This is a genomic window from Curtobacterium poinsettiae (assembly GCF_025677645.1).
Taxonomy (GTDB): Bacteria; Actinomycetota; Actinomycetes; order Actinomycetales; family Microbacteriaceae; genus Curtobacterium; species Curtobacterium poinsettiae_A.
The window spans coordinates 1-230686 of sequence record NZ_CP106879.1; the positions used below are offsets into that span (position 1 = coordinate 1).

The window sequence follows — 230686 nt, forward strand, 5'->3', positions numbered from 1 at the left end:
CGTTAAGTCCGGCGGCGTCCTACTCTCCCACAAGGTCCCCCTTGCAGTACCATCGGCGCTGAGAGGCTTAGCTTCCGGGTTCGGAATGTGACCGGGCGTTTCCCTCTCGCTATGACCACCGGAACACTCTCGACCATGGATCTTGGTCTCAAAGCTGTCCCGACTGCTGTCTCCCGTGTGGAAGACAGAGCGGTGTATTCAGTTTCGATTCCCGATCGTCTGTCGGGAACCACAAAGTGGACGCGAGCCCGTGCAACACGTGCACGGAAATCAGTGTGTTATCAAGTCTTCGGCTTATTAGTACCGGTCAGCTCCACGGGTCGTTAGTCCCCGCTTCCACATCCGGCCTATCAACCCAGTAGTCTGCTGGGAGCCTCTCACACTCAAGGTGCATGGAAATCTCATCTCGAAGACGGCTTCCCGCTTAGATGCTTTCAGCGGTTATCCGGTCCGAACGTAGCTAATCAGCGGTGCCCTTGGCAGAACAACTGACACACCAGAGGTTCGTCCATCCCGGTCCTCTCGTACTAGGGATAGATCTTCTCAAATTTCCAACGCGCGCAGCGGATAGGGACCGAACTGTCTCACGACGTTCTAAACCCAGCTCGCGTACCGCTTTAATGGGCGAACAGCCCAACCCTTGGGACCTACTCCAGCCCCAGGATGCGACGAGCCGACATCGAGGTGCCAAACCATGCCGTCGATATGGACTCTTGGGCAAGATCAGCCTGTTATCCCCGAGGTACCTTTTATCCGTTGAGCGACAGCGCTTCCACAAGCCACTGCCGGATCACTAGTCCCGACTTTCGTCCCTGCTCGACCTGTCAGTCTCACAGTCAAGCTCCCTTGTGCACTTACACTCGCCACCTGATTGCCAACCAGGTTGAGGGAACCTTTGGGCGCCTCCGTTACTCTTTGGGAGGCAACCGCCCCAGTTAAACTACCCATCAGGCACTGTCCATGAACCCGATCAGGGTCCTACGTTAGACATCCAAAGTGACCAGAGTGGTATTTCAACAATGACTCCACGAACACTAGCGTGCCCGCTTCACAGTCTCCCACCTATCCTACACAAGCCACTCCGAACACCAATACCAAACTGTAGTAAAGGTCACGGGGTCTTTCCGTCCTGCTGCGCGTAACGAGCATCTTTACTCGTAGTGCAATTTCGCCGAGTTCGCGGTTGAGACAGCTGGGAAGTCGTTACGCCATTCGTGCAGGTCGGAACTTACCCGACAAGGAATTTCGCTACCTTAGGATGGTTATAGTTACCACCGCCGTTTACTGGGGCTTAAATTCAGAGCTTCGCCCAAAGGCTAACCCTTCCTCTTAACCTTCCAGCACCGGGCAGGCGTCAGTCCGTATACATCGTCTTGCGACTTCGCACGGACCTGTGTTTTTAGTAAACAGTCGCTTCCCACTGGTCTCTGCGGCCTTCAACGCTCACGGAGTACATCCGGTCACGCGTCCGGCCCCCCTTCTCCCGAAGTTACGGGGGCATTTTGCCGAGTTCCTTAACCACGATTCTCTCGATCTCCTTGGTATTCTCTACCTGACCACCTGAGTCGGTTTCGGGTACGGGCGGCTGCAACCTCGCGTCGATGCTTTTCTCGGCAGCATAGGATCACTGATTTCCCCTTACGGGTACGCGTCGGATCTCAGACATACAGACGACGGATTTGCCTATCGTCAGCCCTACATCCTTACACCAGGTTCACCTTACGGATACCATCGCCTGGCTCAGCTACCTTCCTGCGTCACACCTGTTCATACGCTAACCGCACCAGCATGGGGTCGAGCGTTAGACCGGCCACCATCACCCCGAAGGGATCCGGTTGCACCGGGTTAGGACTCTTAGCACCACTGGATTAGCTTGGGCGGTTGTTCGCCGGTACGGGAATATCAACCCGTTGTCCATCGACTACGCCTGTCGGCCTCGCCTTAGGTCCCGACTTACCCAGGGCGGATTAACCTGGCCCTGGAACCCTTGGTCTTTCGGAGGACGGGTTTCTCACCCGTCTTTCGCTACTCATGCCTGCATTCTCACTCGTGTAGCGTCCACGGCTGGATCACTCCGCCGCTTCACTCGCCACACGACGCTCTCCTACCACTCCGCACGACTGAACCACGAAGGCTTGTCTATAGTGCGAAATCTACAACTTCGGTGGTGTGCTTGAGCCCCGTTACATTGTCGGCGCGGAATCACTTGACCAGTGAGCTATTACGCACTCTTTCAAGGGTGGCTGCTTCTAAGCCAACCTCCTGGTTGTCTGTGCAACTCCACATCCTTTCCCACTTAGCACACGCTTAGGGACCTTAGTTGGTAGTCTGGGTTGTTTCCCTCTCGACGATGAAGCTTATCCCCCACCGTCTCACTGCTGCGCTCTCACTCACCGGCATTCGGAGTTTGGCTGACGTCAGTAACCTGTTGAGGCCCATCGGCCATCCAGTAGCTCTACCTCCGGCGAGAAACACGCAACGCTGCACCTAAATGCATTTCGGAGAGAACCAGCTATCACGAAGTTTGATTGGCCTTTCACCCCTATCCACAGCTCATCCCCTCCATTTTCAACTGAAGTGGGTTCGGTCCTCCACGACGTCTTACCGTCGCTTCAACCTGGCCATGGATAGATCACTTCGCTTCGGGTCTAGAACATGCGACTCAAACGCCCTATTCAGACTCGCTTTCGCTACGGCTGCCCCTCACGGGTTAACCTCGCCACATATCACTAACTCGCAGGCTCATTCTTCAAAAGGCACGCCGTCACCCCTACTAAGGAGGCTCCGACGGTTTGTAAGCAAACGGTTTCAGGTACTATTTCACTCCCCTCCCGGGGTACTTTTCACCTTTCCCTCACGGTACTTGTCCGCTATCGGTCATCTGGGAGTATTTAGGCTTATCAGGTGGTCCTGACAGATTCACACGGGATTTCTCGGGCCCCGTGCTACTTGGGATACACATCCGGCCATAACACCATTTCGTCTACGGGGCTGGCACCCACTACGGCCCGGCTTTCAAACCGGTTCGACTATGATGCGCTGTAACCGCCCCAGTCCGGCAGAACTGAGTGACGTGTCCCACAACCCCGACCATGCAACGCCCGCCGGCTATCACACATGATCGGTTTAGCCTCATCCGCTTTCGCTCGCCACTACTCACGGAATCACATGTTGTTTTCTCTTCCTGTGGGTACTGAGATGTTTCACTTCCCCACGTTCCCTCTACCCGCCCTATATATTCAGGCGGGAGTCACCAGGTCGCAAAACGCCTGGCGGGGTTTCCCCATTCGGAAATCCTCGGATCGAGGCTCGATTATCAGCTCCCCGAGGCTTATCGCAGATTTCTACGTCCTTCATCGGCTCCAGATGCCAAGGCATCCACCGTTTGCTCTTAGAAACTTGACCACAAAGATTAAAATTGCGATCCAACGTCACCACACCAACCCGAAGGCTGATCATGGATGACGCGAATCAAAGATGCTCGCGTCCACTGTGTAGTTCTCAACATACGATCGGCACCAGCACTCCCCCACCAGAAAGGTAGGTTCACCCTGGCCCGACGAAGGACCCGTAGGCCCAACCCCCACCACCACTCACGCGGCAGCAGGAAGCCTGGTCCCTCAGGACCCAACAACGTGCACCAGCCAGCAGCTCCACCCTCGACCCGTCCCAACTCTGCAAGCAGAGCGTACTGAGGTCGGAAGCATCACTCCCAACTGCACTGTCAATGTTCCACCCATGAGCTACCCGTCGGACACGTTCGGTCCGAACCAGGCGCCTGGATCAGCAACCAACCACCCATGAAGGGCGACCAGCACTGACCAGATGCTCCTTAGAAAGGAGGTGATCCAGCCGCACCTTCCGGTACGGCTACCTTGTTACGACTTAGTCCTAATCACCGATCCCACCTTCGACGGCTCCTTCCACAAGGGTTAGGCCACCGGCTTCGGGTGTTACCGACTTTCATGACTTGACGGGCGGTGTGTACAAGGCCCGGGAACGTATTCACCGCAGCGTTGCTGATCTGCGATTACTAGCGACTCCGACTTCATGAGGTCGAGTTGCAGACCTCAATCCGAACTGAGACCGGCTTTTTGGGATTCGCTCCACCTTACGGTATCGCAGCCCTTTGTACCGGCCATTGTAGCATGCGTGAAGCCCAAGACATAAGGGGCATGATGATTTGACGTCATCCCCACCTTCCTCCGAGTTGACCCCGGCAGTCTCCTATGAGTCCCCGGCATAACCCGCTGGCAACATAGAACGAGGGTTGCGCTCGTTGCGGGACTTAACCCAACATCTCACGACACGAGCTGACGACAACCATGCACCACCTGTACACCGACCACAAGGGGGCGACCATCTCTGGCCGTTTCCGGTGTATGTCAAGCCTTGGTAAGGTTCTTCGCGTTGCATCGAATTAATCCGCATGCTCCGCCGCTTGTGCGGGCCCCCGTCAATTCCTTTGAGTTTTAGCCTTGCGGCCGTACTCCCCAGGCGGGGCGCTTAATGCGTTAGCTACGACACAGAAACCGTGGAAAGGTCCCTACATCTAGCGCCCAACGTTTACGGCATGGACTACCAGGGTATCTAATCCTGTTCGCTCCCCATGCTTTCGCTCCTCAGCGTCAGTTACGGCCCAGAGATCTGCCTTCGCCATCGGTGTTCCTCCTGATATCTGCGCATTCCACCGCTACACCAGGAATTCCAATCTCCCCTACCGCACTCTAGTCTGCCCGTACCCACTGCAAGCCCGAGGTTGAGCCTCGGGATTTCACAGCAGACGCGACAAACCGCCTACGAGCTCTTTACGCCCAATAATTCCGGACAACGCTTGCACCCTACGTATTACCGCGGCTGCTGGCACGTAGTTAGCCGGTGCTTTTTCTGCAGGTACCGTCACTTTCGCTTCTTCCCTACTAAAAGAGGTTTACAACCCGAAGGCCGTCATCCCTCACGCGGCGTTGCTGCATCAGGCTTTCGCCCATTGTGCAATATTCCCCACTGCTGCCTCCCGTAGGAGTCTGGGCCGTGTCTCAGTCCCAGTGTGGCCGGTCACCCTCTCAGGCCGGCTACCCGTCGTCGCCTTGGTGAGCCATTACCTCACCAACAAGCTGATAGGCCGCGAGTCCATCCCCAACCAAAAAATCTTTCCACCACCAGACCATGCGGCCAGTGATCATATCCAGTATTAGACGTCGTTTCCAACGCTTATCCCAGAGTCAGGGGCAGGTTACTCACGTGTTACTCACCCGTTCGCCACTAATCCACCCAGCAAGCTGGGCATCATCGTTCGACTTGCATGTGTTAAGCACGCCGCCAGCGTTCGTCCTGAGCCAGGATCAAACTCTCCGTAAAAAAATACAGACCCAACACCCGAAGGCATCAGACCGAGTTGATTCTGACTGTTGACTGTCTACTGACAATCTTCAATCCAAAAGGAATTGCTTCATGACCCAGCCGGACAAACCGACCAGGCACGAGGTCAATCAATAAATTGGCATTGACAATGTGCACGCTGTTGAGTTCTCAAGGACCAGACGCACTTGCTCCTCGGCTCGAGTTCGAGCTTCAGCCACAAGGCTTGTGTTCTTGGCTTGCCACCGGTTGTTCGTCGGACCCGAAGGTCCAGTGGCTCATCCCGAGGGGAGAGAACCGGTGGGCTTGTCATCCTAGGCGTCGAAGCGATCCGGCGCAAGGCCTGATCTGAACTTCAGTGGAGGATGGTCCCGCTTGAGGGCCGACGTGCTCTGGGCTTTCGCTCCAGCCGCTCCGCCGCACCTTTGGGGTGACGAGTAAGAACTATACGCAGCCCTGAGCGGGTGCGCCAAGCCAGCTCCCATCCCGGGCGTGTCGCGTTGTGCAACACACGTCGCCCGGACGCAGCGATGCCCGGTTCCACAGGGGAACCGGGCACCACAGGCGGTCGAGCAACCGGGATCAGGCGAGTGTCACGCCGGCGAGGGTCTTCTTGCCACGGCGCAGCACGAGCACTCCCCCGGGCAGGGCGAGATCGGACAGCGGGGCGGCCGGGTCGTCGGCCCGGACGTTGTTCACGTAGACACCGCCCTGTTCGATCGCGCGGCGGGCTTCACCGAGGGACTTCACGAGTTCGGTCTCCACGAGTGCACGTGCAACGTCCGCTCCGGAGTCGAGCGTGACCGACCCCGGCAGCGCGGCGATCGCCGACCGCAGGGTCTCCGGGTCGAGCGCGCCGAGCTCGCCGTTGCCGAACAACGCGGCTGCGGCATCGATCGCCGCCTGGGTCGCCGCCACCCCGTGCACGATCGAGGTGACCTCGAACGCCAGGGTCCGCTGGGCCGCTCGTCGGAAGGGTTCGTCGGCGACGGCCTGCTCGAGTCGTTCGATCTCGGCACGCGTCAGGAACGTGAACTGCCGCAGCCGGGCGATCACGTCGGCATCCGCCGTGTTGAGCCAGAACTGGTAGAGCGCGTACGGCGAGGTCATCTCGGCATCGAGCCAGATCGCGTTGCCCTCGCTCTTGCCGAACTTCGTGCCGTCGGAGTTCGTGATGAGCGGGGTACCGAGGGCGTGCACCGTCGCACCTTCGGCGCGACGAATGAGCTCGGTGCCGGAGGTCAGGTTGCCCCACTGGTCCGAGCCGCCGGTCTGCAGCGTGCACCCGTACTGGCGCCAGAGCTCGCGGTAGTCGAGCCCCTGCAGGATCTGGTAGCTGAACTCGGTGTAGCTGATCCCCGCATCGGAGTTCAGCCGCGCGGCCACCGCGTCCTTCTTGAGCATCGAGTTGACGCGGAAGTACTTGCCGACGTCACGAAGGAAGTCGATCGCGGACAAGGGGGCGGTCCAGTCGAGGTTGTTCACCAGGCGGACACCGTTGTCGCCGTCCGGGCTGAGGAACCGGGACACCTGTGCCTGCAGCCGGGACACCCACTCCGCCACGGTCTCCGGGGTGTTCAGCGTGCGCTCGGCCGTGGGTCGGGGATCGCCGATGAGGCCGGTCGACCCGCCCACCAACGCGAGCGGCTTGTGCCCGGCGAGCTGCAGCCGCCGCATGGTCAGGAGCTGCAGGAGGTTGCCGCAGTGCAGCGACGGCGCCGTCGGGTCGAAGCCGCAGTAGTACGTGATCGGCTCACCGTCGAGGGCCTCTTGCAGCGCGGTCTCGTCGGTCGAGACCTGCACCAGACCGCGCCACTGCAGTTCGTCCCACACCGAGTCGAAGGCCGGGTCGTTCTGCTGGCGCGTCAGGACGTCTTGAGCGGTATCACTGGACACCCCGCCATCGTAGCGGCGACGGACGTCCGGCAGGCGCGGCAGCCGGGAGGCCCGGGGCCGGGTTCACGAGTCGAGGGCGCCCTTGTGTCGTCGGTACGTCGAGACCGTGGGGTCACCCGTCAGCCAGAAGCGCCAGGGGTACCGCACCCCGCCGGCGATGCCGCCGACGCCGGTGCGCGGGCCGCGGGAGATGCGGGGGACCGCAGCGCCCGCGGGCGGACCGGGCAGGGTCTCGGACAGGAGCTCGTCGATCACGCGGGCCGGTCCGGCGGAGGCGAGCCGGGCCTCCAGGCCGGGTGCCAGGGTGAGCACGAACGGGCCGGACCCGTCGAGGAGCGACGTGCCGTCGTCCTGCCCGAGGACCGCTCCGAGCGCACCCCCGAGGTTGCCGGGCCCGCGTGCCAACGCGACGTCCGCGACCTCCGCCCCACGACGCGCTCGCGCGACGTCCAGTCCCTCGACGACCTGCGCGCCGCGCAGCAGGGAGCCCGACGAGCTGCCGGCCGGCCCGCTCACCACGTTGACGCAGGTGTGGATGCCGTACGAGCGGTAGGCGTACAGCGTGCCGGGCGGGCCGAAGAGGTGTCGGTTGCGCTCCGTCATCCCCCGATGACCGTGTGATCCGGGATCGGTGGGGCCGGAGTAGGCCTCGACCTCGGTGATGCGGAGCGCCACGCCGCGCCCGGCGATCGTGGCACCGAGCAGGGCCGGCGCGGCGATCGGTGCGGGCTCGGCGAGCAGCGCGGCGATCCCCTCGGTCATCGCGAGAAGGGTGCGCCCTCGGCCAGGTCGCGGACGCGGCGGGTGACGGACGCGAGCTGCTCGGCGACGCGGTCGGGTGCGGTGCCCCCGACGCCGGAGCGCGACGCGACGCTGCCCTCGATGGTCAGGACGGAACGGACGGCGGGCGTGAGGTGCTCGGACACCGCGCGGTACTCGTCGTCGGTCGGTTCGTCGAGCTCGATGCCGCGCTCCTCGCAGTACCGGACGAGCGCGCCGGAGACCTCGTGCGCGTCCCGGAACGGGACGCCCTGGCGGACCAGCCACTCGGCGACGTCCGTCGCGAGCGAGAACCCCTGCGGTGCGAGCTCGGCCATCCGGTCGGTGTCGAAGGTCAGGGTCGCGATCATGCCGGTGAACGCGGGCAGCAGGACCTCGAGCGTGGCGACGGAGTCGAAGACCGGCTCCTTGTCCTCCTGCAGGTCGCGGTTGTAGGCCAGGGGCAGCCCCTTGAGGGTCGCGAGGAGCCCGGTCAGGTTGCCGATCAGACGCCCCGACTTGCCCCTGGCGAGTTCGGCGATGTCCGGGTTCTTCTTCTGCGGCATGATGCTCGAGCCGGTCGAGAACGCGTCGTGGAGCCGGACGAAACCGAACTCCTTCGTGTTCCAGAGGATGACCTCTTCCGACAGCCGCGAGACGTCGATGCCGATCTGCGCGAGGACGAACGCGAACTCGGCGACGACGTCACGGGCGGCCGTGGCGTCGATCGAGTTGTCCGCCGGGCGGTCGAAGCCGAGCTCCGCGGCGATCGCGGCGGGGTCGAGGCCGAGCGAACTGCCCGCCAGCGCACCGGCACCGTAGGGGCTGACGCTCGCGCGGCCGGCCCAGTCGCGGAGGCGCTCGAGGTCGCGGACCAGCGGCCAGGCGTGCGCGAGCAGGTGGTGGGCCAGGAGCACGGGCTGCGCGTGCTGCAGGTGCGTGCGCCCCGGCATGATCGCGCCCGGGTGCTCGGTCGCCTGCTGGGTGATCGCGTCGACGAGGTCGATCACGAGCCGGCCGATGCGACGCCCGTGGTCGAGCATGTGCATACGGCCGAGGGTGGCGATCTGGTCGTTGCGGCTGCGACCCGCGCGGAGCTTGCCGCCGAGTTCGGGACCGAGGTCGGCGATGAGCAGGCGCTCGAGGGCGCCGTGGACGTCCTCGTCGGAGTCGCCTGGCTGCAGTGTGCCGTCAGCGTGCGCCGCTTCGAGCCGGTCGAGGCCGGCGAGCATGCGTTCGAGCTCGTCGGCGGTCAGGTAGCCCGCGGTGTGGAGCGCTCGGGCGTGGGCTCGGGACCCCGCGATGTCGTAGGGCGCGAGCTGCCAGTCGAAGTGCGTCGACTTCGAGAGCGCGGCGAGGGCCGCACTCGGGCCGTCGGCGAAGCGGCCGCCCCAGAGGGCACCGGTGTTGGTGGCGTCGGTCTTCTCGTCGGTCATGTCGTCCTGCGTCGTTTCGTCGGTACTGGGGGCGGGCCGGGCGGCTGGGGCCGCGGGTCGTCGGTCGGTGCGGTGCGGCTGTCGGTCAGTTCGCCGCATCGCGGCGGGCGGAGATCTTGCTGGGCAGTGACCAGAGCTCGATGAACCCCCTGGACACGGACTGGTCGAACGCGTCGCCGGTGTCCGACGTCGCCAGGTCGAAGTCGTAGAGGCTCTGCTCCGACCGACGGCCCGTCACCGTGGCACGCCCACCCTGCAGCCGCAACCGGACGTTGCCGGAGACGTGCTGCTGAGTGTGCTCGACGAAGGCGTCGAGGCTGCGCTTGAGTCCCCCGAACCACAGGCCGTCGTAGACCAGGTCGGCCCACTCGGACTCGACGCCGCGTTTGAACCGGGCGACGTCGCGCTCGAGGGTGAGGCTCTCGAGTTCCTCGTGCGCAGCGATGAGCGCGATCGCGGCCGGCGCCTCGTAGACCTCGCGCGACTTGATCCCGACCACCCGGTCCTCGACGACGTCGATCCGCCCCACCCCGTGCTTGCCGGCGACCGCGTTGAGCTCCTGCACCATGCGCAGCACGCTGAACCGCTGCCCGTCGAGGGCGACCGGGACACCGCGGTCGAAGGTGATCGTGACCTCGTCGGGCTGCTGCGGGAGCGCCGGGTCCTGCGTGGTCGCGTAGAGGTCGGCGGCGGGGGCGTTCCACGGGTCCTCGAGGAGGCCGGTCTCGACGGCCCGCCCCCACACGTTCTGGTCGACCGACCACGGCTCCCGCTCCGAGTGCTGGATCGGCAGCCGGTGCTCCTGGGCGTAGGCGAGGGCGCGGTCGCGGGTCAGGGCGAGGTCCCGAACGGGGGCGACGGTTCGCAGGTCGGGTGCGATCGCCGCGACCGCTGCTTCGAAGCGGACCTGGTCGTTGCCCTTGCCGGTGGAGCCGTGCGCGACGCTGTCGGCACCGAGTTGCTTCGCCGTCAGCGCGAGGTGCTTCGCGATGAGCGGACGGCTCAGCGCCGAGACGAGCGGGTACCGCTTCTGGTAGAGCGCGTTGGCCCGGAGCGCCGGCACGATGTACTCGTCGGCGAACTCGTCCTTGGCGTCGACGACGAGCGATTCGACGGCGCCGCAGTCGAGCGCACGCTGCCGGACCGCACCGAGGTCCTCTCCGCCCTGGCCGACGTCGACCACGAGTGCGACGACGTCCTTGCCGGTGGCGTCGCGCAGCCAGCCGATCCCGACGGAGGTGTCGAGACCGCCGGAGTACGCGAGGACGACGCGGTCAGCCACTGGTGTTCGATCCGTCGGCTAGTCGTTGGCGAGCAGCCAGGCCAGCAGCGCCTTCTGGGCGTGCAGACGGTTCTCCGCCTCGTCCCAGATGATGCTGCGCGGGCCGTCGATGACGTCGGCGGTCACCTCGAACCCACGGTCGGCCGGCAGGCAGTGCATGAAGACTGCATCGTCGGCGGCGTGCGCCATGAGCGCGTCGTCGACGCGGTACCCCGCGAAGGTGTCGAGACGCGACTGCTTCTCGGACTCCTTGCCCATCGACACCCAGGTGTCGGTGACGACCACGTCGGCACCCGCGACCGCGGCCACCGGGTCGGTCACCACGAGGACGGAGCCGCCCGTGACGGCGGCGCGTTCCTCGGCGTCGGTGACGACCTGCGCCGACGGGGAGAACTCGGCGGGGGCTGCGACACGGACGTGCATGCCCGCGGTCGCCCCGGCGAGCAGGTACGACTGCGCCATGTTGCTCGCACCGTCGCCGATGAACGCCACGGTCTGCCCGGCGAGGGCACCGCGGTGCTCACGGATGGTGAGCAGGTCGGCGAGGAGCTGGCAGGGGTGGAAGTCGTCGGACAGCGCGTTGACGACGGGGACCGTCGTGCCGGCGGCCATCTCCTCGAGCCCGGCCTGACCGTAGGTGCGCCACACGATCGCCGACACCATGCGCTCGAGCACGCGGGCGGTGTCCGACGGGGTCTCCTTGCCGCCGAGCTGGCTGTTCGCCGTCGAGATGATCAGTGGGCTGCCGCCGAGGTCGGAGATGCCGACGTGGAAGGACACCCGGGTGCGGGTCGACGACTTGTCGAAGATCACCGCGACGCTCTGCGGACCGGCCAGCGGCTGCTCCGCCCAGCGGTCGGCCTTCATGCGGTCGGCGATGTCGAGGATCGCGGACTGCTCGGCCTGGCTCAGGTCGTCGTCACGGAGGAAGTGGCGGGTCATGCGGTGGGCTCCTGCGCTGCGGCGACGGCCGCGAGGCTCTGGGCGAGGGTCGACAGGAACTCGTCGATCTCGGCGTCGGACACGATGAGCGGCGGTGCGATGCGCAGGCTCGACTCGTTGGGGGCGTTGATGATGAGGCCACGCTCGAGGGCGGCGGCGTTGACGGCCGGGCCGATCGGACCGGTCAGACCGACGCCGATGAGCAGGCCGGTGCCACGGACCTCTTCCACCAGCGGGGAACCGATGGCGCGGATGCCGTCACGGATCCGCTCGCCCTTGACCACTGCGCCGGCGACCAGGTCGGCGCGCTCGATCTCCTCGAGCACCGCGTTCGCGACGCGGGTGCCGAGCGGGTTGCCGCCGAAGGTCGAACCGTGCTGCCCGGCCGAGAACAGGTCGGACGCCCAGCCGAACGTGACGAGGGCGCCGATGGGGAAGCCGCCGGCGATCCCCTTGGCGACGGTGATGGCGTCCGGCGTCACACCGTGGCCCTGGAACGCGAACCAGTTGCCGGTCCGGCCGACACCCGTCTGGATCTCGTCGAGGATCAGCAGTGCGCCGTGCTCCGCGGTCAGTCGGCGTGCCGCCAGCAGGAAGCCCTCGGGCAGGTCGACCACGCCGGCCTCGCCCTTGATGGGTTCGAGGACCAGGGCGGCGACGGAGTCGTCGATCGACGCTTCGAGCGCCTCGATCGAGGTGTCGATGTGCTCGACGCCCGGGATCATCGGCAGGAAGTCCTGCTGCAGCGCGGGCTTGCCGGTGAGCGCGAGCGCACCCATGGTGCGGCCGTGGAAGCCCTGCTTGAGCGCGATGATCCGGGTCTTCGTGCCATCCGCACCCTTGTTGAGGCGGGCCAGCTTGAACGCGGCTTCGTTCGCCTCGGCGCCGGAGTTGCCGAAGTAGACACGGCCCGCGTCGCCCGCGCCGGTGATGCGCTTGAGGCGCTCGGCGAGTTCGAGCTGCGGCGGAGTGGCGAAGTAGTTCGACACGTGCACGAGCTTCGCGGCCTGGTCGGCGATCGCCTCGACGAGCGCGGGGTGCGCGTGACCGAGCGAGTTCACCGCGATGCCTGCGAGGAAGTCGAGGTACTCGTTGCCGTCGACGTCCCAGACGCGGCAGCCCTGGCCACGCTCGAGCATGATCTTCGGCGGGGTCAGGGATCGCATGAGCGACGCCCCGAACCGGTCGTTCCAGGTCTCGGTCTGCGTCTCGGTGCTCACTGCTGGTGTCCCTTCTCGTCCGTACCCGCCACGTGCTGGCCGGTACTGCTGTCGATCGACGGCGACGCCACGCGACGGCCGATCTCGGCGTGGGTCATCTGGTTCTCGGTTCGTCGGCTCGGGTCCGGGATCACCTCGGTTCCCGCACCCCGCAGGGTGAAGACCTCGAGCAGGATCGAGTGCGGGATCCGGCCGTCGATGATGGTCGCACCGCCGACCCCGCCGACCACGGCGTCGAGGCACGCGGTCATCTTGGGGATCATCCCCGACTCGAGACTCGGCAGGAGTGCACGGAGCTCGTCGACCGCGATGAGGTCGACGATCGAGTCACGGTCGGGCCAGTTGCGGTACAGACCGGGCACGTCGGTGAGCATCATGAGCTTCGAGGCCCGGAGCGCGATCGCCAGGGCACCGGCCGCCGCGTCCGCGTTCACGTTGAGGGCCTGGTCGGGGTGCGCGTCGTCGATCGCGATGCTCGAGACGACCGGGATCCGGCCGGCCTCGATCGCGGCGAGCACACCCGACGGGTCGACGTGGGTGATGTCCCCGACGTGGCCGAGGTCGTACTCCTGCCCGTCGACGACGACGCCCTTCTTCTCGCCGGTGAACAGCGAGCCGCCGTCGCCGAACACGCCGACGGCCAGGCCCTCGCCGTGTTCGTTCATCAAGTCGACGATCTCGCGGTTGACCTCGCCCGCCAGGACGTCGCGGACGACGGTGATCGCCTCGGTCGTCGTGACACGGTAGCCGCCGCGGAACTCGGACTCGATGCCCTGTTCCTTGAGGGCGGCGGAGATCTGCGGGCCGCCGCCGTGCACGACGACGGGGTGCAGGCCGGCGTAGCGCAGGTAGACCATGTCCTCGGCGAAGGCGCGCTTCAGGTCCTCGTTCACCATGGCGTTGCCGCCGAACTTGACCACGACGACCTTGCCCGAGAAGCGCTTCAGCCAGGGCAGCGACTCGATGAGCGTCGCGGCCTTGACCGCGGCGAACTCGTGTTCTTCTTCCTTCGTGAGGGGCGTCCCGGCCCCTTCGGTGTCGTTCGCCATCAGCTGGAGTACGCGCTGTTCTCGTGCACGTAGTCGTGCGTGAGGTCGTTGGTCAGGATCGTGGCCGAGTGCGCGCCGACACCGAGGTCGATGCGCACGTGGGTGTCACGCGGGGTCAGGTCGACGGAGTCGCTCGGCTCGTCGGGTGCGCCCGCGTGGCAGACCCGGATGCCGTTCATGCTGACGTCCACCGCGTACGGGTCGAACTCGGCGTCGGTGGTGCCGATCGCTGCGAGCACCCGGCCCCAGTTCGGGTCGTTGCCGAAGACGGCCGCCTTGAACAGGTTGTTCCGGGCGACGCTCCGACCGACGGTCACGGCGTCGTCCTCGGTCGCGGCGTGCACGACCTCGATCGCGATGTCGTGGCTCGCGCCCTCGGCGTCCTGCTGCAGCTGGCGGGCCAGGTCGGCACACACCGCGGTCAGGGCCTCCTGGAAGTCACCGACCTCGGGCGTCACGCCGCTCGCACCCGACGACAGCAGGACGACCGTGTCGTTCGTCGACATGCAGCCGTCGGAGTCGACCCGGTCGAACGTGATGCGGGTGGCGGCGCGGAGCGCCTGGTCGAGCTGGTCCGGAGTCTGCACGGCGTCGGTCGTGATGACGACGAGCATCGTTGCGAGACCCGGGGCGAGCATCCCCGCGCCCTTGGCCATGCCGCCGACGGTCCAGCCGTCCTCGGTCACGACGGACTGCTTGGCCTTCGTGTCCGTCGTCATGATCGCGGTCGCCGCATCGGGACCGCCGTCGCCACTGAGTGCCGCACTCGCCAGCTCGACGCCGCGGAGCACGTTGTCGCGGAAGGTCTGGTCGCCCACACCGATGAGCCCGGTGGAGCAGACGACGACGTTGCCGGCTCCGATCCCGAGGGCATCGCCCACGGCTTCGGCCGTCAGGTGCGTGGTCTGGAAGCCGAACGGGCCGGTGAAGCAGTTCGCGCCGCCGGAGTTCAGGACGACGGCACGGGCGACGCCGTCCCCGACGACCTGGCGGGACCAGATGACGGGGTGCGCCTGGGCTCGGTTGCTGGTGAAGACGGCGGCCACGGCTGCGTCGGGCCCGTCGTTGACGACGAGGGCCACGTCCGGCTTGCCGCTCGTCTTCAGGCCTGCGGTGACACCGGCGGCGCGGAAGCCCGCTGCCGCGGTGACGCCCTGGAGGCCCGGCTCGGTCTGGGTGGTCGTGCCTGCGTCGGTCACGGTGCGACTCCGTCCACGCTGAGGCCCGTGGTCTCGGGGAGACCGAGGGCGATGTTCGCCGACTGGACGGCGGCGCCGGCCGTGCCCTTGGCGAGGTTGTCGAGCGCGGTCACCGCGACGACGCGGCCGGCGGCCTCGTCGACGGCGATGCCGACGAGCGCGGTGTTCGCACCGATGGTGTCCGCGACCCGGGGGAACTCGCCTTCGGGCAGCAGGTGCACGAAGGGTTCGTCGGCGTACGCCTGTTCCCACGCGAGCCGGACGTCGCGTGCGCTGACGCCGGGCGAGAGCTTCGCGGTGGTGGTCGCCAGGATCCCCCGCGACATCGGGACCAGGACCGGCGTGAACGAGATCGTCACGTCGGCGGCCCCCGCGACCTGCAGGTTCTGCTGGATCTCGGGGACGTGCCGGTGCGAGCCACCGACGGCGTAGGCGCTGGCGGACCCCATGATCTCGGAGGCCAGGTAGGTGGTGCTGAGCTTCTTGCCGGCGCCACTCGGACCGACGCTGAGCACGGCGACGAGGTCGTCGGACTCGACGAGGCCGGCCTGGACGCCCGGCTGGATGCCGAGCGTCACCGCGGTGACGTTGCAGCCGGGGACCGCGATGCGCTTCGTGCCGACCAGGGCGGAACGCTGCTTGCCCTGCGACGCGATGTCGTCGACCTCGCGCCATTCATCGGCCGAACCCGGGGTGGGCGCCGCGAGCAGGAGCTCGGGCAGCCCGTAGGACCACGCACCGAAGTAGTCGCCGCCGTAGAACCGCTCCCACGCCGCCGGGTCCGTCAGACGGTGGTCTGCGCCGCAGTCGACGACGAGCGCATCATCGCCGAGTTCCGCGGTGATCGCACCCGATTGGCCGTGCGGCAGCGCCAGGAACACCACGTCGTGCCCGCGCAGCGTCTCGGCCGTCGTCTCCGCCAGGGTCAGGTGCGACAGCGAACGGAGGTGCGGCTGGGTCGCGATCAGGGGCTGCCCGGCGTTCGAGAACGCCGTCACCGTCCTGACCTCGAACTCGGGATGGGCGGAGAGCACGCGCAGGAGCTCACCACCCGCGTAGCCGGAGGCTCCCGCCACGGCGACGGATACGGACATGGGATTCCACCTTTGGTCGGACTGGTCGTCGAGAGAGTCGGAGGCGGCGACCCCGGGCGGTGCTGATCCCGTGTGGGTCAGTCGCGCAGGGTCGCCCCGAATCGCTCGCCGGCACGTCGGACAGCGCCGTCACGGGCCTCGGTGGCCTCGGCAGCGGTCAGCGTGCGGTCCGTGGCACGGAAGCGCAGGGCGAACGTCAGGGACTTCTGTCCCTCGTCCACGCCGGAGCCCCGGTAGTCATCCACGAGCCGAGCATACTCCAACAGGTCTCCGGCGCCAGAGCGCACCGCATCCAGCACGTCACCGGCCGGCACACCGGCGTCGACGACGAGCGAGAGGTCCTGCGTGGCTGCCGGGTACGAGACGATCGGCGCGACCGCGACGAGTTCCGGGGCCGCGGCGACCAGCGCGTCGAGGTCGAGCTCGACGACCGCCACCACGCGGGGCAGGACGGCGGCCTCGGCCAGTTCGGGCAGGAGCTCTCCGGCGAGGCCCACGACCGTGCCGTCGACGAGCAGCGACGCGGCACGGCCCGGGTGCAGGGACGGGTGGGTCGTCTGCGCGACGGTGAGTTCGACACCGACGGCCCAGGCGACCTGGCGGGCCGCATCGATCGCGTCGGCGATGCCGAACGGTTCCGCCGTGGTGCCGGGCTGCTTGACGACCCGGTGGCCGGTCAGCAGTGCGGCGACGTGGAAGGGCTGGGCGGGCAGCGAGGCGTCCAGCGCCTCGAGCGCCGCACGATCGGGCCGGGCGGCACCCGCCGGGACCTCATCGGTGCCGAGCGTCACGCCCGTCACCGGCAGGAACACCCGGGACGTCTCGTAGAGCGCGACGTCGACGAGCCCGCGCGACACGTTGCGACGGGCTGCGTCGACCAGGGCCGGGACGCCGCTCCGGCGCAGGAGGTTCTGCTCGCTGTCCAGGGCGTTGGCGAGCACGACGCTCGGTCCGCCCTGCGGGTCGATCCCCGGGTAAGCGTCCTGCGTGGCCACCGACACGAACGGTGCCGTGACGACCTCGGTCAGGCCCGCGGCGGCCAGCGCCGCGGCGACCCGACGACGAGCCTGCTGGTGCCGGGTCAGGCCCCGACCGGGCGGAGCGACCGGCAGCACGCTCGGGATCCGGTCGTAGCCGACGATGCGCGCGACCTCTTCGACGAGGGTGGTGTCGTCGGTCAGGTCGGGACGCCAGGTGGGCGGGGTGACCGAGAGCTGCTCGTCGTCGGCCTCGACCGTGGCACCGATCGCACGGAGCGTGTCGATGACCTCGGCGTCGGTGTAGTCGACGCCGACGAGGTCGGCGGGACGCGAGAGCCGCATCGTCACGGTCGCCCGCGGCTCGGTGTCGACGAGCGTGGACCCGAGGGCGTCGGCGGTGCCGCCGGCGAGCTCGACGAGGAGCTCGACGGCACGGTTCGCCGCGGCCTCGGCCACCTGCGGGTCGACTCCACGCTCGAAGCGACGGGATGCCTCGCTGGGGAGCTTGTGGCGACGAGCGGTGCGGGCGATGGAGACCTGGTCGAACCCGGCGGCCTCGATCAGGACGTCGGTCGTGCTCGCCGAGATCTCAGTGCGGGCTCCGCCCATGACGCCGGCGAGGCCGATCGGGCCGTCGTCGTCGGTGATCACGAGGTCTTCCGGGTCGAGCTTCCGGACCGTGCCGTCGAGGGTCTCGAGCGTCTCGCCAGTGATCGCCCGGCGCACGCCGAGGCCGCCCGCGACGGTCTGCAGGTCGTAGCCGTGGAGCGGCTGGCCGAGCTCGAACATGACGTAGTTCGTGATGTCGACGGGCAGGGAGATGGAGCGCACCCCGGCAAGCGAGAGGCGCGAAACCATCCAGGCCGGTGTCTTCGCGGCCGGATCGATCCCGCGCACGACGCGCGTGACGAACGTCGACGCTCCGACGTGACCCCGGATCGGGGCCTGGTCGTCGATCGTGACCCGGAAGCCCTCGGCCGCACGCGGCGCGACGCGGTCGACGGGGTCGTGGAAGCTGGCTCCGGTGGCGTGCGCGTACTCACGGGCGACCCCGCGCATGCTGAGCACGTAGCCGCGGTCCGGCGTGACGTTGATCTCGACCGCGGCGTCGTCGAGGCCGAGGAGCGCGATGGCGTCGGCGCCGACGGTGGGGTCCATGCCGAGGTCGGCGAACCGCAGGATGCCGTCGTGCTCGTCACCGAGCCCGAGCTCGCGGGCCGAGGCGATCATGCCGTCTGACACGTGCCCGTAGGTCTTGCGGGCGGCGATCGGGAACGGCCCGGGCAGGACTGCGCCGGGCAGCGTGACGACGACGAGGTCGCCGACGTCGAAGTTGTGCGCGCCGCAGACGATGCCGCGCGGCTCGGCTTCACCGACGTCCACCTGGCACCAGTTGATGGTCTTGCCGTTCTTCTGCGGCTCGGGGACGCGCTCCAGGACCCGGCCGACCACGATGGGACCGGTCAGGTCGAAGGTGTGGACGCCCTCTTCCTCGAAGCCGACCGACACGAGCGCCGCGTGGACGTGCTCGAGGGTGACGTCCTCGGGGAGGTCGACGGACTCACCGAGCCAACGGAGTGGGACGCGCATCAGACCACCGTTCCGAACTGCTGCGAGAAGCGGATGTCGCCCTCGAGGAAGTCACGCATGTCGTTCAGGCCGTTGCGGAACTGCAGTGTCCGCTCGATGCCCATACCGAACGCGAAGCCCTGGTACTCGTCCGGGTCGATCCCGGCGGCACGCAGGACGTTGGGGTTCACCATGCCGCAGCCACCCCACTCGACCCACCGCGCGCCGCCCTTGGCGTTCGGCTGCCAGACGTCCATCTCGGCGCTGGGCTCGGTGAACGGGAAGTAGTTCGGGCGGAGCCGGATCTGTGCCTCGGCGCCGAACATCTGCCGGGCGAAGTGCTCGAGCGTGCCGCGCAGGTGCGCCATCGTCAGGCCCTTGTCGATCGCGATGCCCTCGACCTGGGTGAAGACCGGCAGGTGCGTGGCATCGAGCTCGTCGGCACGGTAGACGCGGCCCGGCGCGATGACGTACAGCGGGAGGTCACGCGACAGCAGCGACCGCACCTGCACCGGGGAGGTGTGGGTGCGCATGACCAGGTGCCGGTCGACGGGCTCGACGAAGATCGTGTCCGCCATGGCCCGGGCCGGGTGGTCCTGGTCGAAGTTGAGCGCGTCGAAGTTGAACCACTCGTGCTCGAGCTCGGGGCCTTCCGCCACTTCCCACCCCATGCCGACGAAGATGTCGGCGACGGCTTCGTTCAGCAGCGAGAGCGGGTGGCGGGAGCCGACGGCGCGGTGGACCGGCAACGCGGTGACGTCGACGCGCTCGGCTTCGAGCCGTGCGCGCTCCTCGGCCACCGCGAGCACGGATTCCTGCTCGGCGATCGCCGCGTTCACCCGCCCACGGGCCTGCCCGACGAGCTTGCCCGCCGCGGCCTTCTGCTCCGGCGGCACACTGCGCATCGATGCGTTCATCCGCGCCAACGGTGACTGCTCACCGGTGTGCTCGGCCCTGGCCTGCTTCAGTTCGGCGACCGTCGTCGTGGCACGGACGGCGGCGAGGGCCGCGTCCACCGCGTCGGCGACGGCCGATTCACTGATCTCGAGAGGTTCTGACACGAGACCCAAGCCTACCGGCCGTCGGGATACCACCCACCTGCACCGAGCGGACGGTGGATGGCCGACGCCGACGACCGGTCCGTGGAGGAGCGTCAGTTCCGGAGCGCGAAGGCCGACTCGTACAGGCAGACCGACGCGGCGGTGGCGAGGTTCATCGACTCTGCCTGTCCGTAGATCGGCACCTTGACGGCCCGGTCGACGAGGGCGAGGTCCTCGGCGGTCAGCCCGCGGGCCTCGTTGCCGAAGACCCACGCGGTCGGTCCGTCGAGCATCCCCTCGGCACGGACCACCGGCAGGTCGTCGCCGGAGACGTCCGCCGCGAGCACCGTGTACCCGAGGGCCTTCGCCCGCTCGATCGTGTCCGCCAGGGTCACGCCGACGGACACCGGGACGTGGAACAGGGACCCGGTCGTCGACCGGACGACCTTCGGGTTGTACGGGTCGACCGAGCGCCCGGTCAGGACCACCGCGTCGGCACCGGCGGCGTCGGCGGCCCGGATGATCGTGCCGGCGTTCCCCGGGTCCCGCACCTCTTCGAGGATGGCGACCAGTCCGGGCAACGCGGCCTGCTCGTCGGACGCGTCACGGGCCTCCCGGTCGGCGGCGGCCGCAGCGCGGTCCGGGAAGACGTCCTTCACCGACGTCGGGAACTGCTGGCACACCGCCACCACGCCCTGCGGCGTGACCGTGTCGGCCATCGCGTCGAGCACCTGCTCGGTCACGAACCAGGTGTCCACGGGCGCATCGTCGAGCCCGTAGCGGGCAGCGGCGGTCGGGGTCACGTACAGCTCGCGCAGGAGCTCCGGGGCGTACTCCAGCGCTTCGCGGACCGCTTGGGGCCCTTCCAGCAGGAACAGGCCGGTCTCGGCCCGGACGTCCTTCTTGGCCAGGGCCGCGACGGCCTTCACGCGTCCGGCACGGGGGTTCTCGAGGAGATCGCTCACGACCCAAGTCTAGGAACGACGAAACCCCCGCCGTGCGGCGGGGGTTTCGCGAGCAGAAGAACTGACTACGCAGCCTTCGGGGCCGAGGTGTCGGCCGGGAGGGCCTTCTTCGCGGTCTCGACGAGCGCCGTGAAGGTCTCGGGGTTGTTCACCGCGAGGTCGGCGAGGATACGACGGTCGACCTCGACGCCGGCCAGGTTGAGACCCTGGATGAGGCGGTTGTAGGTCAGGCCGTTCGCACGGGACGCAGCGTTGATGCGCTGGATCCAGAGGCGACGGAACTCGCCCTTCTTCGCGTGACGGTCGCGGTACGCGTAGACGAGGGAGTGGGTGACCTGCTCCTTGGCCTTGCGGTACAGGCGCGAACGCTGGCCGCGGTAGCCCTCGGCGCGTTCGAGGATGACGCGGCGCTTCTTGGCGGCGTTGACCGCTCTCTTTACTCGTGCCATTGCACTATTCCTTTACGATCCGGGGGCTCAGTGGCCGAGGAGCTTCTTGACGTTCTTCGCGTCAGCCTTGGAGAGGACCTGGTCCTCGTTCAGGCGGGCCTTGCGCTTGGCGCTCTTGACCTCGAGGTTGTGACGCATACCGGCCTGCTGCTTCATGATCTTGCCGGTACCGGTGACCTTGAAGCGCTTCTTCGACCCGGAGTGGGTCTTCTGCTTGGGCATGGTGGTGCCTTTCCGTGGGATGGATGGGGGGCCGCGTCGTTGCGGGGTCGGTCCGGAGACCTATTCGGCCGCGGCGTCCGTGGACTTCGCGGCTGCCTCGGACGTGGAACCGGCCTCGGCCTCGTCCTTGCCCTTCGCGGCGTGCTCGGTGGCACGACGCTCGGCCTTCTGCGCAGCACGCTTGGCGTTCTGCTCGCCCTTGACGTCGGACTTGTTCTTGAGCGGAGCGATGATCATCGTCATGTTGCGGCCGTCCTGGGTCGGACGGGACTCGACGACACCGAACTCGGCGATCTCTTCCGCGAACTTCTGGAGGAGACGGACACCCTGCTCCGGACGCGACTGCTCGCGACCACGGAAGAGGATCATCGCCTTCACCTTGTCGCCACCGAGGAGGAACCCCTCGGCGCGCTTGCGCTTCGTCTCGTAGTCGTGCACGTCGATCTTCAGGCGGAAACGGACCTCTTTCAGGTCTGTGTTCACCTGGTTGCGACGGGCTTCCTTGGCCTTCTGAGCGGCTTCGTACTTGAACTTGCCGTAGTCCATGATCTTGGCCACGGGCGGCTTCGAGTTCGGCGCGACCTCGACCAGATCCAGTTCGGCTTCCTGCGCGAGACGCAGTGCCATGGCGATCGGGACAACGCCGACCTGCTCACCCTGCGGACCGACGAGTCGGACTTCGGGAACGCGGATTCGGTCGTTGGTACGGGGATCGGTGATGCGGAGCTCCTTCAATCAGGTGGTGGCCGTCCGGGGCGTTTGCCCTGGACGACAGCACGAGAGAGGAGATCTGACGCACGGGATGTCGACCCGTTCGGCAGCCGCCCTGCATCGGGTCCGTCGGACCCGACCGACGAGCACAACTCGTGCACTCGCGGAGCGGTGGTGACCCGGTAGCCTGGTGGAACGCGGCCGCGGGTGGGAGAGACTCCTCTTTCGTGACACCGTCCGGACGCTCTCAGGAATACCTGGGGGCACACGGACAGCATCTGCCGCGGGCAAGCCTAGCAGAGGAGCACCGTGAGCGACACCCCGACCGACGAGGACAGCATCGGCATCGACGCCGCCAGGGACATCGCGGAGGTGCCGGCGGTCGAACTCATCAACACCGTTGCGGTGCACCTGCTCAGTGCCGCGGCCGTGAAGGTCGGCCTGGCCGACGACCCACAGGAGCAGACCGACCTGGACGAGGCGCGGAAGCTCATCACCGCGCTGGCCGGACTGGTCACGGCCGCCGCGACCGAGATCGGCGACCACCACGCCCGCCCGCTCCGCGACGGGCTGCGGTCGCTGCAGCTCGCCTTCCGCGAGGCGTCGGCGATCCCGGACCCGATCGGTGCCGGACCGGGCGAGAAGTACACGGGTCCCGTCAACTAGACGACGTCACCAGGTGGCGGACGGGAGGCCCGTGGCGGTGTCGCCACGGGCCTCCCGTCCGTCCGTGGGTCGCGCTCAGGACCCGCTGTCGCCGACCAGGCGCGCGACGGCCGCGAGCGGGATGCCGACCCAGTCGGGCCGGTTGCGGGTCTCGTAGACGACCTCGTAGACCGCCTTGTCGAGCTCGAAGGCGTCGAGCAGTGCGCTGTGGGCGGCGAGGTCCGCGCCGGCGCCCTGCTGGTAGCCCTCGAGGAAACGGGCTCGCGCCTCGGCCGCCCAGGCGGCCGCGTCGACCGGTTCGGCGTCGTGCGCCAGCGCACCCGCGACGTAGTCGAACGAGCGGAGCATGCCCGCGACGTCGCGCAGGGTGACGTCCGGCAGCGAGCGTTCGTCGAGGGGGCGGAGCGGTTCGCCCTCGAAGTCCAGGAAGACCCACCCGCGGGGGTCCGGTGCCGACAGGACCTGTCCGAGGTGCAGGTCACCGTGGATGCGCTGCAGGTCCGGCCACGCGGCATCGGCGGCACGGTCGTAGACCGCACGGACGGCGTCGGCGTGGTCGGCGACGGCCGGGGCCTCGCGGGCGGCGGTGTCGAGCCGGGCGTGCATCGTCGCGACGGCGGCGTCCCGTCGGGGGGCGTCTGCCGGTTCCGTCGGCAGCGCTCCGGCCAGGGTGCGGTGCACGTCGGCGAGCGCGGTGCCGAGCTGCTCGGCGCGGTCACCGAACGGGGCGCCGACCTGCGCCTCCTGCAGGGCGACGCGCCAGGCGTCGTCGAGCCCGGGCAGGAACTCCTGGGCGAAGGCGAGGTGTCCGGTCGCCGTGCCGTCCGGGCGTCCGACGTCGGGCCAGTCGGCGCGGAGCGCACCGTAGACCCGCGGCACCCGCGTGCTGCCCGCCGCCGTGAGGGCGAGCTGCGTGGTCACGTCGGGGTTGTCGCCGTGGTGCAGCACGCGGAAGACCTTGATGATGACGCGGTCGCCGGACTCGGTGTCGCAGATGACCGACGTGTTGGACTGCTCGCCCGTCAGGACGCGGGCCGCGGTGACCCGGCCGATCGGGCTGAGGCTGTCCGGTGCCGCGTCGATGCGTGCGGCGAGTGCCGACACCCACGCGAGGTCGGTGGTGGCGTCGACGATCGCGCCGTCGCGGTCGCTGGTGATCGGTGACTGGTAGAGGACGGGGACCGCGGGGGCCTCGTCGAGCACCAGCCGCGTCCCGTCGTCGGTGGAGATCGTCCGGAGGCGTGGCACGGACCCCTTCGAGGCGTACCAGCGGCGGTCGGCGATCCAGGACTCGAGGTCGCGGTCGCTCGGCGTGCTGGTGTCGGGGGCGCTCGTGACTGCGCTGGTGTCTGCGCTCGTGACTGCGCTGGTGTCTGCGCGGGTGTCGGGGGCGCTGGGTGCTCCGTCGCTCATGCAGCGGAACCTACGCGCCGTGCCCTGGCGAGGTGCCGAGTCCCCCACAGGACGGGACGGAGACCGCTCCGTCCACAGAACCCCGCTGCCCCCGGTCTGACACGCGTGCATCGGACGACACTTGCGGCATGCCCCGATCCGCTGCTGCTCCTCCCCCCGCCGCTGACGCTGCACGTGCGCTCCCCGACCCCCGCCAGACCTGGCGGGTCCTCGACGACCGCAGGCTCCCCGCACTCGAGCCGTTCGCCGCCGACGTGCGCCGCCACGAAGCGGTGACGGTGCGCGAGACGGTGTGGGACTCCGACGACCGGGTGCTCGCCGCCGAGGGCGTCGTGCTCACACGCTTGTCGGACGGCACCTGGACGATCGACCGGGGTGCCGACGGGGTCGGCCCGGAACCGCTCGACGGCGCCTCCGACGATCCCCCACGGGACGCCGTCGAGGTGTTCCTGCGTGGTCGTCCGCTGCGGGTGGTCCTGGTCCGTGACACCACCACGACGCTCGTGACCCTCCGCGGCAGGGACGGCCGGGTGCGGGCCGAGGTCGCCGACGTGCGCGTGGACGACGGCGACCCGGACACCACCGTGCTGCGGTCGTCGCGGTGGTGGGCCCTGACGGACGACGGACACGACGGTGCCACGGCACGAGCGGCCGGACGAGCGTTGCACGACGCTGCGACCGATCCGGTGGACGTCGCGTCGGCTCCGCTCCCCCGGGGCCCGGAGCCCGCCCCGGAGCGCCGACGCGGCCGAGCGAAGCGCCCCCGGCCGGACACCGCCGCGGGGTTCGTCCTGCGGGTGCTCGATGCCCTGCGGCGTGACCTCGTGGCGGCGGACCCCCGGGTACGAGCCGACGAACCCGAGGCCGTACACGACCTGCGGAAGGTGCTGCGACGCCTGCGGAGTGTGCTCGCGGCGTTCCGCGGCGCGCTCGACCGTCAGGCGACGGAGCAACTCCGTGCCGCCCTGGCCGAGACCGGGCGGGTCGCCGGGACCGCTCGCGACGCCGAGGTGCTGCACGCCGGCCTGTCCCGGTCGGCGGCACGCGCCCCCGACGGGTACGTGGACGCGGAGACCCTCGACCGCATCGGTTCGGAGACCGCGGAACGCCGCGGCGTCGCTGCGGCCGAGCTGCGGCGAGCGCTGCGTTCCGACGCCTGGTTCCGGACACTCGACGCCCTCGACGACCTGCTGCTGCGGGCGCCGGCCGGCCCGCACGCGGACGACGACGGGGCCACGTTCGTCAGCCGGCACATCCGGCACGAGCGGGCACGCGTCGGTCGGCTGCTCGGTGACACCGGCGATGACCTCGACACCCTGCACGAGGTCCGGAAGGCCGCGCGCCGGTTGCGCTACGCCCTGCAGGCGGCCGGTGATCTTCCTGACGTCGGGAAACGCCGGCTCGGTCGACTGCGACGGGTGCAGGAGACCCTGGGCGAGACGCTCGACGCCGCGCACGCGGCCGATGCGTACCGACGGCTGGCAGCCGTGGCGGCGCAGCACGGTGAGGACACGTTCGGGTACGGCGTCCTGGCGACGACCGAGCAAGCGGCCAGCACGCAGGGGCTGCACCGATCGCGGAAGCTGCTCGCGCGGCTCTGACCGGGTGCGAGAATCGGGCCGTGCCGCACTACTTCGAGGACCTCGCTGCCGGGCAGACCTTCACCACGCCGGGACGCACCATCACCGAGGCGGACGTGGTGTCGTTCGCCTCGTGGACGAACGACAACAACCAGGTGCACACGGACGTCGAGTTCGCGGGGAGGACCCGGTACGGGCAGCGGATCGTGCACGGGTTGCTCGGCACCTCGCTGTGCCTCGGGCTCATCGCACGCACGGGTGTGTTCGAGGGGTCCGCGGTGGCACTGCTCGGGATCGATCAGTGGCGCTTCACCGAGCCGGTGTTCATCGGGGACACCGTGACCTGCACCGTCGAGGTCCTCGGCACCCGGCTGACGAGTTCGGGCACGACCGGGATCGTCGAACGAGCGGTGGCCCTGCGGAACCAGCACGGCACGGTCGTCCAGCAGGGACGGATGGACGTCATGGTCCTGACCCGCGACGCCGCGATCGGTTGATCGACCGCTCGACGAGCGCCAGCGGAACCTGCTCTGCGCAATCCCGGCGCTCTCTTTACAACGATGTACCAGCACGGGAGCATGGACGCATGAGCACGCTCGACGGCATCGTGGCCGCACCTGACTCCGCTTCCGCCCCCGGCCTCCCCCTCGCCTCGCGACAGGACGGCACGTACCCCCGGCCGCAGATGCTCCGCACCGCCTGGGCCGACCTCGACGGCACGTGGTCGTTCCGGAACGACGGCGACGACGACGCCTGGCGCACCGGCTTCACCGACGCCCGGGACATCGTGGTCCCGTTCCCGCCCGAGTCCCCGGCCTCGGGCATCGACGAACCCGGCTTCCAGCCCGTGGTCTGGTACTCCCGCGCGATCACCCGCTCGGAGCTCGACGCCGCCGGGTTCGGCATCGGCGCGCCCCGGCTCGTCCTGCACTTCGGCGCCGTCGACCACCGCGCGCGCGTCTGGATCGACGGGCAGTTCATCGGCGGACACGAGGGCGGCCACACCCCGTTCTCCTTCGACGTCACCGAGGCGCTGGCCACCGACCCCGACGCCGTGCACACCCTGGTGGTCCGCGCCGAGGACGACCCGCACGACCTGACCCAGCCGCGCGGCAAGCAGGACTGGCACGAGGACCCGCACGCGATCTGGTACCGCCGGACCACCGGGATCTGGCAGACGGTCTGGCTCGAGGCCGTGCCGACCGCCTCGATCGCGTCCCTGCGCTGGACGAACGTCGACCACGCGACCATGCGGCTGACGGTCGGGCTCGACGGACACCGTACGGGCGGTGAGCGCCTGCGCGTCGAGGCCCGCTGGGACGACCGCGACGAGCACCTCGCCACGATCGAGACCACGGTCGGCGAGACCGGCGACGAGTTCGACGTGGTCGTGCCGATCGCACGGCAGACGAACGGGCAGGCCGAGGACGAGCTGCACTGGACGCCGGACACGCCCCGGCTGATCGACGCCACGGTCACGCTGCTGCCGCGCTCCGGCTCCGGCTCCGGCTCCGGTACGACGGCGAGCACGGGCGCGCTCGACGCCGTCGCCAGCTACTTCGGGATCCGGACGGTCGGGGTCGACGGCGGCGCGTTCCTGCTCAACGGCCGACGCCACGACGTCCGCAGTGTCCTCAACCAGGGCTACTGGCCCGAGTCGCACATCGCTGCCCCGTCCCGTCCAGCACTCCGCCGCGAGGTCGAACTCATCAAGGAGCTCGGCTTCAACGCAGCCCGCAACCACCAGAAGATCGAGGACCCGCGGTTCCTGTACTGGGCCGACCGACTCGGACTCATGGTGTGGGGTGAGGCCCCCGGCGCGTACGCGTTCTCCCCCCGCGCCGTGCAGCGTCTGGTGCGCGAGTGGATGGACGCCGTCGAGCGTGACGCCTCGCACCCGTCGATCGTCACCTGGGTGCCCGCCAACGAGAGCTGGGGCGTGCAGCACATCGCCACCGACCCGGCGCAGCAGGCCTACGCCCGGGCCCTCGCCGACGTCACGCGAGCGTTGGACCCGACGCGTCCGGTGATCTCCAACGACGGGTGGGAGCACACGAACTCCGACATCGTCACGATCCACGACTACGAGGGCGACGGACCCCGGCTCGCGGCCACCTACGCGGACGAGACCGCACGGACCCGGCTCCTCGGTGGCATCGGTCCGGCGGATCGCCGCATCCTCGTCGGCGGTGCCGAAGACCTCGGCCAGCCGGTCATGCTCACCGAGTTCGGGGGTGTGAACTACCAGCCGGGCGTCCAGCGCGAGGACGGCTGGGGCTACACGTCGGCCAGTGACGGCGACGACTGGGTGGCCCGGATCACCGCGCTGTACGACGCGATCCGTGCGAGCTCGTTCCTCGCCGGGTCCTGCTACACGCAGCTCACCGACACCATGCAGGAGACGAACGGCCTGCTCAACGCAGACCGGTCCCCGAAGGTGCCGATCGAGCAGATCCGTCGCGCGGTCACGGGGCACTAGCCGGGAGGCCCGCACTTCGTGAGCAGCAGTGGTCGGGTCCGGCAGACGGACCAGACCACTGCTGCTCCCGCTCCACTCGGGTCGCCTCGCGCCGGGCGGGTGGCGACTCGCGATGCGGGGTGCGGCCCGCGGTCTGGGAGGATCGGGCGGGTGACGAACGTGGCGGAAGCGAGCCGGGCCTCCAGGCAGGGGTTCCGCAGCCTGCTGACCGGACGGCACAGCGCCTGGACCGCACCGCTGCTGATCTGGGCGGGCTCGCGGGTGGTCAGCACCGTGCTGCTGGCGACCGTGTACCTGCTGGCGACCGCGAACGGCTGGCCGTTCGCCTCGTACCGGCAGGATCCCTCGTTCTTCACGTTCTCGGGCTCGTGGGACGCATCGTTCTACCGGATCATCGCCGAGCACGGGTACCCGGCGACACTGCCGACCGATGACTCCGGGCACGTCCTGCCGAACGCGTGGGCGTTCCTGCCGGTGTTCCCCGCCGTGGTGCGGGTCGTGATGACGCTGACCGGAGCGTCGTTCTGGGTCGCCGGGGTCGTGGTGGCGTCGATGGCCGGAGCGGGTGCCTGCGTGCTGCTGTACCGGCTGGTGCTCGCCGTCGGGTGCTCGCACCGGGCCCGCTGGGCGACCGGACTGTTCGCGTTCGCACCGACGGGGTTCCTGCTGCAGGTCGCCTACGCGGAGAGCCTGCTGCTCGTGCTGCTGTTCGGCGCCCTGCTCGCCCTGGTCCGGCGTCGGTACTGGCTGATCGCGCCGCTCGGTGTCGTGGCGGCGTTCACGAAGCCCGGGGTCCTCGCGCTGGCGCTGGCGTTGGCCGTGCACCTGGTCCTGCGGTGGGTGGCGTGGCGCCGGCAGCGGGACGCGTTCCCGTGGCGAGACCGGTTCGCGATCGTGGTGTCGGGCCTGGTCGTCGCTGCTGCGGGGCTGGCGTGGCCCGTCATCGCGACGGCCGTGACGGGGCGCCCGAACGCGTACCTGGACACCGAGCTGTCGTGGTGGGTGGGGTTCGTCGGCCGCCAGCACTTCGCGCCGCTGACGCCGTGGTTCACGATGGCGTCGACGTGGCTCGGGCCGCTCGGCATCGTGCTCGTCGTGGTGGTGCTCGCCGGCGCCGTGTGGTTCTTCGCGCGCAGGAGCACCAGGGCCCTGGGCACCGACGTGCTCGCATTCACGGCCTCCTACGGGCTGTACCTGGTGGCGGTGTTCCTGCCGCAGCAGTCGTTGCCGCGGTTGCTCATGCCGATGGCGCCGCTGCTCGGCTCGGACGTCTTCGTGGGGACCCGGCGGCGGGCGGTGACGTGGCTGGTCGTCGGGGTGTGCCTGCAGCCGGTCGCGATCGTGCTGCTGTGGTTCCTCGGCTACCCGTGAGCGGTGCGGTCATTCGGCTGTGCAAGACACCGGTGTTCGCCGGTTGCACACGCGCAGACCGCGGTGCGACGCGCGAACACCGGTGTCTTGCGGGCCGCGTCAGCGCTCCGCGTCGAAGGTGTGGAACCAGGCCGATCCACCGGGGTGCTGCACCGTGATCATCTCGTCGAGGTCGCGGTAGGGGCCGTCCTGGTTGTGGCTCGCCGACTTGATGCGGATGGTGCCGTCGGGCTCGGTGAAGACCTCGGACACGATGGTGGTGTGGTCCGGTGAGCCGTTGGCGTTCCAGTCGAAGAACACGATGTCGCCGACCCTGACCTTGTCGCGCTCGTCGGACGACCGCCGGGTGAGCCCGAACTCCGCCGCGTTGGTCTCGAGCCACGGGTCCATCGTCGGGCAGTAGGTCCACGTCGCACTGTGCTCGGCACCGGCCGCACGGTTGTACCAGTCGGACCGCTGCTCCCACCCGCGGGCGATGAGCGTCTGGCTGACGTAGTTCGCGCAGTCGCCACCGATGGGGTTCATCGTGCCGTACTCGGCGAGGTTGTAGTCCTTCCAGTACCGCATCGCGTAGGCGAGCTGCCGGTCGACGTCGGTCAGTGCCGCGTAGGCGAGGGTGGTCGAGGCGACCGCGCTGCCCGCAGCGGGCGTCGCTGCGGCGGTCGGCGTCGGCGTGGTGGTCGCGGTGTCCTGGGTGGCGCCGCTCTGCCCGTCGTTCGCGGCGCTGCCGTTGCCGTCGGAAGACCGGTTGACCGAGGGGCTCGGCTCGATCGACTCGGTGAAGAGTTCGACGTCGGCGTCACCGGCCGTGTACATCGCCTGGTGCGGGGCCGTGAAGGTCACCTTCGACGCGGTCGCTGTGACGTCGCGCGCAGCGACACCGCCGACGGTGACGCCCTTGACGGCGGCGAGTCCGGTCCCCGTCACGGTGATCGTGACGCCGCCGGCGAGTGGGACCTGAGCCGGAGTGACGGGCTTCGCCGTCGGGGTGGACGTTGCGTCCCCACCACCGGAGCTCCCGCGCCCGCCGCCCCTACCGTTGCCCGAGTCGCCGCCCTTGTCGCTGCCGGAGGAGCACGCCGCGACGGCGAGCCCGATCCCGGCGACACCGGCGAGGGACAGGAGTGCGCGGCGGTTCATCGAGGCAGTCATGACACGACCAGCGTAAGCGACACCTCCGTCGTTCCGACACGGCATGATCGTGTTCGGGGGCGAGCGTCCTCCGTGTCCCAGCGGACCCGTTCGGAAGGAACACACATGCCCGAGAGCCACGACTTCTTCGTCGCCACCGATCCCGAGACCGCCCGTGCGCAGGTGCGCGAGGCCCTGGCCCGCGAGGGCTACACCGTCGACGACGCCGAGCAGGGTGCACTCCGCGCGACCCGCGGCAGCCTCGGCCTGACGCTGCTCATCGGTGGGATGGCGAACGACCGCACGTTCCACACCCGGCTGGACGTGCAGATCATGATCGCCCCGGACGGCCGGACCGTCGCCCGACTGCTGCGCGGCTCGGGCAAGTCCGCGATCAAGGGCGGCGCGCTCGGCATCTCGCGCGGCAACCGTGCCTTCGAGCAGGCAGCGAACGCGATCCACACCACCTTCGCGCAGTCCGGCGTGCTGACGGAGAGCATCGCCGGCTGACACGTCGACCTCGGGGACGGGCCCACGCGACCCCCAGACGGACGGGAGGCCCGGTGCCAGCTGGCACCGGGCCTCCCGTCCGTCGGTCAGTTCAGGTCAGGTCGATCAGGTGCAGGAGACGTTGCGGTCGATGGTGCCGGAGCCGTAGGGCACCTCGACCTGGACCATCGCGATGGTGCCGCCGGGCAGCGGGGTGCCGGAGCAGGCCTTCCGCGCCTTGGTGACCGTGCTCCGGCCGAGCGCGATCCAGTTCGAGCGACCGTAGAGCGGGCTGTTCGACTTGACCGTGCCGGCGATGGTCTTCCACTGCGAACCGGTCGAGTAGAGGCCGATCCGCTTGATGCCGGCGGTCTTGAGCCCGACGATCATGCCCTGCATCGCCGCGCGGTTCTGGGCGGTGTCACGCTGGTACGACAGACCCGTCTCGACGTCGATCCACCAGCGGTAGGCGGACGGGTTCGGGACACCACGGCTCTGGACGTCGTCGTACCCGCGCGCGTAGCCGTACATGAACGAGCACGCCAGGGTGACCTGCTTCTTGCCGCCCTTGGTCACGCACTTGCCGAACGGGTTGGTGGGCACCGTGCCCTGGTAGCGGTTCGACGTGGGCCAGACCGACGCCTTGAGACCCGGGTTGGCGAACAGCGCGTACAGCTGCGTCTTCGGCTGGGCCGAACCCCCGACGGACTTCGCCGACCAGGCGAGCTGTTCGGCGAGGCACGGGTTCGTGGTGTTGCCGAGGGACTCGTTGACGCCCACGATGCCGAACGCCTGGTCGGTCGGCACCTGGCTGCCGCACTGCGGCCAGGAGATGTCGACACCCAGCGGCGTGACCGCTGCGGATGCGCCCGACGACGGGCCGGCGACGGCGATGCCGGCGGCCACCACCACCGTGGTCGCGATGGTCGCGACGAGACGACTGATACGGAACATGCTCTCCCCCTGATCGGGCCGAACCGGTCGGCCGCGCCCCACCGGCGCACGGGGAGTCTAGGGCGGTGCGTCGGACAACACACCACCCCTGTCCGTGAACTGTGTCCAACGGTGCACCCGAGTGGGCCTGTGGAGGACGATCGCCCCGAAACGGCCGGCAACGAGAACGGCCCGGAACCTGGGTTCCGGGCCGTTCTCGTGGTTGCCACCTGGTGGAGCTAAGGGGATTCGAACCCCTGACCTTCTCATTGCGAACGAGACGCGCTACCAACTGCGCCATAGCCCCAAGTGCTCGATCACATTAGCACCCCCGGTCGGCCCAGCCGAAATCGCAGGTGGCCCGTCGGGCGTGCCGCGGGTCAGACCGCGCGGCGCCGTCGCATGATCGCGTCGAGGTCGGCCTGCTGGTAGGCGTCGTCGTCGAGGACCCCCATGCCGGCCCACTTGCTCGGCGGACCGGCCGGAGCGGCGGGTGCGTCGGCAGCAGGAGCAGCAGCAGCAGCAGAGGCAGCGGCAGCAGGAGCAGCGGGCGCCCGCAGCCCGAGCCGCTCGGCCAGACGCCCCTGGTCGTGCGCGGACAGCGACGCCGCAGCCTCTTCGAGTTCGGGTCGCATCCGCGACACCCGTGCCAGTGACGGGTCGGACTCGCCGGCGCGGATGGCCGAGGCTTCGGCCTCGGCTTCCGCCTTGGCCGCAGCGACGCGCTCCTTCAGCCGGGCGGCGAGTTCCGCCGACGATTCGGGCGACGCGGCCGGTGCTGTCGGCCGCTCCACGTAGAGGGGCTTGGGCACGTGGTTCGGGGTCCACGAGCGGTCTGCTGCGGGCTCGGCAGGCTGCTCGGTCGACAGGGGCGGTGCCGGGTCCGTCCATGCGGTGGACGGCCGGGAGGCGCGGGTCGCGCCCGTCTCGGCGGCCGCGAGACGCTGCTTCCGCGCCGTCGCCACCTGGTGCAGCTGGGCCAGGACCGCTGCGGACCCACCGGCGGCGACGAGTCCGGCGACACCGACGAGCCAGAGCGACGGTGCAGCGACGAAGACCACGAGGGCCACGACGATGCCGAGCGTGCCGAACAGGGTCGCCCCGAGCCGGGAACGGCGCATGCGCATCGCGGTCAGGGCCGGCACGGCGGACGCCCGCTCGAGCACGGGGGCCTGCTCGGCCAGGCGGCGGGTGATCTCACGCTGCCGCGCGGCCTCGTGGGCTCGGACGATGGCGGTGCGCTTGGCCTCTTCGGACCGGGCGACGCGCTGCGCCTGGGCGAGGGACTTCGCGTTCATCTCGATGCGGACCTCGTCCGGCAGCTCGGCGGTCTGCGCGAGGATCCGGAGGGTCTGCTGCAGCCGGATGGCGTTCCGCTCGGTGGCCAGGTACTGGCGACGGGCGGCCCACGACGGCATCAGGTAGACGAGCCAGAGGACGGCCGCGACGAGCAGGACGATGCCGCCACCCCACGAGCCGATTCCTGCCATGCGAACACGGTAGGGGCGGCGGTTCCCGCGCCGCGTCATTGCCGGACGCGTGTTGCGCGTGTCGGGGCGGAATCCGTGGGAGACGAGCCGCGCCTCCAGGCCCGTCGGACCCGGGACGTCAGATGCGGGGCGTCGTGTCCAGCGGCAGTGCCGCCTCGTCGCGTGCGGCGAGCGGAACGGTCCCCGCGCCGGGCGGCACCCGCCCCTGGACCCAGCGCTCGAGGACGCCCCCGCGGACCTCCTCCGCCACCAGCGCGAAGCAGAAGTGGTCGCGCCAGTCCCCGTTGATGTGGATGTACCGGCGACGGAGTCCCTCGTACCGGAAGCCGAGCTTCTCGACGACGCGCAGGCTCGGGGCGTTCTCCGGCCGGATGCAGATCTCGATCCGGTGCACGCCGAGCGAGCGGAAGCAGTGGTCGACGGCGAGGGCGACCGAGATCGGCGTCACGTTGTGGCCGGCGGCGTCCTCGACGACCCAGTAGCCGATGGAGGCACTCGCGAGCGAGCCGTAGGAGATGCCGGAGACGTTGAGCTGCCCGACGAAGCGGCCGTCGAGCTCCATCGCGAACGGGAGTCCGAGTCCCGCGCGGGCGTTGGCCTGGAGCGCGCGGATGCTGCCCCGGACGTCGGTGGAGACGTGTCCGGAGGGGTTCGTGGCCTCCCAGGTGCGGAGCCACGAGCGGTTCGTCGCGAGCGCCGCGTCGAGGTCGCGGGTGTCGCGGAGCCGGAGGGGCCGGATGGTGACCCGCCCGTGGGACAGGGTCGGGATCGTCGTCATCGATGGGTTCCTCCGGGGTCCCGCCGCTGTGCGGGACGGGGTGTCCCGCCCGGGTCCGTGGTGTGACGGACCCGGGCGGGATGGCCGACTATTCGCCCGCGTTGAACTCCTTCAGCCACGACTTGAGGTCGGGGCCGAGGTCATCGCGGTCCGAGGCGAGCTGCACGATCGCCTTGATGTAGTCGAGTTTGTCACCGGTGTCGTACCGGCGTCCACGGAAGACGACGCCGTACACGCCGCCGGTCCACTCCTCGGCGCTCGCCATCTTCATGAGCGCGTCGGTCAGCTGGATCTCGCCGCCCTTGCCCGGCTCCTGCTTCTCGAGGACGTCGAAGACCTCGGGACGGATGACGTAGCGGCCGATGATGGCCAGGTTCGAGGGTGCCTCGCCCTGCGGGGGCTTCTCGACGAGCCCGGTGATCTTCACCACGTCGTCGGTGTCGGTCGGCTCGACCGTGGCGATGCCGTACAGGTGGGTCTGCGACTCGGGGACCTCGAGCAGGGCCACGATGGTGGCGTTCTTCTCGCCCTGGACCTCGATCATGCGCTTGAGGAGCGGGTCGCGGGCGTCGATGATGTCGTCACCGAGGAGCACGGCGAACGGCTCGCGGCCCACGTGCATCTTGGCGCGGAGCACCGCGTGGCCGAGGCCGAGCGGGTCGCCCTGTCGCACGTAGTGCATGTCGGCGAGGTCCGTCGACTGGTTCACCTTCTGCAGCTTCTCGTGGTCGCCCTTCTTGCGGAGGGTCTCCTCGAGCTCCGACACGTGGTCGAAGTGGTTCTCGAGCGCGTTCTTGTTGCGCCCGGTGATCATCAGCACGTCGGTCAGCCCGGCGCCGACAGCCTCTTCCACCACGTACTGGATGGCCGGCTTGTCGACGACGGGGAGCATCTCCTTCGGCATCGCCTTGGTCGCGGGGAGGAAGCGGGTACCCAGCCCTGCGGCCGGGATCACCGCCTTCGAAATCTGGAAGCCCATGGTCAGACCGTATCCGATCCCCCTTTCGAGGGCATGTCGTCGCTCCGGGGGACACGGCACCCCGCGGGTTCCCGGCGGGAAGCCGCAACCGTACCCCTCGGTAGACTCCTGCGCATGATCGCCGATCTCGGGAACGAGAAGCGCGCCCTGCGAGCCGAACTCCGGCAGCGGCGGCGCACCCGGACCACGACCGAACGCGACGCGGACACCCAGACCCTGACCGCGACCCTGCAGCGCTTCGTCGAGGAGCGCCAGGTGACGTCCCTCGCCCTGTACCTGTCCGCCCCGGACGAGCCGAACGTCCGGCCGTTCCTGAACTGGGCGTTCGGGCAGGGCCTCCGCGTGCTGCTGCCGGTCACCCGCGAGGACGGCCTGCTCGACTGGGCCGTGGGCGACGGCGAGAGCGAGACCGAGAGCGTGCTCGGCCTGCCCGAGGTCGTCGGCGAGGTCCTGTCCCCGCTCGCGATCAACGACGTCGACGCGATCCTCGCCCCGGCGGCGGCGGTCGGGCACGACGGCGTCCGCATGGGCTGGGGGCGCGGCTACTACGACAAGACCCTCGGGTCCATGGCGAACCGCCCGCCCGTCTATGCTGTGATCTTCGACGCGGAGTACCTCGACGAGGTCCCGCGCGAACCCCACGACGAACCCGTCGACGGCATCATCACGCCGTCGCGCATCATCACGTTCCGGAGCTGACGTGCCCATCTACTCGTACCGTTGCACCGAGTGCGACAACGCGTTCGACATCAAGCAGTCCTTCTCCGACGCCACCCTGACGGAGTGCCCGGTCTGCGGCGGCGTCCTGCGCAAGGTGTTCTCCCCCGTCGGCGTGACCTTCAACGGCGGCGGCTTCTACCGCACCGACTCGCGCCCGACCCCGGGATCCGAGGGCTCGTCGAGCACCCCCGCGAAGTCCGAACCGAAGACGGCCGAGCCGGCGAAGAAAGCCGAGTCGAAGCCGAGCACGCCGAAGCCCGCATCGTCCTGACGCGGACTGCGCTCCCCGGATAGGTTGGGCGCGTCGCCACCCGGCGGCCGTCCTCGACCCGGAAGGAGACCCTCGCATGAAGGGCTTCAAGGAGTTCCTGCTCCGCGGCAACGTCATCGACCTGGCCGTCGCAGTCGTCATCGGTGCGGCGTTCACCGCGATCGTCACCACGATCGTCAACGCCCTGATCAACCCGCTCATCGGTGCGGTGTTCAACGCGTCGAGCCTGGACAAGGCACTGGTCGTGGCGATCCCCACAGTCTCCGGCGGTGACGCGGAACTGCAGTTCGGCGCGATCATCGGCGCAGTGCTCAACTTCGTCATCGTCGCCGCGGTCGTCTACTTCGCGCTCGTCGTGCCCGTCAACCACCTGAAGAAGGTGGCGTTCGAGCGCGTCAAGAACGACGAGCAGCAGACCCCGCAGGACGTCCCCCCGACCGACGTCGAGGTGCTGCTCGAGATCCGCGACCTGCTCCGCCCGCAGACCGGCGGCGCCACGAGCACCGGGGCGCACATCGCCCCGTCGAACGCTCCGGAGGGCCCCGGCATCGGCGGCTCGACGAAGTTCTAGCCCCGGCGCCGCGAGACACCGGTGTTCGCGCGCTGCACACCCGTGAACCGCGGTGCGCAGCGTCGACACCGGTGTTCTGCGGAGAGGGGCCTCGTCAGGCGGCGGGGACCGCGCGGCGCTTCGCGAACATCGCGACGGCGTACTGGGCGCCGGCGAGCACGTGGCCCGCGGTGCCGAGGTAGACGAACACCAGGGCGACCACCCGGACCCAGGGCGCGTTCTCGTCGACGGTGTGCACCGCGGAGAACAGCAGCACCGGCAGCCCGACGAACAACAGGGCCGACCGGATCTTGCCCGTCCACGTGACGTCGAGGTCCGGGTTGCCGTGGAACAGCACGCTCGACAGGACGACGAGCACCAGGTCGACGAGCACGACGACGGCCACCACCCACCAGGGCAGCAGGCCGACGAGCACCAGGGACAGCACGATCGCGATGATGGCCAGCCGGTCGGCGACGGGGTCGATCGCCTTGCCGAGCTTGGAACCCTGGTCGAACTTCCGGGCGATGAAGCCGTCGGCCCAGTCGCTCACGCCGATCACGACGAGGGCGACGAGCGCCCACCCCGGGTGTCCGGCGACGACGAGGCCGATGAACACCGGGATCAGCACGAGGCGGAACAGCGTGATCAGGTTCGGCCAGGTCTGCCAGTCGGGGCGCTGCCGCGCGGTGTCAGTCATCACGGGCCAGGCTACCGGTTACCAGTGCGGGGGGACGTCGCGCCGGAGCTGGTCGTCGTTCTCACCGTCGCGGTGGCGCGCCGGTTCCGGCGGCGGCGTCGGGTCGTAGCCCGCCACCGGCTGGGTGGTGACGCGTCTGCGGCGCCGCACCGGGCCTCCAGGCGGCTCGTCCGTCTCGCCTCCGTCAGCGGTGGGACGGACGGGAGGCGCGGCTGACGACGCGTCGTCGGCCCGCGTCCACGTGCCCACCAGCTGGTCCGTCTCCGGCGTCACCGGACCGGCGGGCCGCGAGGCCCGGCGGCTCACCGGCGGGCGGGGATCGGTGGGATGGAGATCTCCTGCGTGGCGCCGCGGTCGACACCGAGCACCGCGGCGACGGTGTTCGCGACGCGGTCCGGGTCGGAGAACAGCTGGAAGGCGTGCACGCGCACGTAGTGCCAGCCGAGTCGACGGAGGACCTCCGGCCGGAGGCGCAGGGACTCGCGCAGCGATCCCTTGACCAGCGACGCATCGGTCTCGATCGTGACGCACACCCCGCCGTGCGCGGCGACGAGGCCGAGCTTGCCGCGGTGTCCGAGCGCCACCGGGATGCCGCGCATCTCGAGGCGCCGGGCCAGGTCGACGAGCAGCGGATCGGAGTCGTCCGGCACGTACTCGGCGGTGGTGCGGGCACGCACCTCGGCCAGGATCTCGGCGAGGGCGACGGTGCCGTGGCCCATGCGCTCGGCCTCGATGTCCGACGGCTGGAAGCAGGTGACGATGACCATCGAGCGACGCGCGCGGGTCATCGCGACCGCCAGCAGCCGCTCGCCGCCGGGCTTGCCGAGCGGACCGAAGTCGCGCAGCACACGGCCGTGCGGGGTACGGCCGTAGCCGATGGAGAACACGACGCGGTCGCGGCTCTGCGCCACCGACTGCTCGAGCGTCGCCACGATGAACGGCTCGGCACGGTCGCCGATGACGAACTCGGTCAGGTCCTTGTGGCCCTGGGCGGCGGTCAGCACGGCCTGCTCGACGCGCACGGCGTGCTTCGCCGACGCGGTGATGACCATGAGCGACTCGGTCGGACGGGTGCGCGCGTGGTCGATGACGAGCCGGACCACGCGGTCGACCTCGGCGTCGACGCTCTCGACGGCACCGGACTCGGGGTCGGGCACGGCCTTGCCGTCGCTGACGTAGTCGAGCGCGATCGAGCCGTGCCCGAGGAACGAGCCGGCCCAGGGCAGGGACTCGATCTTGCCACCGTAGAAGCGACGGTTCACGAGCTCGGCCAGGTCCTCGCCGCCGGCGCGGTACGACCGCGACAGCGACAGGGTCGGCAGCAGGGTGGACAGCTTCGCCAGGGCGGAGTCGGCGTGGAACGCGTCGAGCGTGCCCTCGTCGACCTGCAGCGCCCGGTGCTCGGGGTCCACGGCGATGCGGAAGGGCGACGGCGTCTGGGTCACCGGGTCGCCGAACACGACGGTCTGACGGGCGCGACGGACGGCGCCGACGGTCTCGGCGATCGTCACGGCACCGGCGTCGACCAGGATCACGGTGTCGAAGGGCATCGTGTCGGCGATCTGCGGCACCTCGTACGGGCTGGCGAGCCAGACCGGTGCGATCGACCGGGACAGGTGCGGTGCGGAGTCCTGCAGCAGGCGCGAGGTGATCGCGCCGTCGCGGAGCTGGGTCTTGAGCGCGGTCGCTTCTTCGGGCCAGTCGACGAGACCGACCTTCCAGTTCTCGGCGAGCTGCCACGCCAGGCCCTGGGAGACCCCGGCCGCGTGGGCGTCGTCCACCAGGCGGAAGTCGGCCTCGACCCGGTCGAGCATGTCGGTGTTCGCGCCGAGCAGCGCCCGATCGGACTCGAGCATGGTCTCGAGGGCGGACTGCCACCAGGCGAGCTCGAGCTCGGCGGGCACCTGCACGTCCGGCACGTGCCGGTTCGCCAGGTCGGTGATGAGCGGCTCGAGCTGCAGGTCGCGCAGGGTCTGCATGAGCTCGGTGCGCTCCTGCAGGTTGTGCAGGACGTCGGACTCGGCGGCCAGCTCGGCGATGGTCGGGACGAGCTGGTCGACCGGGGTGTTCGCGAGCTGGCGGTCACGCTCGGTGCGGCCCAGCGGCTCGTCGAGGCGCGCGAGGTCCTCGGCGACGTTCGAGAACAGCACCTGGACGTCGGCGATGCCCGTGGGCACCTCGGGGTTCACGCCGGCGGCGACGTAGCGCTGCCAGAGCACCCGCTGCTGCTGGACGCGGGTCAGGGCCTCGTGCAGGTCGGACACGTGCACGCCCGGGCGGACGTACTCGCGGGCGAGCTTCTTGAGCCGACGACGGTTGGTCGACGACATCGGGGCGCCCTCGCCGCGCGGGGCGGTGGCGGCCACGAGCTCGGACACCGAGCGGTCGAAGACCACCGGCAGGAAGCGGTCGAGCGTGTCACGGATCTCGGTGAGCAGGCGCAGGTAGATGCCGAGCTCGTTGATCGTCGTGAACTGGCGCATGTGCGTCGAGCTCACCAGGTCGTGGGCGCGGCGGAGCAGGGTCGGCAGGCCGTCGGCGTCGAGGTCCTTCGCGATGCGGTGCGCACGCTGGGCACCGTCGCTCGAACCGAACTTCGCGCCGTACCAGGGCGAGTCGTCGGGGCCGTAGCGGAACTCGCCGAGGTTCGCGGCGCTGACCATCGTCTCGGCGACGCGCGAGCGACCCTCGACCATCGAGGCGACGGACTGCTTCGACAGGCGCGCGGTGGTCGACGGGGCGACGGGCAGCAGCGACAGGCGCGACAGCTCCACCAGGCAGTCGAGCACCGAGACGCCGAAGTCGGGGTCCTTGCGGGTGAGCGATCCGCGGTAGTCCTTCAGCACCTTGCGCAGGCGGACCAGGGCGTCGTCGACCTCGCGGAGGTTCGGACGCGCGGCCTTCTCGTTCCGGGCGATGGCACGGACGACGTCGCGGCGCAGGGTCGACGGCGTGACTGCGACCCCGGGCAGCTGGACCTCGCCGAAGCGGGCGGCGATCCCCCGCAGGGTCGCGCGGCGCGGGCTCACGACGAGCACGCGCTTGTTCGCGGCGACCAGGCCGCCCAGGGCGTTCACGATGGTCTGGGTGCCACCGGTGCCGGGCAGGGTCTTCACGACGATGGAGTTGCCGGCCGTGATCTGCGCGATCACGTTCTCCTGCTCGTCGTCGGCGTCGAGCAGGAGCGTGTCGGTCTCCGGGCTGCGCTCGTCCGACGGGGTCTGCTCGACCGGGTGGTAGGACTGCTCGACCTGCCACTTCGCGCTCGGGTTGCCGGCGAGGGCGTCGAGCACGGGGTGCGACAGGTCGCCGGTGTCCTCGACCATGCCGGTGGCGACCTCGGCGAAGGTGGACACTACGAGGCGGGCGTGCACCGAGAAGCCGGGGATGTGCGCGGTCAGGCCACGCAGGCGGTCGATGACGGGGTTCGGCGTGAACGAGCCGTCCTGCTGCGCGAGGGCCACGAAGGACTGTGCGTCGAGGATGACCCCGAACTGCTCGTGCAGCGCGTCGGCGAGACCCGGGTTGAGCACCGGTTCGCCGAGCAGGCGCACCTCGAAGTCGCGTCCGTGCCGGCGGATCGCGAGGGGGCGCAGGAGCACCGGGCCGCGGAACTGCTCGTCGCCGTGCTGCCAGTCGGCCATGCCGATGCCGAGCTTCACGGCGTCGATGCCGCGCACGGTGGCGAGCTCGGTGCCCTTCGCCTCGACGTGTCCGGCAGCCACGCGGGCGGCACGGAGCGCCACCTCGTCGCGGATCAGGCTCGACAGCAGGGTCGTCTTGCCGGTGATGAACTGCGCGAGACCGCCCGGGTGGGTGGTCGAGAGCTCGATGCGGGCGCGCGGGTGGTCGCTGAAGTGCGTGAGCGGGCTCGTGCCGCCGACGCCGGTCAGCTGGGTGCGCCAGCCGTCCCACGTCGGTTCGGCCGCGTTGCCGGCCTGCAGCCGCGGGTCACCGAGGCTGATCGCCTGCGGGCTCGTCATCTGCAGCTCCGGGCGGAGCGTGCGGTCCGGCTCGTCGGTCCGTTCCTGGTCCACGTCCTGCTGCTCGTCTCGGTCGTCGTCGGGGCGCGCGCGGGCACCCTCGACGGGGACGTCGTCGTTCACGTCGTCCTCACCGTCGGTCACCCTGTCCGCTCGCCACACATCCGACACTGTAGGCGGAACCGGACGGCCTCTCTGGCAATGAACCGAGGTTTCGGGGTTTCCGCACGGACCTGACCGCCGTCCGGCCGGACGTGACCGCCGTCCGGCCGGACGTGCGCCACCGTCCGACCCGACGTGCGGCGCGCCCGATCCGACGGCAGCCCGGTCCGGTGTGGTACCAACGGGGCATGGCCATCGACGACCGCACCACTCCGTCCGCCCCCACGCCGAACCGGCGTCGATCGGTCCCCGCCGAGATCTCACGGTCGTGGCTGCTGGTGTCCGGCACCGCCACCGACCGGTTCGACAAGTCCCAGCGCTCCCGCGCCGACCAGATCATCCTGGACATCGAGGACGCCGTCGACCCCGCCGCGAAGCCCTCGGCCCGGCAGGGCGTCGCCGCCTGGCTCGCCGGCGGTGGCGAGGCCTGGGTGCGGATCAACGACGTCACCACGGACTTCTGGGCGGACGATGTCGAGGAGCTCCGGGGCCTGCCCGGGCTGCAGGGCGTCATGCTCGCCAAGACCGAGTCCCCCGCCCAGGTCACCGACACCTGGCACCGGCTCGGCGGCCACACGCCGGTGATCGCCCTCGTCGAGTCGGCCCTGGGCATCGAGGAGTCCGTGTCGATCGCCAGGGCGCAGGGCGCGTTCCGCCTGGCCTTCGGTTCCGGCGACTACCGCCGCGACACCGGGACCAGCGCCGACACGCTCGCGATGGCGTACCCGCGGTCGAAGCTGGTCGTCGCCTCGCGCGTCGGCGACCTGCCGGGTCCGATCGACGGCCCCACGGTCGGGTCGTCGCACCCGATCCTCCGCGAGCAGTCGCAGGTGGCCGTGTCGCTCGGCCTCACCGGCAAGCTCTGCCTGGACACCGAGCAGCTCCCCGTCATCAACGAGGTCATCTCCCCCACGCCGACCGACGTCGCCTGGGCGCAGGACTTCCTCGACGACTTCGAGGCCCGCGGCCGGGTCATCCGCGACGGTTCCGACCTGCCGCGGCTCGGTCGGGCGCAGAAGATCCAGCGGCTCGCACAGGCGTTCGGGGTCGAGGCGCGGTAGGACTGCACGCATGACCTGGTCCAACGTCCCCGGCCCTCCGCCGCAGTCCTCCTCCGGCCCCACGGACGCGCAGCGCGCGGCGTGGGAGCGCGGTGGCACCACGCTGTTCCCGCCGGCGAAGCTCGCCGACCGGATCTCGACGGTGCTGCTCCTGGTGTTCGGTGCCGTCATGACCGCGATCACGGCGGTCGTCGGCATCGTCGCGATCGCCTCGGCCACGGCCGAGTGCGACGCCGCGTCGGGCTGCACGCCCGGCGGGTACTTCGGTGGCGCGGCCATCGCGGTCGGTGGCGCCTTCGTCATCGGGGTCGCCACGATCGTGCTGTCGATCGGCGCGTGGATCCGGCGGAAGCCGTCGTGGTGGATCGCGGCGATCGGCTTCGTGCTCGCGATCGTCGTCATCGCCTGGGGCGGGGCCGTGTTCGTGGACGCCGTCGACAGCGGTTCCGCTTCGTCGTCGGTGTCCGCCGGCGCCTGACCGGCGCACCGACACCACCCTTCCGACCGGACACCGTCGTCCGACGTGTGTCGGGGCGGAGAACGCGAGTGCGTTCCGGACTGGAGGCGCGGGGCGGGGCCGCCACGCGCCTCCAGTCCGGACCGGGGTAGCGTCCCGGGCATGGTGACGGTGTCGCGGACGACGGTCGCGGTGGTCGGTGGCGGCCCCGCAGGGGTCGTCCTCGGGCTGCTGCTCGCCCGCGCCGGCGTCGAGGTGCGCGTGCTCGAGCGGCACGACGACTTCAACCGGGACTTCCGGGGCGACACGGTGCACGCCTCGACCATCCGTCTGCTCGACGAACTCGGACTCGGTGCACCGTTCCGGGCGCTGCCGCAGTCACGTCTCGACGACTTCTCGCTGCCGATGCCGGACGGCTCCCGGCTGCTGCTCGGTGACTTCTCGCGTCTCGCACCTCCGTACGACCACGTGGCGATGGTGCCGCAGTGGGACCTGCTCGACCTGCTCGTGACCGCAGCCCGTCAGGAGCCGTCGTTCCGCATCTCGACGGGCCTGGCGGCGACCGGGCTCATCGAGGAGAACGGGGTCGTGACCGGGGTCCACCTGCGGCCGCGGGACGGGACCGGCGAACCCGAGGAACTCCGCGCCGACGTCGTGATCGCCTGCGACGGGCGGAACTCGGTGCTGCGTCGCGCCGCCGGCCTCGTGCCGCGAGCGTTCCGGGTGCCGTTCGACACCTGGTGGTTCCGGTTGCCCCGGCACCCCGGGGACGCGGCGAGCGCCCTCACCCCCGCGTTCTCCGACCGGGACGTGCTGCTGAGCTTCCCGCGGCCCGACTACCACCAGGTCGCGTACTTCGCGCCAAAGGGCTCGGACGCGGCCCTGCGCGCCGCGGGGGTTGAGGCCTTCCGTGCCCGGGTGGCGCGGCTCCGACCGGACTTCGCGGACCGGGTCGACGCGATCGCCTCGATGGACGACGTGCACGTGCTCGACGTCCGCATGGACCGCCTGCGCCGGTGGTGGCGGCCGGGGCTGCTCTGCATCGGGGACGCCGCACACGCGATGTCGCCCGCCGGCGGGGTCGGCATCAACCTCGCGGTGCAGGACGCGGTGGCGACGGCGACGATCCTGGTGCCGGCGCTCCGACGGGGACTCCGCGGTGGTGGCCTCGACCGGGCGCTCGCGGCCGTCCAGCGTCGTCGGACCCCGCCCGCCGCCCTGGTGCAGGCCGCGCAGGCGGTGCTGCACCGGGTCGTGTTCGAGCGCGCCTTCGCCGGGCACCTGCGGGACGGACCGCCGCTGCTGCCGGTGCTCCTCGCGCGCTGGGTCCCGCCGGTCCGGGGCGTCTACGCCCGCGGCATCGCGTTCGGCCCGCTGCCGGAACACGCGCCGGAGTGGGCGCGTCGGTGACGGACGCCCGTGGCGCGTCGGTGCGGGAACTGGGCGTCGGCACCGGGGCTGGGCGCATGCTGGGCCGATGAAGCAACGAGTCATCGGAGACGTGTCCGTCAGTGCCATCGGTCTGGGCGGGATGCCCATGTCGATCGAGGGCCGACCGGACGAGCGTCAGTCCATCGCCACGATCCACGCAGCGCTCGAGAACGGTGTCACGCTCATCGACACCGCCGACGCATACCACCTGGGCGGCCACGACGAGGTGGGGCACAACGAGGAGCTCATCGCGCGGGCCGTCCGGGAGTACCACGACGACACCTCGGACGTGCTCATCGCGACGAAGGGCGGACACCTGCGTCCCGAAGCCGGCAACTGGGCGCAGAACGGGCACCCGGAGTACCTGAAGGAGGCGGCGAAGGCCTCGGCGAAGCGGCTCGGCGTCGAGCAGATCGGCCTGTACCAGTTCCACCGGCCCGACCCGGCGGTGCCGTACGCCGACTCGATCGGGGCGCTCGCCGAGCTGCTCGACGAGGGCGTCATCCGGATGGCGGGCATCTCGAACGCCGACCCGGACCAGATCCGCACCGCGAACGAGGTGCTCGGCGGACGCCTGGCGTCGGTGCAGAACCAGTACTCGCCGAAGTTCCGGTCGAGCGAGCCGGAGCTCGAACTGTGCGACGAGCTCGGCATCGCGTTCCTGCCGTGGAGCCCCCTCGGTGGCATCGGGAGCGCGGCGGACCTCGGCACGGCGTTCGAGGACTTCGCCTACATCGCTCGCGACCGTGGGGTCACCCCGCAGGTCATCGCGCTGGCGTGGGAGCTGCAGAAGAGCGACGTCGTCGTGCCGATCCCCGGTGCGTCCCGGCCGCAGTCGATCCTGAACTCGATCACCGCGCCGACCGTGCGGCTGCGGCCGGAGGACGTCGCACGCCTCGACGCCTCACAGCCCGCGGCCGTCTGACGCCCGTTCCCCCGGACGGGGAAGCACGACGCCCCGCCGCTCCGGGTCCAGGAGCGGCGGGGCGTCGTCATGCGTGGCTGGGCGGGCGCTCGCTCAGCTCTTGGCGGGGCAGACCGCCGAGACCTGGTCGAGCGTGGTCTGCACCTCGGACTGGGCCTTCGTGACCTCGGTGCTGTCCTCGGCCGCGCCGGAGCGGATGGCGGAGCTGTAGCCCTTCGCCGCGCCGGAGAAGTCCTCGAACGTGTCGTGCACCTGGTCGTTCGAGACCTTCTCCAGCGCCGAGTCGATGCGCTGGACGAATTCGTCGATGAGCGCCGCGCGGGCCTTCGGCTCGGCCGGGGCAGAGTTCGAACCCTGCTCCTTCAGGAACGACGCGAGTTCGTTCTCGAGCAGGGAGCAGGCTTCCGCCTTGGTCTGGGCGGGTGCCGCAGCGGCGGTCTTCGAGGCCGACGGGGCGCTGGACGAGCCCGAGTCGCGGCCGGACGAGCCGCCGTCGGAGGAACCGCCGTCGCCGCCCGAGCAGCCGGCGAGCAGCGTGAGTGCCAGGCCGGCGGTGGCCAGTGCGGTGAGGGTGCGACGCATCAGGAGTTGCACTCCTTCTGGAACGCGTTGCCGGCGTCCTGCACCTTGGTGCTGGACTTCGTCAGGGCCGAGACGTCGGCCGACTGCGGGTCGTCGGCGATGTCCTCGATGTCGTCGACCAGGTCGCCGTACGCCTCTTCGAAGGCGTCGCCCTTGGCCTTCAGGTCGTCGTCCGACAGGTCGTCGACGCCGTCGGAGATCTTCTCGTCGAGCTCCTTGAGCTTCGTGACGGCGGCGTCCGGGTCGGACTGCAGGTTCGCGGCCTCGGACTGCACGCCCTGGGCGGCGGACTTGACGGTCTTCTCGAACTGCGTGCACTGCTCGGCCTTGGACGGCCCGGTCGAGCAGCCGGCGAGCAGCGTGAGTGCGAGGCCGGCGGCGGCCAGCGCGATGAGCTTCTTGGGCATGGTGGAGAGTCCCCTCGATCTGTCCGCACTCCCCCGGATGAGGTGCAGATCCGTCATCGAGCGTACAGGGAACATCCACAGGGAGACCGGCGGTGGTTGTGGGCGACCGGCAGGCGGCCGGAGGCGGGTGGCGCGTACCGTCGAGGGCATGCGAGCCATCACGTTCGACGACGCCACCATGTCCGTCACCGACCTGCCCGACCCGGAACCCGGCACGGACGAGGTCCTGATCGAGGTCGCCGCGGCTGGCGTCAACAACGCCGACCTGCAGCAGCGTGCGGGCAACTACCCGCCGCCGCCGGGGGCGTCGGAGATCCTCGGGCTCGAGGTCTCCGGCACCGTGCGGGCCGTCGGCGGGGGCGTCACGACCGTGGCGGTGGGCGACCGGGTGTGCGCGCTCCTCTCCGGCGGCGGGTACGCGGCACTCGTGGTCGCGCCGGTCACCCAGGTGCTGCCGGTCCCCGAGGGCGTCGACCTGGTCGATGCGGCCGGACTGCCCGAGGCCGCCTGCACCGTCTATTCCAACATCGGCATGCTCGCCGGGCTCCGACCGGGGCAGACGCTCCTGGTGCACGGCGGTACTGGTGGCATGGGGTCGCACGCGGTGCTGTGGGCGAAGGCCCTCGGTGCGACCGTGATCGCGACGAGCGGCGGCGACCGCAAGGTCGCCGCGTCCCGTGACCTCGGCGCCGACCTGGTGGTCGACCACCGCACGGAGGACTTCGTGGAACGCGTCCTGGCGTTCACCGATGGCGTGGGTGTCGACGTGGTGCTCGACGTCGTCGGACCGTCCTACCTGGAGCGGAACCTGCAGGCCCTCGCCCCGAACGGGCACGTCGCGGTCATCGCCTCCGGCAGCGGCCGCACCGCCGAGCTCGACTTCGGGGTGCTGATGCGGAAGCGCGCGACGATCAGCGGCACGACCCTGCGCGCACGGCCGCTCGCCGAGAAGGCCGCCATCGTCGAGGCGGTCCGCTACAACGTCTGGCCGCTCGTCGCCGACGGCCGGGTGCTGCCGGTCATCGACTCGGTGCTGCCCCTGGCCGAGGTCGAGGAGGCTCACCGTCGCGTGCGCGACGGCGAGGTGATCGGCAAGGTGCTGCTGACGCCCTAGACGTGCACGCGGGCGAGGAACTCGACGAGCGCCGGGTGCTGCGGGTGGTCGAGGACGTCGGCCGGGGACCCCTGCTCGACGACCTCGCCGCGGTGCAGGAACACGATCCGGTCGGCGACGTTCCGTGCGAAGTGCATCTCGTGCGTCGTCATCAGGATCGTCGAACCCTGTCGCTTCAGCTCCGTGACCAGGTCGAGCACCTCGCCGACGAGCTGCGGGTCGAGGGCGCTCGTGACCTCGTCGAGCAGCAGGAGTTCCGGGTCCGACGCGATCGCCCGGACGATGGCGACGCGCTGCTGCTGCCCGCCGGACAGGCGGTCGGGGTACGCATCCGCGAACGAGGCGAGCCCGATCCGGTCGAGCAGCCGGCGCGCGGTCTCCTCGGCCTGGGCTCGTCCGATGCCGTGCACCTGGCGGGACGCAAGCGTGACGTTGTCGAGCACGCTCATGTGCGGGAACAGGTTGAACTGCTGGAACACCACGCCGATGCGCGCCCGCACGGCGTCGACGGCGACGCGCGGGTCGGCGATGTCCGTGCCCTGCAGCAGGATCTCGCCGTCGTCGATGCCCTCGAGCAGGTTGACCGTCTTGAGCAGCGTCGACTTGCCGGAGCCCGAGGCCCCGATGACGCAGATGACCTGGTGGCGGTGGACCGTCAGGTCGATCCCGCGCAGGACCTCGTGCTCGCCGAAGGCCTTGCGCAACCCGCGTAGTTCGAGGACCGCGGCGTCCGCACCAGACGCACCACGGGCCTCCAGGCCGGCCTCGCTCATACGGTCCCTCCGATCTGCTCGCGCCGCTGCTGGCGACGCGCGATCGCGTCCGTGACGCGGATCAGCGGCAGGCTGATCACCACGAACAGCAGCCCGGCGACGAAGTACGGCGTGAAGTTGTAGGTCTCGGCCTGCGCGATCTGGGCGGAGCGGACCGCGTCGACGGCCCCGAGGATCGACACCAGACCGACGTCCTTCTGCATCGACACGAAGTCGTTCATGAGCGCCGGGGTGACCTTGCGGATCGCCTGCGGCAGCACCACGAGCCGCAGGGTCTTGGCGTGCGAGAGTCCGAGCGACCGGGCGGCCAGGCGCTGGGAGGGGTGCACGGCCTCCATGCCGGCGCGGAGCACCTCGGCGATGTACGACGAGTAGGTCAGGGTGATCGCGATCGTGCCCCAGACCTCGGCGGGGAGCCGCGGGAACACCCCGAGCCCGGGGATGCCGTAGCCGACCAGGTAGAGCACGATGATGAGCGGCAGGCCGCGGAACAGGTCCGTGTAGCCGGTCGCGAGCATCCGCAGCGGGAAGAACACCGGGTTGCGCAGGCCGCGGACGACCGCGAGCAGCGTGCCGAACACGGCGACGCCGATGGCGCTGAAGAACAGGATCCGGACGTTCAGCCAGAGGCCCACCAGGATGTCCGGGAACGTGTCGACCGCGGTCTGCGGGTCGAAGAACGACTGCTGCACCGCCGCCCACCCGGGGGTGTTCACGACGCCGAAGTACACGACGGCGAGCACGACCAGCGTGGAGACGACCGACACCACGACGGAGCGACGGCCGCGCTGGCGACGGTAGAGCCGACGCTCGAGCTCGACCTGGCTCGGCGCGGGTGCGGCGACCGGGGTGCCGGCCCCTGCTGGCAGGGTCATCCGGTTACTTCAGGACCGGCGTACCGGTCTCCGACGAGAGCCACTTGGTCTGCAGGTCCTGCAGGGTGCCGTCGTCGTCGAGGGTCTTCAGAGCCTCGTCGACCTTGCTCGTCAGCTCCGAGTCCTTCGGCAGGACGAAGCCGAACTGGTCGCCCTCGCCGTCATCGGGGAACTGCGCGGACACGGTGCCGTCGTCGACCTGGGCCGAGGCCATGTAGAACGCCGTCGGCAGGTCGGTGACGATCGCGTCGATCTGCCCGGACTTCAGCGCGAGCACGGCGTCGTCGTTGGAGTTGAACACCTGCGGCGTGACGCCGAGGACGTCCTTGACGCTCGCGATGCTCGTCGAACCGGTCGCGACGCCGATGGCGTCCTGCTTGAGCGCGGCGATCGTGGTGTCACCGGCGGCCTTCGACCCGGACGTCGTCACGACCGCCTGGGTCGTCGTGTAGTAGGCGCTCGACATGTCGACGGCCTTCTTGCGCTTCGCGTCGATCGAGAACTGCTGGACGTTGAGGTCCCAGTCCTTCGGCCCCGGTGCGATGGCGCTGTCGAAGGTGCTGCGCTTCCAGACGACGTCGGACTTGCCGTAGCCCATCTCCTTCGCGACCGCGTAGGCCACGGCGGACTCGAAGCCCTTGCCGGACTGCGGCTCGTTGTCCTCGACCCAGGGCGAGTAGGCCGGGTCACCGGTGGCGATCGTGAGCTTGCCGTCGGTCACGGTGCCGTCGGAGTTGCTGCTGCCCCCGGCGGAGCAGGCCGACAGGGCGAGGGCGGCGACCGCGGCGGTGGCGACGGCGAGGGTGAAGCGGAGGTGACGGGTCACGGTCGGGCCTTCGTGCGAGGGGTGTGGGGGCAGGTCGAAGTGTACTTCGCGGTGGGATACCAACGCGAAACCGTGTCACGGTGCTACTCGGCGGCAGCGTCTCCGTCGTCGGCCATCGTGAAGTCGTCGAACGAGAAGCCCGGCGACACCAGGCAGCTCAGCAGCACCTCGCCGTCGCCCGGGATCGTCCGCTGCCACACGCCGCCGCGCACGAACGCCTGCGCGTCGTTCACGCGGTCGCGGCCGGCGTCCGGGCCGAGGGTGATCGTCGCACTGGGTTCGGGGACGTCGCCGTCGCCGCCGAGCTGCAGGTCGACGGTGTCCGGCCCGTGCCACATCCAGATCTCGTCGCTCGTGACCCGGTGCCAGGCGGAGGCCTCGCCCGGGGGCAGCAGGAAGTGGATCAGGGTGGCGGCGGGACGCTCCCCCGCAGGGGTGGTGACCGTCGCCGGCGAGGTCCAGGTGCGGACGTACCAGCCGCCCTCGGGGTGCGGTTCCATGCCGAGGGCGATCGCGCGCTTCGGCACGTCGAGCCACTCGATCAGCTCACCGGTGACGGTTCGGCGTGCGGCCATGCCGGGGTGGGGTGCGGACTCGGTCATCGTTCCTCCTGGGAAGGGACTGGCGGCGGAGCGACCGCCGTGGACGGTGCGGGCGGTTCGGTGACGACGCCCGCCGCGGCGCGGACGACCCCGCGGATCACGGTGGCGGCCGCCCGCCCGGCGCCGTCCTCGACGAGCTCGGCGAGCGCGTCCGGCACCGTGCGGGCGTCGACGTCGAACACCGCCAGGTCGGCGCGCGCCCCGACGGCGAGGTGTCCGATGCGGTCCGGTCCGACGGCCAGCCCCATCGCGTGCGCACCACCGAGGGTCGCCGCGGCGAGCAGTCGCTCGTGCAGGTCGCGGTGCCCGTAGCCCTGGGCGCGGGCGATCCGGTGCAGCGCGGTGACGTCGGCCATCAGGTCGAGGGACGGCGACGACGACAGGGAGTCGGTGCCGATGGCGATCGGGCTCCCCTCGCGCAGGTAGTCGGCGACGGGCGGCGGGTCGAGGCCGATGACGGCGTTGGATCGCGGGCACAGCGCCACCGCCGTGCCGCGGGCGCGCAGGAGCGCCCGGTCGGCGGCGGTCATGTACACGCCGTGGGCGATGTGGCAGTCCGGACCGAGCACGCCGAGGCGGTCGACGAACGCGGTCGCGCTCGCACCGAAGCCCAGGGCTCGCAGCGCCCGGAACGACGGCACGTTCGCCAGGTGCCAGTCGTTCCCGTGGCCGACGCCGTCGACCCCGTCGAGCCCGGGAACCGGACCGAGGGCGGTGCGCTCCCCCTCGAACGCCGCCTCACCGAGGTGCAGGTGCAGCCGCAGGCCGCGCTGCCGCACGATGTCGGGCAGCTCCAGCAGCGGGGCGACCTCGAGCGAGTACGGCGCGTGCGGCGACAGGCCCGCACCGGGTGTCGTGGGGATCCGGTCGAGTTCGTCCAGCACCTGGTCGCGACCGTGCGACTGCCAGGCGTCGTTCTCCCAGTCCATCACCTCCCAGTACGCGATGCCGCCGAGCCCGGCGTCCTGCAGCGCGGTCGAGGCCTCGATGTCGGTGACGATGTCCGCGATGCTCGTCACGCCGGCCAGGATCGACGCCCGTGCGCCGTCCGCGGCTTCGGCTCGCCAGTCGTGCGGTTCGGCGTAGTCGACGTTGAACGCAGCAGCCCAGTCCTCGAACCCGTCGTACTGGCGCCGGCCGACACCGGCCATCCCGGTGTACTGCAGGTGCGAGTGCGCGTTCACGAGTCCGGGCAGGAGCGCGCCACGCCACTGCCGCTCGGTGAAGGCAGCGCCGGACCCGGTGAGCTGGTCGATCACCCACGACCGGTCGCCGACGTGCAGGATCCGGCCGTCCTGCACGGCGACCGCGCCGTCGGCGATCGGTGGCGCCGTCATCGGGACCACGACGCGCGCCGAGTGCACCGTGACCGGGTGCTGTCGGGCGCTCACGCCGGGTCTCCGAAACGGTGCGTCCGGACGTCCGGCTCGCGGTCCGCGGGGTGTTCAGGGGGAAGGATGGGAGGCCCGACATGCGTTCCGAAGGCGGCGAGCGCCGCGCGGGCGGTGACGTCGTCGACCGCGGGGTCGATCGGCACGACGGCACGCTCCAGCTCGTCGCCGCGTTCCAGGAGCATCCGGACGGCGCCGAGCTGCACGGCGAACGACAGGTCCATGATCTCGACCGGGTTGCCCTCGGCCGCGGTGATGTTGATGCAGCCGCCGTCGTCGAGCACGATCGGCCCGCCGTCGGCCCCGGGGAACACGAACCGCTCGGCCTTCGGGCCCACGTCCCGCCGCCGGACCCCGGCGGCGATGGCGTCGTCGATGGCGATCTCCTGGTCGACCCCGCCGGCGACGGCGAGGACCGCGCCGTCCGCGCAGGCACGGAGCACGTCGAGGTCGATGGTGTCCGGCACCCCGGTGGCGCTCATGACGAGGTCGGCGTCCCGCACCGCCTCGACGAGCGGGGCCACGGTGTACCCGGCGAACCGCGCCTGCAGGGCGCGGACCGGGTCGGTCTCGGCGACCGTCACCCGGAACCCGAGGGCGGTGAGCACCAGGGCGACCCCCTCGCCGACGTGCCCGAACCCGGCGACGACCGCCGCGCCTCCCGAGACAACGCGGTGTGTGCCGGACGCGAGCCCGTCGACCAGGTCGAGCACCGCGAACACCGTCGACTGCCCGGTGCCGTACCGGTTGTCGAAGAACGTCTTGGTGCGGGCGTCGTTCACCGCGATCACCGGGATGCCGAGCTCGCCGCGCGCTGTCAGTACACGCAGGGGCCGCAGGCCGCTCGTGGTCTCCTCGGCGGCCCCGAGCATCGTCGGCAGCAGGTCGGGGCGCTCCTGGTGGGCGAGCCGGATGACGTGCGAGCCGTCGTCGAGCAGGATGTGCGGCGCGGTGTCGAGCATCGCGAGGGCCAGCTGCTTCTGCTCGGGGAGCGTCGCCGTGCTGCTCGCGAAGACCGTCAGTCCGGCGGACCGCAGTGCGTCGGCGACGGCGTCGTCGGTCTCGTCGGCGTGGGCGTAGACGACGACCTCGGCACCGGCGTCACGGAGCAGCAGGCTCAGCACCGCCGTCTTGGGCTCGAGGAACATCGCGACGCCGATGCGTGTGCCGCGCAGGAGCCCGCCGTCGCGGAGTTCCGCGGCGACCGACCGGGCGACCGGCATCGACCGTCGTGCCCAGCGCAGGCGGGCGTCCGCTGCGGGGTCGTCCTCGGGGTCGCGGCCGGTGGACACCAGGAAGACGTCGTCGGACAGCATCGGGACGGCGAGCACGCCGGGGCGGGCGGGTGCGACGGGGCCGAAGGCGTCCTCGTCGACGGCGGGCAGGTGTCGGCCGGCGTCGATGACGACCAGGGTGGTGCCGCGCGGGCGGTCGGTGGCCTGCTCGACCGCGGCGGTCGATTCCTCGGGCGTGCCGAGGCACCAGAGCTGGTCGACGAGGTCGGACGGCTGCTGCTGCTGCTGGTCCGCCTGCTCGGCCTCGCGCGCACCGAGTGCGGTCAGCAGGTGCCGCAGTGCCGCGGCGTCCCGGGGGTCGCCGCCGACGATGCGGAACCGGCGGGCGGCGACGAGCAGGTTGGTCGCCGCGGCGAACCGCCGCACGGCCGCCGATGCCCAGGCCAGCGTCGCGGGGTCGGGTGCTGGCGGCATGTGCCAATCGTAGGGCGAGCGGCAGCGGCGCTCCGGCGCGGGTCAGCGCAGGCGGTCGGGTCCGGGTGTCCCGTCCCAGCCGGCGGGTGCCTGCGTTCCGTCCCACCCGACGGGTGCCGACAGGGCCTGCGTGCGTCCCCGGTGGTGCCGGAGCACCCCGACCAGCACGGCGACGCCGATGACGCTCACGATCGCGAGCCCGATCACGTAGACGGTCGTCACGATCCCGCCGACCGCCGCCGGCACCATGCCGGACTGCGCGGCCGAGAACGGGACCCCGGACACGACGAACGCGATCAGCGTGGCGATCGTGCCGTTCGCGTCCCACAGCCCGTGCAGCACCGAGACGACCACGTACGCCACGATCGGCGGCCACGACCAGCGGAAGCGAGCGCGTCCGGTGGCGGCGCCGAACAGCACCGCACCGAGGATCGCGGTCCACAGCACGTGCCCGACCGGCGCGAGCACCGCGCGGACCACCTCGGTCTGCAGGAGCGACGCCAGGTCGATCCCCCGGGCCGTGATCGCCGCGTTGAAGGCGTAGCCGGCGGACTCGAACGCGGCGAACCCGGCACCGATCGTCGCGCCGAGCAGCGCACCCTGCCTCGCCGTCTTCGGGCGGACGCGCCACCCCACGACGACGAGCAGGACGCCCTTCACGAACTCCTCGACGAACCCGACGACCAGGTACAGCCCCGCTCCCTGCTCCAGGTCGGCCTCGAGCAGTGACGCCCCGAGTACCCCGAGGATCCCGCCCACGAAGAACGCCGTGACGAGCTGCATGGTGCTGACCGTGCCGGTGACCCGCTCGATCACGAACAGCACGACGGTGAACGGCACGAGGAAGCTGCCGAGCAGGATGATCGTCGGCACGAGGTTCGTGTTCTGCGTCGACACCGTGACGATGATCGTGACGACCCACAGCAGGAAACCGACGAGCAGCGTCTTCCACCACCAGCCGTGGCGGTGGTGGGGGTGTGCGACGGGCGTGTCCCAGGGCAGGCTCATGGGCTCATCGTGCTCCGGGCAGGGCGAGGGGTGTCACGGGAATGCCCCGGGGCGCTCCGACGTACTCTCTGCACATGAGCGATGCGACGAATGCCCCCGACCGCGTGACCATGTTCGGTGCCGACTGGTGCCGCGACTGCCGTCGGTCCAAGGCGCTGCTCGACACCCTCGGCGTGGACTACGAGTACGTCGACGTGGAGCAGGACCTGTCCGCGGCCGACCGTGCCGAGGCCATCAGCGGCCGGAAGAACATCCCCGTCGTGGTGCTGCCCAACGGCAAGCACTTCGTCGAGCCGTCGGACGCCGAGCTGCGGGCCGAGCTCGAGGCCTCCGGCGTCGTCTGATCGGCGAACCCGACAGTCTTCCCAGGAAGCCCGGAGTTTCCTCGGAGGTCGGCCCTGACTCCGGCAACCATGCCGCGGCAACCGCACCCACGAGGAGGACACCGTGCTCGGTCTCATCATCAGCTTGATCATCATCGGACTCATCGCCGGCGCTCTCGCCCGGCTCATCATCCCCGGCAAGCAGAACATCGGCATCCTCATGACGATCGTCCTGGGCATCGTCGGATCGTTCGTCGGCGGTTTCCTCGGGTTCCTGATCTTCCAGCACGACCCGATGGACGGCTTCTTCCAGCCGGCCGGCATCATCGGCTCGATCATCGGCGCGATCATCGTGCTGTTCATCTACACCCGCGTCGCGGGCCGCGGCTCGCGCCGCTAGGCACGACGCCGCCGGTCCGACCGGCGAACCACCACAGTCACCCCGAACCGCGTTCCCACGTGGTTCGGGGTGATTTTGCACGTGCGGGGTGCGATCGGGTCGTGTCGCCTACCACGGCCTGGAGGCGCGGTGCGGGCCGGACCCGCACCGCGCCTCCAGGCCGTGGTCGCCCCGCGCCGGGGGCGACGCGATGGTCACGCTGGTCAGGCGGTGGCGAGCCGCCCCATCTCGGCGACGACCGCACGAAGCCGCGCCGCGAGCTCGTCGCGGGAGCCGTCCGCCGATCGGTGGGCCGACTCGATCACAGCCGCCATCACGAGAGTGGTCGCGGTCCGTGCGGTGTCCTCGTCGACGCGCTCGGCGGCGACCGCCAGCACGGTCTGGCGCGCGTGCGCCATCCACTGCATCATCGCCGGGACCATCTCGAGGCGGGCCTGGACGAGCTCCTTCATGCGCCGCCGGTCCTGCGGCAGGGTGACCGTCTGCGCGACGAGGTCGCAGAGGTCCGACACGAGCGGAGCGGTGGATCCGAGGAACGCTGCACGCGCCGTGTCCGAGACCGTCGTCGCCGGCAGTCCGAGCGCCGCTTCGGCCTTCGACGGGAAGTAGTTGAAGAACGTCCGCGGGGAGACGCCGGCGTCCGCGCAGATCTGCTCGACCGTCACCCCGGCGAGCCCGCGGTCGGTGACCAGTGCGAGTGCCGACCGGTGGATGGCGGACCGGGTCTGCTGCTTCTTGCGTTCCCGCAGTCCGCACTCGGTCGCGACGAGGTCCTCGGTGGTGGTGGGCTGGTGCACGTGCTGCGCTCCGTCCTGTTCTCGGGTCCGTGCGACGCCGGGCCTCCGCGTCGTGTGACGGGGAGGCCCGGCGCGACTCAGACCTGCGACCGACCGCCCTGGACGGGGATCGAACCGGTGACCGGGGCGGTGGGCGAGCCCATCGTGTCCGCGGCCCGCACGGCCTGCGCCTCGAGGTCGTCGGCGGTGCCGGCGTCGTCCGCCTGCTCCTGCAGGGCCGAGCTCTTGCGGAGCGGCGGCGCCTTGAAGAAGAAGCTCAGGACGAACGCGAGCAGGATCACCGCGAAGCCGACCCAGTAGACGGTCACGGCCGAGGCGTTGAACCCGGACATGAACGGCCGGGTCAGGGCGGCGTCGGCACCGTTCAGGTACGACGTGTCGCTCGTCTCGGCGTTCGAGTCGCTCGGGTCGTTCGCGCCCGTGTCGATCTGCTTCGACAGCTCCGGTGCGAGCTGGTCCACCCAGTAGGTGCGCTGCCCCGAGTCCGACCAGTCGACGACGAGCCGGCCGTCCTGCACGCTGGCGTGCGCCTTGTCGGCAGCGGCGGTGAGCGCCTGCTGCCGCACGGCGTCGGGAGCCCCGGCGGTGGCCTGGGTCACCTGGTCGGTGGCGGTGTCGAGACCGGACTGCACCTGCTGCTGGAGCGGGGTGACGATCGGGTCCCAGATCTGGTCCATGACGCCCTGGTTCGCCTTCGCACCGGCGACCTCCGGGTCGAGCGCCGCACTGAGGGCGGGCTTGAGGTTCGACTCGTCCGCCGTGGCGTGCAGGATGTTCGTCGGCATGAGCGAGAACAGGACGGACAGCAGGACAGCGGTGCCGAGCGTGCCACCGATCTGGCGGAAGAACGTGGCGGACGACGTCGCCACACCCATGTCACGCGGCTGCACCGAGTTCTGCGAGGCCAGGGTGATGCTCTGCATGAGCTGGCCGAGCCCGAGGCCGATCAGGAACATGCCGATCATCAGGAACCACAGCGGCTTGTCGATCGTCATGAACGTCAGGACGACGTAGCCGAGCGACACCAGGGCCGTGCCGATGACCGGGAAGATCCGGTACCGGCCGGTGCGGGCCACGATCTGCCCCGAGGCGATCGAGGCGATCATCAGGCCACCGATCATCGGCAGCGTCGCGAAGCCGGACTCGGTCGGCGTCAGGCCGGTGACGATCTGCAGGTACAGCGGGATGGTGAGCATCGCGCCGAACATCGCAAAGCCGACCAGGAAGCCCAGGATGGTCGCCATCGAGAACGTGCTGGAGCGGAAGAGCTTGAGCGGGATGATCGCGTCGTCCTGCATGCGGGTCTCGATCACCAGGAAGGCGACGAGGCCGAGCGCACCGATGACGTAGCAGGCGATCGCGCTGGCCGAACCCCAGCCCCACGTGCGGCCCTGCTCCGCGACGAGGAGCAGCGGCGCGAGCGTGACGATGACCGAGGTCGCGCCCCACCAGTCGATGCGCGGCTTGGCCTTGGCTTCGCCGAACTTCGGCAGGTGCAGGAACGCGATCACCATGAGGAGCGCGGCGACGCCGATCGGCACGTTGATCAGGAACACCCAGCGCCAGCCGGTGATGCCGACGATCGAGCTCGCACCGGCGAACAGGCCGCCGATCAGCGGGCCGATCACGGACGAGATGCCGAAGACCGCCAGGAAGTAGCCCTGGTACTTCGCCCGTTCGCGGGGCGCGAGGATGTCGCCCATGATCGCGAGCGGCAGCGACATCAGCGCACCGGCACCGATGCCCTGGAACGCGCGGAAGGCAGCGAGCATGGTCATCGACGTCGACAGGGTCGAGAGCAGCGACCCGAGGATGAAGACCGCGATGCCGAAGATGTAGAGCGGGCGACGACCGAAGACGTCGGAGAGCTTGCCGTAGATCGGCGTGGTGATGGTCGACGCGATCAGGTAGGCCGTCGTGACCCAGGCCTGCTGGTCGAGGCCGTGCAGGTCGTCACCGATCGTGCGGATCGCCGTGCCGACGATGGTCTGGTCGAGGGACGACAGGAACATGCCCGCCATCAGGCCGTAGATGACGAGCAGGATCTGGCGGTGCGACATGATCGGCTTGCCCGGCGTGCTCGCCGGGGAGTCCTGTCGTCCGCGCGACACCTCGACGGGTGCGGTGGCAGTGGACATGCGGGGTTCCTCACAGGGGATGTGGCGTGGTGGTCGTCGGCCTGGTCGGGACCCCGAACGGGTGCCAACCTTGCAGGCTCTGCAAATTTACATCGCGAGCACCTTTGCCGCCAACGCAAAGTTGCCGAGCATGCATGTTCGTGTACGGGTTCTCAGGTAGCGTCGGCGCATGGGGCGAACCAGCTGGACCGACGTACCGACGACGCTGCGGCAGCGGGTGGCGTGGGTGCTGGGCGGTCCGGTCGTGACCGCCGAGTCCCAGGCGAGCGGGTGGTCTCCTGGCAGCGCCGACCGGGTGACGACCGCGGGGGGACGACGAGCCTTCGTGAAGACGGTGTCGCGCTCGCGCAACGAGGACGCGCTCGAGCTGCACCGTCGCGAAGCCGCGGTCATGGCACAACTGCCGACGACCGTGCAGGCGCCGCAGCTGCTCGACTCACTGCACACCACGGTCGACGGCGACGACTGGGTCGCGCTCGTGCTCGACGACGTCGCGGGCCAGCACCCGGGCCGGCACCTCGACGGATCGGACACGGCGGCCGTGCTCGACGCGCTCCACACGCTGCCACCCGCGACCGGTGGGCTGGCGACGCTCCCCCGCATCGCCGAGGACCTGCGCGGCGAGTTCGGCGCCTGGGACCGGATGCTGGCCGACGACGCGGACGCCGCTCGCGTCGCAGAGGTCGTCCCGCCCCACGTCCTCGACGCCGGCACCGCGATCGCGCGCGCGGCTTCCGGGGCAGCAGCGCTCGTCTGGGTGGTCGACTGGCCCTGGGCGAGCGTGGGCGCGCACTGGCTCGACCCGCTGACCTACCTGCTCGACACGCTCGTCCGCGGCGAGGACGCCGACGTCGAGCGTCACCTCGCCACGCACCCGGTGTTCGCCGAGGTACCGGCCGACACGATCGACGCCGTGCTGGCCGGGCTCGCCGGGTTGTTCTTCGAGCACGCCCTGCAGCCGGCGCCGCCGAACATGCCCACGATCCGCGACTTCCAGCGGCGCGAGGGTGTGGCGGCCGCCGAGTGGCTGCTCCGGCGCTGGGCCGAGTGACAGCGTGCCCGCCCGAGCGGGGGACGCGTCTGTCCAGGGAGCGCAGCGCACCGGAGCGTACGGTCCACCGCATGACTGATGAGCACCGCACCCCGCGTCCCGAAGACGACGCCGCGCGCCTCGGTCTCGTCGTCGTCGGAGAGGCAGCAGCCCTGCAGTCCGGCGACGAGGCGGCACTGGACGCGAGCGAGCAGAACATCCGCGACACCCTCGACGAACTGGTCGACGAGCCCCTGACCCCGCGGCAGGAGGAGGTCGTCGAGCGACTCGCCTCGGCCGGCGGCACCCTGACCGCCGGACTCAGCGGCGCCCTCGCCGCCCAGACCGGTCGCAGCGTCGACGACGTGCTCGAGGGCGCGGCCCGCAGCGTCGTCTGGCAGCAGCGGCTCGCGGACGCGCGTGAGGACGCCGGCGCACAGCAGCGCGACCCGCAGAACGGCAACGGGCGCGACGAGGGCTGATCCCCCGACGCGCCCGCTGCAGGCACCCGCTCGGCTACTCGGCCGGTTCGACCTGTGGCACCGACTGCTCGCGCACGACGGCACGGGCAGCCGCCTGGCCCGTCGCGGTGCTCTTCACGATGTCACTCAGGGTGAACCCGGCAGTGGCTCCGAGCAACGCATCGACCTCGCTGAACTGACTGACGACACTCTTCGACAGCGCACCCGCGCCGTCGGAGGACACCACGGTGAGCGTGTCGATGTTGCCCATCGGGGCGGCGAGCTCGCGGGCGATGCTCGGCAGGGTCTCGATCGCCTTGACCCGCAGGACGGCCTCGGAGTGCTGCGCGAGCGCGTCGGCCTGCGCCTTGGTCGCATCGGCCTCGGCCTGACCCTTCGCACGGATCGCGTCGGCGGCGGCTTCACCCTCGGCGCGTGATGCGTCGGCAGCGAGCTTGCGGGCGTCCGCCTCGGCCTTCGCCTCGGCCGCGACGGCCTCCGCGGAGATCCGACGGGCCTCGGCCTGGGCGCGTGCGGTCTCGACCTGGGCCGCAGCAGCGGCTTCGGCCTCGACGCGGGTCTTGCGCGCCTGGGCCTCGGCGACCGCGGAGACCTCGGACTCGAGCTCGGCACGGCGCAGCTCGGCACGCTTCTGCGCGGTGATCTGCTCCTGCTCGACGACGCCCTGGGCCGCACGAGCCTGGGCGAGCGGGCCGGCGGCAGCGGCTTCGGCGGACGCACGGTCGGCGTCGAGCTGCAGCGCGGCACGACGGATGGCCAGGGCGTTCTCGGCCTCGGCGATCGCCTGGTCTGCGGTCGCGCGGGCCTCTCGAGCCTCACGGTCGGCCTGGGCCTCGGCGTTCTCGGCTTCGAGTCGCACGCGTGCACGCTCCGCACGGCCGAGGTCGCTGATGTACTCGTTGCGGTCCGAGATGCCCTTGATCTCGAACGAGTCGACGTCGAGCCCCTGGCTGTGCAGGGCGTCCTTCGCGACGTCGAGCACGGCGACGGTGAGCTGGTCGCGCTTGCGGATGATGGTCGACACGTCGGTCGCGCCGATCGAGGCGCGGAGCGAGCCGGACAGGACCTCGCGCGCGAAGTCGTCGATCTTCTTCTCCTGCCCGAGGAACCGCTGTGCGGCCGCCCGGATCGAGGCGTCGGTCTCGCCGACCTTGACGAGCGCGACGGCCTCGACGTCGATGGTCACACCGCGGGAGTCCTGCGCGTTGACGTTGATGTCGATCGCACGCGAGCTGAGCGACAGCTTCGCGACCTTCTCGAAGAAGGGGCGGACGAGCACGCCCGCGCCGAGCACGACCTTGATGCCGGATTCGACGGTCTCGGTGCCGTCGGCGTTCTTGACCTTGCGGGAGCGCTTGCCGGTGATGATGAGCGCTTCGTCGGCACCGGCGTTGCGGTAGACGACCTTGGCGTAGATCAGCGCGATCACGGCGAGGACGATGATCCCCACGATGATCAGCGGGACGGCTCCGAGCGCGAACAGGACTTCCATGACTCCCCCTTGAGGACCAGGCGCCAACCTGGATTCCGCATCTGTTGTTTCCGTTGACTCCCATCCTAGGAGCGAACGTGGACAGCCGGAGCTTGCGGGGAGGCGTTGGGGAGAACAGGCGGGAGGCGCGGTGCAGGACCTCCTGCACCGCGCCTCCCGTCCGGGGTCGCGTCAGCGTCTACGCAGCCGCACGCCACCAGTCGTCGAAGGGCGTCGCCGGGACCTGACGCTTGTGCTCGGTCGCGCGGTAGCGCGACTCGATCGCCTCGGCGACCTCGACCGGCACGTCGTGGCCCTGCAGGTACGCGTCGATCTCGGCGTAGGTGAGTCCGAGGTTCGCCTCGTCGGTCTGCCCGGGCAGCTCGTCGAGCAGGTCAGCGGTGGGCGCCTTCTCGTACAGGCGGGCCGGTGCGCCGAGGTGCTCGAGCAGCTGCCGCCCCTGGCTCTTCGACAGCCCGGTGAGCGGGGTGAGGTCGACGCCGCCGTCGCCGTACTTGGTGAAGAAGCCCGTGACGGCCTCGGCCGCGTGGTCCGTGCCGACCACCAGCAGGCCGCGCTGCCCGGCGACCGCGTACTGGGCGACCATGCGCATGCGCGCCTTGACGTTGCCCTTCACGAAGTCGCTCAGCTCGACGCCCGAGGCCGCGGTGTCCTCCATGACCCCGTCGACCCCGTGCTCGATGTTCACGGTGATGCCCGGGTCGGCCGCGATGAACCGCAGGGCGAGCTGGGCGTCGTCCTCGTCGGCCTGCACGCGGTAGGGCATGCGGACGGTCGTGAACTCGGCCGGGTGCCCCTCGGCGCGGAGCGACTCGACCGCGAGCTGGGTCAGGCGGCCGGCCAGGGTGGAGTCCTGCCCGCCGCTGATGGCCAGGAGGTACCCCTTCGCCCCGGTCGTCAGCAGGTAGTCGCGCAGGAACCCGACACGACGGGCGACCTCCTGCTCCGGGTCGATGGTCGGCTGGACGTTGAGGTCCGCTGCGATGGCGGCTTGGAGTTCACGCACCACCCCAGTATCGCGCCGATCCGGCCAAGTGGACCGGCGGGTTCCCGAAGACGTCCATCGGATCGACCGGGAGGTCCCGGAGCGGCGGTGACCCCATCACCACGGGAAGCGGCGACCCCCGAACCCGATCCGGTCACCGCTCGGACCGGGATCGTTGACAGTTCAATGCCTAACAGTTAGAGTCCTGATCATGCAGGCACCGGACTTCACGACACCGCTCCAGCTCATGCGGTGGATCGGATGGGCGCAGCGCAAGGGCGCCGAGGAGTGGGTCCGTGAACGCGACCTCACCCACGAACAGTCGTTCGTGCTCGGGTACCTGCAGGAACACCCCGGCGCCATCCAGCGGGACATCGCCGAGGCCACCCGGACCAGCGCGGCCAGCGTCTCGAGTCTCCTGCAGGGGCTCGAGCGGCGTGGCCTGATCGAACGACGACCGGACGCCATGAACGGGCGGACGAAGACGGTGCACGCCACCCAGGCGGGCATCGACCTCATCGCCGGGTTCACCGACGCGATGGTCGCCCTCGACGACTCCCTGCTCGCTCCCCTCGACGCGGACGAACGCGCCACCCTGCAGCGACTGCTGCAGAAGGTGACCGCGGAACTCGCGCCGCCGACCCGCTAGCCGGACCACCGCACCACCAGCGCCACCGCACCACCAGCGCCACCGCGCCACCCGCGCCACCGCACCGACCCGCTCCATGCACCACGCGCCTCCCGGCCGGATCCGCCGGCGCGCCCTCGCGACCCCGCGACCCTGTCGGTCGCGCGCTCCCCCCTGCCGTGCCGGCGTCCGTCGGCGCGCCCACCGCCATGCCCGGAAGGGAACCGTCATGTCCACCACCACCACCACCACCGCTGCGGCGACGAACCGCTGGTACCTCTCCGCTGCCCCGATCGCTCGAGCCCTGGTGCACCTGTGCGTGCCGATGGCCGCCGCGATGGTCGTCAGCGCCCTGTACAACGTCATCAACGCGGGCTTCATCGGCGCCCAGCACGACACGTCCCTGCTCGCCGCGATCACCTTCGGCACGCCGCTGCTCGGATTGGTGATGGCCGTGGGCGGGGTGTTCGGCGTCGGCGGCAGCGCCTTGATGTCCCGGTTGCTCGGCGCATCGGAACACGACCCCGACAAGGCACGGGACATCAAGCACGTCGCCTCGTTCGCGCTGTGGGGAGCGGTCGTGACCGGTGCCGTGCTCGGCGTCGTCGGACTCCTGCTGCTCCGCCCGCTCGTCGCCGTCCTCGGTGCGGACGCGGCAGCGGTCCCCGCCACGAGCGAGTACGTCGCCGTGATGCTCGCGTTCGTCCCCGTCCTCGCCGCGTCCTTCGCGCTCGAGCAGATCGTCCGCTCCGAGGGCGCCGCTCGGCAGGCGATGATCGGCCTGGTCCTGTCCACGGTCGGCAACCTGGTGTTCGACGTCCTGTTCATCCTGGGGCTGCACTGGGGCGTCGGCGGCGCCGCACTCGCGGTGGGCCTGGCCAACGTGGTCTCGATCGTCTACTGGGTCACCTGGCTGCAGCGGAACAGCGAGAACGTCAGCTTCGCGCCGAAGTGGTTCACCCTGCGTGCGGACATCCTGAAGCCCGTGTTCGGCATCGGCGTCGGCGAGCTGCTGCAGTCCGCGTTCCTCATCGTCACGACACTCGTCCTCAACAACCTCGCCGCTGCCTACGGTGACGACCCACTGGCGGCGATGGGCGTCGCGGTCCGCATCGCCCAGGTGCCGGAGTTCCTGGTGATGGGGGTGACCGTCGGCGTGCTGCCGCTGCTGGCCTACGCGTTCGGCGCGGGTGACGCCGTCCGACTGCGCTCCGGACTGCGCGCCGCGGCCCTGACCGTCGGCGGCATCGTGCTCGTCTTCTCCGGCACCGTGTTCGTGTTCCGCGAGCAGGTCTTCACAATCTTCTCCGGTGACCACTCGGTGCTCGCGATCGGCATGACGATCCTGACGGCACAGCTCGTCGCCGCCGTCGTCAACGGGTTCACGGGACTGCTCACCTCGCTGTTCCAGGCGACCGGGATGGTCATGCCCGCGATGGTGCTGTCGATGGCGCAGGGTGTGCTGTTCATCCCGATCGTGATCGCCGGCAACGTGTGGTTCGGGCTCGCCGGGATCATCTGGGCACTCACCGTCACCGAGGGCGTCGTGTTCGTCGCCGCCGTCGTCCTCTGGCTGGCGACGCGGGGCCGCATCGCCCGAGGCCTGGCCGAGGGCAGCCCGGCGCGCGCCGACGCCGAGCTGCAGGCCGCCCCCGTGGCGTGAGGCGCGTCGCCCCCGGCGTCAGGCACCACGTGCGGACGGGAGGCCCGGTGCCGGTCCGGCACCGGGCCTCCCGTCCGTCCCGTGGACGCGTTCCGTGCGCCGCGCGCGCTTCGTGAGCAGGAACGGCCGGGTGCGCGCCTGCGACCCGACCGCTTCTGCTCACGAAGTGGGCTGGCGCCGCGCGCTACGCGCTGCGGCCGCGCCGCAGCATCAGCACGACGACCGCGCCGGCCACCAGGACGGCTCCGGCGCCGAGGCCGATCCACACGCCCGGCGCGATCCCCGGCGACGAGGACGGAGCACCGTCCGAGGCTCCGGTGGCCGTCGCGGTGGCACTCGGTGTCGGCGTGCTGCTCGCCGTCGGGGTCGGGGTCACGCTCGCGCTCGGGGTCGACACGGGCGCTGCGGCCCGGTACTCGAATGCGAGCGTGCCCTCGATCGGATGGCCGTCGGGCGACACGTACCGCCAGAGCACCGTGTAGGCCCCCTGGTCGAGGTCGACCGCGCGGCGCATGGTCGTCCCGGAGACCGTCACGTCACCCGTGGCGACCTCGGTGCCTGCCGAGTCCGTCACCTGGATCCGGAGTCCGGCGTCGAGGCCGGCGAGCGGCGCCTCGGAGAAGGTGAGATCGACGGACTCGAGCGGTTCGGTGACGACCGCCCCGTCCGCCGGGGTGCTGCTGGTCAGGGCCGAGTGGGCCGACGCGGGCTGGACACCGACCAGCGTCAGCAGTCCCGCCGCGACGATCGCCAGTGCCGCCGCCGTGGTTCGGGCTGTGCGCATGCGCAGACTCTACCGATGGTGAAGCGACGACCAGCTGGGGTCGGAACCCGAGGGTCAGCGTCGTTCGCGGTCAGAGCTGCTCGCCGAGGAAGTCGGCGTAGGACGGCTCCCAGCGGACATCGCCGACGCTCATCAGCTGGTGGCCCGTCCCCTCGAGGCGTTCGGCGACGAGCGCGGCGAGGTCTTCGGGCGAACGGAGTCCGTGGCGGTGCCAGTCGATCGGCATTCTGGCGGTCATGACGACCAGCCCTTCGTCGAGATGATGCGCATCTCGGATCCGACCGGGTCGACCCGCTGTGCCAGACCTCACAGGACGTGAGGAGCATCGTGACGACGGATCCCTGATGACCGACCCGGTTCCTCCACGCTAGGGGCTGGGGAGCACGGCGTCGAACGCAGTGCGCTTCTCGGCCGACGGGGTCACCCGCCGACAGCGGACGGGAGGCTCGGTGCCAGCTGGCGCCGAGCCTCCCGTCATCAAGGAGTCGCGCCCACGGCGCGGTTCCGCTCGATCAGTCGGTGCCCGAGTCGAAGGCCGCGCCCTCGGAGGCCAGGTCGGTGCGACGGCCCATGGCGTCCTCAGCGTCGGACGCGACGATGGCACCGCCGAGGATCTCCTCGGCCTCGCCAGCCTCGAGCTCACCGACGAGCTCGGCCGTCGCGCCGCCGATGAGACCGGAGGCGGCGTACTGCTCGAGCCGCGAACGGGAGTCCGCGATGTCGAGGTTGCGCATGGTGAGCTGGCCGATGCGGTCGTCCGGGCCGAACGCGGCGTCGCCGACGCGTTCCATCGACAGCTTGTCCGGGTGGTACGACAGCGCCGGACCCGTCGTGTCGAGGATCGTGTAGTCGTCACCGCGACGCAGGCGCAGCGTGACCTCGCCGGTGACGGCGGAGGCGACCCAGCGCTGCAGCGACTCGCGGAGCATGAGGGACTGCGGGTCGAGCCAGCGACCCTCGTACATCAGGCGACCGAGACGGCGGCCCTCGTTGTGGTACGAGGCGACCGTGTCCTCGTTGTGGATCGCGTTGAGCAGGCGCTCGTAGGCGATGTGCAGCAGCGCCATGCCCGGTGCCTCGTAGATGCCGCGGCTCTTCGCCTCGATGATGCGGTTCTCGATCTGGTCGGACGCACCCAGGCCGTGGCGGCCACCGATGGCGTTCGCCTCGTAGACCAGGGCGACGGCGTCCGTGTACTCGACACCGTTGATCGCGACGGGGCGACCGGCCTCGAACCGGACGCTCACGATCTCGGTCGCGACCTCGACGTCGTCACGCCAGGCGGCGACGCCCATGATCGGCTCGACGATGTCCAGGCCGCTCGACAGCTCTTCGAGGCTCTTCGCCTCGTGCGTCGCGCCCCAGATGTTCGCGTCGGTCGAGTACGCCTTCTCGGTGGAGTCGCGGTACGGGAACCCGCGGGCGACGAGCCACTCGCTCATCTCCTTGCGGCCGCCGAGCTCCTCGACGAACTCGGAGTCGAGCCACGGCTTGTAGACGCGCAGACGCGGGTTGGCCATCAGGCCGTAGCGGTAGAACCGCTCGATGTCGTTGCCCTTGTAGGTGGAGCCGTCGCCCCAGATGTCGACGCCGTCCTCCTTCATGGCGCGGACGAGCATCGTGCCCGTCACCGCGCGGCCGAGTGGCGTCGTGTTGAAGTACGTCTTGCCACCGGAGCGGATGTGGAACGCGCCGGTCTGCAGGGCGACCAGGCCTTCTTCGACCAGGGCGCTCTTCGCGTCGACCAGTCGGGCGATCTCCGCGCCGTACTCGTGGGCGCGGCTCGGAACGGCGTCGATGTCCGGCTCGTCGTACTGGCCGATGTCAGCCGTGTACGTGCAGGGGATCGCTCCCTTCTCGCGCATCCAGGCAACGGCGCAGGAGGTGTCGAGACCCCCTGAGAACGCGATGCCGACTCGTTCGCCGACGGGGAGACTGCTCAGGACCTTGGACACGGGGTCAATCGTACGGGGAGACCGGGGATCCCTACCGTCCAGCGCGACGGTTGTGGAGAACTCCCCTGCAAAGTGCCCCTGGAGGGACTCGAACCCCCAACCGTTTCCTTAGGACGGAACTGCTCTTCCATTGAGCTACAGAGGCTGGCTCGTCCACTCTAGCGGCGGAAGCCCTGCAGGAACGCCTGCAGTTCGTCGACGAACAGGTCGGGCTGCTCGAACGGCGCGAAGTGCCCGCCGCGGTCGAGTTCGTGGTGGAACACGAGGTTCGTGGTGCGCTCGAGCCACTCGCGCGGTGCCCGCACGATGTCACCGGGGAAGATCGAGAACCCGGACGGCACCTCGACCCGTCGTTCCAATTGATCCGCCGGGATCGCCGCGTTCGCGTGGTACATCCGCATCGCCGAGCCGATCGTGGCGGTGGCCCAGTACTCGGTGAGCAGCGCCAGGACCTCGTCGCGCGTGTAGACCGACCACAGGTCCCCGTCGCAGTCGCTCCACGCCCGGAGCTTCTCGACGATCCAGGCGGCCAGCCCCGCGGGTGAGTCGTTCAGCCCGACGGCCGCGGTCTGCGGCTTCGTCCGGTGCAGCATCGCGTAGGCGCCCTCGGCAGTGCGCCAGCGGCCGGTCGCGGCGACGAACTCCCGCTCCGCTGCCGACAGCGTCGACACATCCAGCCCCGGCCAGGCGAGCCCGCCGTCGATCCGGTGCACGGCGACGACCCGATCGGGGTGGTCGAGCGCCAGGTAGCGGGCGACGTGTGTGCCGATGTCGCCGCCGGACACCGCGAACCCCTCGTACCCGAGGTCCGTCATCAGTGTCGCCCACATGTCGGCCACCTGCCGGGCGTCGAGCACCTGCGGTGGTGCCTCCGAGAAGCCGTACCCGGGCATGTCCGGCACGACGACGTCGAACCCGGCGTCGACGAGCATCGGCAGTACCTTCCGGTACCGCCACCCGGAGTCCGGCCAGCCGTGCGCGAGCAGGACCGGCAGCGCGTCGGGCTGGGAAGCGCGAGCGTGCAGCACGTGGATGCCGATGCCGTCGACGACGACACGACGAGAGGGCAGGGCGGCGAGCTCGGCACGGTGCGCGTCGAAGTCGAACCCGTCGGCCCAGTACTCGACGAGTGGGCGGAGGACGTCGAGGTCCACGCCGAGCGACCAGCCGACCCCGGCGGGCGCGTCCGGCCAGCGCGTCGCGCGCAGCCGAGCGCGCAGGTCGTCGATGGTCGCGTCGTCGATGTGCGGTGTCTCGCCCATGCCGGCGACGCTAGTCGGCGCCGCCGACAGGCGGACTGGAGGCCCGTGGCGGCGTCACCACGGGCCTCCAGTCCGTCGCGTGAGCAGAAGATGCCGGGTGGCAGACGGCGACCCGGCGTCTTCTGCTCACCGGTTGCGGCCGCTACGCGGCCACGAGGTACTCGTCCCACTCCGCCTGCGGGCGCTCGATGCCGCGCACGACCCACGAGGACCCGTGCGGCACCTTCGGCGGGAACCGGAGGCGCCACCCCATCTCCTGCGGGGTGCGGTCACCCTTGGTGTTGTTGCAGGCCAGGCAGCAGGCGACGAGGTTCTCCCACGAGTCCTGCCCACCGCGCGACCGCGGCTGCACGTGGTCGATCGTGGTGGCGTGCCGGCCGCAGTAGGCACAGTGGTTGCCGTCCCGACGCAGCACACCGCGACGGGACACCGGCACGAGCCTGGAGTGCGGGATGCGCACGTAGCGGGTGAGGATGATGACGGACGGACGGTCGTAGCTCGACGTCGACCCGGTGACCGGGTGTTCGACGTCGGCGGCGACGATGGCGGCCTTCTGGTTCATGACCAGCACGAGGGCTCGTCGGAACGAGATCACCGCGAGGGGCTCGTAACCGGCGTTGAGGACGAGAGTGCGCATGGGTTCCCTTCCGACGTGCCTGGACGGCTTCCAGGCGCTGCGGGTGCGTCGGACCGACGACGCGAACGGGTGAGGACGACCTGTTCACACCCCTGGAACCACGAAGAGCACCACCCGGATGGGCAGTGCTCTCGTCATGCAGGGGCGTGCTCGTGCACGCAGGCTGTGCTCGACCATATGTCGACGCGCGCGCGCCGACCCATGGTGCGGGTCGTGCGGAACATCGACATGAGGGTCTCCTGTTCGCGCCGGTGCGGACCGGTGCAGCGTCAGGTTAACCCAGAAACCGGCCCGGCACGAGGGTGCGCGGGCCGGTTCCGGTGAAGTTCACACGCCGGAGGGGCAGTGGTCGCTAGATGCCGAAACGGACGATGTGGTAGTCGCTGGTCCAGATCGGACGGATCTGCACGGTGCCACCGGGCTTCGGGGCGTCCATGATCATGCCGTTCCCCATGTAGAAGCCGTCGTGCGCCTCGTTGTTGAAGATGACGACGTCACCGGGCTGCGCCTCGGACTCGGGGATCGTGGTGCCCGCCTGGTCCTGCAGCGGCACGGAGTGCGCGAGGTTGATGCCGTACTGGGCGTACACGAACATGATGAAGCCGGAGCAGTCGAAGCCCGACGGGTCCGCGCCACCGAAGACGTACGGGGTGCCGATGTACTGCTTGCCGGTGGCGACCACGGCCGGCAGCGAGAACGGGGTGTCGGCGGCGGAGGAGCTGGCCGCGTACTCGGCGGCCGTGGGCCCAGTGTACGAGGAGTACTGCTTCGCGGTCGCGGCGCGGGCGGTCTCCGTCTGTTCGGCCTGCTCGGCGGCTTCCTTCGCTGCGGCGGCCTGGTCGGCGGCGGCCTGCTTCGCGGCCTTCTCGGCGTCGAGCGTCGCGGTCGACGTCGCGCCGTAGCCGTCACGGCTCGTGTCGGCCAGCGCCACGGCGTCGGAGACCGACAGCTCCTGGCTCTGCGTGGCACGGGCCTGCCGCTGGGCGTCGGCGACGGCCGTCGAGTTGCTGGAGGTCGTCGCGGCGAAGGCCGGGGCGACCGCGACCGTGCCGAACATGCCGGCGGCGACGGTGAGGACGACCGGCGCGAGGAACTTGCGCTTGCGCGACGACGAGCTGGCCTTCGCCGTGCTCGCGGCTGCGGCGGCCTGCGCGGCACGGCGACCACCGGGCAGCGGGGCGGAGCGCACCGGCACGACCGTGCGGACCGGGCGGCCCTCGGTCTCGCGCACGGCCCGCCGGGTGAGCGGGGCGGTGGTGGCGTTCTCGGTGGTCGTCGGGTTCGCGGGCGTCTGGTCGTCCGCGGCGGTACCGGTCTGCGTCAAGAGGTGTGTCTCCAACGTCTCGTCATCACGCCGCCGTGGGTGTCCGGCGGTGTGCAACCCCATCCGTTCGTCATCGTTTCCGATCGAGGCAGGAGACGGGTTCGAGACGTCCTGCCACGGGTCACCGGCTCAGGGGCAGCGCGGCGACTCGGACGAGTGTACGGAGGCACCGTTACCGTGTCGAGACCAAACGCCCCGTGGGTAACGAATCGGTAAAGACTCTCAGGGAGGACCCGCGAAGGGTCAGTCGCGCTCGATGTAGACGTGCTGCGCGACCTCGATGGGCAGCTCGATGCCCGAGTCCTCGCCCTCGACGCGGACCGCGACGTAGGCGCCCGCCCGCTGCACGCTCGCGATGCGTCCGGGCATGACGCCCGCGGTGCGGAGCTGGTGCAGGAGCTCCGGTTCGAACTGCACGGGCTCGCCCAGGCGTCGGACCACGCCGGTCGTGACGGCGTCGGTGCCCTCGGTCGCGGCGACGATGTTCTGGACGCCGTCGAGGAAGCCGGCTGCCGCGGGGCCACCGATCTCGGCCAGTCCGGGGATCGGGTTGCCGTACGGCGACTCGGTCGGGTTGCCGAGCATCTCGAGCAGGCGGACCTCGACCTGCTCGCTCATGACGTGCTCCCACCGGCAGGCCTCGTCGTGCACGAAGGCCCAGTCGAGTCCGATGACGTCGGCCAGCAGGCGTTCGGCCAGGCGGTGCTTGCGCATCACGTGGGTGGCGCGGGAACGACCTTCGTCGGTGAGCTCCAGGTGGCGGTCACCGGAGACGACGACCAGGCCGTCGCGCTCCATGCGGGCGATGGTCTGCGAGACCGTCGGGCCCGAGTGTCCGAGGCGCTCGGAGATGCGCGCGCGCAGCGGCACGATCGCCTCTTCCTCGAGGTCGAGGATGGTGCGAAGGTACATCTCCGTGGTGTCGACGAGATCGGTCACGGTCCGCCTCTCATGTCTGGGCCCAGCGCCGACCACACTACTTGTTCGCACCGACGAACACCGACCGGCGCCCGGGTGCACCTGAGAAAGGGTCATCCGACGCGGTGGTCGGGTGGGCCGAACCCTCCCCGTCCGGCCGGTACACGGGCTCGGGCAGGCGGATCGTCGTCGGTAGGATCGGTGCATGGCAGACATCGTCATCCCGGCCGAACTCCTCCCCACCGACGGTCGCTTCGGCTGCGGTCCGTCGAAGATCCGCGGTGCCCAGCTCGAGTCCCTCGTGACGCGCGGCGCCACGATCCTCGGCACCTCGCACCGCCAGAAGCCCGTGAAGGACCTGGTCGGCAGCGTCCGCTCCGGCCTCGCCGACCTGTTCCAGATCCCCGAGGGCTACGAGGTCGTCCTCGGCAACGGCGGTTCGACCGCGTTCTGGGACGCCGCCGCGTTCGGCCTCATCGAACGCCGTGCCGAGAACCTGTCCTTCGGCGAATTCGGGTCGAAGTTCGCCAAGGCCGCAGCCGCCCCGTGGCTCGAGGCCCCGCACATCGTCGAGGCACCCGGTGGTTCCCTCGCCGCACTCGAGCCGGTGGAGGGCGTGGACGTCTACGCCTACCCGCACAACGAGACCTCGACGGGCGTCATGGCCCCGGTCGTCCGCGCGACCGGTGACGCCGACGCCCTCACCGTCGTCGACGCGACCAGCGCCGCCGGCGGTGCCCTGTTCGACGTCAGCGCCACCGACGTCTACTACTTCGCCCCGCAGAAGAACTTCGCCTCGGACGGCGGCCTGTGGCTCGCGCTGCTCTCCCCCGCAGCGATCGAGCGGATCGAGCGGATCGCCGCCTCCGACCGGTACATCCCGGAGTTCCTGTCGCTCAAGAACGCCGTCGACAACTCGCGCCTGGACCAGACCCTGAACACCCCCGCGATCTCCACGCTGCTGCTCCTCGACGAGCAGGTGCGGTGGATGAACGAGTCCGGCGGCCTGGCGTGGGCGGACCTCCGCACGAAGACCTCGTCGTCGACCATCTACGACTGGGCCGAGGCCAGCGACTCCGCGACCCCGTTCGTCTCCGACCCCGCCGCTCGGTCCCAGGTCGTCGCCACGATCGACCTCGACGACTCGATCGACGCCAAGGCCGTGGCCGCGACCCTGCGTGCGAACGGCATCGTCGACACCGAGCCGTACCGGAAGCTAGGACGCAACCAGCTGCGCGTGGCGACGTTCACCGCGATCGACCCGGACGACGTCGCGAAGCTCGTGCGCGCGATCGACTTCACGATCGACGCCCTGCGCTGATCCCGGGGACACCCGCCGGAACCAGAACGGGCCCGGCACCACCGGATCGGTGGTGCCGGGCCCGTTCGTCGGTCCGGGTGGATCAGGCGCGGTGGAAGCCCGGGTCGGTCTCGCCGGCGTCGAGCTGGTCGACCTCGAGATCGGCGTCGGGCTCGAACGGCTGCACGCGACGGGCACGGCGACGACGGGCCGGTTGCGGGGCCTCGTCCTCGGCGGCCGATGCAGCGGCGGCGCTGTCAGTGTCGGTGTCGGTGTCGCTCACGTCGGCGAGCGCATCGACGTCCACACCCTCGATGTCGTCGTCGTCCGACTCGTCGAGGTCGTCCTCGTCCGCGTCGAACTCGTCGTCGTCGTCCTCGTCCGAGTCGTCGTCGTCCTCGTCGTCCGAGTCGTCGTAGTCCTCGTCCTCGTCCGAGTCCTCGTCGTCATCGTCGGACTCGTCGTCGTCCTCATCGTCATCCGACTCGTCGTCGTAGTCCTCGTCCGAGTCCTCGTCCGACGCGTCCCCGGTGCCGTCCTCGCCCTCGTGCTCCTGCGCCGCCCGGTACTCGGCCAGCCGCTCGGACCACGGCACCCACTCCGGCGCGACGAGCGAGCCGTCCCCGGGCATCAGCTCGACCTCGAGCACGGTCGGTTCGTCGTCGCCGACCTTGGCGACGCTGACGGTCCACCGCCACCCGGGGTAGCCGGGCAGCCGGTTGGCGAACAGGACGGACACGACGCCGTCCCCTTCGTCCACCGTGCCGACGGGGGCACCGACGGTCGACTCCGGGGTGACCTCGAGCAACGCCTCGCGCGCCAGGTCGGTGTAGTCAACTGACGCTGCGTCGATGGACGCTGCGTCGACGGACGCTGCGTCGACGGACACTGCGTCGGGAGCCGTCTCGGCCCCTGCTGTCTCGGACTCGGTCATGGGGTCACGCCTCCAACTGGTCTGCGACGTGCCGCAGGATGGCGGCGATGCGATCGCCGTTCTTCGGGTAGCGGCCGTGGCGGAGGTCTCCGCTGATCCGGTCGAGTTCCTTCACCAGGTCCTCGACGATCACGGCCATGTCGTCCGCGGAGCGACGGGTCATCCGCGACAGCGACGGCTGGGGCTCGAGCAGCCGCACGGACAACGCCTGCGACCCCTTCTTGCCCTGGACGACGCCGTACTCGAGCCGCGTGCCGGCCTTGACGGTCACGACGCCGTCGGGCAGCGAGGATGCGTGCAGGAACACCTGGTCGCCGTCGTCTCCGGTGATGAAGCCGAAGCCCTTGTCGTCGTCGTAGAACTTGACCTTGCCGGTGGGCATGCGTGGACTCCTCGAGGTCGTGGTACGGCCGTGGTGCGTCGGATATCCTGGGTCGATGGCCAAGCCGACCCGATCAACCGGGAACCCGCAGGACTCCGCAGAACCCCCGGTGACGTTCAATCGTACCGAACGCGCTCTGGCGTTCATGATCGGTGGGATCATCATCCTCGGCCTGCTCTGCTTCGTCGCGATGATCATCATGTGGCTCACCGCCCCCGCCGCCCAGGGTTCGATGCCGTGGCCGGTGGTCATGGCGATCCCGCTCTACGGCTTCCCGATCGCCATGGTGCTGGTCTTCACGCTCCTCGGCATCACCTGGACGCGTCGCGCACGAGCGAACCGGACGGCTCGCTGACGTCCGGCCCGGACGCTGGCACCGGACGATGACGACCACCGCCGACCTCGCCGCCCGACTCCGGGCGATGCCGGACGATGCGCTCGAGCGCCTCGTCGCGGCGAGGCGACTCCCCACCGCTGCACTCGCCGAGACCGGCCCGCAGCGCATCACCGACTTCTTCGACCTCGCCGAGGCGCTCCGCAGCGACGACGCCGTGGACGCCGCCGTCGAGCACCTGCCGCGCGCCACGATCCTCGCGTTGCGTGACGGCGGCGCCGTCGACGCGCTCGGCCCCGCGATCGAGCTCGGCCTCGCCGACGAGGACGGCGCGGTCGACGACGCGGTCGCCGCACGCGTGGCCGCCCACCCCGACCTCACCTCGCTCGACGAGCAGCCTGGAGGCCCGGAGCAGGTCCGACCCGCTGCTCCCGCCCTCGACGCCGCGGCGCTCGAGCGTGCGCGCACCACCGGCGCGGAGCAGGCGTTCGCGACGATGACCGTGCTCGCCGAACTGCTGCGGGCGGTCGACGCCGGCGCGGTCCGCGAACTCGTCAAGGGCGGGATCGGCATGCCGCTCGCCCGCACCCTCGCCGAGCGCATCGGCACCGACGCCGAGCTCGTCGCCGGTCGCCTGGCGCTGCTCGACGACATCGGGTTCGCCGACCCCGACACGGGGCGGTGGATCGTCACCGACGCCGGCCACGTGTGGTTGCTCGCCGGCTGGCCGCAGCGCTGGGTGTCGCTGGTGGCCGCGTGGACGGACACGCTCCCGCCCGCCGTGCACCAGGTGCTGGAGCTGGCCGACGGGGACCTGCGCGACCTCGTGCCGCTCGGGCGTTGGGCGTACCCGGCGGGGTCCCGCTGGCTCGACGCCCTGCTGCTCGACGTTGCCGGCACCGCGGCGTCGCTCGGCCTGGCGGTCGACGGCACCGTGACGAGCACCGGTCGGGCGCTCCTCGACGGCGACGCCGAGCAGGCCGCCGACGACCTGCCGGGCACCGTCGAACGGGTCTACCTGCAGCACGACCTCACCGTCATCGCACCGGGGCCGCTCGCGCCGGTGGACGACGACGCCCTGCGCACCGTCGCCGTGCTCGAGGCACCGGGGCTCGCGGCGCGCTACCGCATCTCCGAGGACACCCTGCGCACGGCGTTCCGGGCCGGACACTCCCGCGACGACCTGCTGTCCCTGCTCGGGCGGCTGTCGGCCACCGGGATCCCGCAGCCCCTCGCCTACCTGATCGACCAGGTGGCCGGACGCGACGGCAGCATCGTCGTCGACCGGGGACCGGGCGGCGTCGGGACCGAGGTCCGCGGCACCGCCGACCAGCTCGACCTCGTCGGGGTGGACGCCGAGCTCCGGCAGCTCGCGTGGGAGCGGCCGGACCTGACGACGCTGACCACGCGCTACCCGCCGCACGTCGTGCACACCGCGCTCGAGGACCAGCGCTACCCGGCCGTCCTGACGACCGCAGCCCGTCCCGAGGCGCACCACGGGCCTCCCGGCCGGCGCAGCCCCACCGGACGCTCGCCGGAACAGTCGGCGCACGCACTCGTCGAACGGCTCCGCCTGACGACGCAGCGCGGCGACGCGGAGCCGGAGCAGGAGTGGCTCGGTCGGCAGATCGACCTGGCCGTGCGCGGACGCACGCCGATCCGTGTGACCGTCCGGATGCCGGACGGTTCGGAGCGGCCGTTCTCGATCGTGCCGACCTCGGTCGCGGCCGGACGCGTCCGTGGGCGGGACACGGCAGTCGACGTCGAACGCACCCTGCCGCTGTCGCTCGTCGTGTCGGTCGAGAGCGACGCCTGAGCCGCGCGGTCACCCGCACGCAGGTGCCGACGGCTAGGCTGGCAGGTCATGAACGGACCGCTGATCGTGCAGAGCGACCGCACCGTGCTCCTCGAGGTCGCGCACCCCGACGCCGAGGACGCACGCCACGAGCTCGCGGCCTTCGCCGAGCTCGAACGCGCTCCCGAGCACGTGCACACCTACCGGATCACCCGCCTCGGACTCTGGAACGCGCGTGCCGCGGGCCACGACGCCGAGGCCATGATCGACACCCTGGAACGCTTCGCGAAGTTCCCCGTGCCGCAGAGCGTCACGGTCGACATCCGCGACACGGTCTCGCGCTACGGACGACTCGTGATCCGTCGCGAGGAACGGCCCGACGCCCCCGTGATCGCGAACTCCCCCACCGAGGAACTCGAGCGGCTGCCGCTCCTGCTCCTCACCGCCGAGGACCCATCGGTGCTGGCCGAGGTCATCCGGTCGAAGCGCATCAAGCCGTTGCTCGGTGACATGCGGTCCCCGACCGAGGTCGAGCTGCAGCCGTGGGCGCGCGGACAGGTCAAGCAGGAGCTCGTCAAGCTCGGCTGGCCGGCGGAGGACCTGGCGGGCTACACCCCGGGCCAGCCGCACCCGATCGACCTGGACACCGCCGAGTGGCACATGCGGCCGTACCAGGAGCAGGCGGTCGACACGTTCTTCGCCCAGGGTTCCGGCGTCGTCGTGCTGCCCTGTGGCGCGGGCAAGACGCTCGTCGGCGCGGGTGCGATGGCGACCGTCAAGGCGACCACGCTCATCCTCGTCACGAACACCGTCTCGGCACGGCAGTGGCGCACGGAGCTCCTCAAGCGCACGACCCTGACGCCGGAGGACATCGGCGAGTACTCGGGCAGCGTCAAGGAGATCCGGCCGGTCACGATCGCGACCTACCAGATCCTCACCGCCCGCCGGAAGGGCGAGTACACGCACCTGTCGCTCCTCGACGCCCTCGACTGGGGCCTCATCGTCTACGACGAAGTGCACCTGCTGCCGGCGCCGGTGTTCAAGCTGACCGCCGACCTGCAGGCTCGCCGACGCCTGGGCCTGACGGCGACGCTCGTGCGCGAGGACGGCCGCGAGGGCGACGTCTTCTCGCTCATCGGGCCGAAGCGGTACGACGCCCCGTGGAAGGAGATCGAGGCGCAGGGCTACATCTCGCCGGCCTCGTGCTACGAGGTCCGCATCGACCTGCCGCACCAGGACCGCCTGGAGTACGCGGCGTCGAGCGACGACGAGCGCTACCGGCTCGCCGCGACGTTGCCGGCGAAGACCCCGGTGGTGCGGGAACTCATCGAGAAGCACCGCGGTGAGCAGATCCTGGTGATCGGGCAGTACATCGACCAGCTCGACGAACTTGCCGCGTCGCTCGATGCCGCGGAGATCACGGGAGCGACCCCCGTCGACGAACGGGAGCGGCTCTACGACGCGTTCCGGTCCGGCGAGGTCGACGTGCTCGTCGTCTCGAAGGTCGCGAACTTCTCGATCGACCTGCCCGACGCGACGGTCGCCATCCAGGTCTCCGGCTCGTTCGGCTCCCGGCAGGAAGAAGCCCAGCGGCTCGGGCGGCTCCTCCGCCCGAACAAGGACGGCCTGCCCGCGTCGTTCTACACGCTCGTGGCCCGGGACACCGTGGACCAGGACTTCGCCCAGAACCGGCAGCGGTTCCTGGCGGAGCAGGGGTACTCGTACACGATCCTGGACGCCGACCAGGTCCAGACGCCCGTGGGCTGACGTACGAACCGCTCTCAGGAAACCCCGAGGGAACGGTCAGAAGATAGGACCATGAGCGATGGCCCCAAGATCCTGATCGTCGACGACGAGCCGAACATCCGCGACCTCCTGACGACCTCGTTGCGCTTCGCCGGCTTCGCCGTGCGTGCAGTGGGCAACGGGGCACAGGCGATCTCCGCCGTGCTCGAGGAAGAGCCGGACCTCATCATCCTCGACGTGATGCTGCCCGACATGAACGGCTTCGGCGTGACCAAGCGCCTGCGTTCCTCGGGCTACACCTCGCCGATCCTGTTCCTGACGGCGAAGGACGACACCGAGGACAAGATCACCGGCCTCACCGTCGGCGGCGACGACTACGTCACCAAGCCGTTCTCGCTCGACGAGATCGTCGCCCGCATCAAGGCGATCCTCCGTCGCACCATGAACGACGAGGAAGACGCGATCATCCGCGCCGGCGAGCTCACGATGGACCAGGACACGCACGAGGTCACGATCGGCGACGCGCAGATCGAGCTCTCGCCCACCGAGTTCAAGCTGCTCCGCTACCTCATGCTCAACCCGAACCGCGTGCTGTCGAAGGCGCAGATCCTCGACCACGTGTGGGAGTACGACTTCAACGGCGACGCGGGCATCGTCGAGAGCTACATCTCGTACCTGCGTCGCAAGCTCGATCAGTACTCCGCCGAGCCGATCATCCAGACCAAGCGCGGCTTCGGCTACATGCTGAAGGCGTCCAAGGCTTCCTAGGCCCGGGAGTCCTCCGGGGCTCGACTTCACGGCGGTCGTCCGGTTTCACCGGGCGGCCGCTGTCTATCGTTGGGGCAGCATGCACACGCGAATGAACCACTGGTGGGACGGGATCTCCCTGCGCACCAAGATCACCGGGATCACGGTGCTCCTCGTCGCGCTCGGACTGCTCGTCGCCGGACTCGGCACGATGACGGTGCTGTCCACCTACCTCATGCAGCAGCTCGACAACACGGTCAAGCAGACGACCGAGCAGCTCGAGGGTCAGAACATCAGTGACGGTGAGCAGTACTGCAAGTTGTCCGTCGTGGTCTCGCAGAGTGCCTACGTCGCCGCGTACGACGCCGACGGGGATCGGATCTGCCAGACGAAGGCGTCGAGCCGGCCAGACGTCCGCGAAGCCACCCTGGTCGAGGCCTCGCAGGCGAACCAGCGCATCTCGCTCTACGACAGCCAGCACAACCACGAGTGGCGCGCCCAGATCATCCCGGCGTCGCTGCAGAACCAGTCCGACGGCACCACCGAGACCGGCTACGTGCTCATCGCGGTCTCCAGCGCCGGCACCGACGAGACGATCGGCAAGTTCACCGCGATCTTCCTCGGGTTCGGTGCGTCGGTCATCCTGCTCGGCGCCATGCTCACCCGCCTGCTCGTCACCGCGACCTTCGACCCGCTGCGGGACGTCGAGGACACCGCCGCCCGGTTCGCCGCGGGTGACTTCAACCAGCGCCTCGAAGCCGACACCCCGAACACCGAGGTCGGGCGCCTCAACCGCTCCCTCAACGTCATGCTCGAGCGGATCGACTCGGCGTTCGAGGACCGCGAGCGCACCATCGCGCAGATGCGCCGGTTCGTCGGGGACGCCTCGCACGAGCTCCGCACGCCGCTGGTGTCCCTGCGCGGGTACGCCGAGCTGTACCGCATGGGTGCCCTGCGCAAGGAAGAGGACGTCGCCCAGGCGATGGAGCGCATCGAGAAGGAAGCGCAGCGGATGGGCCTGCTCGTGCAGGACCTGCTGCAGCTCGCGCGCATCGACGAGTCGAAGCCGCTCGAGCTCGGCCCGGTCGACCTCGTCGCGATCGCCCGTGACTCGGCGCTCGACACGATGGCCTCCAACCCGGACCGCGAGATCCAGGTCCTCGTCGAGGACTCCCTGACCGGCGAGAGCGTGCCCCAGGCCGTCCGTCCGTCCGCGTCGTCGTCGTCCATCGGCTCTCCGGACTCCGGCGAGGCACCGCCCGTGTCGCCCACCTCGGCGAACACCACCGGGCCGATCGCGTTCTCGCGCCAGACCATCGCGCGTCTGCGCGCCCGTCGCACCCGTGCCATGAACATCGACGCCGGTGCCGCGCCGACCGACGAGACCACCCCGCTGCCCACGGTCGTGCTGCCGAAGCGCCCGCCGATCGTCCTGGCGGAAGAGAACAAGATCCGCCAGATCGTCACGAACCTGATGGGCAACGCCATGCGGTTCACGGCGAACGATGACCCGATCGAGATCGGCATCGGCGTGGACGACGAGCGGGGCATGGCACACCTCGACGTGATCGACCACGGTGAGGGCATCCCGCCGCAGCTGCGCGAGAAGATCTTCCAGCGCTTCTGGCGTGCGGACACCTCCCGCGCCCGCGACACCGGCGGCTCGGGCCTCGGGCTCGCCATCGTTTCCGGCATCGTCGCGGCGCACCACGGCTCGGTCGAGGTCTTCGACACCGAGGGCGGCGGCGCCACCTTCCGCGTCTGGCTCCCCCTGCTCCCCCGCGACTTCGCCGCCTGACCCGAGCGGTCACAACACCCCGTTCGAGGCCGCCGAGTGGTCACGATCTGTCGTCTGCATGCCTGCTGACCGACAGTTCGTGACCGGCCGGCGCACGGCCGACGACGTGTCGTGACCGCCCGACGACGAGATCTTCAGCGTGGCGATCACGGCCGTCAGGCTGACCGTCGACGACCTCCGACCGCTCGGACCTCGAACGCCTGGCGGAGTCGCTCGAACAACACCGCGGGTCGGTGTGCGTCCGATGCCGTCGCGTGGATCACGAGCCAGTCGTTCACCACGAACCCGTTGTCCCGTCGTTGATCGTTTCGGAAGGTGTCGCGCTCGCGGTGGTGATCGCCGTCGTACTCCAACGCGATGCCGAACTCGGACCACGCCATGTCGACGCGGCCGAGGAACCGCCCCGCACCATCGTGCACGTCGACGTTCAGTTCCGGCTCGGGGAACCCCGCGTCGACCACTGCCAGTCGGAGCCAGGTCTCCTGCGGCGACTCCGCCCCGGCCCGGACGAGGTCCAGCGCGCGCCGAGCAGCGAGCGCGAAGCGTGTGCCGGGGCGGATCGACGCTCGGAGGTCGTCCGCCGTCGCGAGCCCGGCCGGTCCGACGAGGTGGTCCCCGATGGCGACGAGCGCGTCACGTGCGAGCACGCCGGCGCACTCGAACCACATCTGCGCAGGGACACTGACCAGGAACCCGCGGTGTTCCACGGTCCTCGGCTGGTCGAGGCGGTGCGCGACCACGCCCGGCCGACGCATCCGGCTCCCGTCCCTCGTGGTCGAGACGTGCACCGGGCCGACCGACCGCACCGGATGCGGCAGTGGCGCACCCCAGATCGCGGCGGCGGTCGTGTGACTGAAGAACTGATCGGGACGCATGACCAGGGCGAGGGCGTCGATGAAGTCCACCGAATCGATCGGCGCACGGACACCGTGGACCGGGGCTGCCAGGTCGGCGCGTCGGAGACGTTCCGGATCGATGCCGTGCCCCACCGCATCTGCCACGCGAAAAGTGGACCGGTCGAACGGAGCAGGGAGGCGACGGGCAGCTGACATGCCGCCATGGTCGTTGCGGGGCACGAGAGCCGACCATGTGTGCTCGGAACCTGTGGAGAACGAGGAGAGCCGGGCCTCCTGTGCGGGAGAGAGGACCCCACACAAGCGCAAGCCACAGGCACGAACCGGCCATGACTCCCCGCCCCCGCGCCGCCGAGCGGTCACACCCAGTCGACTGGAACGGGCCAGACCGACAATTCGTGACCGCTCGGCGGACCTGAGCGGGGTGTTGTGACCTCCCGAACACCCCCCCACACGCGGAAGGGCCCCACACGCGCAGCGTGCGGGGCCCTTCCGTCAGACGGACTCTAGAAGTCCATGCCACCCGTCGGGTCGCCAGCCGGAGCAGCAGGGGTGCGCTCGGGCTTCTCGGCGACGACGGCCTCGGTGGTCAGGAACAGACCGGCGATCGACGCAGCGTTCTGCAGCGCCGAACGCGTGACCTTGGCGGGGTCGATGATGCCGGCGGCGATCAGGTCGACGTACTCGCCGGTCGCGGCGTTGAGGCCCCAACCCGACTCGAGCTCGCGGACCTTGGCGGCGACGACGCCCGGCTCGAGACCGGCGTTCAGCGCGATCTGCTTGAGCGGCGCGTCGATGGCCACGCGGACGATGTTCGCACCGGTCGCCTCGTCACCCTCGAGCTCGAGGGCCTCGAGTGCGACGGCACCGGCCTGGATGAGGGCGACGCCACCACCGGCGACGATGCCCTCTTCGACGGCAGCCTTCGCGTTGCGGACGGCGTCCTCGATGCGGTGCTTGCGCTCCTTGAGCTCGACCTCGGTCGCGGCACCCGCCTTGATGACGGCGACGCCACCGGCGAGCTTCGCGAGGCGCTCCTGGAGCTTCTCGCGGTCGTAGTCGGAGTCGGTCGCCTCGATCTCGGCACGGATCTGGCGGACACGGCCGGCGATCTGCTCGGCGTCGCCGGCACCCTCGACGATCGTGGTCTCGTCCTTGGTGATGACGACCTTGCGGGCGCGACCGAGCAGGTCGAGCGTCGCGTTCTCGAGCTTGAGGCCGACCTCTTCCGAGATGACCTGGCCACCGGTGAGGATCGCGATGTCCTGCAGCATGGCCTTGCGGCGGTCACCGAAGCCCGGGGCCTTCACGGCGACGGACTTGAAGATGCCGCGGATCTTGTTCACGACGAGCGTGGCCAGGGCCTCACCGTCGACGTCCTCGGCGATGATCAGGAGCTGCTTGCCCGCCTGGATCACCTTGTCGACGACCGGCAGGAGGTCCTTGATGTTCGAGATCTTCGAGTTGACGATCAGGATGTAGGCGTCCTCGAAGACGGCTTCCTGACGCTCGGGGTCGGTGACGAAGTACTGCGACAGGTAGCCCTTGTCGAAGCGCATGCCCTCGGTCAGCTCGAGCTCGGTGCCGAAGGTGTTCGACTCCTCGACGGTGACGACGCCTTCCTTGCCGACCTTGTCGATGGCCTCGGCGATGAGCGCGCCGATGGTCGGGTCAGCGGCAGAGATCGACGCGGTCGCGGCGATCTGGTCCTTGGTCTCGATGTCCTTCGCGTTGGCGAGGAGCTGGTCGGAGACGGCGGCGACGGCCTTCTCGATGCCGCGCTTGAGCGACACGGGGTCGGCACCGGCGGCGACGTTGCGGAGGCCCTCGCGGACGAGCGCCTGGGCGAGGACGGTCGCGGTGGTCGTCCCGTCACCGGCGACGTCGTCGGTCTTCTTGGCGACCTCCTTGACGAGCTCCGCGCCGATCTTCTCGTACGGGTCGTCGAGCTCGATCTCCTTGGCGATGGAGACACCGTCGTTCGTGATCGTGGGGGCACCCCACTTCTTCTCGAGGACGACGTTGCGGCCGCGCGGGCCGAGCGTCACCTTCACGGCGTCGGCCAGCTGGTTCAGGCCGCGCTCGAGGCCACGGCGGGCCTCCTCGTCGAAAGCAATGATCTTAGCCATGTGGTTTTTCGTCCCTCCCGGACGTCGTCTTGGGGGTCGTGCTGGCACTCAGCGTGAGCGAGTGCCAACGCCGATTCTGGCACTCGACGGGTGTGAGTGCAACACAGTCGGGAGGCTCGTGACGACTTCCCAGGACACGTCGCGTCCGGCGGACCCCGCACCACCGCCGCGGTCGCGCTCCCCGCGCCGGTCGCGGTCCCCGCACACGACGAACGCGCCGCCCCTGGCGGGACGGCGCGTTCTGGAAGTGGTGGTGCTCAGGCGGGGCGGACGGACTCTGCCTGCGGGCCCTTCGACCCGGTCCCGACGTCGAACACGACGGCCTGGCCCTCCTCGAGGACCTTGTAACCCGACATGTCGATGGCCGAGTAGTGCACGAACACGTCCTGGCCCCCTCCATCCACGGTGATGAAGCCGAAGCCCTTTTCAGCGTTGAACCACTTCACGGTTCCGTTGGCCATGATCTCTTGCTCCCTGGTACTGCAGTGCGGAACGACGTGATCGTCGTCTGCATGGGACTCTGACCGAACCCGTCCGATCAGGCAAGAGGTGTGACGTTGTTTCACGTCGATTCCGTCAGAATTCAACGTGCTCGAAACACAGCCGTCACACAATGGGCGGAAAACGCGGCGCGACGACCGGCAGGACGCCCCGCGGCGGTCGCTCAGCCGGTGTAGTCGGCGCCGAGGACGACGCTCACGTCGGCGTTCGGGAACGCCGCCGACTGCTGCACCGCCGTGACGCCGAGCTGCTTCGCGATGCCCTGCGCGACCGCCGCCTGCGACGCCTGCTGGTAGTAGACGATCGTCGACGTCGACCCGGTCGTCCCGGCGTCACCGGTGGAGGCGACCTGCCAGCCGGCGCCGGTCAGCGCCGCGCTCGCCCGGCTCGCGAGGCCCGTGGTGGTCGTGCCGTTCAGCACGACGACGGTGGTGGTGCCCTGCTGTGCCGGCGTCGCGGCCGCAGCGCTGCCCGACCCCGCGGAGCCGGAACCGGCGGACGAGGACGCCGACGGCTTGGACGTCGCCGAGGGCTTCGCGGTCGCCGACGCCGACGTGGAGGCCGAGGGCGAGTCGGATCCGTTGAACGAGTAGCTGCCGTTCAGCAGTGCGAGGACGAGCACCCCGATGCCGACGAGCACACCCGTGGCGAGTGCTGCCCAGGCGAAGGCGATCCAGCCACGGCCGCGACGCTGGGCACCGCGGTGCGCACCGACCCGCGGGCCGTCGGCGACGTCGTCGAACCGGTCTCGGGGGAATCTCGTGCTCATCGTTCCTCTTCACGTCCTTCGGGAGCTGCGCCGGGCGCGACGAAGCTGCGCGTCGCCCGGGCGCTGGTGCGCGCGTGACGGAGCCGCTGCAGCCGGCTGACGAGCTGCGGGTCGTACGCGAGTGCCGCGGGCGAGTCGATCACGCGGTTCAGCACCTGGTAGTAGCGCGCCGCCGACATCTCGAACTCCACCCGGATCTCCGCTTCCTTCGTGCGGTCGTGCCGTGCCCGGTCCTGCTCGAACGTCAGCACGTGCTTCGCGAGCTCACTGAGCTGGTCAGCACTGATCTGGTCAGCGCTGCGCTCGTCGACGCTGCGTTCGTCGGTGGGGCTGGTCACGGCGGTTCCGATCACGGTCGGGTAACGGGTCTCGCACATCGTAGGGGTGGAGTCGATCCGGACCCTGGCACGGCGCTGGACTGTCGCGAACACCGGTCACAGGTCCGGCGCGCGGAACCAGCGCACTCGTGTCCCGAACGGGTCGGAGACGGCCACCGCGACCCCGTCGAGCGAGACCGTCGCGAAGGCGTCCGGATCGGCCCCGTCCACGTCGTCGGGCAGCGTGGCCGCCACCCCACGCAGGATCCCGGTGCGTTCGAGGGCGATCCAGTGCACGCCCCGCTCACGGATCCGGTCGACGAACCGCTGCCGGTCCGCGCCCGGCACGTAGACCAGGGTCCCGGTGGTCAGGACGACCGGTTCGACGTCGTCCGGCAGGGCGTCCAGAGCATGGTCGAGGTCATCTGGCACGACACCGACGAGCCGGTCTGGAGGCACGGCGAGCGTCGCGCGCGCAGCCTGATGCATCAGGGCGGTCCGGTCCGACGCCTCGGGTGGGACGGCCTCGACGAGCCGGTCGAACGCACCGGGGACCGACAGGTCGATCGGGTTCGGGTCGAGGGCCACACGGGCACCGACCCTGATCGGGACGGTCGCCGGTGTGGGGACGGCCCCGGAGGCGTCCGCCACCAGCCGGACCGAGGGATCGGCGACCGCCGTGTGCATCCGCAGGACCGCGGCTCCGGAACCGACCCGGTAGTCCAGGGTCACCCGGTCCGGGATCGAACACAGCCCGGCGGCGGCCCCGGCGTCGACCAGGCCGAGCGGACGCGTCGACCGTTCGGCGAGCGCCGCGAACAGCGGGACGACCGGCGCGAGCCGCTGCGGGTCGTTGGCCTGCACCGTGGCGGAGGCGAGGGCCGTGACGAGCGCGGGGCGGGCCTCCAGGCCGAGCGCGCGCAGCGCACCCGGGTCCGACGGGTCCGCGCCCAGCCGCCGCGCGACGGCGAAGAACAGTTCCGGCTGCCGCTGCTGCTCGGGGACCTCGGCGAGGAGCGCGACGAGGGAGTCGTCGAGCGACCGTGCCCAGGCGGCGTACGACGGCGAGACGGCCTGGATCCGGTCCGCGAACGCGTCGTACCGGGCGCGGGTGCCCATCAGCGCCCGGGCCGGTGCATGCCCACGTGGCGGATGCCGGCCTCGTCGTACGGCTCCCCGAACCGCACGAAGCCGTACCGCTCGTACAGGGCTGCGACGTACTCCTGGGCGTGCAGGACGAACGGCTCGTGTCCGTGTTCGTCGAGCACGGCGGCGACGAGCCGGCCGGCGATCCCCTGCCCACGGTGTCCCGGGTCGGTCGCGACGCGGCCGATCACCCACGCCGGCGACTCCTCGCCGTCCGGGTGGACCTCGTCGGCCGCCGGGCGGATGAGCCGCAGGTACCCAACCGCATCGGTGTCCGTGCCGAACCACCAGTGCTCGGTGTCGGGCTCGCGGTCACGGCCGTCGAAGTCCTCGGCGGTGACCCGTTGCTCGAGCGCGAACACGCGGTTGCGCAGGACGACGATGCCGTACAGTTCGTCCGTCGTCAGACGGGTCCAGCGGGCGTGGTGCACGGAATGCTCGGACATCGTGGCGAGTTTAGTGAAGTGGTCGGGAGTGCCCGGAAGGCCCGGCCGGAAGCAGGAGGAACCAATGGCATACAACGTCGACAAGTCCGACGCCCAGTGGCGCGAGGAGCTCTCCCCGGACCAGTACGCCGTCCTCCGCCAGGCGGGGACCGAACGACCGTGGACCGGTGAACTCCTCGACGAGGAGCGTGCCGGCGTCTACACCTGTGCGGCCTGCAACGCGGAGCTGTTCAAGAGCGGCACGAAGTTCGACTCCGGCTGCGGCTGGCCGTCGTTCTACGAGTCGGTGAACCCGGACGCCGTGCAGCTCATCGAGGACAACTCCCTCGGCATGGCCCGCACCGAGGTCCGCTGCGCGAACTGCGGTTCGCACCTGGGCCACGTGTTCCCGGACGGGTTCGGCACCCCCACGGGTGACCGGTACTGCATGAACTCGATCTCGCTGAACTTCTCGGAGAAGTCGGGCGAGTGAGCCCTGGACGCCCTCACCGGTAAGATGAGCGGCGTCAGCCGGCATGGCGCAATTGGTAGCGCACCGTACTTGTAATACGGGGGTTGCGGGTTCAAGTCCCGCTGCCGGCCCGAAAGCCCCGATCAGAAGCCGCTTACCTCGGCATTCGGTCGGGGCTTCTTCGTTCACCCCGCGGTTACCCCGCAGATTGCGATCCATGCGTGAGCGCCGACAGGGCTCGCGCCGCGGCCGCGCTACCCGTGTTGCGCCCCATGTAGCGGTCCTGCGTCATGGACGGGTTCTTGTGCCCGAGGTACTCCGCGACGTCGCGCGCCGAGAGGCCGGCACCGTCGAGGAGCGTCGCGACCGTCTTCCGGAAGGCGTGAAGCTTGACGCCGGGGAACCCGAGGGACTCGCGAACACGACGCCAATCGGCCTGGGTGTTGTTCGGGTCGCGGAGGTTGCCGAGGACGGACGGAAAGACGAGCGACCCGACCCCGCGGTCGGAGGCCCGGCGCTTGAGCATCTCGTCGACGTGCTCAGGGACGGCGATTCGGCGATCGGATCCTTGCGTCTTGCCGTGCTCCTGGCGGAGTAGCCCCTGTCCCCGGAGCCGAACCACGGTCGAGCGGATGTGGACCGCACCGGGGTAGACGTCTTCCCAGATCATCGCGCAGGCCTCGCCGATGCGACAGCCGGTGCCGGCCATGAACCGGAGGAGGTCGGCGAGGTCTAGGGCCTGCACCCGCTCGTCGAGGTCCGCCCGCGTCAGCAGATCCTGCAGCTGTTCCGCATTGAGCGCTGTTGCACCATCACGGCGCTGCGAGACGCGCTCGAGCTCGCGTACCGCATTCGTGCGTGCAGCGTCGTTGCGGACGGCCAGGCCGAGCATCCCGCTGAGGACAGCCCGGCACATCTTCGCGGACGCAGGGCCGTGATTCGCGATCACCTGGTCCATGAAGCGCTGCAGTCGCTCGGGGGTCGCCTCGAGCACCGCCAGCTCGCCCAGCGCCGGCAGAACGATCTTGCCCAGGGTCCGTTCGTAGGCAGCCAACGTCGTCGGCGCGACGCCTCCGGTCCGCTTGTTCTCGATGTAGCGGTCGGCCAGCCGGTTGAGCGGGGTGTGCTGGTTGATGGTCCCGCTCGTCGTCGCCTTGATCGTGGTGAGGGCTGCGAGCAGCTTCCGGCGAGCCTTGGGGCCGCTGGTGTCGAATCGCTCGACCTGGCGTAGCCGGCCGTCTTCGAAGCGGAAGCGAGTCCGCGCTCGCCAGGACCCGTCGTCCAGCTGGGCCAGGGAGATGGCTCCGTGAGCGCCGATGGGTGTTCTAGGCCTCGCCACCGAGCGCTCCGTACTTCTTGATGATCGGCTCCGTTATTGCAAGCGCCGCCGCCCGGTCGACAGACTCGGCCTCAAGGGAGTCGACCCAGGCGCTGATGGGATCGAGCGAAGGCGGAGTCGTCCCGCGCGCGATGAGATCTAAGCGAATGGCTCGCAGCTTGCCCCAAGCCCCTTGCACGCCTCGCAGTTCGGCATCGATCAGGCCCTCCGGCTGATCCGCGCTCTGCAGATGCAAGCCAAGTCGGAGCAGTTGGTGGCGAATAGCCTCAGCAGCCAGGTGATGCTCTTCCAGCGCTCGCAGCAGGACAGCCACGTGTCCGACCGGGGTGTCGCTCAGGTCAGGCTCGTCTCCGACGAACAGGCTTCGCGTGACCAAGTCGACAGCATCCACGGTCGCGATTCGCCACTCAGGGCCCATCTCGACCGAGTCCTCGACCCCCACCGGCACCAGCAGTGCGAGCGGCGGAACCTCCAGAGCGAACGCGAACAGCAGGAGTTCCGCAACGCCGATCGAGCGACGCTTGCCCGCAAGCAGGTTGTTCAGAGTGGTGGGCTTCAAGTAACCGGGATCCCCCGCCCGAAGCGAAACTGCGGCAGCGAGCTCACCAGTGGTCATGCCCGCCGCCGCTTTGTAGTGCGCGATCGCCCGAACGACCGTCTTCGTGTACCGCACCTCCCAGGAGTCACCGGGCAGGGGTTCCGCGCTCGTCTTCATCTCGCTCACGGAATTTGACGATACACGACACGCCTAAGCGGAATCCACTTGCACACACGATGTCTCCGAGGTAAGTTCAACCAAGCAAGCGGAAATCACTTAGGCGCTTGCAACCCTGAGCGAAAGGAGACCGCATGAGCGCCACCGAGGCCAGCGGGCACGAACACCATCCGTCGCAGCGAGGACCTCCCCGACTGGGCAACTCGAGACGAGGTCGCCCAGTACACCGGCGTCGCACCGCAGACGCTCGCTCGGTGGGTCACCGAGAAGCGCGGTCCGCGGGTCACGAGATTCGGCGGCCGCGCCGTTCGATACGCACGGACAGACGTCCTCGAGTGGATCGACGCCCAGCGCAAGGCAAGCGCTTGAGCGGGAACGCAAGCCCGACCGCGAGCCAGCGCAAGAGAAAAGCCCCGGCGGCAACCGGGGCTACGTCCACCATTCACAACATCCCCGCAGGAGACACCATGAACAAGACAGTCCTGACCGTAGCAGACGCCCACGACATCCGGTGGCATGAGATCGACAGCGATGCCGTCGTCCTCGTTCCGTGCACTGAACCCGGCTGCCAGAGCTACGGCACCCCGCACCTCCTCACCTGGGGTGACCTGCTGCAGCACCGGGCGTCGGAAGTGACTGCCCAGGACACCCGCGTCGAGGTCATCAAGTACGCCGCGTCCCACGAAGTCGCCGAAGCCGAGTCGTACTGGTACGCCGCCGGCTTCCTCTGCGACGACGACATCCGCCTCACCCCCGAACGTCTCGCGTTCTTCACCGCCCACTTCAACAGCGCCGTGGCGCTCGCGGCCGAGCTGAACGGGGAGTCCCGCTGATGGACGACGTCACCAAGCTCGTCGAGCTCGAACGCACCGCCGCCGGTCGATCGGAGATCCTCATCGACGCTCAGCCCAGCCAGTTCAGCGACGGGTACTCACTCGTGCTCACGCCGTCAGAAGCGCTCCGACTGGCGCACGCGATCATCGCCCGGGTGTCCGACATCCGAACCTCCCCCCCTCGCAGCCCCCCTGCTCGCTCCGACGCTGCAGGCGGCTGCCTGATGGCCGAGGTGGCAGCAATCCGCCCGTCGGTGCCGAACCCGACCGCACTCGAGCAGGCATCCGCCGTAGAGGTCACGAACGGGTGGACGCAGGACGAGGGCAAGCCCCGAACCCGACAACTCGACGTCGTCCTCCTCACACTCAGCGAGGACGGGACACGTGAGCACGCGAAGCACATGACGCCGGCCGAAGCCGATCGGCTCGCCGCGGAGCTCACCGCGATGGCGAACCGTGTCCGGCGGGCCAGCTGATGGACACCAGCAGCTACGAACGGTGCACACAGCGAGGCTGCATCCGGTTCGGCCTTTGGCACACCACACGAGACAGCGGACACCGCTTCCGCACCGTCCGCACAGCGCTCGCCGCAGTGTCGATTGAGAAGCGCGATGAGGACGGGCCCTGGACCGTCTGGCTCGCTCGAGGTGACGACAACCCCGTGCAGGTGACAGCGCCGCCCGATCCGACACCGGACGTCATCCATGCGGACCACATGGAGCTCAGGGCGGCAGTGCTCTATGCGTTGCGCGGCGCCGAGAAGTTCAACGCCGTCTGACGCGAGAACGGGCGGGGCCGGCACCACCCGACCCCGCCCGAGGGAGAGAACCGAAGCATGACACAGACCACCGACAGCCAGAGGGAGGCCAGATGACCGACGCGCGTTTCCCCGAGCGCCTCCTCAGCGACCGCCGCGTGCTGCGTCTCAGCGCCGACGAATACCGCGGGTGGTCGATCGCGACGATCTGGTCGGTCTCAAACCGCACGGACGGTCTGATCCTCGTCGAGGACCTTCCTCTGGTGCCATTCATGACGAGTGCTATCGCCGAGAAGCTCGAGACGGCCGGTCTGTGGGCGAAGGCACCAGGTGGATGGCTGCTCGCCGACTTCCACCGCGACCAGACCAGTCGCAGCGACCTCGAAGTGCTCGAACGAGCACGCAAGGCGGACCGCGAGAAGAAGCAGCGCCAGCGGTCCCAGAAGAAGGAATCCCTGGGACTGTCCCCGGGACATGTCCCCGGGACGACACAGGACAGGACAGGCAAGGCAAGGACAGGCCAGGACAGGCCAGAACAGAACGCAGTTACCGACTGGAACACCGCTTCGATTCCAGAGACCGACCCGAATCCGGACGCAGTCGCCCCGGGGATGTCTTCGCCACCGCTCGCTGATCTGCGCCGCTGCGCCGTCTGCGAGCGCCGTCTGTCCCCATCCTCTGGGGACTTGCTCTGCTCCGTGCAGGACGAGGCCCACTGGGCGCACGAAGCGGCCCACGCCATCTGAGGGGGTAGGCACCAGACGCGTACCCCCTCTAGACCCCCTATCGATTACCGCGGCGCTCGCCGCAGGAAGAACCCCATGGCACAGCAGCAGTCCGCATCAAGTGACCAGCCCCGCAGCACCTGGCAGATCGAGTTCCTGAAGCGCCTCGAGGACATCGCGAACAACTCGATGAACCCCCGCGTCTACACCGACAGCGACGGCGTCCCGACCGCGGTCGCCGGCGCAGGCACTGTTTCCGTTGCCGCTTGGTACCTGTCATCCGAGCTCGCCGCGAAGACAGACCGCCCCGACCTGTTCGCAGACACCATCGCCCGGCACCAGATGTACGTCGAGCAGCGCATCGGCCCCGAGGCGTGGACCGAGGTTCTCGTCAGCACCGCGCTGTACCTGAACTACCACCACCTCGAGCCCGCCCTCGCACTCCTCGACAAGACCCGCACCCCGCTCCGGGCCCTCGAGCGGCAGTTCTGGGACTCGATCAGGCCTAGCGACCCCGACGACGGCCGCCCTGGTGTCGCCTGAGCAGCGCATGCCGCGACAGCCCCAGAACCTCGTCGTCGGCGCGCACGGGCCTGAGGTCACGGTCACCGGCAGAGTCGCCGCCTACTTACTCCGGTACGCCGGCCTCGACGCTTACCGGCGACAGCACCGCGGCGAAGACCCCGAAGTCGACAACACCCTCGTCGCCCTCACCGTGGTCGCCCTCACCTGGCGCGGTTCCGCTACCGGAACGCGAGAGGCCGCGCCCCCGGAACTCGATCACACTGCGGACTGGATGAGCACCCGACAAGCGGCCGAAGCCCTCGGGCTCTCGGACCGCGGCATCCGGAAAGCAATCCAGGAACACCGGCTGCACGCCGTTCGCGTGGGACGCGTCTGGCGCGTCGACCGCGAACAACTGGCCCACTACATCGAACGAACGGACAAGACATGATCTCTGCAGAACTCGAAGCAGAAGTGCAAGGGCTGCGCGCACGCGCCGCGGACATCCAGGACAGCTACAGCCGAGAGCGGAAAGACATCGACTCGGACGTCAGCCTGTCCGAAGCCGGCAAGCAGGCCGCCTGGGACGAGGCTGAAGCCGAAGCCCGATCGTCGGCGAAGGCGCTCCGCGAGAAGGAGATCGCCCTGGTCAAGAACCGCATCCGCAGCTTGCAGACGCAGCTCGACGCGAAGATCGGCTACGGTGCGACCGACATCATCGCGTTCCGAGACGCGCAGGACCGCGCCGATCGCGTCGCGGACAAGGAGACAGCAGCCCGCCTCATGGGCCAGGCGCTCCGCAACAACGACCGCACCATGGCTCACGCGCTGTTCCGCAAGGCATCCGAGAGCGGCTGGAGTGAGGCTGCCCAACAGTTCGCGGCTGAGAACCCTGACTCCGCTGCAGCCGCGAAGGAGATCGAGAGCCTCGAGAAGCTCCTCAGCTCGGGCAGCTTCCAGCGGACGCTGTCCTACATGATCGCCCGCTACTGACCCCAGGGGGAGGGCCCCCACCCCTGCACCTGGAAGTACCACAGGGGATAGGCGTCGTCTCTCCCCGGCTCGAAAAAACGAAACGAGGACGCCGTGCCCAGGGCGCAGAAAGTGAAGATTGCCCCCGCCGTCGCAGGCAGCAGACGGGAGGTGCTCGAGGCTCTCCGCCGCCGCATCGCCGAGGAGATCGACTCCGGCGCTGTCGCGTCGCATGCTCTCGCTCGTCTCATCGCTGAGCTGTCCCGGATCGATGCCGAGCTGCGAACCCCGATCGTGGACGACGTCAACGACGAGGAAGACGTGGAGGACGGAGTGTTCGATCCCGGCACGATCTGACACCTCGATTCGGAACCGCGGCCCGCACTAACAGGCGGCCGCGGTTCCTTCGGTTTGTCCCTGGTCACGGCTAGAATCGAGGTGACGGACACCACTGCCGAACACGTCGCGGGTGGGTCAGACAGCATCGCTGTCTGGCCGGAGGACAACCCCTAGCAACTCCCGGGGGAAGCGCTAGGAAGCGTGTCCTCCGTTGCCCAACCGCACCGTCAAGACGTCCCTAGTAGCCGAGGTTTCCGGCTACCTCTCCGGCTTCGACCAAGCTGCGAAGAAGACCCGCGAACTCGGCTCAGAGACCGAAAAGCTGGGCCAGAAGCGCGAGGCCATCGCCGGCGTCGGCACGGCAATGAGCGCGTTCGGCGCGGTCGCCGTCGCGACCGTCGGTCTTGTGGTCGCTCGGTACGCGGAGTTCGACGCCGCCATGTCGAAGGTGCAGGCCGCCACACACGCGTCCGCTGCCGAGATGTCGCAGCTCCGCGACGCCGCGATCGACGCCGGGGCGAAAACGGTCTACTCCGCCACCGAAGCCGCCGGGGCCATCGAGGAGCTCTCAAAGGCCGGCGTCCAGACCAACGAGATCCTCAACGGCGGTCTAGCAGGCGCACTGGACCTCGCCTCGGCGGGCGAACTCAAGGTCGCCGACGCCGCGCAGATCGCAGCCACCGCTATGACGCAGTTCGGATTCCGCGGCAGCGAAGTCCCGCACGTCGCCGACCTCCTCTCGGCCGGTGCCGGCAAGGCACAGGGTTCCGTGCAGGACCTGTCCGCAGCGCTGAATCAGGGCGGCCTCGTCGCATCGCAGGCTGGCTTCAACATCAACGAGACCACGGGCACCCTCGCTGCGTTCGCGTCCGCGGGTCTCCTTGGTTCAGACGCGGGTACGTCGTTGAAGACCGCGATCCTGGCGCTGCAGAACCCGTCGACGACCGCCGCGGCCACGATGAAGCAGTACGGCATCGACGTCTACGACTCGACCGGTCAGATGCTCTCGTTCGGCGGCATCGCCGCGCAGCTGAAGGACAAGCTCGGCACCCTGTCGGACGAGCAGCGCAACGCAGCTCTCGCGCAGATCTTCGGCAACGACGCTGTGCGCGCCGCGAACGTTCTCTACAGCGAGGGTGCTGACGGCATCGCCGAGTGGACCGGCAAGGTCAACGACCAGGGCTACGCCGCGGAGACCGCCCGCCTGAAGCTCGACAACCTCAAGGGCGACGTCGAGAAGCTCGGCGGCTCGTTCGATACTGCCCTCATCCAGTCCGGGTCGGCCGCGAACGGCGTCCTCCGCAACCTCACCCAGTCCGCCACCTTCCTCGTCGACGTCATCGGCGACACCCCTGCACCGATCCTCGCCGCTGGTGCTGGCCTCACGGCCCTCGCCGGCGGCACCCTCCTCGTCGGTGGCGCGGCACTCGGAGCCGTACCCAAGTTCGCGGCCTTCAAGGCACAGCTCGACACCATGGGTATCAGCATGAAGACAGCAGCGCTTCGCACTGTTGGCCTCAGCGCCGGGATCGGTGCCGCTGCGGTTGGGATCGGCCTGCTGGTCAGCATGCAGGCTCAGGCCGAAGCGGCAACGGACGAGCTGACCGACACCCTCGACAAGCAGACCGGAGCACTCACCAAGTACTCGCGGGCAGCCGTCGCAAAGCGTCTCGCTGATGGCGGCGAGTTCGAAGCCGCCCGGAAGGCGGGCGTCACGCAGCGGGAGCTCACCGACGCGGTACTGCAGGGCGGGGCTGCCCTCGAGAAGGTGCAGGGCAAGCTCGGGGACCGGAACACCTTCGGTGGCATGTTCACTGGCGCGGCCTACGAGGCCGGCTGGGCCCAGCAGAACATCGCCAACGTCGCCAACTCGGTCCAGGACGCCAAGCAGAAGTTCAACGACCAGAAGAAGGCGAACGCCGAGGCCGGGAACACGGCGATGAATGTCGCTGAGCAGTACAAGGAAGAGGCCTCAAACGTCTCCGACCTGACGTCGGAGCTCAACGACCTCGTCGAGAAGATCAGCGCGGCGAACGACGTCAATCAGGACGCCATCAGCGCGAACGCTTCGTACCAAGAGGCTCTCGCTGGCCTGTCCGACGAGGTCAAGCGGCAGCGGGAGAGCACCGAGGGCTACACGACGTCCCTCGACGAGAACACGTCGATCGGCGCGAACAATGCTTCGATGCTTTCCGATCTGGCGGACAAGGCGCAGACGTCGGCGAAGGCGCAGTTCGATGTCGATCAGTCGACGATGGGCGCGAAGGCGGCATCGGAGAAGTACGCGAGCACCCTTGCGGCGCAGCGGCAGAAGTTCATCGAGTCCGCGACCGCTGCCGGGTTCAACGCCGGCGAGGTGAAGAAGCTCGCCGACCGTGTGTTCCAGCTGCCTTCGGAGAAGGAGATCAAGATCCTCGCCGACACGGACAAGGCGCAGACGGACCTGATCGCGTTCATCCGCAACAACGACGGCCGCGTCATCACCGTCCGACAGCAGCTCATCACAGAGGCGATCAAGTCCGGTGCTGCACCCGGTGCCGCGAAGGCGGCCTACAACGCCCACGGCGCGGTCATGGACTTCTACGGCGACGGTGGTGTCACCGAGAACCACGTGGCACAGTTCGCTGCCGCCGGCACGATGCGCGTCTGGGCTGAGCCCGAGACCGGCGGGGAAGCGTACATCCCGCTCGCCGCGTCGAAGCGGACCCGGTCCCTCGCAATCTGGGAGGAGACCGGTCGCCGGCTGCAGGCGTTCGCGGACGGCGACGTGCGCGGCGGGACCCCGACGTACGTGCCAACGCCGCCGCAGATCGTCTACGCCCAGGCACCCGGCAGCTCGGGAGGTGGCAACTCGACCACATTCGCCCCGCAGTTCGTCTCCTCCGGCAACCAGCGGCAGGACTTCGACGATGCCTGGTTCCAGTTCAGAACCCGGATCACCGGCGGCCGCTGAACCGCAACCCCCACTCACGACAGAAAGAGACAACATGCAGCCGTACACAAAGGTCCCCTGGATGGAACTGCCCAGGCCCGACGAGGCCGAAGTCCGTCCTTCGGGCGGTGAGGGACTCTACTTCCGGCGGCGGCTCGCGCCGCTTGCCGCCGGCGCATTCGGATCCGGTATCGCCTGGCTCGGCGACTCGATCACCCGTGGTCTCGGCGCGACCAACAAGGGCGACTCCTGGCCCGGTGTCATCGCTGGCACCAGCGTGGCCGTGGCTGGCGACAGCATCCCGACGTACGCCATGCTCCACTCAGGCGGGAAGCTGGCGAAGACGGTCAACGCCGGCGTCAGCGGCGACACCACCGCGAAGATGCTCGCGCGCGTCAAGAAGGACGTCATCGACTACAACCCCGCGGTGTGCGTTGTCCTCGGTGGCACCAACGACTCGGCGACACCGGTGCCCGTCGACGACTTCGCCGCGAACATCACGGGGATCGTCACCCAGCTCCGAGCAGCGGGCATCGTCCCGGTGCTCTGCACCATCCCGACCATCAACTCGACGGCGCAGCGGCCGGTGATCGTGAACTACAACACGTGGCTCCGCCGGTACTGCGCCGTGCAGGGCATCCGGATGCTCGACTTCTACGCCCTCACCGTCGATCCCGCGACAGGTAACTTGCTGCAGTCCACGATGGGCAACACCGACGGCACGCACCCGGGCAACATCGGCAACGCGCTGCTCGGGAAGTACGCCGCCGACACGCTCGCACCGCTCGTGGGAGCTGCGACCATCCCCGTCGCGTCGGACAACACCGACGCACTGAACCTCGTGCCGGACGGCCTCAACTACGGATCCGTGACCAACGGGCTGGCAGCCCCGTGGGGAGTCTTCGGCTCACTCCCGACCGGCGCGACCCCATCCGTGGTCACCGACTCGCTCGTGCCCGGGAAGATGCAGCAGCTGTCACTCTCCGCCACGACAAGCGGGGTGACGCTGTACAAGCGGATCACGCCGACCCCCGGACGGCGCATCGTGATCTCGGGCACGGTGACGAAGACCGCCGGCGCGGCCGGCCTGCGGGCCTACTTCAACACGTCCAACCAGACCGACACGTACAACCAACTCCTCGACATCACCGAGGCAGTCACCCGCGGCAAGTTCTCGACCGAGCTCGTCGTGCCCGAGAATACGAACAGCATCGACCTCAAGATGTTCGTCCAGCCCGGAACCACGACGTTCGCCGTCGGACAGCTGACTGCCTACGACCTCACCGCACAGGCGGTGCTGTAGTCCGAGGCGACGACGCCGTCGGCTGCCTCATCGCGGCCGGCGGCGTCCTAGCCAGCTGGCGCGGCCCCCGGTGGGCCAAGAGCTGGAACGGAAGCCGGCTGCCCCATACAGTGGCGCAGACTCATCAGTGCCCGTACGCTGCCCCTGCCACAACAGCCTTGAACGAGGGGAAGCCTCATGGCCGACCGAGATGACGCGACGATACTCGACGATCGACTCGCGGACAGCAGCTCGAACTGGGAACACTCCTGGTTACGCCTTGAAGCGATCGAAGCCGGCGGATCCCCGAAACGGTGGCAGCAGCTCATCAGCGCACTCGTTTGGGCCCTTGGCGGGAAGGACCTCGCGTACGTGCACTCCCGGGTGGAAGTGCTCGGCGACAGCGGTCTCATCGAGATCCATCTGTTCACCAGCACGACTTTGGTGCGGGTGAGCATCAGCCACGAACACCCCGACCCGGTTCCTGAGGTGGTCGCGCTCGACACGCTAGAAGCCATTCGGATCGTGCGAGCTCCGTCTGTGTTCAGCGATGGCCGAGGGATGGTGCCCAAGCGGGCTCGGCTCGAGCTGACCTTCGCCCATGGCGACCCCGTCACCATCGACAACGAGCAGACCTACACCACCAGCGCGGAACACCTGCTGGACTACTACCCAACCCTGTTGAAGCACCTCGCCAAGAGCTGAGACGCCGATGCAACTACACGAACTCCGAGCGCTGATCATCGACAGCGCCCACGAAGCTTGGACCGTCATCAGGGACGGTCCACCATTCCACCCCGACGCCGCAGGCCGTGAGCACCCGCTTCGTGCCGTGATGACGGACGACCTCGAGGTCGCGCTCGAATGGGGCCTTAGCGCCAACGACGGCAACCAGGCCACGGTAGACAAATACGACTGGGCCGAGATCGCACGTTTCAGGGACCCGGCCGTTGCCGAGGTATGGGTGGACGTGCGACTGCAAGGCGAACTCGTCGAGCGAGTGAGGCTGCTTCTGGTCGACGGCGGACGGGCGTACCTACCGTTCCCGGAGAAAATCGACGGGACCTGGATCACTCAGAAGTGGGAACGCTCGCTTGCGAGCCTCGTCACGAGACTGCAGGGGCTGTGGGGCGGTCACGGACGATGGGGCGAGCACTACCTCCGCCAGATCCGCGCCGACCACGACACCTACTGAGGCACGCAGTCACACATCCGAGACGCCCTCCACGAGATCGTGCAACTCTGACATCGACACTCGGTCTTCCTGCTCGCCTGCCAACCATCGATCGGCATCCGCAACCCACGACCTGACCGCGGGACGTGAGTAGCGGTGCCAGAGCAAGGCCATCGCCTGTCCCTCACTCGTGTCGTCCGAACTGTGCGGGACCCTCTTCAAGCGGTCACTGAGCGTGCGGACGAGTTCCTCACTGTGCTGCCCGACAAGGGCTGCCTTGAGGTCGATTTCCTCGCGAAGTACTCCTGCGGTCTTCCCCTTCGACTCCTGGGCTCTGTCCTGCAGCCGCTCTCGGACTTCGGCTCGCGACCACTGCGTCACGAGATCGGCGAAATCGCCGCGAGCAGCGCGATCACCGGCCTCTTCGGAAGCCCTCCGGACGGCCGCCTCGCGCTCAGCTGCGCTCTGCGCAATCCGGTTGCTGTGGAGGGCGACGGCGATCGCGCCAGCTCCGACGGCGATACTCCCGAGGGCTCCGAGGGCCGGTACGCCGATGTCGTTCCACCACTCGTATGAGAACCACGGGTGCCAGTCAGTCGTTAGGAGCATCACTCGTTGACCGTACTGCGATCGAACGGCCGGGATTCAGTCTGGCTCGCTTGATCCGATAGTAGGAACTGTCGGAGGCGCAGATCGGGCTTCCGAGGCGGAGGAAGGGCCTCGGCGGCTTTGCTCATTCCCAGAAACGAAAACCCCTCAGATCCGCGATGATCTGAGGGGGTCCGGTCCGACTGACTAGACGAGTTGAGGTACTGCGCCGGTGGCGTTCCACGCATCATCATCGCCGGTCGAGCGAGTGATGGGGCGTTCCGGGAAGAGCCACCAAGGAGTCGGTTCTGGAGCCGTATGACGCTCCGCGACCCGTGCCCAAGTGCTCGAGTAAGTAAGGCGACGCTCGTTCTCGGCCGCTCTGATGAGCGCGAGAATCCGCTCAGATCGGATGGTCGCCAGGATCCGCTCAGGATCCCGGTCCTCAACTACGACCGAGTCCGAGAACAGCGAAAAGACGGGACGCGGAACTTCCACCACACGAGCGGACGCTGCAGGCTGTCCTATCGCTTCGAGGGACTTCAACACTCGGTTGGCTGCCTCCTCGGCCTCCTCCGTACTGCGGAGGGCACGCTCCTGTGAGCGCACGACCTTCTTGCTCGAAGGGCTAAACAGAACGACGGCGATCGACCCGACGAGAGCCAGAACGCTCACGATCGCGGCGATCAGCACGATGATATTGGCCATCCCCTACCTCCTTGCCTACAGTCTGTCTACCACTGCTTGAACGTGGCTGAGTTTGGAATCGATGTTCGCCAGCCGCTCAACCACCTGGGTGTTCACCTGGTCGAGGCTCTTGCTCAGGCGTTTGCTACTTCGCTCCATAGCCTTCGACTGGTCTCGGATCAGCTGCATGCTCGAGTCCTTCTGACGTTTGAAGAGCATCACGAAGTTGATGACTGCGGTGATGCCGGCGACGCTTGCCGTCACTGCCTGAAGGATGGCGATCGTCACAGGTCTACCTCACGCGCCCAATCTGGCACCGTGATCGACGGGGTGACGCTCGCAGAGACTGCCCTCAGCCCTGCTCGGATCTTCACCAAGTCCTCAGTGAAATCGTCAAGTCCCGATCCGGTCAGCTGGAAGATGATGGCCTCTTGACCGCCGACCTGTTCATCGAGTTCAAGCCGAACCAGGACCACAGGGACCACCTCGACGCCGTCGGCTTGGTCACCTGTCGGCTCCACCACACGGAGATCGAGGGTCAGTGCCGCGCCGACGAGGTTGGGAAGGAACCCCTCGCGCACGCGAACGCCTTGCTGGCGACGATCAATCTGTTCCGTCGGCGTGATTATGGCTCGGAGGGCGTCGACATGCTCGTCGGAGAGTTCGTCCTTCATTACCGTCTTGACGTCGTCGATGACGGCGTCGACACCGTCCTGTGAGGCGGCTTGGTAGGCGAACCGAACTGCGGCGCGAACGCCCACCCAGTCCTCATCGCTCAACTGCTCTGGGCGAGGAGCGTCTCGCCTGAGCGAGTCCGCCGCGGACGCACGGTTACTGGGCTCGAGAGCCTGCTTGAGCGAGGCCTGGAAGCCACCAATTCTCAGCGTAGGACGAAGGGAGCTCATGGCGCGCGCCGTCCGGTCAGAGAGAGCATGGATGAACCGTACCTCACCAGCACCTGCGGGGATGCGCCAATTCGGGGGGCACGCGAGCGAGCCGATGATCGGTCAACCACGGACCACTGCAGCTCTCCTCAGGCTGACGTCCTGGCAGACAGGGCTCGCCACAATCAGCAGCCCTGCGTGGTGTCAGCGCTGAGGTTGAGGCGGAGCCGGATGCGCTGCGACGCAGCGCCCGACACTTCGTCCGAGGGGAACGCCACCGCGTTCGCCTGCTCGAGCGACGCAGACTCCTTGATGGTGTTGATCGCGGGTAGGGCTTGGAAGTAGTAGTCGCGGAGGGAGTCGACGTCCTTCTGTTCGATGACCTCGGGCCAGACCACCTTCTGATCGTCGAGGCGTCTCGCCGCGTCCTGCGCCGACGTGATGAGCGGTCCCGACGACGAGTGGATGGCGTCGAGGTTCTGCGCCACCAGCGCGTCGTTGAGCGTCTTGGATGCCGCATTGACAGGACAGACGGTCTCGAGGAAGTACTTCCCGGCCTCGTCGACACTCATCGCCGCCGGTGTGGGGGTCGGAGTAGGCGTCGGGGTTGCCGTCGATGCCGTGGAAGTCAGCGTGCTCGAGGCGGTCGTTTCCTTCTGCCCGCTGCTCGAACAACCGGAGAGCGCGACGATGAGCGCGAGAGCAGTGGCTGTTGGCGCGACGATCCTCATCATGATGAGCATCACTCTACGAGGCGCATGCCGCGTCTGAACCCGTCCGCAGGCCTCAGTATTGGGCTGACTGCATCACGCCACACCCAAACGCACTCGGCCGCCTGACCGAACCCCCACTCGACGAGCGCAGCCCGCTCCGTATACGCGATGACTCGCCCCTCGACCTCGAGAGAGCGGTCGGGGAACGTCACCCAGGCGAGGACCGGGTCCGGCTCTGCGAGGTCGTAGACGGGCCCACCGTAGGCTGCTTCGGGCAAGCTGAGCGCTGGGCCGAGCGCCCACCTGTCACGACGTCGCTTTGCCACCCGGCGACGGTAGCGGAAGCCTCAGACAGGGAGGGCTACAGCCGCCGTGGCTCATCGGGGAGCGACTGCAGCCATCGCTCCCCCTCCTCGCGCAGGATGAGCGCCTTCTTCCTCCCCGGGTACTTCGCCACCAGCTCACCTCGCCGGATCGCCTGGATCGAGTACGCGAGTTGCCCCTGGTCTTCCACACGTCGATCGTCGCCCCCTCAACGCCGACAGGCAATCGACAGATCTGAGGAGGCGCGTCGAAGACATGCGCGAACTCTTGGACGTCCCGCGTGCCGGCAGCTGCGCGCGTACGTTGCACCCGTGAAGGACGCACCGGACGACCGCCACGCCCTCGACGTACCGGAGCTCGCGAAGTGGCTCAACATCTCCGAGTGGAAGGCCCGCGAACTCGGCAACGACCTGCTGTTTCCCTCGTTCCGAGTCGGCAGGGCGCACCGCTTCTGGCCGTCGGAGGTGCGGGCATACCTGTCGGAGCCGCGCGATCCGTGGAAGCAGTCACCGCAGTCGAGGGGTCGGAAGCGAGTCGGACGGCCGCAAGCGGCGGGGTACCGAAGCCAGTGGCCCGCGCCGAAGCCGCCGCACCCGACGGAGTGACGTACCCGCACTTACCCCGCAGATTCGCTGCCACAGGGCGGAAGTTGCCGGAACCCCACGAGCAGGAAAAGCCCCGTTGAGCGCGCAAGACGCCATCTAGGGGAAGAAGCTGGAATGCTCCGTCAGGTAATACGGGGGTTGCGGGTTCAAGTCCCGCTGCCGGCCCCACACGAAGCGATGCCCCGGGCGAAGTCTCGCCCGGGGCATCGGCACACGGAACGCGGATCAGGGGGCGTTCCGGGCGCTGGACGCGGTAACCAGCCGGTCGTGCGACGAGGATGACACCTCACCGACCTTGGCGTCCACACCCTGACCCCACATCCGCGGGAATCCGCACGATGTGCACGAACGCGCAGCGGCCCTGTCCGCTCAGCGTCCGCCGGCTCAGCGTCCGCCAGCTCAGCGTCCGCCCGTGATCTTCCGCTCTCGCTGCGCGACGCCGGCGGTGCCGTAGGGGTAGTCGTCGATGCGGGGAGCGCTGGCGTCGGTCAGTCGGGTGAGTTCGTCGTCGGTGAGCACCAGGTCCGCGGCGCCGAGGTTGTCCTCGAGTTGCGACAGGGTGCGGACGCCGAGGATCACGCTCGTGACCGCGGGCCGGGACAGCAGCCAGGCCAGTGCGACCTGCGACTTCGACGCGTCGTGGGCGTCGGCGACCTCGGAGACGGCGTCGAGCACCTCCCACGTGCGCTCGTCGCCGTTGCGGGCTTCCCAGGCCTCCATGCCGCGCTGCGGGTTCTCGCCCAGGCGGGTGGCGCCGGACGGGGCCTCGTCGCGCTGGTACTTGCCGGAGAGCCAGCCGCCGGCCAGGGGGGACCAGGGCAGCAGGCCGATGCCGGCGTCGAGGCAGGCGGGGACGACCTCGTGCTCGATGTCGCGGACGAGCAGGTTGTACTGCGGCTGCAGGGTGACCGGCGGTGCCCAGCCGTGCGCCTTCGCCTCGTAGACGGCCTTGGTGACCTGGTAGCCGAGGTAGTTCGAGAACCCGTACGAGCCGATCTTGCCGGCGGACACGGCGTCGTCGAGGAACCGCAGGGTCTCGTCGATGGGGGTCAGGGCGTCCCACGCGTGCATCTGGTACAGGTCGATGTGGTCGACGCCGAGCCGCTCGAGCGAGGCGTCGAGGGCCACGCGCAGGTGTCGTCGGGACAGGCCGAGGTCGTTCGGGCCGTCGCCCTGCGGGAACCGGCCCTTGGTGGCGAGGACGACCTGCGCGGCCTCGGTGGGGTGTGCTGCGAGCCAGCGGCCGATGATCCGCTCGGACTCGTTGCCGGAGTAGACGTCCGCCGTGTCGACGAGCGTGCCACCGGCGGCCACGAAAGCGTCGAGGATGGCGTGTGAGGTGGGTTCGTCGGCTTCGCTGCCGAACGTCATGGTGCCGAGGGTCAGCGTCGACACCGATGTCCCGCTGTTGCCGAGGAGTCTGTAGTCCATGGCGGGGACGGTACGCCCGGTGCCGTCCGACCGAGGGGACCCACGAGTACCCCTCAGCGCGGGGCGGACAGGAACCGCAGCGCCGCCTCGCGGAACGGTCGCGAGGTCGGGGCGTTGAAGTGGTTGCGCCCCGGGATCTCGAAGAACGTGGCGTCCGGTGCGGCCTCGGCGAGCCGGACCGCGCTGTCCCGGATGCCGTCCTCGCTGCCCGCGGCGATCAGGAGCGGCTGCGCCGGGGCGTTCTCCGGGGTCGGCTCGATGCTGTTCCGCATCCCCTCAACCATGGCCACGAGCGCGCCGAGGTCGTTGCCCTCGACGTTGCCCGCCATCGTCAGGTACCCGTTGGTGACACGGTCCTCGATGGGGGTGCCGTCGGCGATGTACGCCTTCGCCTGGTCGACGCGGACACGACGCATCGGGTCGGCGTCCGGGATCCCGCCGAACACCGCGCGCGAGATCCGGCCGGGCAGCCGCTCGGCGGTGTGCCAGCCGACCCGTGCGCCGAGCGAGTAGCCCAGGAACGCGACGTCGTCGAGCAGGTACGTGTCGATGACCGTGGTGACGTCGGCGACGAGCAGGTCCATCGAGTACGCACCCGGGTCGTGCGGCTTCGCGCTCGCGCCGTGTCCGCGCTGGTCGAGCGCCAGGACCCGGTACCCGGCACGGACCAGGTGTCGTGTCCAGCCCGAAGCGTGCCAGTTGAGCACCGCACCGGAGGCGAAACCGTGCACCGCGATGACGGCCGGGGCGTCCGGGTCACCGAAGTCGTAGGTCGCGAGTCGCAGCCCGTCGGGCGACATCACGAACCGGGGGCGGGGCGCTTCGGGGACGAGTGACATGTCCTCTCCAGCGTACCGGGGCAGTGTGGTGGCCATGGACGGCTACGGCGGCGATCAGATCCGGGCGGCGGAACGCCCCCACCTCGACGCGGGGGAACCCCTGATGCAGCGGGCCGCCGAGGGGCTCGCTCGCATCGTCGGCGACCTGCTGGACGACCCGGCCGTGCGGCCGGTCGACGGGCCGGGTTCCGTCCTCGTGCTCGCCGGCAGCGGCGACAACGGCGGTGACGCGCTGTTCGCCGGTGCTCGCCTCGCAGCGGCCGGGAGGCACGTGACGGTCCTGCGCGTCGGTTCCCGTGTCCACGAGGCCGGCCTGGCAGCGGCGTTGGACGCCGGCGCGCGTCTGCTGGACGGCCCGTCCGGCGCCTCGGGACCGAACGCGGGCGGGGCGGCGGACATCCTGCGGGCCGCCGGCCGGAGCGACGGCGAGCGGCTGGCGGACGTCGCGACCGAGGCGGCACTCGAGGCCGACCTCGTGCTCGACGGCATCCTCGGCATCGGGGTGCACGGCGCGACCGCACTGCGGTCCCCCGCGCGAGAGGTCGTGGACGCCATCCGCGAGCTCGCCCGCGACCAGCGTGCGCCGTTCGTCGTCGCGGTGGACGTGCCGAGCGGCGTCGACGTGGACACGGGCGGGGTCGCCGACGACCACGTCCTGCACGCCGACGTCACCGTCACCTTCGGCGGGGTGAAGGCCGGCCTGCTGACCGGACCCGCCGCCACCCTCGCCGGGCGGATCGAACTCGTCGACGTCGGGATCGGTGCGGACCTGGCGACGATGGAGCCGCTGATCCGCACCTGACCCCTCGAACGTCCGTGCGTCAGTGGTGCTCGTACAGCACGGGCTCCGGCAGACCGTGCTCGGCGCGGACGCTGCGTGCGATGCCCTCGATCGCGACCAGGGCATCGACCACGAGCTCGGGCGTCACCGGGAACGGCATGTTGTGGATGGTCTCGCCCGCCACCGTCGCGGCCTCGGCCACGGCGCGCAGCACGTCCCGGTCGTCCACCGTCAGGCCGATCTCGGTGAGGGTGTTCGGCAGGCCGACCTTCGTGGTGAAGACGACGAAGTCCTCGATCTCCTCGGCCGGGGCACCCTCGAGCACCAGCTGCGCGATCGTCCCGATGTTCACCTTCTGCCCGTGCGCCAGGCCGTGCGCCTGCGGAGCCGCGGTCAGCCCGTTGTGGATCGCGTGGGCGGCGGCGAGCCCACCGGACTCGAAGCCCAGGCCCGACAGCAGCGTGTTCGCCTCGACGACCTTCTCGAGCGCCGGGGTGACGACCCGGGCCTTGACTGCCTCGATGGCCTGCAGGGCGTTCTCGTGCAGGAGCTTCCACGACAGCTCGGCGAGCGCGACACCGGTCTGGGTCTGCAGGCCGCCGGCCATGGTGTCGGCGTTGGCGCGCTTCGCGGCACGGGCCTCGACCCAGGTCGCCAGCGCGTCGCCGATGCCCGCGACCAGGAACCGCACCGGCGCGTTGGCGACGAGCCTGGTGTCGATGAGCACGAGGTCCGGGTTGTGCGGGAAGAAGCGGTACTCGATGAACTCACCCTCGGCGGTGTAGATCACGGCGAGCGCCGAGGTCGGGGCGTCCGTGGACGCGGCAGTCGGCACGCTGGCCCACCGGATGCCGGCCAGGTGTCCCGCGGCCTTCGCGGCGTCGATCGCGGAGCCACCGCCGAGCCCCACGATGACGTCGGCGTCCTTCGCGCGGATCTGTTCGACGAGTTCGTCGACGGCTTCGGGGGTGGCGAAGCGGCCGAACCCGACACGCTCCACGGCCAGGTCGGCGGACCGGAAGCTCTCGGAGACGGCGGTCTCGACGATGCCCCAGACCACGTCGTCGGCGACGATCAGGGGCCGCTTGCCGATCGGGGCGATGAACTCGCCGACGCGGGTGATCGCGTCCTTGCCCTGGACGTAGCGGGCGGGGCTCATCACGGTGCTGATGGGAGTGGCCATCGTGCGGTTCCTTCCGGTTGTACGACAGGTGTACGACAGGTGTCGGGGTGCCCGACGCCGCCGACGGTACGCGGGGCTGCTGATCGGGAGGTGCCGATCGGTAGGTTCGGGACCATGACGTTCAACGACGACTCGCAACTCCGGGGCGGCAAGGTCAAGCGGCGGGGTCGCACCACCGCGATCGGCGGAGGTGCCGTGGGCGTCGGCGCCATCGTGGTGTTCCTGATCGCGCAGTTCACCGGCTTCGACCTGAGCGGGATCGTCGGTAGCGGCAACGGCCTGACGACGATCCAGCAGGGCGGAGAGTCGGTCGACGCCGCCCCCGAGTGCCGGACCGGCCGCGACGCCAACCTGCGCGTCGAGTGCCGGATGGAGGGCGCGGCCGAGTCCCTCGACGCCTACTGGACCTCCGAGGCGCGGTCGCTCGGCATCTCGTACACGTCACCGGAGTTCTTCCTGTTCCAGGACTCCACCGACACCTCGTGTGGGCAGGCCTCGGCCGCGACCGGCCCGTTCTACTGCCCGCCGGACCGTGCGATCTTCCTGGACACCGCGTTCTACGACGACCTGCAGTCGCAGTACGGCTCGTCCGGCGGTCCGCTCGCGCAGATGTACGTCGTCGCACACGAGTGGGGCCACCACGTGCAGCAGTTGCAGGGGTCGTTCGCGAACACCGACCGCTCCGGCGCGGGTGCCTCGTCGGGCAGTGTCCGCGTCGAGCTGCAGGCGGACTGCTACGCCGGGGCCTGGGTCGGCGACGCCGCGACCACCGAGGACGCGAACGGCGAGACCTTCTTCGAACCGATCACCCGCTCGCAGATCACCGACGCCCTGTCCGCGGCGAGCGCCGTGGGCGACGACAGCATCCAGGAGCGTGCGACCGGCCGCGTCGACCCGGACTCGTTCACGCACGGGTCGAGCGAGCAGCGACAGCGCTGGTTCCTGCGGGGCTACCAGCAGGGCGCGACGAGCTGCGACACCCTGAGCATCCCGGGTTCTGCCCTCTAGCCGCACCGGTGACGGACGGGCGCGACCCGCTCAGCGGCGACGCGGAGCGTCGCGCGGGGCGCGCCGACCGAGCCTGCGAGGGAGGGGTGCCAGCTGGCACCGGGCCTTCCGTCCGTGGTCAGCGCGTCGGCGCTCGTCGGGACATCGGCGCTCGTCGAGGCGTCAGCGCTCGTCGAGGCGTCAGCGCTCGTCCGGACGTCAGCGCTCGTCCGGACGTCAGCGCTCGTCCGGACGTCAGCGCTTGGTCGGTGTGGGCGACGGGGACGCGCTCGGCGTGGGCGTCGGGGTGGCGTCGGTGGCCCCGGCGGCCGTCACCACGAAGGTGCGGAAGTCGTCGTTCGTGACCGGGGAGGTCAGCTCGTAGCGCTGCCCGTTCACGAGCACGAGCGGCGTGCCGGGGAACTCCTTGAGCGTCGACCCGGGGATCGTGCCGTCGGACACCGCCGTCGTCTGCTCGTCCACCCACTTGGCGTAGTCCTGGTCGGCGATGCAGCTCCGGACGGCGCTGCGTTCCTGCAGCCCCTGCACGCCCGTGACGACGTCGGTGAGCTCGGCGTCCGTCAGGCCCGGGGTGCCCTCCTCCGGCTGCTTCGCGAAGAGCGCCTGGTTCACCGCGTAGAACTGGTTCGGGGAGTGCTCGGCCACGCAGGCGGCGGCGTTCGCGGCGCGGAGGGAGTACTTCGTACCCTGCGAGCGGTTCGACAGGATCGCGACCGGGTGGATGTCGACCGTGGCTGCACCGGAGTCGACCAGGTCCTCGATGTAGTCGCCGTTCGCCTGCTCGAACTGACCGCAGCCCGGGCAGAGGTAGTCGACGTACAGGGTGATCCGGACGGTGCCGGCGCCGTCGGTCGCGGCGCTGCTCGGCGACGCGGAGGCCGATCCGGACGCGGCTGCCGTCACCGGCTCCAGGCCCTGCCCGATGGTGATGCCGCCCTGCGACATGGTCGACGGGCCGGGGCCGGCGGGCTTCACGGAGTCGACCAGCACGAGCGTGACGATCGTCGCGGCGGCGAGGAGCACGACCCCGAGCCCGATCTGCAGGCCGAGCCGGACACCACGCTGGCGTCGCTTCTGCTGGGTCCGGGCACGCTGGGCTCGCTGGCGGGCGGCTTCACGGCGCTCGTTCCGCGCGGCGCGGGCGGCACCCTCGGGGCGGTTGTTCATCGGTGCGTCGTCCTCCTGATCGGTGTCCGCTCGGCGTTCCCCTGCTCGGCGGACGGACCCGGCGATTGTAGTGGGGCGCTCTGGGAAGCCGCCGACCACGGGGAAAACACTGGCGCGCCCGGGTGAACTCGTGTTGTATGAACACCGACAGTCGACGGCGACTGTCCGGGGCCCCTCCGGGCACACCGCTTCACTCGGATCGTCCGGCACGTACCTGCCGGTGAAGGAAGGACCGAACGCTCATGGCGTCCGTCACCTATGACAAGGCAACCCGTCTCTACCCCGGAGGCAGCCGTCCCGCGGTCGACTCCCTCGACCTGGACGTCGCCGACGGCGAGTTCCTCGTCCTCGTCGGCCCCTCGGGCTGCGGCAAGTCCACCTCGCTCCGCATGCTGGCCGGCCTCGAAGAGGTCAACTCCGGTCAGATCCGCATCGGCGACCGCGACGTCACGGACGTCCCGCCGAAGGACCGCGACATCGCGATGGTGTTCCAGAACTACGCGCTGTACCCGCACATGACCGTCGCCGAGAACATGGGCTTCGCGCTCAAGATCGCCGGTGTCGGCAAGGAAGAGCGCGCCACCCGCGTGCAGGAGGCCGCCAAGCTCCTGGACCTCGAGGACTACCTCGGCCGCAAGCCGAAGGCGCTCTCCGGTGGTCAGCGTCAGCGCGTCGCGATGGGCCGTGCGATCGTCCGTCAGCCGCAGGTGTTCCTCATGGACGAGCCGCTGTCGAACCTCGACGCCAAGCTCCGCGTCCAGACCCGTACGCAGATCGCGTCGCTGCAGCGTCGCCTCGGCGTCACCACGGTCTACGTCACGCACGACCAGACCGAGGCCCTCACCATGGGTGACCGCATCGCGGTGCTCAAGGACGGCATCCTGCAGCAGGTCGGCACGCCGCGCGACCTGTACGAGAAGCCGAACAACGTGTTCGTCGCCGGCTTCATCGGTTCGCCGGCCATGAACCTGCTGCCCGCCGACGTCATCGAGGGCGGCATCAAGTTCGGCACGCTCAACCACGCGATCGACCGCGACACCCTGTCGAACGCCCGTGCCGCACAGATCACGGTCGGCATCCGCCCCGAGGACGTCATCGTGTCGCAGTCCGGCGAGGGCCTGCCCGTCACGGTCGACGTCGTCGAGGAGCTCGGCGCCGACGGCTACCTCTACGGTCACGCCGACGTGAACGGCCAGCGCGCCGACATCGTCGCCCGTGTCGACGGCCGTGCGCACCCGTCGATCGGTGACACGATCGTCGTCACGCCGAAGCAGGGCCACGTCCACGCCTTCGACACCGAGTCGGGCGACCGCCTCGACGACAAGGCCGTCGTCAGCGCGTAACCAGCGCACTCCCCCGAGAGCCCGCGCCCGCCTCACAAGGGCGGACGCGGGCTCTCGGCTGTCCCCGACACCAGAGGAACCACCGTGCCCGACTCGATGTCCATCACCGCCGCCACCGTCGACCCCGGCCTGCTCGACCTGCCGTGGGACCTGCCGCTCGCCGACTGGCCCGACGACACGATCGTCGCGCTGCCGAAGGGCATCTCGCGGCACCTCGTGCGGTTCGTGCACCTGAGCGGGTACGTCGCCGCGGTGAAGGAGACCGGCGAAGAGGTCGCCCGGTCCGAGTACGAGATGCTCCGGACCCTGCAGCGCATGGACGTGCCGTGCGTGGACCCGGTCGCGGTCATCACGAACCGCGTCGACGCCGACGGTGAACCACTGCACCCCGTGCTCGTGACCCGCCACCTGCGGTTCTCCCTGCCCTACCGCGCGCTCTACTCGCAGACGTTGCGCCCCGAGACCGCCACCCGTCTGGTCGACGCCCTCGCGCTGCTGCTCGTCCGCCTGCACGTCATCGGGTTCTACTGGGGCGACGTGTCGCTGTCGAACACGCTGTTCCGTCGCGATGCCGGAGCCTTCGCCGCGTACCTGGTCGACGCCGAGACCGGCAAGCTCTACCCCGGCGGGCTGTCGAACGGCCAGCGCGAGAACGACCTCGAGGTCGCCCGCGTGAACATCGCCGGCGAGCTGCTCGACCTCGAGGCCGGCGGCCGGCTCGACGAGAACGCCGACCCCGTCGACGTCTCGAACCGCATCGTGGCCCAGTACCGGACGCTCTGGACCGAGCTCACCGGCACCGAGCAGTTCGACATCAAGGAACGCTGGCGCATCAACGACCGCGTCGAGCGCCTGAACGGGCTCGGCTTCGACATCGAGGAGCTCTCGATCCACACGACCGAGGGCGGCTCGCAGGTCCGGATCCAGCCGAAGGTCGTCGACGCCGGGCACCACCAGCGCCGACTGCTGCGGCTCACCGGGCTCGACGCCGGCGAGAACCAGGCCCGGCGCCTGCTCAACGACCTCGACTCGTACCGCGCCCGGAACGGCCGTGACGAACTCGACGAGGAGATGGTGGCGCACGAGTGGGTCTCACGGGTCTTCGAGCCCGTCGTCCGCTCGATCCCCCGTGACCTGCGCGGCCGGCTCGAACCCGCCGAGGTGTTCCACGAGCTGCTCGAGCACCGCTGGTTCATGTCCCAGCAAGAGGAGCGCTCCGTCTCACTGCCCGAGGCCACGACCGCCTACATCAACGACGTGCTCCGACACCGTCGTGACGAGCGCCTGCTCATCAACCCGCCGACCTCGTCGATCACCGTGCCGATCCCGGTGCTGGACGACGACGTGTCCGACGAGTCCGACGACGTCGACGACTGGCGCGCCACGGTCTGACGCGGTCCCCGTTCGGTCACGACACCCCGCCGGGTGGACGCCGACTGGTCGCAGACCGTCGCTTGGGGCGTCGCGCAGCGACGACTCGTGACCACACGGCGGACACCATCCGACGTGTCCTGACCGTTCGGGGGTCGAGAACGCGACCGCCTGGAGGCCCGGCCCGCGTCCCGGAGACCGGCACCGGCCCTCCAGACCGTCACGCCCAGCCCCGCGCGCCACCGTGAGCAGGAATGGTCGCCTCCCGCTCGGGGAGGCGACCATTCCTGCGCACGAAGTGCTGCGGCTACGCGGTGCGACGGCGCCGCGCGACCTCCCACAGGGTGACGCTCGCGGCGATGCCGGCGTTCAAGGACTCGGTGGCGCTCGAGATCGGGATCGACACGATGGCGTCACAGGTCTCGGTGACCAGGCGCGACAGGCCCTTGCCCTCGGAACCGACGACGATCACGATCGGCCGGTCGGCGAGCTCGAGGCCGTCGAGCTCGACGTCGCCGTCGCCGTCCAGGCCGAGGACGAACAGGCCCATCGACTTGAGCGACTTCAGGGTCTGCGTGAGGTTCGGGGCCATCGCGACGGGCGTGCGTGCCGCGGCACCTGCCGAAGTCTTCCACGCCGACGCCGTCACGCCGACCGAACGTCGCTGCGGCACGATGACGCCGTGTCCGCCGAAGGCCGCGGTCGAGCGGATGATCGCACCGAGGTTGCGCGGATCGGTGATGCCGTCGAGCGCGACGAGCAGCGGCACCTGGTCACGCGAGAACGCCTGCTCGACGATGTCCTCGGCGACGGCGTACTGGTACGCGGGCACCTTGAGCGCGACACCCTGGTGCACGCTGTCGTGGCCGGTGATGCGGTCGAGCTCGGGACGCATGAGCTCGATGATCGGCACGCCGCGGTGGTTCGCGAGCGCCAGGATCTCCTTGACGCGGTCGTCGACCTCGATGCGGGACGCGATGTAGAGCGTCGACGAGGGGGTCTTCGTGCGGAGCGCCTCGAGCACCGAGTTGCGCCCGGTCACCAGCTCGGAGTCGTCGGTCTTGCGTGCCGGCGGACGGCCCGTGCGGCCCTGCGGGGTGCTCGAGGAACCGTGACGGCCCTTGGCCGCTTCGAAGCGGTCCTTCGCGGCCTTGCGCTTGCCGGCGGGGTGGTACGGACGGTCCTCGGCCTTCGGGGTCGGCTTGCGACCCTCGAGGGCCTGTGCGCCCTGGCCGCCGGAGCCGACCTGCTTGTTGCCCTTCCGACCGGAACGGACGGCGCCGGGCCGACCCTTCTTGCTTCCCGAGACGTTCTTCATGCGTAGCTCCTGTTCGGCACTGCCGTGTTCAGGCGATGCTCCAGCGTGTTCCGGACGGCGTGTCCTCGATCGTGATGCCCGCGGCGGCGAGGTCGTCGCGCACGCGGTCGGCCGCGGTGAAGTCCCGTGCTGCCCTGGCGTCCGCGCGCTCCTGCACGAGGCGTTCGACGAGGGCGGCGAGCGGGCCTGCCGAGGTGTCGTGGCCACCGCCCGACCAGTGGGCGGCTCGCGGGTCGATGCCGAGCACCTCCACCATCGCAGCCACCTGATGGTACGCGGTCCCGAGCGTTTCCGCATCGTCGGCGTCCAGGGCGGCGTTGCCGGTGCGCACGGTCTCGTGCAGCACGGCCAAGGCCTGGGGCACGGAGAGGTCGTCGTCCATGGCTGCGGCGAAGGCCTCGGGCACGGCCGGGGCGTCGGCGAGGTGGACGCCCTCGAGCCGGGTCTCGGCGCGCTCGAGGAACCCGGCGATGCGGTCGTACGCCGCCTCGGCCTCGGCCAGGGACCCCTCGTGGTGGTCGATCGACGAGCGGTAGTGGGCGGCACCGAGGAAGTAGCGGACGACGGCGGGACGGGCGGATCCGAGGAAGTCCGCGGCGAAGATCGAGTTGCCGAGCGACTTCGACATCTTCTGCCCCTCGACCGTCACCAGCCCGTTGTGCAGCCAGTACGACGCGAACGGGTCCCCGGCGGCCGTGGACTGCGCCAGCTCGTTCTCGTGGTGCGGGAAGCGCAGGTCGAGCCCGCCGCCGTGGATGTCGAACGCGGGGCCGAGGTACCGGCGCGACATCGCCGAGCACTCGATGTGCCAGCCCGGGCGGCCGGCGCCCCACGGGGAGTCCCAGTTGGCCGTCGACGGCTCGCCGGGCTTCGCACCTTTCCAGAGCGCGAAGTCACGGGCGTCGCGCTTGCCACGCGGATCGGCGTCGGCGGCCTCGACCATGTCCTCGCGCCGCTGCCGGGTGAGCGCTCCGTAGTCGGCCCAGCTGCCGGTGTCGAAGTAGACGTCACCCGAGCCGTCGTCGGCGGCGTAGGCGTGCCCGCGGTCGATGAGGCGCTGGATGATCTCGTGCATCTGCGGCACGCTCGCCGTGGCCCGCGGTTCGTACGTGGGGGGCAGGATGCCGAGGGCGTTGTACGCGGCCGTGAACTCGAGCTCGACCCGGTAGGCGCGGGCGAACCACTCCTCGTCCGTGCCGGCGGCCAGGTCGAGGACCTTGTCGTCGATGTCGGTGACGTTGCGCACCAGGGTCACCCGGTACCCGCGGTGGGTGAGCCACCGGCGCCAGATGTCGTAGACGAGCGCGGACCGCAGGTGCCCGATGTGCGGCGACGACTGCACCGTCGGACCACAGACGTAGACGCTCACGTGTCCGTCGACCAGGGGCACGAGGTCGACGACGGCTGCGGCGCGGGAGTCGTAGAGGCGAACGGTCACGCCTCAACCCTAATCGGCGCGGGGCTGCGGTTTCAGGAGGGACGCACGAGTGCCGTGGCGATCGCCGCGAGCCCGTCGCCACGGCCGGTGAACCCGAGCCCGTCGGTCGTCGTGCCGGACACGGCGACGGGCGCGCCGACGACCGCGGACAGGGCGTCCTGCATCTCGTCGCGGCGACGACCGATGCGCGGCCGGTTGCCGATGACCTGCACGGTGACGGACACCGGCACGAGCCCGGCGTCCGCGAGCAGCGCGACCGCGCCGCGGACGAACACGTCGCCCGTGGCGCCGGCGTACTGCGGATCAGCGGTGCCGAAGCGTCCGCCGATGTCGCCGAGGCCCCCGGCGGAGAGCAGGGCGTCGCACACCGCGTGCGCCACCGCGTCACCGTCGCTGTGCCCGGAGAGGCCGGGTTCGCCGGGGAAGTCGAGCAGCCCGACACGGCAGGGCGAGGCGTCGTCGAAGGCGTGCACGTCGACGCCGAGCCCGAGGCGGACCGCGGCGACAGCGTCCGCCGGGTTGGCACCGGCCGCCGCTCCGGCAGCCGCACCAGCACCAGCACCAGCACCAGCCTCGGTCCGCGCCCGCAGGATCGACTCGGCCCGGCCCAGGTCCCACGGCGTCGTGATCTTGAAGGCGTCGGCGTCACCCGGCACGAACCGGACGGTGCCCCCGACGGCTTGGAACACCCCGGCGTCGTCCGTCTCGGACTGCGACGACACCGCGTAGGCCTGCCGCAGTGCCGCGAGCGGGAAGCCCTGCGGCGTCTGCACCCCGACGAGCGCCGCACGGTCGACGGTCTCGACGACGACGTCACCGTCGACCCGCTTCACCGTGTCCGTGACGGGGAGCGCCGGCACGACACCCGCACCGTCACCGGCGGCGACGGCCTCGAACACCCGCGAGAACTGTGCGGCGGGCGTGAGGCACCGCGCCGCGTCGTGCACGAGCACCGTGGTGACGGAGTCCGGCAGGACGGCCAGGCCGGCCTCGACGGAACCGTGGCGATCCGTGCCTCCTGGGACGACGGCCGTGTACGCGGCAGCCGCACCCGCGACGGAACCGACCACCTGCCGACACTCGTCCAGGTGCGACGCCGGTGCGACCACGACGACGAGCGTCGGCGACGGCAACGCGAACAGGGGTTCGAGCGCCCGTGCGAGCATCAGCGAACCGGCCACGGGCACGAACGCCTTCGCGGTCCCGATGCCGAGCCGGGTGCCGGAGCCCGCCGCAACGACGACGACCGCCCGGTCCACCCCTTCGGGGAACCGTGCGGTCGTCGTTCGTGCTGTCGCGTTCAGTGCGCTGTCGTCAGGCTCAGGAAGCCAGGACCTCGTCGAGGACGGTCGATGCCTTGTCCTCGTCGGTCTTCTCGGCCAGCGCGAGCTCGGAGATCAGGATCTGCCGGGCCTTGGCCAGCATCCGCTTCTCACCCGCGGAGAGCCCGCGGTCCTGATCGCGCCGCCAGAGGTCGCGGACGACCTCGGACACCTTGATGACGTCACCGGAAGCGAGCTTCTCGAGGTTCGCCTTGTAGCGGCGTGACCAGTTGGTGGGCTCTTCCGTGAACGGCGCCCGGAGGACCTCGAAGACCTTGTCGAGTCCTTCCTTGCCGATCACGTCGCGGACGCCGACCAGGTCGACGTTGTCCGCCGGGACCTCGATCGTCAGGTCACCCTGCGTCACCCGCAGTTTCAGGTAGACCTTTTCCTCGCCCTTGATGACGCGAGTCTTGACTTCAGAGATGGTTGCCGCCCCGTGATGGGGGTAGACGACGGTCTCGCCGACCTCGAATTGCATGTATCAGGCTCCGTTCCCAGACGTCCAGTTTACCACAAGGGCCGTTCCGGTAAGGGGACCCTCAACGCTCACCCCTCCCGGTGATCGCTAGGATGGGCGCGGGGACCGCCCGGTCTCCATCGTGACTTACGGAGGAATCTCTTGCGACCTCGGGTACTCGTGTCCGTCGCCGTTGCGGCAACCATCGCGCTCGGCGCCACCGGGTGCGAGTTCATGTCGCCGGCCCACACCGTCGACATCAAGCAGATCACCGACGGCGTGGACGTCTCGACCGGCAAGGTCGACGTGCGGAACGCCCTGCTGATCTCGGACGACGGTGCGAGCGCCCGCTTCATCGGCACGCTCGTGAACAACGACGACCAGGACGACTACACCGTCTCGATCGAGATCGGCGGCGACACCCAGACCGTCGACGTGCCGGCGAACACCCACGTCGACCTCGCCATGGCCGCGGGTGCGGGCAGCGACGACGAGTCGAGCGTGCAGGAGGGCGACACCACGCAGGGCACCACCGCCGGTGACGCCGAGCCGATCGTGTTCGACAACGCGGATGCGGAGCCCGGTTCGCTCGTGAAGGTCTACTTCAGCTACCCCGACGCCGAGGGCACCTCGGCCAACGTGCCGGTGCTGACGAGCTCGCAGGAGGAGTACCAGACCCTCGCGCCGAGCCCGACCCCGACGCCCACCTCGACGTCCCCGTCCGAGAGCGGCGCACAGTCGACCGGCGAGGCCGTGCCCGGCACGCAGCCGACCGACTCGCAGACGGATTCGTCCGAGGGCGACAACGGCACCGACTGACCCCGACGGGCGCGGCTGACACCGCGCCCGGACCGTTCGCACAGGAGGCCCGGTGCGAGTCCCACGGACTCGCACCGGGCCTCCTGTCCGTGCGTCTCAGGCCGTCTGCATCAGGCCGTCTGCATCAGGCCTCGATGCGGTACCCGAGACCGCGCACCGTCACCAGGATCTCGGGGGTCGACGGGACCCGCTCGATCTTCGAGCGGATGCGCTTGATGTGCACGTCGAGGGTCTTGGTGTCGCCGAAGTAGTCGGAACCCCACACCCGGTCGATGAGCTGCCCGCGGGTCAGCACTCGGCCGGCGTTCCGGAGCAGCAGCTCGAGGAGCTCGAACTCCTTGAGCGGCATCGGGGTCTCGGACCCGTCGACCGACACCGTGTGCCGCTCGACGTCCATGCGGATGCCACCGACCTGCAGGATGCCGCTGTCCGCCGGGTCGTCCTCGGTGCGGCGACGGAGCACGGCACGGATCCGGGCGAGGAGCTCCCGGGTCGAGTACGGCTTCGTCACGTAGTCGTCGGCGCCGAGCTCGAGCCCGACGACGATGTCCACCTCCGAGTCCTTCGCGGTCAGCATGATGATCGGTGCGTTCGAGCGGGTCCGGATCTGCCGGCACACCTCGGTGCCGCTCAGGCCCGGCAGCATGAGGTCGAGGAGCACCAGGTCGGGGTTCTCCGCGTCGAACTTCGACAGCGCGGTCACACCGTCGGCAGCGACGGAGGTCTCGTACCCCTCACGCTGCAGCAGGAACTCCAGGGGCTCGCTCAGGGCCGGCTCGTCGTCGACGATGAGGATCTTGGTCACGATGGCTGCTCTTCCAGTTGCTCTTCGAGTGCTGTGGTCAGTTCGGGATCTGCCTCGGGCAGACGGATGGTGAAGGTCGAGCCCTTGCCGGGCTGCGACCAGACGCGCACGTCACCACCGTGGTTGCTGACGACGTGCTTGACGATCGCGAGCCCGAGGCCGGTGCCCCCGGTGGCGCGCGACCGCGCGGGATCGACACGGTAGAACCGTTCGAAGACGCGGTCGAGGTCGGCCTCGGGGATGCCGACGCCCTGGTCGGTGACGGCGATCTCGACGAATCCCTTCGACGACCGGACGCCCACGCCGACGCGGGTGTTGTCCGGCGAGTACTTCACCGCGTTGGCGATGAGGTTCGACACCGCGACCTGCAGCAGCCCCCGGTCGCCCATCACCCGCAGCTTCGACTTCTTGGCGCGGATGATCTCGATCGAGCGGGCTCGGGCGACGACCTCGTTCGCATCGATCGCAGCCTGCACGATCTTGTCGATGCCGGTCTCCTCGCTGTTCTCGAGGGCGTCGACCGACTGCAGCCGGGACAGCTCGATGATGTCCTTCGTCAGCGCCCCGAGCCGCTCGGACTCGGTGATGAGCTGCGCGGCGAACTTCTTCACGTGCACGGGGTCGTCGGCGGCCAGGACGAGGGTCTCGGACAGCAGGCCGATGGCGCCGATCGGCGTCTTCAGCTCGTGCGAGATGTTGGCGACGAAGTCGCGGCGGACCTCGTCGATGCGCCGGCTCTCGGTCAGGTCGTCCGCCGTGAGCAGGACGTACCGGTTGCCGAGCTGGGCGGCACGGAAGCTGAGGTAGCCGATGAGCTCCCCGTGGCGGCCGCGCGGCAGCTCGAGGTCCTCCGACCCCATCTCCCCGCTCTTGCGCACCCGGTCGATGAGCTCGAGCAGCTCGTGGTGCACCAGGCGTCGGCGCACGACGAGCCCGGCGGTGAGGGCCTGGGGGGATGCCGCGACGACGGTGTTCGACGGGTCGATGACGACCGCCGGGTTGTGCATCGTCGCGATGACCGCTGCGACGCCGTCCGGCAGGGTCCGCTCCGCCACGTCGGCAGCACGTGCCGTGCGCTCGGCGGTGATGATCAGCACCACGACGCCCGCGCCGAAGACCCCGCCGAGGAGCATCGACAGTGGCACGAGCCACGCGTTGTCCATGCCGCCAGTGTAGGGATGGTCATGCGGGGTTCCGGTACCGTTCACCGTCTGCGGAAGGCCAGAACGCGAAGCGTTCAGCCCCGCGTCACCGTTCGTTCACCTGGGCTGACGACACTCGTCCGGTACGCAGAGAGAGGTACTCCCCCATGCGCGAAGTCTTCCAGCAGGAACTCCAGGACGTCCAGGAGCGACTGACCGAGATCGCCGGGCTCGTCGAGTCCGCCATCACCCGAGCCACCCAGGCCTTCAGCGACTCCGACGTCGCCCTCGCCGAAGAGGTGATCGCCGACGACGAGAAGATCGACCTCGCTGCGAACAGCCTCGACGAGATCGCGATCGACATCCTCGCCCGCCAGGCACCGGTTGCCCGTGACCTGCGCGTCGTCGTCACCGCCCTGCGCGTCAGCTCCTCGCTCGAGCGCATGGGCGACATGGCCGAGCACATCGCGCAGCTCGCCCGCCAGCGCTTCCCCGAGAAGGTCGTGCCGAAGGGCCTGCGCAGCACCTTCAAGGAGATGGGCCGGCACGACGTCGCGATGGCGCAGAAGCTCACGCGGCTGCTCGCCACCGAGGACATCGCGCTGTCGGCCGAGATCCGCGACGAAGACGACGCCGTCGACGAGCTGCACGCCAGCGTCTTCGACTTCGTGCTCGGCGAGGCCTGGAAGGGCGGTCCGATCGACACCGTCGACGCCACGCTGGCCTCTCGCTACCACGAGCGCTTCGCCGACCACGCGGTCTCGATCGCGAAGAAGGTCGAGTACCTGGCGACCGGCGACTGGACCGGCGCGTCCACCTCGACCGCGGCGGTCTGACCCGGCCCGATCGGTCTGCGAGGATCGTGGCATGGCCCAGGTCGCGATCATCGTCAACGGCATGCCCGGTTCCGGCAAGAGCAGCATCGGCGCGGCACTCGCCGAGGTGCTCGGCTGCCCGTTCCTGTCGAAGGACCGCATCAAGGAGCCCCTCGCCGACGTCGTCGGCCCGATGATCGCCTCGCGTCCGCTCGGTGGCATCGCGATGGACACGATGTGGTCCATGGCGCGGGCCGTGGAGAACGGGGTCGTCCTCGACGCGGTGTGGCTGCCGTCCCGTGACCGGGACCGCCTGGAGGCCGGACTCGCGTCCGCCGGGTCGCCTCGCGCCGTCGAGGTGTGGTGCGACACGGACCGCGCCACCGCCGAGCAGCGGCTGCGCGACCGGTACGAACCGGGCACCGTGCCGGTGCGGCACGAGGTGCACGGGGACCTGGCCGACGTGCTGGCCTTCTGGGACGAACACGGCGAGGACGCCCGCCCCGTCGGGCTGCCCGGCGTCCCGGTGATCCGGGTCGACACGACGAAGCCCTACGACGTCGGGGGTCTGGTGCAGGAGATCGCGTCGCACTTCGTCTGACCGTCACACTCCGCGTGGTCGGGTCTCGCCCGCCCGGACACAGCGAAGGCCGCAGCCCCGTCGGGACTGCGGCCTTCGTCGTTCGCGTGGGTGCTACTTCTTGGCGCCCTGGGCGGCCACGGCGGCGGCGCCGGCAGCGGCGGCTTCGGGGTCCAGGTAGTACGCCGGCTTCGTCGGACGGAAGTCGTCGTCGAGCTCGTACACCAGCGGGATGCCCGTCGGGATGTTCAGGCCGGCGATGTCGTCGTCGGAGATGCCGTCGAGGTGCTTCACGAGCGCACGCAGCGAGTTGCCGTGGGCCGTCACCAGCACGGTCTTGCCGGCGGCGAGGTCCTTCGTGATGTCCGACTCCCAGTACGGCAGCAGACGGTCGATCACGAGCTTGAGTGACTCGGTGCGGGGCAGCTGGTCGCCGAGTTCGGCGTAGCGGCGGTCACCGAACTGCGACCACTCGGCGTCGTCGGCGATGGGGGGCGGCGGGACGTCGAACGAGCGGCGCCACTCCATGAACTGCTGCTCGCCGTACTCGGCGAGGGTCTGGGCCTTGTCCTTGCCCTGCAGGTCGCCGTAGTGGCGCTCGTTGAGGCGCCAGTCGCGCTTCACCGGCAGCCAGGCCAGGTCGGCCTGCAGCAGCGCGATGTCCGCCGTCTGGATCGCCCGGGTCAGGAGCGAGGTGTACAGGACGTCGGGGACGATGCCGGACTCGGCGATGAGGCCGCCGGCGCGCTTCGCCTCCTTCTCGCCCAGCTCGCTGAGCCGGACGTCGACCCAACCGGTGAACAGGTTCTTCTGGTTCCAGTCACTGTTGCCGTGACGGAGCAGGACGAGCGTGGAGGTCATGCCTCCGAGTCTACCGAGCGGTACCGGCCCCGTACCCTTGACGCATGCCCATCGGGAACGTGACGCGCGGGACGACCGGGTACAACCGGCTCCGCCGCGTCGACCGGTGGATCGCGACCCTGCCGGTGCTGCGCCGGACGGACGACCCGCTCGTCGCCGACGTCGGCTACGGGGCGTCGCCGACCACCACCCTCGAACTGCGCGACCGGCTGGCCGCCGTCCGACCCGACGTCGAGGTGACGGGAATCGAGATCGAGCCCTCGCGGGTCGCACTCGCGAACGCCGGGACCCGCGACGGCGTGACGTTCCGTCTGGGGGGCTTCGAGACGCCGACGCCCGGGCAGCGCCGACCAGCCGTCATCCGCGCGTTCAACGTGCTGCGGCAGTACGACGAGTCCGCGGTGATCGGGTCGTGGCGGATCATGCAGGACCGGCTGCAGCCCGGTGGTGCGCTCGTCGAGGGGACCTGCAACGAGGTCGGCCGGGTGGCCTCGTGGGTGACGCTCGACGACGTCGCGCCGCGGACCTTCACGGTGTCGCTCCGGCTCGCCGGGCTCGACGTGCCCTCGATCGTCGCCGAGCGGCTGCCGAAGGCCCTGATCCACCGCAACGTCCCCGGCGAACGGGTGCACGCCTTCCTGCGGGACCTCGACCTGTCGTGGGCGGTCGCCGCACCGCTCGGCACGTACGGGCCCCGGCAGCGGTGGATCGCCACGGTGCGCGGGATGCGTGACCGCGGCTGGCCGGTGCTGCACGGGGTGACGCGCTGGCGGCTCGGCGAGCTCAGCGTCCCGTGGTCGGCCGTCGAGCCCGCCTGACCCTCCGACGCAAGACACCGGTGTTCGCGCTCCGAACACGCGCAAACCGCGGTGCGACCGGCGAACACCGGTGTTCTGCAATCGTCGACGGGGAGCTAGGAGCGTCTGACGGCTCCGAGGCGGGGCAGGCGCGGGACGTTCGCCGTCGCACCGGCCTCGGGCGGGACGATGGTCTCCTGCGCCGCGGTCACCACGACGTCGTCGGCCTCGAGCCGCAGGGTCGCGGTGGGGTCGAGGGAGCGCTTCACCACGGCGAGCCCGATCGGACCGAGCTCGTGGTGGATCGCCGACGCCGACAGTCGACCGACCTGCTTGTCGTCGAGCAGCACGGGCGTGCCCGGCGCCGGCAGCACGCCGTCGGACCCGTCGAGGTGCAGCAGCACGGCCCGTCGCGGCGGGTGCCCGAGGTTGTGGACCTTCGCGACGGTCTCCTGCCCCCGGTAGCAGCCCTTCGACAGGTGCACCGCGGAACGGAGCCAGTCGAGCTCGTGCGGGATCGTCCGTTCGTCGACGTCGGACAGGGTCGGGCGCCAAGCGGCGATCCGCAGGGCCTCGTACGCGAGCAGCCCCGCGACGGGGACGTCCGACGCGGCGATCGCGGCCGCGGTACCGGGGGTGACCACGGCGATGCGGAGGGTCCAGTCGGAGCCGGGGTGGGCCTCCAGATCGGCGTAGCCCCATCCGCCCGGCGTGACGGCACCCCACGGGTCGACCCACTCGGCGACGGGCGGTTCCGGCAGTTCCACGGACGCGAACGGGGCGTCCGCGCCGAACCAGCCGAGGGTGACGAAGTCGGCGGAGCGGTCGGCGACCTCGACCCGGAGCATGAAGCGCATCGAGTCCAGCCAGCCGGCGAGCGGCGCAGCGTCAGCGCGCTCGGTGAGCAGCCAGACCGTCGCACCGTCGTCGACGACGCGCGCTGCATGCTCGACGCGTCCGGCCTGGTCGAGCACGAGCGTCTCGGTGCTCACACCGGTCGGCAACCCGCTGAGCTGCTGCGAGGTGATCGAGTTGAGCCACGACAGTCGGTCCGGTCCGGAGACGGTGACGACACCGAGTCCGAGCTCGACGACGGCGCGCCCACGGGTCAGCAGGCGCTGCTCCCCGATCGGGTTGCCGAAGTGTGCGGCGACGGAGTCGGCCGCGACGAAGCCGTCACGCGCGGCGAACACCGACATCAGTCGACCTTCGCGAGCTGCCCCGAGGCGTGCGAGGTGAGTTCGCGACCGAGCGCGGCGATGTCCCACGCCCAGAAGAGCTTGCCCTCGACCAGTCCGTACAGGCGGGTCGCGGCGGAGTAGTCCTTCGCGTTCGGCGAGCGCATCACGGCGTCGGTCGACAGGTCGATCCGGCCCTTCAGCACGCGGCCGACGTAGAGCTCGTTGACGCCCGTCGGGTGGATGATCGCGGCTTCGACGTCGAAGCCGTCGGTGGTGTTGCGGAGCGCCTCGACGCTCTCGACCGTGCTGAACGGCGTCGGGCCCTCACCCAGGAGCATCGCTGGACCCCGGTCACCGGGCTCCGTCGGACGGTCGATCCGCCAGTAGCCCATCTCGGCCGCGAGCGGGGTGTGGTCGTCGTCGAGCAGCCAGGTGGTCGACGAGTAGTTCAGGTACGGCAGGCCGTCGTGGCTGAAGCTGACGCGCTGGCCGAACTCGTAGTTCCGGACCGCGTCGTCGTCACCGACCGGGTACTCGACCACGCCGGTGCCCTCCCACACGCCGACCAGCCACGACAGCGGGACCAGTTCGGGGGCGAGGCCCTCGGGCAGCTCGATCAACGCTGACCCTTGAACAGCTTCACGACGACGACCACCGAGATGAACGCGATCGCGAGCGACGCCAGGCCGAGGAGGCCGACGTAGAAGAGCTCGAGCGCAAGCAGCGAATCCATGCTCGGAGTCTACGCGGCTCGGCTCAACGCGCCAGGAGCACCACCGCGGTGACGAGGACCACGACGAACGCGCCGGACGACGCGATGCTGATGCGCTCGACCAGGCCGTCCTTGGTGGCGGTGATGAGCTGCAGCACGAAGCTGACCATCACGCAGGCGACGAAGACGAGCAGCAGCCAGGCGAACGCGTCGCGCTCGGCCAGGGTCAGCACGAGCACGGCCCCGACGACCGCCAGCACCCAGACCGGCAGGACGGACGTCAGCCGCAGGCGACGCTGGTCGGTGGGGGGCACGGGCTCGGTCACGCGCTCCATCATGGCAGGGGTGACGCCCGGCGCGCGCTTGCGGCTTGCCGCGCAAACCGTCCGGCCGGATGAGGACTTCCCGAGCATCACTAGGATGTGTCCACGACGTCATCCACCTCCGGAGGTCCTGTGGCACAGCTCCTGGTACTCACCTCGACCGCGCCCGGAGACGTCCTGCCGAGCCTGGGCCTCCTGAGCCACCGGATCCGCCACGTGCCGGCCGAGGCCGCACAGCTGGTGAACGCCCCGCAGAGCGACCTGATGTTCGTGGACGCCCGCACCGACCTGGTCAGCGCGAAGGCCCTGTGCAAGATCCTCGCCTCGTCGGGGTCGACCACGCCGATCGTGCTCGTCGTCACCGAGGGCGGGCTGACCGCGGTGAACAGCGACTGGAACGTCGACGACGTCGTGCTCGAGAGCGCCGGCCCGGCCGAGATCGACGCCCGCATCCGGCTGTCGGCCGGTCGTGCGGCGAAGGGCCAGACGAGCTCGAAGATCCAGGCATCCGGTGTCGTCATCGACGAGGCCAGCTACTCGGCCAAGGTGCGCGGCCGGCCCCTCGACCTGACGTTCAAGGAATTCGAGCTCCTGCGCTTCTTCGCCACCCACCCGTCACGCGTCTTCACCCGCGAGCAGCTGCTCAGCGAGGTCTGGGGCTACGACTACTTCGGTGGCACCCGCACGGTCGACGTGCACGTCCGACGGCTGCGCGCCAAGCTCGGCGACCTCGAGTCGCTCATCGGCACCGTGCGCAACGTCGGGTACCGCTTCAACGTCTACGACGACGAGGCCGAGCGCCTGATGGGGCAGTAGTGCTGCCCGACCTCGGCAGCTTCGTCGCCCCCGGCGAGGCTCCCCCGTTCTCCGACCAGACCCTGGTGGACGTCCGCGCGGGGCGCGCGACCGTCCTGACCGTCGATCACGGGGTCGCGGTGGTCCGTGACGGTGAGCTCGAGATGGTTGTCGCCCAGGAGGCCCGTGGCCAGGGCATCGGCACGGCCCTGGTGTCCCAGGCACTCGCGCTGGGCGGCGGGGCCGCTCCTCGGCTCGCCTGGGCGCACGGGGACCACCCGGCAGCACGGGCGCTGGCCGACCGGTTCAGCTGGCGTGCGGTCCGCACGCTGCTGCAGCTCCGAGCGCCGATCGACGAGGCCGGCGCCCCGGCTGTCGACGTGCCGGCCGGGTACAGCCTGTCCGCGTTCCGCCCCGGCACCGACGACGAGACCGACTGGCTCGCGCTCAACGCCGCCGCCTTCGCGCACCACCCCGAGCAGGGGCGGATGACGCTCGACGACCTGCACGCACGCGAGGCCGACGCCTGGTTCTCCGGCGACGACCTGCTGCTGCTCCGAGACGCCTCCGGGCAGCTCGCCGGCTCGTGCTGGCTCAAGGTCGACGACGGCATCGGCGAGTTCTACGCCGTCGCCGTGCGGCCCGACCTGCAGGGGCAGCGCCTCGGTGGTGTGCTCATGCGCGCGGGCACCGCTCGGCTGCGCGGCCGCGGCCTGACCGCCGCCGCCCTGTACGTCGAGGGGGACAACGAGCCGGCGCTGGCGCTGTACCGGCGGTCGGGGTTCACGCAGTACGCGATCGACGTGCAGTACGCGGCGCCGGAGCAGGCCGCCGGCCGGTAACATTGCATGGTCGGCAAGGGGTCGGCCAACGGGGGGATCGGGGAACGCGTGGCGCAGGACCGGCAAGGGCAGTACGGCCAGGGCGAACCGCTCGGTGCGTCCTACCGACTGGTCGAGCTCCTCGGCACCGGCGCCACCGGAGAGGTCTGGCGGGTCGAGCACTCCGCGACCGGCGAGGCCTTCGCGGCCAAGCTCCTGCGTGCCGAGCTCGCCGCCGACCCGCAGATCGTCGAGCGCTTCGTCCGCGAACGCTCGGTGCTCCTCGCCCTGCAGCACCCGTCCATCGTGCGCGTCCGCGACCTGGTCGTCGAGGGCGACCGGCTCGCGATCGTCATGGACCTGGTGCCGGGTGGGTCCGCCCGCGATCTGCTCGCGTCGAACGGTCCGCTCCTGCCGCGGGACGCCCTGACGATCACCGCCGAGACCCTCGACGCACTCACCGCGGCGCACGAGCAGGACGTCACCCACCGTGACGTGAAGCCCGACAACGTCCTGCTCCAGACCACCTGGGCTCCCGGCGCCACCGGCGACGTCCGGGTCACCGACTTCGGCATCGCGTCGGTCGTCGCCGAACGCGAACGCACGACCACCGGACTCCTCGGCACACCGCAGTACATGGCCCCCGAGTCGATCAGCCACGGCCGCTCCGGCCCGGCCGCCGACGTCTACGGCGCCGGGGTCATGCTCTACGAGCTGCTGTCCGGCCGCACACCCTTCGCCGGCCCCGGCACGGACTTCGCCGTGGCCTACCGGCACGTCACCTCGAACCCGCCGCCGCTCGACGTGCCCGATGCCCTGTGGTCGGCGGTGTCCGCGCTGCTCGCGAAGGACCCGAACGCCCGTCCGTCCGCTGCAGACGCTGCGGCGACCCTGCGTCGGCTCGCCCGTTCCCTCGCGTCGGCACCCGCGCTGGCCGCTTCCAGCGACCCGGACTCGTTCGACGAGGTCGAGCGTCCGGCGACCGTCGTCCGTGGGGTCCGTCCCGAGAACGCGACGGGATCCCGGACCACCGCCACCGGGGACGACGCAGCGGTCGTCGGGCCGGCCCCGGAGCTCGGCCCCGCCGGGTCGCAGACCGTCATCCGGCCGATGGCGCGGCAGCCGCTGCCCGCCGCACCGGCCGCTGCGCCCGAACCGACGCGTCGGTTCGCCCGCCCCGAGTGGCTGACCGACCGTGCGCTCCTGTTCGGCGGCATCGGCGTCGTGCTCGTCGCCGCGCTGGTCGTCGGTGGCGTCGTGTGGCTGCCCGGGGCCCTCCGGAAGACGCCGGGCACCGGTACCGCGACCGCAGAGGCAGCCAACGCCTACCAGCAGGACCGGCCACTGCCCACCGGGCTGGCGACCACACGGCGCGCCACCATCGACCCGGCGAAGGGCACCGTGGACCTGCGCGTCACGTACGCGGCGCAGGCGGCCACCCTCAGCGGACCGTTCCTCGAGGTGCTGCCGGGTGCTCGCTCGGGAGCCTCCTGCCCCGCCGTCACCTGGTCCGGCGAGGGCATCACCGCGAAGCGCAACCAGCCGTCACTGACCGGCGTGGACACCGCGTGCGCGTGGAGCCTGTCCGGCGTCGAGGTCCCCGCCGGCGGAGACGTCACGGTCGAGGCCTCGGTGCCGCTCTCCTCCGTCAAGGACGGCGCAGCGCTGCAGACCTGGCTCGACGGCGTCGGCGAGGCGACCACCGCAGCCGTGACCGACGACGCCGTGCGCGGGACCGCCTACCCCGTCCAGCGGCTGCAGGGCGTCGAGGTCCGGACACCCGACCGGACGGTCAGCCAGACCGCACTGCCGGTGACCCTGGTGCCGGTCTGGCCGAACGGTGCCGACGAGCTCAACCCGCTCTACCGCAGTCCGAGCAGCGGACGCCCGTCGCAGATGCTCGTCGACGTTGCCGGAGGGGAGTCCGGCGTGCGGTTCGCCGACGGCTGCTCGGGCGCGCTGGCGGTGTCGTCGGACGGCCTCGTGGTGACCGCACTCTCCGTCGCCCCATCGTGCACCGTCCGGGCGACGGTGGGGAACTTCACGAACCTCGAGAGCTCGCCCTTCGGGATCACGACGCGCGACTGAGCGCGTCCGTCGCGCGCGTCCATCGCGCGCGTCCATAGCGCGCGTCCATCGCGCGACTGAGCGTGACCAGCAGACGGACTGGAGGCCCGTGGCGGCGTCGCCACGGGCCTCCAGTCCGTCAGCCGGTTGGGTCAGCTGCCTGCGGACGCGGTCTGGACCAGGCGGACGGCCCCGCCGGACGACGCGTAGCCGCGACCCACGGTCATCGCGACCGGTGCACGGCGCGGGAGGGTGACGCCGAGCAGCTCGCCGTCGTAGTCGACGTCCGGCTGCAGGAGCACACCGCACCGCGACTTGCGGACGGCGCGGGTCCAGTGGCTGTAGAGCGACCGGAGGTCGGCGGACCGCCCGGCGGCGACCACGCACAGACCGGGACGCTCCGTCGCGAGCAGGGTGGCGATCGCCTGGTCGCCGTCGTCGAAGCGTTCGGCGTCGTCGATGAGCAGCAGGACCGGACCGCGCTCGAGCCGCAGCCCGGCCAGCAGTGCGGGGACCTCGTCGGCCCCGACGGCGATGCGGTCGAACGAACCGGAGGCGAGGGGCGAGCGGCGATCGCAGATCGCCCAGACCGCGGGCCGCACCCCCTCGGCCGCACGCGCGAGTGCAGCGAGCGCCAGCAACGCCGTCGACTTGCCGGACCGGGCCGGGCCCGCGACGAGCACGTGTTCGCCGTCGTAGACCTCGAGTGCTGCTGGTCGGAGGTCGTCCTCCGCGATCCCGATGGGCAGCCGCCACGGTTCGCCCGCGAACACCGCACCTGCGCCGAGTTCGTCGACCAAGACAGCGTCGGGCAGCCGGCCGACCGCACTCGCCTTCGGGGCGGTGCCGGACCAGCGTTCCGCGAGGCGCTCGACCGCCTGCGCGAGCGGGACGTCGGGCGTCGCCACGTGCGACTGCAGGCGCAGGACGGAGTCGATGAAGCGGCCCGGCACCGGCGGTGGGACGTCCTTGGGGCGGACACCGATCGAGGCGTAGTCGTAGGGGTCCGCCAGGCGGAACATCCACTTCTGGGTGGTCACTTCGTCCATCGCGGACGGCACGGCCTTGGCCCGCGTCGTCGAGACGGCGAACGAGATGCCCAGCGCAGGCCCCTCGGCGTAGACGCGGTACAGGGCGTCGAGCAGCAGCTGGCCCTCGAAGTCCTGGTACTCGTCGCGCAGTGCCGCGAGACCGTCGATCAGCACGATGGCGCGCCGGCCTCCCGGAGTGGCACGACGGCGCTCGAGCTCGACGCGCAGGTGGCGGAGGAACCGCGCCTGCAACTCCCCCGCGCCGGCACCGGAGCCGACGTAGGCCGTGGTGTGCGGCAGCCGGGCGAGCGGAGCCAGGTCGCCTGGACCCATGTCGAGCACCAGCAGGTCGAGGTCGTCCGGGCTCGTCGCGGCGGCGAGCTGCAGGGCGAGGGTGGCGAGCGCCGTGCTCGTCCCGCTGCCGGGGATGCCCATGAGCATGAGGTTGCCCTCGTCGAGGTCCCATCCGGTGGTGACCTGACGCTGGTGGTCGGGGTCGTCCGCCAGGGCGACGGGCACCGTCCGCGACGTGTCAGCGGCGTCGGCTGCCGCCAGCGCACCCAGCTCGACGCGGTCGCCGAGTGCCTCGGGCCAGATCGGGCGCGGCGGAGCGTGGCCGGCGGCGGCGTTCGCCTGCCCGATCGACTCGATGAGCAGGTCGAGGTCGGTCACGTCGGACGCCGTCGGAGCCGGGGCGGGCATCGGCGCGGGAACGCCGAAGACGTCCGTCGGGCGGACGGACACCGGCTGTTCGGCGCGTTCGTCACGGGCGCGGCCGGTGACGAGGGCTGTCTGCACCGGGGTGATGTCGTCCTGCCCCAGCTTCACGTAGGCGCGACCGGTCTGCTGGCGACCGATGCCGGCGGCGGCGGGGACCCCGATCACGTTGGTGGAGTCCTCGCGGCTCTGCACCCGCAGCGCGACGCGCATGTTGGTGTTCGCCAGGATGTCCTCGCTCACCACGCCGGCCGGTCGCTGGGTGGCCAGGATCATGTGGACGCCGAGTGTGCGCCCGACCGCGGCGACGGCGACGAGCGAGGTCAGGACGTCGGGGAAGTCCTTCGCCAGCATCGCGAACTCGTCCACGACGAGGAGCAGGCGCGGCATCGGCTCGTCCGGCTTCGTCGCGAGGTAGGCGTCGAGGTTGTCGATGTCCGCTCCGGCCGCGGCGAACACCCGCTGCCGTCGCTCGAGCTCGGCCTCGAGCGCCCGGATCGCCCGGTCGGCGAGCTGCTCGTCGAGGTTGCTGATCGTGCCGATGGTGTGCGGCAGCCGCTCGCAGGCGGCGAACGCGGCCCCGCCCTTGAAGTCCACGAGCAGGAAGTTCAGGCGCGTGGGGTCGTTCCGCGCAGCGAGCCCGGCAACCAGTGACCGCAGGAACTCGCTCTTGCCCGAACCCGTCGTGCCACCGACCAGGCCGTGTGGTCCGTCGCGGACGAGGTCGATCTCGAGGACGCCGCTCTCCGACGACCCGATCGGGGTCGAGAAGCCGGTGCGGGCGTCCCAGGCCGCGCGGATCGCATCGGCGGGGTTCGTGCCCGTCGGGGTTCGCTCGACCGTGTCGTCCCCCGCGAGCAGCTCCGGCAGGCGGACGAGCGACGGCAGCGACGCACCCGGCACCAGCAGTTCGGGATCGTCGAAGTGCGCCACGCTGCGGGCGCTCCGTTCGGCCGTCTCGACGCTGAGGCCGGCGAGCACGACGTCCTCGACGCGGGTCCGGTCCTCCGGCCGGTAGACCGTCGCTGCGGCGTCGGCACCGACCGTGATGATCGTCGTGCAGGCTGCGGGGAGCTGCTGCTCGTTGGTCGCGACGACGATGCCGCTCACCCGTCGGGGCTGCTCGCCGGGACGGAGCGGCTGTCCGGGCACGGTGCGGCCTTCGCCGAGCAGGTTCCGGGCAGGTGCGTCGCGGCCTTCGGTGAGCACTTCGGAGTCGACCACGACGAGCAGGTTCGGGGTCGGGAGTTCGTCGAGCGACTCCCGCAGTCCCCGGAGCATCGCCGCGCTCTGGTCGCGCTGCGCCGACATCCACCGGGCACCGGTACTGCTCCCCGCCACGCGCGCGTGCGGCAGCCAGGAGGCCCAGCCCCAGTCGTCCGCGCGGCCGGCGTCGCAGAAGACACCCACCGTCAGGTCCGCGGGCCCGCAGTGCACGGTGGCCTGCGTGAGCAGACTCCGCGCCAGTGCGAGCGCGCCCTCGCGGTCGCCGACGATCCCGACGACGCCGGCGTCGGACAGGTCCGCCACGACGGGCGCAGCGGTGAGGCGGCTGTCGGCGATGGCGGCCTTCGCCTCGTCCTCGAGCTTGGACGACGCCGCCCGCTGATCGAGTCCGGGGCGCCACGGTGCGTCACCGGTGCCGGCGTGCAGGCTCAGGAAGTCGGCGTCCTCGGAGCGCCGCTGCCACAGCAGGGTGGTGGGGAGCTCGGCCCGGCGGACGACGGTGGCCGGGTCGGGGACGAGTTCCTGCCGACGGGCGGCCTCGACCGCTGCGGCCTCGGCGATCTCACCGCGGAAGGACTCCACCGCCTCGGCGAAGCGAGTGTCCTCCTCCTTCAGGTTCTTCGACCGACGGTGCTTCTGCTCGAACCACATGCCGATCGCGGTGACCGGCGACAGCAGCGCGAACAGGGCGAACCGGGCGTCGCCGAGCAGGAGCACCATCGCGCCGGCGAGGACCAGTGGCGCTGCGACGGTGATCCAGCTGAACTTCGAGGCCTGCGGGACCTCGCGCTTGGCCGGTGGGTCGACGGTCTCGGTCTCGGTGTTCCGCCCGGCTCGGGGCGGGCGGTTGAACGGCGCGGTCGCCGCGGGCGTCAGGTTGGCCATCGAGCCCGCGGCCGGCACCGGTACCTCGTCCAGCGCTGGCCGGACCAGCAGCACGGCTCCGCCCACGATGACGCTCGTGGTGCCGGTGAGCAGCACGCCGTCAGCGTCGATGCGCTCACCCGCGATCACGGTCCCGTTCGTCGAACCTGCGTCGCGCACCCGGACCCCGTCGTCCTCGTGCTCGATCGTGCAGTGTTCCCACGAAGCGCTCTCGGTGGGCAGCACGACATCGGCTTGCGGTGCCCGACCCACGACGAGCTCCCGGCTGCGCGGGACCGGTACGACGAGACCCGCGTCGAGTCCGCCGGCGAGGGTGACGCTCCACCCGTCGATCGTCTGCGGCCGCTCCTGCGGTGCGCGGCCGATGCGGGACCCCTCGAGCAGGACGAGGTCACGCAGCGGGGTGCCCGCGCTGGTGCGGTGGCCGTCGACCGCGAGGGTCGTCTCGGCCGCGAGCTCGACACCGATCGCCGCCGCGATGAGCTCCCCCAGCGAGGACGCGCCAGACCACCCGTCGACCTCGACCGCTTCACGTCGGTCGTCGAGCTCGATCAGCAGGCGCATGCTCGCGGTGTCCTTCTCGGGGTTGTGCGTGGGTGGGTCAGCGTGCGGTGGAGTCCTCGAACCACACCAGTGCGGTGGACTGTGCGGCATCGGATCCGAAGTCGTCGCCGCCGTCGCCGCTCGACGCGGTGTCCGGTCGGAGCCCGAGTGGCTGTGCCGAGGCCGCCAACACCGTCGCCGACGCATCGAGCGCCTGCTGCCGCGTGAAGTCGAGCGCCGGACCGGCGATGCCCGCCGCGGAGTCGAGGTCGAGCGCGGCGAGGGCATCGGTCACGTCGGACGGCTCCGTGCTGCCGGCCTTGCCGACCGCGCGGACCAGGGCGACGACGGCATCGTGGCTGCGGGAGTCCGCTGCGCCGGCCACGGCCGAGAACGGCCGGTCGCCCGTCAGGTTCTGGGCGTCGGGATCGTCGGCGAGCACCCGGACCCCACCGAGGAACGCGGACATCGCCCGACCTTCGGCGTCCGAGGAGAGCGCGCGTGCGTCGTCGGCGGCCACCCCGACGGTGCGGAAGGAGCCGCTCAGGCTGCCGCCGGCATCGACGAGTGCGGCGCCGAAGGCGGGACTCGTCGCGTCCGCGGTGAGGACGACCGGCACGGTGACGTCTGCTGCCTGCAGCGCCGCCACCAGGGCACCCTGACGTTGCGCGGACCCGCTGACGACGACAGCGTCCGAGTCCGGCGCGGCCTTCGGATCGGTGTCCGCGGCCTCGTCCGAGGCCTCGTCGCTGCCGTCGTCTGCGGCGGTCGCACCGGTCCGCGAGGCGATGGTCGCGGCGAGCTCAGCGGTGTCAGCGGTGTCGTCGCCGTCGAGGACGTGCGCCACGCGGAGGCCTGCGGGCGCACCACCGCCGAGGTCCACCAGGAGCGGCGACTTCGCGTTGCCGAGCGCCGTCGTCATCGCGGCGCCGATCGACTCGGCGGTCGGGGCGGTCGACCACGAGTCCTTCTCGGCAGAGGCGTAGGGCACCACCACCGGGATGTGCTGCTCGGCCGCCGCCGTCAGCGCTCCGGAGACGTGCTTGCCGGAGGACGCGACGACGATGCCCGCGACGCCGCTCTTCGCCAGGGACGCCACCGCGGTCTTCGCCCCCGCGGACGTCCCGCCGTCGTTCTTCGTGACGAGGGTGATGTCGGTCCCGCCGAGTGCCAGTCGTCGCTCGGCGACCAGGGCACCCTGTGCCGCCTCGTTCCACTCGGATCCTTCACCGTCACCCAGGGTGACGACGACGCCGATCTTCGTGGTGTCGGGGACGTGCTTGACGGTGATCTCCACCGGCACCGTGGCCGGGACCGCCTCGGCCGGCGTGCTGCCGCCGATCGCCCGGAAGGTCAGGACGGCGGCGACCACCGCGGCGATCAGGAGCACCGCGATGGCGGCGATGACCAGCGGACGTCGGTTGCGCGGACGTCCCGCCTCGGTGCCATCGGTCTCGTCGATCGCCTGGTCGCTCATCGGTCCGCCCCGATCCGGAAGGTGTACAGCGTGGTCGAGGTCGCGCTGGCCGGCACCTTGAGCTGGAAGGCGGGCAACGTCGTGGCGGCGTCGAGGGAGGCTCGGAACTGTTCCTGCTGGAGCAGGATCCCGGCGACGTCCTCGGCGCGGACGTTCGCGTACCCCGCGGCGTTCTGCGATGCCAGGGCGAGCTGGTAGTCCGCGGAGTCGGACTTCGCCGCGCTCGTCGCCATCGCCCCGAGGATGCCGGAGCCGTTGACCTTGCGGTCGCCCAGGTCGAGCATCACACGGTTGAGGTCGCCAGTCAGCAGCGTCGAGGCGCCCTGCACGTCGCGCGTCGAGGCGCTCGTGCTCGCGGCGATCTGCTCGAGGCTCGAGGCCGTCTGACGGTCGACGGCGGACGAGAGCTCCGAGCCTTCCTGCTCGAGCGTCCCGCGCTGCTCGTCGATCGTGCCCTTCGAGTCCTTCGTGACCTCGCCCGAGGTGGACCGGAGCCCGGCAATCGAATTGTCGAAGGCCGAGATGACCGCGTCACGGCTGCCCTTCGCGGTCTCGCTGACCTGCCGTACCTGCTGGTCGATGATCTTCTGGACGTCCTTCTCGGACTGCGTCGATGCGTCGGCGAAGGCCTTGCGGACGGCGTCTTGCAGCTCGGTCTGCTGCGTGCTGATCGCCGTCAGCTGCGTCCCGACCACGGCGCTCGACTTCGTCGCCTGCTCGACGAGTTCCCGGAGCTCCTGCGCCGCTCCCTCGACCGAACCATCGTCGTTGCGCACCGCCCGGCGGACCTCGGCGATGCCGTCGTCGAGCGCGTCGATGTCGTCGGACAGCGTCGTGACCGCGGCACCGATCCCGGTCTCGGAGCGGAGGTCGGTCGCCGCGACCACCGCGTCCCACTGCTCCGCCTGGTCAGTCAGGCGTTCGTCCATCGGGGTGTCGAAGCGGCCACCGGGCTGCAGCGTCGTGCCCTCTTCAGCGCCGGGGCACGGCGTGGCGGTCAGGTACCCACGAAGCGCATCCGCCTGCTCCGCGTCGAGCTGGTCGGTCGCCGCCAGGGCACAGAGCTGGTCCGCGACCTCGCGGTTCTGCGCCTGCATCGAGGTACTGAAGAGACCGTCCCCGGCGTTGCCCACCAGCCCGCGCGCTGCGAGTGCCTGCCGGTTCACCGTCGTGACGGCGTCGCGGACGGGGCCGAGGTCGTCGGCGGTCTGGTCGCGGAGGTCCTGCAGCGCCTGCAGGGTGCGGGCGACCTCACCGGTACCGTCGGCGCCGAGGGCCTGCACCGCGGTGTCGATCTCGCCGAGCTTGGCGCGGAGGGCGTCGGACTGCTCGATCGCCGTGTCGGCGAGCTTGGGGTCGAGCTGGTCGGCGAGCTGCTGTCCGGTGCTGACCAGGCCGATCAACGAGGTGCTCACCGCACGCGACGACTCCCAGAGCGCGCAGGTCAACGAACCACGGGCCTCCTGAGGGGCGCACGTCGCCGCATCCGGCGACGCCGGGCCGACGGATCCCGCCAGCTGCGCGCTCACCTGCTGCTTGCACGCCTCGCTGGCGTCGGCGTAGCCGGTGAGCTGCGCCGAGACGCGGAGGAGGTTGCCGTAGACACTGCCTCCGGCGGACGGGGTCTTCGGCGTCGCCGCGCACCCGTTGCCGTCGAGCACCGTTGCCGGCGCGGTCGCAGACGTGTCGCCGAGCAGGCCATCGAGGCTCGTCGTCGTCTGCTGGAGCTGCTGCAACACCGTCGACTGCGTGGCCTTGACCGTGGTGCCGAGGTCGCTGTTCAGGGAGCCGAGCTGTCCGGAGAGGGACTGCATCGTGCTGGCCAGTGAGGAGCTGCTCTCCTTCAGGCGTTCCGCCGTCCTGACACCGAGGGTCTCCGACGTCGTCTCGAGGTTCGACCGGACCTCGGTGATGGTGCCACCGGCACGCGCCAGCACCTCGTTCACCTGCGAGATGAGGTCGATCGTGCGGCGCTGGAGCGCGAGTTCGGAGTCGCTGTCGGACCCGAAGGCCGCGTTGACGACGCCCGTGGAGGACAGGTCCGTGGATAGCCCGGGCTGCGCGGCGACGTCGATGGTCGGCGCGGTGAAGTCCTCGACGTCGGCGACGAGGTGCAGCGTGCTGCTCGCGCCGGAGGTCGGCGGAGCGAGCAACCGGCCCCACTGGACGACCGCGTCGCCGTCCCCGTTGGTGCTCACGACACCGTCGGTCGACGAGCCGGATTCGGCGGAGTCCGTGACGACGCGGTCGGCGGCGGTCCCCGCCAGCACGGTCGACGCCGCGATGCTGAAGGGCGCGCCCACGAGTGCTGGGGTCGAACGCGACGTGCCGGCAACGTCGTAGGTCAGGTTCTTCGACGTGACCGTCAGGTTCTCGATCGTCAGGTCGATCGACACCCGGCCCGAGTACCCGTCGAGGTCGGCGAGGTCCGTGCCGGTCTTCTTCTCGGTCGAGTACTGCGTCGTGATGCGCAGTGGCAGGTCGCCCGCCGCCTTCGCGGGGTCGTGCTCGGTCGTCGCCGACGAGGACTCCGTACCCGCGACCGAGATCGCGGTGTCCGAGATCGACGTGATCGAACCGTCCGCGGCGAGGCGCGTGTCGACGGTTTGCAGGATCCGTGACGGGTCAGCCACCGGCTTGTCGTCGGACGTGCACCCGGCGAGCACCAGCGCGGCGACGCCGGTGACGGCGACCGCCCCTACGAGCCTGCGAGTGGTGCTTCGTGCTCCGGTGTTCCCGGCACGCTGGTTGATCACGGTCTTCCCCCCAAGAGAATCGTCGAGCACATCGATGCTAGTTGCTGAACGGCGTCGGGTCCGGGCTGGTCTTCCCCGGGAGCCACCCCCGTTCGGGCCACAGCTCGCTACTGAAATCCAACATAGAGCATCCGGGGCGGGCCCTGCCCTGTCCACAGCCCGCTGATACTCTGCACGCATGATCCAGGGGGACCAGGGCGTCACGCCCTTTGAACGACGGCGCACGAACGCACGAACGGGGGCGGACCAGTGAACATCAACCTGTCGCCGGTGGTGATAGCCCTGGCGGCGATGGTCGCAATCCCGGCCGCCGTCAGCGCGCTCGTCCGTCAAAACGACCGGAAGCGGCCACCGTCCACCGTCGTGGGCGACGAGGCGTACGGCGTGCTCTTCACCGTCCGTGCTCGCCGGTTCAGCTACCTGCTGCTCCGGATCATCGGGATCGTCTTCATCGTCGTCGGCGGGTTCTTCTTCCTGGCCACGCTCACCCTGCTCGACGACCCCGACGCGATCGGCATGCTCATCGCCGGCGTCGGCATGGTGCTGTTCGGGCTCCTGTTCGTCTACCTCGGCGTCGGGCAGAAGCGCCGTCGCGTCGAGGCGTACGACTCGCAGCTGGTCGTGACGCCGATGTTCCGTGCCGCGCGGACCGTCGACCCGGCGGCGATCAAGCGCATCCGGCCCACCACCAACCGGTTCGGCGGGCTCGACATCAAGGTGCACGGCCAACGCGGCGTGATCAGCGTCCTGTCGATCGACGCCGCCTACCCCGAGCTCTGCGCATGGCTCGAGCAGCGTGCGCCTGCGCAGTGGGGCGAGTTCGTGCGGGCCTTCGGACGCTGAGCGGCGTACTGCTGCGGCACTGGGCAGACGGACCTACCGTGTTCGCGCGGGCTCTAAGCTCATCACGTACACGGCCTGGCGGATCGTGTTCAGGAACGCCCGCATGGTGAAGGAACCCTCGCCGACGTCGAACCGGTAGCGCTCCCCCTCGGCCAGGTCCTCCTCTTGTCGCGATCCGCAGCCCAGACAGCACGAGCGCCCCGCGGTCGGACGTCTCGAACACGACCTGCGACGTCGACGAGCCGATGGCCGTCAGGGAGCGAAGCGAGCCCGCAGTGCTGTGCGCGGAGCTGACGGTGCGAGTCGTTCAGTCCTGGATCACTCGACCGCAGCCCCAGTGTCCGTCGTGCGGTGCGGGGCAATGTCGCGTCGCACCGCTTCGGAAAAGGCCAGCACCAGCGCCCCCAGCTCGCTCTTGTAGGGCCAGGTGTCGGCAACAAGGCGGGCGGCGCCCTGTATCCCGCTGCGGTACGCCGGATGGTCGGGCGCCTGCTCGAATGCGGCAATGAGGGCAGATCGTACGGCGGCTATCTTCACAGCCGACGCGGCGTCCTCGACGGCGTGATCGTCGAGTTGCTTGAGCAATTCCGACAAGGTCATGTTCTGCCGTGCCCCTTCAGCGCTGGAACAGCGAGTCCATCACGGGAATGTGCGCGTCGCCCGAAGCAGCGCTGAGAGTGACCGCTGGAACGCTTCGGTCGCAGGGACATCGCCCGTGCCGTCAGGCGTGACCACGAACATGTCGCCCATGCCCCCTGCCCCCGTGTTCGACGCGGAGTAGATCCTTCGGTAGATCCGCCGCCGAGCAAGCCACGCCTCCTCGACGCGGAGCGCCTCGGCCTGGCGGAGGTAAAAGCCCTCCGCCTCACGAGCCCCCATCCGGCAGAGGAATCCGGCCACCTCGTTGCACAGCGCGATGACCTCGTCCCGTGTTCTCCTTCGTCTCAGCATCACCGCTCCGGCTCACTCGTCCTTTGGGCTGTCACGCGATCCACGCCGAGGAACCTCCGAGGCGGCCACTGCGGCGTAGCTGTAGATCTCCGGCGCCACCTTCAGGATCTTGAGGCCGGAACGCAGCTTGAAAGAGCCCGCACCGACCGTGAATCGGTAGCGCTCGCCTAGTTCCACCGCAGACGCTATCCGCTGCATGCTGGACCGATCGACGCCTTCCAGGTAGAGAAGATTCCCGCAATTCGTGTGGAAGGTGACCTGGGGCTGTGCACCGCCGGCTCCCTTCGCGGACCGGGAAGACGACATGTTCGCCTCTGCCGAATCGACCCGACACACAACCTTCATGCGGTGCCCATCGTCGTACGACGCGAGAATCGACGGGCCGAAACCGAACGTGCCCACCGGGATCCCGATGATCAAGAACAACAGTCCGATGGCCTGCAACCGCTCAAGGAAGACACGCGCAGGGCCCTTTTGAGCAGGACGATACGTGCCGACGACGCCCACTCGAGTCAGCGGGCGATAACGGCACACTCGACTGCTCAACTCACCATCACCGACCTTCTCGCACAGGCGGCGAGTTTCCGCCGCCGCGTGCCGAGCGCTCTTGCCACTCCCTGCTCCTCAAGCCACAACGTCACCGCCGGACAGAGCTATTTCGCTCACAACGCCTCGGAAACGGAAGCCAAGATGCAATCACCCTACACTCTTGATCAGCTCCATCCCGTACGTCTCCGGCGACACATGCAGAAGACGAAGTGTTGAACGAAGGTCGAAAGACCCCTCCCCGACACTGAACACGTAAGACCTATCCACCTCAACAGCGTCGGCTATCTTGCGCATATATCGCGAGACACTCCACGTTTGAGAATGAGTTCACCGCAGCTAGCGCCGATCACCACCTGCGGATCGGAACTTCCGACTCCGTTGGTCCCCCGGCTCGACGCAACATCGGCCCGTGCGGCGTTGGCGACACAGTGCACTTCGATCATGTGATGAACGTCGTAGGATTTGAGGATCAACGGCCCGACCCCGAAAAGCATCGCGGGGCCACCGACAATCAACGCCAACACAACAATCGCCGTGACCCGACCTCGCACAACTCGACGACGTCGCTGGACACCGGGCCCTTCGGCCCCGTTCGAGATCTTGTCACGCGCGTTCTCTCGCAATCAGAGTGAATCTGCTCGGCAGCACTCCTACAGAGCAGCCTTGGATGTTGCAACTCGTCGCTCATACTCGAAAAGCTGTCGGATACCGATTGATCACCTGGAGCGCACCTCGGAACCACCAGGAGGATGCGCCTAACGAAAACTGGAACGTCCCGCCTCCAGACAAATCCCGCGCAACGTGCTCCTGTGAAGACTTTCTCACCCCCTGCAAGATGAGAACGCCGCAGTCTTCTGTCTCCACCTTCACGTAGGAGAACGGTGCCCCCAATCCAGTGCGGGTCGCCGTAGACCCTGCGTAGACCTCTGCGCCAGAGACGCTGCACGGCATAGTTTTCCGGTGCGTTTCATCGTACGCGCTCATCCAATATGACCACATCAGCAGCACTACTAGCGAGACCATGACGCCGAAAGCCCAGACGCCCAGGATGATCCAGGACCCTCGATTGCCCTTCTTCGGGGGCTCCGGCGCGGCGGCTGGCTCACTCAATCAGTACACCTCTCGTCACGGAGCGACGTGCTGCGGCACATGCGCCGCTGTCGGCCCTCGACACCGTTCAGCACCTCTAGCCCGCTGCCCCGCCGACCGAGCAACCGAATTCGCTTGTTGGCATCAAGCAGCTGCCACATGGTCGCCTTCGTGTGACCCCAGCAGATATGACTTCGGTGCAAAGGCACACCTCCAGGCCGGCCGGGGAAGTCAACTACGGAATCCAGTCAGCTGGCATTATTTGGCCAGGACACGACGGTCACTCACGGAAAGCGGCGTCGCATAGTCAGATCGTAATCCTGCCTCTGTTTCCGTGGACGCGCTACCCCTTTGCTCGCAGTGCCATCCTCGTGAAGAGCGCCACCATCAATCACGGCAGCGAAGGCCGAACAGTCAACACGTCACCACCGCGCCAGGTTCCTGCGGCGTCATCAACCCTCTTCTTCGCAAGGAACGCTTCGACGATCTTCAACGCTGCTTCTACGTCCAGCGTGAGGCCTCGAGCCACGGGAGCAGAAACGTTTCCCATGGCGATCTCGACAACATCCGACGCATCAACCGGGCCACCGAGCGGAAGCTCCCACCGCTCTTCATCGGTTGCGTCCTCGGTCCTGAACACGATGATCTCCCCTGCCGCATCACCACAGATGTTGATCTGACGATCTCGGTCGATGACGATGACCAATGTTCGTTCACGGCCGTCGAGGCCACGAACCTTCGCTTCCACTTGAGCCGCAGTCGGGGAGTTCTGCACGTATCGCCGGCCGCGCACCCACCACTGCAGCGCAGGTCCCGAGGCTCGGTCACGACCAGGGAGGCCCCTGTCGGCGTACCGCCGGGCCAGTGCCCCGAGGGTCCAACCGGCGATGAGGCTCATGAACCAGGTCTGGATCGACAGCTGCGCGCCGACGAGCAAGAACTTGGTTGCAAGGGGCCCTCCGAAGAACGCGACCGCAAGGCCGACCATTGCCCACCCCGAGCCGAGGAACCCCAGCAGGCCGGCGACGGCGACGGCGAGCAGCACATTCGTCAAGACGACCGGGAACGTCAGCTGCTGCAATCCGAAGAAGAACGCGACCGCGGCCGTGAGGGCGATCAGCGTGACGTTACCGACGACGCCCGCTCGACTCAGCGGGCGATACCGGCGCTCTCGAGTACTCAATTCACCATCCCATCAGGCCACTCACGGCATCGTGGACGACGTCTCCTCCAGCGCCGACAGCGGAACCGATCGCCGCTCCTCCCCGAAGGGCAACAGCGTTTCGCCCGCTTCCGGTCAATCCCTGCCACGTCTGGGTCTGAGTATAGGGAACCTTGCGAAGGGCATCGAAGTTGGTCTGGGTGTACTTCTCGCCGAACGAGAGGTGGGGGGCGGCGGCACCCGACGCCGTGCTCCAGATCACGTCGTTCCAGGACATGTCCTCGCCCGATATCCAGTGGTCGACAGTCGTGCCAGCCGTAGCCCCCACCGATCCCACGGCCGATGTGCCCAACTTTGAGACCACTGACTCCACCGGACGTTGCAAGTGCTCTGCGATGCTCCCTCCGGCTGGACCGGCAAGGCCACTGACGGAGCCGGCCACGAACCCACCTCCAGCGGAACCAAGCAGCCCTCTCGCAGTGATCGGCTTGTTCGACGTCACGCTCGTGACGACGTTCGCAGCAACACCGAAGCCAGAGCCAGCCGCGCCGTTGACTGCCATGTTCGTTGCTAGGGACTTGACGACCCTGGTCGTAGGGGCAGCGACGTTTTCGGCGACGCGAAGCCCTTGCCCGCCGTACTTCGCGGCCTTGAAGAGCGACCCCGCCCCTCCCGGGATCGCGCCAAGCGCGGTTGCGCCGGCCACCTGAGCCCAGTTGACGTTGCCAGTGGTTGCCTTCTGTGTGATGACATCGATACCGCCACTGATCAGCATCATCCCGGCTGGTCCGCCAACTCCCGTGAACATCAGGATGCCGCCGCCCACAATCGCAGCTCCGCCAACGACGTACTCCCAGTTGTCCTTCCACCAGCCGCCATCGAACACCCCTTGATGCGCATCCCGGTACGTCTGGAGGTCAGCGTCGGTCGCCGGCCGGAGACCTAAGGGGTCCACCGAGTGCAACGGATCGTTCCCGGCGTAGGAGTACGGGTTCCCTGACCATCCCGACCCGAGCACGGGCGCGAGTGGGTCAACAGACAGGAAGCCACGGGCGGCAGGGTCATAGACGCGAGCACCGAGCCACTCGAGGCCGCCGATGCTGATTCCACCGGTCGCGGTGAGTTTGACGGTTGCGGGCAGCGCGGCGACGGACACCCCGGCGAGCACCGCCCATGGGTCGGATGCATCGGTGGCCCGGGCGTCGCGCCATCCCGGCGTGGTCCACTTCGTTCCGACGGCGGTGACGCCACCCGGGAGGTCGAGGACGCTCGTCCCACCGATCGAAATCAGGGAAGGCACGGCGGCCGCGGTGTCCCACCATGCCTCGACGTCATCGACGGCGGCGAGTTCGCCGAGCGCGTCCGTCCACACGTCGTTGCGCGCGGTCTCGGCGTAGGAGGGGTCGCGGGTCACGAGCCCCGCGAGGTACCCCAGCGGCGACCAGGTGTACTCGGTCGTGGAACCGTCCGGCTCGGTGCGACGCACCCGGCGGCCGAGCCCGTCGTGCAAGTATTCCGTCCGCTCACCGTCGCGCAGCGTGGCGGTCAGCTGTCCGGCGCGGTCGTACTCGTGCGTGGTCGTGACGCCGTCGACGGTCTCGGACACCAGCCGACCGGCGGAGTCATACTCCCAGGTGGAGTCGCCTGCGCGGACGAGCTGCCCGGCAAGGTCGAACGTGTAATCGACGCGTCCGTCGGGGCCATCGATCGCGGCGACCCGGCCGTCGTCGTCGCGTGCGATCCGGGTGACCTGGGCACCGTCGGGCGTGGTCGTGGTGTGTGCCACGAGGACACCACCCTCGTACGACCACGCCTGCACGAGGTCTCCGGTCGCCGACTGGACGATGCGCCCGGCGGCGTCGTACGCGAAGGTGCCGGCTCCGAGACCGCCCCGCTCCACCGCGGTCACGTGTCCGGCGGCGTTCCGGCGGAACGCGGTGTGGGTTCCGGCAGGGTCGATGCGCGCCGTGCGGTTCCCGTCGGCGTCGTACTCCCAGCCAATCGCCGCCGAGCCACGGCTTCGACGGACCAGGAGCCCCCGTCGGTCGTGGTGCAGCTCGTGCTCCACACTCCGTCCGGCACCGCGGGTGTGGTCGGTGACGACCAGAGTCCGGCCGAGGGCGTCCCGCCGGAGCTCGAACTGGACGACACCGTCGACGCCGACGTCCCGCTGCCGGCCGGCCGCGTCGTAGGACCAGGTGACGGTGTGGCCGTCGGGATCGGTCTGGGCGATCTGACGGCCCGCCGCGTCGTAGGCCGCGGTCGTGGTGCGCCCGAGCGGGTCGGTCACGCCTGTGATGCGGTCAGCGTCGTCGTACGTGCGGGTTGTGACCCCACCCGTTGGGTCGGTGACGGTGGTGAGCCGACCTCGCTCGTCGTGGGCGAAGGTGGTGACACCGCCGAGACCATTGACGACCGCGGCGAGCTGACCCGCGGCATCGTAGCGGAACCGGCGACGGCCGTACCGTGCGTCACGGACCGAGACGACCCTCCCGGCAGCGTCGTAGCGGAACCGACTGGTGCCGGACCCCGGCGTCGTACGCGCGACCACGCGCCCGACTGCGTCGTAGATGATCTGCTCTGTGTCCCCAGTGGGCAGCGTCCACCGGACGACACGCGAGTGCGCGTCGTACTCGAGCACGGTGCGTGCACCGGTCGGATCGGTTGCGGCCGACGGACGGCCGCAGAGGTCGTACTCGTAAGTTGTGCGTGCGCCGGACGGGGTGGTGAGCGCGATCACCCGGCCCGCGAGGTCGCGTTCGATCCTGGTCAGTCCGCCCTCCCCGTCGACGAGTTCGATGGGGCGTCCCGCAGCGTCGTAGGTGACGAGCTCGGAGCCGAACTCGTCGCTGGCGCTCTCGACCGGTCGTCCGTAGGCGTCGAACCGCACCGTGACCGCGTCGAAGGCGTCGCGCAGCGACGCGACCCCGGTCTTGACATCCTCCGCGAAGTCCTGACGGACCCCGGTCGGGTCGACCACGCTCGACAGGCGGCCGTTCACGTCGTATTCGCGGCTCCAAGTCGCGCCCGCCGGGTCGGTGACGGCCTGGAGGCGCGACAAAGCGTCGTGCGCGAACGTCCAGTCCGCGCCGCCCGGCATCTCGAGCCGCGCGAGGTTCGCCTGGTCGTCGTACGTCCCGGTCGTGGTGCGACCCAGGGGGTCGGTGACGGTGTGCAGTTCGCCGTCCGGTGAGTATGTGTACTCGGTGCGCGCCCCGAGTGGGCCGATGACCGCGCTGATCCGGCCGCCGGTTGCATACTCGAAGCGCCAGACCGCTCCGTCGGCATCCTGCCGGGACTCCAGCAGACCCGTGGCGTCGTAACGGTACTCGGTCCGAGCGCCGGTGGGGCTGATCGCCGCAGTCGGCCGTCCGGCGGCATCACGCTCGACGCGCGCGGTGTCACCGAGCGCGTTCGTCGTCGCGATCAGCTCGCCGAAGGCGTCGTACTCGAGTTCGATCCGCACGCCGGTGGGGTCGTCCACCCGGCGCAGGAGCCCCACGTCCCAGGTCAGCTCCGTCCGGCCGCCGACCGGGTCGATGATGACCGACGGGTCGCGATCGTCGCCCACGTACTCGTAGGTGACGACGGCACCGGCCTCGGTGACGACCGTCGTCACGCGGTCCTGGTCGTCGTACCCGTAGGTCAGGTCGCCGCCGGACGGCGTGACGGTCCGGGTCTTCCGGCCGCGGTCGTCGTACGCGTGGACGGTCACCGACCCGTCGCGCTCGGTCGCCGACACCAGGTTGCCGTGCCGGTCGTAGCTCATCGACTGGCGTCGGTCGTCGGAGTCGATGACCCCGACCAGACGCCCCTTGGCGTCGGCGATGTAGGAGTTCGACCGCGAGCCGTCGTGGTCCGACACCACCGTGACGCGGCCGGGCAGGTACGCGAAGCGCACGGAACGGCCGTGCGGGCTGATCTGTTCGACCACGCGACGCTGGTCGTCGTAGGTGTTGTCGACCTCGACGACGCCGGCCGCACTCGTGACCGTCGTGATCAGGTCGTCGTCGTTCCAGCCGTAGGTCCGGGTGCCGACGGCGTCGGTCGCCGAGACGAGTCGGCCGCGATCGTCGTACCCGTACTCGACCCGGCGGCCGTCGGAGGTGCGGAGCACCGCTACCCGGCCGTCGACGTGGTCGACGTCGATCGAGCGACCGCGCTCGTGCACCAGACGGACGACGACGTCGTCGGCGTCCCGCTCGACGCGGACCGCGGTACCCGCGCCGCCGCGCTGTCCGAGCCACAGCCCGGACGGTGAGAAGTCGATGCGTTCGCCCTGGTTGTCGCGGACGACGAGCCGGTCGCCCTCGTCCGCGAGCCAGCGGTTCTCGCCGACGCCACGGGCCCAGCCGTCTCCGTCGCGCGGGAAGCGGACCTGGCGGCCGTCAGCACCGACGAACGACGCACCTTCGTCGTCGAGGAGCAGGCGGGTCTCGAGGATCGACGCCCACCCCGGTCCGAAGAGCCCGACGTGCTGGTCGAGGGAGTTGTACATGCGGGTCACCTGCAACGCCGCAGATGCACCGGTGAACGCCAGGTCGAGCTCCGGCTCGAGGAAGTTGCCCGTCGTGGTGTTCACCGGGTCCATCGAGAAGCCGGTGGTGGGCTGAGCGCCGTAGGCGGTCGGCGGCTCGAACTGCAGATCGGTGCGGGTCTGCGAGACGCCGGCCGCGGCGAGCGCGGCTGCGAGCCCGGAGTCCGCGACGGTCGAGACCTCGCCTTCGCCTCCCGCAGCCGCGAAGGCGTCGGCGACGGTGTTGGCCCACGTGACGTCCTGGTCGTTCGCCGCGATCCACTGCTCGAACGCCGTCACGACGCTGCCGGCGTCGATGTGGGCCCACGAGCACTTCGCGGCGAAGTCGGCGAGCTTGCCACGGAGCGCCCCGGGCTTGCCGTCGAGGGCGCGGTTCAGCGTCGAGGAACCGGTCGCGAACGAGCGGAGGTCAGCGGGCCGGGCGGAGGACGTGCCGCCGCCGCCACCACCGCCGGCCCCGGGGTTCGGGGTGTCACGCGGCTTCGTCGTGACCGCTGGCGGGTCGAACTTCGGCGCCGGTTCGTTCTCGACGGTCGGCATCGGGTCGTAGTGGACCGTGTCGTTGAGGAAGTCCTGGAAGCCGTTGCGGCCGTCCTCGCGCTCCTGCCACTCGCGGGCGGTCTTGCGCCGCGCACGCTCGTCGGCGGCGGCCACCTTCATGGTGTCGATCCACCCTGCGACGGTCTCGAGGGCGTCGACGATGTTGGTGGCGTCGCTCGATGCCGTCCCCGCGTTCTGCGTGAAGAGCTGCGAGAAGTGCCCGCGGAACTCCTGGGAGGCGGTCGTCACGTACGACTGCCTTGATGCCTTCTGCCCGCTGATCGCGTCAGCCGACGCGGTCAGCGAGCTCTTCAGCGCATCCGCGGTGGCATCGTCGAACTCGATCGGATCCGTGTTGGCGTGGATCTTCGCCATGGTCGTCCCCCCAGGGTCGGTGCTGGTCGTGCTGATCGTGCTGGTGAAGCGGCCCCACCGACCGCGAACGCCCGGGCCGCCGCGAGTGCGACGGTCCGGGCGGGAACAGGCTGGTGCTTACGCGCCGCCACCTGCGGTGAAGATGTCCTGCGAGATCTTGTCGAGCTGGGTGCGGAGCTGCTCGAGCTCGGTCTTCGCCTTGTCGAGAGCAGCCTTGGTCTCCGGCCAGGTGGACCCGCGGAACGTCGCCGCGAGCGGGCCGTCCCAGACGTTCGAGTCGGACAGGATCCGGCCCTGGGCGTCGAGCTGCGAGATCTGGTCGGTGAAACCACCGTTGATGATCGACTGGACCTGACGGATGGCGGTCTTGGCCTGCTCGGTCGAAAGGACACGCGACATGATGAACCTCTTTCATTCGTAGCTGCACCCCCGCGCAGTGGAATCCCCCCGGAGGCTCTGACACGGCCCACCATACCCACGAAGCCGGGGAGATGTCACCGTCCGCATACCGTGACGTTTCCTCCACACACCGACGGTTCACCACGGGTTTCCACAGCAGCCACCGAGGCCCCTCCGACCGTGGGGGCCGGGTGGCAGGATGTGGGGATGGACACCGAACCGCAGCTCGACGGCGAATCCGTCGCACCCGACCTCGACGACTTCGACGAGGTCGTCGAGATCGAGCACGAGTCGCTGCCGACGGACCGCTACTTCGATCGTGAGCTCAGCTGGCTGCGGTTCAACCAGCGCGTGCTCGAGCTCGGTGAAGACCGCACGCAGCCCCTGCTGGAGCGTGCGAACTTCCTGGCGATCTTCGCGTCCAACCTCGACGAGTTCTTCATGGTCCGCGTCGCCGGCCTGAAGCGCCGCATCGACACCGGCATCGCCGTCCCCACCAACGTCGGCCGTGCTCCCAGTGACGTGCTGCGGGACATCGCGAAGAAGGCCCACGAGCTGCAGGACCGGCACGCCCAGGCGTTCATCGGGTCGCTCAAGCCGGACCTCGATGCCGCGGGCATCCACATCGAGCACTGGTCCGACCTCGACGAGGCCGACCGGCAGCGGATGCGGGAGTACTTCAACGAGCAGATCTTCCCGGTGCTCATGCCCCTGGCCGTCGACCCGGCGCACCCGTTCCCCTACATCTCCGGGCTCTCGCTGAACCTGGCCGTGCGGGTCCGCAACCCGAAGTCGCAGCGGCAGGAGTTCGCGCGCCTCAAGGTGCCGCAGAACTTCTCCCGCTTCATCAAGCTCCCCGACGACAACTCCGGCCGGATGCGGTTCATCCCGCTCGAAGACCTCATCGCGAACCACCTCGACGACCTGTTCCCCGGCATGGAGGTCCTCGAGCACCACGTGTTCCGTGTGACCCGCAACGAGGACGTCGAGATCGAGGAGGACGAGGCCGAGAACCTCATCCAGGCCCTCGAACGTGAGCTGCTGCGCCGCCGGTTCGGTCCGCCGATCCGCCTCGAGATCACCGAGGACATGGACCCGGTGACCCTCGACCTGCTCGTCCGCGAACTCGACATCACCGAGGAAGAGGTCTTCCGGCTGCCGTCGCCGCTCGACCTGGGCGGCCTGTTCGAGATCGCGAAGATCAGCCGTCCTGACCTGCACTACCCGAAGCACGTGCCGACGACCCCGGTGCAGTTCCAGCCGGGCGAGCCGAACACGAAGCCCGACCTGTTCCGTGCGATCAAGGCGAACGACGTCCTGGTCCACCACCCCTACGAGTCCTTCGCCACGAGCGTGCAGGCGTTCCTCGAGCAGGCGGCCGCCGACCCGAACGTCCTGGCGATCAAGCAGACGCTCTACCGCACCTCCGGTGACAGCCCCATCGTCGAGGCGCTCATCGACGCCGCGGCAGCCGGCAAGCAGGTCCTCGCGCTGGTCGAGATCAAGGCGCGCTTCGACGAGCAGAACAACATCACCTGGGCCCGGAAACTCGAGAAGGCCGGTGTCCACGTGGTCTACGGCCTGGTGGGGCTGAAGACGCACTCGAAGCTGGTGCTCGTCATCCGGCAAGAGGGCGGGACGCTCAAGCACTACAGCCACATCGGCACGGGCAACTACAACCCGAAGACCTCGCGCATCTACGAGGACATGGGCCTCTTCACCTCGGACGACACCGTGGGCAAGGACCTGACCCGCCTGTTCAACGAGTTGTCCGGCTACGCCATCGAGAAGAAGTTCAAGCGCCTGCTCGTGGCACCGCTGCACCTGCGGAAGGGCCTGCTCAAGCGCATCCAGACCGAGGCGGCGAACGCCCGTGCCGGCAAGCCCTCGGGGATCCGGATCAAGGTCAACTCGATGGTCGACGAGCAGATCATCGACGCGCTGTACCTGGCGAGCCAGGCCGGGGTGCCGATCGACATCTGGGTGCGCGGCATCTGTTCGCTCAAGCCGGGGATGGAAGGCGTCAGCGACACCATCCGCGTGCGGAGCATCGTCGGGCGGTACCTCGAGCACTCCCGTGCCTTCGCGTTCCACAACGACGGGGACCCGGCGGTCTTCATCGGCAGCGCCGACATGATGCACCGCAACCTCGACCGTCGCGTCGAGGCGCTCGTGCGGCTGGTGGCCCCGGACCACATCAACGAGATCCAGGAGATGTTCGACCTGGCGATGGCCGACACCGCCAGCTCGTGGCACCTGGAGTCCGACGGCGAGTGGACGCGGCACTCCACCGACGATGCGGGCCGTCCGCTCGAGGACGTGCAGAATGTGACCATGCGGAAGATCTCGGCCCGGAAGCGCTCGACTCGGTGAGCGGCGGTCCCTCGGGCCCCGTCGTCGCTGCGGGTGCGGTCGTCTGGCGCGAACAGGACGGCACACCCCTCGTGCTGCTCATCCACCGCGACCACCACAAGGACGTCTCCCTGCCCAAGGGCAAGGTGGACCCGGGCGAGGCCGTCCCGACGACCGCCGTGCGCGAGATCGACGAGGAGACCGGCTACCGCGTCCACCTCGGTGCACCGCTCGGCACCGCCGAGTACGTGCTGCCGAACGGCCGCGACAAGGTCGTGCACTACTGGGCGGCCCGGGTCTCGGCCAAGGAGTACGCCCGCGCCGGTGCATTCGTCCCGAACCACGAGGTCGCCGCAGTCGAGTGGGTCACGATCGACGACGCCCGCAACCGCCTGACGTACGAGCGGGACGTCGCGATCCTCGACCGGTTCGCCGAACGCGCCGCCGCCGGGCAGCACCGCACGTTCGCCCTGATCACCCTGCGCCACGCCAAGACGGTGCCCGGCTCGGACTGGGACGGCCCCGACGCCACCCGTCCGCTGCTACCGGTCGGCCGCTCGCAGGCCAAGGCCGCCGCCGCACCGGTCGCGGCGTTCGGCCCGAAGAAGATCGTGAGCAGCACGGCAGCGCGGTGCCTCGCGACCGTCGAACCGCTGTCCGCCGCGACGAAGCTCGGGGTCTCGAGCACCCCCGACATCAGCCAGGACGCCCACGACCGCGGAGCCGCAGACGTCAAGGGCGTCGTCCGGCGCCGGCTCGACAAGGGCAAGACCGCTGTGTTGTGCTCGCACGGCCCGGTGCTGCCCGACATCATCGCCCGGATCGCCACCGCGACCGCCGACGACTCCGGCCGCTTCGACCTGCGCCGCGCCGCGATGCTGTCCGTCGGGGACTTCTCCGTCATGCACATCGCCGGGGACGCCCTCGTCGCGGTCGAGACGCACCGCAACACGATCCCGGCGTAGCCAGCCACCGCCGGGCCGCAGCGCCACCACACCGCAGCGCCACGCACCACAACGCCGGACCGCAGCGGACGCGCTCGAAACCCGGCCACACGACGGGGGCGCGCCGCGCCCGGGAACGCGATCCGGGCCTCCCGACCGCTCGTCCGCGACCATGCGTGCGCATCTTCCGAACGAGCGCACAGTGCCCCCGATCCTGCTCCCCGCGCGGAGGCGGCGCACGCTGCCCCGACGTCGACAACCCCTCGTTCACCTTCCGTTCACCAGCGGGGGTGATTGCGGTCACCTCGCGTCCCTACAGTCGCTCCCGGGTCGGCACCGGCCCAGGGACCGCAGTGGTCCCACTGCATTCCATTCCCGAAGGGACCCCTGTGAACATCAAGCGAATCGGTTCGATCGCAGCAATCGCGATCGCCGGCGCAGTCGTGCTCTCCTCGTGCGCGGCGAACGAGGACGCGGGCAGCACCGAGTCCTCCTCCACCAGCGGTAACGACTACTCGAGCCTCTCCGGCACCCTGACCGGCTCCGGCTCGTCGGCACAGCAGACCGCGCAGGCCACCTGGGCCGCCGGTTTCCAGAACGAGGCCTCGGGCGTCACGGTGAACTACACCCCGGACGGCTCTGGCGCCGGCCGCGAGAACTTCATGTCGGGTGCCGCGGACTTCGCCGGTTCCGACGCCGCGCTGAAGGACGAAGAGCTCTCGGGCACCTTCGAGTCCTGCAAGGCGGACACCAAGGGCATCGACATCCCCGTCTACATCTCCCCGATCGCGATCGCGTACAAGGTGGACGGCGTCAGCGACCTGACCCTCGACGCGAAGACCATCGCGGGCATCTTCTCGGGCAAGATCACCAAGTGGGACGACTCGCAGATCGCCGACCTGAACAAGGACGCGAAGCTGCCGGACGCCGACATCACGGTCGTCCACCGCTCCGACGACTCGGGCACCACGCAGAACTTCTCGGAGTACGTTTCCGCGAACGCCTCGGACGTCTGGACCGAAGAGCCCAGCCAGACCTTCCCGTACTCGGTCGGTGACAGCGCGAAGGGCACCTCCGGTGTCGCCTCCGCGATGGGCAACGCCACCAACGCCATCACCTACATCGACGACTCCGGTGCGGGTGACCTCGACCGCGCGAAGCTGATGGTCGGCGACAAGGCGACCGAGCTCTCGGCCGACGGTGCCGCGCAGGTCGTCGCCGACTCGAAGATCGCGACCGGCCGTGAGGACAACGACCTCGCGATCGACATCGACCGCAAGGACACCGCTGACGGTGCCTGGCCGCTGGTCCTCGTCTCCTACGCCATCGCGTGCCAGGAGTACAAGGACGCCGACAAGGCCGAGCTCGTGAAGGGCTACCTCGACTACGTCGTCTCGAGCGCCGCTCAGGACGCCGCTGCCAAGGAGGCCAAGTCGGCCGCCCTCTCCTCCGACCTCGCGTCGAAGTCCAAGGACGCGGTCGCGTCCATCAAGTAAGGCCCCCTGAGCGCCCGGACGCCGGTCCCACCCACCTGACCGGCGTCCGGGCACTCAGCCGTCCAGGACCACCCCGCCCGGACGCGCACCACCACCCCAGAACCCGTCGCCTCCCCCGGCGTCCCTCCGACAGGAGTACCCCATGACGACCGCACCGGCCCAGCCAGGGGCCACCGTCACCCCGATCAAGCCGAAGGCCGTCGTCCGTGTCGGCGACCGCGTCTTCTCCGCAGCCTCGGTCATCGCCGGCGGCCTCATCCTCTTCGTGCTCGTGCTCGTCGCCGCGTTCCTCGTCTGGCAGAGCATCCCGGCCTTCTCCGCCAAGGTCGGCGAGCTGCCGGGCAAGGCCACGAACTTCTGGGACTTCGTCGGCCCCCTGGTCTTCGGTACCGTCTGGTCCGCGCTCATCGCGCTCGTGATCGCCGTGCCGCTGTCCCTCGGGATCGCCCTGTTCATCTCGCACTTCGCGCCGCGTCGACTCGCGCCCGTCCTCGGCTACGTGATCGACCTGCTGGCCGCGGTGCCGTCGGTCGTCTACGGCCTCTGGGGCATCGCCGTGCTGGCGCCCCTGGTGAAGCCGTTCTACGTGTTCCTGAACGAGTACCTCGGCTGGTTCCCGCTGTTCTCCGGCCAGGTGTCCGGCACCGGCCGCACGATCCTGACCGCGTCGATCGTCCTCGCCGTCATGGCGATCCCGATCATGACCGCGGTCATGCGTGAGATCTTCCTGCAGGCCCCGACGCTCAACGAGGAAGCGGCCCTGGCACTCGGCGCGACCCGCTGGGAGATGATCCGCCTGTCGGTCCTGCCGTTCGCGAAGTCCGGCATCGTGTCGGCGATCATGCTCGGCCTCGGTCGTGCGCTCGGCGAGACGATGGCGATCGCGCTGGTGCTGTCGGTCTCGACGAACGTCACGTTCCAGATGCTGACGTCGCAGAACCCCTCGACGATCGCCGCGAACATCGCCCTGCAGTTCGCCGAGGCATCCGGTACGGCACTGAACGCGCTCATCGCCTCGGGTCTGATCCTCTTCGTCATCACCCTGGTCATCAACATGCTCGCGCGGTACATCGTCCGCAGCCGAGTCAGCTGAGAGGTCGCACCCGATGTCCCTCGCGCTCCGTCAGACCGGCACCGCCGGCAACGTCTACGCCAACGGCAAGCTGCACGCCTCCGTCCCGTGGCTGCTGCTCGTCGGCAGCTGGGTCGCCCTCGTCCTGGTCTTCGCCCTGCTCAACGCCGGTGGCGCCGTCAAGGACTTCAACATCGTGGCCGCGATCTTCCTCGGCACGGTCCTGTTCGACGTCCTCATCGTCGTCATCTCGCGCATCGTCGAGGGCGGCCGCAAGGCGGTCGACCGCCTGGTCACCTCGCTCGTCGTCACGGCGTTCGTCATCGCGGTCCTGCCGCTCGTGTCGCTGCTCTGGACGGTCATCGCCAAGGGCGTCGCCCGCTTCGACGCGAACTTCTTCTCGTACTCGATGCGCGGGGTCATCTCCGAGGGCGGCGGCGCGGTCCACGCCCTGATCGGCACGCTCGAGATCACGCTGTTCGCGGCGCTCATCTCGGTGCCGATCGGCCTGCTCACCTCGATCTACCTGGTCGAGTACGGTCGCGGCGCACTGGCGAAGGGCATCACGTTCTTCGTCGACGTCATGACGGGCATCCCGTCGATCGTCGCCGGTCTGTTCGCCTACGCGCTCTTCGCGCTGTTCCTCGGCCCGGGTGCCCGCTTCGGCCTGGTCGGCTCCGTCGCGCTGTCGGTGCTGATGATCCCGATCGTCGTGCGCTCCACCGAAGAGGTGCTGAAGATCGTCCCGATGGAACTCCGCGAGGCCTCGTACGCCCTCGGGGTGCCGAAGTACCTCACGATCCTCAAGGTCGTGCTCCCCACCAGCCTCGCCGGCATCACCACCGGCGTCATGCTCTCGATCGCCCGCGTCATCGGTGAGACCGCCCCGCTGCTCGTCACGGCCGGCTTCACCGCGAGCATGAACTACAACCTGTTCCGTGACCCGATGATGACCCTGCCGGTGTACGCGTACACGCAGTACTCGCAGCAGGGCGCCAACCCGGTGCCGTTCGTCGACCGGGCCTGGACCGCGGCCCTGGTGCTCATCCTGATCGTGATGCTGCTCAACCTGCTCGCCCGGTTCATCACCCGTCTCTTCGCCCCCAAGCTCAGCCGCTGACCCTCCGCCCCCGCGGAACCAGCGACACCACCCACCCAGAAGGATCAACGTGTCCAAGCGCATCGAGGTCGACGGCCTCAACGTCTACTACTCGAAGTTCAAGGCGGTCGAGGGTGTCGACATCACCATCGAGCCCCGCACCGTCACGGCCTTCATCGGCCCGTCGGGCTGCGGCAAGTCCACCTTCCTCCGCACCCTGAACCGCATGCACGAGGTCATCCCCGGCGCATGGGTCGAGGGCTCGGTCAAGATCGACGGCGACGACCTGTACGGCGCCGGCGTCGACCCCGTGCTCGTCCGTCGTCAGGTCGGCATGGTCTTCCAGCGTCCGAACCCGTTCCCCACGATGTCGATCCGCGACAACGTGCTGGCGGGTGTGAAGCTGAACAACAAGCGCGTCTCGAAGTCCGAGGCCGACGACATCGTCGAGCGCTCGCTGCAGGGTGCGAACCTGTGGAACGAGGTCAAGGACCGCCTCGACAAGCCCGGTATGGGCCTGTCCGGTGGGCAGCAGCAGCGTCTCTGCATCGCCCGCGCGATCGCGGTCGAGCCGGACGTGCTCCTGATGGACGAGCCCTGCTCGGCACTCGACCCGATCTCGACCCTGGCCATCGAGGACCTGATCGAGGACCTCAAGAAGGAGTTCACGATCGTGATCGTGACCCACAACATGCAGCAGGCGTCGCGCGTCAGCGACAAGACGGCGTTCTTCAACATCGCCGGTACCGGCGCTCCGGGCAAGCTCATCGAGTTCGACGACACCGCGACGATGTTCTCGAACCCGTCCGTGCAGGCCACCGAGGACTACGTCTCGGGTCGCTTCGGTTGATCGGCATCCGTCCGTCGCGCTGACGGACTGCCTGGAGGCCCGGTGCACGTCCGCCACGGACGCGCACCGGGCCTCCGTGGTCACGCCGGAGCGCCGGCAGCGTGCCGAGGCGGACGCGGAACGACGAAGCCGCTGTCGTGGGACAGCGGCTTCGTCGTTCTGCGTCGGTGGCGGTCCAGCGGGAGCGCCGAGGCGTCACGCCGTGGTGGTGGGGACCGCCATGATCGGCGAGGTGGTCGGCTGCTCGGAACCGCCCTCGGGCTCGACCGTCATGCCGATCGTCGCGCCCTCGGACATCGCACCCTTGAGCACAGCGGAGTGCACACCATCGGCCGCACCGTCGACCAGGCCGGCCGACTTGATGGTGCCGCCCTGCTCCTCGGAGCCGATGTACCAGAGCTCGTACGTCTTGCCCTTCGGTGCCTGTTCGACACCGTCGAGGATCACCGCGGACTTGCCGAGGTCGTTCGACCACACGACCGTCGCGGATCCGCCGCCCGCGACCTTGGTCGTGGTGCGCTGGAAGTCCGAGGCTGCGTAGATGCGGTCGAGGCCGCTCGAGGCCTGCGTGGTGCCGGTGCCGGACCCGTTCGGATCGAAGATCGACCCGACGCCGAGTCCGCCGAAGAAGACCGCGGCGACGGCGGCTGCGGCCGTCAGCATGACGGCCGGACGCTGGAACCAGCGGCGGCGGGCCTCGGACGATGCCCGGCCACCGGCGGTGGGACCGTCAGTGATCGAGGCGACGTGCCCGGCGGGCTCGGGGCGCGCCTCCTGGACGGAGGTGGTCCCGGCGACCGGGGTCTGGTCGACCGTCGTGTCGGCGAGGGGCGCGGCCTGCGGGGTCGTGGCGATCTGGGCCAGCAGCGACGCCTTGAGCGACGCGGGGGGCTCGATCGGTGCGACGGCGTAGGCGAGCTGCAGCGCGGTCTCGCGCAGCGAGTCGTTCTCGGCCTGCAGCTCGGGGGACGTCCGGAGGGCGTCCTCGAGGAGTGCGCGCTCGTCGTCGGACAGCGCGTCGAGTGCGTGGGAACCCGTCATCAGTGCGGGGTCGTCGTGGCGTTCGGTCATGAGGTCACCCCCATCTCGTCTCGGAGTCGGATCATCCCGTCACGGAGACGGGTCTTGACGGTGCCGATGGGGACACCGAGGTGTTCGGCCATCTCGCTGTGCGAGTAGCCGCCGTAGTACGCGAGCTGTACGGCCTGCCGCTGGAACTCGGTGAGCTTCGCCAGCGCCCGGCCGACGCGCTCGTGCTCGATGCGGATCTCGACGGACTCGGAGACCTGGTCGAACCCGGCCTCGAGGTCGCGGATGCCGATCTTGGTGTCGCGGTCGTGCGACGACTGCGAGGCACGGACCCGGTCGACCGCTCGGCGGTGGGCCATGGTGAGGACCCAGCTGGCGGCCGTGCCGCGCTTCCGGTCGAAGCGGGTGGCCTGCTGCCAGACCTCCAGGAAGACCTCCTGCGTGACCTCTTCCGACTGCGCGCGGTCCCGGAGGAGTCGCGTGATCAGACCGAGGACCCGACCGGAGAGTGCGTCGTAGAGGTCCGCGAAGGCGGCTTGGTCACCGGCGGCGACCCGGGCGAGGAGGTCGTCCGGCGATGCCTGAGCTGGCTCTGACGAGCTCCAGCGTTCGGTGTCGCTATCCACAAGGGCAAGCATTGCAGGTTTCCCTCCTCTCGGTTGCTTTCGTTGACCAGGCGGTGAGCACGAAGCCCCCGCATGGGCGATCGAGACGAGGGGCCGGCGTGACCCACAGGGAATTGACCGGCGGTGCCGGTCCGGGTCACACCGGGCCTCTCGCTTCGTGACGGGCATTCCGTCCGTCACGCAGATGATTCGGCGCGGTCCCCGCTGTGGATTGGATGGGGGTCGAGATTCCTCGGCGGGATGGGCGCGGCGCGCCGACGAAGGTGCGCGCGCGGGCACGCCCGGGTCCGGTTCTGTCCACCATGAGTGAACAGGGTCGAGTGCTCAGCCGACGTCTCGTAGACTTGGTCTCGCCGGGCCGCAGCAAGCCCCGGGCTCCAAAATTCGCCGCTTCGAGCGGCCTCGCGCCGAGAGGCGCTTCTGCGGCCCGGTCTTTCCATGCCCGGATCCGTTCCGGTCTTCTGCTGCGCGGCCCTCGGCCTGGCGCGCCATCGCGCTGCTGCGCGGCCCTGCCTGGAGGCCCGGTGCGGGTCCGTCCCGCCGCTCGCTCAGTCCAGGCTGTCGCGGCGCCAGAGCGCCGCCGCCTCGGTCAGGTCGGCCGCCAGCTCCGTCAGGCGGAGCGCCCGCGTCGTGAGTTCGCTCGCGCGTTCGGACGCCACCAGGTCGGACTCGTCCGCCACGGCGGTCGCGCCGGCGGCGGTCAGACGGCAGAACGACGCCCCGCGGTCGAGCGCCACCGCGAGGTCGCCCGTGTACAGACCGTGCAGGATGCGGTCGGCGAGCGTCAGGATCTCGGCCGGGCCCGTCGGCTCCTCGACACCCGCGACCGCCTGGTCGATCGTGCCGATCTGCGCCGTGCCCCGCTCGAACAGGTACGCAATCTCCTCCGGGTTCTGCCGGATCACGATGCGCACCAGGTACACCCGCCAGAGCGCCCCCGGCAGGGTGTGCGCCCCGACCCGCGCCCACAGTTCCGCGATGGCGTCGATGCCGTGCACGTCGGTGTAGGTGACGAGCCGCTCGACCACGGCCGGGTCCGGGTCCTCGCGCACCCGGTGCAGCAGGGCGTTCGCGGTCTCGTGCGCGACACGGTTCACCAGCGCCGGGTCCTCACCGCCCTGGATGGCGGCGAACTCGGCGTCGGTGAAGTGGACGGGACGGTGGTGATCGCGAGGCACCGCAGCAGTGTAGGCGCGGCCGGTGACACGCCCGCGTCCCGTTCGCCCAGAACGCAACGGCTGTGCCACGCGTACCGTGTTGCGGCAGGGAGGCGCTCCTCCCTGCACGTGAAGGAGAGGATCCCCCATGAACGCCCTGCTCATCATCCTGGCTGTGATCGCAGTCATCCTGCTGTTCGTCGGTGGGTTCGCCGCGAGCCTGAAGTTCCTGCTCTACGTCGGCATCGTGCTGCTGATCATCGCGGTCATCGCGTGGCTGCTGCGGACGCTCACCGGACGCCGGGGCTGACCCGAACCGACGGTTCCGCTCCCGAGGCCCTCACCCGCTAGCCTTGCGGGTGAGGGCCTCTAGCTCAGTTGGTAGAGCACCGGACTTTTAATCCGAGGGTCGTGGGTTCGAGCCCCACGGGGCCCACACCTTCCTGAACGCCGGCTTTTCATCCGAGGGTCGTGGGTTCGAGCCCCACGGGGCCCACACCGTGGTCAGGACCGCCTGCCTCCCAGTCTCGCTTCGCACTCTTGTCTAGAATGCGACGGATGGGCCGACGATCGCAGCGCGAGCGGCCGGGCACCCCCACCGGCCCGGCGACGATGCGCCGACGCCGCCGGAAGCTGGTGCCGGCACTCGCCCTCGGGGCGATGGCACTCGGGGTCTCCGGACTCCTGCTGATCCTGCCGAGCGTCTCGAGTGCCTGCCAGCCGGTGTCCTCGTCGACCTCGGCCTCGGCCGTCGCTGCCCCCGGCGTCTCGGCCGACCGCGTCGCCGCGGCGATCGAGCCCGGGTCACGCGTCCTGATCGTGGGTGACTCGTACACCTCGGGTCGGGGCTCGGCCAGCGGACTCCGCGGTTGGGCGCAGGACCTCAGCGAGGACCGTGGGTGGACGGCCAAGATCGACGGGTACCCGGGCACGGGCTACGTCGACACCGGTCGGACCGGTTCGTCGCACTACACGTACGGGCCCCGCATCGAGCGGCACGCTTCGTTCGACCCCCAACTCGTGATCGTGCAGGGCAGCCAGAACGACTGGCTCGTCGACGCGGACACCCTCCGCGCCACGGTGGAGCGGACCCTCCGCACGGCGCAGCAGACCTGGCCGGACGCCGTCGTGGTCGCGCTCGGCCCGTCAGCACCGCTCCCGTGGGCGAACTCGACCGTCGGCGTCGCCGCGTCGGTCTCCGCGGGGGCCGCCGCCGCCGGCGTGCCCTACATCGACGCCCTCGCCGGCAGGTGGTTCACGTCGAGCAACAGTCCGGGGTACTCCGCCGTCGACGGCGGCCACCCGAACGACGCCGGTTACCAGTACCTGGCGGACCGCGTCAGCGAATCCCTCGATGCCCTCGCCGCACCCGTCGGCAGCGCCCGTTGCGTCTGAGCGAGATCACCCAGTCCTGAACGGGGTACAACCCGTCCCCAGCGGGCTCATGGCAGATCCCCTGCCCACCACAGCCCGCCCTCAGCGGATTGTTGGCCTGCCGCCGATAGTGTCGTTCCCGGATCCGATCACCGGATCCTGCAGCACAGCACCACCACGAACGAACGGGGTACACCGTGATCGAGCCCATCGAGGCCACGCAGACCAGCACCACCGGTGACGCGCGCCGCATCGTCGAGCTCGCAGCAGCGACCAACACGACGATGAGCAACGAGCTCCTGCTCGACACGCTCCGCCGCAACGCCCAGGTCACGACCCGCCACATCCGCAAGGACTTCATCGAGGTCGCGACGGCCACCGCCGTGCTCGGCTACGTCTGCCGGCAGCGCAAGGACTTCATCGCGCTCCGTGGCGACGACCCGGCGTGGGCGCACGAGGTCGGCCGGTACGCGACCGAGTCCCTCGCGGTCGAGGCACTCCGGATGCGCCGCGGCTGACGCCCGGCGTCCGACACGAACGCAGAAGGCCCCGCCGGACACCCGGCGGGGCCTTCCTCGTGTCAGCGGTGGCGCCGACCGGAGTCCTCAGGACCAGACGCGGCGGATCCCCCACGAACCGGTCCAGGTCTCGTCCGGCTCGAGCCAGCGCAGGCCCTCGCCCGAGTTCAGGGCGTTGGCGGGTGCCGTCATCGGTTCGACCGCGATGGCCAGGCCCTTCCCGTCGCCGCGCGGGTACTCGCGCGACGTGAAGACCTGCACGTAGGGGAACGAGGCGTCCTGCCAGAGCTCCACACCGTCGCCCTCGGGCCCGTGCATCGTCGTGCGGCGGATCCCGTCTGCGTCGGGGGTGACGTCCGTGTAGGCGGTGTCGAGGTCCGAGTCCCCGGCACGTCGCCCCTGGCGCAGGTCGTACGGCGTCCCCTCGACCGGCACCGAACCGTTCGGGACCTTCTGCTCGTCGACGGTGAAGGCGGTCGCGGCGTCGAGCGTGACGACCAGGTCGTCGGCGGGGGTGTCACCGGCACGCAGGTACGGGTGTGCGCCGACGGCGAAGGGTGCGCGGACGCCCGAGCGGTTCGTGACCTCGTGCGTGACGCGGATGCCGTCGTCGACGAGTTCGTGCAGCACGCGCGTCTCGAGGGTGAAGGGCCATCCGTGCTGCGGGTGGATCGTCGCTTCTTGCTGGATCGACGTCTCGGTCTGGGAGACGACCCGGTACGGGGCGAACCGCAGCAGTCCGTGCGAGGCGTTGCCGTACTTCGGCTCCGAGACGTCGAGCTGCTGCCGCTTGCCGTCGAGCTCCCACACACCGCCGGCGACGCGGTTCGGCCAGGGCGCGAGGACGATCCCGTTCGCCCCCGGCGGCTGCTCGGTCACGGGGAACGGCTCGGTGATGTCGAAGCCGGCGACGCGGAGTTCGCGGATGCCCGCGGCGACCTCGGTGACCACGGCTTCGACGACCCCGTCGGGCCCGGCGTGGTGGAGGCGGTACTGCCCACCCGTGGGTGCTGCGGTCATGGGGTGTTCTTCCTTCCGGTTGGTTCGGTGTGCTGCTCGCCGTCGGCGACGATCACCTGGGCCCCGGCCGCCCGGATCGTGGCGACCGCGGCGGCGTCGGCCTCGGCGGTGACGACGACGTCGATGTCCTCGAGCGCGCGGACGACCCCGATGTGGGCCCGGCCGAACTTCGACCCGTCCGCGACCACGACGGTACGCCGGGCCGTCCCCGCGAGCATCCGCTTGGCCTCGGTCTCGGGCAGGTTCACGTTCGTCAGGCCGTGGTCGACGTCGAGGCCGGTGCCACCGAGGAACACGAGGTCGGCGGCGATCATCGGCAGGACCGCGCCGTTGAAGGGCGCGACGAGCGAGTGCTGCAGGGGCCGGAGGGTGCCGCCGGTGACGATCACGGTGAAGCGCGGGACGGCTCGCTCGAGCGCGAGCGCCGTGGTGAGGGAGTTCGTGACGACGGTGACGCCGGTGAGCTCGGTGCGCGCCACGAGGGCCTCGGCGACGGCGGCCGGCGTGGTGCCGACGTCGAGGACGACGCACTCCCCCGGGCGCACCAGCGCAGCGGCCGCACGGCCGATGGCGGCCTTGGCCACCTGGTGCTCGACGGCGGTCTCCTCGAAGGGGCGCTCGGTGGACCCGGCCCCGAGGCGGACCGCACCCCCGTGCACCCGGCGGATCCGGGCCTCCTGGTCGAGGACGGCGAGGTCCTGGCGGACCGTCACCTCGCTGGTGCCGAGGGACGCGGCCAACGCGGCCGTCCGGACCATCCCGGGGGCGCCGTCGACGATCGCGACGATGCGGTCCTGCCGCAGGGGCGCGGGCAGCGCGCCGGCGAGGAACGAGAGGTCGGCGTCCGTCATGGGGACAGTTTCACTTGCTTCCGATGCCTTTCGCAACGCTTCGTACGGGCGCTAGGCTGTTCCGGTGATCACCAAGCGCGTGACGAAGCTCGCGGACGGCCGCGACCTCTTCTACTTCGACGACGCCGACTCGACGCTGCCCGCAGAACGCAGCATCGACGAGCGCGTGCTCGACCCGCGGCCCGAGACGGCGCGGATGCGGCAGGACGTCCTGACGGGCGAGTGGGTGTCGATCGCAGCGTCCCGCCAGAACCGGGTGTTCCTGCCGCCGGCCGACCAGGATCCGCTCGCACCCCAGAGCCCGGCCAACCCGTCCGAGATCCCGAGCCGCTACGACGTCGCCGTGTTCGAGAACCGCTCGCCGTCGTTCGGCCCGCTGCTCGAAGCCGACGACGCTCCCGAGTCGCTCGAGTCCCTGAGCGACGTCGGCCTGAACCGGCAGCTCCGCTCGGTCGGCCGGTGCGAGGTCGTGTGCTTCTCGCCCGAGACCTCCGGGTCCTTCGCCTCCATCTCCGAGTCGCGCGCCCGCACCGTCGTCGAGGCCTGGGCGGATCGCACCGCCGCGCTCTCGGCGATGCCGGGCATCCAGCAGGTGTTCCCCTTCGAGAACCGGGGTGAGGCGATCGGCGTCACGCTGCACCACCCGCACGGGCAGATCTACTCGTACCCGTACATCACGCCGCGGACCCAGCGCCTGCTCGCGAGCATCGAGCGGTTCGGCCCGGACCTGTTCGAGCAGCACCTCGCGAACGAGCGGGGTTCCGAGCGGGTCGTCCTCGCTGGCGAGCACTTCACCGCCTTCGTCCCGTTCGCCGCGCGCTGGCCCATCGAGATCCACATGCTGCCGCACCGCCACGTCCCCGACTTCGCCGGCCTGACCGACGCCGAGAAGGACGAGCTGGCCCACATGCACCTCCGGCTCACGCGTGGGCTCGACGCGCTCTACGGCGACCCGACCCCGTACATCGCCGCGTGGCACCAGGCCCCGGTGCACACCGCCCGGGACACCGTGCGGCTGATGCTGCAGATCACCTCGCCGCGACGTGCGGCGGACAAGTTGAAGTTCCTGGCCGGCAGCGAAGCCGCCATGGGTGCCTGGATCGGGGACCTCGTTCCCGAGAAGGCGGCCGAGTTCATCCGACAGGGAGTCGAGCGCGCATGACGTTCCAGCAGGTCTACGGGTACGAGCCGACGGTGCGGTACTCCGCCCCGGGTCGCGTCAACCTGATCGGTGAGCACACCGACTACAACGACGGCTACGTGCTGCCCTTCGCGATCGACCGTCGCACCACCGCGTCCATCGCGCAGCGCGACGACCGGACCATCCGCGTCGCCTCCGCCTTCGACCCCGCGAGCGAGCCGGTGGCGCTGTCCCTCGACGACCTGTCGCCGGAGGCCATGGACGGCTGGTCGGCCTACGTCTTCGGCATCGCCTGGGCCCTGCGCGAGCAGGCCGGAGCCGATCTGGGCGACAAGACCGGCTTCGACGTCTTCATCGAGTCCGACGTGCCGGTCGGTGCGGGTCTGTCGTCCAGTGCCGCGATCGAGTGCGGTGTCGCGCTGGCGTTCAACGACCTGTGGGAACTCGGCCTCGACCGGAAGACCCTGGCGCGCGTCGGGCAGTACTCGGAGAACCACGCCGTCGGTGCCCCCACCGGGATCATGGACCAGTCCGCCTCGCTGCTCGGCGAGCAGGACGCCGTCGTGTTCCTCGATTGCCGCACGCTCGACACCGCTGTCGTCGACCTGGCGCTCGAGGCGAACGGGCTCGAGGTCCTGGTCATCGACACCCGCGTCGAGCACGCCCACGCGACCGGTGGCTACGCGGCTCGTCGGGCGTCGTGCGAGAAGGGTGCGCAGGTGCTCGGTGTCGAGGCCCTGCGTGACGTCAGCGTCGAGGACCTGCCGCGTGCGCAGGAGCTCCTGGACGACGAGACCTTCCGCCGTGTGCGGCACATCGTGACCGAGGACCAGCGCGTCCTCGACACCGTCCGCACGCTGCGCGAAGAGGGCCCGCGGGCGATCGGTTCGCTGCTCGTCGCGTCGCACGAGTCGATGCGCGACGACTTCGAGATCTCCGTGCCGGAGCTCGACCTCGCCGTCGCGACGGCCGTCGCGCACGGCGCGGTCGGTGCACGCATGACCGGCGGCGGCTTCGGCGGCGCGGCGATCGCGTTGGTCGACCGGGAGGCCCGTACCGGCATCGCCGCGGCCGTCACCGCCGCCTTCGCCGATGCCGGGTACCGCGAACCGACCGTCTTCACGGTGCACGCCGCGCAGGGCGCCCGGCGCGACTAACGGGCGCGGCGCTCGGTCGGCCGCTCGCCCGCTCGTCCGCTCGCCCGCTCGTCGTTTCGCGCGCAGCGACAGTTCACGCCGCAATCAGCCCGTGGACTGTCGCTCAGCGCGAGAGAACGGCAGCACCCCGACGGCCCGCCGCGCCCCCGCCTGCTCAGCCGAGGTAGTCCGCGTACCGGACGTGCTCCACGACGTTCCCGAGCACGAACGGGTGCGTCCGCCCGTGCTCCACGGCCCACTCCACCCACGCGGTCTGTGCCGGCATGAGCAACCACACCAGGGCGGTGGTCCCGAGCACGGCGGCCAGGGTCAGGCCCATCACGGTGTGCTCGTCGAACCGGGCTGCACCGCGGCGGGCGATCGCCACGACGAACCCGGCGACCGCGAACCCCGCCGTCGCGAGCGTCCATCCGGACCAGGGCTCCGACGTGAACGTGTACTCCTGGCCGGCGTGCACGAAGGTCGTCGCCCAGGTCGACCCCGGAGCCTGGAACAGCACGCAGAGCACCACGATGACGATCAGCCACCGGGCGTCCTTGGTCAGTTGCGACGGCTCGGGCCTGGCTCGCATCACCGGCGTCGTCTGCAGTCGTTCGTCCCCCATGCCGCGACCGTAGCACCGGCGGGGCGCACTTCGTGAGCAGCAAGGGTCGGGTGCGATGACGCCACCCGACCATTGCTGCTCACCATCGACACGCGACCGGCACGACCGCTCAACGTGGGCGCACCGCCGCGCACGATCGCCCGCGCTACGACAGCTGGCGCTCGGCGGCCTCGACGACGTTCTTCATGAGCATCGCGCGGGTCATCGGCCCGACGCCACCGGGGGTCGGCGACAGGAAGCCCGCGACCGACGCGACCGCGGGGTCGACGTCGCCGTGCAACTTCGCCTTGCCGGTCTCCTCGTTGACCACGCGGGTGATGCCCACGTCGATGACGGCGGCACCGCGCTGGACCCAGTCGGGCTTGACGAGCCCGGCGACCCCGGCCGCGGCGACGATGATGTCGGCGCGACGGCACTCCGCGGCGACGTCGGCGGTCAGCGAGTGCGTCAGGGTCGCGGTGGCCTCGAGCCGCGTGAGCAGCAGGCCGAGCGGCCGTCCGACGGTCAGCCCCTGCCCGATGATCGTGACGTGCGCACCACGGATCGGGATCTCGTACGCATCGAGCATCGCGACGATGCCCCGCGGGGTGCACGGCAGCGGTGCGTCGATCGTGCCGGCACCACCGGGCACGGCGAGCACCAGCTCACCGAGGTTCGTCGGGTGCAGGCCGTCGGCGTCCTTCGCCGGGTCCATCAGCTCGAGCATCGGCGTCGGGTCGATGCCCTGCGGCAGCGGGAGCTGCACGATGAACGCGGTGACCCGGGGGTCGTCGTTCATCTGCAGGATCGCGGCCCGGATGTCGGCAGCGGACGCCGTCTCGGGAAGGTCGATGCGGTGCGAGTCGAGCCCGATCGACGCCGAGTCGCGGTGCTTGCCCGCGACGTAGGACATCGAGCCGGGGTTCGAGCCGACCATGATCGTGCCGAGGCCCGGACGGATGCCGTGCTCGTGCAGGCGGTCGATCCGGCCCCGGAGTTCGTCGAGCGTCCGGGCGGCGAGGGCGGTGCCGTCGATGCGGACGGCACTGCCTTCACCGGCCCAGAGCTCGCGCGGGAGCGCCGCGCTGACCGAACCGCTCACGCGTAGAGCGGGAACGCGTCGGTCAGGGCCTTCACCCGGGCCGAGAGCGCTTCGATGTCCGGGTTCGGCATGAGGGTCAGCGCGATGATGTCCGCCACCTCGGTGAACTCGGCGTCGCCGAAACCGCGGGTCGCCAGCGCCGAGGTGCCGATGCGGACACCCGAGGTGACCATCGGCGGGCGCGGGTCGAACGGCACGGAGTTGCGGTTCACGGTGATGCCGACCTCGTGCAGCAGGTCTTCGGCCTGCTTGCCGTCGACCTCGGACTCGCGCAGGTCGACGAGCACCAGGTGCACGTCGGTGCCGCCGGTCAGGACGTCGATGCCGGCGCCCTTCGCGTCGGCCTGGGTGAGCCGGTCGGCCAGCGCCTTCGCACCGCGGAGCGTGCGCTCCTGGCGGTCCTTGAACTCCGGCGTCGCGGCGAGCAGGAACGCGGTGGCCTTCGCGGCGATCACGTGCATGAGCGGACCGCCCTGCTGGCCCGGGAAGACCGCGGAGTTCAGCTTCTTGAAGAGCGACTCGTCGTTGGACAGGATGATGCCCGAGCGGGGACCGGCGAGCGTCTTGTGCACCGTCGAGGAGACGACGTGAGCGTGCGGCAGGGGCGACGGGTGCAGGCCCGCGGCGACGAGGCCGGCGAAGTGCGCCATGTCCACCCAGAGCGTCGCGCCGACCTCGTCCGCGATCTCGCGGAACTTCGCGAAGTCGAGCTGGCGCGGGTAGGCCGACCAGCCGGCGATCAGGACCTTCGGCTGGTGCTCGATCGCCTTCGCGCGGATGTCGTCGTAGTCGACCTCGAACGTCTCCGGGTCGACGCCGTACGACACGGCTTTGTAGATGCGGCCGGAGAAGTTGAGCTTCATGCCGTGGGTCAGGTGACCGCCGTGGGCGAGCTCGAGGCCGAGGATGGTGTCGCCGGCGGAGGCGATGGCGTGCAGGACCGCGGCGTTCGCGCTGGCGCCGGAGTGCGGCTGGACGTTGGCGTACTCGGCACCGAAGAGCGCCTTCGCGCGGTCGATGGCGAGCTGCTCGGCGATGTCGACGTACTCGCAGCCGCCGTAGTAGCGCTTGCCCGGGTAGCCCTCGGCGTACTTGTTGGTGAGCACGGAGCCCTGCGACTCGAGCACGGCGCGCGGCACGAAGTTCTCGGACGCGATCATCTCGAGGGTGTCGCGCTGCCGGCCGAGCTCCTGCTGCAGGACGGCGGCGATCTCGGGGTCGACCTCGGTGAGCGGGGCGTTGAAGGCGGCACGGGCGGCGGCCTGCTCGGCCACCTCGGCCGAGTCGGAGACGAACGGGGGCAGATCGGCAATGGACACGGGACTCCTACGGTGTGCGGACGACCAGCTGGTCGCACTCGGACGGTCGGTCGGTGCAGCCCAGGCGTACGGCCGCGCACCGTGTCTTTGTCGCTCCCCGATGGTGACCCATCCAACGCCAGTCGCGACCTGACGATCGTACCGAGCCACCGCACCCTGTGTCACCCTGGATGCATGACGCTGCTCTCGCCCGACGTGGACGAACGGACCACCACGGAGGAACGGACCAGTGCGCGGGCGGACACCCCGTGGGTCACGGTGGTGTGGGACGACCCGGTGAACCTGATGTCGTACGTCACCTACGTGTTCCAGCGGCACTTCGGGTTCTCGCGCGAGCAGGCCGAGCGCCTCATGCACCGGGTGAACGACGACGGTCGGGCGATCGTGGCGTCGGGCCCGCGTGAGTCGATGGAGGCCCACGTGCAGTCCATGCACGGCTACGGGCTGCAGGCGACCGTCGACAAGGCCCCCGAAGCGTGATCCCGTTCGTCCGCCGCGCCGACGGCGTGCACCTCGGCCTGTCCTCCGGCGAGCGCGAGCTGCTTGCCTCGCTCACCGAGCAGCTCCGGCAGGTGCTCGACGGCGACCTGTCGGCGGACCCGGTCGCCGAGCGGATGTTCCCGGACGCCTACCCGGGTGACGACGAGGCGAGCGTGGAGTTCCGGAAGTACACGCAGTCCGACCTGCTCATGCAGAAGACGACGAACGTCTCGATCGTGCACGACTGGCTGACGGGTACCCGCGACGGTTCGCTCGACGTCGAGGACGAGCAGGCGTGGCTCCGCACCCTCACCGACCTGCGGCTGACGATCGCCGACCGGCTCGGGATCGAGGACGCCGACGACGAGGAGCGCTCCGTCGAGGCCGACGCGGGCGTCGGCCTGCGCGACGTCTACGACTGGCTCGGCTCCGTGCAGGAGCACCTGGTCCTCACGCTCACGTCGCGCTGACGGTCCGCGGCCTGGAGGCCCGGATCACCTCCGGCGCGGTGGGTCACCCCAGCAGGTCGTCGCGGTGGGCTCGCGCCCAGTCGGCCAGGCTCCGGGGTGCGGTGCCGGTGATGCGCAGGACGTCGTCGCTCATGACGTCGACGCCGTCGAGGCCGCGGCGCACGACCCGGCCGAACTGCTGCCGGAGCCCCTCGGCCTGCCACGCGGGCACGCCGCTCAGGCGCAGCGCGCCGGCGTAGACCCGGCTCGGCAGGTGCAGGGGGCGCACGGGTCGGCCGAGCCCTGCGGCGAGCGCGGCGGCGACACCTCGCGCGTCGAGCAGGTCCGGCCCGGTGAGCACCGGCTCGGTGCCGTCGTGGCCGTCCTCCGTCAGCACCCGGGCGGCGGTCCGGGCGATGTCCTCGGTGTCGATCCAGCCGATCACCCCGCGGCCCGTGGTGTGCGGGAACCACCCCCGTCGGATCGCCGGCGCCGAGGGCTGCACGTTCGTCATGAACGACGAGGGGTGCAGGATCGTCCACGCCAGTCCGCTCGCGCGCACCTGCCGGTCGATGTGCCAGGCGGCGCTCGCCCACGACATCGGGGAGTGCTCGGCGGCGTCCCCGCCGGACAGCTGCACGATCCGACCGACCCCGGCCCGCTGCGCCGCACGGACCCCGGTGGCGCCCTGCTCGCGCTGCCGCTGACTGACCGGGGTCACGAGGAAGAACCGGTCGACCCCGTCGAGCGCCGCGGCGAGCGCGTCCTCGTCGTCCAGGTCGGCCAGGCGGCCGTCGATGCCCCGGGCCCGGAGCGCGTCGACCTGTTCGGGCCGACGGACCACGGCACGCACCGTCACCCCGGCCGCCCGCAGCAGCTCCGCCGTCTTGCCCCCGACGTCCCCGGTCACGCCGGTGACCGCCACGATCTCGCCCATCTCTGCTCCCGTCCCAGTGACCCATTCCGGTATCAGTTTCCTGATACCAGAACGTACGCCGGTACGATCACCCCGTGCCCCAGGAACTCCCAGCCCCGCGCGACGACGTCGACGTCGACGGCATCGTGGCGTGGACGGTGATCCGGGCCGCACGGACGCTCTCCCGCCGACTCGCGGCCGAGCTGGCACCACTCGGGTTGACGCCCGTCGAGTTCGGGGCGCTCATCCAGCTCGCGGTGGCCGGGGAGCGCAGCCAGGCCGACCTGGCGCGGGCGGTCGGCGTCCGACCGCAGAGCATGACGACGCTCATCGGGGGGCTCGCGACGCGGGGACTCGTGGAGCGGGGCGCCGCACCAGGCCGGGGACGGGCCTCCCGGATGCGGCTGACCGACCAGGGCGAGGCGCTGCTGGCACGCGCGCACCCGATCGTCCGGGCGAGCAACGCGTGGTTCGGCGACGGTGCGGAACCGATCTCGGCGATCCTGCTCCCGTTGCTCGAGCCGGACACGGGCGATGACGGTTCCGCCGTTCCGTGACCGATATCAGAAGGCAAACTTGCAAGGTGAGCTGGTGACGGACTAGCCTCCGGGACGTGACCGACGCACCGGAGACCGACCCGACCGGCCTGGCCGACGCCGTGCTGACGATGCACGGACGACTGCGGCGGTCGTTGCTGGCCTCGAAGTCGGACGACGTCACGGCGTCGCAGACCGCCGCTCTCGGGCGCCTGCTGCGGTACGGGCCGGCCACCATCGCCGACCTGGCCCGAGCCGAGGGGGTCCGACCGCAGTCGATGGGCGCGACCGTCCAGGCCCTGGTCGACCTCGGCCTGGCCGAGCGGCAGCCCGACCCGACCGACGGCCGGCGGTCGATCGTCAGCGCGACGGCGGCCGGTCGGGACGCCCGCCAGGCCGCCTGGGCCGCGCGGAACCGCGAGCTCACCGAGCGACTCGCGACCCTGCCCGAGGCGGACCGTCGCGTCGTCGCGCGGGCTATGGACCTGCTCGGGCCGATCGTCGACCCCTGACCCGCGCACCCCGCTCCCAGTCCTGCAACCGGAAGAAGCGTTCTCACGTCCACCACCACCACGATCCCCGACACGACCACGGGCAGCGGCTTCGGCCCGAAGCTCCTCATCCCGGTGCTCGTCGGGCCCCTGCTCAACCCGATCAACACCACGATGGTGTCGGTCGCCCTCACCCCGATCTCCCGCGACCTGGGCATCGGTGCGGCGCAGGCGATCTGGCTCGTCGCGGCGCTGTACCTGGCGAGTGCGATCGCGCAGCCCACGATGGGCAAGCTCGCCGACCGGTTCGGCCCGAAGAAGGTGTTCCTGACCGGGCTCGTCATCGTCGGCGTCGCCGGGGTGGTGCCCGAGGTCCTGACCGGGTTCGGCGGTGCGGTGTTCGCCCGGGTGCTCATCGGCATCGGGACGTCGTCGGCGTACCCGGCGGCGCTCACCACGCTCCGGCAGCACTCCGCCCGGATCAGGAAGCCGACGCCACCGCTCGTGCTCGGGGCGCTGTCGATCACGTCGCTCGTGTCCGCCGCCGCCGGCCCACCGCTCGGCGGGGCGCTCATCGCCGCGTTCGGCTGGCACGCGATCTTCCTGGTGAACGTGCCGCTCGCGGTGTTCGGCATCGTCGTGGCGACGCTCTGGCTGCCGTCCGACCGGCTGCGCCCGCGCGACGACGCCGCCCTGCCGGTGCTGCAGGCGCTCGACCCGCTCGGCATGGTGCTGATGACCGGGACCGTCTCGGCGCTGCTCGTCTTCCTGCTCGACCTGTCCGCCGGGCTGTGGTGGCTGCTCGCGGTGGCCGTCGTGCTGCTCGTCGCCCTGGTGGCGTGGGAGCTGCGGGCCGTGCGACCGTTCGTCGACGTGCGGCTGCTCGCCCGGAACGGCGCGTTGTCCCGCACGTACGGCCGCCTGTTCCTGACGTACCTGCTCGCCTACACGATGACCTACGGGTTCTCGCAGTGGGTGCAGGACGTCGCGGGCTACCCGAGCGACGTCGCCGGGTACATCCAGCTGCCGGCCGCGATCGTCGCCGGGGTGGCCTCGTTCGTGGTCGCACGCAAGACCGCGGTCCGCGGGCCGCTCGTCGTCGCCGCGCTGGTGCCGATCGTCGGCGGTGTGCTCGGCTGCTCTTCCTGCACACCGGGTCACCCGTCGTCCTGCTCGCGCTGACCCCGGCACTGTTCGGGGTGCCGCAGGCCCTCGCGTCGGTGTCGAACCAGGCGGCGCTGTACCGGCTCGTCCCCGCGGAGTACATCGGCACCGCGGCCGGGCTGTCCCGCACCGCGGTGTACATCGGGGCGATCGCGGCGTCCTCGCTCATCGGCGGTGTGTTCGGCCAGGCCCCGACGACGCCGGACCTGCACGTGTTGGCGTGGGTGATCCTCGGCGTCGCGGTGCTCCTGACCGTGCTGACCCTGGCCGACCGTCGCCTGCGGGACGCCGACGCCGGGAGCGCCACCGTCACCGCCGCCTGACGCTTCGTGAGCAGGAACGGTCGAGTCGCCGCTGCCCACTCGACCATCCCTGCTCACGAAGCACGTCCCCCGCGGCCGGTACCCTGATCCGGTGACCGACCCGACCCCCACGCACTGGACCCTGACGCTCGTCTGCGACGACCAGCCCGGGATCGTGCACGCCGTCTCCGGAGCGATCGTCGCCGCCCAGGGCAACATCACCGAGTCGCAGCAGTTCTCCAGCGCCGACACGAACACGTTCTTCATGCGCCTGCAGGTGATGGCGCCGGTGGACCGTGCCGCCTTCGAGGCAGCGCTCGCCCCCGTCGCCGCCCGCTACGACGCCCGCGTCCAGCTCGACGTCGTCGGTCGTCCGCTGCGCACCCTCGTGCTCGTGTCGAAGGCGGGCCACTGCCTGAACGACCTGCTCTACCGGCAGCGCGGCGGACAGCTGCCGATCGAGGTCCCCCTCGTGCTGTCCAACCACGCGGACCTGTCCGAGCTCGCCGCGTTCTACTCCGTGCCGTTCGAGCACCGTCCGGTCAGCGACGCCGAGTCGAAGGAGCAGATGGAGCGGCGCGTGCTGCAGGCGGTGGAGGAGCACGACATCGAGCTCGTGGTCCTCGCCCGCTACATGCAGATCCTGTCACCCGAGCTCTGCGCGGCACTCGAGGGCCGTGCCGTGAACATCCACCACTCGTTCCTGCCCGGCTTCAAGGGCGCGAACCCCTACCGGCAGGCGCACGCCCGCGGGGTGAAGCTCATCGGCGCGACCGCGCACTTCGTGACGAGCGACCTCGACGAGGGCCCGATCATCGAGCAGAACGTCGTCCGCGTCGACCACACCAAGGAACCGGCCGAACTGGTGTCCATCGGGCAGGACGAGGAGTCCCGCACGCTCACCCAGGCGGTGCGCTGGATCGCGGAGGACCGCGTCCTGCTCGACGGCGCCCGCACCATCATCTTCAAGTAGGCAGCACCATGACCAACGCCCCGCAGTCCCCCGTCGACTGGGAATCGGTCCCCGACCCGGCCGCCGCCCGGCAGCCGCGACGGCGGTTCGAGGCCTGGATGGTCCTGCGGATCGCCGTGATGGTGTTCGGCCTGCTGTCCCTGGCCTTCTGGGGCTACTGGTCGTGGCAGCTCCCGCTCCCCGGCTACCTGTTCATGGTCGGGGCTCCCCTGTTCGCCGCGGTCGTCTGGTACTTCTTCCGGTCGCCGCGCTCCCCGATCGAGACCGACATCGTCGGCAAGACCATCGTCGAGGTCGCGCTGGTCGTCGCCGCAGGCGCGACCTGGATCTCCATCGGCCACCCGGTCGTCGGGATCGTCTTCATCGTGATCGCCGCCCTGAGCGGCGTGATCGCGTTCCGCAAGGAGACGGCATGAGCACCACGGGCCTCCAGACCGGCCAGGAGGCCCAGCGCACGCTGGTCCGCGCAGCCCGCGTCGTCGACGCGACCGGCACCACGGCCGACGGCTGGGTCCTGGTCGTCGGCGACACGATCCACGCGACCGGCTCCGGCCCCGAGGCCCCCGCGGCCGACCGGGTCGTCGACCTGGGCGACGCGGTCCTGACGCCCGGATTCGTGGACCTGCACGGGCACGGTGGGGCCACCGAGGCGTACGAGGACGACTCGTTCGACCGTTCGCTCGCCATGCACCGTTCGCACGGCACGACCCGCTCCGTCCTGTCGCTCGTCGCGAACCCGGTCCCGGCACTCGCGGCGTCGCTGGACCGCGTCCGCGCCGTGATGGCGACCGACCCGCTCGTGCTCGGCGTGCACCTGGAGGGACCGTTCCTGTCCCCGCACAACAAGGGTGCGCACAACGAGTCGTTCCTGATCGACCCGACGCCCGCCGCGGTCGACGCCCTGCTCGGAGCGGGCGAGGGTGTCATCCGCCAGGTCACGATCGCGCCCGAGCTGCCCGGAGCCCTCGACGCCGTCCGCCGCTTCGTCGACGCCGGCGTCACGGTCGCCGTCGGCCACACCGTCGGCACGTACGACCAGGCCCGTGCCGCGTTCGACGCCGGCGCGACGATCCTGACCCACGCCTGCAACGCGATGCCCGGGCTGCACCACCGGGCACCGGGGCCGATCGGCGCTGCCGTGGCGGACGACCGCGTGACGCTCGAGCTCATCCTGGACGCCGTGCACGTGCACCCGGTGTGGCGGACACGCTCTTCCGGGCGACGCCGGGTCGTGTGGCGCTGATCACCGATGCGATGGGGGCCGCTGGCGCTGCGGACGGCTCCTACCGGCTCGGGTCGCTGGACGTCACGGTGACCGACGGGGTCGCGCACGTCGCGGGGACGGAGACCATCGCGGGGTCGACGCTGACGCAGGACGTGGCGCTCCGCAACGCGGTCTCGCTGGCCGGGCGGACCCTGCCCGAGGCCGTCGCCGCGCTGACGAGCGTGCCGGCCGGAACGCTCGGACTCGGCGACCGCCTGGGTCGGCTCGCGCCGGGGTTCGCCGCCGACCTGGTGGCGCTGTCGCCGTCGCTCGAGGTGCAGCGCGTGTGGGGCGGCGGGCGCGAGTTGCGCTGAGGAACGGCGCCACGCGCTCGGGTTGACCCAGACTCACCGGTCGACCGGGCGCCCCCGCTCGCCGCTCGCCCACGACGTGTCCGCCGTGTCCCCAACCCGGAGCGACAGCGTGCCGCCGCGCGTCACGAACGACGCCGGCACCCACGACCGCTCGTGTGTCCACCCGTTCAATCGGGCGCCCTGCACGTACGGCTCGGTCCCCGAGGACCGGATGACGATGCGCTGGCCACTGGAGCGCCGGATGTCGACCGTGCTGAACGTCGGGCTGCCGATGAGCATGTCGGCACGACCGGGCGTCTGCGGGAACAGGCCGATCGAGGCGAAGACGTACCAGGCGCTCATCGTGCCGAGGTCGTCGTTGCCCGGCAGCCCGCCGGGGCCGGTCGAGTAGGCGTCGTCCACGACCTGCCGCACGGTCTCCTGCGTCTTCCAGGGCTTGCCGAGCGCGTTGTACATCCACGGCGTGTGGATGTCGGGCTCGTTCGTCGGGTCGAACTTCGTGGCGTCGCCACCGGTCACCGCGAACGCACCAGTGCTGTCGTGGAAGAAGTCGTCGAGCCGAGCGGTCGCTGCGTCGTCACCGCCGAGCGCGGTCGACAGCCCCTGCACGTCCTGCGGCACGAGCCAGGTGTACTGCGCGCTGGTGCCCTGCGCGAACCCGGTCCCCGTCGACGGCGACCAGCCCGGCGTCCACGAACCGTCGGCCTGCCGAGCGGCCTGGTGTCCGACCGCGGCATTGAAGGTGTTCTTCCAGTACGTCCCCCGCTCCGCGAACATCCGGGCGTCGGAGCGGAGTCCGAGGGAACCCGCCCAGTACCCGAGGGCACTGTCGGAGATCGAGTCCTCGAGGGTCTCGGCGGCCCCACCCCAGCAGGAGCAGTCGTCGTTCGCCGCGTACTGCCGCTCCAGGTACTCGTCGAGTGCGGGCCGCTGCGCCAGGCACTGCCCCGGGCACCCGATGTCGCTCTCGGCGTCGGTGTTCTCGACCGTCGCCTGGCGCTTCAGGGAGGCGTAGGCGGCCCGGACGTCGAAGTTCCGGACGCCCATGGCGTACCAGGTGGCGAGCGTCGCGGCCGAGGGATCGCCGGTCATCACGTGCGTCGGCGCTCCGAGGTGCAGCCACCGGTCCCACACCCCGCCGTTCTGCTCGGCGAACCGCAGCATCGACTGCGCCATGTCCCCGGCGACGTCCGGCCGCAGCAGGGCCAGCAGCTGGATCTGCGCCCGGTACTGGTCCCACCCGGAGTACGTGCCGTAGACGGCCCGGTGTCCGCGGTCCATCCGGTGCACCCGCAGGTCGGGCCCGAGGTAGCGCCCGTCGCGGTCGTTCAGCGTGTTCGGCTGCATGAGTGCGTGGTACACGGACGTGTACAGCTGGGTGGTCCGGTCCGCCGTGCCGCCACCGACGCGCAGGCGCGACAGTTCACGGTTCCAGGAGGCCCGTGTGCCGGCCGCCACGGTGGCGACGGTCGAGCGCTTCGTCACCTCGCCGTCACGGTTGGCGACCGCTCCGGCCGCGCTCACGTACGAGATCCCGATACGCGCGGTGACGGTCGCGCCGCGACGCGCGTCGAACCCGACCCACGCACCGGAGCCGCGTCCGGCGCGGTCGGCGCCGGTCAGGTAGCCCTCCCCGCCAGAGGAGGACGTGCCTCCAGGCTGGACCGTGCCGTCCTTCCAGGTGCCGGTGCTCGCGAACGCCGTGTCGAAGGTCGCGGTGAAGTAGAGGCGGTAGTAGCTGCGGCGGTCCGGGTTGGTGGCGCCGCCGCCGTTCGCGCGACGGCTGCAGAAGCCGCCGGTCAGGACGCTGCCGCTGACCGTGCGGGTGCGCGGGTCGACCCGGGTGGTCGCGGCCTCGCTGCCGTTGATCGAGTTCGAGGTGCGGAAGAGCAGGTTCGCGTCCTCGCCGGCCGGGAACGTGAACGCGCCGATGCCGGCACGGGTCGTCACGGCCAGGTCGGTGCGGACACCGTTGTCGAGCGTGACGCCGTAGCGGCCGGGGCTCGCGGACTCCTGACCGTGGGAGTACCCGGCGGCGTAGACGGCGTCCTTCGAGTCGGCCGACGGCGAGGTCGTGACGGGGGTCGTGACGGGCATGATCGGCACGTCGCCGGCAGCCCCGGGAGCACACCCGGCACCGTTCAGGTGCGTCAGGCTGAAGCCGCGCAGCCGGTCCACGTCGTACGAGTAGCCGTTCGCGACCGGGGTCGAGGTCTGGTCGCCCGCGGTGCCCGTGGGGCTCCACTGCATCATCCCGAACGGGGCGGTGGCGCCGGGCCAGGTGTTGCCGTCACCGCTCGTGCCGATGAACGGGTCGACGTACCGCGCCGGGTCGGCGACGGTCCTCCCCGCGGGCGCTGCATCCGCCGAGGGCGAGGCGACCGCCGGAGCGGCGACCATCCCCGTCCCCAGCAGCGCGGCGATCGTGGCCACCGCGGCGAGCGGGAGCGGACGGACGAGCGGGCGACGGTGCACGCGAGATCGGTTCACGTCCGTGACGCTAGCCCCCTCGGACGGGGGACGCCGCCCGCGTCACCGAGCGCTCTCCCGCTGTTCACGTCGGGTTCGGCGACGGGCCCGGCCCCGCCCGGTCAGACGACGGTACGCGCGGCGACCTCGTCGACGAAGGTGCGGACCCGCTGCCGGAACACCGGGTCGGCGGCGGCCCCGCGGACGGGCACGACGTGCAGCCGCCGGTCCCCCCGGCGCAGCGCCGGCCCCACGAACACCCCCTCGGCGACGTCCGGCGCGGTGGCCGACCAGAGCGTCGAGCGAGCGCCGTCCTCCGCGGTCCGCGCCATGCTGCGGGCGATCACGCCGCCGAGGCGCTGCGTGAGGGTCTCGGCCTGGTCGTTCATCCCCGTCGCCGCGATGCCGGGGTGTGCGATGACCGAGCGGACGTCCGAGCCGGCCGCGCGGAGCCGCTCACCGAGGTCGACCGCGAGCGCCGTCGCCGCCGTCTTCGAGTCGGTGTACGCGGCGAGCTGGGAGTAGTCGCTCGGATCGTCCACCCCGCCCGGTGCGGGCACGCGGCGGGTGCGCTGCGACAGGTTCGACCCGACGAGGACGACCCGGGGCGACGGTCCGCCGAGCACCGGGAGCATCGCGTCGGCGAGCACGGCCGGGCCGACGACGTTGGTGGCCCAGGTGCGCTCGATGCCCTCGTCGGTCAGCCCGAACGCGCCCAGCGTCGCGCCGGCGTTGTTGACGAGGGCGTCCACGACGATGCCGTCCGCCACGAGCTGCCGGGCGAATGCCGTGACCGAAGCGACCGACGCGGTGTCGACGACCCGCGCCTCCAGGCCGACGGGCAGGACGCGAGCCGCCTTGTCGGGGTTGCGGACCGCCGCGATGACGCGCGCTCCGACAGCAGCGAGCCGGGTCGCGACCACCAGCCCGAGCCCGCCGGTCGCGCCGGTGACCACCACGGTCCGGCCGTGCTGGTCGGGCATCGCTGACGGTTCCCACTCGAAGGTGTCCATGCTCGTCTCCTGCTCACTCGTCGTCTGGACTCGGATGATCCATCCGGAACGCTAGCACAAGCGGATAGAGTGTCCGTATGACGATCGCGATGGCCCGACCCGAAGCGCTGCGCTCCGATGCGCAGCGCAACCGGACCGCGCTGCTCGACGTCGCCCGGTCGTACCTTGAGCGGGGCGAGCAGCCGCTCCTCAACGCCGTCGCGCACGAGGCCGGTGTGGGTGTCGGGACCGCCTACCGGCACTTCCCGTCGCAGCAGCACCTGCTCGAGGCGCTCGCGATCGACGCGCTCGAGGACATGCTCGACCTCGTCCGTGTCGCCGTCGCACTGCCCCACGCGGCGGACGCGCTCCGGGGGGTCGTGACGGCTGCGTTCCGGAGCATGGTCGACGATGCCGCCCTCGGCGACCTGCTGACGAACGGCGGGTTCTCGTGCGCCGACACCGCGGCGCTCGCTGGCGACCTGGTCGAGTCCGTCGACGCGCTGCTCGCGCGGGCGCGGGCCGAGGGGCTCGTGCGTGCGGACGTCGACGCGGACGACCTGCGACGGCTGCTGTGCGGGATGCGGGCGGCCGCCGTGGCGGGTGGCTCCCGGGTGCACGACCCCGAGCGCTACGTCGAGGTGCTGCTGGCGGGCCTCCGCCCGGCCTGACCACCACCCTCGCGCCCCGCGTGCCTCGCTGTCAGGATGGGCGCATGAGCGTCATGGTGTCCGTCTTCGATGCGTACCGGTCCCGCACGAGCGAGAAGTACACGGCCTACCCGCCGGACGTGCTCCCCATGTTCGTCGCCGAGATGGACAGCATGCTCGCGGAACCGATCCGCGACGCCCTGGTCACGGCGGTGACGAACGGCGACACCGGGTACGTCGGGCACGGGCGGGCCCTGCCCGAGGCGTTCGCCGACTTCGCGGAGAGCCGGTGGGCATGGCGGGTCGACCCGGACCTGGTCCGCACCACCACGGACGTGTCGGTCGCGGCGGTCGAGGTGCTGCGCCGGGTCATCGAGCCGGGTGACCAGGTCGTCATCATGCCGCCCGTGTACCCGCCGTTCTGGGAGTACGTGTCCGAGGCCGGCGGCACCGTCACCGAGGTCCCGCTGCTCGCCCCCGCAGGCCCAGCCGACCCCTTCGACACCACGGCCGGCTGGCGGATGGACCTGGACGGCCTCGCGCGGGCGTTCTCCGACGGAGCCCGCACGGTGCTGCTCTGCAACCCGCACAACCCCCTCGGGCTGGTGCACGACCGCGCGTCGCTCGTCGCACTCGCGAAGCTGGCCGCCGAGTGGGACGCCGTCGTGGTGTCCGACGAGATCCACGCGCCGCTCGTGCACGCCGACGCGGTGTTCACCCCGTTCCTGGAGTCCTGCCCCGAGGCCGCGTCGCTCGGCGTCGCCCTGACGAGTGCGAGCAAGGCCTGGAACCTCGCCGGCACCAAGTGCGCGCTGATGATCGGCGCCTCGGAGCGGGCCCGCGCCTGGTTCGACGGACTGCCCACCGAGGTCGTCGAGCGCACCGGCATCCTCGGCTACACCGCGAGCGTCGCGGCCTTCGGCGAGGGCGGGCCGTGGCTGGCATCACTGCTCACCGAGCTCGCGGCGAACCGGCGCACCCTGGCCGAGCGGATCGGTGACGTGCTGCCCGGCGCCGAGTACCGGCAGCCGCAGGCGTCGTACCTGGCGTGGCTCGACCTGCGGTCGCTGCCGTGGGGCGACGACCCCGCGGCGGAGCTCGTCGACCGCGCAAAGGTGGCGCTCGGCTCCGGCCCGGCGTTCGGACGACAGGGCCGGGGGTTCGCGCGGCTGAACTTCGGGTGCTCGGCGGAGACCCTCGACGAGGGACTCAGCCGCCTCGCCGCAGCCGCACGCGCCTGAACTCGGACCCGGGGCCTACTCGAACCGCTGCCAGGCCGGCTTGTTCGCGTACGTGTAGCGGTAGTAGTCGGCGAGCTGCAGCCCGGCGGCGGCTTCCTCGTCGACGACGACGGTCGCGTGCTCGTGCAGCTGCAGGGCCGAACCGGGCACGAAGGAGCTGAGCGGGCCCTCGATCGCAGCGGCGACGGCCGCCGCCTTCGACGCGCCCTGGGCGACGAGGACGAGCTCGCGGGCCTCGAGGATGGTGCCGAGCCCCTGCGTCATGCAGTGCGTCGGGACCTGCTCGGGCGAGTCGAAGAAGCGCGCGTTGGCGTCACGGGTCGACGGCGCGAGGGTCTTGATGCGGGTGCGCGAGGCGAACGACGAGGTCGGCTCGTTGAACCCGATGTGGCCGTTGGCCCCGATGCCGAGGATCTGCACGTCGATCCCGCCCGCGGCACGGATCGCTGCGTCGTACTCCTTGGCCGCGAACTCCAGGTCGGCGGCACGGCCGTCCGGCACCCGCACGCGCGAGGCGTCGAAGCCGAGCGGTGCCACGACGTCGCGGGCGATCACGGCCGCGTACGACTCGGGGTGCGCGAGCGGGATGCCGACGTACTCGTCGAGGGCGAACCCACGGGCCTCGGCGAACGAGATCTCGCCCGCCTGCACCCGGCGCTGCAGGTCGGTGTAGATGCCCTGCGGGCTGGATCCGGTGGCGAGACCGATGACGGCGGACGGCTTCTTGGCGACGACGGACACGATCTTGGCCGCGGCGACGCGACCGACCTCGTCCGGCGTGGGCAGGATGATGATCTCCACACGGCCAGCCTACTGGTCATGACCAGTCTCCGACAGGGGTCGTGTGGGTAGCGTGGGGGCATGCCGACCCCCGACTTCGTCCTGTCCCTGCGCGAGAAGATCGGCACGGCGCCGCTCTGGCTGTCCGGCGTGAGCGCGATCGTGACGCGCGGCTCCGGCGCCGACCGCGAACTGCTCGTGGTGCGACGAGCCGACACGGGCGCGTACACCCCGGTCACCGGGATCGTCGACCCGGGCGAGGAACCCGCCGTCGCCGCCGAACGCGAGGTCCTCGAGGAAGCGGACGTCGTCGCCGTCGCCGAACGCCTGGCGTGGGTGCAGGTGCTGCCCGAGATGACCTACCCGAACGGCGACCGGTCGCAGTACCTCGATCTGGTCTTCGCCTGCCGGTACGTCTCCGGGACGCCGAACCCCGCCGACGGCGAGAACACCGAGGCGTTCTGGGCTCGGGTCGACGCCCTGCCCGACATGTCCGAGAACATGCGGGCACGCGTCGAGGCCGGGCTGGCGGACGAGCGCGAGGCGCGCTTCCAGCGCTGACCCCACCGGCCTGGAGGCGCGGTGCCGGACCGCCACGGGCCTCCCGTCCGCAGTCGGTCGCGACCACCCCGCGGAAGCGACAGCAGGCCGCGAACCTTCAGCGGGGACCTGTCGCCTTCACGGCGAGGACGGGCCGAGGCCGGCGAGAACTGTCGCTTCCGCGCGGGGGCGGGGCCGGGTGCTAGCCGAGCGGTGCGACCGCCACCGGTGCGCCGAGCAGGCGCACGGCGACGGGGTCGCCGGGCACCCGGCGGTCGCCGACCTCGTGCTGGACGGTCACGACGGTGTCGTCGTCCAGGCGGACGGTCGTCCGGCGGATCGACCCGAGGAAGCTCGAGGTGACGACGGTGCCGGTGACGCCCTCGGGGGCGAAGGCGATGTCCTCCGGCCGGACGTAGGCGAGCACCGGCCCGTCAGCGGCCGAGGAGTCGAGGGCAGGCACCCGGAACCCGTACACGAAGACGTCGCCCCCGCGCAGATCGCCCTGCAGCCGGTTCGACTGACCGACGAAGTCCGCCGTGAAGGCCGACGACGGCGTGCGGTAGAGCTCCTCGGGCGTGCCGATCTGCTCGATGTCGCCCGCCTGCATCACGGCGATCCGGTCGGAGACGGCGAGCGCCTCCTCTTGGTCGTGCGTCACGAACACCGTGGTGATGCCGAGGTCGCTCTGGATGCGGCGGATCTCGTCGCGCAGCGAGACCCGGACCTTCGCGTCCAGGGCCGACAGCGGCTCGTCGAGCAGGAGCACCCGGGGGCGGGTGACCAGGGCACGAGCCAGGGCGACGCGCTGCTGCTGCCCGCCGGAGAGCTGGTGCGGGTAGCGCTCGGCGAACTCGCCGAGGTGGACCATGTCGAGGGCCTCGACCACGCGGCTCCTGCGCTCGACTGCGGGGACCCGGCGCATCTCGAGGCCGAAGGCGACGTTCTGCCGGACCGTCATGTGCGGGAACAGCGAGTACTGCTGGAACACCATGCCGATGTCGCGCTTGTTGACCGGGGTGTCGGCGACGTCCTGTCCGTCGATGCGGATGGAGCCGGCGTCGATCTCCTCGAGCCCCGCGAGCGCGCGGAGCGCCGTGGTCTTGCCGCAGCCGGACGGGCCGAGCAGCGAGACGAACTCCCCCGGCTCGACGCGGAGGGACAGTCCCGCGAGCGCCCGGTGTGCGCCGTAGTGCTTCTCGACGGCGTGGAGTTCGACGACGGCACCGGTGGTGGCGAGGGAGGCCGGGGCTGCCGGAGCGGTGACGGTCATGCGGACTCCTGGGTGCGGGGACGACGGATGGTGCGGGTGCGGCGGGCCCGGCCCGTACGACGGGTCCCGATGCGGCCGATGAGGACGAGCAGCACGAAGCCGAACACGAGCGCGGCGACCGAGAAGATCGCGGCGACGTACGGGTCGGTCCCCTGCACGAGCACGAGCCCGGTCTGGAACGTGCTGCGGGAGAGGAACGCGGCGAGGGTGTACTCGCCGAGGACCACGGTGATCGTGAGGAAACACGCGGCGGTGATGCCCCGGCGCAGGTTCGGCAGGAGCACGCGCCAGGTGACGGTCCACCACGAGGCACCGAGCGAGCGGGCCGCCTCGGACAGGACGATCAGGTCCGTCGCGGTGATGGCAGCGGCGATCGGACGGAACGCGAAGGGCAGTGTGACGATGCCGATCGCGAACGCCAGCGTCCAGGCGCCGGAACCGAAGACCTGCGAGACGACCTGGTACACGGGGATGAACCCGACGACGAGCACCACGACCGGCACGGTGATCGGCACGATGCAGACGAACTCCAGGATGCGTCGGAGCCTCGGGTAGCGGAGCGCGGTGATGATCTGGGCGGGCAGCAGCACGAGCAGCACGATCCCGACGGTGATCACGGCGATGAACAGCGACGCCCCGAGCCCGTCGAACACGGGCTGGTAGGTGAACGCGTTGGCCGGGGCGCCGATCGCTGCCCAGTGCGCGAAGGTCAGGCCGCCGTCGGTGCCCTGCCGGAACGTGAACTGCACGAGGGCGACCAGCGGGACGGCGAACAGCAGCCCGATCACGGTGAGCACGATCGCTGCCGCGCCACGGGACGGCGCCGTGCCGAAGCGACGGACGCGGGACGGGCCTCCGAGCCGAACCGGCCGCGCCGGTCGCACCGGCCGCACCGGGGCCGCCGCGCTCATCGCTGCCACCTGGCGGCACGGCGCTGCAGCAGCGAGTAGGCGCCCATCACGACCGCCATCACGACCACCATGCCGAACGCGAGCACCCCGGCGACGTTCTGCAAGCCGACGAGCGTCTCGCTGGTGAGCTGTGTGCGGATCGTGAGCGGCACGATGCCGCCCTGCGAGATGAGGGCCGCGGCGGTGGCGAACGACGAGAAGCCGTTCGCGAAGAGCAGCAGGAGCGACCCCCAGAACGCCGGCGCCAGCACCGGCAACGCGATCCGGCGCCAGTACGTCAGGCGCGAGGCGCCGAGGGTCGCGGCGGCCTCGCCCCACGCGGGCCGGACGCCCTCGAGTGCGGGCATGAACGTGAGGACCATGAGCGGCACCTGGAAGTAGACGTAGGGGATCACGAGCCCGGGCACCGTGTACAGGAAGGCGCCGTCCGCGTTGAGGTCGACGTGGAAGACCGTGACCAACCACGTCGTGACGAGGCCCTGCACGCCGATCGTCGCGATGAACGCGAACGCGAGCATGACGCCGCCGAACTGGGCGAGGACGCTGGCCGCCGAGTCGATCATCGACCGGACCAGCCCGTCCGGCCGCAGTGCCGAGAGCGCCCAGCAGACGACCGCGCCGAGCACGGCACCGATGACCGCGGACGCGGCCGACAGGCCGAACGACCCGCCGAACGCCCGCAGCACGGACGGGTCGGCGAAGGCCGCGAGGTTCGCGAACGTGAACGCGCCGGAGCCGTCGAAGAAACCACTGCCGATCGCGATCACGGCGGGGACGGCGAGGAACAGCAGGACGTAGGCGGCGAAGGGCGTCAGCCCCAGCCAGGCGAGGCCGACGCGGCGTCGGACACGGGGTCCGGCGCTGCGTCGGACGGCATCGGCGGACGCTCGCGCGGACGTCGGGCGCACGGGGCTCGTCGCGCTCGTCGCCGGTGCGGCATCGGTCGCGGCTGTGCCGCTCGTCGCCGGCGCGGGCGCGGGTGCGTCTGCCGATGCGGTGGTCATGCTGCTCAGGACCCCATCGTCGAGGACCACTTGGCCTTGAGCACCTTCGCGGCGTCGGCGACCTGCGCGTCGGTCAGCTCGACGTAGTCCTTCGGCGCACCGCCGGCGGCGTCGAGGGCGTCCTGGTCGACCTTGCCGGACTTCTCCATCGCCGACAGGGTCGCGGGGAAGGCGCCGGCCTGCAGGTACAGGTTCTGGGCCTCCGGGCTGGCGATGTACTCCTGCCACAGGCGGGCCGCCGCGGGGTGCGGCGCGTCCTTGGAGATGGCCTGCGAGTAGTACGAACCGAGCGCCTGGCCCTTCGGGACGACGGTCTTCCAGTCCTTGTTGCCACTCGCGCCCGCTGCCGGTCCCCACGCCAGGTTGTTGTACGACCACTGGATGACGACCGGGGTCTCGCCCGAGGCGACCGTGGCCTGCGTCGGCAGCACGTTCTGGAAGTTGCCGGCCTTCTTGAGGTCGCCGAAGTAGTCGACGCCCTTCGTGATGTCGTCCGCCGAGCCGCCGTTCTCGAGCGCCGCCAGGTACACGGCCGATGCTGCCTGGTTGGCCTGCGTCGGGTCACCCGCGATCGAGACCTTGCCCTTGTACTCGCTGCCGAGCAGGTCCTGCAGGTCCTTCGGGGCGTCGGAGATCTTCGACGAGTCGTACCCGATCGACATCAGGCCGGTGTAGTCGCGCGTCCACGCGCCGTCCTGCTCCTTCAGGTCGGCGGGGATGTCGTCCCAGTTCGCGACCTTGTAGTCGGTGAGCAGGTCGAGGTTCTCCTGCAGCACCGCGTTGCCGAGGTCGAGCACGTCGGGCGCGGTGGACTGGCCCTTCTGCGACTTCACGGCGGCGACCTCGTCGGCGCTCGAGCCGTTCGGGTTCGCGGAGTTGATCTTGATGCCGTACTTCTCGGTGAAGCCGTCGATGATCTTGCCGTAGTTGGCCCACGACGGCGGCAGCGCGATGACGTTCAACTGGCCCTCGGCCTTGGCGGCCGTGACGAGGGCGTCCATGCCGCCGGCGGACTCGGCGCTGGTGGCGGTCTTCCAGTCGGCGTCGCCGTCGGAGCCGGCGGTCGCGGAGCTCGTCGCCGAGCATCCGGCGAGGGTGACGATCGCTGCGGCGGCCAGGGCGATGCCGGCCAGGGTGCGCTTGTGCTGCACGGGAGGGCCTTTCGGGTGGGGGAAGGTGCTGCGGTGACCGGGGGTCCGGGTTCTGGTCGATCGTGGACGCGGCCGGTTTCCGGCCCGTGCTCCGGTGGTGAACGGCGGCGGAACAGCGGGTGCGGCTGTACGATTTGCTCGTTCTGGGCGCACGGTCGCGCCCACACCAGGCCTGGAGGCACGGATGCGGTTCACGACGACGGTCCTGCAAGCACGGAAGACGGCGACCGGACTCCCCGTCCCGGAGTCCGTCATCGAGGCGCTCGGATCCGGCAAGCGCCCCGCGGTGGTCGTCACGATCAACCGGGGCTACACCTACCGGTCCACCGTCGGGGTCATGAACGAGCAGTTCCTGGTGCCGCTGTCGGCCGCGCACCGTGAGGCCGCCGGGATCGCCGCCGGCGACACCGTCGAGGTCGCACTCGAGGTCGACACCCTGCCCCGGACCGTCGACCTGCCGGAGGACCTGGCCGCCGCACTGCAGGAGGCCGGCGTGCGTGCGGCGTTCGACACGCTGTCGAACTCGCGGCAGCGGGCGCTCGCCGACCCCGTCACGCAGGCGAAGGCCCCGGAGACCCGCGCCCGCCGGATCGAGAAGGCCGTGGAGTCCCTGCGGGGGTAGCGGTCGGGGTCGGGCCGCCTGGTCGTTTCAGGCGTACCTGGTCGTTTCGGGCGTACCTGGTCGGAAGTTCTCGCAAGGTATGCCCGGAAGCACCAGGTATCGCGGGCGTTCTGGGTAGGAACGGGCGCGCTCAGGCCCCGAGCTCGACCAGGACCCGCGGGATCTCGGTCACGAGTTCGCTCGCCAGGTACCCGAGCGGCCCGACCTGCACCGCGAGTCGGTCGCCTGCGGCAGCGTGCACGTAGGACGCCCACGCCACGGCTTGTGCCGGATCAGCGCCGCGGGCGAGCAGGCCCGTGACCGCACCGGACAGCACGTCGCCACTGCCGCTCGTGCCGAGACCACCGGAACCGGTGCCCTTGAGCCACGCCCGACCCTGCGGTGTGGCGATGGCGTCACCGAGGGCCACGACCGCTCCGAAGCGGTTCGCGATCGCCACGGCGTCGGCCACGTCGTCGTCGCTGCACTCCCGCCCGAGCAGGCGTTCGGCTTCGCCGGAGTTCGGGGTCATCACGAGCCGTCCGCGCAGCGGTTCCAGGCGGTCCCGCACGTCGGCGGCCACCCCGAGGGCGAAGGCATCGAGCACGACGGTGGTCTGCGGACCGACGACGTCGGCGAGCCCGGCCACGAGGTCGCGCGAACCGTCCGGGTCGTCGAGTCCCGGGCCCACCAGCACGGCGTCGGCACTCGAGGCGCTGTCCGCGATGCCCTCGATCGCACCGACGGCGATGTGTCCGTCCTGGTCCTCGTCGAGGGGTTCGACCCCGGACTCGGGTACGGCGACCGCGACCTCGTTCGCGACGCTCCGGCCGACCGCCAGCGTGAGACGACCGGCGCCGACCCGGAGTGCGGCGAGCGCGGAGAGCATCGCCGCGCCAGGGGTCCGAGCGGCGCCGCCGACGATGAGCACCTGCCCGCGGCCGTACTTGCCGGCACCGGGCTCGGGCAGTGGCCAGTCCCGCAGGAAGTTCGGGGTGACGGGTTCAGCGGACATGTTCGTCGTCCTTCCGGCCGGTGTGCTGGGTGACCTCGTCGTCGTCCAGGTGCCCGACCGACGAGAACTCCTCGAGCACCCACGGCGATCCGGCGTCGTCGCGACGCAGGCGGGTGAGGGAGGCGTTCGCGACCGCGTGGGTCCGGGCGAACTCCATGAGCGCCGGCTCGTCGAGGTCGAGGCACACCGCGACGGCGAGCATCACCACGGCATCGTGCGCGGCGATCACCAGGCGCTCGGCGCCGTCGAGCCGATCGACGTCGCCGAGGAGCGACCGGAGCCGGAGCATCACGTCGGCCCACGACTCCCCACCCGCCGGCCGGTGGTAGTACTTGCCGAGCCACTGCCGGCGGCGTTCCTCGTCCGGGTACCGGTTGCGGACGCCCTGCAGGGTCAGCAGGTCGAGGACGCCGAGTTCGCGGTCGCGCAGGCGCTCGTCCACCCGTTTCTCGGGTTCGGCGAGGCCGGCTGCCTCGAGCGCGATCGCGATGGTCTGCTGCGCACGGAGGTACGGCGACACCCACAACGCGACGGGGACGTCGTCGATCCCGCGGTCGGCGAGCTCCTGGCCGAGGGCTCGAGACTGATCGGTGCCGAGCGGGCTGAGGGGGACGTCGGCGTCCCGGAACTCGACGTCGATCACGTCGTCGCCCGCGGCTTCGGCCCGGGCCGCTGCGACGTTCGCGACCGATTCGCCGTGACGGACGAGCCAGATCTCCTGCACTGCCATGCCGCCACGCTAGCCAGAGCGTGCTGTGCCGGTTCACCGGTGCCGGACGGTCACCCCGCGCGGCGCCGAGCGGTCACCCCGTGCGGCGTCGAGCACTCTGGACCGGACGGACCGCGCACGGCAGCCCCGCCGCCCGGAGTCGAAGTGCCAGCGCATCGAGGTCGAAGAGGTCTCGCCACTCGAGCCGGATGATCGTCCGGACACCCGGCACGGTGAGCAACCGACCGTGCCGCCGCTTCTCGTCGAGGAACACCTCGGTCGGACTCCGGCCGCCCAGGGAGCGCTCCTGGGAGTACTTGGCCCGTCCGTCGATCTCGACGACGACCCCGTGGTCCGGGAACCAGAAGTCGACTGCGGACCGTCGACCGTCCACGACGAACTCCTGCTGCAGCACCGGCGCGGGTAGTCCGAGCTCCCGGAACACGACCCGAGCGAGCGACTCGGCCGGTGACCCCGAGCGAGCATCGGCGAGGTCGAGCACCAGCTGCGCCAGGACTCGGGCGCGGGCCTTCGGAGGAACCGCACGTCGGAGGTCGGCTGCGTCGACGCCACGGCGCAGCGCGGCGTCCGCGATCACGACGCCCGCCCGCAGGTCGCCGGACATCGCGATGTCGACGACGGTCCGGGGGACGGAGGTGACCGCGATCGCACCGACCGTGACCCGTTCGACTCGGCCCACGGGTCTCGTGTGCAGGACCAGCTCGGCGCTCCTGCCCCGGTACATCGACTCCGGCACCGTCGCGTGCACCGGGACGTCCCACCCGCCGAGCGCCGGGAGCCCGTGCAGGGCCGCCGCGGACAGGTGCGAGGCCGTCGCCCGCGTGCCGAGCCGACCGAGCCGCGCGAAGACCCGGGTGACGTAGCGCTGACGAGGCCCGGCGGCGTCCCACGCAGCGCCGTCGACGAAGGCGTTCGGTCCGACCCGGACCAGGCGGCCTGCCCCCTGCGTCCGGGTTCGGCGGCGCAGGGTGGAGGCGTCGAGGCCGGTCTCGTGCATGGCAGAGGCTCGGAGGATGGGCAGCGACTCGTTCATGCACGTGACGATGCCCGCTCAGCCACCCGCTCCTGGGGCCGATGTCGGGAACTGTGGACGGGCCTCCAGGGCTGGGCGGTTGTGGAGGGGAGCCGTTCCTTCCCAGAACGGCCGCGATGCCAAGCGGGATCGGGCGTACCTGGCCGGAAGTTCCGACCAGGTACGCCCGACCCGACCAGGTACGCCCGACCCGACCCGCGCCCACCGCGCCCGCCCCACCCGCACCCACCCGCCCGCACGCGCACGCCCCACCCACGCAACACGGCGCCGGACGGAACGCACCCGTGTCCCGTCCGGCGCCGCGGTCTCTCCCCGACCGGACGCCGGGCCCGCTGCCTCAGGCCCGACGCACGCGCAGCGTCACGATCTCGAACGGACGCAGGGTCAGCACGACCGGCTCCCCGGCCGACCACGAGCGCTCCAGCGGCCGCTCGAGCAGGTCGACCTGCGACACCGATGCAGCGTCGAACCCGAAGGAGACCCCGACGTCCGTCGCCCGGCCGCCGAGCCCCTCGTACAGTCGCACGACGACGTCTCCGGAGCGGTCCTCGGCGAGCTTGACGGCCTCGACGAACACCTGCGGCGACGACACCGTGACGAGTGGTGCGACCTCGGCTGACCCGGGGACGCTCCGCACCGGCAGGTTCAGCCGGTACCCGGAGTCGGCGGCGTCGAGCACCGAGGCCCCGATCCGCAGCACCGTCCGGAACACGTGGTGCCCCTGGTCGGCGTTCGGGTCCGGGAACGTCGGCCCGCGCAGCAGCGACTCCCGCACGAGCGTGGTGATCCCACCGTCCGGCCGGGTCTCGCGCGTGATGTCGTGGCCGTAGGTCGAGTCGTTCGCCACGGCGACGCCGAACCCGGGCTCCGCGACGTGCACCCATCGGTGTGCCGCGGTCTCGAAGCGGGCGTGGTCCCACGAGGTGTTCTGGTGCGTCGGCCGGTCGATGTGCCCGAACTGGATCTCGCTCGAGGCCGACGACGCGAGCACGTCGATCGGGAACGCGAGCTTCAGCAGCTTCTGGTGCTCGTGCCAGTCGACCTCGGTCTCGACGCTCAGCTCCGGTTCGCCCTGCACGGCGGAGTAGCGCGTGGTGAGCGTCGACGATCCGAAGGACCGTTCCACCACGAGCTCGTCGCCTGCGATCGCGACCGACGACGCCGACAGCACCGTGCCGTTGCGCTGGTAGGCGCGGTCGATGTCCCACGCCTCCCACTGGTTCGGGGTGTCCCGGAACACCGTGTACTCCGCCGCAGCGGCGCCGGGCGCGATCGCGTCGCGTCCGGTGGCGTGGTCGACGAACGAGACGACGTGGCCGGCGGCGTCGATGGTCGCGGTGACGACGCCGGTGTCGAAGACGAAGCGGTCGCCGCTCCGGACGGGAGGCACGGGTCGCGGCGCGTGGACGACCGAACCTGCCAGGGCGGTCACGTCCCCTGCCGCGACCGGCGAGGCGTTGAAGCGCACGACCGACGCGGCGTCGCCGGCGGTGCCGGCGACGGCACCGGTTCCGGTTCCGCTCCCGCCTGCGGCGAGCGCCGTCGTCGCACTGCCGATCAGCCCCTCGAGCACCTCGGCGACCCGGGCGTACTGCTCCTCGGCGTTCTCGTACACCCACGCGATCGAGGACCCCGGCAGGATGTCGTGGAACTGCTGGAGCAGGACGGTGTGCCAGGCGTCCTCGAGCTCGGCGTACGGGTACTCGCTCCCGAGCCGGACGGCCGCCGTCGCCGCCCAGAGCTCGGCTTCGCGGAGCAGGTGCTCGGAACGGCGGTTGCCCTGCTTCGTACGGATCTGCGACGTGTAGGTGCCGCGGTGGAACTCGAGGTACATCTCCCCCGACCAGACCCCCGGTGTCGGCAGCTCGGCTTCGAGCTGCTCGAACACCTGCGCCGGCGTGCCGAGCGTGACGTGGGGCGACCCGTCGAGGTCGTGCTGGCGGTGTGCCGCGCCGACCATCTCGCGGGTGGGACCGCCACCGCCGTCGCCGAAGCCGTAGAGCAGCATCGAGGTGTTCGCGGTGCCGCGTTCCTTGTTGTTCCGTTCGCCGCGGCGCAGGTCGGCTGGTGAGACGTCGGAGTTGTAGGTGTCGGCCGGGGGCAGGTGCGTCAGGACGCGCGAGCCGTCGATGCCCTCCCAGTGGAACGAGGTGTGCGGGATGACGTTCGTCTCGTTCCACGACGGCTTCTGGGTGACGAACCACTTCGACCCGGCGGCGCGGACGATCTGCGGCAGGGCGCCCGAGTAGCCGAACGAGTCGGGGAGCCAGGCCTCGGGGGTGTCGATGCCGAACTCCTCGAGGAAGAAGCGCTTGCCGGCGACGAACTGGCGGGCCAGGGCCTCACCGCCGGGCAGATTGGTGTCCGACTCGACCCACATCCCGCCGACCGGGATCCACCGGCCCTCGGCGACCCGCTGCTTGATGCGGGCGAAGACCTCGGGGTACTCGTCGCGGATCCAGGCGTACTGCTGCGCGGACGAGCAGGCGAAGGTGAAGTCGGGGTCGCGGTCCATCAGGTCGAGCACGTTCGAGAACGTCCGCGCGCACTTGCGCTTCGTCTCGCGCACGGGCCACAGCCAGGCGGAGTCGATGTGGGCGTGCCCGACGGCGATCGCACGGTGGGCGGCGGGGCTGGCGGGGACGGCGAGCACGGGCGCCAGGACCTGCCGGGCATCCGCGGCGGTGCCGGCGACGTCGTCCGGGTCCAGGGCGTCGGCGGCCCGTTCGAGCGCCCGCAGGATGTCGGCGCCGCGGGTGCCGTCGGTCGGGAGCTCGGCCATGAGCCCGCGCAGCACCCAGAGATCCTGCTGCAGTTCCCACACGGTGTCGTCGCGCTCGACGACCTCCACGGCCTTCAGCCGGTAGATCGGGTCGTCGCCGGCGGTGGAGCGCGAGCCGAGCGGCGTCGCACCCTGGAACGAGTCGCCGCCGATGTCCGGGTTCGCCCCGGCCTCGATCCAGAGCTCGAAGGACTCCCCCGGGCCGACCTCGAGCGGCACGGTGTCGTTCCGCGGCTCGATCGCCTTGATCGTGGAGCCGTCGGCGCGGAACGCGAGTCCCTCGGCCTGGAACCCGGGCTGCCGCTTGGTGAACCCCAGGTCGACGAGGAGCTCGGCGGTGGTCCCCGGCGCGGTGCCGAAGTCCGCCGGCACGGTACCGGTCACCCGGAACCACGTCGTGCCCCACGGGCGTCCGCCCCAGTGCGACCCCACCGTGAACGGTGTGTACGTCTCGCCCACGGCGGCGTCGAACGGCACCGGTTCGCCCGGCACCTCCCACGCCTCGATCGTCACCGGCGCCGAGCGACGGAGGACGGCGGGGTCGACGCGGTCGCGCACGAGGCGGGCGATCCGGGCCTCGACGAGCGGTTCGTCCTGGTGCATGTGCTTCCTTTCTGGTTCGCGGAACACCGGTGTTCGCGGGTCGAACCGCGGTTCGCGGGTGTTCGACGCGCGAACACCGGTGTCTTGCGGGGGTGGGGGCCGGCGTCAGCCCTTGATGCCGCCGGCGAGGGCGTTGCCGCCGCCGAGGCCTCGGGACACGATCACGTAGAGGGCGATGACGGGCACGGAGTAGACGATCGAGAACGCGGCGAGCTGGCCGTACGCCACCGCCCCGTTCTGCCCGAAGAAGTTGAAGATGCTCACCGCGGCGGGCACCTTCTCGGGCGAGAGCAGCAGGACGAACGGGACGAAGAAGTTCCCCCACGCCTGGATGAACACGAAGATGAAGACGACCGCGATGCCCGGACGCATGAGCGGGATCACGATGCGGGTCAGGGTGGTGAGCATCGAGGCGCCGTCGGTCCACGCCGCCTCTTCGAGCGAGATCGGCACCGAGTCCATGAAGTTCTTCGCCATCCAGATCGCCATCGGCAGCGACGTGGCGGCGAGGAAGAAGATGCAGCCCCACACGTTGTCGATCAGGTTGAGCGACACGAACAGCGCGTAGACGGGCACCATCATCGCGGTGATCGGCAGACCGGTGCCGAACAGGATGCTGTACAGGAACGGCTTGTTGACGCGCATCTTGTACCGGGACAGCGGGTACGCGGCGAGCAGTGCGAACACCACGGTGACGACCGCGGTGCCGCCGGAGAGCAGCAGGCTGTTCGCGAGCGGGATGAACGACAGCTCGGGGGTGAGCACCTTCGCGAAGTTGTCGAGGGTGAACTGCGAGGGCAGCTTCACCGACAGCGACGCCTGGGTGTCGAACGAGGCGAGCACGAGCCAGAGCAGCGGCACCGCGAAGCACACCGCGATGACGAGCAGCACGACGTTCGACACCCACCGCATGATGCGGCCGCGCGGTGACGTCATGTGCATCGACCCCGGTGCGGTCACCGAGCGGGTGGTGGTCTGGTCGAGGGACGGGGCTGTCATGGCCATCAGTCCACCTCCGGCTTGAGGGCTCGGATGTAGATGATCGAGAAGATCGCCCCCACCACGAGCAGGATGGTCGCGATCGCCGTCCCGAAGCCGAGCTGCGAGAACTTGAACGCCTCCTGGTACGCCAGGATCGGCAAGGTCGACGAGTTCGTGCCCGGGCCGCCGCCGGTCATCACGAAGATCAGCGTGAAGACCGACAGGGTCTGCAGCGTCGTGAGCATGAGGTTCGTCGAGATGCTCCGGCGGATCACCGGGAGCGTGATGTAGACGAGCCGCTGCCAGCCGGTGGCTCCGTCGACCTCGGCGGACTCGGTGATCTCCTCGGGGACCTCCTGCACGGCGGCCGAGTAGACGAGCATCGAGAACGCGGTGCCGCGCCAGATGTTGGCCAGGATCACGGCGAGCATCGGGTACGTGTAGAGCCAGTTCGCGCCGGTGATCCCGATCGACGCGAGGAACGTGTTGAGCGTCCCCTCGTCGTTGAAGAACGCGTACGCCGCGAACGACGCCACGATCTCCGGCAGGACCCACGCGGCCACCACGAAGGTGCCGACGATCGCCCGGACCGCCTTGTTCGCCGAACGCATCAGCAGGGCCAGCCCGAGGCCGAGCACGTTCTGTCCCACCACGGCCGAGGCCAGCAGGAAGACGACGGTCAGGATGACGGACTTCGGGAAGTCCGGGTCCTGGAACAGCTCGACGTAGTTCTGGAACCCGACGAACTGCTGGTCGGCCGCGCTGGCACCGGTCAGTGCCGAGTTGGTGAACGACCCGTAGAACGACGAGATGACGGGGCCGAGCAGGAAGATGACGAGGAGGACCAGGGCGGGCAGGAGCGGGACCGCTCGTCCGACGTTCCGCAGTGGTCGCCGCTTGCGCGGCACGGGTGGATCGGTGCGCTTCGGCGCACCGGGCGCCGACAGCGTCGGCGCGAGGGGGGTGCTGGACACGATGGGTGCCTTCCGGGTGCGGAGGGGTTCCGAAGGTGGGGAGAGGCAGCCGGGAGGCGCGGTGCGGGACCGCCCCGCGCCTCCCGGCCGTCAGTGGGTGACGTCCGTCAACCAGCGGCGACGGTGTTCTCCTTGCCGACCACCTGGGTGACGGCCTCGTCGTAGGCGGCGGCCGCGTCCTTCGGCGACTGCTGACCGGTCATGACCGCTTCCATCGCGACCTGGATCGCGTTGGACACCTGCGAGTAGTCACTCGTCGTCGGGCGGAAGTTGGTGTTCTCCACCAGCCCCGAGAAGAACTTGAACGTCGGGTTCGCCGCCGTGTAGGCCGGGTCGTCCGCGACGTCCTTCCGGACCGCGATCTGGCTGTTCTCGGTGTCGTACTTCAGTGAGCCGTCCTTGTCGAGGAAGCTCGTGATGAAGTCGAACGCCGCCTGCGGGTTCTTCGACTTCGCGCCGACCGCCAGGGTCCAACCACCGGACATCGAGTTGTAGCCGGGAGCCTGCCCGTTCTGGGTCGGCATCGGTGCCTGCCCCATCACGTCGTTCCACTCGGGCCACGGCGCGGTGCCGGACTTCAGCCACGTGCCGGACTGCCACGATCCATCGAGGTCGATCGCGAGCTTGCCCTTCGGCAGCCACGTCTGGGCGATGGTCGTGCCGACGTTCGTGTCGAGCGCCTGCTGCGGTGTCGGGCCGAGGCCGCCCTGGTAGACGTCCTTCACGAACTTGAGCGAGTCCTCGAACTGCTTCGAGCCGGTGACCCACTTCTTGTCCTTGTACAGGGTGTTGCCGGGGCCGTCGGCACCGTACAGGAGCATCTCGAAGCCCTGCATGGTCGAGGCCTCGCCCTGCGCCTTGCCCGAGTAGATGTTGAACGGGATGACGTCGGGCTGCTCGTCCTTGATGGTCTTCGCCGCCGCGAGCACGTCGTCCCACGTCTTCGGCTTCCACGGGACGTCGAGCCCGGCCTTCTTGAAGATGTCCTTGTTGTACCAGAGGGCTCGGGTGTCGGTGCCCATCGGGACGCCGTAGATCTTGCCGTCGTCACCCTGCCCGGCCTGCTTGGCGTTGTCGAAGAACTGGTCCCACTCGTCCCACTTGTCCGTGTACTCGTCGAGTGGCAGCAGGTAGCCCGCCTCGGCATCGGCCTTGACGAGGAACGTGTCCTCGTACATGACGTCCGGGGCGGTGGCCGGCGCCTTGTTCATGAGCGCGAGCTTCGTGTAGTAGTCGTTGCCCTGCGCCTGGATGGGCACGAGGGTGACCTTCTTGCCGGGGTTGTCCTTCTCGTACTGCTTCTTGACGACCTTCATCTGGGCGTCGAGCTGCTGGAAGGCGCCGAACTTCTGGTACGCGATCTTGATCGTGTCGCTCGAGGCGGACCCCGAGCTCGAGCAGCCAGCCAGACCGACCGCGGCAACGGCCACAGCTGCGAGTCCGGCGATGATGCGGGTGCGTTTCATCGGTGCTCCTTTGCACGGGTGATGTCCGCGGGCACCATCGCCCGCGCGCAGGATTAGTCCACCGTATTGACTTAACCGTGTCAAGGAGTTTCTGGAGGAGGCCGCCGGGCGGATTCGGGCGTACCGAGTGGAATCGGGCGTACCGGGTCGGAAGTTTCGACCAGGTACGCCCGATCCCGCTTCCCATCGCGCGCGTTCTGGGAAGGAACGTCCGTCAGGAGATCGGGGTCGCGCTCCCCGTCACCGTGATCCCGCCGGCCTCGGGCACGTCCACGAGCAGCAGACTCGGACGCCCGACGTGCCGCCCCTGCCGGATCGTGATGCGGTCACCCGGCTGCGCTGCCCCGATCCGCCGCAGGTACGCCCCGGTGGACGCCGCAGCCGACCCGGTCGCCGGGTCCTCGGTGATGCGCCCGGCGGGGAACAGGTTGCGCGCCTCGTACTCCCGGTCGCCGGTGCGGTGCAGCACCGTGACGGTCCCCGCCCAGCCCGCCTCGCGCTTCAGCTCGGCGAGGGGGTCCGGCGCGAACCGGAACTGGTGGAACAGCTCGCGGTCGTGCAGCACGAGGACCGGGTGCCAGTTGCCGGCGAAGGACTCCAGCACGGGGAACCCCGGAGCGATGTCGGCTGCCTCGAGTCCGAGCAGGTCGAACAGCCGCGCCAGCAGGGCCGGGTCGAGGTCCCGCGTCGCCGGCTCGACGCTCGTCATCGCGACCTGCACCGCGCCGTCCGCACCGACGGTCGCGTCGTGGGCGACTTCGCCGGCCAGGGTCGTGAACACCCGGCGGCCCGCTCCTTCCCGCTCGGCCAACGCGACGGCCAGTGCGACGGTGGCGTGCCCGCAGAACGGGACCTCGGCGCTCGGCGAGAAGTAGCGGACCCGCGGCCCGGTCGACGTGGCGCCCACGACGAAGGCGGTCTCGGGGTACCCGACCTGTCGGGCGATCGCGAGCATCTGGTCGTCGGACAGCCCGGCCGCGTCGAGCACGAGCCCGGCGGGGTTGCCTCCGCCCGGCTCGGCGGCGAAGGCGGTGTACCGGAGGATCTCGTGCTGCATGCCCCGACGCTACTGCGGCGTCACGCCGGGGTGCGCGGGCCGATCACCGACGGGTGGCCCGGACTGCTGCCGTCCCGCGGGTGGCTCCGAGGGCAGCGCGAGGAACACGGCGAGCGCGATGCCGCCGGCGGGCACGAGGTACAGCAGGACCCACCAACCGGATCGGTTCGTGTCGTGGAGCCGCCGCACCGCGATGGCGATCCAGGGCAGCAACGCCGCGAGCCCGACGACCACGAAGACCCCCAGTGCGACCTTGGCGAAGACCGGCATCGACGTGAGCAGGAACCACCACACCGGGAACGGGTTGAAGGACTGCATCGCCTGGTCGAGGACACGAGCCTCGTCCGGGCTCGGCATGGTCGGCGGCGTCATGAAGAGCCCGACGCCGTACACGATGTTGATCGCAGCGGAGATGATCGCCCACCACAGCGCCCACCACCAGAACTCGGCACGAGCGGCACGGCCCCGGAAGACCAGGTACCCGCGCCAGAACCGCGAGAACGAGGCGGCGAAGGTGGCCTGGTGCCAGGGGACCCCGACGGGTGGCTGCTGCGTCTGGTGCACCGAACCTGTTTACCGGGGCGACCTTGGCACTCCTGAGCACACCTCGGCGGGCCCGACGTGGCGGGTGGGGGTAACCCCCGACCACTTCCGGGTGCGCACGTGATGTTTGAGCGCCGCGTCCGTCGCGAGACTGGATCCATGAGCACCGACACGCGCCCCACCACCGCCCGCCGCACCCTCCGGATCGCCCTCGCCTCCACCGCCGCGGTGTCCGCCCTGCTGCTGACCGCCGGCTGCAGCGCGATGCAGGACATCGTGCCGAACAAGACCCCGCAGAAGCACTTCGACGCGTACTCCGACGCTCCGCGCTCCGGGGAGTCCGAGGACCTGGCGTTCTTCATGCCGAAGTGGGTGCCGGAGGACGCGGAGGACATCGACGTGCGCCTCCACGTCTCGCAGCCCGGGTACGTCATCGGGTTCGCGTCGAAGGACGGCGTCGACGTGGACGACTGCACCCCGGTCGACGAGTCGTACGGCGGCACGGCGATGACCGCCGACTTCCTGCCCGAGGAGCTCCCGACGAAGGGCCTGGTCACCTGCGGCGACGGTCGCGCGGTCACCGAGATCGACGGCCGCTGGTACGGCTGGACCACGAAGGACGCCATCCCCGGTCAGGACGACACCCAGACCATGCACGGCACCGAGCACTGAACGGTCACCGAGCACTGGACGCACAAGCGCACCGGCCTGGAGGCGCGGGGCGGCCCCGCACCGCGCCTCCCGTCCGCCCCTGGGCCCAGCCCACTGCACCCGGTGAGCAGAAGACGTCGGGTCCGCACCGCGAACCCGACGTTTTCTGCACACTCGTCGCCCCGACGCGCGACGTGGGGACTACTCCACAGCCGCAGCCTTCCGTCGGCGACGCACGACCAGCACACCCGCACCCGCCCCGAGCAACAGGAACGCCACCAACACACCAGCACCCATCCCCGCAGCACCCGTGAACGCGAGCTGCCCATCCACGGTGATCGCGATCGGGGTCCACCCGATCAGACTCCCGTCCGCAGCCGTCACCGCCAACCGGTGCACACCAGCCGCCGTGTCCGCCGGGATCGTCACCCGAACCGTCCCATCAGCAGCCACCACCGCGGTGCCGATCAGCGTCGGCTCCGAGAACAACCACACGTTGACCGTGTCACCGGCAGACGCCGTCCCCACCGTCACCGTGATCGTCTCCCCCGCACGCGCCGTCGCCGGAGCCGACACCCCACCACGACTCGCCTCCGTCAACAGCGACCCCGACGGCGCCACCGGAACGACCGGGGCAGCCGAGGGACCCGCGGTCGGGCCCGCGGTGGGCGTCCCACCCGGGGTCGGCGTCGGCGTCGTGCCACCGTCGCCCGGGGTCGGGGTCGGGGTCGGGGTCGGCGTCGGCGTGGGCTCCGTGCCCGGGTCGGTGTCGCCGCCCTCGCACGGGTACGTCCCCGTGCGGAGCGAGAACCCGTCCGTGTCGTTGTCGTCCGCGTAGAAGGTCGCGCGCTCCCCGTCGGTGCAGACGCCCGAGATCGCGAAGCCCTCGTTGGCGAGCGTGCGGTCGGCGGCCGAGGGTGCCTCGTACAGCGTCGAGGGGGCGAAGGCCCCGTCGGTCACCTCGTACAGCGCGGTTCGACCCGAGCAGACCTCGTCGCAGACCACCCAGAGCGCGTCGAGCGTCGGGTCGAACTGCACGTCGGCGACGACGGCGAGCGAGGTCGCGATCGTGGCGACCCGCGCCGAGGACCCGTCGTCCATCAGGGCGTAGGCGTACACGCTCGCGGTGCCCTCGACCCCGACGAAGAACAGCCCCTCGCCGTGTCCGGCGTAGGTCGACGGTGCGTAGGCGGCGCCGGTGCGCTCGTCGACGAAGCCGTGCGCGGTGAGCCAGGTGTCCGGGATCCAGGTGATGCCCTCGAGCCCGGCGTTCGCGCCGAGCCCGGGGAAGTCCGCGGCGAGGTTCCACTCGTCGGCGGCCCGCAGGGTGCCCTCGGAGCCGTCGGTCGTGGCGTAGCGCAGGACCGACGGGCGGCTCGTGCTCGACACGTCGTTGTTCCGCTCGGTCGAGACGTAGACGGCACCGGGGTCGTCGCTCGTGACCGTCACGCCCTCGGCGTCCGGGGTGCCCGTGCCGTCGGCGTAGCGCAGGTCGGTACCCGCGGCGTTCGACGGCGTCCAGCCGCCCGCACCGTCCGAGGTCAGGTGGTAGAGCAGGCCGTCGCCGTTCTGCACGGCCCAGAGCTGCCCGTCCCGCGAGGCCGTCGAGGTCGTCCAGTCGAGGCCGCTCAGGTCACCGGTGAAGGTGTCCTCGTCGTCGAGCACGGTCTCGTCCGGGCCGCCGGGCCAGGCCTCGGCGGTGACGACGCCGGCGAACCGGTTCGCCGCGCCCTTCGTGGGCGCTGCCGTCTCGGCGAAGTCGCCGGTGCCGTCGGGGTTGCGGCCGGAGGTGGTGGCGGCGTGCGCCGTCCACGAGGTCGAGTCGACGAGCGCACCGCGCGCGTCGAAGAGCCGCGCGGAGTCCGCCTTGCCGAGTCCGAAACCGAACGCCGCCTCGTCGAGGACGGTGAAGCCCCCGGCCGCGACGGTCGTGCCCGCGGGGATCGTGTACGCGTGGTCGTCCTCGCTGTCGCGCAGCACGTACCCGCCCAGGTCGACTGCAGTGCTGCCGGTGTTGGTCAACTCCACCCAGTCGCCGGGAGTGCCGTCCTGCGACTCGACCTCGTTGATCCGCACGGGCGAGGAGCAGTCGTTCGCGGCGCCCTTGGTCGAGGCCGTGGTGTCCACGAGCGGCCCGACGCCGTCGGCGCAGCGGCCGTAGGTGACGCCCGCGTGGGTCGTCCAGGCGTACCGGAGCACCAGGTCGCCGGCGGGATCGTAGAGGCGCGCGGTGTCCGCACCGCCGAGCCCGAAGTCGAAGCCGGGCGCGGTCGCGGACAGCTGGTCGACGACGAAGTACCCGCCGGCGGCGATCGTCGAGCCGCTGGGCAGCACGGAGGCGTCGTGCGAGCCGTCGGAGTCGAGGAACGCGTACCCGGTCAGATCGATCGCGGTGCCCGAGGTGTTCTTGAGCTCCACCCAGTCGGTGTCGTCGCCGTTCGACTCGACCTCGTTGACGACGAGGCCGTTCGCCGCGACGGCGCCGACGGCCGGGTCGTCGTCCCCGACGGCTGCGAGGGCCGGGCTGGCGGTGACGACACCGGCGGCGACGACCAGGGCGGTCGCGACGAACGCGCCGATCCGCATCGTGGGTGGGCGCAGGGCAGGAACACGCATGCGGGGTCCTTCTCGGGGGAGGGAGCGGGCGGAGACCTGCACGACTGTTCAGCATCCACGCGACCGGCCGGTGGCCGCGGGGTGAACGCGCGGTGTCCCGGGTCGGGACCGGCGCCCTGGACCCGCGGCGTGCGGACGGGAGGCGCGGGGCGGGCCCGCACCGCGCCTCCCGTCCGCCGTGCGGTCGCGCCCACCGCGCATGGTGCGCAGGAGGTGAGCCCGGGCCCTCAGCGCCGGATCAGCAGGGTGCTGGCCCGCGGCGAGAGCGCGGCGTCGAGCACCAGGCAGGCGGCACCCACGGCGGCGACGTCGGCCCCGCGGTCGCTCTCCACCACCTGCACGGCGTGCTTCGGCACGAGCAACGGCGACCCGACGATGGCGGTCCGCGCAGCCGGCAGGGCAGCACTCGCGATGCGCGACCAGAACGGGCCGCCGAACACCACGCGGTCGATGTCGAGCAGGTTCACGATGAGGACGACGGCGTTGCCCATGACGGTGCCGGCATCGGCCGCGAGCGTGACGGCGGTGTCGTCCCCGTCCGCGATCGCTGCGGCGAGCTCGTCCCACGCGGCGTTCACAGCGTCGACATCGGCGGCATCGGCGTCTGCGTCAGCCTCGGCGACCGCGGCGCCGCCCGACAGAGCGAGCCCCCGTGACCGGGCGATCCGCACCAGCCGGTCCGGCGCGACGGCCGCACCGACCTCGCCGCGGGTGCCCGAGCCGTCCGGCGTGCCCGCGAGTGACCCCTGGTCGACCATGATGTGCCCGGCGTCACCCGCGTTCGACCCCACCCCGCGCAGGGGTTCGTGGTCGACGACGAGCCCGACGCCGAAGCCGGTGCCGAAGTACACGAACGCGAAGTTCCGGGCCGAGGACTCCCCCGCCAGGAACATCTCGCCCACCGCGGCGGCCGTGACGTCCTTCTCGAGCAGGACCGGGTAGCCGGTGGCCTCGGCGAGCGCGTCGCGCAGCGGCACGTCCCGCCACCGGGGTAGGAACGGCGGGTCGACCACGATGCCGGCCTCGACGTCGATGGGTCCGGGGCTCGCGATCCCGACGCCGAGCACGCTGTCGACGGCCACCCCGGCGTCGGCGACGAGCCCGTCGACGGCCGAGGCGATGGTGCGCACCACCTCGGACGGGTCGTCGGCCGTGGGGGTCGAGGTCGTGGACGCGGCGACGACGGTGCCGGCGAGGTCGAGCAGCACGTAGGTGACGACGGCCGGGTCGACGTGCACGCCGACCGCGTACCGGCTGCCCGGTTCGAGCCGCAGGATGGTGCGGGGCTTGCCGCGGCCGGACACGACGGTGCCGGACTCGACGATCATGCCGGCCTCGATCAGGAACCGGGTGACGTTCGACACGGTCTGCGCGCTCAGTCCGGTGCGTGCTGCGAGTTCGACGCGACTCAGACCGTCGGGTGAGCGGCGGACGGCGTCCAGGACCACGGTGCGGTTGAAGCCGCCGATCGACGGGAGGTTCGCTCCGCGTCGATGCTCTGCCATGCCGCGACCATACCGCGGCAACGGTGCGGTCTCGGTCTGCCGTCGTCACTGGCTTCCGCAGGGTCAGCACCGTTACCCTGGCCGCATGTCCGACCTGCGCCTGGAAGAACTCTCCGCGAAGACCGCCGCCGCGGCGAACTCCCTGACGCTCAAGCCGGGCCAGGAACAGTTCGTGCAGCCGACCACCTACGGGGTCGCCGAGTCCGACGTCAAGCCGAGCTCCGCGTGGACCCGTGTCGTCCTCGACGACGACGAGGTCCTCGGCCTGATCATCGGTTCCTTCGACGCCGACAACGCGCAGGAAGAGCTGCGCAGCTGCATCTGGCGCGTCAACGTGGCGGCGAGCGCACAGGGCCGGGGCGTCGGTCGCTTCGCCGTGCACGGCCTGGCGGACGAGGCACGCAGCCGTGGGTTCGAGCGGCTGACGGTCGTGTACGAGCCGGGCGGAGACGACAGCCCCGAGGCGTTCTTCCGTGCCGTGGGCTTCGAGGTCGTGCGTGAGACCCAGTACGGCGACCACTTCGCGGTCCTGACGCTCTAGCGCGCTCCGACGACGTGGCGTCCGACGACGTGCCTTCCGACGATGCCGCCGTCGTCGACTTCGGCGCCGCCGTCGCCGAGGTCGTGCGGATGATCCCGCCGGGTCACGTCATGACGTACGGCGACGTCGCCGCCACCCTCGGGTCGCGGGCGTCACGCGCCGTCGGCAAGGTGATGGCGCACGAGGGCGCCGAGCTGCCGTGGTGGCGCGTGGTGCGCGCGGGTGGGCACCCGCCGCTCCACCACGAGGCCCGGGCACTCGAGCACTACCGCGCCGAGGGGACGCCGCTCGTGCACGGGCCGACGGCCTGGAGGCTCGACATGCGTCGTGCGCGCTGGTCACCGGCAACCGACGCGGACGACCCGTTCTGATCCCGGTGCGCGCGGCTCGGCCTCAGCGGTCGAAGCGCGCACCCTTCGGGTTCGCGGGCAGCAGGCACAGCACGGACACGATGAGCGAGCCGAGGCCCGGCAGCACGTGCAGGAACTGCCAGAAGCCGGACAGGTTCGCGTCGTGCAGCCGTCGGGCGCCGAGGGCGAGCGAGCCGATGAGCGTCGCGAGCACCCACAGCATGAACAGGTACGAGCCGACGGGGTTCTCGAGCACCGGGGCGTCCGGCGTGAACACCTGCGGCACGAGCTGCAGCACGAGCCCGATCGCGAACGACGTCAGCCACCACCACCAGAACTCGGCGCGCGACGCCCGTCCGGTGAACACGGTGTACTTCCGCCAGAACCGTCGGACGGCCTCGGTGAAGGGGGCACCGTAGAAGGGGTCGTGCAGGGCGACGCCGCCGGGCTGCACCACGCTGTCGTTGCTCATGGAGCAAGCCAACCACGTGGTGCAGCCCGACCCGGGCCTAGACGAGCGAGTCGCGCCAGGCCGCGTGCAGCTGGGCGAACCGTCCGGTACCGGCGATGAGGTCGGCGGGGGTGCCGTCCTCGACGATCCGGCCGTGTTCCATCACGAGCACCCGGTGGGCGATCGCGACGGTGGACAGCCGGTGCGCGATGATCACCGCGGTGCGGTCGGCGAGCAGGGTCTCCAGGCCCTCCTGCACGAGCCGCTCCGAGGGGATGTCGAGCGACGCCGTCGCCTCGTCGAGGATGAGCACCTTCGGGTCGGCGATGAACGCACGCGCGAACGAGAGCAGCTGCCGCTGCCCAGCCGACACCCGACCGCCGCGCTTGTTCACGTCGGTGTCGTACCCGTCGGGCAGCGCCATGATGAACTCGTGCGCGCCCACGGCCTTGGCCGACGCCTCGATCTCCTCACGGGACGCACCGGGCTTGCCGAGCGCGATGTTGTCCGCGACGGTGCCGGAGAACAGGTACGCCTCCTGCGTGACCATGACGATCGCGCGGCGCATGTCCTTCGTGTCGAGGTCGCGCAGGTCCACACCGTCGAGCTTCACCGAGCCCTGGGTCGGGTCGTAGAAGCGCGCCATGAGCTTGGCGAGCGTCGACTTGCCGGCTCCGGTGGACCCGACGAGCGCGATGGTCTGCCCCGCCGGGATGTGCAGGTCGAACTCCGGCAGCACGACCTTGCCCTCGTTGTAGGCGAAGACGACGTCGTCGAAGTCCATCTTCCCGGTGGCGTCCGCCAGGCGGGTGGGCTTCACGGGGTCCGGCACGCTCGGCCGTTCCTCGAGGACACCCGAGATCTTCTCCATCGCCGCCGAGGCCGACTGGTACCCGTTGTAGAACATCGCGAGTTCCTGCGCCGGGTCGAAGAAGCGCTTGGCGTACAGCGCGACCGCGAGCAGCGCACCGACCTCGAGCGTCCCACCGACGATCCGGAACCCTCCGACGATGACGACCGCGGCGAGCGTGGCGTTGCCGATGAGCACGAGCACCGGGTCGAAGGTGCCGAACAGGTTGAACACCTTCGTGTTCGCCACCCGGTAGTCCTCGACGAAGCCGCCGTACTCGTCACGGTTGCGGGACTCCTTGCGGAACGCCTGCACCGCGCGGATGCCCGTCATCGTCTCGACGAAGTGCACGATCACGCGCGCCGAGGTGACACGGGTGGCGCGGAACAGCGTCTGCGAGTTCGTCTGGAACCAGCGGATCAGGAACCAGAGCGGCACGAGCGACACCGCGAGCACGAGCCCGGACGTCGGGTCGAGCAGCACCAGGGCCACGGCGGTGAACGCCATGTACAGCACACCCTGGATGAGCTGGTTCAGCCCGGAGTCGAGCAGCTCGCGGATCGAGTCGAGGTCACTCGTCTGGCGCGAGATGATCCGGCCCGACGTGTAGGTCTCGTGGAACTCGAGCGAGAGCCGCTGCGTGTGCAGGAACACCCGCTTGCGCAGGTCGAACAGGATCGCCTGGCTGATCCGTGCCGCGAGCACCGTGTACCACGCCGTGAGCACCGCGCCGAGGACGGCCACGACGATGTACGTCGCGACGACGCCGAACGCCGGCACCCAGTCGTTCTGGTCCATCACCGCGGGCAGGGCGTTGTCGATGCCCCACGCGATGAGCGCCGGACCCGCGACGGTGCCGGCGGTCGAGACCACGACCACGATGCCGAGCAGCACGAGCCGGAGCTTGAGCGGTGCGGCGAGGGACCCGAGCAGGGCGAGGGACCGGCGCCGCAGGCGCTTGCTCTCGGCCTTCGTGAAGTCCTCACGCTCCTCGCCGCGCACGCCCATGGTGGTGATCGAGGCGGTGACGGGCGCGGCAGACTGCTCGTCCGGAGCTTCCTGCGGGACGGACGCCGTTCCTCCCGGCAGGTTCTGGTCGGTCTGCTGGCTCATGCCATCGCCTCCTGTCGTGCGGTCGCGTCGTCGTCGTCGTCGAGCGACGAGATGACGTAGCGGTAGTGCTCGTTGGTGGCCATCAGGTCGTGGTGGGTCCCGACGGCCGTGATGACGCCGTTCTCCATCAGGGCGACCCGATCGGCCAGCGTCACCGTCGACGGACGGTGCGCCACGATGAGCGACGTGGTGTCGGCGAGCACGCGCCGCAGGCCCGCCTCGACCCGTGCCTCGGTGTCGACGTCGAGCGCCGACAGCGGGTCGTCGAGCACGAGCACCGACGGCCGCGCGGCGATCGCGCGGGCGAGTGCCAGGCGCTGGCGCTGGCCGCCGGACAGCGACAGCCCCTCTTCACCGACCCGGGTGTCGACGCCGTCGGGCAGGTCGTCCACGAAGGACGCCTGCGCGATGTCGAGCGCCTCGCGCATGAGCGCCTCGGCCTCGGCACCCTGCACGTCCGGTCGACCGAGCAGCACGTTCTCACGCACCGTCGACGAGAACAGGGTGGCGTCCTCGAAGGCGACGCCGACGTGCCGGCGCAGCTCTTCGCGGGTGAGGTCGCGGATGTCGACCCCGTCGATCGTCACCGACCCGCCGGTCACGTCGTACAGACGCGGCACGAGCGAGAGCAGCGTCGTCTTGCCGCAGCCGGTGAGCCCGACGAGCGCCATGGTCTCGCCCGGCTGCAGCTGCAGTTCGACGCCGTTGATCAGGTCCGGGTACTGCGGTGCGGAGTCCTGGTACCGGAAGTGCACGCCGTTGAACGACAGCGCACCGTGCGGCTCCGCGATCGTCTTCGCGTGCTCCGGGTCCGTGATGGTGTTCTCGGAGTCCATGACCTCGAAGAACCGGTCGACCGCCGTGCGGGTGTCGAACGTCATCGAGAGCAGGAAGCCGATCGACTCGATCGGGAACCGCAGCACCGTCGCCGTCGCGAAGAACGCGAACAGCTGGCCGACGCTGAGCTGCCCCTGCGACGCCAGCCAGATGCCGGCGAGCAGGCACAGCGCGAACGCGACGTCCGGCACGAGCAGCAGCCACAGCCAGATGCCCGCGATGGCCTTCGCCTTCTTGATCTCGGTGCCGCGCAGGGCCTCGGCCTGCTCGCTGAACTCCTCGAGCTTCGCGCCGCCGCGACCGAACGCCTTGAGCACGCGGATGCCGTGCACCGACTGCTCGACGCTCGTGGCGAGGTCACCGACCTGGTCCTGGCTGCGGCGCGCGACGGCGGAGTACCGGCGCTCGAACAGCAGGCCGTTGATCCACAGCGGGATCGACGCGATCAGGAAGATCAGCCCGAGGATCCACCCGAAGGTGAACAGCACGACGAAGCCGACGACGATCGTCACGATGTTCACGACGAGCAGGACGACGCCGAAGGCCAACCAGCGCCGGATCAGCGACAGGTCCGACACGGAACGGGAGAGCAGCTGCCCGGACTCCCAGCGGTCGTGGAACGCGACCGGCAGGTCCTGCAGCTTCGCGTAGAGCGCGTTGCGCATGCTCGTCTCGATACGGGTCGAGGGGCGCATCACCAGCCTGCGGCGTGAGGCGATGAAGAACGCCTCGAGCGCACCGAGGGCGAGCACCCCGAGCCCGGCGGGCCAGATCTGTGCCGAGTCGCGCGACGACAGCGGACCGTCGACGAGCCACTGCAGCACGTAGGGGATTGCGAGCGCCACCAGGGAGGCTCCCATCGCTGCGGCCATGCCGCCGATGAGGCGCCACTGGTAGGGCTTCACGTAGGGGTGGATCCGCGCGATCGCGCGGAAGGTGGACGGGCGCGCCGTGGTGGGCGACTTGGACATTCGTTGCGTCCTCATGCGTCTGCCGGGTCCCCGGGTCGCGCTGCGCGGTGCGTGCTCGCTGCTGCTGCTTGCGTGCTGCTTGCTGCTTGCTGCTTGCTCGCGTCGCGCGGCTTCGGCCTGGAGGCTCGGTGTGGCGTTGCGTGGTGATCATCGGCCGGGCGCGTGGTCGCGTCTCCGCCGTCACTCGCGTGACGTCGGTCGGGCCGGAGGCACCGAGGGACAGTCGTCCCCCGGGTTCAGGCGGGTGGTTCGCGGACGCCGGTGGTGCTGCGTCGCGGGGCCGTGGGAACGGCCCGACTAGACGGCGGCCGCGGCACGGGGCCGCGGTGCGATCAGGGATCGCCGTGCGGGAGTGGTCCCCACGACGGACACGAGACCTGCACGGGCGGCCGTCGCCACGGTTCCGGTCATGTTGTCCATCGTCACTCCAGTCGTCGTCTTCGTCACCGTTGTGTCCGCGGTGCCGCCGGTCCCGAGGGATCGTCGGCTGCCTGCCGCGGAGCCTTACAGACTATTCACAGTGACTCACGGCGCGCAATGGTTCGCCACCGATTGTTCACATCAGTGGAAGAAGTGGCGCTCGCTCGTGAAGTACATCGTGACGCCGGCGGCCTTCGCCGCGGCGATGACCTCGTCGTCGCGGACACTGCCACCGGGCTGCGCCACCGCACGGACACCGGCGTCGAGCAGCACCTGCAGGCCGTCCGCGAACGGGAAGAACGCGTCCGACGCCGCCACGCTGCCGGTCGCGCGGTCACCGGCACGGTTGACCGCGAGGTGGCAGGAGTCGACCCGGTTGACCTGGCCCATGCCGACGCCGACGCTCGCGCCCTGGTTCGCCAGCAGGATGGCGTTCGACTTCACCGAACGGCTCGCACGCCACGCGAAGGCCAGGTCGGCGAGGGTCTGCTCGTCAGCGGGCTCGCCTGCGACGAGGGTCCAGGTGGCCTGGTCGAAGCCCGTGAAGCGATCGGCGTCCTGCACCAGGAACCCGCCGGAGATCTGCTTGACCTCGCGGTCTGCGAGCGCGAAGTCGGCCGGCAGCGTGAGCAGGCGGATGTTCTTCTTGCGGGACAGGATCTCGAGCGCCTCGGGGTCGAACCCGGGGGCGACGACGACCTCGGTGAAGATGTCCTTCACGGTCTCGGCCATGGCCACGGTGACCGGGCGGTTCGCGGCGATGACCCCGCCGAACGCCGAGAGCGGGTCGCAGGCGTGCGCGGCGGCGTGGGCCGAGGCGATCGGGTCGGCGGCGTCGGCCGGGGCGATCGCGATGCCGCACGGGTTGGCGTGCTTGATGATCGCGACGGCGGGCCCGTCGAAGTCGAAGGCCGCACGGACCGCTGCGTCGGCGTCGACGTAGTTGTTGTACGACATCTCCTTGCCGTGCAGCTGCGTGGCCTGCGCGATGCCGGTGCCGTCGGACGTCGTGTAGAGGGCCGCGGCCTGGTGGGCGTTCTCGCCGTAGCGCAGGGTCGCGGACAGCTCGGCCTCGACCGTCAGGTGCTCGTCGAACGCACCCGGAGTCCGGATGTCGCCGGCGGTCGTCGGGGCTGCAGCGGCGGTGACGACGTCGCTCGCGAAGTAGGACGCCACCGCGGTGTCGTACGCGGCGGTGTGCGCGAAGGCCTGGGCGGCGAGGCGCTTCCGGAGCTCGAGCGTGGTGCCGCCGGCTCGGACGGCCTCGACGACCTCGGGGTAGGACGCCGGGGACACGACGATCGCCACGTTCGGGTGGTTCTTCGCCGAGGCGCGGACCATCGCGGGGCCGCCGATGTCGACGTTCTCGACCACGGTCGCGGTGTCGGCACCCGACGCCACGGTCTCGACGAACGGGTAGAGGTTCACGACGACGAGCTCGAACGGCGCGATGTCGAGGTCGGCGAGCTGCTGCTCGTGCGACTCGAGCCGTAGGTCGGCGAGCAGGCCGGCGTGCACCGACGGGTGCAGCGTCTTCACGCGACCGTCGAGGGACTCGGGGAACCCGGTGACGCTCGCGACGTCGGTGACGGCGTAGCCCGCGTCACGGATGGTCTGCGCGGTGGAGCCGGTCGACACGATCTCGACCCCGGAGTCGGCCAGGGCACCGGCGAGCTCGAGCAGGCCGGACTTGTCGCTCACCGAGATCAGTGCACGGCGGACCGGGACCACGTCACGGTCGCGGTAGAGGCTGGGGTCGGCTGCGTGCACGCTCATGCGCTCGGGGTGCCCTTCAGGTCGGTGGTGCCGTTGGCGATGTCGAGGATGGTCTGGATGAGCAGGCGGCGCTCGACCGGCTTGATGCGGTCGTGCAGCGTCGACTCGGTGTCCCCCGGCAGCACCGGGATGCGCTCCTGCGCGAGGATCGGCCCCGTGTCGACGCCGTCGTCGACCGCGATGACGCTCGCACCGGTCTCGGTGACCCCGGCGGCCAGGGCGTCTCGCACACCGTGGGCGCCGGGGAACTCGGGCAGGTACGCCGGGTGGGTGTTGATGATCCCCGGGGCGAACTCGGACACCACGGCCGGGGGCAGCAGGCGCATCAGGCCGGAGAGCACGAGCAGGTCGGGCGACCACGGGCGGATCTGCTCCGCCAGGGCCTGGCCCCACTCGGCGCGGGAGTCGTAGCGGGTGAACGGCACCGTGAAGGTCGGGATCGAGAACTCCTCGCCCAGGCCGAGACCCTCGGCGTCACGGTCCGCACCGATGGCGACGACACGGGCGGGGTACTCGGCGTCGAAGGTCGCTTCGAGCAGGGCTCGGAGGTTCGACCCGGTACCGGAGATCAGGACGACCAGTTCGAGCACGGCACCAACCCTACCGGCAGGCACGCACCCGACGGGCGCTGTTACCGGTCGTCCTTCGGCTGTCGCCACCAGGGCAGCTCGTCCTCGGGGATCTGGTCGGTGACGTCCCACTTCGCCGGGCGGGACTGCTCCGCCGACCGCGGGGCGGACGCCCTGGTGTCGGGCGCGACGTCCACGCGGTCCGCCTCGGCGGTCTCGTCGACGTCGTCCCGGCCGGCGACGAACTCCTCGGTGCTCCAGGGGAACGCGGGCTGGGCGTCGGTCGGCACCGGGGTCGGTGCGGGGTGGGACGCGGGCGTGGGGGCTGCGGGCCGCTCGGGGCCGGGTCGCTGCGGGCCGGGCCGCTCCGGCTCGGCGTCGGAGCCGGTCACACGGTCGCGGAGTGCACCGGCCCGTCCCCGGACACCCTCGGCCGCGCCGGCCAGGCGGTCGCGGAGGCCACCCAGGGCTGCTCGTCCGGCACTGCGGCGCTCCGGTTCGGGCTCGGCGGCCAGGCGGTCGGCGGGCACGGCGTCGGTCTTCGCCCAGTCGGGGAGCTCGACGTCGTGGTCGGTGTCGCCGGCGCGCGGTGCGACGGGCGCGGGGGCCGAGGCGGGCCGTGCGGGTGCCGCGTCGGCGGGCTCGCTGCCGATCGGCGCGCCGCTGACCTGCGCGCTGCTGTTCGGCTCGGTCGCGCGCTCGGTCGTCGCGCGGGGCCGTGCGGCCGTCGACCCGTCGTGCGACTCCTCGACCACGAAGCGGTGCACGTCGGTGGTGCGCCCGGCCCCGGCCTGGTCGAGGGCGGCGAGCAGCGAGCCCTCGCCGTCGACGTCGGCGCGCGCCGTCTCGTTGTCGTCGTCGGATTCGTCGGCCTCGGTCCAGCGCTCTCGCGTCCACCCACGGTCCGGCAGCCGGACCAGGTCGCTGCCCGCGGCGAGGGCGATGATCGCCGGCAGGCCGACCTCGAGTGCGGCGAACCCACCGACCGCCAGGGCGTCCGGGCCGACGTCGGCCAGGCGCCCGGGGCCGAACGAGCCGGACGACACCCAGGCGATCAGCCCCGTGAGCACACCGGCCACGAGTCCTGCGACGACGCCGCCGAGCGCACGGTGCAGCGCGGAGTCGGCGGAACCCAGGGCCCGCACCAACCGCGGTCGCATCGAGCCGCCGATCGCGAAGCCGGCGATGACCGGCACGAGGATCCAGACGAGTCCGAAGGTGTGACCGGCGGTCGGCAGTGCGCCGAAGACCGGCAGACCCGGGATCGGGCCCAGGGTCGTGGCGATCGGGGACACGCTCGACCCGGTGCCGATGGCGAACCCGGGGCCGATCAGCCACGAGGTCGCCCACCCGACGAAGTCCGGCAGGAACGCGAGCTGTCCGACGGTGAGTGCGACGCCGCCGATGACCCCGGCGTGCGACTGCTCGTACAGGGTGATGACCTCGGCGAAGGACGTGAAGAGGAGCAGGCCGACGAGCACCGCGGCCACGCCGACGACCACGGCGGTCGCGGCGGTCCCGGCGCGCAGGCCGAACCCGGCGACGGACCGCCAGACGGCGGGGATGCGGTCGACCAGATCGATGACCCGCTGGGTGACGGCGTCGGCGGGCACGTCGCGGCGACGACGGCAGACCTCGGAGGCCGCGAGTGCGGGGATCCCGAACCAGAGCGCCGGCAGCACCACGGCCTGCCAGAGCGTGGGGCGGGTGGCGGCGGAGGTCGACGACAGCGCGACGGCCAGACCGAGGAGCGCGACGGCGGCGGTCCCGACCAGCAGGCCGGTTGTGCGGTGCTCGGTCTCCGCGAATCGACGTCCGGCACGGGCGCCGAGCCATGCCGTCACGACCGCGAACCCGAGGGCCGCGAGGGTCACGTGGATGGGGTCGGCGGCGCCGCTGACCCCGGTGCTCCTGGCGAGTGCGGACCCGAGCAGGAACGAGACGTCGACGCCGTGTCCGACCAGCCAGACGCTGCCGGTGGCCTTCCAGAACACGTCCCAGTCGACCTGCAGGCCGTACTCGAACCCCCAGAGCAGCGTCAGGGGCACGAGGGCGATCCCGATGCCGACGCCGACCGTCACGACCGCCTCGATCGCGGCGAGCAGAGCGGTTCCCAGGCGGTTCATCGCAGCGAGGATACGTGCCCCTCGCGCGGCCGCCCCGGAGCCGCGCGGCTGCCGACGCAAAACACCGGTGTTCGCAGGACGAACACGCGCAGGACGCGGTTCAACCGACGAACACCGGTGTCGTGCGGAACGGGCGGTCGCTACCGAGCGGCGACGACCTCGCGCAGCAGCGCGGCGGTCTCGGACGGCGTCTTGCCGACCTTGACCCCGGCGGCCTCGAGCGCCTGCTTCTTCGCCTCGGCGGTGCCGGCCGAGCCGGACACGATCGCGCCGGCGTGACCCATCGTCTTGCCCTCGGGCGCGGTGAAGCCCGCGACGTAGCCGACGACCGGCTTGGTGACGTGCGCCTTGATGTACTCGGCCGCGCGCTCCTCGGCGTCGCCGCCGATCTCACCGATCATCACGATGGCCTCGGTCTCGGGGTCCGCCTCGAACGCGGCGAGCGCGTCGATGTGCGTCGTGCCGATGACCGGGTCGCCGCCGATGCCGATGGCGGTCGAGAAGCCCAGGTCGCGCAGCTCGTACATCATCTGGTAGGTCAGCGTGCCCGACTTCGACACGAGGCCGATCGGCCCCTTGCCGGTGATCGTCGCCGGGGTGATGCCGACGAGCGACTCCCCCGGCGTGATGATGCCGGGGCAGTTCGGCCCGATGATCCGGGTCGTGCCGCCCTTTGCCTTGGCGTGCGCCCAGAACTCCGCGGCGTCCTGCACCGGGATGCCCTCGGTGATGACGACCACGAGCGGGATGGCGGCGTCGATGGCCTCGAGCACGGCGTCCTTCGCGAAGGCCGGCGGGACGAAGACGATGGAGACGTCGGCACCGGTGGTGTCCATCGCCTCGCGGACGGTGCCGAAGACGGGCAGGGACACGTCGCCGTGGGTGACGGTCGTGCCGGCCTTGCGGGCGTTGACACCACCGACCACCTGCGTGCCGGCCTTGAGCATCAGGGCGGTGTGCTTCGTGCCCTCGCCACCGGTGATGCCCTGGACGATGACCTTGGAGTCCTTGTTGAGGAAGATCGACATGGTCAGTCCCTTCAGGCCGCTGCGGCGGCGAGTTCGGCGGCCTGCTCGGCCGCATCGTCCATGGTCGCGGCGACGGTGACGAGCGGGTGCGCTGCCTCCGCCAGGATCCGACGGCCCTCTTCCACGTTGTTGCCGTCCAGGCGCACGACGAGCGGCTTGGTGGCCGCGTCACCGAGGATGCCGAGCGCGGCGACGATGCCGTTCGCGACGGCGTCGCAGGCGGTGATGCCGCCGAAGACGTTGACGAACACGCTCTTGACCTGCGGGTCGCCGAGGATGACGTCGAGACCGTTGGCCATCACCTCGGCCGAGGCGCCGCCACCGATGTCGAGGAAGTTCGCGGGCTTCACGCCGCCGTGGCGCTCACCGGCGTAGGCGACGACGTCGAGCGTCGACATGACGAGCCCGGCGCCGTTGCCGATGACGCCGACCTGGCCGTCGAGCTTGACGTAGTTCAGGCCGTGAGCCTTCGCCTTGGCCTCGAGCGGGTCCTCGCTGGCGGTGTCCTCGAGCTGCTTGTGACCCTCGTGCCGGAAGTCGGCGTTCTCGTCGAGCGAGACCTTGCCGTCGAGTGCCAGGATCTGGCCGTCGCCGGTGCGGACGAGGGGGTTCACCTCGACGAGGGTCGCGTCCTCGCCCTCGTAGACGTCGTAGAGCTTGACGAAGACGTCGGCGACGGCGTCCTGCAGCTCCGATGGGAAGTTCGCCTGCCGAGCGATCTCGAGCGCGGCGGCCTTGTCGATGCCGGTGAGCGGGTCGACCTCGACCCGGGCGAGCGCCTCGGGCTTCTCGACCGCGAGCTGCTCGATCTCCATGCCGCCCTCGACGCTGGTCAGGGAGAGGTAGGAGCGGTTCGCCCGGTCGAGCAGCACGGAGAAGTAGAACTCCTCGGCGATGTCGGCGCCCTGGGCGACCATGACGCGCTGGACGGTGTGGCCCTTGATGTCGAGGCCGAGGATCGCCTGCGCGTGCTCGAACGCCTCGTCCGGGGTCTTCGCGACCTTCACGCCGCCGGCCTTGCCGCGACCGCCGACCTTCACCTGCGCCTTGACGACGACCACGCCGCCGATGCGCTCGGCCGCTGCTCTCGCCTCCTCGGGGGTGTCGGCGGTGATCCCCTGCAACACGGGAACGCCGTAGGACTCGAAGAGGTCCCTGGCCTGGTACTCGAAAAGATCCACGCTGTTCTTCTTCCCGCACGTTCCGTGCGATCGGCATCGGTTACCCGGTCGCCACACTCACCATCGAGGGTCGCTCGATGTCGAGACAACGGCCGTCACGCAGCCTAGCGCTGCTGGGTGGACGGCCGGTGCGCGGCCGGGAGGCACGGGTCGCCCCCGCCACGCGTGAGCCGCTGGGCGCACCCCTGGGATCACCCCCCAGCGTGCGCCCGGCAGTGTGGATCGGTGAACGAAGCACTCCGCACCCGCGCCACCGACGTGTTCGGCTGGCGCCTCCGCCCCGACCAGGAATCCGTCATCGACGCGGTGCTCGACGGGCGCGACGCACTCGCCGTGATGCCGACCGGGTCGGGCAAGTCCGCGATCTACCAGGTCGCCGGCCTCGAGCTGGACGGCATCGTCGTCGTGGTCTCCCCCCTCGTGGCGCTGCAGGAGGACCAGGTCGTCGGACTCGAGCACCACGAGGGCGCTCCCCGGGCCGTCGCGATGAACGCCACGAGGAAGGCCCGTGACGTCGCCGAGGCCTGGGACGCCGTCGCCGCGGGCGAGGTCGGCTACGTGTTCCTGGCCCCCGAACAGCTCGCGAAGGACGACGTGCTCGAGCGGCTGCACGACGCCGGCGTCGCCCTGGTCACCGTCGACGAGGCGCACTGCATCTCGTCCTGGGGCCACGACTTCCGCCCGGACTACCTGGCACTCGGCGAGGTCGTGGAGCGCCTCGGCCGTCCCCCCGTCCTGGCGCTGACCGCCACCGGCTCCGCCCCCGTGCGGGACGACGTGGTCGAACGGCTCCACATGCGCGACCCGTTCGTGCTCGCGTCGGGCTTCGACCGCCCCGGCATCCGGCTCGAGGTCGTCCGGCACGCCGAGGACGCCGAGAAGCGCCAGGCCGTGGTCGACCAGGTCGCCGAGCTCGACGGTGCCACCGTCGTCTACGTCGCCACCCGGGCGGCGACCACAGAGTACGCCGACGCCCTGGCGGCCCGCGGTCGCCGCGCGCAGCCGTACCACGCGGGCATGCGGATCGCGGAGCGCGAGGCCGTCCACACCGGGTTCCTCGACGGCGACGTCGACGTGGTCGTCGCGACGAGCGCGTTCGGCATGGGCATCGACAAGCCCGACGTCCGGTACGTCGTGCACGCCGACGTCCCCGAGTCGATCGACGCTTACTACCAGGAGATCGGACGGGCCGGACGGGACGCCGAACCGGCCGGCGCCACCCTGCACTACCGTGCCGAGGACTTCGGCCTGCGCACGTTCTTCGCGTCCGGCTCGCCGCGGCCCGCCTCGGTCCGGGCCGTGTTCGACGCCGTCCCGGCGACCGGCTCGATCGCCCGCTCCGCACTGGTGGAGGCCTCCGGCCTGTCGGCCCGTACCGCCGGTCGAGCGCTCAACGCCCTGCTCGACGCCGGCGCCCTGCGCGACGACGTCGACGGTGTCTCCCGGGTGCCGGACGGCCCGCAGGACGCTGACCGTGCGGCACGTGCCACAGCCGACCGTGCCGCCGAACGGGAACGGGTCGAGGAGTCCCGCATCGCGATGATGCGCCAGCTCGCCGAGACGACGGGGTGCCGACGCCAGTTCCTGCTCGGGTACTTCGGCGACGAGCTGCCGGAGCCGTGCGGCAACTGCGACACCTGCTCGTCCGGTACGGCGCGCGACGCCTCTGCCCACGTCGCCGACGGTGCGAACGACGCCGCCTGGCCGCCGGATGCCCGCGTCGAGCACGCCGAGTGGGGCACGGGCGTGGTGATGAGCACGGAAGCGGACCGCATCACGGTGTTCTTCGAGTCCGCCGGCTACCGCACCCTCGCACTCGCCGACGTCGAGGAACGCGACCTGCTCGAACGCGTCTGACGTGCGACACGTGCCCGATCGGGCACGGCGGGGAAGGCGCGGTCGCTCGACCACCCGTCGGCGACCGCGCTCCACTCCCCCGAGCATCCGCGATGCTGCCGTGGCGGTGTGACCGGCAGGTGACGCCCGGGTGAACACGACACGAAACCGGACGGGCGTCAAGCGCCGACGGGTAGGCAGGAAGCCCGCAACGGAAAGGAACCACCATGAGCGACCCCGGCATCAGCCCCGTCGACGACTTCGACTCCCAGCAGCGTCGCGACGACGACATCGACCGTGAGCACGTCGGCCCGTACGAGGTGGACGAGGCCGAGGAGTCCCTCGAGACGGTGACGAACGACGCGGTCGCCGGCGAGACGGTGGAGCCGCAGCCCGGTGACGGCTCCGACGACGGTCCGACCGGCGGATCCCCGCGCGAGGGCTCGCCCGACCTGTGGGAGCAGGACGAGGAACGCCCGGACCTCGGGGGCGACCTCGGCACGAAGCCGCTCTGAGCTGATCAGCCTCCCTCGGGACACGGCTCGGTAGCATCGGGCCGTGTTCCGACGAGTCCGCTCCAGCGTCCGCAGCATGCCCTCGGCAGCGCGGCTGCTGGCGCTTGCGGCGATGCTGCTGGTCGCCGCCTCGGCACACCTCGCCGCCCGCTCGGAGCCCGGTGGCCGCTGGGTCCCGCTCCTGGTCCTCGGCGTCGTCGGTGCGGTCGTCACCGGATCACCGACCCGCCTCTGGCCGCTGCCCGCGATCTGGCTCGTCGCGACGCTCCTCGCCCTGACCGGTGACGCGCCCGTCGACCCCTCGAACACACGGGTCGCCCTGGTCGTCGGCGCAGTCGCGCTCCTGGCGGCGATCGCCGTGGACCTGCGGCCCGTCCTGCGGGCGCGACGCCGACGGGGTGCGGCGTGACCACCCCACGGCCTGGAGGCGCGGCGCACGACCCGCACCGAGCCTCCCGTCCGTCTGCTGGCCGCGTGCACGACCGCCACCTGCGTCGGTTCCTCGCCGACAGCACACCCGTGGCCGCGGGCGGCCGCGCCATCCTGCTGCAGATCGCCGACCCGGTCGTCGCGGCCGGTGTCCGACGGCACTCGGACTTCGCCCGGCGACCCCAGCAGCGGCTCGCCCACACCCTGATGTTCGTCTACGCCGTCGTCATCGGCACGGAGACCGACTCGGCGACCGCGACGGGCTTCGTCAACCACGCGCACCGGCCCGTCGCCGGCGCCGACGACGTCGATCGGCAACTCTGGGTGGCCGCGACCCTGTTCGACTCCGCCCGGCGGGCGCACGACCTGTTCGGCACACGCGTCTCCGCGGCCCGCGCCGAGCAGGTCCTTGCCGCCTACGCGCCGATCGCCACCGCGCTGCGGGTGCCGCCGGAGCGCTGGCCGGCCTCGGTGGCCGCGTTCGACCGGTACTGGCAGCGGACGCTGGACGGGCTCGAGGTCACCGACGACGCCCGCGGGGTCGTCCGCGACCTGCTGCACCCGCGGTTCGCGCCGCTGTGGGTGCGGGCAGCGATGCCCCTCGTGCGCATCGTGACCGTGGGGATGCTGCCGGAACAGGTGCGCACGGCGTACGGCTTCGCCTGGGGACCGCGGGAGGAACGGCGTTTCCGGCGCACCGTCCGGGTGGTGACCGGGGTGCGGGCGTTGGTGCCGAGGGCGCTGCTGCGACTGCCGGGGCCGGTGCTGCTGCGGGCGATGCGGCGGACCGCGGGTCGGTACGCGCCGGCCGGCGCTGGTGCTGGTGCTGGTGCTGGTGCTGGTGCTGGTCAGCCTGCGAGGACCCGCACGGCGTAGTCCCCCACCATCACGACGTCACCGGGCCGGGCGATGACCTGCGCGCCGCCCACGCTGGGTTCCTGCGCACCGGATGCGCGGACGACCACCGTGCCGTTCGAGGATCCGAGGTCCTCGACCAGCAGGCCGCCGTCCCCGGTCGGCCGCATCGCGGCGTGCTCGCGCGACACCGACTTCCCCGGGTCGTCGAGCAGGACAGCTCGTCGGCCCGGCGCGGTCGGGACGCGTCGCCCCACGACCACCGGCTGGTCGAGCGGAACGACGGTGCCCGGCGCGACCTCGAGCACGAGTCGCGGCACGACGCCGATCGTCGGCAGCGGCTGCTCGGTCCGGACGACGGCGTCCGGCTCGTCGTCCGACACCGGAGCCGCAGGCAGCACCCAGGCGCGGGACAGGTACCCGGCCTGCCGGTCGCGCTCGACGTCGGCACGCGTGACCACCGGGCGCTTCGGAGTGTCGTCGTCCTTCCGGCGTCGAGCCACCGTGTACCCCTCGTTCTGGTGATTGTTCAGAAGTGGTGCGAGATGCAACGCGATCAAGTATGGTCGAACCGCGCCGGGGGTCGCCCGGTACTTCACATACGCATCGGGAGGGCATGCGCCATGGCCAATGTCAACGTCACCTACGACGATCTTCGCAACCAGGCTTCGCAGCTTCGCAACGGCCAGAAGGCCATCGAAGACCAGCTGAGCCAGCTCAAGAGCCAGATCGACAACCTCGTCTCGTCGGGGTACGTCACCGACAAGTCCTCGAAGGCCTTCGACTCGACGTACTCGGAGTTCAACTCCGGCGCGACGCAGACGATCCAGGCCATCGACGGCATGGCCGGGTTCCTCGAGAGCGCGGCGAACACCCTCGAGTCGACCGACGAGCAGCTCGCGTCCAGCATCGGCTGAGACCGGCTCGCAACGGTGGTGGCCGGCGTCCTCGGGCGTCGGCCACCGCTCTCGCTGCTGCGGCAGCACACACTTCGAACAACGACTGGACCAACGGGGGGACCGTGGGCGGCAGCATCAAGCTCGATCTCGACCTGATCGGGAATCTCGCATCCGACCTGTCGAGACTGCACAGCGACTTCGACCACGTTGCGGCGACCGCCGACGACTACGAGACCGGTGTCGGTTCATCGACGATCACGAGTGCGATCGCCGAGTTCGGCAGCAACTGGGACATCCGACGAGGACGTCTGATGGAGTCGATCAAGGCGGTGGCCGAGATGGCCGAGTCCGCGCACGAGGGGTTCACCCAGACCGAGATGGACCTGGCGAACAAGATCCTCGGGAAGGACAGCTGATGGCGCGGCCCGTCGACTGGAGCGCTCTCGACCTGCCCACCGACCCTGTCCCCGGGGACACCGCTGAGATCCGGCAGTCCGCGACCAACGCCCGATCCGTCGAGCAGGCGATCGACGAGCAGGTGACCCGTCTCCAGCGCCTCGGAGACGGTCACGGGTGGGAGAGCGAGTCCGGGACGAAGTTCCGCGACTCCGCCAGCGACCTCGCCGGTGCGATCGCGAAGGCCAAGGGCCGCTACACCGAACTGGCCGCGGCGCTCGACGAGTGGGCGGCCGGCCTCGACGGCATCCAGCGAGATGCGGACGCCGCACTCCTGGCCGCGCAGGACGCCCAGGCTGCGCACCAGGCCGCAGCGAGCCAGACGATCACCGCCGAAGTAGACACGCCCGAACACCAGGACCAGGTCGACGCGCAGGACCGGGCGGTGGAGTCGGCCCAGGGCGACATCGACGCCGCGAAGGCGACCATCCGTCGACTCGCGGGTGCGTTGGGCGAAGGCGGCGAGTACGGCGACCTCGCCGACCGTGTGGCGAACCGCATCCGGAACGGTGCCGACGACGGCATGAAGGACGGCTGGTTCGACCACGTCAAGCAGGCGATCCACGACGCGAAGGGCGTCCTCGAGGTCATCAAGAGTGTGCTGAACGCTGTGGCGCTCGTCCTCGTCGTGGCCGCCGTGATCGTCGCGTTGGCGATCCCGGGGGTCAATCTCATCGCGTTCGCCGTGGCGGGACTGATCGTGTCGAGCTTGGTCTTCGGCATCACGGCAGCACAGGCAGCAGCCGGAGACGCGACCACGTCCGATGTCATCTGGGCGGCGGTCGGGGTGGCTGCTTCCGCGGTCGGACTCGGGGCAGCACGGGCTGCGTCGTCCGCACTGCCTGCGCTGACACGGTCGACGGCACAGTCCGGAGCGCGTTCAGCAGCGAACACCGCACGTGCTGCCGGTGTGGCCGAGGGGCCGGTCTACTCGGCGAAGTACGCCGAGATCCAGGCGAGGGCAGCGGAGGTCAGCGGCAAGGCATGGGTGACCATCGTCGACAACTCCGTCACGAACGGAGCCATCGCACCGGTCTTGATCCGGCAACTCGCCAACGGAGGACCGGTCGCACAGCAGGCGCTGCCCAAGATCCTCGTGCCCGCGGTCACCGCATCGGTGCTCGGCGCAAAGGGTCTCTGGGACGGTGTCAACGACTTCGCGGGGGACGTCCACGATCTCTGGACCGGGGAGTACTGGAAGAACGCGACGTCGGTCCAGGTCGGGTCGTTGTGACCGGGTACCGCCTGCAGCTCCCGACAGGGTGGGTGCGGACGCGCCTCACCGGAGACCTCGACCGCGCGGTCGGAGAAGTCGTCGAACGCACGCTTCCGCGGGGGGAGTTCAGCGACTCGGACGGGGCCGCCGCTCGGTGGCGGCTGCGCGACGAGCTCCGGAAGTCGTTCGCGGCCGCTGCGGACGCCGGCGGAGTCGACATGTACTCGTTCGAGGGCGAGGTGGAAGGCATCCGCCTCCCGATGAGCTTCTCCGTGTCGGTCGCTCACCTCGGGGCGTCCGTCGGGACCCTGCCGCTCGAGACGTTCGCCGCGGGCATCAGCACCTCCGGCGACACACAGGTCGTCGACTTCCCTGCGGGCAAGATGATCCGGACGGAACGGCGGTCGCTCGAACCAGTGGGCGTCGCTCTGCACCGCGCAGGAGCAGTCGCCAACGACGTCAGCCCACTGTCGGCTGCGAACCAGGCGGCGGTGCGGGCGCTCCACCGTTTCACGACCGACCACGCCGACGTCGAGGTGACGCAGACGACGGTGGACTACCTCGTTCCCATCCCGGACGAGGTCGGCACGTTCGTCGTGGTCTCCCTGGTCGTGCCGGGAGCGTCGGACGTCGAAGCGCGCGTCAGCCACTTCGACGTGCTCATGGCTGGGTTCGGTTGGACCGGATGACCGAACTGCACGTCCCGGTCACGAATGCGATGTCCCGGCTCGACGTCCGATCCGACCGCATCGAGATCGGAGGGGACACGGCACCGCGCGACCGTGAGGACCTGCTGGAGCTCGGCCGATTGCTCGCGGCGCGCGGGGCGGACGCCGCGTGGGCGATCCTCGACGGGTCGGATGCATCGATCGCATCCTGGGTAGCCCTGACCGTCGTTCCACTCCTCGGCACGACGCCTGGTGTCCTGCGTCGCGGAGCGCGCCACGACGATCCGATCGAGGTCGACGAGGACATGCGGAACACGGCGCTCGGACCGGCCCTCCGCCTTCGGCAACGCATCGCCGTACCAGCGCCGACGGCGCAGGACGCCGCGGGCCTGATCGTGAGCGAGAGTCTCGACTGGTCGTGGGTCCTGCCCGGGGACATGATGTTGTCCGTGAACGCGAACACCACACAGCTCGTCTACGCCGACTGGGTCGCCGACCAGGTCGATCGGGTGGCGCTCGGCATCGACCTTGTCCGCTGAGCTGGTCGTCCGCGCTGCGACGGTGAGTGATCGCGCGGCTGCGACCGGGCAACGGGTCGGACTGGTCGTCGTCGACGGGTCCGTGCGGGCTGTCGCCACGGATGGTCGGAGCCAGGTGGTGTGCGCCGACGTGCGATCCATCGCGTGGGCGCCCTGGTCAGCGCTCCCCAAGGAGCTCGGTGTGGTGAACTCGTCCGGAGCGGCAGTGCTCACCACCCGCGACACAGTCCACGTGTTCCCCATCGATGCGTGGTGGATGGAACCGGCTCCGCCGGCGACGCCTCGACAGGCAGTCGCCTCGAGCGGTTTCGAGGACCTGGCTGAACGACTCGGCCTGGCGATCTCCTACGACCCGGACTCCACGGCCGGACTCAGCACGGCGTCGAACGCAACCGCCCACGTGCCGCTCTCGACCGACGCGATGGTGCGATCCCGACGGGCCACGACCGCGGTCGCGCTCTTCCTCGCCGCCGCCCTGCTCCCACTCCCACTCATCCTGACCGTCTTCGCCAGGGGATGGTCGGACGGACTGGTCGTCATGGGATGGGTGTGCGTGGCAGCGTCGGCGACGGCGCTCGTCAACGTCGTCCTCGGCGTCCTCGGGCGGAGGCCTCATCCGACGACCTTCGGGGAGCGAGTCCTGCGTCCCGCGGACGGCCCGCCTTGGTTCCGACGGAATGCCCACATCGACGTCGACCACGGGATGATCGCCATCAACGACGGGCGGTGGAGGACGATCCTCCTCGCCACTCCTCTGGCGACCGGAGCTGCTTCAGCAGTCGTGCGCGCTCGCGTGGTACGTGGCCGCGAACCCCGGATCGTCCTGATCGACGGCGCCGACGTCGTGCGAGCCGAGCTTCCCTTGCGGTTCTGGTCCGAGCAGCACCTCGACGCGCTGCTGACGGAACTGTCGATCCTCCGTGACGGTTCGGCAGAGCGTCGATCTTCCGGTGCCGTCCGCTTCGACACGAACCGCGGTGCCGGCGTTCCGGGAGCGTCGCTCGTCACGTGGACCTCCCTCGGCGTCGTCCCGCTGCTTCCCCTCGCGCTCGCCACCGTGCTCCAGCTGATGGTTTCGGTCTTCGCCCGGATCGGGGGAGCGTCCACACAGGCCATCGCGCTGACGCTCGGCTTCGCGTCGATCGCGGTGTTGCTCACCGTCGTCGGCGCCGAGCTCGGTCGGCGTCTTCCGTGGGCCGAACCACGCCCGCACGGATTCCGACCGTCACGGGTCTTCGCGTCGGTGGTCGGATGGTTCGTCCTCTTCGCAGCCGTCTGTGCGATCCTCGTCTCGTTCGACGAACCGGGGGCCGCCTGGTACGCGGCGGTGCTCGCCATCGCGAGTACCCCGTTCCAGTGGTGTCTCTACCGCCATCGCGCCATCCGCGCTCAGCGCGGCGTACTGGACATGTTCTCCTGGCTCCGGAACGGATGCCGATCCACCGATCAGCCGATCAGGAAGGCGACGTGATGGCACTCGAATTCGACCACGTGAACGCTTGGACGAAGTTCGTCGACGGAGGCCCGGAGACAGTCGGTCGAGCGGCTGCGGTGAACGCGATCGGGCATGCGCGCCATCCGGTCCCGAAGCGGGCGGCTGCCTCGGTCGAGACGACGATGATCGAACTGGCGCGTCTGCGCGATGCGTTCGACGCCCATGACTTCTTCGTCCTCACCACCGATGCGCCGACGGTCGAAGTGGTCGCCTACACGATCGTTCAGTACGAGCGCGGTCTCGCGGCGGCTGATCGTGCCGTCGACGAGGCACTGGCGCCCCTTCCCAACCGGACGGGACAGCCGGACGTGTCGACGGTGACGACGGCGCTCGGAACAGCGACACGGATCCTCGACCGGACGGAGACACCAGCACCTTCGCGTTTCCGCCGCGCGATCCCTTCCACGACGATCCGGTGGGTCCAGCCCATCGCGCAGCTCACCGAGCCCGTCACCGCGGTCATGACGACCGTCATCCCGAAGCGCGCGGATGAGTCGTTCGCGGCTCCGCTGGTCGATCAGTTCGCCCTCGGGCTCGTGGTGACCCCGGGCGCAGAGTGACAGCCACCGGCGCACTCGCCTGATGAGCTGATGAGCTGATGAACGCAACTCATCGTGGTCAGGACCGCGCTGAACGTCGTGACCGGGCGCAGGGCCACCGGTGTCGCTCTGACCCGCGACCTCCGGAAGCGAATCGAACAAGGTAGGGGCGACTGAATTGAAGATCGTGGCCCAGGGAGTCGACGGGGTGTGGCTGCCGGTGCCGAGCGACCTCGGCGATGCCCCTGTCAAGAAGATCGTGAAGTGGGCGCAACCCGCGGCGCGGGAGGTCCTGCCGCGGAGGGCCTTCAGCCCGCATCCGAAGCAGATGTTCCTCCAGACGCTCTTCGGTGCGGTGGCACAGGCGACCCGACCGAACGAGCAGTACTTCATCCATCGGGCAGCGCTCCCGGCGGAGGTCCTCGTGGTCCGCGTCCGGTGGGAACCGGCCGAGCCGGACCTGACAGCGCAGCTCCAGCGCCTCGTCGGGCCCGGGGACAGCCGCGACGTCGAGGTCGGCGGTGCTTCGCCGGTGGTCATCGTTCCGGGCATCGAAGGTTGGCGAGCCGGACTCCATCGCAGTGACGAGGTCGTCGGTCACGTCGCGGCGTTCGAGCGTGGGGGCCTGTCGGTGCAGGTCCGCGTCGACCTCCCCCCGGAGTGGCTCGTGCCGCTGCAGCCCGACGTCGAGCAGCTCGTCCGATCCCTTGAGACGGTCTGAGCGCCGGTGTCCGTCGACCGTTTCTCGGCGCTGAGCGAGCGACCGATGTCAGACCGAGCACGACTGCGGTGGTTCTGGATCGTCGCTGCCGTCAGTTGGATGGTTGTGGCGGCGTGGATGGCACTCCGCGACGACGTTCAACGGTGGCCCGCTTCCATCGTCCTCGCCTTCGTCTGCGGTACCACCGGACTCTGTTGCTTCATCATGCTGCTCTTCGGCGGCCGACCAACGCGTCGGGAGTTCCTCCGAGCGGCCTGCACCATCATCGCCGGCCACGTCGCGATCGTGGTCGCGCTCGACTTCACCCTCGTCCCCGCACCGAGTCGCTTGGCCGTCGCCGTCGACGCGCTGCTGATCGCGCCCGGACTCAGCATCGTCTCCGCGAGCTTCGGCGTCCTCACGGACGGGTCAGCCGCGGCCGTCGTCTTCGGGGTCGCGTTCACCGTCGACCTCGTCGTCAAGGCCGTCCGAGAGTCGGGCAAGAACCCACGCAACGGCACGAACGAAGAAGGATCAAGTTGATCAGCATCGGTTCGCAGGACGCCGAAGACGAATGGATCGTTGTACCGAACGATCTGCAGCAGGCGTCCGACCGAGCGATCGAGAAGTGGTCAGCACGGGCCGCGCGGTCGGTGCTCCCCAAGCGGGTCCTGCGTCAGGACCCCGAGCAGTTCCCCATCCAGGCTTCTCTCGCGGCAGCTGCAGTGATGACGGGTCCGGACGAAAGTGCTTTCGTCCTGCGCGCCGCCCTTCCCGGCTCGTTCTTGCCTGTACGACTCCACTGGCGCGAATCGGAGACCGATCACCGAGGTGCACTCCGGCAACTTGCCATGCCGTCCTTGAAGCAGGTCACCATCGCTGAACCAGAGCCCTGGCGGTCGCCGACGGGCTCATTGGGTCTGCGTGCCACGATCTTGCGAGAACACGCTCCCCACGGTTGGGTCGGGAGCTTCCCGTTCGAGCAGGTGCTCGTGCAGATCAAGGTGGATGTCGAACCGCGGGACGCGGAGATCATGGAGGCACCGATAGGTCGTCTGCTCTCCAGACTCCGTGTCCGCGTCCTCTGAGATCGTCCTCGAGAACACGCACACGTCGGCAGGTCCGCTCCGGTCGGGTCGAGGTTCGCAGGCTCGTCGACCTGCCGCCGCCTCCCGACGAGCGGATCCGCACTGGTGCTCACCCCGGACTCCGAGGGACGTTGAGGACAACGATCGCACCACCGAGGACGCCCACACGTCCGGACGCCGCTGGGTCGCATTCGCCTGCGACACGATGATCGTGCTCGCGATCGTCCGGTACATCGTGTGGGCGTTCGCGCTGGTGGTCGATGTCAGCATCGGCAGCCGGCATGTGCGGGCATCCGATCAAACGCGGAGCAGACGCTGACGAGCCGTCCGGGACGGATGTTCCCGCTTGCTGCGCGGGTTGGTGTCACCCCATCGGGAAGATGACCCCGAACACCACGATGACCCCGATGAGCGCCAAGGAACATCAGGCCATGACGAGGGTGAACAGCTTCACAGGCGACCGCTCCCAGTAGCGGGTAGCACCCGGCACCAGTTGCTCGATCTTTTTCGCCTTGCTCGGCAATCGTGTCCGAGCACGCAGTATCCCACTGATCTCGCGGATCCTCGGCGTGGTCCAGTTCCAGGAGTCGATCCTGATCCGACGCCTCCGGCTTCCGCCGTGGACGATGAAGAGGACCTCGTTGGCGGGCCAGTTGTCGAACGCCGACCGAAGGCAGCGCAGGCCCTCGTCCCGCGGGAGGAACCGTCTCCGGACGATTCCTCGGAACTCGACCGAATCATCGGCGATCCGGATCGTCGCGACCCGGCGGTGCCAGGTGGCGAGCGCGATGGTCGGCCACGCCATGATCGCGGAGAGCGCCGCGGAGTATGCCCATGCGAATGCGGCTCCGCGAGCGCCAGGGAAGAGCACGACGACTCCGCCGATCAGCGAGCAGAGCGCTGTCGGCCCCAGCCCGCCGAAGATGATCCGTCACTTGGAGAACTGCTCGTCCACAAGCCAGGCGCAACCCGGCCTGCGCGTCGCAGGAACCTGCGAGAATCGACCCATGAGCGGCAGCACGACGCTGCGGGGGGCCTCGTCCGACCACCGCGTTGCGACCACGACGACCACGATCTCCGGTGCGGGGCGCCCCACGTGCGCCTGACGTTCACCGCGAGTCACCTTCCGTCGAGCGCCTCCGCCGACTTCGTGGTGGAGTGCGACGAGGACACCCTGCTCGGCGAGATCGTCGAGGTCGTCGCCAAGCGGCTCGGGCAAGGGGCCACGTCGATCGTCGACGTCGCGGTCGACTCCGTCCCGACCACCCCGCACGCGCGCATCGGCGATGGTGTGCTGCTCGAAGGTGCTCGGCTGACGTTCGGGGCACAGGCTCCGGTGCTGCCGCTGCCCGGTGATCTGCCGAGCGTCCGCATCGTCGGCGGACCGGGTGCCGGCACTGTGGTGGTGCTCGACGCGGGCATCGCCCACGTCGGTTCCGCGCCTGACGCGACGGTGCCCTTGCCGGACCGCACCGCCCCGGAGTACGCCGCGATCCTGCGGCTCGACCTCAACCGTCGGTTCACGATCACCCCGACCGAGGGCTCCACGGTGCTGGTGGACCGCACCGAGGTCGACGACGAGACCCCGGTCGAACCGGGCAGCATCGTCACGATCGGCGACACCCTGCTGTCGGTCGCTGTGCCGGACGCCGACCGAGCGGCGATCACCCTGACCGCCGGCGGCGGCTCCCTCGACTACACGCGGCCGCCGCGGCTCCTGCCCGAGGACCACCCGTCCGTGTTCAAGCTGCCGGCCGTGCCGGCGCAGCAATCACGACGCTCCATCCCGATCATCGCGGCGCTCGCGCCGCTCGGCATGGCTGCCGTGATGATCTCGATCTTCCACAACGTCGCGTACCTCGCGTTCGGTCTCATGTCGCCGATCATCATGTTCGGCAACGCCTGGTGGGACCGTCGGAACGGCAAGAAGACCCACAAGCAGCGCGTCGCCGAGTACGAAGAGACCAAGAAGGCGGTCGAGGCGGACGCCCTGGAGGCAGTGGTCCGGTACCAGCGCGAGCTGCGGACGAGCGCACCCGACCCCGCAACCGTGCTCGACGTCGCGTTGCGGCGTCGCGCCCGCCTGTGGGAGCGCCGCCGGACCGATCCTGACTACCTGACGCTCCGCGTCGGAACCGCGGACGTGCCGTCCGGCGTCGTGCTCGAGGACCCGTCGGCGCTCGAGCACCGTCGCGCGGTCGACAAGCTGGCGGAGGACGTGCCGGTGATCGTCGACCTCGGCGTGCAGGGGGTCGTCGGCGTCGCAGGCCGAGACGAGCACACGCGGCACCTGACGTCGTGGTTCGTGGCGCAGCTCGCGGTGCTCCAGAGCCCGCGTGACACGCAGTTCGTCGTGCTGACGGACGCCCGGTCGGCCGATGAGTGGGCGTGGTTGCGGTGGATCCCGCAGGCTCGACCGGGCTTCGGGCAGGACGCCGTGATCGCGATCGGCAACGACGCCGAGACGCTCGGCGCCCGGGTGGCGGAGGTCGGTCAGCTGATCGATGCGCGACAGCGGGCGATGCGTGAGTCGAACATGCGCGGGATCCCCGGTCCGGACATCGTCGTCGTGCTCGACGGTGCCCGGCGGCTCCGAGCGCTGCCCGGCCTGATCCGCATCCTCAAGGAAGGGCCGGCGGTCGGCGTCCGGGCGATCTGCATCGAGGAAGAGGCACGGCTGCTGCCCGAGGAGTGCTCCGTCGTCGTCACCGTCGGGCCGGAACGCATCCGGGTCGCCGCGCAGCGCCAGGCGACGGTCACCGACGTGCGGCCCGACCGGATCCCGGACGGCTGGTTCGAGACGGTCGCCCGGGCGGTGGCGCCGATGGTGGACGCCGACGACGAGAGCGACGCCGGCGGACTGCCCACGTCGTCGCGGTTGCTCGACGTCATGCTGCTCGAACCGCCGACGGCCCGGGCGATCACCGGGAAGTGGTCGCTGCGCCCACGCACCACCGAGGTCGTCATGGGCGAGAGCCTCGACGGACCGTTCGCGTTCGACCTGCGGAAGGACGGCCCCCACGGCCTCGTCGCCGGCACGACGGGTTCGGGCAAGTCCGAGCTCCTGCAGACGATCGTCGCGTCGCTCGCGGCCACGAACACCCCGGAGGGCATGAACTTCGTCCTCATCGACTACAAGGGCGGGGCTGCCTTCCGCGACTTCGCGCCGCTGCCGCACACCGTCGGGATGGTGACCGACCTCGACACGCACCTGGTGGAGCGAGCGCTCGAGTCCCTGGGCGCCGAGCTCCGTCGTCGCGAGCACCTGTTGGCCGATGCGGCAGCGAAGGACATCGAGGACTACCTCGACCGCCTCGGTCGTGGTGAACCGCTGCCGCCGATGCCACGGCTGCTCATCGTCATCGACGAGTTCGCCAGTCTGGTACGGGAGCTGCCCGACTTCGTGACCGGCCTGGTGAACATCGCACAGCGCGGCCGATCCCTCGGCATCCACCTGATCCTCGCCACGCAGCGTCCGACCGGTGTCGTCTCGAACGACATCCGCGCGAACACGAACCTGCGGATCGCGCTGCGGGTCACCGACTCGAGCGAGAGCACCGACGTGATCGACGCCGGCGACGCGGCCCAGATCCAGAAGAGCACTCCCGGCCGCGGGTACATCCGACTGGGTGCCGGGGCGCTGTTGCCGTTCCAGTCGGGTCGCGTCGGTGGCCGTCGCCCCGGACAGTCGACCCAGCGCAAGCAGGTCTGGGCCGGTGCCGTCTCGTGGTCGGCGCTCGGTACCGCACCGCCCGCACCACCGAAGTCCGAGGTGCAGCACACCGACGAACGAACCGACCTGCAGGAGCTCGTCGGCGCCGTGACCGAGGCCGCGGCGGAGCTGGGCGGTCCGGCTCCGTACCGTCCCTGGCTCGATGCCCTGCCGGAGACGCTGCTCTTCACCGACCTCAACGACCGCGCGTGGGAACTCGACGACAGTACGACGACGGACGCGCGGGTCGGCCCGCTGCCGTTCGCGCTGCAGGACTTCCCGGGTGAGCAGGCACAGCGGGTGCGCAGCCTCGACCTCGACTCCGACGGACACCTCTACGTGGTCGGTGCACCTCGCAGCGGCCGATCGCAGGTGCTCCGGACCCTCGCGGCAGCCATCGCCCGGAACACCTCGGCGGCGGACGTCCACGTGTACGCGCTCGACTGCGGCAACGGCGCGCTGCTGCCGATCCAGGCACTCCCGCACGCCGGAGCCGTCGTCCAGCGTGTCCAGACCGAACGAGCCCAGCGGCTGCTGACCAAGCTGGCCCAGGAACTCGCCCGGCGCCAGCAGGTGCTGGCTGACGGCGGTTTTGCGAGCATCGTCGAGCAGCGTGCCGCGGCCGTCGTGCCAGCGGAACGCCTGCCGCACATCGTCTTCATGCTCGACCGCTGGGAGGGCTTCGTCGGCTCACTCGGCGAGCTCGACCACGGCGCTCCCACCGACCAGGTGATGACGTTGCTCCGCGAAGGTGCCAGCGTCGGCATCCACCTGGTCGTCACCGGAGACCGGCAGCTGCTCTCGAGTCGGATGGCCACCCTGGTGGAGGACAAGCTCGTCCTCCGGTTGTCGGACCGGGGCGACTACGGGCTGGCGTCGCTCAACCCGCGGAAGCTCCCGGAGCAGGTCCCCGACGGACGAGCGTTCGCCTCCGAGTCCGCGACGGAGACACAGATCGCGCTGCTCGCCGCAGCAGGCACCGGGCAGTCGCAGGCCGCCGCCATCACGGCCCTCGCCACCTTCGCGACGGAACGCGATCGGGCCGTCGAACGCAGCCGGCGTCCCTTCCGCGTCGACCAGCTGTCCGGCCCGGTGCCGTTCGAGCGGGCATGGGAGATGCGCGACGACGACGCCGGCCTGTTCGGTCTGGTCGGCATCGGCGGCGACGACCTCACCGCGATCGGACCCGACCTGGCCGCTGCCGGTTCGTTCGTCGTCGGTGGCCCCGCGAAGTCCGGACGCAGCGCCGTCCTGCTCTCCATGACCCGTTCGGTCCTGCGCGAGGGTGGCGAGGTCGTGCTCGTGACCCCGCGGCAGTCCCCGCTCCGTGCGCTGGCCGCGGAACCGGGTGTCCTGGCGGCGCACGAAGGTGCCGATCTGACCGAGGACGACCTCGCTCCCCTGTTCGACGGGCAGCCCGGTCGACGCGTCCTGGTGATCGACGACGCCGAGCTCGTCAAGGACGCCCCGGCGAAGAGCTGGCTGCAGGGGTTCGTCAAGCGTGCGGCCGACAACGGTCAGGCGATCGTCGCAGCCGGACTGACCGCCGAGTTCGGCGTCGGGTTCACCGGCTGGCAGGTCGACATGAAGCGCAACCGCTCGGGAGCGCTGCTGAGCCCCCAGGCGATCACCGAGGGCGACCTGCTCGGCATGCGCCTGCCGCGGAGCAGCATCGTCGAGCGCGTCCAGGTCGGTTCCGCGATCGTGCACCTCGGCAACGGTGAGCTCGTGTCGGTGCAGGTGCCGACTCCCTGAACGCCGGACCCCCGCGCACGGTTGGGTGGGTACATGTCCTCTGCCCCGCTCTCCGGTGACGACTCCCTGCACCTGCCCGAGTTCGACAGCCCGCCGGCGTCTCCGCTCGACCTCGCTCGCGACTGGCTGTCCGCGGCCCAGGACCGACAGGTCTCCGAGCCGTTGTCGATGACCCTCGCCACGGCCGGGGCGGACGGCCGCGTGTCCGCTCGCACCGTCGACGTGAAGCGCATCGAGGCGGACGGGCTGGTCTTCGGCACGTCGGAGGACAGCCCGAAGGGCCGGCAGCTCGCCGAG

At 70.3% G+C, this 230686-nt stretch carries 215 protein-coding genes, 4 tRNA genes, 3 rRNA genes, 2 pseudogenes and 1 riboswitch (1 of these 225 cut by a window edge); of the genes and pseudogenes, 98 read left to right on the top strand and 126 right to left on the bottom strand.

What is annotated here, in order from left to right; all coding sequences use genetic code 11:
- Positions 1 to 6: 6 nt before the first annotated feature.
- The 18 genes from rrf to infC form a co-directional block, all read right to left on the bottom strand.
- A 5S ribosomal RNA gene (gene rrf, locus OE229_RS00005) occupies positions 7 to 123 on the bottom strand.
- A gap of 154 nt (positions 124 to 277) precedes the next feature.
- Positions 278 to 3405 (bottom strand): 23S ribosomal RNA (locus tag OE229_RS00010).
- Positions 3406 to 3836: 431 nt separating this feature from the next.
- Positions 3837 to 5358: ribosomal RNA gene (locus OE229_RS00015) — 16S ribosomal RNA — on the bottom strand.
- The 16S, 23S and 5S rRNA genes sit together here, the layout of an rRNA operon.
- Before the next feature lie 582 nt (positions 5359 to 5940).
- Entirely contained in the window at positions 5941 to 7254 is a 1314-nt protein-coding gene (gene tyrS / locus OE229_RS00020; protein ID WP_259362759.1) for a tyrosine--tRNA ligase, read from the bottom strand.
- Positions 7255 to 7317: 63 nt separating this feature from the next.
- Positions 7318 to 8016, bottom strand: coding sequence for a DNA-3-methyladenine glycosylase (locus OE229_RS00025; RefSeq protein ID WP_262139137.1), 699 nt, complete (start codon positions 8014 to 8016; stop codon positions 7318 to 7320).
- A complete protein-coding gene (gene argH, locus OE229_RS00030) occupies positions 8013 to 9449 on the bottom strand; it encodes an argininosuccinate lyase (protein ID WP_262139138.1) in 1437 nt (478 codons plus the stop codon). Before argH ends, OE229_RS00025 begins: the two co-directional genes overlap by 4 nt.
- Before the next feature lie 85 nt (positions 9450 to 9534).
- Positions 9535 to 10731 (bottom strand): argininosuccinate synthase, encoded by a 1197-nt coding sequence (locus OE229_RS00035; protein ID WP_263344819.1) that lies wholly within the window; start codon positions 10729 to 10731, stop codon positions 9535 to 9537.
- 18 nt (positions 10732 to 10749) lie between these two features.
- Complete coding sequence (gene argF / locus OE229_RS00040; RefSeq protein ID WP_209135205.1) at positions 10750 to 11673, bottom strand: ornithine carbamoyltransferase; 924 nt, start codon at positions 11671 to 11673, stop codon at positions 10750 to 10752.
- A complete protein-coding gene (locus tag OE229_RS00045; protein ID WP_262139141.1) occupies positions 11670 to 12893 on the bottom strand; it encodes an acetylornithine transaminase in 1224 nt (407 codons plus the stop codon). The genes argF and OE229_RS00045 overlap by 4 nt, the downstream gene beginning before the upstream one ends.
- Positions 12890 to 13942, bottom strand: a complete 1053-nt coding sequence (argB, locus tag OE229_RS00050; protein WP_182065268.1) for an acetylglutamate kinase — start codon at positions 13940 to 13942, stop codon at positions 12890 to 12892. The genes OE229_RS00045 and argB overlap by 4 nt, the downstream gene beginning before the upstream one ends.
- Positions 13942 to 15141 carry a bifunctional glutamate N-acetyltransferase/amino-acid acetyltransferase ArgJ gene (gene argJ / locus OE229_RS00055; RefSeq protein WP_263344821.1) on the bottom strand — a complete coding sequence of 400 codons (1200 nt, stop codon included), beginning with the start codon at positions 15139 to 15141 and terminating at the stop codon, positions 13942 to 13944. The genes argB and argJ overlap by 1 nt, the downstream gene beginning before the upstream one ends.
- Entirely contained in the window at positions 15138 to 16235 is a 1098-nt protein-coding gene (locus tag OE229_RS00060; RefSeq protein ID WP_182065270.1) for an N-acetyl-gamma-glutamyl-phosphate reductase, read from the bottom strand. The genes argJ and OE229_RS00060 overlap by 4 nt, the downstream gene beginning before the upstream one ends.
- A gap of 77 nt (positions 16236 to 16312) precedes the next feature.
- The gene (pheT, locus tag OE229_RS00065; RefSeq protein ID WP_262139145.1) at positions 16313 to 18805 is read right to left on the bottom strand and encodes a phenylalanine--tRNA ligase subunit beta; all 2493 of its coding nucleotides are present in this window, start codon (positions 18803 to 18805) and stop codon (positions 16313 to 16315) included.
- Positions 18805 to 19845, bottom strand: coding sequence for a phenylalanine--tRNA ligase subunit alpha (gene pheS / locus OE229_RS00070; protein ID WP_262139146.1), 1041 nt, complete (start codon positions 19843 to 19845; stop codon positions 18805 to 18807). Before pheS ends, pheT begins: the two co-directional genes overlap by 1 nt.
- A gap of 92 nt (positions 19846 to 19937) precedes the next feature.
- Complete coding sequence (locus OE229_RS00075; RefSeq protein ID WP_182065273.1) at positions 19938 to 20789, bottom strand: TrmH family RNA methyltransferase; 852 nt, start codon at positions 20787 to 20789, stop codon at positions 19938 to 19940.
- 65 nt (positions 20790 to 20854) lie between these two features.
- Positions 20855 to 21238 (bottom strand): 50S ribosomal protein L20, encoded by a 384-nt coding sequence (gene rplT / locus OE229_RS00080; protein WP_017887975.1) that lies wholly within the window; start codon positions 21236 to 21238, stop codon positions 20855 to 20857.
- Between the two features lie 27 nt (positions 21239 to 21265).
- A complete protein-coding gene (rpmI, locus tag OE229_RS00085) occupies positions 21266 to 21460 on the bottom strand; it encodes a 50S ribosomal protein L35 (RefSeq protein WP_056120818.1) in 195 nt (64 codons plus the stop codon).
- 60 nt (positions 21461 to 21520) lie between these two features.
- Positions 21521 to 22195, bottom strand: a complete 675-nt coding sequence (gene infC / locus OE229_RS00090; RefSeq protein WP_182065274.1) for a translation initiation factor IF-3 — start codon at positions 22193 to 22195, stop codon at positions 21521 to 21523.
- 285 nt (positions 22196 to 22480) lie between these two features.
- On the opposite strand from infC, the gene OE229_RS00095 reads away from it, so the two are divergent.
- Positions 22481 to 22837: a DUF1844 domain-containing protein gene (locus OE229_RS00095; RefSeq protein ID WP_182065275.1), complete on the top strand. Its 357-nt coding sequence runs from the start codon at positions 22481 to 22483 to the stop codon at positions 22835 to 22837.
- A gap of 75 nt (positions 22838 to 22912) precedes the next feature.
- Here the strand turns inward: OE229_RS00095 and OE229_RS00100 are convergent, their stop codons facing one another.
- Positions 22913 to 24250, bottom strand: a complete 1338-nt coding sequence (locus OE229_RS00100) for a phosphotransferase (protein ID WP_262139148.1) — start codon at positions 24248 to 24250, stop codon at positions 22913 to 22915.
- 128 nt (positions 24251 to 24378) lie between these two features.
- On the opposite strand from OE229_RS00100, the gene OE229_RS00105 reads away from it, so the two are divergent.
- The 4 genes from OE229_RS00105 to OE229_RS00120 all read left to right on the top strand — a co-directional run bounded on the left by OE229_RS00105 (position 24379) and on the right by OE229_RS00120 (position 29680).
- Positions 24379 to 25851, top strand: coding sequence for a CHAD domain-containing protein (locus OE229_RS00105; RefSeq protein ID WP_262139149.1), 1473 nt, complete (start codon positions 24379 to 24381; stop codon positions 25849 to 25851).
- Between the two features lie 20 nt (positions 25852 to 25871).
- Positions 25872 to 26327: a MaoC/PaaZ C-terminal domain-containing protein gene (locus OE229_RS00110; protein WP_182065278.1), complete on the top strand. Its 456-nt coding sequence runs from the start codon at positions 25872 to 25874 to the stop codon at positions 26325 to 26327.
- An 89-nt stretch (positions 26328 to 26416) separates the two neighbouring features.
- The gene (locus OE229_RS00115; RefSeq protein WP_262139150.1) at positions 26417 to 28309 is read left to right on the top strand and encodes a glycoside hydrolase family 2 protein; all 1893 of its coding nucleotides are present in this window, start codon (positions 26417 to 26419) and stop codon (positions 28307 to 28309) included.
- Between the two features lie 150 nt (positions 28310 to 28459).
- A complete protein-coding gene (locus tag OE229_RS00120) occupies positions 28460 to 29680 on the top strand; it encodes a hypothetical protein (RefSeq protein ID WP_209135217.1) in 1221 nt (406 codons plus the stop codon).
- Between the two features lie 99 nt (positions 29681 to 29779).
- On the opposite strand, the gene OE229_RS00125 is transcribed toward OE229_RS00120, so the two are convergent.
- Positions 29780 to 30832, bottom strand: a complete 1053-nt coding sequence (locus OE229_RS00125) for an amidase domain-containing protein (RefSeq protein ID WP_262139153.1) — start codon at positions 30830 to 30832, stop codon at positions 29780 to 29782.
- 105 nt (positions 30833 to 30937) lie between these two features.
- Here OE229_RS00125 and OE229_RS00130 point away from each other — a divergent pair, with 105 nt between their 5' ends.
- Positions 30938 to 31321, top strand: a complete 384-nt coding sequence (locus tag OE229_RS00130; protein ID WP_182065282.1) for a hypothetical protein — start codon at positions 30938 to 30940, stop codon at positions 31319 to 31321.
- Positions 31322 to 31426: 105 nt separating this feature from the next.
- On the opposite strand, the gene OE229_RS00135 is transcribed toward OE229_RS00130, so the two are convergent.
- The 5 genes from OE229_RS00135 to galU form a co-directional block, all read right to left on the bottom strand.
- Entirely contained in the window at positions 31427 to 32254 is an 828-nt protein-coding gene (locus OE229_RS00135; protein WP_209135219.1) for a glycoside hydrolase family 25 domain-containing protein, read from the bottom strand.
- A 210-nt stretch (positions 32255 to 32464) separates the two neighbouring features.
- Positions 32465 to 32540, bottom strand: a tRNA-Ala gene (locus OE229_RS00140).
- A 73-nt stretch (positions 32541 to 32613) separates the two neighbouring features.
- Entirely contained in the window at positions 32614 to 33723 is a 1110-nt protein-coding gene (locus OE229_RS00145; protein ID WP_262139155.1) for a hypothetical protein, read from the bottom strand.
- Positions 33724 to 33841: 118 nt separating this feature from the next.
- A complete protein-coding gene (locus OE229_RS00150; RefSeq protein WP_182065285.1) occupies positions 33842 to 34501 on the bottom strand; it encodes a GNAT family N-acetyltransferase in 660 nt (219 codons plus the stop codon).
- Between the two features lie 88 nt (positions 34502 to 34589).
- Positions 34590 to 35480, bottom strand: a complete 891-nt coding sequence (gene galU, locus OE229_RS00155) for a UTP--glucose-1-phosphate uridylyltransferase GalU (protein WP_182065286.1) — start codon at positions 35478 to 35480, stop codon at positions 34590 to 34592.
- Between the two features lie 114 nt (positions 35481 to 35594).
- On the opposite strand from galU, the gene OE229_RS00160 reads away from it, so the two are divergent.
- The 3 genes from OE229_RS00160 (at position 35595) to mscL (ending at position 37042) form a co-directional block, all read left to right on the top strand.
- Complete coding sequence (locus tag OE229_RS00160) at positions 35595 to 36179, top strand: 5-formyltetrahydrofolate cyclo-ligase (RefSeq protein ID WP_262139157.1); 585 nt, start codon at positions 35595 to 35597, stop codon at positions 36177 to 36179.
- A gap of 1 nt (position 36180) precedes the next feature.
- Entirely contained in the window at positions 36181 to 36471 is a 291-nt protein-coding gene (locus OE229_RS00165; RefSeq protein ID WP_262139159.1) for an FmdB family zinc ribbon protein, read from the top strand.
- 76 nt (positions 36472 to 36547) lie between these two features.
- On the top strand, positions 36548 to 37042 hold the full coding sequence (gene mscL, locus OE229_RS00170; protein ID WP_259579196.1) for a large conductance mechanosensitive channel protein MscL: 495 nt from the start codon (positions 36548 to 36550) through the stop codon (positions 37040 to 37042).
- Positions 37043 to 37136: 94 nt separating this feature from the next.
- On the opposite strand, the gene OE229_RS00175 is transcribed toward mscL, so the two are convergent.
- Positions 37137 to 37721 (bottom strand): CDP-alcohol phosphatidyltransferase family protein, encoded by a 585-nt coding sequence (locus OE229_RS00175; RefSeq protein ID WP_051596961.1) that lies wholly within the window; start codon positions 37719 to 37721, stop codon positions 37137 to 37139.
- A 302-nt stretch (positions 37722 to 38023) separates the two neighbouring features.
- Entirely contained in the window at positions 38024 to 41848 is a 3825-nt protein-coding gene (locus tag OE229_RS00180; RefSeq protein WP_182065289.1) for an ATP-binding protein, read from the bottom strand.
- A 206-nt stretch (positions 41849 to 42054) separates the two neighbouring features.
- Between OE229_RS00180 and OE229_RS00185 the strand changes: the two genes are divergently transcribed.
- The 4 genes from OE229_RS00185 (at position 42055) to OE229_RS00200 (ending at position 45740) form a co-directional block, all read left to right on the top strand.
- Positions 42055 to 42927, top strand: a complete 873-nt coding sequence (locus OE229_RS00185; protein ID WP_262139160.1) for an HpcH/HpaI aldolase/citrate lyase family protein — start codon at positions 42055 to 42057, stop codon at positions 42925 to 42927.
- Between the two features lie 10 nt (positions 42928 to 42937).
- On the top strand, positions 42938 to 43405 hold the full coding sequence (locus tag OE229_RS00190; protein WP_259579192.1) for a DUF6264 family protein: 468 nt from the start codon (positions 42938 to 42940) through the stop codon (positions 43403 to 43405).
- A 141-nt stretch (positions 43406 to 43546) separates the two neighbouring features.
- A complete protein-coding gene (locus OE229_RS00195) occupies positions 43547 to 44794 on the top strand; it encodes an FAD-dependent oxidoreductase (protein WP_262139161.1) in 1248 nt (415 codons plus the stop codon).
- Positions 44795 to 44861: 67 nt separating this feature from the next.
- Positions 44862 to 45740 (top strand): aldo/keto reductase, encoded by an 879-nt coding sequence (locus OE229_RS00200; protein ID WP_182065293.1) that lies wholly within the window; start codon positions 44862 to 44864, stop codon positions 45738 to 45740.
- Positions 45741 to 45833: 93 nt separating this feature from the next.
- Here OE229_RS00200 and OE229_RS00205 read toward each other — a convergent pair whose 3' ends face one another.
- Positions 45834 to 46322: a hypothetical protein gene (locus tag OE229_RS00205; protein WP_262139163.1), complete on the bottom strand. Its 489-nt coding sequence runs from the start codon at positions 46320 to 46322 to the stop codon at positions 45834 to 45836.
- A complete protein-coding gene (locus OE229_RS00210) occupies positions 46322 to 46729 on the bottom strand; it encodes a hypothetical protein (RefSeq protein WP_262139164.1) in 408 nt (135 codons plus the stop codon). The genes OE229_RS00205 and OE229_RS00210 overlap by 1 nt, the downstream gene beginning before the upstream one ends.
- Positions 46730 to 46877: 148 nt before the next feature.
- Here OE229_RS00210 and OE229_RS00215 point away from each other — a divergent pair, with 148 nt between their 5' ends.
- Positions 46878 to 47843, top strand: coding sequence for an NAD(P)H-quinone oxidoreductase (locus tag OE229_RS00215; protein ID WP_262139166.1), 966 nt, complete (start codon positions 46878 to 46880; stop codon positions 47841 to 47843).
- Here the strand turns inward: OE229_RS00215 and OE229_RS00220 are convergent.
- The 7 genes from OE229_RS00220 to OE229_RS00250 all read right to left on the bottom strand — a co-directional run bounded on the left by OE229_RS00220 (position 47840) and on the right by OE229_RS00250 (position 55027).
- Positions 47840 to 48616, bottom strand: coding sequence for an amino acid ABC transporter ATP-binding protein (locus tag OE229_RS00220; RefSeq protein ID WP_262139168.1), 777 nt, complete (start codon positions 48614 to 48616; stop codon positions 47840 to 47842). The genes OE229_RS00215 and OE229_RS00220 overlap by 4 nt on opposite strands.
- Complete coding sequence (locus tag OE229_RS00225) at positions 48613 to 49491, bottom strand: amino acid ABC transporter permease (RefSeq protein ID WP_262139169.1); 879 nt, start codon at positions 49489 to 49491, stop codon at positions 48613 to 48615. The genes OE229_RS00220 and OE229_RS00225 overlap by 4 nt, the downstream gene beginning before the upstream one ends.
- Positions 49492 to 49495: 4 nt before the next feature.
- On the bottom strand, positions 49496 to 50317 hold the full coding sequence (locus OE229_RS00230; protein WP_262139170.1) for an ABC transporter substrate-binding protein: 822 nt from the start codon (positions 50315 to 50317) through the stop codon (positions 49496 to 49498).
- A gap of 83 nt (positions 50318 to 50400) precedes the next feature.
- A complete protein-coding gene (locus OE229_RS00235; RefSeq protein ID WP_262139171.1) occupies positions 50401 to 50919 on the bottom strand; it encodes a cupin domain-containing protein in 519 nt (172 codons plus the stop codon).
- Positions 50916 to 52310 carry an amidohydrolase family protein gene (locus OE229_RS00240; RefSeq protein WP_262139173.1) on the bottom strand — a complete coding sequence of 465 codons (1395 nt, stop codon included), beginning with the start codon at positions 52308 to 52310 and terminating at the stop codon, positions 50916 to 50918. The genes OE229_RS00235 and OE229_RS00240 overlap by 4 nt, the downstream gene beginning before the upstream one ends.
- Positions 52307 to 54019: an adenosylhomocysteinase gene (locus tag OE229_RS00245; RefSeq protein ID WP_262139175.1), complete on the bottom strand. Its 1713-nt coding sequence runs from the start codon at positions 54017 to 54019 to the stop codon at positions 52307 to 52309. The genes OE229_RS00240 and OE229_RS00245 overlap by 4 nt, the downstream gene beginning before the upstream one ends.
- 42 nt (positions 54020 to 54061) lie before the next feature.
- The gene (locus tag OE229_RS00250) at positions 54062 to 55027 is read right to left on the bottom strand and encodes a PrsW family intramembrane metalloprotease (protein WP_182065301.1); all 966 of its coding nucleotides are present in this window, start codon (positions 55025 to 55027) and stop codon (positions 54062 to 54064) included.
- Positions 55028 to 55101: 74 nt separating this feature from the next.
- On the opposite strand from OE229_RS00250, the gene OE229_RS00255 reads away from it, so the two are divergent.
- Both OE229_RS00255 and OE229_RS00260 read left to right on the top strand, forming a co-directional pair.
- Positions 55102 to 55371 carry a glutaredoxin family protein gene (locus OE229_RS00255; protein ID WP_182065302.1) on the top strand — a complete coding sequence of 90 codons (270 nt, stop codon included), beginning with the start codon at positions 55102 to 55104 and terminating at the stop codon, positions 55369 to 55371.
- 103 nt (positions 55372 to 55474) lie between these two features.
- Complete coding sequence (locus OE229_RS00260; protein WP_027466577.1) at positions 55475 to 55750, top strand: GlsB/YeaQ/YmgE family stress response membrane protein; 276 nt, start codon at positions 55475 to 55477, stop codon at positions 55748 to 55750.
- A gap of 203 nt (positions 55751 to 55953) precedes the next feature.
- On the opposite strand, the gene OE229_RS00265 is transcribed toward OE229_RS00260, so the two are convergent.
- Positions 55954 to 56547 (bottom strand): TetR/AcrR family transcriptional regulator, encoded by a 594-nt coding sequence (locus OE229_RS00265; RefSeq protein ID WP_262139176.1) that lies wholly within the window; start codon positions 56545 to 56547, stop codon positions 55954 to 55956.
- Positions 56548 to 56624: 77 nt separating this feature from the next.
- The gene (locus tag OE229_RS00270) at positions 56625 to 58685 is read right to left on the bottom strand and encodes an MDR family MFS transporter (protein ID WP_262139177.1); all 2061 of its coding nucleotides are present in this window, start codon (positions 58683 to 58685) and stop codon (positions 56625 to 56627) included.
- A gap of 169 nt (positions 58686 to 58854) precedes the next feature.
- Between OE229_RS00270 and OE229_RS00275 the strand changes: the two genes are divergently transcribed.
- Both OE229_RS00275 and OE229_RS00280 read left to right on the top strand, forming a co-directional pair.
- Positions 58855 to 59736, top strand: coding sequence for a hypothetical protein (locus OE229_RS00275; protein ID WP_262139179.1), 882 nt, complete (start codon positions 58855 to 58857; stop codon positions 59734 to 59736).
- A gap of 71 nt (positions 59737 to 59807) precedes the next feature.
- Positions 59808 to 60197, top strand: coding sequence for a hypothetical protein (locus tag OE229_RS00280; protein WP_209135248.1), 390 nt, complete (start codon positions 59808 to 59810; stop codon positions 60195 to 60197).
- A 34-nt stretch (positions 60198 to 60231) separates the two neighbouring features.
- Here the strand turns inward: OE229_RS00280 and OE229_RS00285 are convergent, their stop codons facing one another.
- On the bottom strand, positions 60232 to 61689 hold the full coding sequence (locus tag OE229_RS00285; protein ID WP_262139181.1) for an SPFH domain-containing protein: 1458 nt from the start codon (positions 61687 to 61689) through the stop codon (positions 60232 to 60234).
- 178 nt (positions 61690 to 61867) lie between these two features.
- Entirely contained in the window at positions 61868 to 62695 is an 828-nt protein-coding gene (gene nadE / locus OE229_RS00290) for an ammonia-dependent NAD(+) synthetase (RefSeq protein ID WP_262139183.1), read from the bottom strand.
- Between the two features lie 190 nt (positions 62696 to 62885).
- On the opposite strand from nadE, the gene OE229_RS00295 reads away from it, so the two are divergent.
- Both OE229_RS00295 and OE229_RS00300 read left to right on the top strand, forming a co-directional pair.
- Positions 62886 to 63323 carry a MarR family winged helix-turn-helix transcriptional regulator gene (locus tag OE229_RS00295; RefSeq protein WP_262139185.1) on the top strand — a complete coding sequence of 146 codons (438 nt, stop codon included), beginning with the start codon at positions 62886 to 62888 and terminating at the stop codon, positions 63321 to 63323.
- 208 nt (positions 63324 to 63531) lie between these two features.
- On the top strand, positions 63532 to 64965 hold the full coding sequence (locus tag OE229_RS00300) for an MATE family efflux transporter (RefSeq protein ID WP_262139187.1): 1434 nt from the start codon (positions 63532 to 63534) through the stop codon (positions 64963 to 64965).
- A 184-nt stretch (positions 64966 to 65149) separates the two neighbouring features.
- Here the strand turns inward: OE229_RS00300 and OE229_RS00305 are convergent, their stop codons facing one another.
- The 8 genes from OE229_RS00305 to OE229_RS00340 form a co-directional block, all read right to left on the bottom strand.
- Positions 65150 to 65749: a copper resistance CopC family protein gene (locus tag OE229_RS00305; protein WP_262139188.1), complete on the bottom strand. Its 600-nt coding sequence runs from the start codon at positions 65747 to 65749 to the stop codon at positions 65150 to 65152.
- Positions 65750 to 65819: 70 nt separating this feature from the next.
- Positions 65820 to 65987, bottom strand: a complete 168-nt coding sequence (locus OE229_RS00310) for a hypothetical protein (RefSeq protein WP_182065313.1) — start codon at positions 65985 to 65987, stop codon at positions 65820 to 65822.
- Positions 65988 to 66261: 274 nt separating this feature from the next.
- Complete coding sequence (gene argG / locus OE229_RS00315) at positions 66262 to 67704, bottom strand: argininosuccinate synthase (protein ID WP_182065314.1); 1443 nt, start codon at positions 67702 to 67704, stop codon at positions 66262 to 66264.
- Between the two features lie 73 nt (positions 67705 to 67777).
- A tRNA-Arg gene (locus tag OE229_RS00320) sits at positions 67778 to 67849 on the bottom strand.
- Positions 67850 to 67862: 13 nt separating this feature from the next.
- Complete coding sequence (locus OE229_RS00325) at positions 67863 to 68966, bottom strand: epoxide hydrolase family protein (RefSeq protein WP_262139191.1); 1104 nt, start codon at positions 68964 to 68966, stop codon at positions 67863 to 67865.
- 142 nt (positions 68967 to 69108) lie between these two features.
- Complete coding sequence (locus OE229_RS00330; RefSeq protein ID WP_027466591.1) at positions 69109 to 69603, bottom strand: HNH endonuclease; 495 nt, start codon at positions 69601 to 69603, stop codon at positions 69109 to 69111.
- A gap of 352 nt (positions 69604 to 69955) precedes the next feature.
- Positions 69956 to 70927: a C40 family peptidase gene (locus tag OE229_RS18040; protein ID WP_315973842.1), complete on the bottom strand. Its 972-nt coding sequence runs from the start codon at positions 70925 to 70927 to the stop codon at positions 69956 to 69958.
- Positions 70928 to 71170: 243 nt separating this feature from the next.
- A complete protein-coding gene (locus OE229_RS00340; protein ID WP_182065317.1) occupies positions 71171 to 71866 on the bottom strand; it encodes a metal-dependent transcriptional regulator in 696 nt (231 codons plus the stop codon).
- Positions 71867 to 72050: 184 nt separating this feature from the next.
- Here OE229_RS00340 and serC point away from each other — a divergent pair, with 184 nt between their 5' ends.
- Positions 72051 to 73166: a phosphoserine transaminase gene (gene serC / locus OE229_RS00345; RefSeq protein WP_262139193.1), complete on the top strand. Its 1116-nt coding sequence runs from the start codon at positions 72051 to 72053 to the stop codon at positions 73164 to 73166.
- A gap of 82 nt (positions 73167 to 73248) precedes the next feature.
- Here the strand turns inward: serC and OE229_RS00350 are convergent, their stop codons facing one another.
- Positions 73249 to 74079, bottom strand: coding sequence for a DUF3027 domain-containing protein (locus OE229_RS00350; protein WP_262139195.1), 831 nt, complete (start codon positions 74077 to 74079; stop codon positions 73249 to 73251).
- A 4-nt stretch (positions 74080 to 74083) separates the two neighbouring features.
- Positions 74084 to 74461 carry a cold-shock protein gene (locus OE229_RS00355; RefSeq protein ID WP_017888041.1) on the bottom strand — a complete coding sequence of 126 codons (378 nt, stop codon included), beginning with the start codon at positions 74459 to 74461 and terminating at the stop codon, positions 74084 to 74086.
- Between the two features lie 55 nt (positions 74462 to 74516).
- Between OE229_RS00355 and OE229_RS00360 the strand changes: the two genes are divergently transcribed.
- The 5 genes from OE229_RS00360 to OE229_RS00380 all read left to right on the top strand — a co-directional run bounded on the left by OE229_RS00360 (position 74517) and on the right by OE229_RS00380 (position 80881).
- Complete coding sequence (locus OE229_RS00360) at positions 74517 to 74816, top strand: multidrug ABC transporter ATPase (protein ID WP_182065320.1); 300 nt, start codon at positions 74517 to 74519, stop codon at positions 74814 to 74816.
- A gap of 28 nt (positions 74817 to 74844) precedes the next feature.
- Positions 74845 to 76611 carry a helicase-associated domain-containing protein gene (locus OE229_RS00365; protein ID WP_259579149.1) on the top strand — a complete coding sequence of 589 codons (1767 nt, stop codon included), beginning with the start codon at positions 74845 to 74847 and terminating at the stop codon, positions 76609 to 76611.
- 48 nt (positions 76612 to 76659) lie between these two features.
- Complete coding sequence (locus OE229_RS00370; protein WP_262139197.1) at positions 76660 to 78357, top strand: DNA repair helicase XPB; 1698 nt, start codon at positions 76660 to 76662, stop codon at positions 78355 to 78357.
- Between the two features lie 51 nt (positions 78358 to 78408).
- Positions 78409 to 79104 carry a response regulator transcription factor gene (locus OE229_RS00375; protein ID WP_017888045.1) on the top strand — a complete coding sequence of 232 codons (696 nt, stop codon included), beginning with the start codon at positions 78409 to 78411 and terminating at the stop codon, positions 79102 to 79104.
- A 79-nt stretch (positions 79105 to 79183) separates the two neighbouring features.
- Positions 79184 to 80881, top strand: a complete 1698-nt coding sequence (locus OE229_RS00380) for a sensor histidine kinase (protein WP_110863081.1) — start codon at positions 79184 to 79186, stop codon at positions 80879 to 80881.
- A 9-nt stretch (positions 80882 to 80890) separates the two neighbouring features.
- Here OE229_RS00380 and OE229_RS00385 read toward each other — a convergent pair whose 3' ends face one another.
- From OE229_RS00385 to OE229_RS00420, 8 genes are all read right to left on the bottom strand, one after another.
- Positions 80891 to 81031, bottom strand: a complete 141-nt coding sequence (locus OE229_RS00385) for a hypothetical protein (protein WP_262139199.1) — start codon at positions 81029 to 81031, stop codon at positions 80891 to 80893.
- Between the two features lie 5 nt (positions 81032 to 81036).
- Positions 81037 to 81882, bottom strand: a complete 846-nt coding sequence (locus OE229_RS00390; protein ID WP_209135269.1) for a hypothetical protein — start codon at positions 81880 to 81882, stop codon at positions 81037 to 81039.
- Positions 81883 to 82241: 359 nt separating this feature from the next.
- On the bottom strand, positions 82242 to 83864 hold the full coding sequence (groL, locus tag OE229_RS00395; RefSeq protein WP_071404070.1) for a chaperonin GroEL: 1623 nt from the start codon (positions 83862 to 83864) through the stop codon (positions 82242 to 82244).
- Positions 83865 to 84121: 257 nt separating this feature from the next.
- The gene (locus OE229_RS00400; protein WP_017888049.1) at positions 84122 to 84325 is read right to left on the bottom strand and encodes a cold-shock protein; all 204 of its coding nucleotides are present in this window, start codon (positions 84323 to 84325) and stop codon (positions 84122 to 84124) included.
- Positions 84326 to 84528: 203 nt separating this feature from the next.
- Entirely contained in the window at positions 84529 to 85134 is a 606-nt protein-coding gene (locus tag OE229_RS00405; protein ID WP_111235678.1) for a LytR C-terminal domain-containing protein, read from the bottom strand.
- Entirely contained in the window at positions 85131 to 85472 is a 342-nt protein-coding gene (locus OE229_RS00410; RefSeq protein ID WP_262139202.1) for a DUF3263 domain-containing protein, read from the bottom strand. The genes OE229_RS00405 and OE229_RS00410 overlap by 4 nt, the downstream gene beginning before the upstream one ends.
- A gap of 96 nt (positions 85473 to 85568) precedes the next feature.
- Positions 85569 to 86570, bottom strand: a complete 1002-nt coding sequence (locus tag OE229_RS00415) for a DUF2332 domain-containing protein (protein ID WP_262139204.1) — start codon at positions 86568 to 86570, stop codon at positions 85569 to 85571.
- Entirely contained in the window at positions 86570 to 87043 is a 474-nt protein-coding gene (locus tag OE229_RS00420; RefSeq protein WP_259579139.1) for a GNAT family N-acetyltransferase, read from the bottom strand. Before OE229_RS00420 ends, OE229_RS00415 begins: the two co-directional genes overlap by 1 nt.
- 64 nt (positions 87044 to 87107) lie before the next feature.
- Here OE229_RS00420 and msrB point away from each other — a divergent pair, with 64 nt between their 5' ends.
- Positions 87108 to 87515 carry a peptide-methionine (R)-S-oxide reductase MsrB gene (gene msrB / locus OE229_RS00425; protein WP_027466599.1) on the top strand — a complete coding sequence of 136 codons (408 nt, stop codon included), beginning with the start codon at positions 87108 to 87110 and terminating at the stop codon, positions 87513 to 87515.
- A 37-nt stretch (positions 87516 to 87552) separates the two neighbouring features.
- A tRNA-Thr gene (locus OE229_RS00430) sits at positions 87553 to 87625 on the top strand.
- 65 nt (positions 87626 to 87690) lie between these two features.
- Here the strand turns inward: OE229_RS00430 and OE229_RS00435 are convergent.
- Entirely contained in the window at positions 87691 to 88833 is a 1143-nt protein-coding gene (locus OE229_RS00435; RefSeq protein WP_262139206.1) for a site-specific integrase, read from the bottom strand.
- A complete protein-coding gene (locus OE229_RS00440) occupies positions 88820 to 89557 on the bottom strand; it encodes a hypothetical protein (RefSeq protein ID WP_262139208.1) in 738 nt (245 codons plus the stop codon). The genes OE229_RS00435 and OE229_RS00440 overlap by 14 nt, the downstream gene beginning before the upstream one ends.
- Positions 89558 to 89716: 159 nt before the next feature.
- Here OE229_RS00440 and OE229_RS18090 point away from each other — a divergent pair, with 159 nt between their 5' ends.
- The 13 genes from OE229_RS18090 (at position 89717) to OE229_RS00500 (ending at position 99087) form a co-directional block, all read left to right on the top strand.
- Complete coding sequence (locus tag OE229_RS18090) at positions 89717 to 89917, top strand: helix-turn-helix transcriptional regulator (RefSeq protein WP_369076260.1); 201 nt, start codon at positions 89717 to 89719, stop codon at positions 89915 to 89917.
- Between the two features lie 98 nt (positions 89918 to 90015).
- Positions 90016 to 90381, top strand: a complete 366-nt coding sequence (locus tag OE229_RS00445) for a hypothetical protein (protein WP_262139209.1) — start codon at positions 90016 to 90018, stop codon at positions 90379 to 90381.
- Positions 90381 to 90857: a hypothetical protein gene (locus OE229_RS00450; RefSeq protein WP_262139210.1), complete on the top strand. Its 477-nt coding sequence runs from the start codon at positions 90381 to 90383 to the stop codon at positions 90855 to 90857. Before OE229_RS00445 ends, OE229_RS00450 begins: the two co-directional genes overlap by 1 nt.
- Positions 90857 to 91159 (top strand): hypothetical protein, encoded by a 303-nt coding sequence (locus OE229_RS00455; protein ID WP_262139212.1) that lies wholly within the window; start codon positions 90857 to 90859, stop codon positions 91157 to 91159. Before OE229_RS00450 ends, OE229_RS00455 begins: the two co-directional genes overlap by 1 nt.
- A gap of 92 nt (positions 91160 to 91251) precedes the next feature.
- Entirely contained in the window at positions 91252 to 91884 is a 633-nt protein-coding gene (locus OE229_RS00460) for a hypothetical protein (RefSeq protein ID WP_263344840.1), read from the top strand.
- A gap of 75 nt (positions 91885 to 91959) precedes the next feature.
- Positions 91960 to 92406: a hypothetical protein gene (locus OE229_RS00465; protein ID WP_262139214.1), complete on the top strand. Its 447-nt coding sequence runs from the start codon at positions 91960 to 91962 to the stop codon at positions 92404 to 92406.
- Positions 92407 to 92413: 7 nt separating this feature from the next.
- Positions 92414 to 92818: a helix-turn-helix domain-containing protein gene (locus OE229_RS00470; protein ID WP_262139216.1), complete on the top strand. Its 405-nt coding sequence runs from the start codon at positions 92414 to 92416 to the stop codon at positions 92816 to 92818.
- A complete protein-coding gene (locus OE229_RS00475; protein WP_262139218.1) occupies positions 92815 to 93360 on the top strand; it encodes a hypothetical protein in 546 nt (181 codons plus the stop codon). Before OE229_RS00470 ends, OE229_RS00475 begins: the two co-directional genes overlap by 4 nt.
- Before the next feature lie 93 nt (positions 93361 to 93453).
- Positions 93454 to 93696 carry a hypothetical protein gene (locus OE229_RS00480; RefSeq protein ID WP_262139220.1) on the top strand — a complete coding sequence of 81 codons (243 nt, stop codon included), beginning with the start codon at positions 93454 to 93456 and terminating at the stop codon, positions 93694 to 93696.
- A gap of 193 nt (positions 93697 to 93889) precedes the next feature.
- The gene (locus tag OE229_RS00485) at positions 93890 to 96631 is read left to right on the top strand and encodes a phage tail tape measure protein (protein ID WP_262139222.1); all 2742 of its coding nucleotides are present in this window, start codon (positions 93890 to 93892) and stop codon (positions 96629 to 96631) included.
- A gap of 34 nt (positions 96632 to 96665) precedes the next feature.
- Positions 96666 to 97913 (top strand): SGNH/GDSL hydrolase family protein, encoded by a 1248-nt coding sequence (locus OE229_RS00490; protein WP_262139223.1) that lies wholly within the window; start codon positions 96666 to 96668, stop codon positions 97911 to 97913.
- Positions 97914 to 98090: 177 nt separating this feature from the next.
- Positions 98091 to 98597: a hypothetical protein gene (locus OE229_RS00495; RefSeq protein ID WP_262139225.1), complete on the top strand. Its 507-nt coding sequence runs from the start codon at positions 98091 to 98093 to the stop codon at positions 98595 to 98597.
- A gap of 7 nt (positions 98598 to 98604) precedes the next feature.
- Positions 98605 to 99087 (top strand): hypothetical protein, encoded by a 483-nt coding sequence (locus OE229_RS00500; RefSeq protein WP_263344841.1) that lies wholly within the window; start codon positions 98605 to 98607, stop codon positions 99085 to 99087.
- 9 nt (positions 99088 to 99096) lie between these two features.
- On the opposite strand, the gene OE229_RS00505 is transcribed toward OE229_RS00500, so the two are convergent.
- The 7 genes from OE229_RS00505 to OE229_RS00535 all read right to left on the bottom strand — a co-directional run bounded on the left by OE229_RS00505 (position 99097) and on the right by OE229_RS00535 (position 102452).
- Positions 99097 to 99678, bottom strand: coding sequence for a hypothetical protein (locus tag OE229_RS00505; RefSeq protein ID WP_262139227.1), 582 nt, complete (start codon positions 99676 to 99678; stop codon positions 99097 to 99099).
- A 183-nt stretch (positions 99679 to 99861) separates the two neighbouring features.
- On the bottom strand, positions 99862 to 100362 hold the full coding sequence (locus tag OE229_RS00510) for a hypothetical protein (RefSeq protein ID WP_262139229.1): 501 nt from the start codon (positions 100360 to 100362) through the stop codon (positions 99862 to 99864).
- A gap of 15 nt (positions 100363 to 100377) precedes the next feature.
- Complete coding sequence (locus tag OE229_RS00515; protein WP_262139231.1) at positions 100378 to 100629, bottom strand: hypothetical protein; 252 nt, start codon at positions 100627 to 100629, stop codon at positions 100378 to 100380.
- Positions 100626 to 101102: a hypothetical protein gene (locus OE229_RS00520; protein WP_263344844.1), complete on the bottom strand. Its 477-nt coding sequence runs from the start codon at positions 101100 to 101102 to the stop codon at positions 100626 to 100628. The genes OE229_RS00515 and OE229_RS00520 overlap by 4 nt, the downstream gene beginning before the upstream one ends.
- A 308-nt stretch (positions 101103 to 101410) precedes the next feature.
- The gene (locus OE229_RS00525; RefSeq protein WP_262139233.1) at positions 101411 to 101959 is read right to left on the bottom strand and encodes a hypothetical protein; all 549 of its coding nucleotides are present in this window, start codon (positions 101957 to 101959) and stop codon (positions 101411 to 101413) included.
- An 8-nt stretch (positions 101960 to 101967) separates the two neighbouring features.
- Entirely contained in the window at positions 101968 to 102264 is a 297-nt protein-coding gene (locus OE229_RS00530; protein WP_262139235.1) for a hypothetical protein, read from the bottom strand.
- 35 nt (positions 102265 to 102299) lie between these two features.
- A complete protein-coding gene (locus tag OE229_RS00535; protein WP_262139237.1) occupies positions 102300 to 102452 on the bottom strand; it encodes a hypothetical protein in 153 nt (50 codons plus the stop codon).
- Between the two features lie 121 nt (positions 102453 to 102573).
- Between OE229_RS00535 and OE229_RS00540 the strand changes: the two genes are divergently transcribed.
- The gene (locus tag OE229_RS00540) at positions 102574 to 102867 is read left to right on the top strand and encodes a helix-turn-helix domain-containing protein (RefSeq protein ID WP_262139238.1); all 294 of its coding nucleotides are present in this window, start codon (positions 102574 to 102576) and stop codon (positions 102865 to 102867) included.
- 399 nt (positions 102868 to 103266) lie between these two features.
- Here the strand turns inward: OE229_RS00540 and OE229_RS00545 are convergent, their stop codons facing one another.
- Entirely contained in the window at positions 103267 to 104298 is a 1032-nt protein-coding gene (locus OE229_RS00545) for an aldo/keto reductase (protein ID WP_262139240.1), read from the bottom strand.
- A gap of 53 nt (positions 104299 to 104351) precedes the next feature.
- Complete coding sequence (locus OE229_RS00550) at positions 104352 to 105137, bottom strand: alpha/beta fold hydrolase (protein ID WP_071244025.1); 786 nt, start codon at positions 105135 to 105137, stop codon at positions 104352 to 104354.
- On the opposite strand from OE229_RS00550, the gene OE229_RS00555 reads away from it, so the two are divergent.
- Positions 105136 to 105939 (top strand): NAD(P)H-hydrate epimerase, encoded by an 804-nt coding sequence (locus tag OE229_RS00555; protein WP_262139242.1) that lies wholly within the window; start codon positions 105136 to 105138, stop codon positions 105937 to 105939. The genes OE229_RS00550 and OE229_RS00555 overlap by 2 nt on opposite strands.
- Positions 105940 to 105958: 19 nt before the next feature.
- On the opposite strand, the gene OE229_RS00560 is transcribed toward OE229_RS00555, so the two are convergent.
- Positions 105959 to 107101 (bottom strand): glycerol dehydrogenase, encoded by a 1143-nt coding sequence (locus OE229_RS00560; RefSeq protein ID WP_262139244.1) that lies wholly within the window; start codon positions 107099 to 107101, stop codon positions 105959 to 105961.
- A gap of 114 nt (positions 107102 to 107215) precedes the next feature.
- On the opposite strand from OE229_RS00560, the gene ypfJ reads away from it, so the two are divergent.
- The gene (gene ypfJ / locus OE229_RS00565; protein WP_262139246.1) at positions 107216 to 108109 is read left to right on the top strand and encodes a KPN_02809 family neutral zinc metallopeptidase; all 894 of its coding nucleotides are present in this window, start codon (positions 107216 to 107218) and stop codon (positions 108107 to 108109) included.
- A 234-nt stretch (positions 108110 to 108343) separates the two neighbouring features.
- Here the strand turns inward: ypfJ and OE229_RS00570 are convergent, their stop codons facing one another.
- Entirely contained in the window at positions 108344 to 109276 is a 933-nt protein-coding gene (locus OE229_RS00570) for a DsbA family protein (protein WP_262139247.1), read from the bottom strand.
- A 242-nt stretch (positions 109277 to 109518) separates the two neighbouring features.
- On the opposite strand from OE229_RS00570, the gene OE229_RS00575 reads away from it, so the two are divergent.
- Positions 109519 to 110619 (top strand): ABC transporter ATP-binding protein, encoded by a 1101-nt coding sequence (locus OE229_RS00575; protein WP_182065331.1) that lies wholly within the window; start codon positions 109519 to 109521, stop codon positions 110617 to 110619.
- A gap of 84 nt (positions 110620 to 110703) precedes the next feature.
- Positions 110704 to 112011 carry a DUF4032 domain-containing protein gene (locus OE229_RS00580; RefSeq protein ID WP_182065332.1) on the top strand — a complete coding sequence of 436 codons (1308 nt, stop codon included), beginning with the start codon at positions 110704 to 110706 and terminating at the stop codon, positions 112009 to 112011.
- A 286-nt stretch (positions 112012 to 112297) separates the two neighbouring features.
- Here OE229_RS00580 and rlmB read toward each other — a convergent pair whose 3' ends face one another.
- From rlmB to OE229_RS00600, 4 genes are all read right to left on the bottom strand, one after another.
- Positions 112298 to 113308, bottom strand: a complete 1011-nt coding sequence (rlmB, locus tag OE229_RS00585; protein ID WP_182065333.1) for a 23S rRNA (guanosine(2251)-2'-O)-methyltransferase RlmB — start codon at positions 113306 to 113308, stop codon at positions 112298 to 112300.
- A gap of 28 nt (positions 113309 to 113336) precedes the next feature.
- A complete protein-coding gene (gene cysS / locus OE229_RS00590; protein ID WP_209135291.1) occupies positions 113337 to 114746 on the bottom strand; it encodes a cysteine--tRNA ligase in 1410 nt (469 codons plus the stop codon).
- A 32-nt stretch (positions 114747 to 114778) separates the two neighbouring features.
- Positions 114779 to 116005, bottom strand: a complete 1227-nt coding sequence (gene ispD, locus OE229_RS00595; RefSeq protein ID WP_262139249.1) for a 2-C-methyl-D-erythritol 4-phosphate cytidylyltransferase — start codon at positions 116003 to 116005, stop codon at positions 114779 to 114781.
- A gap of 61 nt (positions 116006 to 116066) precedes the next feature.
- Positions 116067 to 116549, bottom strand: a complete 483-nt coding sequence (locus tag OE229_RS00600; RefSeq protein WP_017888066.1) for a CarD family transcriptional regulator — start codon at positions 116547 to 116549, stop codon at positions 116067 to 116069.
- A 141-nt stretch (positions 116550 to 116690) separates the two neighbouring features.
- On the opposite strand from OE229_RS00600, the gene OE229_RS00605 reads away from it, so the two are divergent.
- Complete coding sequence (locus OE229_RS00605) at positions 116691 to 117347, top strand: hypothetical protein (protein ID WP_182065336.1); 657 nt, start codon at positions 116691 to 116693, stop codon at positions 117345 to 117347.
- Between the two features lie 124 nt (positions 117348 to 117471).
- Here the strand turns inward: OE229_RS00605 and OE229_RS00610 are convergent, their stop codons facing one another.
- Together OE229_RS00610 and OE229_RS00615 are read right to left on the bottom strand one after the other, a co-directional pair.
- On the bottom strand, positions 117472 to 118152 hold the full coding sequence (locus OE229_RS00610) for a response regulator transcription factor (protein ID WP_027466611.1): 681 nt from the start codon (positions 118150 to 118152) through the stop codon (positions 117472 to 117474).
- Positions 118149 to 119315, bottom strand: coding sequence for a sensor histidine kinase (locus OE229_RS00615; RefSeq protein ID WP_182065337.1), 1167 nt, complete (start codon positions 119313 to 119315; stop codon positions 118149 to 118151). The genes OE229_RS00610 and OE229_RS00615 overlap by 4 nt, the downstream gene beginning before the upstream one ends.
- 146 nt (positions 119316 to 119461) lie before the next feature.
- Between OE229_RS00615 and phoU the strand changes: the two genes are divergently transcribed.
- Positions 119462 to 120130, top strand: coding sequence for a phosphate signaling complex protein PhoU (phoU, locus tag OE229_RS00620; protein WP_027466613.1), 669 nt, complete (start codon positions 119462 to 119464; stop codon positions 120128 to 120130).
- Between the two features lie 31 nt (positions 120131 to 120161).
- Positions 120162 to 120710, top strand: coding sequence for an AAA family ATPase (locus OE229_RS00625; RefSeq protein ID WP_262139250.1), 549 nt, complete (start codon positions 120162 to 120164; stop codon positions 120708 to 120710).
- Positions 120711 to 120803: 93 nt separating this feature from the next.
- On the opposite strand, the gene OE229_RS00630 is transcribed toward OE229_RS00625, so the two are convergent.
- Entirely contained in the window at positions 120804 to 121550 is a 747-nt protein-coding gene (locus tag OE229_RS00630) for a phosphoglyceromutase (protein ID WP_262139252.1), read from the bottom strand.
- Between the two features lie 44 nt (positions 121551 to 121594).
- Here OE229_RS00630 and OE229_RS00635 point away from each other — a divergent pair, with 44 nt between their 5' ends.
- The gene (locus OE229_RS00635; protein ID WP_182065340.1) at positions 121595 to 122368 is read left to right on the top strand and encodes a class I SAM-dependent methyltransferase; all 774 of its coding nucleotides are present in this window, start codon (positions 121595 to 121597) and stop codon (positions 122366 to 122368) included.
- Between the two features lie 95 nt (positions 122369 to 122463).
- Here the strand turns inward: OE229_RS00635 and ygfZ are convergent, their stop codons facing one another.
- From ygfZ to OE229_RS00650, 3 genes are all read right to left on the bottom strand, one after another.
- On the bottom strand, positions 122464 to 123546 hold the full coding sequence (gene ygfZ, locus OE229_RS00640) for a CAF17-like 4Fe-4S cluster assembly/insertion protein YgfZ (RefSeq protein ID WP_182065341.1): 1083 nt from the start codon (positions 123544 to 123546) through the stop codon (positions 122464 to 122466).
- On the bottom strand, positions 123546 to 124148 hold the full coding sequence (locus OE229_RS00645) for a heme-binding beta-barrel domain-containing protein (protein WP_182065342.1): 603 nt from the start codon (positions 124146 to 124148) through the stop codon (positions 123546 to 123548). The genes ygfZ and OE229_RS00645 overlap by 1 nt, the downstream gene beginning before the upstream one ends.
- Before the next feature lie 136 nt (positions 124149 to 124284).
- Positions 124285 to 124566, bottom strand: coding sequence for a hypothetical protein (locus tag OE229_RS00650; protein WP_209135304.1), 282 nt, complete (start codon positions 124564 to 124566; stop codon positions 124285 to 124287).
- Positions 124567 to 124695: 129 nt separating this feature from the next.
- Here OE229_RS00650 and OE229_RS00655 point away from each other — a divergent pair, with 129 nt between their 5' ends.
- From OE229_RS00655 to OE229_RS00665, 3 genes are read left to right on the top strand one after another with little or no spacing between them, the layout of a single operon-like run.
- Positions 124696 to 125379 (top strand): response regulator transcription factor, encoded by a 684-nt coding sequence (locus tag OE229_RS00655; protein WP_017888078.1) that lies wholly within the window; start codon positions 124696 to 124698, stop codon positions 125377 to 125379.
- Positions 125379 to 126200 (top strand): mycothiol synthase, encoded by an 822-nt coding sequence (gene mshD / locus OE229_RS00660; RefSeq protein WP_259579123.1) that lies wholly within the window; start codon positions 125379 to 125381, stop codon positions 126198 to 126200. The genes OE229_RS00655 and mshD overlap by 1 nt, the downstream gene beginning before the upstream one ends.
- A 6-nt stretch (positions 126201 to 126206) precedes the next feature.
- Entirely contained in the window at positions 126207 to 128267 is a 2061-nt protein-coding gene (locus OE229_RS00665; protein WP_262139254.1) for a serine/threonine-protein kinase, read from the top strand.
- Positions 128268 to 128398: 131 nt separating this feature from the next.
- Here the strand turns inward: OE229_RS00665 and OE229_RS00670 are convergent, their stop codons facing one another.
- The 3 genes from OE229_RS00670 to OE229_RS00680 are packed head-to-tail and all read right to left on the bottom strand — an operon-like array spanning position 128399 to position 136882.
- Entirely contained in the window at positions 128399 to 132670 is a 4272-nt protein-coding gene (locus tag OE229_RS00670) for an FtsK/SpoIIIE domain-containing protein (protein ID WP_262139255.1), read from the bottom strand.
- Between the two features lie 37 nt (positions 132671 to 132707).
- On the bottom strand, positions 132708 to 134126 hold the full coding sequence (locus tag OE229_RS00675; RefSeq protein ID WP_262139257.1) for a type 1 periplasmic-binding domain-containing protein: 1419 nt from the start codon (positions 134124 to 134126) through the stop codon (positions 132708 to 132710).
- On the bottom strand, positions 134123 to 136882 hold the full coding sequence (locus tag OE229_RS00680; protein WP_262139258.1) for a hypothetical protein: 2760 nt from the start codon (positions 136880 to 136882) through the stop codon (positions 134123 to 134125). Before OE229_RS00680 ends, OE229_RS00675 begins: the two co-directional genes overlap by 4 nt.
- Positions 136883 to 137173: 291 nt before the next feature.
- On the opposite strand from OE229_RS00680, the gene OE229_RS00685 reads away from it, so the two are divergent.
- Positions 137174 to 137725 (top strand): hypothetical protein, encoded by a 552-nt coding sequence (locus tag OE229_RS00685; RefSeq protein WP_262139260.1) that lies wholly within the window; start codon positions 137174 to 137176, stop codon positions 137723 to 137725.
- Between the two features lie 318 nt (positions 137726 to 138043).
- On the opposite strand, the gene OE229_RS00690 is transcribed toward OE229_RS00685, so the two are convergent.
- The 6 genes from OE229_RS00690 to OE229_RS00715 all read right to left on the bottom strand — a co-directional run bounded on the left by OE229_RS00690 (position 138044) and on the right by OE229_RS00715 (position 147327).
- Positions 138044 to 138325, bottom strand: coding sequence for a hypothetical protein (locus OE229_RS00690; protein ID WP_262139261.1), 282 nt, complete (start codon positions 138323 to 138325; stop codon positions 138044 to 138046).
- A gap of 39 nt (positions 138326 to 138364) precedes the next feature.
- Complete coding sequence (locus tag OE229_RS00695) at positions 138365 to 138679, bottom strand: hypothetical protein (protein ID WP_262139262.1); 315 nt, start codon at positions 138677 to 138679, stop codon at positions 138365 to 138367.
- Positions 138680 to 138688: 9 nt separating this feature from the next.
- A complete protein-coding gene (locus OE229_RS00700) occupies positions 138689 to 139183 on the bottom strand; it encodes a hypothetical protein (RefSeq protein WP_262139264.1) in 495 nt (164 codons plus the stop codon).
- Between the two features lie 1522 nt (positions 139184 to 140705).
- A complete protein-coding gene (locus OE229_RS00705) occupies positions 140706 to 141497 on the bottom strand; it encodes a hypothetical protein (protein WP_209135325.1) in 792 nt (263 codons plus the stop codon).
- Between the two features lies 1 nt (position 141498).
- Positions 141499 to 146928 carry a DUF6531 domain-containing protein gene (locus tag OE229_RS00710; protein WP_262139266.1) on the bottom strand — a complete coding sequence of 1810 codons (5430 nt, stop codon included), beginning with the start codon at positions 146926 to 146928 and terminating at the stop codon, positions 141499 to 141501.
- A gap of 117 nt (positions 146929 to 147045) precedes the next feature.
- Entirely contained in the window at positions 147046 to 147327 is a 282-nt protein-coding gene (locus OE229_RS00715) for a hypothetical protein (protein WP_027466625.1), read from the bottom strand.
- A 207-nt stretch (positions 147328 to 147534) separates the two neighbouring features.
- Here OE229_RS00715 and OE229_RS00720 point away from each other — a divergent pair, with 207 nt between their 5' ends.
- The 6 genes from OE229_RS00720 to pstB all read left to right on the top strand — a co-directional run bounded on the left by OE229_RS00720 (position 147535) and on the right by pstB (position 155140).
- On the top strand, positions 147535 to 149700 hold the full coding sequence (locus OE229_RS00720; RefSeq protein ID WP_182066806.1) for an RNA degradosome polyphosphate kinase: 2166 nt from the start codon (positions 147535 to 147537) through the stop codon (positions 149698 to 149700).
- Positions 149697 to 150644, top strand: coding sequence for an NUDIX hydrolase (locus tag OE229_RS00725; protein WP_262139268.1), 948 nt, complete (start codon positions 149697 to 149699; stop codon positions 150642 to 150644). The genes OE229_RS00720 and OE229_RS00725 overlap by 4 nt, the downstream gene beginning before the upstream one ends.
- A 368-nt stretch (positions 150645 to 151012) precedes the next feature.
- Complete coding sequence (pstS, locus tag OE229_RS00730) at positions 151013 to 152119, top strand: phosphate ABC transporter substrate-binding protein PstS (RefSeq protein WP_262139270.1); 1107 nt, start codon at positions 151013 to 151015, stop codon at positions 152117 to 152119.
- A 142-nt stretch (positions 152120 to 152261) separates the two neighbouring features.
- Entirely contained in the window at positions 152262 to 153212 is a 951-nt protein-coding gene (gene pstC / locus OE229_RS00735; protein WP_110861811.1) for a phosphate ABC transporter permease subunit PstC, read from the top strand.
- Between the two features lie 13 nt (positions 153213 to 153225).
- Positions 153226 to 154311 (top strand): phosphate ABC transporter permease PstA, encoded by a 1086-nt coding sequence (gene pstA / locus OE229_RS00740; protein WP_182066809.1) that lies wholly within the window; start codon positions 153226 to 153228, stop codon positions 154309 to 154311.
- 49 nt (positions 154312 to 154360) lie between these two features.
- On the top strand, positions 154361 to 155140 hold the full coding sequence (pstB, locus tag OE229_RS00745; RefSeq protein ID WP_182066810.1) for a phosphate ABC transporter ATP-binding protein PstB: 780 nt from the start codon (positions 154361 to 154363) through the stop codon (positions 155138 to 155140).
- Between the two features lie 195 nt (positions 155141 to 155335).
- Here pstB and OE229_RS00750 read toward each other — a convergent pair whose 3' ends face one another.
- The 3 genes from OE229_RS00750 to OE229_RS00760 all read right to left on the bottom strand — a co-directional run bounded on the left by OE229_RS00750 (position 155336) and on the right by OE229_RS00760 (position 157973).
- Positions 155336 to 156211 (bottom strand): anti-sigma factor, encoded by an 876-nt coding sequence (locus OE229_RS00750; RefSeq protein WP_262139272.1) that lies wholly within the window; start codon positions 156209 to 156211, stop codon positions 155336 to 155338.
- Complete coding sequence (sigK, locus tag OE229_RS00755; protein WP_027466633.1) at positions 156208 to 156807, bottom strand: ECF RNA polymerase sigma factor SigK; 600 nt, start codon at positions 156805 to 156807, stop codon at positions 156208 to 156210. The genes OE229_RS00750 and sigK overlap by 4 nt, the downstream gene beginning before the upstream one ends.
- A 536-nt stretch (positions 156808 to 157343) precedes the next feature.
- Positions 157344 to 157973, bottom strand: a complete 630-nt coding sequence (locus OE229_RS00760) for a DNA-directed RNA polymerase subunit beta (protein WP_182066812.1) — start codon at positions 157971 to 157973, stop codon at positions 157344 to 157346.
- Positions 157974 to 158100: 127 nt separating this feature from the next.
- Here OE229_RS00760 and OE229_RS00765 point away from each other — a divergent pair, with 127 nt between their 5' ends.
- The 4 genes from OE229_RS00765 to OE229_RS00780 all read left to right on the top strand — a co-directional run bounded on the left by OE229_RS00765 (position 158101) and on the right by OE229_RS00780 (position 159844).
- Positions 158101 to 158262: a hypothetical protein gene (locus OE229_RS00765; RefSeq protein WP_017888098.1), complete on the top strand. Its 162-nt coding sequence runs from the start codon at positions 158101 to 158103 to the stop codon at positions 158260 to 158262.
- A gap of 53 nt (positions 158263 to 158315) precedes the next feature.
- Positions 158316 to 158388, top strand: a tRNA-Lys gene (locus OE229_RS00770).
- Positions 158389 to 158510: 122 nt separating this feature from the next.
- A complete protein-coding gene (locus OE229_RS00775) occupies positions 158511 to 159347 on the top strand; it encodes an SGNH/GDSL hydrolase family protein (RefSeq protein ID WP_182066581.1) in 837 nt (278 codons plus the stop codon).
- 176 nt (positions 159348 to 159523) lie between these two features.
- Positions 159524 to 159844, top strand: coding sequence for a hypothetical protein (locus OE229_RS00780; RefSeq protein WP_027466636.1), 321 nt, complete (start codon positions 159524 to 159526; stop codon positions 159842 to 159844).
- Between the two features lie 87 nt (positions 159845 to 159931).
- On the opposite strand, the gene OE229_RS00785 is transcribed toward OE229_RS00780, so the two are convergent.
- Positions 159932 to 160864, bottom strand: a complete 933-nt coding sequence (locus OE229_RS00785) for an aldose 1-epimerase family protein (protein ID WP_262139275.1) — start codon at positions 160862 to 160864, stop codon at positions 159932 to 159934.
- Complete coding sequence (locus tag OE229_RS00790) at positions 160861 to 161715, bottom strand: DeoR/GlpR family DNA-binding transcription regulator (protein ID WP_262139277.1); 855 nt, start codon at positions 161713 to 161715, stop codon at positions 160861 to 160863. The genes OE229_RS00785 and OE229_RS00790 overlap by 4 nt, the downstream gene beginning before the upstream one ends.
- A gap of 64 nt (positions 161716 to 161779) precedes the next feature.
- Between OE229_RS00790 and galT the strand changes: the two genes are divergently transcribed.
- The gene (gene galT, locus OE229_RS00795; protein WP_027466639.1) at positions 161780 to 162877 is read left to right on the top strand and encodes a galactose-1-phosphate uridylyltransferase; all 1098 of its coding nucleotides are present in this window, start codon (positions 161780 to 161782) and stop codon (positions 162875 to 162877) included.
- On the top strand, positions 162874 to 164013 hold the full coding sequence (gene galK / locus OE229_RS00800; RefSeq protein ID WP_262139279.1) for a galactokinase: 1140 nt from the start codon (positions 162874 to 162876) through the stop codon (positions 164011 to 164013). Before galT ends, galK begins: the two co-directional genes overlap by 4 nt.
- Positions 164014 to 164167: 154 nt before the next feature.
- Here galK and OE229_RS00805 read toward each other — a convergent pair whose 3' ends face one another.
- The 3 genes from OE229_RS00805 to glyA form a co-directional block, all read right to left on the bottom strand.
- Positions 164168 to 164617, bottom strand: a complete 450-nt coding sequence (locus tag OE229_RS00805; protein ID WP_262139281.1) for a hypothetical protein — start codon at positions 164615 to 164617, stop codon at positions 164168 to 164170.
- A 145-nt stretch (positions 164618 to 164762) separates the two neighbouring features.
- Positions 164763 to 165698, bottom strand: a complete 936-nt coding sequence (locus OE229_RS00810) for a tetrahydrofolate dehydrogenase/cyclohydrolase catalytic domain-containing protein (RefSeq protein ID WP_262139283.1) — start codon at positions 165696 to 165698, stop codon at positions 164763 to 164765.
- Positions 165695 to 166972 (bottom strand): serine hydroxymethyltransferase, encoded by a 1278-nt coding sequence (gene glyA / locus OE229_RS00815; protein WP_262140069.1) that lies wholly within the window; start codon positions 166970 to 166972, stop codon positions 165695 to 165697. Before glyA ends, OE229_RS00810 begins: the two co-directional genes overlap by 4 nt.
- A gap of 96 nt (positions 166973 to 167068) precedes the next feature.
- Positions 167069 to 167153, bottom strand: a riboswitch (ZMP/ZTP riboswitch).
- A 38-nt stretch (positions 167154 to 167191) separates the two neighbouring features.
- On the opposite strand from glyA, the gene clpS reads away from it, so the two are divergent.
- Together clpS and OE229_RS00825 are read left to right on the top strand one after the other, a co-directional pair.
- Positions 167192 to 167497 (top strand): ATP-dependent Clp protease adapter ClpS, encoded by a 306-nt coding sequence (gene clpS, locus OE229_RS00820; protein WP_262139285.1) that lies wholly within the window; start codon positions 167192 to 167194, stop codon positions 167495 to 167497.
- Entirely contained in the window at positions 167494 to 167967 is a 474-nt protein-coding gene (locus OE229_RS00825) for a DUF2017 domain-containing protein (protein WP_262139286.1), read from the top strand. The genes clpS and OE229_RS00825 overlap by 4 nt, the downstream gene beginning before the upstream one ends.
- A 43-nt stretch (positions 167968 to 168010) precedes the next feature.
- Here the strand turns inward: OE229_RS00825 and OE229_RS00830 are convergent, their stop codons facing one another.
- Positions 168011 to 168883: an NAD(P)H-binding protein gene (locus OE229_RS00830; protein WP_262139287.1), complete on the bottom strand. Its 873-nt coding sequence runs from the start codon at positions 168881 to 168883 to the stop codon at positions 168011 to 168013.
- A gap of 74 nt (positions 168884 to 168957) precedes the next feature.
- Between OE229_RS00830 and OE229_RS00835 the strand changes: the two genes are divergently transcribed.
- The 7 genes and pseudogenes from OE229_RS00835 (at position 168958) to nagA (ending at position 173906) form a co-directional block, all read left to right on the top strand.
- A complete protein-coding gene (locus OE229_RS00835; protein ID WP_262139289.1) occupies positions 168958 to 169419 on the top strand; it encodes a MarR family winged helix-turn-helix transcriptional regulator in 462 nt (153 codons plus the stop codon).
- A 56-nt stretch (positions 169420 to 169475) separates the two neighbouring features.
- Entirely contained in the window at positions 169476 to 169910 is a 435-nt protein-coding gene (locus tag OE229_RS00840; RefSeq protein WP_262139291.1) for a MarR family winged helix-turn-helix transcriptional regulator, read from the top strand.
- A gap of 114 nt (positions 169911 to 170024) precedes the next feature.
- On the top strand, positions 170025 to 171071 hold the full coding sequence (locus OE229_RS00845; RefSeq protein WP_263344878.1) for an MFS transporter: 1047 nt from the start codon (positions 170025 to 170027) through the stop codon (positions 171069 to 171071).
- A gap of 17 nt (positions 171072 to 171088) precedes the next feature.
- The gene (locus tag OE229_RS00850; RefSeq protein WP_263344880.1) at positions 171089 to 171376 is read left to right on the top strand and encodes a hypothetical protein; all 288 of its coding nucleotides are present in this window, start codon (positions 171089 to 171091) and stop codon (positions 171374 to 171376) included.
- A 91-nt stretch (positions 171377 to 171467) separates the two neighbouring features.
- Positions 171468 to 172328, top strand: coding sequence for a formyltetrahydrofolate deformylase (purU, locus tag OE229_RS00855; RefSeq protein ID WP_194654544.1), 861 nt, complete (start codon positions 171468 to 171470; stop codon positions 172326 to 172328).
- Positions 172329 to 172336: 8 nt separating this feature from the next.
- Positions 172337 to 172744 carry a YrdB family protein gene (locus tag OE229_RS00860; protein ID WP_182066594.1) on the top strand — a complete coding sequence of 136 codons (408 nt, stop codon included), beginning with the start codon at positions 172337 to 172339 and terminating at the stop codon, positions 172742 to 172744.
- Positions 172741 to 173906: pseudogene (gene nagA / locus OE229_RS00865) on the top strand (N-acetylglucosamine-6-phosphate deacetylase). Before OE229_RS00860 ends, nagA begins: the two are co-directional and overlap by 4 nt.
- A gap of 33 nt (positions 173907 to 173939) precedes the next feature.
- On the opposite strand, the gene OE229_RS00875 reads toward nagA, so the two are convergent.
- Positions 173940 to 176396, bottom strand: coding sequence for a GH92 family glycosyl hydrolase (locus tag OE229_RS00875; protein WP_262139296.1), 2457 nt, complete (start codon positions 176394 to 176396; stop codon positions 173940 to 173942).
- Positions 176397 to 176497: 101 nt separating this feature from the next.
- A complete protein-coding gene (locus OE229_RS00880) occupies positions 176498 to 177388 on the bottom strand; it encodes an SDR family NAD(P)-dependent oxidoreductase (RefSeq protein ID WP_262139297.1) in 891 nt (296 codons plus the stop codon).
- A 77-nt stretch (positions 177389 to 177465) separates the two neighbouring features.
- On the opposite strand from OE229_RS00880, the gene OE229_RS00885 reads away from it, so the two are divergent.
- Both OE229_RS00885 and OE229_RS00890 read left to right on the top strand, forming a co-directional pair.
- Complete coding sequence (locus tag OE229_RS00885) at positions 177466 to 178038, top strand: TetR/AcrR family transcriptional regulator (protein WP_262139299.1); 573 nt, start codon at positions 177466 to 177468, stop codon at positions 178036 to 178038.
- Between the two features lie 44 nt (positions 178039 to 178082).
- Positions 178083 to 179258 carry a MalY/PatB family protein gene (locus OE229_RS00890; RefSeq protein WP_262139301.1) on the top strand — a complete coding sequence of 392 codons (1176 nt, stop codon included), beginning with the start codon at positions 178083 to 178085 and terminating at the stop codon, positions 179256 to 179258.
- Positions 179259 to 179273: 15 nt separating this feature from the next.
- Here OE229_RS00890 and nagB read toward each other — a convergent pair whose 3' ends face one another.
- Entirely contained in the window at positions 179274 to 180059 is a 786-nt protein-coding gene (gene nagB / locus OE229_RS00895; RefSeq protein WP_262139303.1) for a glucosamine-6-phosphate deaminase, read from the bottom strand.
- A gap of 60 nt (positions 180060 to 180119) precedes the next feature.
- On the opposite strand from nagB, the gene OE229_RS00900 reads away from it, so the two are divergent.
- Positions 180120 to 180599: an NUDIX hydrolase gene (locus OE229_RS00900; RefSeq protein WP_182066599.1), complete on the top strand. Its 480-nt coding sequence runs from the start codon at positions 180120 to 180122 to the stop codon at positions 180597 to 180599.
- Positions 180600 to 180780: 181 nt separating this feature from the next.
- On the opposite strand, the gene OE229_RS00905 is transcribed toward OE229_RS00900, so the two are convergent.
- From OE229_RS00905 to OE229_RS00920, 4 genes are read right to left on the bottom strand one after another with little or no spacing between them, the layout of a single operon-like run.
- On the bottom strand, positions 180781 to 181851 hold the full coding sequence (locus tag OE229_RS00905) for an ABC transporter ATP-binding protein (RefSeq protein ID WP_262139304.1): 1071 nt from the start codon (positions 181849 to 181851) through the stop codon (positions 180781 to 180783).
- Positions 181848 to 182762, bottom strand: coding sequence for an ABC transporter permease (locus OE229_RS00910; protein ID WP_262139305.1), 915 nt, complete (start codon positions 182760 to 182762; stop codon positions 181848 to 181850). The genes OE229_RS00905 and OE229_RS00910 overlap by 4 nt, the downstream gene beginning before the upstream one ends.
- Entirely contained in the window at positions 182759 to 183766 is a 1008-nt protein-coding gene (locus tag OE229_RS00915) for an ABC transporter permease (protein ID WP_259362923.1), read from the bottom strand. Before OE229_RS00915 ends, OE229_RS00910 begins: the two co-directional genes overlap by 4 nt.
- Positions 183767 to 183771: 5 nt before the next feature.
- The gene (locus OE229_RS00920) at positions 183772 to 184917 is read right to left on the bottom strand and encodes an ABC transporter substrate-binding protein (RefSeq protein ID WP_262139307.1); all 1146 of its coding nucleotides are present in this window, start codon (positions 184915 to 184917) and stop codon (positions 183772 to 183774) included.
- 184 nt (positions 184918 to 185101) lie between these two features.
- Between OE229_RS00920 and OE229_RS00925 the strand changes: the two genes are divergently transcribed.
- Positions 185102 to 185539 carry a YdeI/OmpD-associated family protein gene (locus OE229_RS00925; protein ID WP_262139308.1) on the top strand — a complete coding sequence of 146 codons (438 nt, stop codon included), beginning with the start codon at positions 185102 to 185104 and terminating at the stop codon, positions 185537 to 185539.
- A 130-nt stretch (positions 185540 to 185669) separates the two neighbouring features.
- Here the strand turns inward: OE229_RS00925 and OE229_RS00930 are convergent, their stop codons facing one another.
- The 9 genes from OE229_RS00930 to OE229_RS00970 form a co-directional block, all read right to left on the bottom strand.
- Complete coding sequence (locus OE229_RS00930) at positions 185670 to 186533, bottom strand: NAD(P)H-hydrate dehydratase (protein ID WP_182066605.1); 864 nt, start codon at positions 186531 to 186533, stop codon at positions 185670 to 185672.
- On the bottom strand, positions 186523 to 187263 hold the full coding sequence (locus OE229_RS00935; RefSeq protein ID WP_262139310.1) for a histidine phosphatase family protein: 741 nt from the start codon (positions 187261 to 187263) through the stop codon (positions 186523 to 186525). The genes OE229_RS00930 and OE229_RS00935 overlap by 11 nt, the downstream gene beginning before the upstream one ends.
- A 73-nt stretch (positions 187264 to 187336) precedes the next feature.
- On the bottom strand, positions 187337 to 188296 hold the full coding sequence (locus OE229_RS00940; RefSeq protein ID WP_262139311.1) for a hypothetical protein: 960 nt from the start codon (positions 188294 to 188296) through the stop codon (positions 187337 to 187339).
- A 337-nt stretch (positions 188297 to 188633) separates the two neighbouring features.
- Positions 188634 to 191681: an alpha-mannosidase gene (locus OE229_RS00945; protein ID WP_262139312.1), complete on the bottom strand. Its 3048-nt coding sequence runs from the start codon at positions 191679 to 191681 to the stop codon at positions 188634 to 188636.
- Positions 191682 to 191786: 105 nt separating this feature from the next.
- Positions 191787 to 192680: a carbohydrate ABC transporter permease gene (locus tag OE229_RS00950; protein WP_410007328.1), complete on the bottom strand. Its 894-nt coding sequence runs from the start codon at positions 192678 to 192680 to the stop codon at positions 191787 to 191789.
- Positions 192681 to 192685: 5 nt separating this feature from the next.
- The gene (locus OE229_RS00955; RefSeq protein WP_410007321.1) at positions 192686 to 193636 is read right to left on the bottom strand and encodes a carbohydrate ABC transporter permease; all 951 of its coding nucleotides are present in this window, start codon (positions 193634 to 193636) and stop codon (positions 192686 to 192688) included.
- A 107-nt stretch (positions 193637 to 193743) separates the two neighbouring features.
- A complete protein-coding gene (locus tag OE229_RS00960) occupies positions 193744 to 195102 on the bottom strand; it encodes an extracellular solute-binding protein (protein ID WP_262139314.1) in 1359 nt (452 codons plus the stop codon).
- A gap of 214 nt (positions 195103 to 195316) precedes the next feature.
- Complete coding sequence (locus OE229_RS00965; protein ID WP_262139315.1) at positions 195317 to 196159, bottom strand: PhzF family phenazine biosynthesis protein; 843 nt, start codon at positions 196157 to 196159, stop codon at positions 195317 to 195319.
- A 9-nt stretch (positions 196160 to 196168) separates the two neighbouring features.
- Entirely contained in the window at positions 196169 to 196723 is a 555-nt protein-coding gene (locus OE229_RS00970) for a DUF805 domain-containing protein (protein WP_259579040.1), read from the bottom strand.
- A gap of 138 nt (positions 196724 to 196861) precedes the next feature.
- Here OE229_RS00970 and OE229_RS00975 point away from each other — a divergent pair, with 138 nt between their 5' ends.
- On the top strand, positions 196862 to 197374 hold the full coding sequence (locus OE229_RS00975) for a hypothetical protein (RefSeq protein ID WP_262139317.1): 513 nt from the start codon (positions 196862 to 196864) through the stop codon (positions 197372 to 197374).
- Positions 197375 to 197554: 180 nt separating this feature from the next.
- Here OE229_RS00975 and OE229_RS00980 read toward each other — a convergent pair whose 3' ends face one another.
- Together OE229_RS00980 and OE229_RS00985 are read right to left on the bottom strand one after the other, a co-directional pair.
- Positions 197555 to 199969 carry a lamin tail domain-containing protein gene (locus OE229_RS00980; protein WP_262139319.1) on the bottom strand — a complete coding sequence of 805 codons (2415 nt, stop codon included), beginning with the start codon at positions 199967 to 199969 and terminating at the stop codon, positions 197555 to 197557.
- 227 nt (positions 199970 to 200196) lie between these two features.
- Entirely contained in the window at positions 200197 to 201474 is a 1278-nt protein-coding gene (locus OE229_RS00985) for an ROK family transcriptional regulator (RefSeq protein WP_209135399.1), read from the bottom strand.
- 85 nt (positions 201475 to 201559) lie between these two features.
- Between OE229_RS00985 and OE229_RS00990 the strand changes: the two genes are divergently transcribed.
- Positions 201560 to 202015, top strand: a complete 456-nt coding sequence (locus OE229_RS00990) for a GNAT family N-acetyltransferase (RefSeq protein ID WP_027466669.1) — start codon at positions 201560 to 201562, stop codon at positions 202013 to 202015.
- Positions 202016 to 202044: 29 nt separating this feature from the next.
- Positions 202045 to 202386 (top strand): MGMT family protein, encoded by a 342-nt coding sequence (locus OE229_RS00995; protein WP_262139322.1) that lies wholly within the window; start codon positions 202045 to 202047, stop codon positions 202384 to 202386.
- A 22-nt stretch (positions 202387 to 202408) separates the two neighbouring features.
- Here OE229_RS00995 and OE229_RS01000 read toward each other — a convergent pair whose 3' ends face one another.
- The 8 genes from OE229_RS01000 to sucC form a co-directional block, all read right to left on the bottom strand.
- A complete protein-coding gene (locus OE229_RS01000) occupies positions 202409 to 202837 on the bottom strand; it encodes a DUF805 domain-containing protein (RefSeq protein ID WP_262139324.1) in 429 nt (142 codons plus the stop codon).
- A gap of 37 nt (positions 202838 to 202874) precedes the next feature.
- Entirely contained in the window at positions 202875 to 204674 is a 1800-nt protein-coding gene (locus tag OE229_RS01005; RefSeq protein WP_259579246.1) for an ABC transporter ATP-binding protein, read from the bottom strand.
- Positions 204675 to 204775: 101 nt separating this feature from the next.
- Entirely contained in the window at positions 204776 to 206587 is a 1812-nt protein-coding gene (locus tag OE229_RS01010) for an ABC transporter ATP-binding protein (RefSeq protein WP_262139326.1), read from the bottom strand.
- A 561-nt stretch (positions 206588 to 207148) separates the two neighbouring features.
- Positions 207149 to 208783, bottom strand: a complete 1635-nt coding sequence (purH, locus tag OE229_RS01015) for a bifunctional phosphoribosylaminoimidazolecarboxamide formyltransferase/IMP cyclohydrolase (RefSeq protein WP_262139328.1) — start codon at positions 208781 to 208783, stop codon at positions 207149 to 207151.
- A complete protein-coding gene (gene purN / locus OE229_RS01020) occupies positions 208780 to 209373 on the bottom strand; it encodes a phosphoribosylglycinamide formyltransferase (RefSeq protein WP_071404669.1) in 594 nt (197 codons plus the stop codon). Before purN ends, purH begins: the two co-directional genes overlap by 4 nt.
- Positions 209374 to 209414: 41 nt before the next feature.
- Positions 209415 to 211478 (bottom strand): cell division protein PerM, encoded by a 2064-nt coding sequence (locus OE229_RS01025; protein WP_262139330.1) that lies wholly within the window; start codon positions 211476 to 211478, stop codon positions 209415 to 209417.
- Positions 211479 to 211618: 140 nt separating this feature from the next.
- Complete coding sequence (gene sucD / locus OE229_RS01030; protein ID WP_262139332.1) at positions 211619 to 212506, bottom strand: succinate--CoA ligase subunit alpha; 888 nt, start codon at positions 212504 to 212506, stop codon at positions 211619 to 211621.
- Positions 212507 to 212517: 11 nt separating this feature from the next.
- The gene (sucC, locus tag OE229_RS01035) at positions 212518 to 213687 is read right to left on the bottom strand and encodes an ADP-forming succinate--CoA ligase subunit beta (RefSeq protein ID WP_262139334.1); all 1170 of its coding nucleotides are present in this window, start codon (positions 213685 to 213687) and stop codon (positions 212518 to 212520) included.
- 225 nt (positions 213688 to 213912) lie between these two features.
- On the opposite strand from sucC, the gene OE229_RS01040 reads away from it, so the two are divergent.
- From OE229_RS01040 to OE229_RS01055, 4 genes are all read left to right on the top strand, one after another.
- A complete protein-coding gene (locus OE229_RS01040; RefSeq protein WP_262139336.1) occupies positions 213913 to 215544 on the top strand; it encodes a RecQ family ATP-dependent DNA helicase in 1632 nt (543 codons plus the stop codon).
- A gap of 206 nt (positions 215545 to 215750) precedes the next feature.
- On the top strand, positions 215751 to 216038 hold the full coding sequence (locus OE229_RS01045; protein ID WP_017888156.1) for a hypothetical protein: 288 nt from the start codon (positions 215751 to 215753) through the stop codon (positions 216036 to 216038).
- 43 nt (positions 216039 to 216081) lie between these two features.
- Positions 216082 to 216447, top strand: a complete 366-nt coding sequence (locus tag OE229_RS01050; RefSeq protein ID WP_262139338.1) for a hypothetical protein — start codon at positions 216082 to 216084, stop codon at positions 216445 to 216447.
- A 65-nt stretch (positions 216448 to 216512) separates the two neighbouring features.
- Entirely contained in the window at positions 216513 to 217343 is an 831-nt protein-coding gene (locus tag OE229_RS01055) for an oxygenase MpaB family protein (RefSeq protein WP_262139340.1), read from the top strand.
- Here the strand turns inward: OE229_RS01055 and OE229_RS01060 are convergent.
- Positions 217316 to 217825 (bottom strand): FHA domain-containing protein, encoded by a 510-nt coding sequence (locus OE229_RS01060; RefSeq protein WP_262139342.1) that lies wholly within the window; start codon positions 217823 to 217825, stop codon positions 217316 to 217318. The two genes, OE229_RS01055 and OE229_RS01060, sit on opposite strands and share 28 nt — an antisense overlap.
- Before the next feature lie 120 nt (positions 217826 to 217945).
- On the opposite strand from OE229_RS01060, the gene OE229_RS01065 reads away from it, so the two are divergent.
- The 12 genes and pseudogenes from OE229_RS01065 to OE229_RS01120 form a co-directional block, all read left to right on the top strand.
- A complete protein-coding gene (locus OE229_RS01065) occupies positions 217946 to 218239 on the top strand; it encodes a WXG100 family type VII secretion target (RefSeq protein WP_111089241.1) in 294 nt (97 codons plus the stop codon).
- A 104-nt stretch (positions 218240 to 218343) separates the two neighbouring features.
- Complete coding sequence (locus tag OE229_RS01070) at positions 218344 to 218637, top strand: hypothetical protein (protein ID WP_262139344.1); 294 nt, start codon at positions 218344 to 218346, stop codon at positions 218635 to 218637.
- Positions 218637 to 219911: a hypothetical protein gene (locus OE229_RS01075; RefSeq protein ID WP_262139346.1), complete on the top strand. Its 1275-nt coding sequence runs from the start codon at positions 218637 to 218639 to the stop codon at positions 219909 to 219911. The genes OE229_RS01070 and OE229_RS01075 overlap by 1 nt, the downstream gene beginning before the upstream one ends.
- Positions 219912 to 219943: 32 nt before the next feature.
- Positions 219944 to 220582 carry a hypothetical protein gene (locus OE229_RS01080; RefSeq protein ID WP_262139348.1) on the top strand — a complete coding sequence of 213 codons (639 nt, stop codon included), beginning with the start codon at positions 219944 to 219946 and terminating at the stop codon, positions 220580 to 220582.
- The gene (locus tag OE229_RS01085) at positions 220579 to 221100 is read left to right on the top strand and encodes a hypothetical protein (protein WP_262139350.1); all 522 of its coding nucleotides are present in this window, start codon (positions 220579 to 220581) and stop codon (positions 221098 to 221100) included. Before OE229_RS01080 ends, OE229_RS01085 begins: the two co-directional genes overlap by 4 nt.
- A gap of 232 nt (positions 221101 to 221332) precedes the next feature.
- The gene (locus OE229_RS01090; RefSeq protein ID WP_263344893.1) at positions 221333 to 222571 is read left to right on the top strand and encodes an ABC transporter permease; all 1239 of its coding nucleotides are present in this window, start codon (positions 221333 to 221335) and stop codon (positions 222569 to 222571) included.
- Positions 222568 to 223155: a hypothetical protein gene (locus tag OE229_RS01095; protein ID WP_262139355.1), complete on the top strand. Its 588-nt coding sequence runs from the start codon at positions 222568 to 222570 to the stop codon at positions 223153 to 223155. Before OE229_RS01090 ends, OE229_RS01095 begins: the two co-directional genes overlap by 4 nt.
- Before the next feature lie 157 nt (positions 223156 to 223312).
- Positions 223313 to 223855 (top strand): hypothetical protein, encoded by a 543-nt coding sequence (locus OE229_RS01100; protein WP_262139356.1) that lies wholly within the window; start codon positions 223313 to 223315, stop codon positions 223853 to 223855.
- Between the two features lie 45 nt (positions 223856 to 223900).
- Entirely contained in the window at positions 223901 to 224377 is a 477-nt protein-coding gene (locus OE229_RS01105; RefSeq protein ID WP_262139358.1) for a hypothetical protein, read from the top strand.
- The gene (locus OE229_RS01110; RefSeq protein ID WP_262139360.1) at positions 224374 to 224922 is read left to right on the top strand and encodes a hypothetical protein; all 549 of its coding nucleotides are present in this window, start codon (positions 224374 to 224376) and stop codon (positions 224920 to 224922) included. The genes OE229_RS01105 and OE229_RS01110 overlap by 4 nt, the downstream gene beginning before the upstream one ends.
- Before the next feature lie 1096 nt (positions 224923 to 226018).
- Entirely contained in the window at positions 226019 to 230389 is a 4371-nt protein-coding gene (locus tag OE229_RS01115) for an FtsK/SpoIIIE domain-containing protein (RefSeq protein ID WP_262139364.1), read from the top strand.
- 33 nt (positions 230390 to 230422) lie between these two features.
- Positions 230423 to 230686 (top strand): annotated as a pseudogene (locus OE229_RS01120) (pyridoxal 5'-phosphate synthase); its annotated part runs 294 nt beyond the window's last position; the annotation flags it as partial.

Excerpts from the sequence above, each read along its gene's own strand:
- OE229_RS00025 (WP_262139137.1), bottom strand. The coding sequence starts at position 8,016 with ATGACCGAGGGGATCGCCGCGCTGCTCGCCGAGCCCGCACCGATCGCC.
- argH (WP_262139138.1), bottom strand. The coding sequence starts at position 9,449 with ATGACCGACGAGAAGACCGACGCCACCAACACCGGTGCCCTCTGGGGC.
- argF (WP_209135205.1), bottom strand. The coding sequence starts at position 11,673 with ATGACCCGCCACTTCCTCCGTGACGACGACCTGAGCCAGGCCGAGCAG.
- argB (WP_182065268.1), bottom strand. The coding sequence starts at position 13,942 with ATGGCGAACGACACCGAAGGGGCCGGGACGCCCCTCACGAAGGAAGAA.
- OE229_RS00060 (WP_182065270.1), bottom strand. The coding sequence starts at position 16,235 with ATGTCCGTATCCGTCGCCGTGGCGGGAGCCTCCGGCTACGCGGGTGGT.
- pheT (WP_262139145.1), bottom strand. The coding sequence starts at position 18,805 with ATGCGCGTCCCACTCCGTTGGCTCGGTGAGTCCGTCGACCTCCCCGAG.
- rplT (WP_017887975.1), bottom strand. The coding sequence starts at position 21,238 with ATGGCACGAGTAAAGAGAGCGGTCAACGCCGCCAAGAAGCGCCGCGTC.
- rpmI (WP_056120818.1), bottom strand. The coding sequence starts at position 21,460 with ATGCCCAAGCAGAAGACCCACTCCGGGTCGAAGAAGCGCTTCAAGGTC.
- OE229_RS00100 (WP_262139148.1), bottom strand. The coding sequence starts at position 24,250 with ATGAGCGACGGAGCACCCAGCGCCCCCGACACCCGCGCAGACACCAGC.
- OE229_RS00105 (WP_262139149.1), top strand. The coding sequence starts at position 24,379 with ATGCCCCGATCCGCTGCTGCTCCTCCCCCCGCCGCTGACGCTGCACGT.
- OE229_RS00115 (WP_262139150.1), top strand. The coding sequence starts at position 26,417 with ATGAGCACGCTCGACGGCATCGTGGCCGCACCTGACTCCGCTTCCGCC.
- OE229_RS00125 (WP_262139153.1), bottom strand. The coding sequence starts at position 30,832 with ATGACTGCCTCGATGAACCGCCGCGCACTCCTGTCCCTCGCCGGTGTC.
- OE229_RS00130 (WP_182065282.1), top strand. The coding sequence starts at position 30,938 with ATGCCCGAGAGCCACGACTTCTTCGTCGCCACCGATCCCGAGACCGCC.
- OE229_RS00135 (WP_209135219.1), bottom strand. The coding sequence starts at position 32,254 with ATGTTCCGTATCAGTCGTCTCGTCGCGACCATCGCGACCACGGTGGTG.
- OE229_RS00145 (WP_262139155.1), bottom strand. The coding sequence starts at position 33,723 with ATGGCAGGAATCGGCTCGTGGGGTGGCGGCATCGTCCTGCTCGTCGCG.
- OE229_RS00150 (WP_182065285.1), bottom strand. The coding sequence starts at position 34,501 with ATGACGACGATCCCGACCCTGTCCCACGGGCGGGTCACCATCCGGCCC.
- galU (WP_182065286.1), bottom strand. The coding sequence starts at position 35,480 with ATGGGCTTCCAGATTTCGAAGGCGGTGATCCCGGCCGCAGGGCTGGGT.
- OE229_RS00160 (WP_262139157.1), top strand. The coding sequence starts at position 35,595 with ATGATCGCCGATCTCGGGAACGAGAAGCGCGCCCTGCGAGCCGAACTC.
- mscL (WP_259579196.1), top strand. The coding sequence starts at position 36,548 with ATGAAGGGCTTCAAGGAGTTCCTGCTCCGCGGCAACGTCATCGACCTG.
- OE229_RS00175 (WP_051596961.1), bottom strand. The coding sequence starts at position 37,721 with ATGACTGACACCGCGCGGCAGCGCCCCGACTGGCAGACCTGGCCGAAC.
- OE229_RS00185 (WP_262139160.1), top strand. The coding sequence starts at position 42,055 with ATGGCCATCGACGACCGCACCACTCCGTCCGCCCCCACGCCGAACCGG.
- OE229_RS00190 (WP_259579192.1), top strand. The coding sequence starts at position 42,938 with ATGACCTGGTCCAACGTCCCCGGCCCTCCGCCGCAGTCCTCCTCCGGC.
- OE229_RS00195 (WP_262139161.1), top strand. The coding sequence starts at position 43,547 with ATGGTGACGGTGTCGCGGACGACGGTCGCGGTGGTCGGTGGCGGCCCC.
- OE229_RS00200 (WP_182065293.1), top strand. The coding sequence starts at position 44,862 with ATGAAGCAACGAGTCATCGGAGACGTGTCCGTCAGTGCCATCGGTCTG.
- OE229_RS00205 (WP_262139163.1), bottom strand. The coding sequence starts at position 46,322 with ATGCGTCGCACCCTCACCGCACTGGCCACCGCCGGCCTGGCACTCACG.
- OE229_RS00210 (WP_262139164.1), bottom strand. The coding sequence starts at position 46,729 with ATGCCCAAGAAGCTCATCGCGCTGGCCGCCGCCGGCCTCGCACTCACG.
- OE229_RS00215 (WP_262139166.1), top strand. The coding sequence starts at position 46,878 with ATGCGAGCCATCACGTTCGACGACGCCACCATGTCCGTCACCGACCTG.
- OE229_RS00220 (WP_262139168.1), bottom strand. The coding sequence starts at position 48,616 with ATGAGCGAGGCCGGCCTGGAGGCCCGTGGTGCGTCTGGTGCGGACGCC.
- OE229_RS00225 (WP_262139169.1), bottom strand. The coding sequence starts at position 49,491 with ATGACCCTGCCAGCAGGGGCCGGCACCCCGGTCGCCGCACCCGCGCCG.
- OE229_RS00235 (WP_262139171.1), bottom strand. The coding sequence starts at position 50,919 with ATGACCGAGTCCGCACCCCACCCCGGCATGGCCGCACGCCGAACCGTC.
- OE229_RS00245 (WP_262139175.1), bottom strand. The coding sequence starts at position 54,019 with ATGCCGCCAGCACCCGACCCCGCGACGCTGGCCTGGGCATCGGCGGCC.
- OE229_RS00250 (WP_182065301.1), bottom strand. The coding sequence starts at position 55,027 with ATGAGCCTGCCCTGGGACACGCCCGTCGCACACCCCCACCACCGCCAC.
- OE229_RS00255 (WP_182065302.1), top strand. The coding sequence starts at position 55,102 with ATGAGCGATGCGACGAATGCCCCCGACCGCGTGACCATGTTCGGTGCC.
- OE229_RS00270 (WP_262139177.1), bottom strand. The coding sequence starts at position 58,685 with ATGTCCACTGCCACCGCACCCGTCGAGGTGTCGCGCGGACGACAGGAC.
- OE229_RS00275 (WP_262139179.1), top strand. The coding sequence starts at position 58,855 with ATGGGGCGAACCAGCTGGACCGACGTACCGACGACGCTGCGGCAGCGG.
- OE229_RS00280 (WP_209135248.1), top strand. The coding sequence starts at position 59,808 with ATGACTGATGAGCACCGCACCCCGCGTCCCGAAGACGACGCCGCGCGC.
- OE229_RS00285 (WP_262139181.1), bottom strand. The coding sequence starts at position 61,689 with ATGGAAGTCCTGTTCGCGCTCGGAGCCGTCCCGCTGATCATCGTGGGG.
- OE229_RS00295 (WP_262139185.1), top strand. The coding sequence starts at position 62,886 with ATGCAGGCACCGGACTTCACGACACCGCTCCAGCTCATGCGGTGGATC.
- OE229_RS00300 (WP_262139187.1), top strand. The coding sequence starts at position 63,532 with ATGTCCACCACCACCACCACCACCGCTGCGGCGACGAACCGCTGGTAC.
- OE229_RS00305 (WP_262139188.1), bottom strand. The coding sequence starts at position 65,749 with ATGCGCACAGCCCGAACCACGGCGGCGGCACTGGCGATCGTCGCGGCG.
- OE229_RS00310 (WP_182065313.1), bottom strand. The coding sequence starts at position 65,987 with ATGACCGCCAGAATGCCGATCGACTGGCACCGCCACGGACTCCGTTCG.
- OE229_RS00325 (WP_262139191.1), bottom strand. The coding sequence starts at position 68,966 with ATGGGCGAGACACCGCACATCGACGACGCGACCATCGACGACCTGCGC.
- OE229_RS00330 (WP_027466591.1), bottom strand. The coding sequence starts at position 69,603 with ATGCGCACTCTCGTCCTCAACGCCGGTTACGAGCCCCTCGCGGTGATC.
- serC (WP_262139193.1), top strand. The coding sequence starts at position 72,051 with ATGGCAGACATCGTCATCCCGGCCGAACTCCTCCCCACCGACGGTCGC.
- OE229_RS00350 (WP_262139195.1), bottom strand. The coding sequence starts at position 74,079 with ATGACCGAGTCCGAGACAGCAGGGGCCGAGACGGCTCCCGACGCAGTG.
- OE229_RS00355 (WP_017888041.1), bottom strand. The coding sequence starts at position 74,461 with ATGCCCACCGGCAAGGTCAAGTTCTACGACGACGACAAGGGCTTCGGC.
- OE229_RS00360 (WP_182065320.1), top strand. The coding sequence starts at position 74,517 with ATGGCCAAGCCGACCCGATCAACCGGGAACCCGCAGGACTCCGCAGAA.
- OE229_RS00365 (WP_259579149.1), top strand. The coding sequence starts at position 74,845 with ATGACGACCACCGCCGACCTCGCCGCCCGACTCCGGGCGATGCCGGAC.
- OE229_RS00370 (WP_262139197.1), top strand. The coding sequence starts at position 76,660 with ATGAACGGACCGCTGATCGTGCAGAGCGACCGCACCGTGCTCCTCGAG.
- OE229_RS00375 (WP_017888045.1), top strand. The coding sequence starts at position 78,409 with ATGAGCGATGGCCCCAAGATCCTGATCGTCGACGACGAGCCGAACATC.
- OE229_RS00380 (WP_110863081.1), top strand. The coding sequence starts at position 79,184 with ATGCACACGCGAATGAACCACTGGTGGGACGGGATCTCCCTGCGCACC.
- groL (WP_071404070.1), bottom strand. The coding sequence starts at position 83,864 with ATGGCTAAGATCATTGCTTTCGACGAGGAGGCCCGCCGTGGCCTCGAG.
- OE229_RS00400 (WP_017888049.1), bottom strand. The coding sequence starts at position 84,325 with ATGGCCAACGGAACCGTGAAGTGGTTCAACGCTGAAAAGGGCTTCGGC.
- OE229_RS00405 (WP_111235678.1), bottom strand. The coding sequence starts at position 85,134 with ATGAGCACGAGATTCCCCCGAGACCGGTTCGACGACGTCGCCGACGGC.
- OE229_RS00415 (WP_262139204.1), bottom strand. The coding sequence starts at position 86,570 with ATGGGCACCCGCGCCCGGTACGACGCGTTCGCGGACCGGATCCAGGCC.
- OE229_RS00420 (WP_259579139.1), bottom strand. The coding sequence starts at position 87,043 with ATGTCCGAGCATTCCGTGCACCACGCCCGCTGGACCCGTCTGACGACG.
- msrB (WP_027466599.1), top strand. The coding sequence starts at position 87,108 with ATGGCATACAACGTCGACAAGTCCGACGCCCAGTGGCGCGAGGAGCTC.
- OE229_RS00445 (WP_262139209.1), top strand. The coding sequence starts at position 90,016 with ATGAACAAGACAGTCCTGACCGTAGCAGACGCCCACGACATCCGGTGG.
- OE229_RS00450 (WP_262139210.1), top strand. The coding sequence starts at position 90,381 with ATGGACGACGTCACCAAGCTCGTCGAGCTCGAACGCACCGCCGCCGGT.
- OE229_RS00455 (WP_262139212.1), top strand. The coding sequence starts at position 90,857 with ATGGACACCAGCAGCTACGAACGGTGCACACAGCGAGGCTGCATCCGG.
- OE229_RS00460 (WP_263344840.1), top strand. The coding sequence starts at position 91,252 with ATGACCGACGCGCGTTTCCCCGAGCGCCTCCTCAGCGACCGCCGCGTG.
- OE229_RS00465 (WP_262139214.1), top strand. The coding sequence starts at position 91,960 with ATGGCACAGCAGCAGTCCGCATCAAGTGACCAGCCCCGCAGCACCTGG.
- OE229_RS00470 (WP_262139216.1), top strand. The coding sequence starts at position 92,414 with ATGCCGCGACAGCCCCAGAACCTCGTCGTCGGCGCGCACGGGCCTGAG.
- OE229_RS00475 (WP_262139218.1), top strand. The coding sequence starts at position 92,815 with ATGATCTCTGCAGAACTCGAAGCAGAAGTGCAAGGGCTGCGCGCACGC.
- OE229_RS00490 (WP_262139223.1), top strand. The coding sequence starts at position 96,666 with ATGCAGCCGTACACAAAGGTCCCCTGGATGGAACTGCCCAGGCCCGAC.
- OE229_RS00495 (WP_262139225.1), top strand. The coding sequence starts at position 98,091 with ATGGCCGACCGAGATGACGCGACGATACTCGACGATCGACTCGCGGAC.
- OE229_RS00500 (WP_263344841.1), top strand. The coding sequence starts at position 98,605 with ATGCAACTACACGAACTCCGAGCGCTGATCATCGACAGCGCCCACGAA.
- OE229_RS00510 (WP_262139229.1), bottom strand. The coding sequence starts at position 100,362 with ATGGCCAATATCATCGTGCTGATCGCCGCGATCGTGAGCGTTCTGGCT.
- OE229_RS00525 (WP_262139233.1), bottom strand. The coding sequence starts at position 101,959 with ATGATGAGGATCGTCGCGCCAACAGCCACTGCTCTCGCGCTCATCGTC.
- OE229_RS00545 (WP_262139240.1), bottom strand. The coding sequence starts at position 104,298 with ATGGACTACAGACTCCTCGGCAACAGCGGGACATCGGTGTCGACGCTG.
- OE229_RS00555 (WP_262139242.1), top strand. The coding sequence starts at position 105,136 with ATGTCCTCTCCAGCGTACCGGGGCAGTGTGGTGGCCATGGACGGCTAC.
- OE229_RS00550 (WP_071244025.1), bottom strand. The coding sequence starts at position 105,137 with ATGTCACTCGTCCCCGAAGCGCCCCGCCCCCGGTTCGTGATGTCGCCC.
- OE229_RS00560 (WP_262139244.1), bottom strand. The coding sequence starts at position 107,101 with ATGGCCACTCCCATCAGCACCGTGATGAGCCCCGCCCGCTACGTCCAG.
- ypfJ (WP_262139246.1), top strand. The coding sequence starts at position 107,216 with ATGACGTTCAACGACGACTCGCAACTCCGGGGCGGCAAGGTCAAGCGG.
- OE229_RS00570 (WP_262139247.1), bottom strand. The coding sequence starts at position 109,276 with ATGAACAACCGCCCCGAGGGTGCCGCCCGCGCCGCGCGGAACGAGCGC.
- OE229_RS00575 (WP_182065331.1), top strand. The coding sequence starts at position 109,519 with ATGGCGTCCGTCACCTATGACAAGGCAACCCGTCTCTACCCCGGAGGC.
- rlmB (WP_182065333.1), bottom strand. The coding sequence starts at position 113,308 with ATGAAGAACGTCTCGGGAAGCAAGAAGGGTCGGCCCGGCGCCGTCCGT.
- OE229_RS00600 (WP_017888066.1), bottom strand. The coding sequence starts at position 116,549 with ATGCAATTCGAGGTCGGCGAGACCGTCGTCTACCCCCATCACGGGGCG.
- OE229_RS00615 (WP_182065337.1), bottom strand. The coding sequence starts at position 119,315 with ATGGACAACGCGTGGCTCGTGCCACTGTCGATGCTCCTCGGCGGGGTC.
- phoU (WP_027466613.1), top strand. The coding sequence starts at position 119,462 with ATGCGCGAAGTCTTCCAGCAGGAACTCCAGGACGTCCAGGAGCGACTG.
- OE229_RS00625 (WP_262139250.1), top strand. The coding sequence starts at position 120,162 with ATGGCCCAGGTCGCGATCATCGTCAACGGCATGCCCGGTTCCGGCAAG.
- OE229_RS00630 (WP_262139252.1), bottom strand. The coding sequence starts at position 121,550 with ATGACCTCCACGCTCGTCCTGCTCCGTCACGGCAACAGTGACTGGAAC.
- OE229_RS00635 (WP_182065340.1), top strand. The coding sequence starts at position 121,595 with ATGCCCATCGGGAACGTGACGCGCGGGACGACCGGGTACAACCGGCTC.
- ygfZ (WP_182065341.1), bottom strand. The coding sequence starts at position 123,546 with ATGTCGGTGTTCGCCGCGCGTGACGGCTTCGTCGCGGCCGACTCCGTC.
- OE229_RS00665 (WP_262139254.1), top strand. The coding sequence starts at position 126,207 with ATGGTCGGCAAGGGGTCGGCCAACGGGGGGATCGGGGAACGCGTGGCG.
- OE229_RS00670 (WP_262139255.1), bottom strand. The coding sequence starts at position 132,670 with ATGCGCCTGCTGATCGAGCTCGACGACCGACGTGAAGCGGTCGAGGTC.
- OE229_RS00675 (WP_262139257.1), bottom strand. The coding sequence starts at position 134,126 with ATGAGCGACCAGGCGATCGACGAGACCGATGGCACCGAGGCGGGACGT.
- OE229_RS00685 (WP_262139260.1), top strand. The coding sequence starts at position 137,174 with ATGGTCGCAATCCCGGCCGCCGTCAGCGCGCTCGTCCGTCAAAACGAC.
- OE229_RS00690 (WP_262139261.1), bottom strand. The coding sequence starts at position 138,325 with ATGACCTTGTCGGAATTGCTCAAGCAACTCGACGATCACGCCGTCGAG.
- OE229_RS00710 (WP_262139266.1), bottom strand. The coding sequence starts at position 146,928 with ATGGCGAAGATCCACGCCAACACGGATCCGATCGAGTTCGACGATGCC.
- OE229_RS00715 (WP_027466625.1), bottom strand. The coding sequence starts at position 147,327 with ATGTCGCGTGTCCTTTCGACCGAGCAGGCCAAGACCGCCATCCGTCAG.
- OE229_RS00720 (WP_182066806.1), top strand. The coding sequence starts at position 147,535 with ATGGACACCGAACCGCAGCTCGACGGCGAATCCGTCGCACCCGACCTC.
- pstC (WP_110861811.1), top strand. The coding sequence starts at position 152,262 with ATGACGACCGCACCGGCCCAGCCAGGGGCCACCGTCACCCCGATCAAG.
- pstA (WP_182066809.1), top strand. The coding sequence starts at position 153,226 with ATGTCCCTCGCGCTCCGTCAGACCGGCACCGCCGGCAACGTCTACGCC.
- OE229_RS00750 (WP_262139272.1), bottom strand. The coding sequence starts at position 156,211 with ATGACCGAACGCCACGACGACCCCGCACTGATGACGGGTTCCCACGCA.
- sigK (WP_027466633.1), bottom strand. The coding sequence starts at position 156,807 with ATGCTTGCCCTTGTGGATAGCGACACCGAACGCTGGAGCTCGTCAGAG.
- OE229_RS00765 (WP_017888098.1), top strand. The coding sequence starts at position 158,101 with ATGAACGCCCTGCTCATCATCCTGGCTGTGATCGCAGTCATCCTGCTG.
- OE229_RS00775 (WP_182066581.1), top strand. The coding sequence starts at position 158,511 with ATGGGCCGACGATCGCAGCGCGAGCGGCCGGGCACCCCCACCGGCCCG.
- OE229_RS00785 (WP_262139275.1), bottom strand. The coding sequence starts at position 160,864 with ATGACCGCAGCACCCACGGGTGGGCAGTACCGCCTCCACCACGCCGGG.
- OE229_RS00790 (WP_262139277.1), bottom strand. The coding sequence starts at position 161,715 with ATGACGGACGCCGACCTCTCGTTCCTCGCCGGCGCGCTGCCCGCGCCC.
- galK (WP_262139279.1), top strand. The coding sequence starts at position 162,874 with ATGACGTTCCAGCAGGTCTACGGGTACGAGCCGACGGTGCGGTACTCC.
- OE229_RS00805 (WP_262139281.1), bottom strand. The coding sequence starts at position 164,617 with ATGGGGGACGAACGACTGCAGACGACGCCGGTGATGCGAGCCAGGCCC.
- clpS (WP_262139285.1), top strand. The coding sequence starts at position 167,192 with ATGACGCTGCTCTCGCCCGACGTGGACGAACGGACCACCACGGAGGAA.
- OE229_RS00830 (WP_262139287.1), bottom strand. The coding sequence starts at position 168,883 with ATGGGCGAGATCGTGGCGGTCACCGGCGTGACCGGGGACGTCGGGGGC.
- OE229_RS00860 (WP_182066594.1), top strand. The coding sequence starts at position 172,337 with ATGACCAACGCCCCGCAGTCCCCCGTCGACTGGGAATCGGTCCCCGAC.
- OE229_RS00880 (WP_262139297.1), bottom strand. The coding sequence starts at position 177,388 with ATGGACACCTTCGAGTGGGAACCGTCAGCGATGCCCGACCAGCACGGC.
- OE229_RS00885 (WP_262139299.1), top strand. The coding sequence starts at position 177,466 with ATGACGATCGCGATGGCCCGACCCGAAGCGCTGCGCTCCGATGCGCAG.
- OE229_RS00890 (WP_262139301.1), top strand. The coding sequence starts at position 178,083 with ATGAGCGTCATGGTGTCCGTCTTCGATGCGTACCGGTCCCGCACGAGC.
- OE229_RS00900 (WP_182066599.1), top strand. The coding sequence starts at position 180,120 with ATGCCGACCCCCGACTTCGTCCTGTCCCTGCGCGAGAAGATCGGCACG.
- OE229_RS00905 (WP_262139304.1), bottom strand. The coding sequence starts at position 181,851 with ATGACCGTCACCGCTCCGGCAGCCCCGGCCTCCCTCGCCACCACCGGT.
- OE229_RS00910 (WP_262139305.1), bottom strand. The coding sequence starts at position 182,762 with ATGAGCGCGGCGGCCCCGGTGCGGCCGGTGCGACCGGCGCGGCCGGTT.
- OE229_RS00915 (WP_259362923.1), bottom strand. The coding sequence starts at position 183,766 with ATGACCACCGCATCGGCAGACGCACCCGCGCCCGCGCCGGCGACGAGC.
- OE229_RS00925 (WP_262139308.1), top strand. The coding sequence starts at position 185,102 with ATGCGGTTCACGACGACGGTCCTGCAAGCACGGAAGACGGCGACCGGA.
- OE229_RS00930 (WP_182066605.1), bottom strand. The coding sequence starts at position 186,533 with ATGTCCGCTGAACCCGTCACCCCGAACTTCCTGCGGGACTGGCCACTG.
- OE229_RS00935 (WP_262139310.1), bottom strand. The coding sequence starts at position 187,263 with ATGGCAGTGCAGGAGATCTGGCTCGTCCGTCACGGCGAATCGGTCGCG.
- OE229_RS00940 (WP_262139311.1), bottom strand. The coding sequence starts at position 188,296 with ATGAACGAGTCGCTGCCCATCCTCCGAGCCTCTGCCATGCACGAGACC.
- OE229_RS00945 (WP_262139312.1), bottom strand. The coding sequence starts at position 191,681 with ATGCACCAGGACGAACCGCTCGTCGAGGCCCGGATCGCCCGCCTCGTG.
- OE229_RS00950 (WP_410007328.1), bottom strand. The coding sequence starts at position 192,680 with ATGACAGCCCCGTCCCTCGACCAGACCACCACCCGCTCGGTGACCGCA.
- OE229_RS00960 (WP_262139314.1), bottom strand. The coding sequence starts at position 195,102 with ATGAAACGCACCCGCATCATCGCCGGACTCGCAGCTGTGGCCGTTGCC.
- OE229_RS00965 (WP_262139315.1), bottom strand. The coding sequence starts at position 196,159 with ATGCAGCACGAGATCCTCCGGTACACCGCCTTCGCCGCCGAGCCGGGC.
- OE229_RS00975 (WP_262139317.1), top strand. The coding sequence starts at position 196,862 with ATGAGCACCGACACGCGCCCCACCACCGCCCGCCGCACCCTCCGGATC.
- OE229_RS00980 (WP_262139319.1), bottom strand. The coding sequence starts at position 199,969 with ATGCGTGTTCCTGCCCTGCGCCCACCCACGATGCGGATCGGCGCGTTC.
- OE229_RS00985 (WP_209135399.1), bottom strand. The coding sequence starts at position 201,474 with ATGGCAGAGCATCGACGCGGAGCGAACCTCCCGTCGATCGGCGGCTTC.
- OE229_RS00990 (WP_027466669.1), top strand. The coding sequence starts at position 201,560 with ATGTCCGACCTGCGCCTGGAAGAACTCTCCGCGAAGACCGCCGCCGCG.
- OE229_RS01000 (WP_262139324.1), bottom strand. The coding sequence starts at position 202,837 with ATGAGCAACGACAGCGTGGTGCAGCCCGGCGGCGTCGCCCTGCACGAC.
- OE229_RS01005 (WP_259579246.1), bottom strand. The coding sequence starts at position 204,674 with ATGGGCGTGCGCGGCGAGGAGCGTGAGGACTTCACGAAGGCCGAGAGC.
- OE229_RS01010 (WP_262139326.1), bottom strand. The coding sequence starts at position 206,587 with ATGTCCAAGTCGCCCACCACGGCGCGCCCGTCCACCTTCCGCGCGATC.
- purH (WP_262139328.1), bottom strand. The coding sequence starts at position 208,783 with ATGAGCGTGCACGCAGCCGACCCCAGCCTCTACCGCGACCGTGACGTG.
- OE229_RS01025 (WP_262139330.1), bottom strand. The coding sequence starts at position 211,478 with ATGAACCGCCTGGGAACCGCTCTGCTCGCCGCGATCGAGGCGGTCGTG.
- sucD (WP_262139332.1), bottom strand. The coding sequence starts at position 212,506 with ATGTCGATCTTCCTCAACAAGGACTCCAAGGTCATCGTCCAGGGCATC.
- OE229_RS01045 (WP_017888156.1), top strand. The coding sequence starts at position 215,751 with ATGAGCGACCCCGGCATCAGCCCCGTCGACGACTTCGACTCCCAGCAG.
- OE229_RS01065 (WP_111089241.1), top strand. The coding sequence starts at position 217,946 with ATGGCCAATGTCAACGTCACCTACGACGATCTTCGCAACCAGGCTTCG.
- OE229_RS01075 (WP_262139346.1), top strand. The coding sequence starts at position 218,637 with ATGGCGCGGCCCGTCGACTGGAGCGCTCTCGACCTGCCCACCGACCCT.
- OE229_RS01085 (WP_262139350.1), top strand. The coding sequence starts at position 220,579 with ATGACCGAACTGCACGTCCCGGTCACGAATGCGATGTCCCGGCTCGAC.
- OE229_RS01105 (WP_262139358.1), top strand. The coding sequence starts at position 223,901 with ATGTCAGACCGAGCACGACTGCGGTGGTTCTGGATCGTCGCTGCCGTC.